Source organism: Paucibacter sp. B2R-40 (genome assembly GCF_025717555.1).
Classification (GTDB): domain Bacteria; phylum Pseudomonadota; class Gammaproteobacteria; order Burkholderiales; family Burkholderiaceae_C; genus Paucibacter_A.
Window position 1 is genome coordinate 1 of record NZ_JAJIRP010000001.1, and the last position, 229,153, is coordinate 229,153.

Annotated in this window: 192 protein-coding genes, 1 tRNA gene, 1 pseudogene and 2 riboswitches (1 of these 196 cut by a window edge); of the genes and pseudogenes, 94 read left to right on the forward strand and 100 right to left on the reverse strand. The window is 62.0% G+C overall.

From position 1 onward, the window contains the following. Positions 1–440 (reverse strand): hypothetical protein (locus tag LNV09_RS00005; RefSeq protein WP_263555018.1); only part of this gene is annotated, 440 nt, incomplete at its 3' end. Positions 441–541: 101 nt separating this feature from the next. Between LNV09_RS00005 and LNV09_RS00010 the strand changes: the two genes are divergently transcribed. Then, the gene (locus LNV09_RS00010; RefSeq protein WP_263555019.1) at positions 542–964 is read left to right on the forward strand and encodes a VOC family protein; all 423 of its coding nucleotides are present in this window, start codon (positions 542–544) and stop codon (positions 962–964) included. A gap of 1 nt (position 965) precedes the next feature. Further along, complete coding sequence (locus tag LNV09_RS00015) at positions 966–1,517, forward strand: GNAT family N-acetyltransferase (protein WP_263555020.1); 552 nt, start codon at positions 966–968, stop codon at positions 1,515–1,517. 105 nt (positions 1,518–1,622) lie between these two features. On the opposite strand, the gene LNV09_RS00020 is transcribed toward LNV09_RS00015, so the two are convergent. The 3 genes from LNV09_RS00020 to LNV09_RS00030 all read right to left on the reverse strand — a co-directional run bounded on the left by LNV09_RS00020 (position 1,623) and on the right by LNV09_RS00030 (position 4,605). Further along, the gene (locus tag LNV09_RS00020; protein WP_263555021.1) at positions 1,623–2,501 is read right to left on the reverse strand and encodes a DoxX family protein; all 879 of its coding nucleotides are present in this window, start codon (positions 2,499–2,501) and stop codon (positions 1,623–1,625) included. A 90-nt stretch (positions 2,502–2,591) separates the two neighbouring features. Next, positions 2,592–3,494, reverse strand: a complete 903-nt coding sequence (locus LNV09_RS00025; RefSeq protein ID WP_263555022.1) for a LysR family transcriptional regulator — start codon at positions 3,492–3,494, stop codon at positions 2,592–2,594. A gap of 277 nt (positions 3,495–3,771) precedes the next feature. Next, entirely contained in the window at positions 3,772–4,605 is an 834-nt protein-coding gene (locus LNV09_RS00030) for an SDR family oxidoreductase (protein WP_263555023.1), read from the reverse strand. Between the two features lie 108 nt (positions 4,606–4,713). Here LNV09_RS00030 and LNV09_RS00035 point away from each other — a divergent pair, with 108 nt between their 5' ends. From LNV09_RS00035 to malZ, 3 genes are all read left to right on the forward strand, one after another. Continuing rightward, on the forward strand, positions 4,714–5,655 hold the full coding sequence (locus tag LNV09_RS00035; protein WP_263555024.1) for an AraC family transcriptional regulator: 942 nt from the start codon (positions 4,714–4,716) through the stop codon (positions 5,653–5,655). 697 nt (positions 5,656–6,352) lie between these two features. Continuing rightward, positions 6,353–7,087 (forward strand): glycine zipper 2TM domain-containing protein, encoded by a 735-nt coding sequence (locus tag LNV09_RS00040; protein WP_263555025.1) that lies wholly within the window; start codon positions 6,353–6,355, stop codon positions 7,085–7,087. Positions 7,088–7,247: 160 nt separating this feature from the next. Next, complete coding sequence (gene malZ / locus LNV09_RS00045) at positions 7,248–9,047, forward strand: maltodextrin glucosidase (RefSeq protein ID WP_263555026.1); 1,800 nt, start codon at positions 7,248–7,250, stop codon at positions 9,045–9,047. Positions 9,048–9,094: 47 nt separating this feature from the next. Here the strand turns inward: malZ and LNV09_RS00050 are convergent, their stop codons facing one another. The 5 genes from LNV09_RS00050 to LNV09_RS00070 form a co-directional block, all read right to left on the reverse strand. Continuing rightward, positions 9,095–11,863, reverse strand: coding sequence for an alpha-1,6-glucosidase domain-containing protein (locus LNV09_RS00050; RefSeq protein ID WP_263555027.1), 2,769 nt, complete (start codon positions 11,861–11,863; stop codon positions 9,095–9,097). A 153-nt stretch (positions 11,864–12,016) separates the two neighbouring features. Continuing rightward, complete coding sequence (locus LNV09_RS00055) at positions 12,017–12,406, reverse strand: VOC family protein (protein ID WP_263555028.1); 390 nt, start codon at positions 12,404–12,406, stop codon at positions 12,017–12,019. Between the two features lie 61 nt (positions 12,407–12,467). Continuing rightward, entirely contained in the window at positions 12,468–14,174 is a 1,707-nt protein-coding gene (locus LNV09_RS00060) for an ABC transporter ATP-binding protein (RefSeq protein ID WP_263555029.1), read from the reverse strand. 2 nt (positions 14,175–14,176) lie between these two features. Then, positions 14,177–15,229, reverse strand: a complete 1,053-nt coding sequence (locus LNV09_RS00065) for an ABC transporter permease (RefSeq protein WP_263555030.1) — start codon at positions 15,227–15,229, stop codon at positions 14,177–14,179. A 43-nt stretch (positions 15,230–15,272) separates the two neighbouring features. Then, positions 15,273–16,211: an ABC transporter permease gene (locus LNV09_RS00070; protein WP_263555031.1), complete on the reverse strand. Its 939-nt coding sequence runs from the start codon at positions 16,209–16,211 to the stop codon at positions 15,273–15,275. Positions 16,212–16,517: 306 nt separating this feature from the next. Here LNV09_RS00070 and LNV09_RS00075 point away from each other — a divergent pair, with 306 nt between their 5' ends. From LNV09_RS00075 to LNV09_RS00110, 8 genes are all read left to right on the forward strand, one after another. Next, on the forward strand, positions 16,518–18,362 hold the full coding sequence (locus tag LNV09_RS00075; RefSeq protein WP_263555032.1) for an ABC transporter substrate-binding protein: 1,845 nt from the start codon (positions 16,518–16,520) through the stop codon (positions 18,360–18,362). 160 nt (positions 18,363–18,522) lie between these two features. Beyond that, positions 18,523–20,337 carry an ABC transporter substrate-binding protein gene (locus LNV09_RS00080; RefSeq protein ID WP_263555033.1) on the forward strand — a complete coding sequence of 605 codons (1,815 nt, stop codon included), beginning with the start codon at positions 18,523–18,525 and terminating at the stop codon, positions 20,335–20,337. 1 nt (position 20,338) lies between these two features. Next, on the forward strand, positions 20,339–22,186 hold the full coding sequence (locus LNV09_RS00085; protein WP_263555034.1) for an ABC transporter substrate-binding protein: 1,848 nt from the start codon (positions 20,339–20,341) through the stop codon (positions 22,184–22,186). After that, positions 22,183–24,030 (forward strand): ABC transporter substrate-binding protein, encoded by a 1,848-nt coding sequence (locus LNV09_RS00090; RefSeq protein WP_263555035.1) that lies wholly within the window; start codon positions 22,183–22,185, stop codon positions 24,028–24,030. Before LNV09_RS00085 ends, LNV09_RS00090 begins: the two co-directional genes overlap by 4 nt. Positions 24,031–24,062: 32 nt before the next feature. Next, positions 24,063–25,862, forward strand: a complete 1,800-nt coding sequence (locus LNV09_RS00095) for an ABC transporter substrate-binding protein (protein WP_263555036.1) — start codon at positions 24,063–24,065, stop codon at positions 25,860–25,862. After that, positions 25,859–27,685: an ABC transporter substrate-binding protein gene (locus tag LNV09_RS00100; protein ID WP_263555037.1), complete on the forward strand. Its 1,827-nt coding sequence runs from the start codon at positions 25,859–25,861 to the stop codon at positions 27,683–27,685. Before LNV09_RS00095 ends, LNV09_RS00100 begins: the two co-directional genes overlap by 4 nt. Beyond that, positions 27,682–29,499, forward strand: coding sequence for an ABC transporter substrate-binding protein (locus LNV09_RS00105; protein WP_263555038.1), 1,818 nt, complete (start codon positions 27,682–27,684; stop codon positions 29,497–29,499). The genes LNV09_RS00100 and LNV09_RS00105 overlap by 4 nt, the downstream gene beginning before the upstream one ends. 17 nt (positions 29,500–29,516) lie before the next feature. Further along, complete coding sequence (locus LNV09_RS00110; protein ID WP_263555039.1) at positions 29,517–30,053, forward strand: GNAT family N-acetyltransferase; 537 nt, start codon at positions 29,517–29,519, stop codon at positions 30,051–30,053. A gap of 3 nt (positions 30,054–30,056) precedes the next feature. Here the strand turns inward: LNV09_RS00110 and LNV09_RS00115 are convergent, their stop codons facing one another. Then, positions 30,057–30,611, reverse strand: coding sequence for a histidine phosphatase family protein (locus tag LNV09_RS00115; RefSeq protein WP_263555040.1), 555 nt, complete (start codon positions 30,609–30,611; stop codon positions 30,057–30,059). 89 nt (positions 30,612–30,700) lie between these two features. On the opposite strand from LNV09_RS00115, the gene LNV09_RS00120 reads away from it, so the two are divergent. Genes LNV09_RS00120 through LNV09_RS00130 form a run of 3 tightly spaced genes read left to right on the forward strand, consistent with a single transcriptional unit; the run spans position 30,701 to position 34,069 of the window. Next, on the forward strand, positions 30,701–32,284 hold the full coding sequence (locus LNV09_RS00120; protein WP_263555041.1) for a wax ester/triacylglycerol synthase family O-acyltransferase: 1,584 nt from the start codon (positions 30,701–30,703) through the stop codon (positions 32,282–32,284). Between the two features lie 41 nt (positions 32,285–32,325). Continuing rightward, positions 32,326–33,165: an esterase/lipase family protein gene (locus LNV09_RS00125; RefSeq protein WP_263555042.1), complete on the forward strand. Its 840-nt coding sequence runs from the start codon at positions 32,326–32,328 to the stop codon at positions 33,163–33,165. A 16-nt stretch (positions 33,166–33,181) separates the two neighbouring features. Further along, the gene (locus LNV09_RS00130; RefSeq protein ID WP_263555043.1) at positions 33,182–34,069 is read left to right on the forward strand and encodes an alpha/beta hydrolase; all 888 of its coding nucleotides are present in this window, start codon (positions 33,182–33,184) and stop codon (positions 34,067–34,069) included. Between the two features lie 21 nt (positions 34,070–34,090). Here LNV09_RS00130 and LNV09_RS00135 read toward each other — a convergent pair whose 3' ends face one another. The 3 genes from LNV09_RS00135 to LNV09_RS00145 form a co-directional block, all read right to left on the reverse strand. After that, positions 34,091–35,854, reverse strand: a complete 1,764-nt coding sequence (locus tag LNV09_RS00135; RefSeq protein ID WP_263555044.1) for a PglL family O-oligosaccharyltransferase — start codon at positions 35,852–35,854, stop codon at positions 34,091–34,093. Between the two features lie 107 nt (positions 35,855–35,961). After that, a complete protein-coding gene (locus tag LNV09_RS00140; RefSeq protein ID WP_318023265.1) occupies positions 35,962–36,375 on the reverse strand; it encodes a pilin in 414 nt (137 codons plus the stop codon). A 377-nt stretch (positions 36,376–36,752) separates the two neighbouring features. Next, a complete protein-coding gene (locus LNV09_RS00145; protein ID WP_263555045.1) occupies positions 36,753–37,541 on the reverse strand; it encodes an MBL fold metallo-hydrolase in 789 nt (262 codons plus the stop codon). 256 nt (positions 37,542–37,797) lie between these two features. Between LNV09_RS00145 and LNV09_RS00150 the strand changes: the two genes are divergently transcribed. The 3 genes from LNV09_RS00150 (at position 37,798) to LNV09_RS00160 (ending at position 43,795) form a co-directional block, all read left to right on the forward strand. Then, entirely contained in the window at positions 37,798–42,177 is a 4,380-nt protein-coding gene (locus tag LNV09_RS00150) for a DEAD/DEAH box helicase (protein ID WP_263555046.1), read from the forward strand. Positions 42,178–42,186: 9 nt separating this feature from the next. Further along, complete coding sequence (locus tag LNV09_RS00155) at positions 42,187–42,942, forward strand: hypothetical protein (RefSeq protein ID WP_263555047.1); 756 nt, start codon at positions 42,187–42,189, stop codon at positions 42,940–42,942. A gap of 52 nt (positions 42,943–42,994) precedes the next feature. Beyond that, positions 42,995–43,157: riboswitch (FMN riboswitch) on the forward strand. A 110-nt stretch (positions 43,158–43,267) separates the two neighbouring features. Further along, positions 43,268–43,795: a 6,7-dimethyl-8-ribityllumazine synthase gene (locus LNV09_RS00160; RefSeq protein ID WP_263555048.1), complete on the forward strand. Its 528-nt coding sequence runs from the start codon at positions 43,268–43,270 to the stop codon at positions 43,793–43,795. 7 nt (positions 43,796–43,802) lie between these two features. On the opposite strand, the gene LNV09_RS00165 is transcribed toward LNV09_RS00160, so the two are convergent. From LNV09_RS00165 to LNV09_RS00175, 3 genes are read right to left on the reverse strand one after another with little or no spacing between them, the layout of a single operon-like run. Beyond that, on the reverse strand, positions 43,803–44,738 hold the full coding sequence (locus LNV09_RS00165) for a pseudouridine synthase (protein ID WP_263555049.1): 936 nt from the start codon (positions 44,736–44,738) through the stop codon (positions 43,803–43,805). Then, a complete protein-coding gene (locus LNV09_RS00170; protein WP_263555050.1) occupies positions 44,735–45,661 on the reverse strand; it encodes a TIGR02285 family protein in 927 nt (308 codons plus the stop codon). Before LNV09_RS00170 ends, LNV09_RS00165 begins: the two co-directional genes overlap by 4 nt. After that, positions 45,661–46,962, reverse strand: a complete 1,302-nt coding sequence (locus tag LNV09_RS00175; RefSeq protein WP_263555051.1) for a UDP-N-acetylglucosamine 1-carboxyvinyltransferase — start codon at positions 46,960–46,962, stop codon at positions 45,661–45,663. The genes LNV09_RS00170 and LNV09_RS00175 overlap by 1 nt, the downstream gene beginning before the upstream one ends. Positions 46,963–47,124: 162 nt before the next feature. On the opposite strand from LNV09_RS00175, the gene LNV09_RS00180 reads away from it, so the two are divergent. After that, positions 47,125–48,216, forward strand: a complete 1,092-nt coding sequence (locus tag LNV09_RS00180; RefSeq protein ID WP_263555052.1) for an extracellular solute-binding protein — start codon at positions 47,125–47,127, stop codon at positions 48,214–48,216. A gap of 5 nt (positions 48,217–48,221) precedes the next feature. Here LNV09_RS00180 and LNV09_RS00185 read toward each other — a convergent pair whose 3' ends face one another. After that, entirely contained in the window at positions 48,222–49,289 is a 1,068-nt protein-coding gene (locus LNV09_RS00185; RefSeq protein WP_263555053.1) for a retropepsin-like aspartic protease, read from the reverse strand. A gap of 107 nt (positions 49,290–49,396) precedes the next feature. Between LNV09_RS00185 and modA the strand changes: the two genes are divergently transcribed. Genes modA through LNV09_RS00200 form a run of 3 tightly spaced genes read left to right on the forward strand, consistent with a single transcriptional unit; the run spans position 49,397 to position 52,058 of the window. After that, positions 49,397–50,179: a molybdate ABC transporter substrate-binding protein gene (gene modA / locus LNV09_RS00190; RefSeq protein ID WP_263555054.1), complete on the forward strand. Its 783-nt coding sequence runs from the start codon at positions 49,397–49,399 to the stop codon at positions 50,177–50,179. After that, complete coding sequence (gene modB, locus LNV09_RS00195) at positions 50,180–50,932, forward strand: molybdate ABC transporter permease subunit (RefSeq protein WP_263555055.1); 753 nt, start codon at positions 50,180–50,182, stop codon at positions 50,930–50,932. Positions 50,933–50,936: 4 nt separating this feature from the next. After that, the gene (locus LNV09_RS00200) at positions 50,937–52,058 is read left to right on the forward strand and encodes an ABC transporter ATP-binding protein (RefSeq protein WP_263555056.1); all 1,122 of its coding nucleotides are present in this window, start codon (positions 50,937–50,939) and stop codon (positions 52,056–52,058) included. Positions 52,059–52,149: 91 nt separating this feature from the next. Here LNV09_RS00200 and LNV09_RS00205 read toward each other — a convergent pair whose 3' ends face one another. The 3 genes from LNV09_RS00205 to LNV09_RS24780 all read right to left on the reverse strand — a co-directional run bounded on the left by LNV09_RS00205 (position 52,150) and on the right by LNV09_RS24780 (position 54,961). After that, positions 52,150–52,521 (reverse strand): bacteriocin, encoded by a 372-nt coding sequence (locus tag LNV09_RS00205; protein WP_263555057.1) that lies wholly within the window; start codon positions 52,519–52,521, stop codon positions 52,150–52,152. Positions 52,522–52,587: 66 nt separating this feature from the next. Continuing rightward, positions 52,588–53,031, reverse strand: a complete 444-nt coding sequence (locus LNV09_RS00210; protein ID WP_263555058.1) for an OsmC family peroxiredoxin — start codon at positions 53,029–53,031, stop codon at positions 52,588–52,590. Between the two features lie 223 nt (positions 53,032–53,254). Next, positions 53,255–54,961 carry a helix-turn-helix domain-containing protein gene (locus LNV09_RS24780; protein ID WP_263555059.1) on the reverse strand — a complete coding sequence of 569 codons (1,707 nt, stop codon included), beginning with the start codon at positions 54,959–54,961 and terminating at the stop codon, positions 53,255–53,257. Positions 54,962–55,295: 334 nt separating this feature from the next. Here LNV09_RS24780 and LNV09_RS00220 point away from each other — a divergent pair, with 334 nt between their 5' ends. Genes LNV09_RS00220 through LNV09_RS00230 form a run of 3 tightly spaced genes read left to right on the forward strand, consistent with a single transcriptional unit; the run spans position 55,296 to position 59,265 of the window. Then, positions 55,296–55,961, forward strand: a complete 666-nt coding sequence (locus tag LNV09_RS00220) for a hypothetical protein (protein WP_263555060.1) — start codon at positions 55,296–55,298, stop codon at positions 55,959–55,961. Then, positions 55,961–58,549: a hypothetical protein gene (locus LNV09_RS00225; RefSeq protein WP_263555061.1), complete on the forward strand. Its 2,589-nt coding sequence runs from the start codon at positions 55,961–55,963 to the stop codon at positions 58,547–58,549. Before LNV09_RS00220 ends, LNV09_RS00225 begins: the two co-directional genes overlap by 1 nt. Positions 58,550–58,590: 41 nt before the next feature. Continuing rightward, on the forward strand, positions 58,591–59,265 hold the full coding sequence (locus LNV09_RS00230) for a PEP-CTERM sorting domain-containing protein (protein WP_263555062.1): 675 nt from the start codon (positions 58,591–58,593) through the stop codon (positions 59,263–59,265). On the opposite strand, the gene LNV09_RS00235 is transcribed toward LNV09_RS00230, so the two are convergent. Continuing rightward, positions 59,266–61,389, reverse strand: coding sequence for a TonB-dependent receptor (locus tag LNV09_RS00235; RefSeq protein WP_263555063.1), 2,124 nt, complete (start codon positions 61,387–61,389; stop codon positions 59,266–59,268). Between the two features lie 212 nt (positions 61,390–61,601). Between LNV09_RS00235 and LNV09_RS00240 the strand changes: the two genes are divergently transcribed. From LNV09_RS00240 to LNV09_RS00255, 4 genes are all read left to right on the forward strand, one after another. Then, entirely contained in the window at positions 61,602–63,155 is a 1,554-nt protein-coding gene (locus tag LNV09_RS00240) for a DUF4331 domain-containing protein (protein ID WP_263555064.1), read from the forward strand. Between the two features lie 18 nt (positions 63,156–63,173). Then, a complete protein-coding gene (locus tag LNV09_RS00245) occupies positions 63,174–63,440 on the forward strand; it encodes a hypothetical protein (RefSeq protein ID WP_263555065.1) in 267 nt (88 codons plus the stop codon). A gap of 63 nt (positions 63,441–63,503) precedes the next feature. Beyond that, complete coding sequence (locus tag LNV09_RS00250; protein ID WP_263555066.1) at positions 63,504–64,688, forward strand: hypothetical protein; 1,185 nt, start codon at positions 63,504–63,506, stop codon at positions 64,686–64,688. Next, positions 64,685–65,827: a HupE/UreJ family protein gene (locus tag LNV09_RS00255; protein ID WP_263555067.1), complete on the forward strand. Its 1,143-nt coding sequence runs from the start codon at positions 64,685–64,687 to the stop codon at positions 65,825–65,827. Before LNV09_RS00250 ends, LNV09_RS00255 begins: the two co-directional genes overlap by 4 nt. On the opposite strand, the gene LNV09_RS00260 is transcribed toward LNV09_RS00255, so the two are convergent. Beyond that, positions 65,792–66,613 (reverse strand): S1/P1 nuclease, encoded by an 822-nt coding sequence (locus tag LNV09_RS00260; protein WP_263555068.1) that lies wholly within the window; start codon positions 66,611–66,613, stop codon positions 65,792–65,794. The genes LNV09_RS00255 and LNV09_RS00260 overlap by 36 nt on opposite strands. Before the next feature lie 171 nt (positions 66,614–66,784). Between LNV09_RS00260 and LNV09_RS00265 the strand changes: the two genes are divergently transcribed. From LNV09_RS00265 to LNV09_RS00290, 6 genes are all read left to right on the forward strand, one after another. Continuing rightward, positions 66,785–67,846 (forward strand): LacI family DNA-binding transcriptional regulator, encoded by a 1,062-nt coding sequence (locus LNV09_RS00265; protein WP_263555069.1) that lies wholly within the window; start codon positions 66,785–66,787, stop codon positions 67,844–67,846. Positions 67,847–68,016: 170 nt separating this feature from the next. Continuing rightward, on the forward strand, positions 68,017–69,327 hold the full coding sequence (locus LNV09_RS00270) for an extracellular solute-binding protein (protein WP_263555070.1): 1,311 nt from the start codon (positions 68,017–68,019) through the stop codon (positions 69,325–69,327). A 19-nt stretch (positions 69,328–69,346) separates the two neighbouring features. Continuing rightward, positions 69,347–70,276 (forward strand): carbohydrate ABC transporter permease, encoded by a 930-nt coding sequence (locus LNV09_RS00275; RefSeq protein WP_263555071.1) that lies wholly within the window; start codon positions 69,347–69,349, stop codon positions 70,274–70,276. Positions 70,277–70,290: 14 nt separating this feature from the next. After that, positions 70,291–71,124: a carbohydrate ABC transporter permease gene (locus tag LNV09_RS00280; protein WP_263532899.1), complete on the forward strand. Its 834-nt coding sequence runs from the start codon at positions 70,291–70,293 to the stop codon at positions 71,122–71,124. Between the two features lie 43 nt (positions 71,125–71,167). After that, a complete protein-coding gene (locus tag LNV09_RS00285) occupies positions 71,168–72,496 on the forward strand; it encodes a GH1 family beta-glucosidase (protein WP_263555072.1) in 1,329 nt (442 codons plus the stop codon). A 10-nt stretch (positions 72,497–72,506) separates the two neighbouring features. Beyond that, a complete protein-coding gene (locus tag LNV09_RS00290) occupies positions 72,507–73,568 on the forward strand; it encodes an ABC transporter ATP-binding protein (protein WP_263555073.1) in 1,062 nt (353 codons plus the stop codon). Positions 73,569–73,831: 263 nt separating this feature from the next. Here the strand turns inward: LNV09_RS00290 and LNV09_RS00295 are convergent, their stop codons facing one another. The 4 genes from LNV09_RS00295 to LNV09_RS00310 are packed head-to-tail and all read right to left on the reverse strand — an operon-like array spanning position 73,832 to position 79,171. After that, entirely contained in the window at positions 73,832–74,662 is an 831-nt protein-coding gene (locus LNV09_RS00295) for a polysaccharide deacetylase family protein (RefSeq protein ID WP_263555074.1), read from the reverse strand. Between the two features lie 33 nt (positions 74,663–74,695). Then, a complete protein-coding gene (locus LNV09_RS00300; RefSeq protein WP_263555075.1) occupies positions 74,696–76,849 on the reverse strand; it encodes a formylglycine-generating enzyme family protein in 2,154 nt (717 codons plus the stop codon). A gap of 46 nt (positions 76,850–76,895) precedes the next feature. Next, complete coding sequence (locus tag LNV09_RS00305; protein ID WP_263555076.1) at positions 76,896–77,795, reverse strand: glycoside hydrolase family 16 protein; 900 nt, start codon at positions 77,793–77,795, stop codon at positions 76,896–76,898. A gap of 23 nt (positions 77,796–77,818) precedes the next feature. Further along, positions 77,819–79,171, reverse strand: a complete 1,353-nt coding sequence (locus LNV09_RS00310) for an ABC transporter substrate-binding protein (RefSeq protein WP_263555077.1) — start codon at positions 79,169–79,171, stop codon at positions 77,819–77,821. A gap of 212 nt (positions 79,172–79,383) precedes the next feature. On the opposite strand from LNV09_RS00310, the gene LNV09_RS00315 reads away from it, so the two are divergent. Both LNV09_RS00315 and LNV09_RS00320 read left to right on the forward strand, forming a co-directional pair. Then, positions 79,384–80,055 (forward strand): response regulator, encoded by a 672-nt coding sequence (locus LNV09_RS00315; protein ID WP_263532891.1) that lies wholly within the window; start codon positions 79,384–79,386, stop codon positions 80,053–80,055. Positions 80,056–80,154: 99 nt separating this feature from the next. Further along, the gene (locus tag LNV09_RS00320; protein WP_263555078.1) at positions 80,155–81,675 is read left to right on the forward strand and encodes a sensor histidine kinase; all 1,521 of its coding nucleotides are present in this window, start codon (positions 80,155–80,157) and stop codon (positions 81,673–81,675) included. Here the strand turns inward: LNV09_RS00320 and rodA are convergent. The 5 genes from rodA to LNV09_RS00345 form a co-directional block, all read right to left on the reverse strand. Beyond that, the gene (gene rodA / locus LNV09_RS00325; RefSeq protein WP_263555079.1) at positions 81,666–82,820 is read right to left on the reverse strand and encodes a rod shape-determining protein RodA; all 1,155 of its coding nucleotides are present in this window, start codon (positions 82,818–82,820) and stop codon (positions 81,666–81,668) included. The genes LNV09_RS00320 and rodA overlap by 10 nt on opposite strands. Further along, entirely contained in the window at positions 82,817–84,973 is a 2,157-nt protein-coding gene (gene mrdA, locus LNV09_RS00330; protein WP_263555080.1) for a penicillin-binding protein 2, read from the reverse strand. Before mrdA ends, rodA begins: the two co-directional genes overlap by 4 nt. Positions 84,974–85,004: 31 nt before the next feature. After that, positions 85,005–85,526: a rod shape-determining protein MreD gene (gene mreD / locus LNV09_RS00335; RefSeq protein ID WP_263555081.1), complete on the reverse strand. Its 522-nt coding sequence runs from the start codon at positions 85,524–85,526 to the stop codon at positions 85,005–85,007. Next, the gene (mreC, locus tag LNV09_RS00340; protein ID WP_263555082.1) at positions 85,523–86,488 is read right to left on the reverse strand and encodes a rod shape-determining protein MreC; all 966 of its coding nucleotides are present in this window, start codon (positions 86,486–86,488) and stop codon (positions 85,523–85,525) included. Before mreC ends, mreD begins: the two co-directional genes overlap by 4 nt. 213 nt (positions 86,489–86,701) lie before the next feature. Then, a complete protein-coding gene (locus tag LNV09_RS00345) occupies positions 86,702–87,745 on the reverse strand; it encodes a rod shape-determining protein (protein ID WP_263555083.1) in 1,044 nt (347 codons plus the stop codon). A 323-nt stretch (positions 87,746–88,068) separates the two neighbouring features. Here LNV09_RS00345 and gatC point away from each other — a divergent pair, with 323 nt between their 5' ends. The 3 genes from gatC to gatB are packed head-to-tail and all read left to right on the forward strand — an operon-like array spanning position 88,069 to position 91,330. Beyond that, positions 88,069–88,368: an Asp-tRNA(Asn)/Glu-tRNA(Gln) amidotransferase subunit GatC gene (gene gatC, locus LNV09_RS00350; RefSeq protein WP_263555084.1), complete on the forward strand. Its 300-nt coding sequence runs from the start codon at positions 88,069–88,071 to the stop codon at positions 88,366–88,368. Next, positions 88,368–89,867, forward strand: a complete 1,500-nt coding sequence (gatA, locus tag LNV09_RS00355) for an Asp-tRNA(Asn)/Glu-tRNA(Gln) amidotransferase subunit GatA (protein ID WP_263555085.1) — start codon at positions 88,368–88,370, stop codon at positions 89,865–89,867. Before gatC ends, gatA begins: the two co-directional genes overlap by 1 nt. 2 nt (positions 89,868–89,869) lie before the next feature. Further along, positions 89,870–91,330: an Asp-tRNA(Asn)/Glu-tRNA(Gln) amidotransferase subunit GatB gene (gatB, locus tag LNV09_RS00360; protein WP_263555086.1), complete on the forward strand. Its 1,461-nt coding sequence runs from the start codon at positions 89,870–89,872 to the stop codon at positions 91,328–91,330. 1 nt (position 91,331) lies between these two features. Here the strand turns inward: gatB and LNV09_RS00365 are convergent, their stop codons facing one another. From LNV09_RS00365 to LNV09_RS00375, 3 genes are all read right to left on the reverse strand, one after another. Further along, positions 91,332–92,015 (reverse strand): hypothetical protein, encoded by a 684-nt coding sequence (locus tag LNV09_RS00365; RefSeq protein ID WP_263555087.1) that lies wholly within the window; start codon positions 92,013–92,015, stop codon positions 91,332–91,334. Further along, a complete protein-coding gene (pyrE, locus tag LNV09_RS00370; protein WP_263555088.1) occupies positions 92,015–92,692 on the reverse strand; it encodes an orotate phosphoribosyltransferase in 678 nt (225 codons plus the stop codon). Before pyrE ends, LNV09_RS00365 begins: the two co-directional genes overlap by 1 nt. 118 nt (positions 92,693–92,810) lie before the next feature. Beyond that, complete coding sequence (locus tag LNV09_RS00375; RefSeq protein ID WP_263555089.1) at positions 92,811–95,111, reverse strand: TonB-dependent receptor; 2,301 nt, start codon at positions 95,109–95,111, stop codon at positions 92,811–92,813. Between the two features lie 291 nt (positions 95,112–95,402). On the opposite strand from LNV09_RS00375, the gene LNV09_RS00380 reads away from it, so the two are divergent. The 3 genes from LNV09_RS00380 (at position 95,403) to katG (ending at position 98,970) form a co-directional block, all read left to right on the forward strand. Further along, complete coding sequence (locus LNV09_RS00380; protein WP_263555090.1) at positions 95,403–96,197, forward strand: exodeoxyribonuclease III; 795 nt, start codon at positions 95,403–95,405, stop codon at positions 96,195–96,197. Positions 96,198–96,356: 159 nt separating this feature from the next. Next, the gene (locus LNV09_RS00385; protein WP_263555091.1) at positions 96,357–96,641 is read left to right on the forward strand and encodes a transporter permease; all 285 of its coding nucleotides are present in this window, start codon (positions 96,357–96,359) and stop codon (positions 96,639–96,641) included. A 130-nt stretch (positions 96,642–96,771) separates the two neighbouring features. Further along, entirely contained in the window at positions 96,772–98,970 is a 2,199-nt protein-coding gene (gene katG / locus LNV09_RS00390; protein WP_263555092.1) for a catalase/peroxidase HPI, read from the forward strand. A gap of 1 nt (position 98,971) precedes the next feature. On the opposite strand, the gene LNV09_RS00395 is transcribed toward katG, so the two are convergent. The 5 genes from LNV09_RS00395 to LNV09_RS00415 form a co-directional block, all read right to left on the reverse strand. Further along, positions 98,972–100,063 carry a flavin monoamine oxidase family protein gene (locus LNV09_RS00395; RefSeq protein WP_263555093.1) on the reverse strand — a complete coding sequence of 364 codons (1,092 nt, stop codon included), beginning with the start codon at positions 100,061–100,063 and terminating at the stop codon, positions 98,972–98,974. Between the two features lie 98 nt (positions 100,064–100,161). Then, positions 100,162–100,746 (reverse strand): TetR/AcrR family transcriptional regulator, encoded by a 585-nt coding sequence (locus tag LNV09_RS00400; RefSeq protein WP_263555094.1) that lies wholly within the window; start codon positions 100,744–100,746, stop codon positions 100,162–100,164. Between the two features lie 55 nt (positions 100,747–100,801). Further along, positions 100,802–101,497, reverse strand: coding sequence for a cupin domain-containing protein (locus LNV09_RS00405; RefSeq protein ID WP_318023266.1), 696 nt, complete (start codon positions 101,495–101,497; stop codon positions 100,802–100,804). A 37-nt stretch (positions 101,498–101,534) separates the two neighbouring features. After that, entirely contained in the window at positions 101,535–102,314 is a 780-nt protein-coding gene (locus LNV09_RS00410) for an SDR family NAD(P)-dependent oxidoreductase (RefSeq protein ID WP_263555095.1), read from the reverse strand. Positions 102,315–102,555: 241 nt separating this feature from the next. Then, complete coding sequence (locus tag LNV09_RS00415; RefSeq protein WP_263555096.1) at positions 102,556–103,446, reverse strand: DMT family transporter; 891 nt, start codon at positions 103,444–103,446, stop codon at positions 102,556–102,558. 110 nt (positions 103,447–103,556) lie between these two features. Here LNV09_RS00415 and LNV09_RS00420 point away from each other — a divergent pair, with 110 nt between their 5' ends. Beyond that, the gene (locus LNV09_RS00420) at positions 103,557–104,915 is read left to right on the forward strand and encodes an aminotransferase-like domain-containing protein (RefSeq protein WP_263555097.1); all 1,359 of its coding nucleotides are present in this window, start codon (positions 103,557–103,559) and stop codon (positions 104,913–104,915) included. Between the two features lie 83 nt (positions 104,916–104,998). On the opposite strand, the gene LNV09_RS00425 is transcribed toward LNV09_RS00420, so the two are convergent. From LNV09_RS00425 to LNV09_RS00460, 8 genes are all read right to left on the reverse strand, one after another. Beyond that, positions 104,999–106,027 (reverse strand): HNH endonuclease signature motif containing protein, encoded by a 1,029-nt coding sequence (locus LNV09_RS00425; RefSeq protein WP_263555098.1) that lies wholly within the window; start codon positions 106,025–106,027, stop codon positions 104,999–105,001. Positions 106,028–106,125: 98 nt separating this feature from the next. Beyond that, positions 106,126–106,599 carry a hypothetical protein gene (locus LNV09_RS00430; protein ID WP_263555099.1) on the reverse strand — a complete coding sequence of 158 codons (474 nt, stop codon included), beginning with the start codon at positions 106,597–106,599 and terminating at the stop codon, positions 106,126–106,128. Positions 106,600–107,252: 653 nt separating this feature from the next. After that, a complete protein-coding gene (locus tag LNV09_RS00435; RefSeq protein ID WP_263555100.1) occupies positions 107,253–108,245 on the reverse strand; it encodes a site-specific integrase in 993 nt (330 codons plus the stop codon). Positions 108,246–108,249: 4 nt separating this feature from the next. Then, on the reverse strand, positions 108,250–108,489 hold the full coding sequence (locus LNV09_RS00440) for a DUF3631 domain-containing protein (protein WP_263555101.1): 240 nt from the start codon (positions 108,487–108,489) through the stop codon (positions 108,250–108,252). A gap of 239 nt (positions 108,490–108,728) precedes the next feature. Next, entirely contained in the window at positions 108,729–109,394 is a 666-nt protein-coding gene (locus tag LNV09_RS00445; protein ID WP_263555102.1) for a PEP-CTERM sorting domain-containing protein, read from the reverse strand. Between the two features lie 437 nt (positions 109,395–109,831). After that, positions 109,832–110,272, reverse strand: a complete 441-nt coding sequence (locus LNV09_RS00450; protein ID WP_263555103.1) for a hypothetical protein — start codon at positions 110,270–110,272, stop codon at positions 109,832–109,834. Between the two features lie 89 nt (positions 110,273–110,361). Further along, positions 110,362–110,508: a hypothetical protein gene (locus LNV09_RS00455; protein WP_263555104.1), complete on the reverse strand. Its 147-nt coding sequence runs from the start codon at positions 110,506–110,508 to the stop codon at positions 110,362–110,364. Positions 110,509–110,765: 257 nt separating this feature from the next. Beyond that, positions 110,766–111,476 (reverse strand): hypothetical protein, encoded by a 711-nt coding sequence (locus tag LNV09_RS00460; protein ID WP_263555105.1) that lies wholly within the window; start codon positions 111,474–111,476, stop codon positions 110,766–110,768. 771 nt (positions 111,477–112,247) lie between these two features. Between LNV09_RS00460 and LNV09_RS00465 the strand changes: the two genes are divergently transcribed. The 3 genes from LNV09_RS00465 (at position 112,248) to LNV09_RS00475 (ending at position 114,122) form a co-directional block, all read left to right on the forward strand. Next, positions 112,248–112,532 (forward strand): transcriptional regulator, encoded by a 285-nt coding sequence (locus LNV09_RS00465; protein WP_263555106.1) that lies wholly within the window; start codon positions 112,248–112,250, stop codon positions 112,530–112,532. Further along, complete coding sequence (locus LNV09_RS00470; RefSeq protein ID WP_263555107.1) at positions 112,516–113,745, forward strand: type II toxin-antitoxin system HipA family toxin; 1,230 nt, start codon at positions 112,516–112,518, stop codon at positions 113,743–113,745. Before LNV09_RS00465 ends, LNV09_RS00470 begins: the two co-directional genes overlap by 17 nt. Before the next feature lie 77 nt (positions 113,746–113,822). After that, positions 113,823–114,122 (forward strand): hypothetical protein, encoded by a 300-nt coding sequence (locus LNV09_RS00475; protein WP_263555108.1) that lies wholly within the window; start codon positions 113,823–113,825, stop codon positions 114,120–114,122. Positions 114,123–114,260: 138 nt separating this feature from the next. Here LNV09_RS00475 and LNV09_RS00480 read toward each other — a convergent pair whose 3' ends face one another. The 5 genes and pseudogenes from LNV09_RS00480 to LNV09_RS00500 form a co-directional block, all read right to left on the reverse strand. After that, positions 114,261–115,745 (reverse strand): tetratricopeptide repeat protein, encoded by a 1,485-nt coding sequence (locus LNV09_RS00480; protein WP_263555109.1) that lies wholly within the window; start codon positions 115,743–115,745, stop codon positions 114,261–114,263. Between the two features lie 79 nt (positions 115,746–115,824). Further along, on the reverse strand, positions 115,825–116,841 hold the full coding sequence (locus tag LNV09_RS00485; RefSeq protein WP_263555110.1) for a protein kinase domain-containing protein: 1,017 nt from the start codon (positions 116,839–116,841) through the stop codon (positions 115,825–115,827). 420 nt (positions 116,842–117,261) lie between these two features. Beyond that, positions 117,262–117,687, reverse strand: a complete 426-nt coding sequence (locus LNV09_RS00490) for a DUF3293 domain-containing protein (RefSeq protein ID WP_263555111.1) — start codon at positions 117,685–117,687, stop codon at positions 117,262–117,264. 39 nt (positions 117,688–117,726) lie between these two features. Then, positions 117,727–117,832, reverse strand: a riboswitch (SAM-I-IV-variant riboswitch). A 483-nt stretch (positions 117,833–118,315) separates the two neighbouring features. After that, a complete protein-coding gene (locus LNV09_RS00495; RefSeq protein ID WP_263555112.1) occupies positions 118,316–119,158 on the reverse strand; it encodes a hypothetical protein in 843 nt (280 codons plus the stop codon). Between the two features lie 141 nt (positions 119,159–119,299). Further along, positions 119,300–119,751, reverse strand: a pseudogene (locus tag LNV09_RS00500) (transposase); the annotation flags it as partial. A gap of 18 nt (positions 119,752–119,769) precedes the next feature. On the opposite strand from LNV09_RS00500, the gene LNV09_RS00505 reads away from it, so the two are divergent. Beyond that, complete coding sequence (locus LNV09_RS00505) at positions 119,770–121,257, forward strand: hypothetical protein (protein WP_263555113.1); 1,488 nt, start codon at positions 119,770–119,772, stop codon at positions 121,255–121,257. A 1,539-nt stretch (positions 121,258–122,796) separates the two neighbouring features. On the opposite strand, the gene LNV09_RS00510 is transcribed toward LNV09_RS00505, so the two are convergent. Next, entirely contained in the window at positions 122,797–123,174 is a 378-nt protein-coding gene (locus tag LNV09_RS00510) for a hypothetical protein (RefSeq protein ID WP_263555114.1), read from the reverse strand. A 521-nt stretch (positions 123,175–123,695) separates the two neighbouring features. On the opposite strand from LNV09_RS00510, the gene LNV09_RS00515 reads away from it, so the two are divergent. Beyond that, on the forward strand, positions 123,696–123,935 hold the full coding sequence (locus tag LNV09_RS00515) for a helix-turn-helix transcriptional regulator (RefSeq protein ID WP_263555115.1): 240 nt from the start codon (positions 123,696–123,698) through the stop codon (positions 123,933–123,935). Positions 123,936–124,817: 882 nt separating this feature from the next. After that, on the forward strand, positions 124,818–126,956 hold the full coding sequence (locus LNV09_RS00520) for a site-specific integrase (protein WP_263555116.1): 2,139 nt from the start codon (positions 124,818–124,820) through the stop codon (positions 126,954–126,956). Positions 126,957–127,066: 110 nt separating this feature from the next. Here LNV09_RS00520 and LNV09_RS00525 read toward each other — a convergent pair whose 3' ends face one another. From LNV09_RS00525 to rsmB, 11 genes are all read right to left on the reverse strand, one after another. Beyond that, on the reverse strand, positions 127,067–130,063 hold the full coding sequence (locus LNV09_RS00525; RefSeq protein ID WP_263555117.1) for a type I restriction endonuclease subunit R: 2,997 nt from the start codon (positions 130,061–130,063) through the stop codon (positions 127,067–127,069). Next, positions 130,050–131,378, reverse strand: a complete 1,329-nt coding sequence (locus LNV09_RS00530; protein WP_263555118.1) for a restriction endonuclease subunit S — start codon at positions 131,376–131,378, stop codon at positions 130,050–130,052. Before LNV09_RS00530 ends, LNV09_RS00525 begins: the two co-directional genes overlap by 14 nt. Further along, complete coding sequence (locus tag LNV09_RS00535) at positions 131,378–133,771, reverse strand: type I restriction-modification system subunit M (RefSeq protein WP_263555119.1); 2,394 nt, start codon at positions 133,769–133,771, stop codon at positions 131,378–131,380. Before LNV09_RS00535 ends, LNV09_RS00530 begins: the two co-directional genes overlap by 1 nt. 60 nt (positions 133,772–133,831) lie before the next feature. Further along, positions 133,832–135,577 carry an N-6 DNA methylase gene (locus LNV09_RS00540; RefSeq protein ID WP_263555120.1) on the reverse strand — a complete coding sequence of 582 codons (1,746 nt, stop codon included), beginning with the start codon at positions 135,575–135,577 and terminating at the stop codon, positions 133,832–133,834. 32 nt (positions 135,578–135,609) lie between these two features. Next, on the reverse strand, positions 135,610–135,873 hold the full coding sequence (locus tag LNV09_RS00545; RefSeq protein ID WP_263555121.1) for a DUF4258 domain-containing protein: 264 nt from the start codon (positions 135,871–135,873) through the stop codon (positions 135,610–135,612). A 451-nt stretch (positions 135,874–136,324) separates the two neighbouring features. Next, on the reverse strand, positions 136,325–137,707 hold the full coding sequence (locus tag LNV09_RS00550; protein ID WP_263555122.1) for a tyrosine-type recombinase/integrase: 1,383 nt from the start codon (positions 137,705–137,707) through the stop codon (positions 136,325–136,327). A gap of 471 nt (positions 137,708–138,178) precedes the next feature. After that, positions 138,179–138,254: transfer RNA gene (locus tag LNV09_RS00555), tRNA-Phe, on the reverse strand. 67 nt (positions 138,255–138,321) lie between these two features. Further along, a complete protein-coding gene (locus LNV09_RS00560) occupies positions 138,322–139,014 on the reverse strand; it encodes a response regulator (RefSeq protein ID WP_263555123.1) in 693 nt (230 codons plus the stop codon). Between the two features lie 11 nt (positions 139,015–139,025). Then, positions 139,026–141,317: a sensor histidine kinase gene (locus tag LNV09_RS00565; protein WP_263555124.1), complete on the reverse strand. Its 2,292-nt coding sequence runs from the start codon at positions 141,315–141,317 to the stop codon at positions 139,026–139,028. A 40-nt stretch (positions 141,318–141,357) separates the two neighbouring features. Continuing rightward, positions 141,358–142,014 (reverse strand): DUF4390 domain-containing protein, encoded by a 657-nt coding sequence (locus LNV09_RS00570; protein ID WP_263555125.1) that lies wholly within the window; start codon positions 142,012–142,014, stop codon positions 141,358–141,360. Positions 142,015–142,077: 63 nt separating this feature from the next. Beyond that, positions 142,078–143,397 carry a 16S rRNA (cytosine(967)-C(5))-methyltransferase RsmB gene (rsmB, locus tag LNV09_RS00575; RefSeq protein ID WP_263555769.1) on the reverse strand — a complete coding sequence of 440 codons (1,320 nt, stop codon included), beginning with the start codon at positions 143,395–143,397 and terminating at the stop codon, positions 142,078–142,080. A gap of 245 nt (positions 143,398–143,642) precedes the next feature. Between rsmB and folE the strand changes: the two genes are divergently transcribed. Then, positions 143,643–144,284: a GTP cyclohydrolase I gene (gene folE, locus LNV09_RS00580; RefSeq protein WP_263555770.1), complete on the forward strand. Its 642-nt coding sequence runs from the start codon at positions 143,643–143,645 to the stop codon at positions 144,282–144,284. A 40-nt stretch (positions 144,285–144,324) separates the two neighbouring features. Then, positions 144,325–144,747: a BLUF domain-containing protein gene (locus tag LNV09_RS00585; protein WP_263555126.1), complete on the forward strand. Its 423-nt coding sequence runs from the start codon at positions 144,325–144,327 to the stop codon at positions 144,745–144,747. 17 nt (positions 144,748–144,764) lie between these two features. Here LNV09_RS00585 and LNV09_RS00590 read toward each other — a convergent pair whose 3' ends face one another. From LNV09_RS00590 to queC, 3 genes are all read right to left on the reverse strand, one after another. Continuing rightward, a complete protein-coding gene (locus LNV09_RS00590) occupies positions 144,765–145,925 on the reverse strand; it encodes an ABC transporter substrate-binding protein (RefSeq protein WP_411969179.1) in 1,161 nt (386 codons plus the stop codon). Positions 145,926–145,993: 68 nt separating this feature from the next. Further along, positions 145,994–146,539, reverse strand: coding sequence for a LemA family protein (locus LNV09_RS00595; protein ID WP_263555127.1), 546 nt, complete (start codon positions 146,537–146,539; stop codon positions 145,994–145,996). Next, positions 146,536–147,261 (reverse strand): 7-cyano-7-deazaguanine synthase QueC, encoded by a 726-nt coding sequence (gene queC, locus LNV09_RS00600; protein WP_263555128.1) that lies wholly within the window; start codon positions 147,259–147,261, stop codon positions 146,536–146,538. Before queC ends, LNV09_RS00595 begins: the two co-directional genes overlap by 4 nt. Positions 147,262–147,403: 142 nt before the next feature. On the opposite strand from queC, the gene LNV09_RS00605 reads away from it, so the two are divergent. Next, positions 147,404–148,978, forward strand: a complete 1,575-nt coding sequence (locus tag LNV09_RS00605) for a DUF4139 domain-containing protein (RefSeq protein ID WP_263555129.1) — start codon at positions 147,404–147,406, stop codon at positions 148,976–148,978. A gap of 75 nt (positions 148,979–149,053) precedes the next feature. On the opposite strand, the gene LNV09_RS00610 is transcribed toward LNV09_RS00605, so the two are convergent. Then, positions 149,054–149,797 carry a hypothetical protein gene (locus LNV09_RS00610; RefSeq protein WP_263555130.1) on the reverse strand — a complete coding sequence of 248 codons (744 nt, stop codon included), beginning with the start codon at positions 149,795–149,797 and terminating at the stop codon, positions 149,054–149,056. 239 nt (positions 149,798–150,036) lie between these two features. On the opposite strand from LNV09_RS00610, the gene LNV09_RS00615 reads away from it, so the two are divergent. Together LNV09_RS00615 and LNV09_RS00620 are read left to right on the forward strand one after the other, a co-directional pair. Then, on the forward strand, positions 150,037–151,647 hold the full coding sequence (locus tag LNV09_RS00615) for a dipeptidase (RefSeq protein WP_263555131.1): 1,611 nt from the start codon (positions 150,037–150,039) through the stop codon (positions 151,645–151,647). A gap of 200 nt (positions 151,648–151,847) precedes the next feature. Further along, positions 151,848–152,165, forward strand: a complete 318-nt coding sequence (locus tag LNV09_RS00620) for a hypothetical protein (protein ID WP_263555132.1) — start codon at positions 151,848–151,850, stop codon at positions 152,163–152,165. Between the two features lie 31 nt (positions 152,166–152,196). Here LNV09_RS00620 and LNV09_RS00625 read toward each other — a convergent pair whose 3' ends face one another. Further along, positions 152,197–155,037, reverse strand: coding sequence for a serine/threonine-protein kinase (locus LNV09_RS00625; RefSeq protein ID WP_263555133.1), 2,841 nt, complete (start codon positions 155,035–155,037; stop codon positions 152,197–152,199). Continuing rightward, complete coding sequence (locus tag LNV09_RS00630) at positions 155,037–155,624, reverse strand: ECF-type sigma factor (RefSeq protein WP_263555134.1); 588 nt, start codon at positions 155,622–155,624, stop codon at positions 155,037–155,039. The genes LNV09_RS00625 and LNV09_RS00630 overlap by 1 nt, the downstream gene beginning before the upstream one ends. A 175-nt stretch (positions 155,625–155,799) precedes the next feature. Between LNV09_RS00630 and LNV09_RS00635 the strand changes: the two genes are divergently transcribed. Both LNV09_RS00635 and LNV09_RS00640 read left to right on the forward strand, forming a co-directional pair. After that, entirely contained in the window at positions 155,800–158,547 is a 2,748-nt protein-coding gene (locus LNV09_RS00635) for a PEP-CTERM sorting domain-containing protein (protein ID WP_263555135.1), read from the forward strand. Between the two features lie 86 nt (positions 158,548–158,633). Next, positions 158,634–160,448, forward strand: a complete 1,815-nt coding sequence (locus tag LNV09_RS00640) for an ATP-binding response regulator (RefSeq protein ID WP_263555136.1) — start codon at positions 158,634–158,636, stop codon at positions 160,446–160,448. Between the two features lie 55 nt (positions 160,449–160,503). Here the strand turns inward: LNV09_RS00640 and LNV09_RS00645 are convergent, their stop codons facing one another. Then, the gene (locus LNV09_RS00645; RefSeq protein ID WP_263555137.1) at positions 160,504–161,139 is read right to left on the reverse strand and encodes a response regulator transcription factor; all 636 of its coding nucleotides are present in this window, start codon (positions 161,137–161,139) and stop codon (positions 160,504–160,506) included. Positions 161,140–161,370: 231 nt separating this feature from the next. Here LNV09_RS00645 and LNV09_RS00650 point away from each other — a divergent pair, with 231 nt between their 5' ends. Together LNV09_RS00650 and LNV09_RS00655 are read left to right on the forward strand one after the other, a co-directional pair. Next, positions 161,371–162,663 (forward strand): hypothetical protein, encoded by a 1,293-nt coding sequence (locus LNV09_RS00650; RefSeq protein WP_263555138.1) that lies wholly within the window; start codon positions 161,371–161,373, stop codon positions 162,661–162,663. A 42-nt stretch (positions 162,664–162,705) separates the two neighbouring features. Beyond that, entirely contained in the window at positions 162,706–166,098 is a 3,393-nt protein-coding gene (locus LNV09_RS00655; protein ID WP_263555139.1) for a PEP-CTERM sorting domain-containing protein, read from the forward strand. On the opposite strand, the gene LNV09_RS00660 is transcribed toward LNV09_RS00655, so the two are convergent. Next, entirely contained in the window at positions 166,086–166,460 is a 375-nt protein-coding gene (locus tag LNV09_RS00660; RefSeq protein WP_263555140.1) for a DUF2845 domain-containing protein, read from the reverse strand. The genes LNV09_RS00655 and LNV09_RS00660 overlap by 13 nt on opposite strands. A 13-nt stretch (positions 166,461–166,473) precedes the next feature. Further along, a complete protein-coding gene (locus tag LNV09_RS00665) occupies positions 166,474–167,769 on the reverse strand; it encodes a glutamate-5-semialdehyde dehydrogenase (RefSeq protein ID WP_411969180.1) in 1,296 nt (431 codons plus the stop codon). Positions 167,770–167,937: 168 nt separating this feature from the next. Here LNV09_RS00665 and LNV09_RS00670 point away from each other — a divergent pair, with 168 nt between their 5' ends. Further along, entirely contained in the window at positions 167,938–168,888 is a 951-nt protein-coding gene (locus LNV09_RS00670) for a PEP-CTERM sorting domain-containing protein (RefSeq protein WP_263555141.1), read from the forward strand. A gap of 63 nt (positions 168,889–168,951) precedes the next feature. Here the strand turns inward: LNV09_RS00670 and LNV09_RS00675 are convergent, their stop codons facing one another. From LNV09_RS00675 to LNV09_RS00685, 3 genes are all read right to left on the reverse strand, one after another. Then, the gene (locus LNV09_RS00675; RefSeq protein WP_263555142.1) at positions 168,952–170,235 is read right to left on the reverse strand and encodes a glycerophosphodiester phosphodiesterase family protein; all 1,284 of its coding nucleotides are present in this window, start codon (positions 170,233–170,235) and stop codon (positions 168,952–168,954) included. Between the two features lie 139 nt (positions 170,236–170,374). Beyond that, the gene (locus LNV09_RS00680) at positions 170,375–170,998 is read right to left on the reverse strand and encodes a glutathione S-transferase (protein WP_263555143.1); all 624 of its coding nucleotides are present in this window, start codon (positions 170,996–170,998) and stop codon (positions 170,375–170,377) included. 105 nt (positions 170,999–171,103) lie between these two features. Next, entirely contained in the window at positions 171,104–171,640 is a 537-nt protein-coding gene (locus LNV09_RS00685) for a GrpB family protein (RefSeq protein ID WP_263555144.1), read from the reverse strand. Between the two features lie 75 nt (positions 171,641–171,715). Here LNV09_RS00685 and LNV09_RS00690 point away from each other — a divergent pair, with 75 nt between their 5' ends. The 3 genes from LNV09_RS00690 (at position 171,716) to LNV09_RS00700 (ending at position 174,820) form a co-directional block, all read left to right on the forward strand. Next, a complete protein-coding gene (locus LNV09_RS00690; RefSeq protein WP_263555145.1) occupies positions 171,716–173,494 on the forward strand; it encodes an ABC transporter ATP-binding protein in 1,779 nt (592 codons plus the stop codon). Continuing rightward, positions 173,494–174,465 (forward strand): CE1 family esterase, encoded by a 972-nt coding sequence (locus tag LNV09_RS00695; protein WP_263555146.1) that lies wholly within the window; start codon positions 173,494–173,496, stop codon positions 174,463–174,465. Before LNV09_RS00690 ends, LNV09_RS00695 begins: the two co-directional genes overlap by 1 nt. Before the next feature lie 124 nt (positions 174,466–174,589). Next, positions 174,590–174,820: a DUF1161 domain-containing protein gene (locus tag LNV09_RS00700; RefSeq protein WP_263555147.1), complete on the forward strand. Its 231-nt coding sequence runs from the start codon at positions 174,590–174,592 to the stop codon at positions 174,818–174,820. 31 nt (positions 174,821–174,851) lie between these two features. Here the strand turns inward: LNV09_RS00700 and LNV09_RS00705 are convergent, their stop codons facing one another. The 3 genes from LNV09_RS00705 to LNV09_RS00715 form a co-directional block, all read right to left on the reverse strand. After that, the gene (locus LNV09_RS00705; protein ID WP_263555148.1) at positions 174,852–175,838 is read right to left on the reverse strand and encodes a 2-dehydropantoate 2-reductase; all 987 of its coding nucleotides are present in this window, start codon (positions 175,836–175,838) and stop codon (positions 174,852–174,854) included. Positions 175,839–175,932: 94 nt separating this feature from the next. Further along, positions 175,933–176,547, reverse strand: a complete 615-nt coding sequence (locus LNV09_RS00710) for a DUF7010 family protein (RefSeq protein ID WP_263555149.1) — start codon at positions 176,545–176,547, stop codon at positions 175,933–175,935. Positions 176,548–176,678: 131 nt separating this feature from the next. Beyond that, complete coding sequence (locus LNV09_RS00715; RefSeq protein ID WP_263555150.1) at positions 176,679–178,304, reverse strand: BamA/TamA family outer membrane protein; 1,626 nt, start codon at positions 178,302–178,304, stop codon at positions 176,679–176,681. A gap of 193 nt (positions 178,305–178,497) precedes the next feature. Here LNV09_RS00715 and LNV09_RS00720 point away from each other — a divergent pair, with 193 nt between their 5' ends. The 4 genes from LNV09_RS00720 to LNV09_RS00735 are packed head-to-tail and all read left to right on the forward strand — an operon-like array spanning position 178,498 to position 181,913. Beyond that, a complete protein-coding gene (locus tag LNV09_RS00720) occupies positions 178,498–179,706 on the forward strand; it encodes a CaiB/BaiF CoA transferase family protein (protein ID WP_411969207.1) in 1,209 nt (402 codons plus the stop codon). Further along, on the forward strand, positions 179,703–180,773 hold the full coding sequence (locus LNV09_RS00725; protein ID WP_263555152.1) for a sensor histidine kinase: 1,071 nt from the start codon (positions 179,703–179,705) through the stop codon (positions 180,771–180,773). The genes LNV09_RS00720 and LNV09_RS00725 overlap by 4 nt, the downstream gene beginning before the upstream one ends. After that, positions 180,770–181,579, forward strand: coding sequence for a LytR/AlgR family response regulator transcription factor (locus tag LNV09_RS00730; RefSeq protein WP_263555153.1), 810 nt, complete (start codon positions 180,770–180,772; stop codon positions 181,577–181,579). The genes LNV09_RS00725 and LNV09_RS00730 overlap by 4 nt, the downstream gene beginning before the upstream one ends. Positions 181,580–181,631: 52 nt before the next feature. Continuing rightward, entirely contained in the window at positions 181,632–181,913 is a 282-nt protein-coding gene (locus LNV09_RS00735; protein ID WP_263532836.1) for an HU family DNA-binding protein, read from the forward strand. Between the two features lie 45 nt (positions 181,914–181,958). On the opposite strand, the gene LNV09_RS00740 is transcribed toward LNV09_RS00735, so the two are convergent. Continuing rightward, complete coding sequence (locus LNV09_RS00740) at positions 181,959–182,681, reverse strand: hypothetical protein (protein WP_263555154.1); 723 nt, start codon at positions 182,679–182,681, stop codon at positions 181,959–181,961. Positions 182,682–182,913: 232 nt separating this feature from the next. On the opposite strand from LNV09_RS00740, the gene LNV09_RS00745 reads away from it, so the two are divergent. Continuing rightward, positions 182,914–184,479, forward strand: a complete 1,566-nt coding sequence (locus tag LNV09_RS00745; RefSeq protein ID WP_263555155.1) for a methyl-accepting chemotaxis protein — start codon at positions 182,914–182,916, stop codon at positions 184,477–184,479. A gap of 55 nt (positions 184,480–184,534) precedes the next feature. Beyond that, on the forward strand, positions 184,535–185,434 hold the full coding sequence (locus tag LNV09_RS00750) for a DMT family transporter (protein WP_263555156.1): 900 nt from the start codon (positions 184,535–184,537) through the stop codon (positions 185,432–185,434). 77 nt (positions 185,435–185,511) lie between these two features. Here the strand turns inward: LNV09_RS00750 and LNV09_RS00755 are convergent, their stop codons facing one another. Both LNV09_RS00755 and LNV09_RS00760 read right to left on the reverse strand, forming a co-directional pair. Then, complete coding sequence (locus tag LNV09_RS00755; protein WP_263555157.1) at positions 185,512–186,015, reverse strand: FxDxF family PEP-CTERM protein; 504 nt, start codon at positions 186,013–186,015, stop codon at positions 185,512–185,514. A 395-nt stretch (positions 186,016–186,410) separates the two neighbouring features. Then, the gene (locus LNV09_RS00760) at positions 186,411–187,310 is read right to left on the reverse strand and encodes an MBL fold metallo-hydrolase (protein ID WP_263555158.1); all 900 of its coding nucleotides are present in this window, start codon (positions 187,308–187,310) and stop codon (positions 186,411–186,413) included. Positions 187,311–187,419: 109 nt separating this feature from the next. Here LNV09_RS00760 and LNV09_RS00765 point away from each other — a divergent pair, with 109 nt between their 5' ends. The 5 genes from LNV09_RS00765 (at position 187,420) to LNV09_RS00785 (ending at position 190,087) form a co-directional block, all read left to right on the forward strand. After that, entirely contained in the window at positions 187,420–187,764 is a 345-nt protein-coding gene (locus LNV09_RS00765; RefSeq protein WP_263555159.1) for an ArsR/SmtB family transcription factor, read from the forward strand. 29 nt (positions 187,765–187,793) lie between these two features. After that, positions 187,794–188,225 carry a YeeE/YedE family protein gene (locus LNV09_RS00770; protein ID WP_263555160.1) on the forward strand — a complete coding sequence of 144 codons (432 nt, stop codon included), beginning with the start codon at positions 187,794–187,796 and terminating at the stop codon, positions 188,223–188,225. 14 nt (positions 188,226–188,239) lie between these two features. Then, positions 188,240–188,704 carry a YeeE/YedE family protein gene (locus LNV09_RS00775; RefSeq protein WP_263555161.1) on the forward strand — a complete coding sequence of 155 codons (465 nt, stop codon included), beginning with the start codon at positions 188,240–188,242 and terminating at the stop codon, positions 188,702–188,704. A 19-nt stretch (positions 188,705–188,723) separates the two neighbouring features. Next, positions 188,724–189,065 carry a protein tyrosine phosphatase family protein gene (locus LNV09_RS00780; RefSeq protein ID WP_263555162.1) on the forward strand — a complete coding sequence of 114 codons (342 nt, stop codon included), beginning with the start codon at positions 188,724–188,726 and terminating at the stop codon, positions 189,063–189,065. 80 nt (positions 189,066–189,145) lie between these two features. Then, positions 189,146–190,087, forward strand: a complete 942-nt coding sequence (locus LNV09_RS00785) for a Gfo/Idh/MocA family protein (RefSeq protein ID WP_263555163.1) — start codon at positions 189,146–189,148, stop codon at positions 190,085–190,087. A gap of 21 nt (positions 190,088–190,108) precedes the next feature. On the opposite strand, the gene LNV09_RS00790 is transcribed toward LNV09_RS00785, so the two are convergent. Continuing rightward, positions 190,109–191,791 (reverse strand): DUF885 domain-containing protein, encoded by a 1,683-nt coding sequence (locus tag LNV09_RS00790; protein WP_318023268.1) that lies wholly within the window; start codon positions 191,789–191,791, stop codon positions 190,109–190,111. Positions 191,792–192,077: 286 nt separating this feature from the next. On the opposite strand from LNV09_RS00790, the gene LNV09_RS00795 reads away from it, so the two are divergent. Further along, positions 192,078–192,494 (forward strand): hypothetical protein, encoded by a 417-nt coding sequence (locus LNV09_RS00795; protein ID WP_263555165.1) that lies wholly within the window; start codon positions 192,078–192,080, stop codon positions 192,492–192,494. Between the two features lie 58 nt (positions 192,495–192,552). Here LNV09_RS00795 and LNV09_RS00800 read toward each other — a convergent pair whose 3' ends face one another. Genes LNV09_RS00800 through LNV09_RS00820 form a run of 5 tightly spaced genes read right to left on the reverse strand, consistent with a single transcriptional unit; the run spans position 192,553 to position 196,789 of the window. Beyond that, on the reverse strand, positions 192,553–193,236 hold the full coding sequence (locus LNV09_RS00800; RefSeq protein WP_263555166.1) for a phosphatase PAP2 family protein: 684 nt from the start codon (positions 193,234–193,236) through the stop codon (positions 192,553–192,555). Then, positions 193,236–194,999, reverse strand: coding sequence for a phosphoethanolamine transferase (locus LNV09_RS00805; RefSeq protein ID WP_263555167.1), 1,764 nt, complete (start codon positions 194,997–194,999; stop codon positions 193,236–193,238). The genes LNV09_RS00800 and LNV09_RS00805 overlap by 1 nt, the downstream gene beginning before the upstream one ends. Before the next feature lie 28 nt (positions 195,000–195,027). After that, positions 195,028–195,573, reverse strand: a complete 546-nt coding sequence (locus tag LNV09_RS00810; protein ID WP_263555168.1) for a cysteine hydrolase family protein — start codon at positions 195,571–195,573, stop codon at positions 195,028–195,030. Then, the gene (locus LNV09_RS00815) at positions 195,570–196,301 is read right to left on the reverse strand and encodes a metallophosphoesterase family protein (RefSeq protein WP_263555169.1); all 732 of its coding nucleotides are present in this window, start codon (positions 196,299–196,301) and stop codon (positions 195,570–195,572) included. The genes LNV09_RS00810 and LNV09_RS00815 overlap by 4 nt, the downstream gene beginning before the upstream one ends. 26 nt (positions 196,302–196,327) lie before the next feature. Continuing rightward, positions 196,328–196,789: an Lrp/AsnC family transcriptional regulator gene (locus LNV09_RS00820; RefSeq protein WP_263532817.1), complete on the reverse strand. Its 462-nt coding sequence runs from the start codon at positions 196,787–196,789 to the stop codon at positions 196,328–196,330. 139 nt (positions 196,790–196,928) lie between these two features. Between LNV09_RS00820 and LNV09_RS00825 the strand changes: the two genes are divergently transcribed. The 3 genes from LNV09_RS00825 to LNV09_RS00835 all read left to right on the forward strand — a co-directional run bounded on the left by LNV09_RS00825 (position 196,929) and on the right by LNV09_RS00835 (position 199,542). Next, positions 196,929–197,870, forward strand: a complete 942-nt coding sequence (locus tag LNV09_RS00825) for a DMT family transporter (protein ID WP_263555170.1) — start codon at positions 196,929–196,931, stop codon at positions 197,868–197,870. 50 nt (positions 197,871–197,920) lie between these two features. Beyond that, positions 197,921–198,637 (forward strand): phosphatase PAP2 family protein, encoded by a 717-nt coding sequence (locus tag LNV09_RS00830; RefSeq protein WP_263555171.1) that lies wholly within the window; start codon positions 197,921–197,923, stop codon positions 198,635–198,637. Positions 198,638–198,825: 188 nt separating this feature from the next. Beyond that, positions 198,826–199,542: a YidX family protein gene (locus tag LNV09_RS00835; RefSeq protein WP_263555172.1), complete on the forward strand. Its 717-nt coding sequence runs from the start codon at positions 198,826–198,828 to the stop codon at positions 199,540–199,542. Between the two features lie 421 nt (positions 199,543–199,963). Here the strand turns inward: LNV09_RS00835 and LNV09_RS00840 are convergent, their stop codons facing one another. Further along, positions 199,964–201,199, reverse strand: a complete 1,236-nt coding sequence (locus tag LNV09_RS00840) for an MFS transporter (protein WP_263555173.1) — start codon at positions 201,197–201,199, stop codon at positions 199,964–199,966. A 42-nt stretch (positions 201,200–201,241) separates the two neighbouring features. Here LNV09_RS00840 and LNV09_RS00845 point away from each other — a divergent pair, with 42 nt between their 5' ends. Continuing rightward, the gene (locus LNV09_RS00845) at positions 201,242–202,309 is read left to right on the forward strand and encodes a GlxA family transcriptional regulator (RefSeq protein WP_263555174.1); all 1,068 of its coding nucleotides are present in this window, start codon (positions 201,242–201,244) and stop codon (positions 202,307–202,309) included. 548 nt (positions 202,310–202,857) lie between these two features. After that, positions 202,858–203,730 carry a hypothetical protein gene (locus LNV09_RS00850; RefSeq protein ID WP_263555175.1) on the forward strand — a complete coding sequence of 291 codons (873 nt, stop codon included), beginning with the start codon at positions 202,858–202,860 and terminating at the stop codon, positions 203,728–203,730. A gap of 596 nt (positions 203,731–204,326) precedes the next feature. Here LNV09_RS00850 and LNV09_RS00855 read toward each other — a convergent pair. Then, on the reverse strand, positions 204,327–205,028 hold the full coding sequence (locus LNV09_RS00855) for an EF-hand domain-containing protein (RefSeq protein WP_263555176.1): 702 nt from the start codon (positions 205,026–205,028) through the stop codon (positions 204,327–204,329). 288 nt (positions 205,029–205,316) lie between these two features. On the opposite strand from LNV09_RS00855, the gene LNV09_RS00860 reads away from it, so the two are divergent. Genes LNV09_RS00860 through LNV09_RS00880 form a run of 5 tightly spaced genes read left to right on the forward strand, consistent with a single transcriptional unit; the run spans position 205,317 to position 211,541 of the window. Beyond that, positions 205,317–205,754, forward strand: coding sequence for a GFA family protein (locus LNV09_RS00860; protein WP_263555177.1), 438 nt, complete (start codon positions 205,317–205,319; stop codon positions 205,752–205,754). A gap of 7 nt (positions 205,755–205,761) precedes the next feature. Further along, entirely contained in the window at positions 205,762–206,466 is a 705-nt protein-coding gene (locus LNV09_RS00865; protein WP_263555178.1) for a class I SAM-dependent methyltransferase, read from the forward strand. Positions 206,467–206,514: 48 nt separating this feature from the next. Further along, positions 206,515–208,671 (forward strand): prolyl oligopeptidase family serine peptidase, encoded by a 2,157-nt coding sequence (locus LNV09_RS00870; RefSeq protein WP_263555179.1) that lies wholly within the window; start codon positions 206,515–206,517, stop codon positions 208,669–208,671. A gap of 30 nt (positions 208,672–208,701) precedes the next feature. Beyond that, positions 208,702–210,102: a M16 family metallopeptidase gene (locus LNV09_RS00875; RefSeq protein WP_263555180.1), complete on the forward strand. Its 1,401-nt coding sequence runs from the start codon at positions 208,702–208,704 to the stop codon at positions 210,100–210,102. Positions 210,103–210,122: 20 nt separating this feature from the next. Next, the gene (locus tag LNV09_RS00880; RefSeq protein WP_263555181.1) at positions 210,123–211,541 is read left to right on the forward strand and encodes a M16 family metallopeptidase; all 1,419 of its coding nucleotides are present in this window, start codon (positions 210,123–210,125) and stop codon (positions 211,539–211,541) included. Between the two features lie 64 nt (positions 211,542–211,605). On the opposite strand, the gene LNV09_RS00885 is transcribed toward LNV09_RS00880, so the two are convergent. Then, complete coding sequence (locus tag LNV09_RS00885; protein ID WP_263555182.1) at positions 211,606–212,541, reverse strand: DMT family transporter; 936 nt, start codon at positions 212,539–212,541, stop codon at positions 211,606–211,608. Positions 212,542–212,761: 220 nt separating this feature from the next. Here LNV09_RS00885 and LNV09_RS00890 point away from each other — a divergent pair, with 220 nt between their 5' ends. The 3 genes from LNV09_RS00890 (at position 212,762) to LNV09_RS00900 (ending at position 214,646) form a co-directional block, all read left to right on the forward strand. Beyond that, the gene (locus LNV09_RS00890) at positions 212,762–213,295 is read left to right on the forward strand and encodes a GNAT family N-acetyltransferase (protein WP_263555183.1); all 534 of its coding nucleotides are present in this window, start codon (positions 212,762–212,764) and stop codon (positions 213,293–213,295) included. Between the two features lie 16 nt (positions 213,296–213,311). Next, positions 213,312–214,112, forward strand: coding sequence for a helix-hairpin-helix domain-containing protein (locus LNV09_RS00895; RefSeq protein ID WP_263555184.1), 801 nt, complete (start codon positions 213,312–213,314; stop codon positions 214,110–214,112). 102 nt (positions 214,113–214,214) lie between these two features. After that, positions 214,215–214,646 (forward strand): hypothetical protein, encoded by a 432-nt coding sequence (locus tag LNV09_RS00900; RefSeq protein WP_263555185.1) that lies wholly within the window; start codon positions 214,215–214,217, stop codon positions 214,644–214,646. Here LNV09_RS00900 and LNV09_RS00905 read toward each other — a convergent pair. From LNV09_RS00905 to LNV09_RS00920, 4 genes are all read right to left on the reverse strand, one after another. Then, positions 214,643–215,395 carry a YoaK family protein gene (locus LNV09_RS00905; protein WP_263555186.1) on the reverse strand — a complete coding sequence of 251 codons (753 nt, stop codon included), beginning with the start codon at positions 215,393–215,395 and terminating at the stop codon, positions 214,643–214,645. The genes LNV09_RS00900 and LNV09_RS00905 overlap by 4 nt on opposite strands. Positions 215,396–215,449: 54 nt before the next feature. After that, entirely contained in the window at positions 215,450–216,145 is a 696-nt protein-coding gene (locus tag LNV09_RS00910; protein ID WP_263555187.1) for a cation efflux transmembrane domain-containing protein, read from the reverse strand. A gap of 76 nt (positions 216,146–216,221) precedes the next feature. Further along, positions 216,222–216,854: a hypothetical protein gene (locus LNV09_RS00915; RefSeq protein ID WP_263555188.1), complete on the reverse strand. Its 633-nt coding sequence runs from the start codon at positions 216,852–216,854 to the stop codon at positions 216,222–216,224. A gap of 33 nt (positions 216,855–216,887) precedes the next feature. Further along, positions 216,888–217,373, reverse strand: a complete 486-nt coding sequence (locus LNV09_RS00920; RefSeq protein ID WP_263555189.1) for a MerR family transcriptional regulator — start codon at positions 217,371–217,373, stop codon at positions 216,888–216,890. A gap of 191 nt (positions 217,374–217,564) precedes the next feature. On the opposite strand from LNV09_RS00920, the gene LNV09_RS00925 reads away from it, so the two are divergent. The 3 genes from LNV09_RS00925 (at position 217,565) to mnmE (ending at position 221,495) form a co-directional block, all read left to right on the forward strand. Beyond that, a complete protein-coding gene (locus tag LNV09_RS00925; RefSeq protein WP_263555190.1) occupies positions 217,565–219,073 on the forward strand; it encodes a peptide MFS transporter in 1,509 nt (502 codons plus the stop codon). Between the two features lie 132 nt (positions 219,074–219,205). Next, the gene (locus LNV09_RS00930; protein WP_263555191.1) at positions 219,206–219,844 is read left to right on the forward strand and encodes a Crp/Fnr family transcriptional regulator; all 639 of its coding nucleotides are present in this window, start codon (positions 219,206–219,208) and stop codon (positions 219,842–219,844) included. Positions 219,845–220,118: 274 nt separating this feature from the next. Next, positions 220,119–221,495: a tRNA uridine-5-carboxymethylaminomethyl(34) synthesis GTPase MnmE gene (gene mnmE / locus LNV09_RS00935; RefSeq protein WP_263555773.1), complete on the forward strand. Its 1,377-nt coding sequence runs from the start codon at positions 220,119–220,121 to the stop codon at positions 221,493–221,495. Between the two features lie 35 nt (positions 221,496–221,530). Here mnmE and LNV09_RS00940 read toward each other — a convergent pair whose 3' ends face one another. The 4 genes from LNV09_RS00940 to LNV09_RS00955 all read right to left on the reverse strand — a co-directional run bounded on the left by LNV09_RS00940 (position 221,531) and on the right by LNV09_RS00955 (position 225,232). Beyond that, positions 221,531–221,764, reverse strand: a complete 234-nt coding sequence (locus tag LNV09_RS00940; protein ID WP_263555192.1) for a DUF2805 domain-containing protein — start codon at positions 221,762–221,764, stop codon at positions 221,531–221,533. Positions 221,765–221,797: 33 nt separating this feature from the next. Continuing rightward, complete coding sequence (locus tag LNV09_RS00945; protein ID WP_263555193.1) at positions 221,798–222,349, reverse strand: adenine phosphoribosyltransferase; 552 nt, start codon at positions 222,347–222,349, stop codon at positions 221,798–221,800. A 53-nt stretch (positions 222,350–222,402) separates the two neighbouring features. Then, positions 222,403–223,863 carry a sensor domain-containing diguanylate cyclase gene (locus LNV09_RS00950; RefSeq protein ID WP_263555194.1) on the reverse strand — a complete coding sequence of 487 codons (1,461 nt, stop codon included), beginning with the start codon at positions 223,861–223,863 and terminating at the stop codon, positions 222,403–222,405. A gap of 109 nt (positions 223,864–223,972) precedes the next feature. Then, entirely contained in the window at positions 223,973–225,232 is a 1,260-nt protein-coding gene (locus LNV09_RS00955) for an acyl-CoA dehydrogenase family protein (RefSeq protein ID WP_263555195.1), read from the reverse strand. 183 nt (positions 225,233–225,415) lie between these two features. Here LNV09_RS00955 and gshA point away from each other — a divergent pair, with 183 nt between their 5' ends. Further along, positions 225,416–226,993: a glutamate--cysteine ligase gene (gene gshA, locus LNV09_RS00960; protein ID WP_263555196.1), complete on the forward strand. Its 1,578-nt coding sequence runs from the start codon at positions 225,416–225,418 to the stop codon at positions 226,991–226,993. A 21-nt stretch (positions 226,994–227,014) separates the two neighbouring features. Here the strand turns inward: gshA and LNV09_RS00965 are convergent, their stop codons facing one another. Beyond that, a complete protein-coding gene (locus LNV09_RS00965) occupies positions 227,015–227,695 on the reverse strand; it encodes a DUF3313 family protein (RefSeq protein WP_263555197.1) in 681 nt (226 codons plus the stop codon). A 285-nt stretch (positions 227,696–227,980) separates the two neighbouring features. Between LNV09_RS00965 and LNV09_RS00970 the strand changes: the two genes are divergently transcribed. Continuing rightward, a protein-coding gene (locus tag LNV09_RS00970) for a M48 family metallopeptidase (RefSeq protein WP_263555198.1) crosses the window boundary here: on the forward strand, positions 227,981–229,153 show its 5' portion. It continues 141 nt past the right edge of the window; 1,173 of the gene's 1,314 nt are visible here — the first part of the coding sequence; it begins with the start codon at positions 227,981–227,983; its stop codon lies beyond the right edge, outside the window.

Below are 229,153 nucleotides of genomic sequence, written 5' to 3' on the forward strand. Positions count from 1 at the left end.
CAGTGGTTAGTGTGTTGCACCGACCAGTTGAATCCGCCGTACTGACCCGCCCATCGAGACGCATGCAGGATGTTCGCCGCTGCTGCGGCATTCAGCGACCGAGATCGCACTTGTGAGGGTACTTTTGCCAGGTGGAAAAAAGTTCTTGACTTAAAGTTAACTTGAACTTTCATCATGGCCGCATGTCGAAGCAAAACTTCATACCCATGCGAGAACCACCTAGATCCCATGCGCATCAATATCACGCGTCCAAAGGACTGATCGACGCCTTCCAGGCCTTGCCCCTTGGATACCCTGCGCACCAACAAGTGCAACTTGTTCATGGCATGGTTTGGCATGCGCTGCGTCGGCTCGGTGCCAAACCAAAAGACATGCAATGGCTTGACGACCACAAAGGCAACCAGTTCCGGGGCGTTGGGCTCCACGTACGTGCCCAACATCAAGCTGTTGAAGTCTGGCGTGACGCCGCCAAGTCCTCACGAAGAAGTGGGCTGCTCTCCAACGGTGAATCGGGCGGTTTCATGAGAAGGAGTTGGCGAGTATGTTGACGTCTTTCAGCGTTCAAAGAATTGATCATCTTGTTTTGCGGGTCAGTGACCTGACCCGGTCCATCTCGTTCTATGAGACGGTGTTGGGCTGTGCCATAGTCAAGCGTCGCGATGACCTTGGGTTGGTGCATCTGAGGGTCGGTACATCGATGATCGATCTGGTAAGCATCGACGGTGTACTTGGGCGCCGAGGAGGGGTCGGAGCAGGTTCGGAAGGCCGCAATCTAGACCATCTATGCCTCAGAGTTGAACCTTTTCTGGAACTTCCCTTGCTTGCTCATCTTGCTGTTTATGGGATCAAGCCACTTGGCCCAGCAGAAGAAAACTTTGGTGCCGAAGGTGATGGGCTTTCACTCTATATCCATGACCCCGACGGCAATCTAGTCGAACTCAAAGGGCCTCCAACCACGAATTGACATGTTGCATATTCCGACTTTGCGCACTGAGCGCCTGTCCCTTGTCCCGCTAGACCACCGCTGCGAACCTGCCTACCAAGCCTTCTATACGGATGCCAAGGCCTCGGCCAACTACGGTGGACCCTTGAGTGCCGGAGCTGCCTGGGCACGCTTGGCCGCAGATCTAGGGACTTGGTACTTGCAAGGATTTGGTGTTTGGGCCGTTCGGCAGAAGGTTGACCAACAAATCGTTGGGGTTTGTGGCTTCTGGCAGGGCAAAGGATGGCCACGTGAATTGACCTGGTGGCTGCTCCCGCAAGCGCGCGGTCAAGGGCTTGCGAAGGAAGCCTCGCTTGCAGTGATATCGCACGCCTACGAGGTGCTCGGCTGGCCGGTTGTTGAAACGTATATGAATGATTCCAACGCGAGCGCCCGCGCCTTGGTGCTGAGCCTTGATGGTGAATTCCAGGAGCGGCGGAGTTTCCCTGACGGACTGGAGCGCGATATTTTCCGCTTGCCGAATCCAGATCGAGTGTGTCGTGAGCGCCGTGCTGGACTGTCAAATCAACTGTGAACTCTATCGAGTTCAGCCTCGCGCTCCCAGCCAGTGCCTATCATTCGGACTCGCAGTGGCGGCTTCGGCAGAGGTGCCCGTGGCAGTCACTGGGCAATCCCCATTTCAAGTCCCAGAAACCTCTTTGGCGATTGTTGGCATTGATGACCGGTGACGCAGTTTTGTGAGCTTAGGCCAGGCGAACGGCGCGGCGCGGTTATCCCATGACGTTGCCACTAGGCAGGTAATGAGCAGCAAGCTGTATTCCCAACCCCAACCCTCCGGGGCCCATTTCAGTTCGCCAGGGGAGACGATAAAGAAGCCCGATGGCCAATGAAACCAGACTATGCCCACGGAATAGAAGCAAATCAGCACCAGACTGATTGGAAAGACCATCAGGCGCAGTGCAATCAAGACCGTACCAATGGTTTCAAACAAGTTCACACCAATGATAATTTGCAGCCCGAACGGAAAGCCCTTTTCGGTCATGATGCCACCCAGCACGTTACTGTGCCCGGTCAATAGACGATGGGCGCCGTGTATGAAGATGCATATGCAAAGTATGAGGCGCATTGCATCCATACCCAAGCGCGCGTACTTGGCTGGGAGGCGGCCAGCGAGCCCTTCGCACACAACTGCAAATAGAGCCCCGCAGAGCATCAAGCTCAGTTCCCAGCCGTTGTCGCTCGGGCCAATGACCCAGAAACCAATGTACCGATGAAAAAGCAGAATGCTGGCCAGGTACAAGCCGATGAACAGCGACCCAATCGGCACCACGAACAGGCGCGACGCCAGCAACAGCGAACCGACCACTTCGAATGAACTGATCAATTGCGCCAGCAAGGAACCCATCGGGAATCCCAGCGTACTCAAGTACTGGCCCAGTACAGGACTAGCGCTCCAGAGGCGCTCAAAGCCATGGGTGAAAATCATGGCGCAAAGGACCAAGCGCAGCAGGTCAGTGCCGGCACTTTTGGGTGAATAGAATTGTTTGTCGATCTGCATGGGGTGCTCCTTCAGTGCCGGCACTTTAGGGGAGTCAAGGCATGAAATCAACGCATGGTTCCGCATGGTGATCATGCGAATATGGAATGCCTAATCGCGTCGAAACTGGGTCACACCATGGATAGACCGGAATAGCACTGAGTGCACCAAATTCCGAAACCATTGGTGGGCCGGGTCATGCTGGCTGCGCGCATGCCACAACAACCAGTAGCGATAGATGTGCGCGTCGATGGGCAGCGCTTTCCAAACAATCGGTGCCTGGCGCGCAAAGACTACTGCCACATGTTCGGGTATGGTGAGCAGTAGGTCATTGGTTGCCAGCAGGCGTAGTGCCGTGCTGTAAAACGGCACGCTCAAGCGTACCTGCCGCGCCAAACCGGCCTGAGCCAGGTGATGGTCGATAAAACTGATCTTGTCACCCCCACCGCCAATGTCGAGGTGGTCGGCTGCGGCATAGGCATGCAGCGACAGTGCTTGGTCTGCCAGTGGATGGCCGGCACGCATGGCGCACACGGGGCGGTCCTCGCCCAAGGCGCGCCCGTGCAGGTTCTCCGGCAACGCGTCTGCGATGGTGGGGACGAGATCGACGCCTTCGTCGGCCAGCAGCCGGTAGTGGCCCGACTCCCACATATGAAACATCACCCGCACGCCAGGCGCCTGCCGACTGAGCAGGGCCATCACGTCGGGCAGCATATTGTCGGCAATGTAGTCGGAGCCGGAAATGGCGAACCGCCGTGTGCACTCGGCCGGGTCAAAGAGTGGCCCTTCCATCAAGGCCGCCATGTCGACCAGCATTGCCTTGAGTGGTGCGCGCAACGACACGGCGCGTTCCGTCAGAATATAGCGCTGGCCTTCACGAATGAGCAGCGGGTCGCGCAATTGATCCCGCAACTGCACCAATTGCCGACTCACAGCAGACTGGGTCATGCCTAGCAAGCGTCCCGCTGCCGTGACGTTACGTGTTTCCAGCAGCACGTCGAGCGTACGCAGCAAGTTCAGATTGAAGGACTGAAGCGAAATAGATTCTCTCTACGCAGTACAGGCCACTGGAGGTTAGCATTTTTGCCAACAAATACCTAGCTCAGAACCGCTGGTTGTGAGGCCGACCGGGAGAGATCCACTTTCGAAGCGAAAGTGGCTGCTTCGGGCACTCAGTTGCCAGGCAGTCAGTGCTCTCGAAATGTCCCGGCCTGCGCACGGCCGAGACCACGAACAAGCCCTGCATAGCTGACGTTCGGTTCGCAGACCGTTTTAGCCAACAGCGACTTGATCAAGCCCAAGCAGTTTTGTAGTCCCGCGCGTACTGCGCCACGCTTCGGGGCGCGTGGCCGGTGATGGTGTGCACCGCGTCAGTCGTGCGCTCGGAGTATCCGGCTTTGAAGTAACCCAGGATGACGAGCATGAAGTCGGCGTAGTCGGCTGGCAAGCCGGCTCCCAGCAGGCCTTCGCGCATGGCCTCGGGCGATATGTCGGTGTAGCCGATGCGCTTGCCGCTGGCCTGGGTCAGCAGGGCGGCCACTTGGTGGTGGTCCAGGGCCTCGGGGCCGGTGAGGTCGAAATCCTGCCCGTTGAAGCGGTCGCTGACCAGTAGCTCCGCGGCCACGGCGGCGATGTCGCGAGCATCGATGAAACTGCCCTTGGCCTCGCCAGTGGGCAGCAGGATCTGGCCCTGGTTCAGGATGCCGTGCAGCCAAAAAGTGTTGAAGTTCTGCATGAACCAGTTCGGGCGGATGACGTTGAAGGCCAAGCCCGAGGCTTCGAGGTGGCGCTCGGCCAAACGCAGGGGCGCGGCCTCGTCGGCGTTGGCGCCCATGGCGCTCATCAGCACCACCTTTTGCACGCCCTCGGCACGGGCGGCGTCCACCAGCGGGTTCAGCAGCAAGTCTTGGCGGGTGTGGCCAGGGGGCGCCAGGAAGAAGGCTTGGTCAACGCCGGCGAAGGCAGCGTCGCGACCCTCGCCGGTGAGCAGGTTCAGGTGGACTTGATCGGGCGCGGTGGGTGTGCGACTGGTGGCTTTGCGCACGGTGTGGCCGGCTTGGGTGAGCAGGCTGGACAGTTCGGAGCCGACGGTGCCGCTGGCGCCAATGACGAGGATGGTGGACATGAGAGAACTCCAGAAAACGTTGCGATGGCGCTATTGTTCTGCACTTGAAATGTACTTGAAATGGCTTTTAGTCCACAATTCATGTCTTGCAGTTCTTCTTTTCGAATCATGAATACAAGCTCGTTGGACCTTTTGAGTGACTTGCTACAGCAAGCTGGCATGCGCCGCCGTTTGCTGGGCCAGCGCGCCGTGCCCCTTGGCATGGCCTTGCGCTTCCCTTGCGAGAAGAGCATTGGGCTGCACGTGGTGACGCATGGGCTGGTGCACGTGAACGCACCCGGCTTGTCATCGCCCTTGGCCTTGCGGGCGGGCGACATTGCTGTGATGGCGCGGGGCTGCGAGCACTTTTTGAGCGTGGCCCCGGCCCTGGATGGACTGCGGGTCGAAACCATCGGAGCGCCCTCTGACGAAGTTCCCGAGGTCGGTGCTGCGGTGGTTATCGGCGGCGCCTACCAGCTATGGAACCAACCATTGCACCCCTTCTTTCGGGAGATGCCGGCTTGGTTTGTGGTGCGGGCCGACGAGGTGCCCAAGCTTGGGCCCTTAGCGCTGACGGTGGGCCTGCTGATTGACGAACTGCGCCAGCACAGCATGGGCACCGAGACGGTGCTGAACGGCCTTCTGGATGTTGTGTTCACCTACCTGCTGCGCGAAATGCTGGCCCGCCACGCTGATGCTTCGGCCGGCTGGGCTCATGCGGTGCGCGACCCCCAAGTGCACCGTGCTCTGGTGCTGATGCAAGGCGACACTGCGCGCGCATGGACGCTAGAAGCCTTGGCGGCGGAGGCTGGGCTGTCGCGCACCGGCCTAGCCGAGCGCTTCCGCGAAGCCATGGGAGAAACGCCCTTGGCCCATTTGCGCACGCTGCGCTTGCAGGCAGCCATGCGCTTGCTCGGGCAAACCGAGCAGACCTTGGAACAAGTGGCCCAGGCGGTGGGCTACCAAGACGCCTTCAGCTTCTCGAAGGCTTTCAAGCGCGAAGTGGGACTGTCGCCGCGCGAATTCCGGCGACGCGATGAAGCCGACCGGGCGCTAGCTTATCGGTTCTAGGCGGCGCTGCCTTCAGTTGGGGGGCGGCACCCTTGAGGCTGGCGGCATTGACCATCGCGACGCTTCTCAAACCACTGGTCGCTGTAGTTTTATCTACCGTCCAGCTAGGCCAGCACTTGAGCGTATTCCAGTGGTTCGGTGGCCAGCGGCTCTTGCTCAGCATCTGGGTACTACGTAGACGGGCCGCACCATAGACGCCATCACATCAGCCACGATATCCAAAATCACCAAAACGGTCGGCGATTCGAACGTCAGCTATGCGGCGTTAGTTCGAGCTGCAGGCTTAGCGCAGGTCCGGGCATTTCGAGGGCACTGACCGCGCGGCCACTCAGTGCCCGTTGCCGCCGCCTGTCTGCAGGGCTGAGTGAATAAAAATATGCTCTTTGCCCGGCTGCGCGAGAACCTCAACCATCGTATCTATCCCTTCTATCCCCTCCATCCAGGCTCAAATTGCTCGTTTCCTGGAGCCAATTTTTAGCCAGGATGGCGGGGGTGAAAGGGATGAACGCAAGAACGGGCGAGTGGACCAGGCCTTGCGCAATCCCTGCCCAGAGCCAATATCGAGAGGCAATTTCGGGCACAAGCTCGCCTTTCAAGTTGGCCGAGGTACCGCGCCGAGCACAGATGCCGGCCAGTCACACACCGTCACAGTCTGCACACGCAAGCGCCATAGACTTGTCCGCTGAGGCTTTTGACAATGCTGTTCATCGAAACAACAGCTTTGATCGAGACCTTCACCATGCACGCATTGGCCAACACTCCCAGCCCTTTTCAGCACAAGTTCAATTGCCGCTTGGGCAGGCGGCTCAAGCGCGACCAAGCGCCGCAGGTCGCGCCCCAAGGCACCGCCAGCCGCAGCCCAAATCAGGACCTGACCGCAGTCGCCCTGGTGCTGGTACTGGGCACCGTTTTGTTGTCCGCTTTGCCCGCGGAAGTGCGCGCGCAGACCCAGCCGCAGGCCAGCGAACGCAGCACCCTGGTGCGTGTGATCTCGTCCACGCCCAATCTGGAACGCATCACCGAAACCCGCCAGCAATGCGGCTACGAGACCCAGCAAGTACCGAGCCCGGCAGTAAGCCAGCAGGCCGGCCTGGGCGGCACTGGCGGAGCGCTGCTCGGCGCTTTGGCCGGAGGCTTGCTGGCGGCCCAAGTGGGCAAGGGCAATGGCAAGCACGCGGCGATTGCCGCCGGCAGCGCCACCGGCGCCTTGGTCGGCAAGAGCTTGGCCGAACAGTCAAGCCCAGCGCCAAGCTACGCAACCTACAGCCAGCAGCAAGTGCAGGTCTGCCGGCCGGTCAGCGTGCAGCGCGAGCAAGTGCGCGACTACACCGTGCGCTACGAACACCAAGGCCAGGAGTACCAGGTCCAGCTGCCACAGCAGCCCGGCCAGTGGTTGAGGTTGAACATCAGCCACAGCGTGCAAGCGGTGTGAGTCGCCATTGACCCAGGGCCAGGCTATTGACGATCTCGCTGGCAGTGGCTGTGGTGGGCTTGCGACTGCTGCGCCCTCAATCCACCCCGGGGGATGACGCCCAGCCCTTGCACCGGTCAACACAATAGGGCTCATCTGAACAGCGGTTTGCCTACAAACTATGCTTCTCTTGCACCCCCCCATCAGCCCTTGGGTCCAGCGCGGCCCCGACGGTTGCCGCATCAGCCTGCTGAGCGAACGCGTGGATCTGGACACCGTCTTCCTGCGCAGCACACCCGATAACGAAGAATATCTGCTGACCATGCACTATGCGGGGCGGCATGCCGAGCTGCACCGCTGGGAAGCATTTCTGCCTTGGGATGGCGGCAATGCCTTGACGCTCTATGCCTTCAAGGTGCTGGCCGACGGCACGCAGTATTGGCTAGCAGCCGACGGCGCGCACGAACACTTGCCACCCGAGGACAGGCACTTTCGGCTGCATCCCACGCAGATGCCGCCAAGCTGGGTGCGCGAGCAGGTTTTCTATCAGATCTTCCCCGACCGCTTCCACCGGGGCCTGCCGCCGGTCGATCGCCAGGGCCAGGTCTTGCCCGGCCAAGACGGCCGCCTCGTGCAGCAGCCGCAATGGAGCGAGCCGGTTGACCATGACAACGCGGCGAACAGCTTTTACGGCGGCGATCTGCCCGGCATCACCGCCAAGCTTGATTATCTGCAGGGGGAATTGGGCATCACGGCGCTGTACCTGAACCCGATCTTTGCCTCCGGCAGCAATCACAAGTACGACACCGATGACTACGAGCAGGTGGACCAGCATTTCGGCGGCAACGCAGCGCTGGAAGACCTGAGCGGCGCGGTCCACAGCCGAGGCATGCGCCTGGTGCTGGACGGCGTGATCAACCACACCGGCGTCAACCACGCCTGGTTCAAACAAGCACAGGCTTCGCCAGACTCGCCCTACCGCAGCTTCTATCTTTTCAACCAAGACGGTCATCACTTTGGCTGGAAGGGCTATACCTCGCTGCCGGTGCTGGACTTTTCCTCACCCGCCTTGCGCGAACAGATCTACGCCGGCCCCGATGCGGTGCTGCGCCGCTGGCTCAAAGCGCCCTACAACATCGACGGCTGGCGGCTCGACGTGATCCATATGCTGGGCGAAGGCTCGGGTGCGCGCAATAACGCCCATCATCTGCGCGAAATCCGCAGCGCCATCAAGCAAGAGATGCCCGAAGCCTATGTGATGGGCGAGCATTTCTCCGAGGCGACACGCTGGCTGCAGGGCGACCAGGAAGACGGCGCGATGAACTATTACGGTTTCGCCAACCCGGTGCGGGCCTGGTTGGCCGGGCAGGACGTGGCCTATCAAGCGATCAAGCTGAGCAGCGCAGCCTTTGATGCCTGGATGCGCCGCGCCCAGGCCTGCATTCCCTTTGATAACCAATTAGCCCAGCTGAATCTGCTGGACAGCCACGACACCACCCGCTTCTTCACCCTGCTGGGCGAAGACAGCGCCCGCATGAAGCTGGCGGCAACGCTGCTGTTCACCCGACCCGGTGCGCCGTGCATCTACTACGGCGACGAAATCGGCCTGGCCGGCGGCCCGGACCCGGATTGCCGCCGCCCCTTCATCTGGGAGCGCGAACGCTGGAATTTGCCGCTATTCGAGCATTACCAAGCCCTGGCCAAGCTGCGCCAGCAACGTGGCGAATGGCGCCATGGCGCGGTGCAAACGCTGGGCTTTGGCGCCGATTGGATCGTCTACGCCCGCTACACCGACTGGGAGGCCAGCATCATCGCAGTCAACCGCGGCGCGTATCCGACCTTGGTGAAGCTGCCGGTGTGGCAGTTGCCGGTACCGGTCGAGACCTGGCAGTCGCATGGGGGCCAGAGCTTTAGCCTGAGCGAGGGCCAAATGGCGATCGAGTTGCCTCCGGTGGGCAGCGTGCTGCTGCTGAGCTGCTAAAGAGCGAGCATCAATGGCTGCCCAGGTGCAGCCCAAGCCACGCTTCATTACTGCCGCACAAACACCACCGCGCTGCGCCCAGGCAGCGTGAAGCGGCCGGTGCCGGCATCAAAGCGCGCCTCGGCCGCAATCCGCCGGTCGGCCGCTGCGGCGTCCAGGTGCACCGGGTGCAAGGCAAACTGTTTGGCCACTTCAGAGGGCAAGTCGATGTGCTGTGCGGACGGATCCACATTGATGAAGTAGAGCACTTGCTCAAACCCCGCGCCCGGCCAGCCGCGCCCATCCAGGCTCGCCGCGACCACGCGCGGGTTTTGGCTCGGGCCGGTGTTCAGGAACTTCAGGCGCTGCTGGATCGCCTCGGCCGTGGGCAAGCGGAACAGGCTGGAGCTGGCGCGGATCTTGAGCAGATCACGAAAGGCGTCGCGCGTCCAGGCAATGTCCGCCGGGCTGGGCTTGATGCTTGCATCCGCCAACAGCGGCGCCAGCAAGGGGTATTGCTCGCCGTTATCAAGCTTGGGCGGCAGGCCGGCCCCGAAGCCATTGTCACGGTAGCTCCAGTCCAGGCGATTGAACCAGTCACCCGAGTCATAACTGTTTTTGTCCAGTGACTTGGAGCGCAAGATATCAACACCGGCATGGAAGTAGGCCACGCCCTGGCTGAAGGCGGTCAGCGCCAGCCCCAAAACCTGCACCCTGGCACGCTCAGCCGACGAAGTCTCGCGCGGCAGCTTGAGCACATTGATGTCGAACAGGGTTTGGTTGTCGTGGTTGTCGACGTAATTGACCACTTCGCCGGGCTGGGCGACATAGCCGGCCGGCTGATCGCCGTAGGCAATGTCGGCCAGCTTGTCCTTTTTGCCCTGCCAGGTCAGCAACTCATAGTCACGCAAGGAGCCGGCCAGGCCGACACGAATCAAGTCGGCCGCCTGCATAAGATCGGCCGGTGGGCGCTGTGGGGCTGAAGCATTGGGCGCATAGACGAGGCCGTTGAGCCAACCCTGGTTCTGCAGTACCGCCTGCCCGCTGTCTCCAGCGCTGCCGCCGCGCGCGGCGTCGCGCCCACGGTCACTGAAGGTGGCAATGCCCGAGCCGTTCAAAGACAGCTGCGAGGCCTGCACAAAGCGGGCGCCATGGGCCACTTCGCCGAAGTTCCAGCCCTCGCCTATCAGTTGCACAGGCCGCCCGGCCGCCTGGTTAACCCGCTCCTGCAAGGCCTCCATCACCGCGCGCGGCTGATGCGCCATCAAGTCGAAACGGAAGGAATCTATTTTGTATTCACGCGCCCACAGCGCCACCGAGTCGATCATCAACTTGGCCATCATCCGGTGCTCTGTGGCGGTGTTGTCGCAGCAGGTTGAACGCTCCACCTCGCCAAGCGCATTCAGGCGCTGGTAATAGCCGGGCACGATGCGGTCCAGCACCGATTTTTCATGCTGGCCGGCGGCGGCCGTGTGGTTGTAGACCACATCCATGCCGACGCGCAGGTCGGCTTTGTGCAGCGCCTGCACCATCTCCCGGAACTCGATGATGCGGCGCTCGGCCTTAGCCGCATCGCTCGAATAGCTGCCCTCGGGCGCGCTGTAGTGAAAGGGGTCATAGCCCCAGTTGAAACAATCCTCGGCCGCGACGGCCATCACGGCCGCCTGCTGAAGCGGGCTATCGAGCGCCGCCTGCGGGATCTTGGGCTTCAAGCAGCCGGCTTCCGGGATGGAGGCAATGTCGAACACCGGCAGCAAATGCACATCGGTCAAGCCAGCTTTCGCCAGCGCCTGCAGATGGCGCATGCCGGCCGAGCTGCTTTGGGTGAAGGCGCTGTACTTGCCGCGCTTGGCCGCCGGCACGGTGGCGTCCGAGATCGAGAAGTCACGCACATGCAACTCGTAGATGACCATATCGGTCGCGGTCTTGACGCGCGATGGGCGCGCGACGCGCGGTACGGCATCCCAACCCGGTGGCTTGAGCGCGGCGCGCTGCAAGTCGGCCACATAGCTGCGCTTGGAGTCGGTCGTCAGGCTGAGCGAATAGGGGTCGGTGACGCGGTTGCGCACCACGCCCAGGCCGGGCACAAATACATCGACCAGAAAGTTATAGTACTGCCCGCTCAAATCGCCTGTTAGCTTGGTCTGCCACACACCGGTTTGCGCGTCCCATTTCAGCGCGTCCAAGGCGAGGGCCTTGCTGCTGCCACTGGGGTAGCGGCATAGCGAGACTTTTTGCGCGGTCGGCGCCCAGAGCGTGAAGCTGGTTTGTCGGGCCACGCTCACACCCAAGGTTTCGACCCGCTCGGCGGCCGCATACAAGTCATCCAAGGCGCCGGGCGCCTGCAAACGCGTATGCGCTTGCACCAGACCGGCTTCGTCTTCCAGCACCAGCCAGACTTGCGCCCGGTGCAGTTGCGGCAGCCGAGGCAGATCGGCCTCAGCCACCTGCCAGCGCGGACCGGGGGCAATGAATTTGAAGCGCTGGGCCAGGTCGGCAGGCAGTTCTGCGCGACTGGGTTCAAGCAGCAACGAGGCATCCGCGCCGCCCAGCGCTTGATTTGGGCCAATCTGCAAGGCGGCCTGCGCCGAGTAATAGAGCTTGACGCGAGCGCCGACGGCCATTTTTTCTGCTGCGCCCGGCCATTGAATCAGGCCTCGGTTCAACCAATAGGCCCGCGCGGCCAGCGGTGCAGCGTCGCGTTGTGGGTGCAAAAGATGGGCAAAGCCGGGCTCGTCGCAAGCCTCCAAGGCCTTTGCCGGCAATGGGGCCAAGCCAAATACCAGGCTCAAGCCACACCAAGCCAAGCGATTCGTCACCATTTTTTGAATGCTCATTTTCTGCCCGTCGTACGAGGTGGCCGGAATGGCTCACAGAAAATGGTAACAAAACTACATCAAAATATTCACAGGAAATCTAATTTATTGCTTAACGACATCGAATAAGTAGCTTGACTACATGATTTCAGCAAAAAATGAACCTGACCCCATTTAGAGAACCGGCGGCTCCCAGAGCTCGACGCGGTTGCCTTCGGGATCCATCACCCAGCCGAATTTACCGAACTCGGAAGACTCGGTCTTGGGGTCTACAGCACAGCCTTCGGCGCGCAGCTGCGGCAACAAGGCGTCCAAATCGGCGACGCGGTAATTGACCATGAAGCCGGCCTGGCTGGGCGCGAAGTAGTCGGGCTCAGCCGCGGCGTCAAACACGCTCCAGACCGTCGAGCCATTCGGCTCGGGGCGCTCGGGCGTCTGCCATTGGAAGCTAGTACCACCCCAGGCCTGCACGTCGATACCGAGATGATCGCGGTACCAAGCGCGCAGGGCGACCGGATCACGCGCTTTGATGAAGATTCCACCGATTCCCGTGACTCGTTTCATCGCATGCTCCGAACCTTAGCAAAAGACCAGCCGCCTATCAAAGCGCCCGCAAACGGCCGGATCAGGCCGCTGCCACCGCCGCTGCATGCAGATGCGCCGCGCCTTGATACCCTCTTGGCACCGCGCCCAACAACTTGCGCGTGTATTCCTGCTGAGGATGGGCCAGCAGCGCCTGCGTCTCGCTTTGCTCGACCACATCGCCGTTCTGCATCACCAGCACTTCATCAGAGATGAACTTCACCACCGCCAGGTCGTGGCTGATGAAGACATAGCTGAGGCCGAATTCGTCCTGTAGATCCTTCAGCAGATTCAGCACCTGGGCCTGCACCGACACATCCAGCGCCGACACCGCTTCGTCCAGCACCAGCACCTCGGGGTTCAGCGTCAGGCAGCGTGCAATCGCGATACGCTGCCGCTGACCGCCGGAGAACTCGTGCGGGTACTTGTTCAGCACCGTGTCGTCCAGGCCGACCTTCTTCAGCAGGGCGCTGGCACGCGCCAAGCGCTCGTCATGGTCCTTGCCGATCTTGTGAATCTCCATCGGCTCGACCAGGGTCTGGCCAATCGTGAAGCGCGGGTTCAGCGAGGCATAGGGGTTCTGGAACACCACCTGGATGCGGCGGCGCATCTTTTGCCAGTCGACGCCGTTCATCTTCAACAGGTCTTTGCCCTCGAACAGGACCTCGCCGCCGGTCGGCTCATGCAGGCGCAAGAGCGTCAGGCCCATGGTCGTCTTGCCTGAACCGGACTCGCCCACCACACCCAAGGTGTAGCCCTTGCGCAGCTTGAAGTTGACCTCCTTGACGGCCTTGAACTCCTTCTTGCTGAACAGCCCGCTCTTGAAGAAGAAGCTCTTCTTCAGGCCGCGCGCTTCCAGAATCACCGGTGCGTTCGGGTCCTTGGCCTTGCCCAGGCCGGCGTTGACCGTCAGGCCGGCAATATGGTCGTCGATCACCATCAGGCGCGCCGGGTTCTCGGTCAGCGAGGGGCGGCAGGCCAGCAGTGCCTTGGTATAGCTGTCTTGCGGGTTGCTGAAGATCTCGGCCACCGGGGCCTTCTCGCGGATCTGGCCATGGCGCATCACCACCACCTGGTCGGAGATCTCGCCCACCACGCCCAGATCATGCGAGATGAACAGAAGAGCCATCTTGTGCGTCTCTTTGAGCTTGGCCATCAGCTCCATCACCTGGCGCTGAATCGTCACGTCCAGCGCCGTGGTCGGCTCGTCGGCGATCAGCAGCTTCGGGCTGCAGGCCAGCGCCACCGCAATCATCACGCGCTGCTGCTGGCCGCCCGACATCTCATGCGGATAGTTGCCCAGGCGGCGCTTGGGCTCGGGGATGCCGACCTCGTTGAGCAGCTCTTCGGCCCGCACCAGCGCTTGGCGTTTGCTCATGCCCATATGCTTGATCAGCGGCTCCATGATCTGCGCGGCCACGGTGAACACCGGGTTCAGCGAGGTCATCGGGTCCTGGAACACGCAGGCAATGTCGCGGCCACGGATGGCCTGCAACTCGCGCAGCGTGCACTGGCGCAAGTCCTGACCCTGGAACAGGATCTTGCCTTCGCGCTCGGCGTTGTCCGGCAGCAGGTTGAGGATGGACATGGCCGTCACCGACTTGCCCGAGCCCGACTCGCCCACCAGCGCGACGGTCGAGTTCTCGGGGATGTCAAAGCTGATGCCCTTGACGGCCTGGGTGCGTTGCATTTCGCCGTTGACACGGCCCATGCGGAAAGAGACTTTTAAGTCTTGAATGGAGAGCAACATGCTTATTCCAGGCCTCTGAGTTTCGGGTCCAGCGCATCGCGCAAGGCATCGGTGAACAGCGCAAACGCGGTCACGAAGATGGCCATCAAGCCGGTCACGGCCGCCAACTGCCACCAGTAGCCGAGGATCAGCTCGCTCTGCGACTCGCTCAGCATCGTGCCCCAGGAGACCTGGTCCACGCCGACGCCCAGGCCCAGATAGGACAGGATCACTTCGCTCTTGATGAAGCCCACCACATGCAGGGACAGCTGCACCAGCGCCACATGCGAGACGTTAGGCAAGATGTGTTTGAACATGCGCGAGTAACGCGAAGCGCCGATCGCTTCAGCGGCGCGCACATATTCGCGCACCGAATGCTTCATGAACTCGGCGCGGATCAAGCGGTAAATACCGGGCCAGCCGGCCAGACCCAGAATCATCACCACCGACATCACGCCGCGCCCGAAGATCACCGCAAACGCGAAGATCAGCAAGATGCTCGGGATGGCGGTGAAGACGTTGTAGAGCCACTCCAGGAAGTCGCCCACGCGGCCGCCAAAGAAGCCCGACAGCGCACCCAGCACGACGCCAATGATGGTGGCCACCACGGCCGCCAACACGCCGACCAGAATCGACACCTCGGCACCCTTGATCGCCTTGGACATCACATCGCGGCCCAGCCGGTCGCCGCCCATCGGCAGCGTCTCGGCCTTGACCGTCACCTCGGTCTTGTAGGCCTTGGCGCGCTCTTCCCATTCCTTGTACTTCGGAGCGAGCGGATCGATATCGCTGAGGTCCACATTCGGGCCCTTGGGCGTTTGAATAGCGCTGGTCGCCTCGGCCGGGGCCGGGCCCATAAAGGTCGGCGGCGCATTCGGCACGCCGACTTCTTTTTGCCAGTTCTTGGCGATCAGCCCGGTGCTGGAGGCCACCACCATCAAGAGGAAGAAGCCGACGATGACCATGGACACCATGCCCACCTTGTCGGTGCGCAGCCGGCGCCAGGAAGCCGCCCAGACGCCTTCTGATTTGCCGGCCTTGGCCGGCGTTGCAGGAGTAGACAAGACCGCGCTCATTTCGCATCTCCGAAGCGGAATGCAACTGAAAAATTCTGGAGTTTCATTTCAGCACCACCCGCGGATCGACCAGTTTGTACAAGAGGTCGGTAATCAAATTCACCACCATGGTCAGGAAGGCGATGTAGATCGCAAAGGCCTGAATGACCGGGTAGTCACTGCGGTTCACCGCCAACAAGATCTCGCGGCCCAGGCCTGGGATGGAGAAGAAAACTTCCAACAAGAAACTGCCGACAAACACGCCCGGCAAAGCCACCGAGATATTCGTCATGATCGGGATCATCGCGTTGCGCAAGACATGCTTGAGCAGGATGGTCGATTCGGTCATGCCCTTGGCGCGCGCGGTGCGCACATAGTCATGGCCAATCTCATCGAGGAAGAAGGTGCGATACAAGCGCGTGTAAGGCGCTATCGCCACCGCCACGGCCACCATCACCGGCAGCGGGGCGTAGGTGGTCAGATTGGTCCAGACGCTGTCGGTCCAGCCCTGCACCGGGAACCAGCCGAGGCGAAAAGCGAACACATATTGGCCGACGATCACATAAACCAGCAGCGAGATCGACACCGCCACCGTGCTCAGAATCATCACTGTGCGGTCGGTCAGGCTGCCGCGCACCGAAGCCACGGCCAGCGCAAACGGGATCGCCAACACGATCTCGAAAAACAGAATCGGCAGCATCACGGTCAGCGTGGCCGGCAGGCGGCTGCTGAAGAGGCTGGCGACCGACTCATTGGTGGCCCAGCTCTTGCCCCAGTCAAAGGTCACGATCTGCTTGATGAAGATCCACAGCTGCTCCAGCACCGGCTTGTTCAGGCCCAGCTGCTCGCGGATTGCGTCGATCTGTTCGGCACTGGCGTTCAGGCCGCCGAGGATCTCGGCGGGATCACCGCCGAAGAACTTGAAAAGAAAAAACACCAGCAGCACGACACCGAGCAAGGTCGGGATCATTTGCCACAAGCGTCTGAATAGGTAGGCCAGCATCGCTGTTGGTTCTCCAAGAAATAAGACGTCGCAGATTCGACAAAATGCTCCCCCGCAGGCTGATGGCCCCAGGGTTTGCGAAAAGAAAAACTGGCGCGAGTCTAGTCGACTTGGACGTGGCCGCTTACCGGGTTTTGCCCTCGCTCACCCTCAAGTTGCGGGGTCAGTTCGAGTAAATCTGAGGCAAGTTTCGAGAATTCAGGGGGGTTCAACCCCAACTTGCCCCAGGCGATGCCGTTTGCGCATAAGCGCAGACCGGTGCCAGGCACTAGACTGCGCGGCTCCCCAAGTCAGTGACGACAAGAAATGATGCGATCCACCCTGATGCGAGCCGCCGGCCTGGCCGCGCTGCTGGCTCTGAACTGCCTGCCCTCGCTGGCCCAAGAGGCGCCACCAGCCAAGGATGCCCAGCAGCCGCAGCCGAAAGTTCTTCGCTATGCCTTGCGCGCCGCCGAGACCGGATTCGACCCGGCGCAAATTTCCGACAGTTACTCGAAAGCAGTCGCGGCCGGCATTTTTGATGCGCCGCTGGAGTTCGAGTACCACGCCCGCCCGGCCAAGCTACGACCCAGCACCCTGGTCGCCATGCCCGAGGTCTCGGCCGACTTCAAGACCATGACCTTCGAGTTGAAGCCCGGCATCTTCTTCAACGACGACCCGGCCTTCGGCGGCAAAAAGCGCGAGCTGATCGCCGCCGATTACGTCTATTCGATCAAGCGGCACTACGACCCACAGTGGAAGAGCTCCAATCTCTATCTGCTCGAGAACGTCAAGATTTTGGGCCTGTCGGAGTTGCGCAAGGAACTGATGGCAGCCAAGAAGCCGTTTGACTACGACCGCCCGGTCGAAGGCCTCAAAGTGCTCGACCGTTACCGCTTCCAGGTCAAGCTGGGCATCGGCGACCCCCGCTTCATCTACCAGTTTGCCGATGCCGGCTTCCTCGGGGCCGTGGCGCGTGAGGTGGTCGAGATGTACGGCAGCAAGATCATGGAGCACCCGGTGGGCACCAATGCCTGGCGCCTGGGTGAATGGCGGCGCAGCTCGCAAATCGTGCTGGAAAAAAACCCCAATTACCGCGAAGTGCTTTACGCCGAGAGCGCGCCCACCGACAACCCGGCCCTGGCCGCCCAAGTCGCCAAGTTGCAAGGCCGGCGCCTGCCCATGGTGGACCGGGTCGTGATCGCCATCATCGAGGAGCCGCAGCCGCGCTGGCTGTCCTTCCTGAATGGCGAGAAGGACGTGATCGAGGAAGTGCCGGCCGACTTCGCCACCATCGCCATGCCCAACAACAAGCTGGCACCCAATCTGGCCAAGCGCGGCATACAGATGACGCGCTACCCGCGCGCCGATGTGGCCTTCACCTATTTCAATATGGAAGACCCGGTCATCGGCGGCTACACGCCAGAGAAAATCGCGCTGCGCCGCGCGATCTCGCTGGGCTCGGACGTCGACAAGCAGATCCGACTGGCGCGCCGCGGCCAGGCCCTGCCATCGCAGGGCCCCATCTCGCCGGGCACTTTCGGCTTCGACGCCAATTTCAAGTCTGAGATGGGCGAATACAACCTGGCCAAAGCCAAGGCCCTGCTGGACCTGTACGGCTATGTCGACAAAGACGGCGACGGCTGGCGCGATCAACCGGACGGTTCGGCCCTGAAGCTGGAATACGCGACCCAGCCCGACAGCACCAACCGCCAGCTCAATGAGCAATGGCAGCAGACCATGAATGGGCTGAAGATCCGCATCAAGTTCAAAACCGCCAAATGGCCGGAGAACCTCAAGTCGGCCAATGCCGGCAAGCTGCAGATGTGGGGCGTGTCCTGGGTTGCCACCGCGCCCGATGGCGACACCTTTTTGGCGCTCGGCGACGGCGGCGCCAAGGGCAAGGCAAACAAGGCTCGCTTCGATCTGCCCGCCTTCAACGCGCTCTATCAAAAGCAAAAAGCGCTACCCGATGGCCCCGAGCGAGAAGCCGTGATGGCCGAGGCCGCCAAGCTGATGGTGGCCTATATGCCCTACAAGATGGAGGTGCACCGCGTCTTCACCGACATGGCCCATCCCTGGGTGCTCGGCTACAACCGCAATGTTTTTGTGCGTGACTTCTGGAAATACCTGGACATTGACACCGAGGCCTTGAAGCGCGGCGGCTCATGACTTGGGGTTCTACTGCATGGCGGGCAAGCTCGTCAGGCCGTAGACTGCAGGCCTGAGCCGGCTGACCGACAAGAGGACGCTGACGGTTCTTTGGCAACCATTGCGCGCCGGGCCCACAAGGTCGCCGGCGCGTTTGTTTGATAAAGCAAGGAGTTTCATCGTGGCGCGACCCTGGGCGGCAATCCTGCTGTGCGTGGCATTTCCCTGGCTGGCGGCCAGCCACGCGCTGGCCGAGCCTGAGTCCGAGCCCAAGGCGCAGCCCAAAGTGCTTCGCTATGCCTTCCGCATCGCCGAAACCGGCTTCGACCCCGCGCAAATCTCCGACCTTTATTCGCGCATCATTGCCGGCGGCATTTTTGATGCGCCCTTGCAGTTCGAATACCTGGCCCGCCCGGTGCGCCTGCAAGCGGCCACGGCCGAAGCGCTGCCCGAAATCTCGGCCGACTTCAAAACGCTGACATTCCGCATCAAGCCCGGCATTTACTTCAATGACGACCCGGCTTTCGAGGGTAAAAAGCGCGAGCTGACGGCGGGCGACTACGTCTATTCGCTCAAGCGCCATTTCGACCCGCGCTGGAAAAGCCCCAATCTCTATCTGTTCGAAATTGCACGCATCCCCGGCTTGAACGAGTTACGCCGCGAGGCCCTCCAGCACAAGACGCCATTCGATTACAAGCGCCCCGTTGCCGGCTTGACGCTGATCGACCGCTACACCTTCCAGGTCCACACCGAGGCCGGCGACCCGCGCTTCGTCAACCATTTTGCCGACCCTTCCACCATGGGCGCGGTCGCGCATGAGGTGGTGGAGCGCTATAGCGACAAGATCATGGACCACCCGGTCGGCACCGGCGCCTGGGCGCTGAGCGAGTGGCGGCGCAGCTCCCGCATGGTGCTGGAGAAGAACCCCAATTACCGCGATGTGCGCTATGACGAACAGCCGCCCACCGACAACGCGCGACTGCTGGCGCAAGCCGCGCAGCTGAAGGGCCGCAAGCTGCCGATGATTGACCGGGTCGAAATCGCCATCATCGAAGAGAACCAGCCGCGCTGGCTGTCCTTTTTACAGCGCGAGTCCGATATGGTCGAGGAAGTGCCGGCGGAGTACGCGCCCATCGCCTTTCCCAACAACAAATTGGCGCCCAATCTGGCCAAGATGGGTCTGCAAATGGTGCGTTATGCGCGCGCCGATGTGGCGATTTCCTACTTCAATATGGAAGACCCGACGGTCGGCGGCAACACGCCGGCCAAGATTGCGCTGCGTCGCGCAATTGCACTGGCCATCGACGTTGACAAGGAAATTCGCCTGCCCAGGCGCGGCCAGGCGATTGCCGCGCAAGGGCCGATCAGCCCGGGCGTGTTCGGCTTCGACCCCTCCCTCAAGACCAGCATGAGCGAGCATGACATCGCCCGCGCCAAGGCCCTGCTCGATCTGTACGGTTATGTCGATGCCGACGGTGACGGCTGGCGCGATCAACCCGACGGCAGCCCTTTGACGATCGAATACGCGACCGAGCAAGACGGCGAGAAGCGCGGCTTGGCCGAGCTGTGGCAAAAAGCCATGGATGCGATCAATGTGCGCATCAAGTTTCGCCACGCCAAATGGCCGGAAAACCTGAAGGCCGCCACCGCCGGCAAGCTGATGATGTGGGGCGTAGGCTGGAGCGCCGCCTCGCCCGACGGCGACACTTTTTTGGCGCTGGGCTATGGACCCAACAAGGGCCAGGCCAACAAGGCCCGCTTCGATTTGCCGGCCTTCAACGCCTTGTACGAAGAGCAAAAGAAACTGCCCAACGGCCCCGAGCGCTTGAGGCTGATGACCGAAGCGCAAAAGCTGATGGTCGCCTATATGCCCATCAAGCTGCATGTGCACCGCGTCTATACCGACATCTTGCAGCCCTGGGTGATCGGCTATGACCGCAACGCCTTTGTGCGCGATTTCTGGAAATACATTGACATCGACAAGAGCGTGCCCTGAGATGAACTGCCCCACCACCCTGTTCAAGCGCAGCTTGATGCGCTGCGCCCTGGCGCTGCTTGGCTTGGCCCCGCTGCAAGCTGGCGCCGCGCCGCAGCCGCCGGCGGTGCAGGCCGCGCCATCCAATCAGTCCGCGCATGTCTTGCGTTATGCCTTTCCGATCGCCGAGACCGGCTTTGACCCCGCACAAATTGCCGACGAATACTCCAGCATCATCGCGTCCAATATCTTCGAGGCGCCGCTGACCTACGACTATCTGGCGCGCCCAATCCAGCTCAAAGGGCTGACCGCCGAAGGGCCGCTGGAGGCTAACGCCGACTTCACCGTGTTCACGCTGAAAATCAAGCCCGGCATCTACTTTGCTGACGACCCGGCCTTCAAGGGCAAGCCCCGCGAGTTGACGGCGGCTGATTACGTCTACGCCATCAAGCGCAACTTTGATCCACGCTGGAAGAGCCCCAACTTTGCCGCCCTGCAGGGCGAGAAGATGCTGGGCCTGGACCAGCTGCGCGAAGCCGCCACCAAGGGCGGCAAGCCTTTTGACTACGACCGCCCGGTGGAGGGCTTGCAAGCACTCGATCGCTACACGCTGCGCATCAAGCTGGAACAGCCCAATCCACGCTTTGCCCACAATCTGGCCCACCTCTCGGCGGCAGCCGTGGCGCGCGAGGTGGTCGAGCTTTACGGCGACCAGATCATGGCCCATCCGGTCGGCACCGGCCCCTTCAAACTGAGCGACTGGCGCCGTAGCTCGCGCATGGTGCTGGCCAAGAACCCGCAGTTCCGGGAGAGCTATTACGACGAGCACCCCAACGCCGACGACGCCGCCGGCCAAGCCATCGCCCAACAAATGAAGGGCCGCCGCCTGCCGCTGCTGGACCGGGTCGAGGTGTCCATCGTCAGCGAGTCGCAGCCGCTGTGGCTGGCCTTTCTGGGCGATGAGTTCGATCTGATCGCCGTGCCCTACGCCTATGTGGGCCTGGCGGCGCCGGGCGGCAAGCTTGCCCCCCATCTGGCCAAGCGCGGCATGAATCTGCACAAAATGCCCTTGTCCGACCTGGTCTTCACCTACTTCAATATGGCCGACGCTATGGTGGGGGGCTACACGCCAGAGCGCGTGGCGCTGCGCCGCGCCATTGCCCTGGCCTATGACAACGAGGAGGAGATCCGCCAGCTGCGCAAGCGCCTGGCCGTCCCCGCGCAAGGCATTGTGGTGCCCAATACCTTCGGCTACCAGGCCGACTTCAAGACCGAGATGAGCGAGCACAGTCCGGCCAAGGCGCGCGCCTTGCTGGATTTGTACGGCTATGTCGACAAGGACGGCGACGGCTGGCGCGACCAACCCGATGGCAAACCGCTGGTGCTTGAGTTCCATACCCAGCCCGACCATGACTCCCGTCAATACAACGAGTTATGGAAAAAGCATATGGATGCGATCGGCGTGCGCATCGAGTTCAAGGCCGCCAACTGGCCGGAGCAATTGAAGATGGCGCGCGCCGGCAAGCTGATGATGTGGATGTTGAGCCAGACGGCGACCAAGCCGGACGCCCAGGATCTGCTGGCCATGGGCTATGGGCCGTCGATCGGCGAAGACAATCTGGTGCGCTTCGAGTTACCTGAGTACGACCGCTTGTTCGAGCAAATCAAGGCCTTACCCGATGGCCCCGAGCGGCAGGCTTTGATCCAGCGGGCGCTGCGTCTGCTGACCGTCTATATGCCGATGAAGGCCCATGTCCACCGCATCAGCCTGCGCCTGACCCAGCCTTGGGTACAGGGCTATCAACCCCATCCTTTCCTGCTCGGCTTCTGGCGTTTTGTCGACAGCACACCGCCGGCCAAACAACCATGAACAAACTTCAACTATTGCGGCGCCGAGGGCTCACGGCGCTGATTTCGCTGCTCGGCCTGAGCGCAGGCCTGTGCTTCGCCAACCCGGCCCAACCTAGCGCAAGCACAAGCGACAGCGGGCCCAAAGTGCTGCGCTATGCCTTCCGGGTGTCCGAGACCGGCTTTGACCCTGCCAAGGTCACCGACATCTATTCGCGCATCGTCACCTCGCATATCTTCGAAGGCCTCTACACCTATGACCATCTGGCCCGGCCAGCCAAGCTCAAGCCCTTGACGGCGGCCGCCTTGCCCGAGGTCAGCGCCGACTTCAAGACCTGGACGATTCGCATCCAGCCCGGCATCTACTTTGCGGACGACCCGGCCTTCAAGGGTAAAAAGCGCGAGCTGACCGCCGCCGACTATGTCTATTCCTTCAAGCGTTTTGCCGACCCTTTTACCAACAGCCCGACCTGGGACGGCCTGGAAGAGAACCATCTCTTGGGCTTGAACGAATACCGCGCACAAGTACAAAAGAGCAAGCAGCCCTTTGATTACGACAAACCTATCGAAGGCTTGCGCGCGCTTGATCGCTACACCCTTCAAATCAAGCTGGGCAAATCCCGGCCGCGCTTTGACCAGAACTTGGCCGACGGGAGCCTGCTTGGCGCGGTGGCGCGCGAGGTGATCGAAGCCTACCCGGAGCACAGCAGCGAGCATCCGGTCGGCACCGGACCCTTCCAGCTGGCCTCTTGGCGGCGCAGCTCGCAGATCAATCTGGACAAAAATCCCGGCTACCGGGAGCGCTACTACGATGCCGAACCGAACGCCGACGACGCCGAGGGTCAGGCTTTGCTAGCGCGCTTCAAGGGCCGACGCATCCCGATGATCGACCGGGTGGAGGTCGCCATCATTGAAGAAAATCAGCCGCGCTGGCTGTCCTTTTTAGACGGACAGTTCGATCTGCTGGACCGCACGCCCGAGGACTTCATCAACCAAGCGATGCCGGGTGGCAATTTGGCGCCGAATCTGGTCAAGAAAGGCATACAGAGTTTTCGCGTCGTGACGCCGGACGTGTTGTTCACCGTTTTCAATCTGGAAGACCCGGTCGTCGGCGGCTATAGCCCAGAGCGCGTGGCGCTGCGCCGGGCCATCTCGCTGGGCACCGACTCAGAGCGCGAAATTCGCATCGTGCGGCGCGGCCAAGCGATCAGCGCGCAGTCCATCATGCTGCCGCACACGACAGGGTATGACGCCAGCTTCAAGAGCGAGAGCGGCGAGTACGACCCGGCCAAGGCCAAGGCCTTGCTGGACCTGTATGGCTTTATTGACCGCGACGGCGACGGCTTTCGCGAGCAGCCCGACGGCAGCCCGCTGGTGCTGGAAAGCCTGACCACGCCCGAGCAGTTCCAGCGCCAGATTGACCAGATCTGGCAAAAATCACAGGCCGCCATCGGCATCAAGGTGCAGTTCAAGACCGCCAAATGGCCGGAGAACCTCAAGGCCATGCGCGCCGGCAAGTTCCAGATCTGGTCGCTGGCCAGTTCGGCCGCCGCGCCGGACGGGCAAGATGCGCTGGGCTTTTTCTTCAGCGAGCGCATTGGCGGGCAAAATTACGCGCGCATCAATTTGAAGTCGCTCGATGAGCTGTACAACCAAACCAACGCCTTGCCCGACGGGCCCGAACGACTGGCCCTGTTCACCGAGTTGAAGCGCCTGGGCGCAGCTTATGCGCCCTACCGCCCACGCGGCCACCGCATCATCACCGACCTGGCGCACGCGCAGCTGCTCGGTTATCGGCGGCCACAGTTTTGGTTGAATTTTTGGGAATATGTGGACGTCGATGAGCGTCTGCGCCGGGTCAAATAACGAGCAAGCACGTGAATTTAAGAACTTTTTTGTTGAGCGCAACATTTGCATCACTGGCTGCGATCTTGATACCGGCGCGGGCCGAGACCGATGTAACGCCACCGCCCGCCAAGGTTTTGCGTTATGCCTTCCAGATTGCCGAGACCAGCTTTGATCCCTCTCAGCTCAGCGATATTTATTCGCGCATCGTCACCGCCGGCATATTTGAAGCGCTCTATCGCTACGACCATCTGGCACGGCCGGTGCAAATCAAGCCTTTGGTGGCAGCTGCCATGCCGGAGATGTCGGAAGACTTCCGCAGCTTCACCATCAAGATCCAGCCCGGCATCTACTTCGCCGCCGACGCCGCCTTCAAGGGTAAAAAGCGCGAGCTGACCGCGCAGGACTTTGTCTACAGCTTCAAACGTTTTGCGGACCCGGCCTTGAAGAGCCCGGGCTGGAGTTCGCTGGAAGAGGCCGATCTGGTCGGGATGGCGGCCCTGCGCAAACAGGCCCTCGACGGTAAGAAGTCCTTCGATTACGACAAGGACATCGAAGGCCTGCGGGCACTGGATCGCTACACCCTCCAATTCAAAACGGTCAAACCACGCCCTCGCTTGATCGAGACCATCCTGACAGGCAGCGACCTTTATGGCGCGCTGGCCCGCGAGGTGGTCGAGCACTACGGCGACAAGATCGGCGAGCACCCGGTCGGCACCGGGCCGTTCAAACTGGGCGAATGGCGGCGCAGCTCACGCATCGTGCTGGAGAGAAACCCCGACTACCGCGAGCGCTTCTACGACGCCGAGGCCGCGCCGGGCGATGCCGAAGGCTTGGCGATGCAAGAGCAATTCAAGGGCCGGCGCATTCCGATGCTGGACCGGGTAGAGATCGCCATCATCGAAGAGGTGCAGCCGCGCTGGCTGTCCTTCTTGAATGGCGAACAAGACTTTCTGGAACGCGTGCCGGCCGAGTTCATCAGCCAAGCCATGCCCAAGGGCAAGGTCGCGCCGAATTTGGCCAAGAAGGGCGTGCAGGGCTTTCGCATTGTGGGGCCAGATGTGGGCCTGACGACCTTCAATATGGATGACCCGATCGTGGGCGGCATGGCGCCGGAAAAGATTGCGCTACGCCGCGCCATCAGCTTGGCGATTGATGTGCCGCGCGAGATCAATCTGGTGCGGCGCGGCCAGGCGGTGCAAGCACAGTCGCCGATGGTGCCGCACACGACCGGCTACTCCGTCGACTACAAATCCGAAACCGGCGACTATGACCCGGCCCGGGCCAAGGCCTTGCTCGATCTGTACGGCTATGTGGACGCCGACGGCGATGGCTGGCGGGACTTGCCCGATGGCAAACCGTTGCTGCTGATTCGCAACACCCAGCCCGACAATGCCTCACGCCAGCTCGACGAGCTGTGGCAGAAGAACCTCAGCGCCATCGGCATCAAAACCCAGTTCAAGACGGCCAAATGGCCCGAGAACCTCAAAAGCGCGCGCGGTGGAAAATTCATGATTTGGGGCGTGGCGTCCTCCGCCTCCCAGCCCGATGGGCAGAGCGCTTTGCAGCGCCTGTATGGGCCGGCCTCGGGCGGGCAGAACTTGGCGCGCTTCAAGCTGGCCGAGTTCGACAAGCTCTACGATCAAATGGCCGCCATGCCCGACGGCCCCGAGCGCGAGGCGCTGCTGTTGCAGGCCAAGCGCATGGCCACCGCCTATATGCCCTACAAGCAACACACCCACCGCATCTTGACCGATATGGCGCAAGCCTCGGTGCAGGGCTACCGCAGGCCCTTGTTCTGGCAGGACTGGTGGCAGTATGTGGACATTGACGAAAGTAGAAAGCCGAAGTGAAGATTGAACGAAGTTTGATGCGCGCTGCGCTACTTGTATTGCTGAGCCTGCAGGCAGCGCTGGCCCCGGCTGCCGAAACCCTGGCAGCAAGCCCAGCGCCCAAGGTCCTGAAATACGCCTTCTTGATCGCCGAGACCGGCTTCGACCCGGCGCAGACCAGCGACACCTATTCGCAGACCGTCACCTCGCATATCTTCGAGGCACTCTATGCCTATGACTATCTGGCCGACCCGGCCAAGGTGCGGCCGCTGACGGCGGCCGCGATGCCGGAGGTCTCGCCCGACTTCAAGACCTGGACGGTCAGCATCAAGCCGGGCATCTTCTTCACGGATGACCCCGCCTTCAAAGGCAAGCCACGCGAGCTGGTGGCGGCCGACTATGTCTACACCTTCAAGCGCTTTGCCGACCCGGCGACCAAGAGTCCGACCTGGAACGCCATCGAAGAGATGGGGTTTGTGGGCTTGAAGGAGCTGCGCGAACAAGCGCTCAAGTCGAAAAAACCGTTTGATTACGAATACGAGATCGAGGGGCTGCGCGCGCTCGACCGCTACACGATTCAGTTCAAACTCAAGCATGGCCGGCCGCGCTTCGCCTACGGCCTGGCGCAAAGTGCGCGCTCCGGCGCGGTGGCACGCGAAGTGGTCGAAGCCTATGGCTCAGACATCAGCGCACACCCGGTCGGCACCGGCCCTTTTGTACTGAAGGATTGGCGACGCAGCTCGCGCATCGTGCTGGAAAAGAACCCCGCTTACCGGGAGCGTTATTACGAGGCCGAGCCGGCCGCAGACGATGCCGAGGGTCAGGCCTTGCTGGCGCGCTTCAAGGGCCGGCGTATCCCGATGATTGACCGGGTCGAGATCGCCATCATCGAGGAGTCGCAGCCGCGCTGGCTGAGCTTTGTCGGCGGCGAGCATGACTTTCTTGACCGCGTGCCGCCCGACTTCGTCAATATCGCTCTGCCCAAGGGCAAGGTCGCTCCCAATCTGGCCAAGCAGGGAATCCAGCTGTTCCGGGTGATGGGCGCCGAGAGCGCTTTTACCTTCTTCAATATGGAAGACAAGACGCTCGGCGGCTACAGCGCCGACAAGGTCGCGCTGCGCCGCGCGATCTCGCTGGCCATCGACATCAAGCGCGAAATAAATGGCGTGCGGCGCGGCCAGGCGGTGCCGGCGCAGTCGATGATAGTGCCGCATACCTCGGGCTTCGATACAAGCTTCAAGAGCACGAACAGCGACTTCGATGTGCCGCGCGCGCTGGCCTTGCTCGATCTGTATGGCTATGTCGACAAAGACGGCGACGGCTGGCGTGATATGCCGGACGGCTCGCCCTTGGTGATCGAGGTGGCGACCCAGCCGGACGCGCTGTCCCGTCAATATGACGAGTTATGGAAGCGCAACTTCAACAATGTGCAGATACGCAGCAACTTCTTCCATGGCAAATGGCCGGAGCAATTGAAGCAGGCGCGCGCCGGCAAGCTGATGCTGTGGACGCTGGCCGACACCGCCAACTCGCCCGACGGCATCGACCAGATGCTGCGCTTTTACAGCCCGGCGATTGGCGCACGCAATTACGCCCGCTTCAGGTCGGCCGAGTTCGACGCAATCTACGACAAACTGCAAGTCTTGCCCGACGGACCCGAGCGCGAGGCGCTGTTCCTGCAGGCCAAGCGCATCCAGGCCGCAATCGTGCCGGAGAAGACCAATGTGCACCGCATCGTCAACGACATGGCCCAGCCTTGGTTGATCGGCTACCGGCGGCCGCTGTTTCGCTACGAGTTCTGGCATTTTGTCGACATTGACGAGAACCTGAGGAAGCCACGGTGAGAGCCGCTCGGCGTCGCAGTTTTCTGACCCAGAGCGCCGCGCTGGCGAGCACGTACTGGCTGCATTCACCAGTGGCTGCCGCAGACAGCGGCAAGAAGGAGAAGAAGAAAGTCCTGCGCACCGCCTTCAACTCGGCCGAGGTCGGGTTCGATTTGCCGCAGGTATCGGACCAGACTTCGGTCACGGTAGCCTCGCATATCTTTGAGCCCCCGCTGACCTATGACTATCTGGCCCGCCCGGCGGTCTTGAAGCCGCTGACGGCGGCCAGCCTGCCCGAGGTGTCGGACGACCACAAGCATTTCATCTTCACGATCCGGCCCGGCATCTTCTTCAGCGATGACCCCGCCTTCAAAGGCAAGCAGCGCGAGCTGGTGGCCGAGGACTATGTCTTCAGCATCAAACGCTTTTACGATCCGCGCATCAAGACCGAACATCTCTACCAGTTCGAAACGGCCAAGGTCCTGGGCCTGTCGGAGCTGCGCAATGAGGCACTGAAGAGCAAAAAGGCCTTCAACTACGACAAGCCGGTGGCGGGCTTGCGCGCGCTCGACCGCTATCGCTTCGAGGTCCGGCTGGGCGCGCCCGACCCCCGATTTGCGCATTTGTTTGCCAACAGCAGCTACACCTCGGCGGTCGCCCGCGAGGTGCTTGAGGCCTATGGCGACGAAATTGCGGCGCACCCGGTCGGCACCGGGCCGTTTCGGCTGAAGAGCTGGCGGCGCAGCTCGCTGATCGTGCTGGAGCGCAACCCGCACTTTCGCGAGCAGCTTTTTGAAAGCGTCGGCCCGCCGGCCGGGCATGCGCAGGCCGAAGACGTAGGACGTTACCTAGCTGGTAAGAAGCTGCCGCTGTTGGATGAGGTTCACATCAGCATCATCACCGAAAGCCAACCGCGCTGGCTGGCCTTTGCAGGTGGTGACCTTGATCTGGTGGAGATGCCCGTCACCGTAGCGCACTTGGCCGTGCCCAAGGGTCAACTGGCGCCAAATCTGAAGAAACTGGGCGTGCAGGCCTTCGAGTCGCATGGCGCCGACATTTCCTTCAGCTACTTCAATCTGGAGGATCCTCAGATTGGCGGCTACACGCCCGAGCGCGTGGCGCTGCGCCGTGCCATCGTGCTGGCCTATGACAACGCCGAGGAAACTCGGCTGGTTTTGCACGGTCAGGCCTTGCCTGCCCAATCGATGCTGCCCTCACTGATCTATGGCCATCAGCCCGAGCTGCGCAGCGAAGCCGGCATCAGCGACCCGCTGCGTGCGCAGGCGCTGCTGGACCTGTATGGCTATGACAAACGCGACGCCGAAGGCTACCGTTTGCACCCCGACGGCAGCCCCCTGACCTTGCGCCGCGCCGGCCGGGAGGGCGCGGCCGATCGGGCTTCGCATGAGCTCTGGAAGAAGCGCATGGACGCGGTTGGCTTGCGCATGCAATTCGAGACCGCCACCTTCGGCGAGCTGATCAAAAAGTCCTTGGCCGGTCAGCTGATGATCTGGGGCTATGTGTGGGACCTGAGTGCGCCGGATGGCGACTTTTTGCTCGGGATGGGCTATGGGCCGAATGCCGGCCAGTCCAACGATGCGCGCTTTCAGTTGTCCGCCTACGATCGCCTGTACGAGCGCCAGCGCCTGTTGCCCGATGGGCCTGAGCGGCTCGCTGTAATGCACCAGGCCACGCGGCTGATGCTGGCCTATCTGCCTTATCACCCGCACAACTATCCCATCCGCGTCGATATGTGCAGCGCCCAGGTGCGCGGCTATCTGCGGCATCCGTTCACGCGGGATCGTTGGCGTTTCGTCGATATTATCGAGACATAACTTTTAAAGCATACGTCATGAATGTCGCCACCAAGCCCCGCCGAATCAGCCTGCGCCCTGTCACCGAGGCCGATCTTCCGCTGCTGTGCCAGCGCGCTGCGGCCATGGAGCTGCGCGGCGAATTCGAGTCAAGCCGTATGGGCAGTCCTCGGTCAATTCAGAAACGTTTTGCCGAGGACGGCTATTCCAGCGATGACTCAGAAAAACTGCTGGTTTGCGCCGAAGGCGGTGAGGTGATCGGGGACGTGTCGCATTTCGTCGCGCATCGCTACGCCACGGCGCGTGAGCTGGGTTGGGCCATTCACGACCCCGCGCTGCGCGGTCAGGGCTACGGCAGCGCAGCCGCCAAGGCGCTGGTCGACTATCTGTTTGATAACTTCGCCATCAACCGGCTATGTTGCGGGCTCGTGCCTGGCAATCTGGCGTCGCGCCGGGTCGCCGAGAAAGCGGGCCTGCGTTTCGAGGGCTGCCTGCGAGGCGTGGTCTTTGTACGCGGCGAATATCTGGACAGCGAAGTGTTCGGCTTGGTGCGGGCGGACTGGCAGCGCGACTAATCGCTATTGGCAGGGCGCTGCGGCCCCGGCGGGAGCTTCATCTGGCAGGCCATACCGCAGGCGCAACAAGTGTGGCGCCAGCTCGGCCTGCGGCGTCAGCACCCACAAATGGCTGAAGCTGCTTTCGCAAAAGTCCGGCAGGCGCGGCGCACCCAAGGCGGCGGCAATCGCCGGCACGGTATTGCTGTGGCCCACCACCAAGACCACGCCCCGCTGCGAGCGTATGGCCGCAGCCACCGCCGCGACATGGCTGGCCGTATCGCCGCCGCGCGCAGCGATCACTTGCGGCGAGAGCTTGAGCTGCTGGGCCAGAGCGGCGGCAGTTTCGGCGCTGCGCCTGAACTCAGTGGTGATGATGGCCGTCACCCCGGCATCGCGCAGCGCCTCGACCAAGGCTTGCGCGCGCAACTGGCCGGCGGCAGTGAGGGCCGGGTCGCCGGGCGGCTCTGCAGCTCGCTCGGCATGGCGGATCAGCAGCACTTGGGTGGGCTGGCCCCAAGCCGGTGGGGCCAGCAGAGCCAACAGGCAAAGGACGGTCAGCAGGGTATATCTCAACATCATCGAGGCGCTCCAGAGCTAGCACGCGAGTATGCTTTCAATCCTGCGGCCTGAAGCTCGCCCCCTGTCTGCCTGCAAGGACAAAACCGATGAAACAACTCGCCGGCCTCGACGCCGCCTTCTTGCATCTGGAAACCGCCGAAATGCCCATGCATGTCGGCGCATTGCATGTGCTGGAGCTACCGTCTGATTACGACGGCGACTACCTGCTCGACCTGCGCGCACACATGGCCAGCCGTTTGCCGCTGGCGCCGGTCTTGCGCCGGCGCTTGGAAAGCATGCCGCTGAATCTGGCCAACCCGACTTGGGTGGACTGCGAGCCGGATCTGGAAGCCCACATCGTCGGCTACGAGATGCCGCCCGGCAGCGGCCTGGCCGCACTGGAGAGCCAAGTCGGTCTGCTGCATCCGCAGCTGCTGGACCGTCGCCTGCCGCTGTGGAAGTTCCATGTCTTCCTCGGCCTTGAGCGCGGACCGGAAGGGCAGCAGCAAGTGGGCCTGTACTCGCAGCTGCATCACGCAGCGGTGGATGGGCAAGCGGCGGTCGCGCTGGCTGCGGTGATTCTGGATCTGAGTGCGCACCCGCAGGACCGTAAGCTGCCCGCAGCGCGCACGCGGCGGGTACAACTCGGCGCGGCCGGTATGTTGCGCGGGGCGATTGCCCATCAGTGGCAACAGACCGTCAAGTTGGCCAAGGCCTTGCCGGGTGCGGCCGGCACGCTCAGCCTGATGGCGGCGCGCACGGCGCTCGATGCGGCCGGCAGCAGCTTGTACAACTGGCTCAGCACCGAGCCCGACAAGGCGGCTGGCGAGCGGGTCAGCAATCTGGGCCTGGCACCGCGCACGCGCCTGAACACCAGCTTGTCGACCGAGCGCAGCTTTTCCACCGTCAGCCTGCCGCTGGTGGCGCTGACCCGAACGCGCCGTCTGCACGGTGCCAGCCTCAATGACGCGGTGCTGTTCATCTGTGGCGGCGCCTTGCGGCGGCTGTTTGCCAAGCAGGGGCCGCTGCCGCGCAAGTCCTTGGTGGCGGCGGTGCCGGTGTCGATGCGGGCCGGCGGTGACGTGACCGCCAATACACAGGCAACCATGAGCCTGGTCAGCCTGGGCACCCATCTGGCCGACCCGGCCAAGCGCCTCGCCCATGTGCTGGCCGCCTCGGCCGCGATGAAGAGCGAGCTGGATCAGGTCAAGGACTTGATGCCCAGCGACTACCCCTCGCTGGGCGTGCCCTGGTTGATGCAGGCCGGCGCGCTGCTCTATGGGCGCTTGCGAGCCGCCGACAAGCTGCCGGTGCTGGCCAATCTGGTGATCTCCAATGTGCCCGGGCCGACCGTGCCGCTCTACCTGGCCGGCGCGCGCATGTTGACCAACTACCCGACTTCCATTGTCGTGCACGGCATGGCGCTGAACATCACCGTGCAGAGCTATGACGCCAGCCTGGACTTCGGCCTGATGGCCTGCGGCCAGGCGCTGCCCGAGACCGCCGCACTGGCCGCCTATATCGAGACCGCTTTCATGGAGTTTTTAGCGCTGCCGGCGGCGGAAGAGCTGGCAGAGAAAGCCACCAAGCGCATTGCCAGGCCAAAGGGCGCAACAAAAACTTCGGCAAAGTCGGCAGCGACATCGACGGTAAAGACTGCCGCTCGCAAGCGCACCGCGGCCAAGCGTTAATATTGCCCAGCGCCATCTTTTTTGCTGTCCACAGCGTTCGCATGCGATCTACTTCCCGCCCCGCGTCTAAAACAAAAGCTGCGCTGCAGCCGGCCGTCAATGCCGAGGCGCCCACGTTCACGCCGCCGGATTTCCCGGCGCCGAATGCCTTTTTGATGATGTTGGAAGGCCGCGCCCCTTGGGAATATGCGGCGCTGCTGGCGGCCACGCCCTGGCTGCGCAAGCTGCCGCGCGGCGACGGCCACCCGGTCATCGTCTTCCCCGGCCTGGGCGCCAATGACGCGACAACGCAGCCGCTGCGGCGCTTTCTCGACGGCCTGGGCTACGAGACCCATCCCTGGCACCAGGGTTTCAACTTCGGCCCGCGCCAAGGCGTGCTGGAGCAATGCAGCGCCGATGTGAAGGCCTTGTTCAAACGCCATGCGCGGCCGGTCAGCCTGGTGGGCTGGAGCCTAGGCGGCATCTATGCCCGCGAGCTGGCCAAGGAGTTGCCCGATCACACGCGCTGCGTCGTCACGCTGGGCACGCCCTTCGCCGGCCACCCCAGAGCCACCAATGCCTGGCGCTTTTTCGAGCTGATGAATGGCCGCCATGTCGGCGACCCTGCCATGCTTGAGCAAATCCGCAAGACACCGCCGGTGCCGACCACCTCGATCTACTCGCGCACCGACGGCATCGTCTCCTGGCGCTGCAGCGTCATCGAGCCCGACCCTTCGATTGGTCATAGCGAGAACATCGAGGTGCACGCCAGCCATCTGGGTTTGGGGCTGAACCCGCTGGCGCTTTTTGCGCTGGCCGACCGGCTGGCGCAGGATCCGCAGGATTGGGCGGCATTTGACCCACAGGGCGCCAAGCGCTGGTTCTTCCGCACGCCGTTTTAATTAGGCCCGCGTTCCAATGCAAATTTCCGCCCATGGCCTGAGTCTTGAAATTGACGACCAGGGGCCAACCAAGGCTCCGCCCTTGCTGATGATCATGGGTCTGGGCATGCAGTTGATTGCCTGGCCTGAGGGGCTGGTGCAGGCTTTGCTGGCGGCGGGATTCAGGGTCATACGCTTTGACAACCGCGACGCGGGTCTGAGTCAACACCTCGATCACCTGGGCGTGCCCAATATCGCCATCGCCTCGGTACAGCATCTTTTGCATCTGCCGGTACGCAGCCCTTATACCTTGGCCGATATGGCGCGCGATGCGCTGGGCGTGTTGGACGCCTTGGGCTTGCAAAGCGCCCATGTTTGCGGCGCGTCTATGGGCGGCATGATTGCCCAGCAGCTGGCGCTGCTGGCGCCCGAGCGTGTCCAGAGCCTGACTTTGATCATGACGAATAGCGGCAGCCGCATGCTGCCCGGCCCGTCCATGCGGGTGCGCAGCGCCTTGCTCAGCCGGCCCAGCGACCCGCATGACTTCGCAGCCTTGGCCGAGCGCACGTACAAGCTTTTTCGCCTGATCGGTAGCCCTGCCTACCCGGCACCCGAAGCCGAGTTGCGCCAGCGCATCATGGCCTCGCTGCGCCGCAGCAATCGACCTCAAGGCGTGCTGCGCCAGCTCGCGGCCATTGCCGCTGACACCCACCGGGCCGGCCAACTCGGCCGCATCAAGGTGCCGACCTTGATTCAACATGGCGACAAAGATCCCCTGATCCCGGTCGCCGCCGCGCATGATCTGGCGCGCCGAATAAGCGGCGCGCAGCTGGACGTCATTCCTGGCATGGGGCATGACTTGCCGGAGCAGTTATGGCCGCGGTTTGTTGGCGGCATTCAGCGCGTGGCGGGAAGGGCCGGCTGAGCCATAAAGCCCCCTCAGTGATTACTTGTGTGATTCGTTCGCCGGCCAACGCAGCGTGCGGAAATCCCTGTAACTGAGCTCATCCACAGCAGGTCCACATTGAAAAGCCTGCGCAGCGCTCAACTCGTCCTTGCAAGGCGCCAATAGTTTCTTGGCTTGCTCATCATTGAACTCCGCCAATCTCGCCGCTAAATATCTGGCCCGCTTGTCATCGCCTATCTCGTGCAATGATTTAATCCAAGCCACCAATAAGCGCGTGTCAATGACGCCGTGGGACGCATATTCTGCGGCGAGTTCAGCGTCCTTGCCCGTGCGCAGTCGCCTGGCTCCGCCATAGTTTGCCCAGTTAGAAAAAAATACCGAGCTATTGCCAATCGCCAAACGTTCTTGCAACGGTGCTGCCTCGCCATGCGCGGGCGGTTGAAAGACCTGGACAACCTTGGAAAAATCATAGGCAATAAAGACTCCGCCGAAAATCATCAACAGCCCAACAATCCCTTGACCCAGCGCGTTTACCCCTGGCTTGCGCACAATAGCGGCTGCCGGTGCCAGACAAAATCCCAGCATGAATACCGTTGGAAAGAGGAAGAATGCATACCAAAGCGGATACTCAAGCAAACTCGGCACTATCATCAAGGCCGCCATCAAAAAAGCGTACCTCTTGTATGTCAGGCAGCCTCTTCGCGGAATATTTGAATCCGCCTTTGATAAACGAAATGCGCGCACAAAGGCCCAAGAAATCAGGCCCGTTAACATGATCGCGACAGGGATTCCGAGTTCCACCGACCATTGCAAAATGATATTGTGCAAATTGTCAAAATGGTGTTTTGTGCGTACGGCAGTGGGCGTCAACGTCCAAACGAAATTGAACTCTCCCCAGCCCACGCCCCAGTACATATGCTCGCGCATCAGCTGCCATGCATCTCGAAGCAGTACCATGCGCGGCGGCGAACTGGCGCCATCAGCCAGCCGCGTCTGGGCGCCAAGGTCGATGCCTTTTTGACCCGCCAAGGCTAGAGCCAACAACCAGGCTGCGGCGAAAAGCAGCGGCGTCAGGCGCAGCATATTGCGGCCCTTGCGCCCGGTGCCGGGGTCGAAAAAGGCCCAGGCAGTCAACAGTATGAGCCCCAATAGGCCGGTCCGCGACGCGCTCAACACCAATGCAAATGACAGGGTAAAGAGCATCGGCACCGCCCAACGGCGGCGCAGGACTTCGGCTTCCACCGTGGCCGCAATCGCCGCCATAGACCACAGCAGCAAATAGGCCAGGTGGTTCGGTTGCCGGGTATTTCCGGTCGCTCGCCCTCGCAGGTGTGATTCGACCATCAAGGTGCCGTCGGTCAACTCCGACGCATAGACCTGCAGAATACCGACCACCGCATTGAACATACCGGCCAGAATCAGGCTGCGGCAAATGACGTTGAACAGGGATGCTGCTTGCGGGCTTGCACCACCTGCTGCCCCCAAATACAAAACGCACAAGGCGCCCGCAATGAAACCTAGCGTCGCGTAGGTATAGTCAAGCGGTATTTTTAATATCGCCGCAGACACCAGAACGGCAAAGCCAAATACTGCAAAAAATATCAATAATGGCTTCAGATTGCGCGCCATGGCGCCCAGCGTGCAGCTGGGCAGTAGCAACACCGCGAGGCCCCAGGCTATCCAGGATAAAGATTGGCCACAGGCGGTTGGCGAAGGAAATATGCCGAAGACGCAGATGAACGGCAATGCGAGCGCCAGCGTCAGTATATTTCCACGCCATTTTCCGATAGCTTGGTGAATCATCGTGAAGACCTACAATCTTGTGTCGCCGCTTGCCAAGCCGAAGGCTATTGTTTCAGCAATTAAAAAGGGCGCCAAGGCGCCCTTTTCATTACTTATTGCGAACTCAATTATTGCTTGCAATACTTTGCGCCTAAGCAGGTACCCGATTGAACCCACTTCATCACACCGTTATCAACAGTCGGGGTCAAAACGCTGGTGTAGCTGCCGGTGTTGGCATCGCCGGTGATGGTGATCACACCGTCAACAACGCCAATCGAAGTAATATTGAGCGGCATCGTAGCTGGAGCCGAAGGCACATCGTTAGTACCGATATCGCAAGCGGTAATGGCGTTGCCATTGTTCAGACATTCAGCCACACCCAGCTTATAGCCTTCGCTGATGGAGAGCGCTGAAGCGAATTTGGCCTTCTTTGTATAGTCAGAATATGCCGGCAAAGCCACGGCAGCCAAAATACCAATAATCGCCACGACGATCATCAGTTCGATCAGGGTGAAACCTTGTTGGACGCGCTTCATGTTCATGATGAGACTCCTGGAGAGGGGGTGTTAAAGAGGGGTAGAGGCACCCCCCTGAATGCAGGGGTCGTGCCAGGTATTTTTACCCGACTTTGTGTGCGCTTTCTCACACTTGAATCGTCGCGCCAGTCAGGGACTGACAAAAAGTGTCACTTGCATGAGCGCAATTCGGTTTGCAGCTTGGAGATGTGACCATTTTTGTCAGATCAGGGGTTCAGCGCCTTGCATGTGCCGCGATCCAGTTCACCCCGTTTCCACAGCAATTTGGCTCGCGCGGTGCTTGCAGCATTCCGGGATCCAAAAAGAAAGAGCACCCTGAGGGTGCTCATTGCTCGCGGACCGGCCCTTGCCGCCCACACTGCGATCTCTCGCTTGTGGCGGCGTCAGAAAACCATTTCATCTCCTGCCTTCAGCGCGCTGATGCGGTGCGGCGTGGCCAGCGCCGCAACGGCGCCCATCACCGCTTCGCCTTCACCCGGCTTGATATGCGTGACGTGGACCTCGACGCTGCCGCCCAACTGCGCCAACTCCAAACTCAGCGCCGACGGGCAGAGGTGGCGGCTGACATGAGCAAGGCGCTGTTCGTCATCCCCAAAAGCGGTCTCTATCACCAGATGGGCCAGCGGCATGTCGGCGAGGCGTTGCCAAAGCAAAGGGTTGGGGCCGGTGTCGCCGGTGAAAACCCAATTGCCCTGAGCGCCGCTGACCGCAAAGCCAACCGCCGGCACCGTGTGCGCGGCGGTGATGACCTCAATCTCGCGTGTTTGTTCATCAAGCCCTCGCAGCACCAGGCGCTGGCCGAGCTCAAAGGGGTGTAGGCTCAACACCGGATGCTCGGCGCTGGGCAGGCGGGTGAAGTCAGGCCAGATGACACCGTTGAAAACATGCCGGCGCAAGGCATCCAGCGTCTCGGGCAAGGCATGGATCTGGATCGGTGGCCGCCCGGCGGCCTCACGAATGCGCAGCACCGCATCGGCCATCAACGGAATCGCCAACACATGGTCCAAATGCGAGTGGCTGACCAGGATATGGTCAATTCGCGCCATCGCCTCTAGCGGCAAATCACCGACCCCGGTGCCGGCGTCGATCAAGATGCAGTCATCCAGCAAAAAGGCGGTGGTCTTGTAGCCGGACGCAATGGCACCGGAGCAGCCAAGGACGCGTATTTTCATGAGGTGGATCGAAAATTAATTTTTGCGCCGCTGCAGGTGAAGAACATTGCCAGAGAAAGGCGCGGCGCCTGACTGCAATGTACGGTGCCCAGCGGCTAAAGCAAGTGAGCATTACCGGCTTTGTGTGAGCATTTGATGCTAAGTCGGGATCAATGGCTGACCGCGTGACTTGCATCACATTGCAGAGCCGCTGCCGGCCGCAGGGCGCGCAGGCTGCACTTGTAGGCATACTCCGCGCTTCAACCCGCACTGCCCCATGGCCAAAAAAACTCCTCCTCTCGACCTCGACTCGCAACTCGCCAGTCTCGCAGCGCTCAGCAAGCTGAGCGCGCTTGGTGGTCTGTCGTCTCAGAACAAGGACGAGTTGCTGGCCAAAGCGCGCCAAGTCAAGGCCGACATGATGAGCAGCAAGCCCGCCCCAAACGGCGGCGCCAAGACGGCGGCGCCTCCGCCCTTGCATGCCGACGATGAGCAGCAGGTGTTTGACGCGCTGCTGCTCAGCGGCGGCACACGCGGTGCGCAGGGTGTGCAGCAATGGCTGCAGGCCAGCGGCGCCGTCGACCGGGCGCGCGGCCTGCCGTTTGAACTGAGCCAAACGACGCAGTGTCTGCAGTCCCTGCTGCGCCGTGGTTTGGTCGAGCAACTGCCGGGCCATGGCTTTGTGCTGGATCCGCGTGAACACAGCGACCGCCTGCAGATCCTGCTGCTGCGCGAAGAATCACCGCAATTGCCGAGCTATTGGCGCCGACTGGCCTGGGTCTTGGGCGGCGGCTATGGTGATGTGCGACGCGAAATCGGCTGGATCAGCTTTCGCTCGCGCGCCGAGATGCTGGCGATGTTGCGCCTGTATATCTTTTCCGGCGTCAGCCGGGCCGACTTTGAGAAAAGCCTCAAGGGCCCGCTGATGGAGTTGCATGGCGACCCCATGCTCTTGCTGGACGCGCTGACCCAGCCCTGGATGCCACTGATGCTGGACCGCATGGCGGCCGACCTGCGCGCCGGCTTGCTGGGCCAGGCGATGAGCTTGCTGGCCACGACCGACCCGCGCGCCCAGCTGATGTCACGTTGGCTGGAAGGCCGCTTCAAGGCCGAGCCGCTGTCGGTGGCGCCGGGCTTGCGCGCGCAACTGGCCGAGGCACGCGTGCAGGCGCTTGATTTCGCGGGCATGCGCGATTTGCTGCAAGGCTTGAGTGGCCCCAGCATGGCGATGTTTGATGGCGCCGAGCTGGCCGCGCGCGGTGAGTGGGCGCCGGCGGTTATAGCCTTTGAAGCGGCCATCAAAGATATTCGCAAGGCCACCGGCGCGCGCCGCGACGCGCTGGACCCCGACATGGCGCGCATCTATGTGATGTGCCTGCTGGCGCAGGATGATCCCAAAGCCTGGACCGCTGCGCGCAAATTCTGCATCGGCGAATCGGGCTCACGCAGCCCCTCGGCCTATGAAGGCTGGGGCCGCTGGGCCCATGTGATCGGCACCCGTCTGGGCGAAGACAGCCTGGACGAGAACTGCCTCGCCTATTTGCCGGCGCTGGAATCGCGCGAGCACAGTCTGGGGCCTGCGGCCGAGCGCGTGCTGCTGGCGGCCTGGGCCGGCAAGCCGGCGCCGGGCTGGGAAGCCCCAGCCTTGCAGGCACTGCTGCAGCGCCTGCAGAGCAACGGCCAGCTCTGGCTGGCCAGCTGGCTGGCGGCCGCCGCCGAGCGCTTGGAGATGGGGCCAATAGCGCTTAATTTGCAGGGTCAAAAAGCGCCGGCGAGCTTTTTGACTGCGCCGCGTGAGGCCTGGCGCGACGCGCTCGCCGCCATCACCTCGCTGGGTGACGAGAAGGCCATCACCAAGCCGGCCGGCAGCACGACCGAGCTGGCCTGGCAGCTCACGCTGGATGCGCAGGGCCGGGTACAGGATGTGGAGCCGCTGGAGCGCAGCGTGAGCGCTCGCGGAGTTGCCAAGCTCAAGCCCATCACCTTGACCAAGCTGAAGAAGAGCGGCGCTGCAGACGCGCGCGACAACGCGGTGCTGCGCCATATCGAACGCAGCCCGTATGGCGGTATCAACAGCTTTCAGATCGATGGCCCGCAGGCGGCGGTGGCGCTGATTGGCCACCCGGCGCTGATGTTTGCCGACGCGCCTGGCCAATGGGTCGAACTGGTCGAGGCGCAGCCCGAGCTGGAGGTGCTCAAGCGCCCGCGCAAGGACGCGTCGGGCCAAGACACCGGCGAAGAGCAGTTCGAGTTCCGCATTCACCCGGCGCTGGTCGGCGTCGAGCCGCCGCGCTTGTTCGGTTATTTCGGCAGCAACCATGAAGCTGAAAGTGCCCGGCGCGACTCGCTGCGCATTTTGCGCGACGGCCCGCAGCGCGCGCGGCTGATCCGCATCAGCAACGCGCAGCGGCGCGTCGCCGAGCTGGTGGCGCAGGGCTGGGCAGTGCCGATCAGCGCAACGGCCGAGTTAGGCGCGGCGCTGCAAGTGCTGAGCGGCCTGTTCCAGCTGCACAGCGATGCCGAGGCCGGCCAGATGGTGGCCGGCGACAGCCGCTTGCACGCGCGCCTGTTCCCGCTCGGCGACGGCCTGCAGCTGCAATTGGTGGCGCAACCCTTCGGCGGCTTCGGGCCCGCCGTCACGCCGGGCCAGGGGCGCGCGCGCCTGATGTGCATGCATGAGGGCGTCAGCCTGGCCACCGAGCGCGATCTGGCCGCCGAGCATGCGGCGCGCCTGACGGTGCTCGACGCCCTGCCTTTTCTCGACCCCGAACTGGGGCCGGAGTCACCCTGGATGCTGGCCGATGCGGAAGAAGCGCTGCGCGCGGTCGAGGTCTTGCCCGGCCTGCCCGGCATTGCCGCACTCGATTGGCCCAAGGGCAAACCGCTGCGCGTGACGCCGGTGGCCAGCCAGAGCCTGACGGTGCAGGTCAGCAGCGGGCGCGACTGGCTGGGGTTGAACGGCGAAGCACAGCTGGATGAAGGCCGCGTGATCGGCTTGCAGGAGCTGCTGACGTTGGCACGCGCCTCGCGCAGCCGTTTTGTGCGCCTGGGCGAGGGCGAGTATCTGGCGCTGAGCGAACAGCTGCGCCAACAGCTGCGCGACCTCGATGCGCTCGGCCAGCTCAAGAAAGACCAGCTGCAGCTGCCCCATGCGGTGGCCAGCTGGCTGGACGAGACCTTGGTCGATATGGAGGTGGACGGCGACAAGTCTTGGCATGTGCGCATGGACGCGCTGGCCGGCGCGGCGGCCTTGCAGCCCGCATTACCGCCGGGCCTGCGAGCCGAGTTGCGCAGCTATCAGATGGAGGGTTTCGCCTGGATGACGCGGCTGGCGCGAGCCGGCCTGGGCGCTTGCCTGGCCGACGATATGGGCCTGGGCAAGACGGTGCAGACCTTGGCCCTGTTGATAGACCGCGCCGAGCTGGGTCCGGCCCTGGTGCTGGCACCGACCTCGGTCTGCGGCAACTGGCTGGAAGAAGCTGCCACTTTCGCGCCCGGCCTGGGCGCCACGGTCTACGGCGAGGATGCTGACCGTGCCGGCCTGATCGCGGCGGCCGGCCCCGGCGACGTACTGGTAGTCAGTTATGCCCTGGCACAGATCGATGGCGATTTGTTCGCCAACAAGCAATGGGCCACGCTGGTGATGGACGAGGCGCAGGCGCTCAAGAACGCCGCCACCAAGCGCGCCAAATCGGTGGCCGAGTTCAAGGCCGATTTCCGCCTGGCGCTGTCGGGCACGCCGGTCGAGAACCGGCTGGCCGATCTGTGGTCCATCATGAATCTGATCAACCCGGGCCTGCTGGGCAGCGCGGCGCAGTTCAGCGAGCGCTTCGCCACGCCGATCGAGAAGCACCAGGACGCGCCAGCCCGCCAGCGCCTGCGCCGCCTGGTCTCGCCGTTTTTGCTGCGCCGGACCAAAACGCAGGTCTTGCAAGACCTGCCGGCCCGCACCGAGATCGTTCATCTGGTGCAGCCCAGCAGCGAAGAGAAGAGCTTTCTGGAAGCGTTGCGCCGCTCGGCGCAAGACGCGGTGGCCAGCGCCGCCAAGAATGGTCAAGCCGCGCCTATGCAGGTGCTGGCCGAGCTGATGCGGTTGCGCCGCGCCGCTTGTGATCCGCGTCTGGTGGCGCCGGAGCTGGGGCTGGTGGGTTCGAAGTTAGGCGAGTTCGAGCGCATCGTGCGCGAGTTGGTCGATGGTTCGCACAAGGCCTTGGTGTTCAGCCAGTTCACCGACTTCTTGAAGATCCTGGCCGAGCGGCTCGACAGCATGGGGGTCAAGTACCAATACCTGGACGGCAGCACGCCGGCAGCCGAGCGCACGAAGCGCGTGGCGGCCTTTCAGCGCGGCGAGGGCGAGGTCTTTTTGATCAGCCTGAAGGCCGGCGGCTTTGGCCTCAACCTGACCATGGCCGACTATGTCTTGATCGTCGACCCCTGGTGGAACCCGGCCGCCGAAGACCAGGCCACAGGAAGAGCCCACCGCATGGGCCAAAAGCGCCCGGTGACGGTCTACCGGTTGGTGACGGCCGGCTCGGTCGAGGAGCGCATCATCGACCTGCACCGCGACAAACGCGGCTTGGCCGATGGCATTCTGGAGGGGCAGGAAGAAGCCACGGTGCTGGACGCGCAGGCGCTTGCCGCGCTGTTGCGGGGCTAAGATCTGGCCATGACTCCCCAGACTTTAGGCACCAAGCGCAAATGCGGTCTGGCGCTAGCTTGCCTTGGTCTGCTGCCGGCGCTCGCCATCGCCGACCCTGGCTACTACGTCGTCACGCCCTACAGCCAGCCCGGCCAGCTGAGCCTCGACGCACGCTATTGGACGGTCAAGCCCCCCGACGAGGAGGCAGTGCTGTGGCCCGAGATCGGGCTGCGCTACGGGCTCAACAGCCGCTGGACCAGCGAGCTATTGCTCAGCTATATCGGCACCTCGGGTGGCGACAAGAAACTCAGCTCGACCAATTGGCAGAACAGCTTTTTGCTGACCCAGGGCCAGCAGGCTTTTGACCTGGCCCTGCATGCGCAGCTGATTCGCAACCACAACCCGGGGGGCAAAAACAGCACGGCATTGGAATTTGGGCCGACCTTGCAGACCGAGTGGGGGCTGACGCAGCTGAACTTCAATGTCTTCCTCGATCATGATTGGGGCAAATCCAAAGGCACGCAAATGAAGTACCAATGGCAGGCCCTGCGGCGCTTGCAAGCCGGTCTTCGGCTTGGGGTGCAGGGCTTCGGGGAGTTGGGCAACTGGGCCGATTGGACGGCGGCGGATCGCCAGTCCCACCGTGCCGGGCCGACCCTGCGCTGGGCGCTGCCGCTGGGCAACGCGGATCAAGGTTTGGAGCTGCAAATGGCCTATCTTTGGGGCAAGGTCTATGGCAGCCAGGCCGAGATGTTCAGCGCTCAGCTGCTTTACAAGTTCTGAGGCAAGGGCTGAACCATCTTCTAGAATCGCCGGGCCTCGTCGCAAGATGAGGCAGCGTTCTCAGGGCGGGGTGTAATTCCCCACCGGCGGTATGTGGGCTTAGGTCCATGAGCCCGCGAGCGCCCGCAACGAGGTGTCAATACTTCTGCGCGGGGTCAGCAGATCTGGTGCGATGCCAGAGCCGACGGTCACAGTCCGGATGAAAGAGATCGCGATGATCACAGCGACCGCGCGCCGGCTTTCTAAAGGAAGAAGGCGCGCAGCCGCTGCGTTCGCCTTCGCGCGCTTGCCCTGATTTATGTGTCAACACCTTCAGAGGTCCACCATGAATCAGCGATTCAATAGCAATATCAGCAATCCCGGCGGCCATCTGGGCCGTTTTGCGGCCCATGCGCCGTCCACCCGCATCGCCATCATTTCGGCGGGCTGGCATGCCGACATCGTCGGCCAGTCCCGCGAGGCCTGTCTGGCCGAGTTGCAGGCCCATGGCCTGCCGCCCGACCGGATCGATTGCTTCGAGGTGCCCGGCGCCTTCGAAATCCCACTGCATGCGCAGACGCTGGCCGCCAGCGGACGCTTCGATGCGATCCTGGCTTGCGGCCTGGTTGTCGACGGCGGCATCTACCGTCATGACTTTGTCGCCACGGCGGTCATTGACGGCCTGATGCGTGTGCAGCTGGACAGCGGCGTGCCGGTGTTCTCGGCCGTGCTGACGCCCCACCACTTTCATGAGCATGATGAGCACAGGCGTTACTTCAGCGAGCATTTCGTCAAGAAAGGCCGAGAGCTGGCGCAGGCCTGCATGCAAACCTTGGGCGCCCGATTGGCGCTGAAGGACTTGCTGGCCGCCTGAGCGCCAACTACACCCCGGCGGTCAGCCGCAGCTTGCTCTCGAAATGGCGCGGCTGCCCGCTCAGCGGGTCCATGAAGCGCAGCTCTTTGGCCAGCAACTGCAAGGGTCGGCTGAAGTCGGCGGCGGCCTCATCTTTGGCGTAGGGCAAGAGCTCGGGGTAGATGCTGTCGCCCACAATCGGCAGGCCCAGTGCGTTCATGTGCACGCGCAGCTGATGGCGCTGGCCGGTGCTGGGGTGCAGGGCATAACGCGCCAAATTGGCGTTGCCGCTCAAGCGCTCCAGCAACTCGACTCTTGTCTCGGCATTGACCTCACCGGCCACCTCGATCGACTGCATAAAGGCCGCCGCGCTCTCCTGCATGCGGCTGCGGCGAGTCAGGGGCAGCTGCAATTCAGGGCGAAATGGAGCGATTGCCTGGTAGACCTTGGTGACCAGCCGGTCACGAAACAGGTTCTGATACGCGCCGCGGTCCTGCGGCTGCACGGTGAACATCACCAGACCGGCAGTCTCGCGGTCGATGCGATGGGCCGGGCTCAGATGCTGCAGGCCGGTGCGCTGCTTGAGCCGGGTCAGCAAGGTCTCGCGCACATAGCGCCCTCCCGGCGTCACCGGCAGGAAATGCGGCTTGTCGGCCACCAAGAGCCTGTCGTCTTGAAAAACAATCCGCTCGGTGAAGGGGATAGCGCTTTCAGCGGCCAGCTCGCGGTAGTAAAAAATCCGCCCGCCGCCTTGAAAGCGGGCCTCAGGCAGCAAGACCTGCCCTTGCTCGCCGAAGACGCTGGCGTTTTGCATCCGCGCCAGCCAAACCTGCCGCGTCACCGCCGGCATGCGCTGGTCCAAAAAGTCCAGCATCAGGCCCCAAGGTCCGGTTTGCGGCAGAGCCACGGCGCTGGCGCCGACGCCGTCGCGCAGCGGCAACTCGGGGCTGCGCGCACGGGTCATTCGATCTGCGCGCCGCCCTTGGCGCGCTCGTCCATATAGCGCTTCAGGCGCAAGCGCTCCAGCGCGTCCATATGCTCGCCGCGCCAGACACGAATCCAGTCGTCGCGGCGTGGATCTTGCGCGAGTTTTCGCACGGCGAGGTCTATCGCCTCGATCATCTTGCGGCCCTGCGGGTTGCGGCTGCAGGCAAAGGTGGCCGCTGCGGCGCTGCGGCTCTCGGCCACCGGCAATTTGACGAGTTCAGGCCCTGCGCTGCTGCTGCGCAGATATTCATCGACGGTGGCCGGGTATTCCAAGGTGTAGTCCATGCGGCCGGCCCGCAGCATTGCCAGCAAATGCATGCTGCGGCCGGCCACCACGGTTTTCGGCGCGAACTCACCGCGCTCCTTCAGCAAGGGATCGATCTTGACGCCAAAGGAGCGGTCCCGAGGCAGCAGGCCGATCAAGTCACTGTGCTGCAAGACCTCGGCCAAGGCCGGCACCGGGCCGAAGGGCTCGAACTTGGGCAAATCTTCGCGCCGCACAATCAGGTGGACTTGGCGCGTCAACAGCGGTGGATGCACCTGGGTGAAGTAGAGCCAGTCCAGGCGCTCCGGCGTCACCACATGCAAGGGCGAACACAGCGCTTGGCCTTGCCGAACCATCGCCTCGAAGCGCGGAAAGCCGGCGTCAAGAAACTCATGCCGGTATTGCGGCATCTGCTTGATCAGCAGGCGCAAGAAGCCATCGATCTCGCCGTTGGCCAGGTCCTCGGGCTGCCGCGGCGCTTTGCCGCCGGGGTAGCTGAAATAGGGCGGCACATCGCGCACCAACCAGGTCAAGACCTCGGGCACAGGCTGAGCGCGTGCAGTAACAGCTGGCAGAGCACCCGCAAAAGCCAGGGCCAGCGAGGCCGCTGCTCGCCACCACGAAGCCAATTTCATCAGTCGCCTTCAACCCACTCGATACGAGCACCCAGCGTGCAGATGTTTTCGACAAAGCGCGGATGCGCGCGCCGGATCGGCGTCGCGTTGCGGATCACCGAGCGGCCGGGAATGCTGGCCGCCACCATCAGCAGCGCGATCGCCACGCGGATGATGTAAGGGCTCTCGACCTCGGCCGCGTGCAGCGGCTTGCCACCGAAGGTGACCATGCGGTGCGGGTCGGACAGGAAGGCATGGCCGCCGAACTTGCTCAGCTCCGAGGTCCAGCCCATCGCGCCGTCATAGATCTTGTTCCAGAACATCACACTGCCTTCGGCGCGCACGCCCAGTGCGACAAAAATCGGCAGCAGGTCGACCGGCAAATACGGCCAGGGCGCCGCCTCGACCTTTTGCAAGATGTTGCGGGTGAAGGGCTCCTTGACCTTGAGCGGGCCATGCGTGACCGAGCGTGACCAGCCGTTCTCATGCACGATCTCGACGCCAAACTTGGCAAAGGTTCGGTCGATCAGCGGGAACTGCTCGGGCACGGAGTTACGCACTTCCACCTGGCCGCCGGTGATGGCGCCCAGCGCCAAAAAGGTAACGATCTCGTGGAAGTCTTCGGCAAAGGTGAATTCGCCGCCACCCAGGCGCTCAACGCCGTGAATCGTCAGCTTGGAAGTGCCCTGACCTTCAATCTTGGCTCCGAGCATCTGCAAAAAGGCGCAGAACTCCTGCACATGCGGCTCCGAAGCCGCATTCATCAGCGTCGAGCGGCCGTTCGCCAGCGCCGCGCAGAGCACAAAGTTCTCGGTCGTGGTGACCGAGGCGTAATCGGTCCAGTGGTCATTCGCCTGCAGTTGGCCGGCGACATGCAGCACCAGGCCGTCGCTGTGCCGCTCGACCGCCGCGCCGAAACGCTGGAACACCTCCACATGCGGGTCGATTTCGCGCACGCCCAGCGTGCAGCCGGTCACATCGTCCTCGATGCGGGCGGCGCCGAAACGCGCCATCAGCCCCGGCACCAGCATGATGCTGGAGCGCATTTCCTCGGGCAGCCTGTCCTTGGCGGCGTCGAAGTGGGTGTTGCGGTGGTGTACATCCAGCACACCGGTCGCGTAATCGATTTCGACCGAGCTGCCCAGGCTGCGGAAGACCTCAAGGATCTTCTTCACGTCGGTGATCTCGGTGACGCCACGCAGGCGCACCGGCTCGGCCGTCAGCAAGGTGGCGCACAAAATCGGCAAGACCGCGTTCTTATTGGCAGAGGGGATGATGCGGCCCGCCAAAGGCGTACCACCGTGAATAATCAGATTCGACATGGGCTGGAGCGCAAAGAGACAGGAACGCGCGGTCGGAAGGGACAAGACAGCGATTATCGACGCTGGCGCGGACGAAGCGCTGCGCTAGGGGAAATGCGCTGCATCAGACCGGTTTGAACTGCTACGCTGCAGGTTTCATCGCCGCACCAAGCTCCGCTGACCATGATTGCGCTTCGCTGCCTGCTGATCTCCGTGGCTTTGGCCTGCTGCCAAGCCGTCGGCGCTGCAGAAGCCATCCCGGCCCCAAGCGAGCCTCAGGATCTATCGGGCTTGGCCGCAGCGGCCAGCAAAGAAGGCCGTTTGCGCAGCGCCGGCATGCCGGACACCTGGGCCAATTGGCGCAGCACTTGGGCCGACCTGAAGCGCCTCTACGGCATCAAACATGAGGACGAGAACATGAACAGCGCCGTCATCATCAGCCGGATGGCGGCCGAAGGCGCGCAGGCCAGCCCGGACATCGGCGATGTGGGCTTCGAATATGGGGCGATCGCCCGCGGGCGCGGCATCAGCCGGCCGCACAAGCCGGCGCAGTGGGCTCAAATTCCCGCCTGGGCCAAAGACCAAGACGGCTATTGGGCGCTGGCCTATACCGGCACCATCGCCTTCCTGGTCAACACAAGACGCACCGGCGGGCGCATCCCGCACAGCTGGCAAGAGCTGTTCGAGGGCCGCTACAGCGTCGGCATCGGCGAGGTCGGCTCTTCGGCTCAGTCCAGCGCCAGCGTGTTGGCGGCGGCGATCGCGCTGGGCGGCGACGAAAGCAATCTGCAGCCGGCCCTGCAACAGTTTGCCAAGCTGGCTCAACAAGGCCGCTTGGTGCTCAGGAATCCCGGCCCCGCCCGCCCTGAGCAGGCCGGAGTTGATGTGTTTCTGATGTGGGATTTTCTGGCCCTGTCCCAGCGCGACAAGCTGCCCAAACCCTCAGATTACGCGGTGCTGATCCCTGCCGACGGCTCGGTCACCAGCGGCTACACCACCGTGCTCAATCGGCATGCACCCCACCCCCATGCGGCCGAATTGGCGCGTGAGTACATCTTCAGCGACGCCGGTCAACTCAATCTGGCCCAGGGCTTCGCCAGACCGATCCGCATCGAGCATCTGCAATTGCCCGATTCCTTGCGGCAGCGTCTGCTCGACAGCGCCCAGTACAAAAACGCCCGCGTGATCAAGCCCTTTGTCTGGGCCTGGGAGGTCAAGAAGCTGCCCGCGCTATGGCAACGCGAGGTGCTGGCGCGGTCAACTGCTGCGCCTTGAGCCGGCTACTCGGCACTTGGGTTCTTGCTCGCCTTGGCAAAGAGATGGCCGCCCAGGTAGCTGAAGTAGAGCCTGTTTTGACTGTTGGCGAAGAGCAGGCGATGCGCCTTCAGAAAGTCGGTCCCCAAAATGACTTTCGGGCCTTTGCTGATGAATTCGGCCGTCGCCATCGTGTTGTTGTCGATTTGATGGTTCTGGTTCAAGTCGGCAACCCAGATCTTTGGCCGCTGAACCGTTTCTCCCCCGATGGAAAAACTGTCAAAACTGCCCAGTCTGGCCGTGACCGCCCGCGCGCCGATACCGGCAAGAGAAATCTGCTCGCTGCCGGCAAGGCTTTCTGCGCTCACGCCCACGGCCTTGGCGGCTGCGCCGTCGACGATGGTGATCGAAGCCCCGGTATCCAGCAAAGCCAGTAATGTTTTGCCGTTCAGGCTGACCGTCACCATCGGCCGCGCATCGTTGGGATTGCCGGACTCCAGGGGCACAAAATCGGCCTCCTTGTCCCAATAGGCGAGAAAGGCATCGGCGCAGTCGACCGGGTGAAAGAAGCGCAAGCTACTCTCGGCCAACACAAGCTCGAGATCCCGCTGAAATAAGAAGTCAGCGCCTATTATTCCGCCGTAATTCTCGATCGAACCGGCATGATCAAGCACCGCCATGCGCATCTGTTTGCCGCGTATCGAACCAATCGCGAATTCATCCACCAGCGCGGTGTAGAACTGGGCCACACCGCCCACGCCGGCGCCTGCGGCAGATGAGTGACGCATTGGCAAGCCGATTCGCTCGGCAAAGGAAGTTGCGATACTGGTTTTGAAGCCCCCTGTGTCAACCAGAAACTTGGCTGCCTTGCCGTTCACGCTGGCTTCAACATAAGGGCCACCCGGCAGTGATTGCAGCGGCAGCTGACTCAATTTGACATAGCTACAGCGCTTAGGCGCAGTTTCGGCGCAAAGTGCCGCGCTCAAAAGCATGGCCGTCAATCCAACAACCAAACGCCGCCAAGCGCGGACGGCACCGATCGGCCTGGGCCGGCAAGGGATGCTGGAATTTGCTGCGTGTAAATATGTCGTCATGCTGGCAGGAATTGGAGTCGATCAAAGGCGCGACGAAGTCTAGCCGAGCGAGCACGGCGCCGGCATTGGCTTACCATTTCCCCCAAATGCGACAAGGACGCCGAGATATGAAGAAGAAATGGTGGGTCAGCGGCTTGCTTTGGCTTGCAACGGCGGTCGGCGCCCAAGAACCGCCCAATATCGCCGCCGCCTCCGACCTCAAGTTCGCGCTCGACGAGGCGGCCGAGGCCTTCAAGCTGCAGAGCGGCCAAAGCCTGCGCCTGAGCTACGGCTCATCGGGCAATTTCTACACTCAGATCGTGCAAGGCGCGCCGTTTCAGCTGTTCTTGTCGGCCGACGAAGACCTTGTGTTCAAACTGGCCGAGCAAGGTCTCAGCCCCGACCGGGGGCAACTCTACGGCACCGGCCGGCTGGTCTTGTTTGTGCCGACCGGATCGCCGCTGAAGCCGGATGCCAGCTTGAATGACCTGCGTTCGGCGCTGAGCGACGGCCGGTTGCGCAAATTCGCCATCGCCAACCCTGAACATGCGCCCTATGGTCGGGCCGCCAAGCAGGCGCTGCAAAGCGTTGGCTTGTGGCCCGCCATGGCGCCCAAACTGGTGCTGGGTGAGAACGTCTCGCAAGCGGCGCAGTTCGCCGTGTCGGGTTCGACCGAGGGCGGCATCTTTGCCTACTCGCTGGCCTTGTCGCCCAACTTCGCCCGCGCCGGCAGCTATGTGCTGCTGCCCGCGGCCCTGCATCAGCCGCTGCGCCAGCGCATGGTGCTGACGCAGCGGGCCGGGCCGGTGGCCCGCGAGTTCTATGGCTTTTTGCAGACGCCGCCAGCGCGGGCAATTCTGCAGCGCCACGGCTTCGAGCTGCCACCACTGCCGACGGCCCAGGAGCGCTGAGTGGATTGGACCGCATTGCGCTTGTCGGCCTTGCTGGCGCTGGCCACGGCGCTGATTCTTTTGCCACTGGGCGTCTTCGCGGGCCGCTGGTTGGCGCGCAGCCAGCATCCGCTGAGGGCGCTGGCGGAAGCTGCTTTGGCGCTGCCGCTGGTCCTGCCGCCGACGGTGCTGGGCTTTTATTTGCTGATCTGGCTGGGCGGCGGCTCGGCGCTGGGCGCTTGGTACCAGGGCCTGAGCGGGCGCACGCTGGCCTTTTCCTTTGAGGGTCTGCTGCTGGCCAGCCTGCTGTTCAACATCCCGTTCGCGGTGATGCCGATGCAGCGCGCTTTCGAAGCGATCCCGGCCGAGCTGTTCGATGCCGCCCGCACTTGCGGGCTCTCAAATTGGCGCACCCTGACGCTGATCGAGCTGCCGCTGGCCTGGCGCGGCATCTTGAGTGGCCTGATCATGACGGCAGCGCACACGCTGGGCGAGTTTGGCGTGGTGCTGATGGTGGGCGGCAATATTGCCGGCCAGACGCGCACGATCTCGATCGCCATCTATGACCGCGTGCAGGCCTTTGATATGCAGGCGGCGGGCGCGATGTCGGCGACGCTGCTGGCGGTGTCGCTGTTGACGCTGTTGGCCAGCGGCTGGCTGAGTCGGCAGCGTATGAGCGCCCCCAAGGCCGCTGCCTGGCAGCGTCCGCCCCCCCAAGGGGGAGCAAAGAAACTCGGGGCGGCGCGTCGATTTTTTAGCCGCCGGAAGGGCTGAAGCGATGCTGCAAGCGAGTCTGCATCAAGCCGGGGCGATCCCGCTGGATCTCAATTTGCACTGCGCGAATGGCGAGTTACTTGCGCTGGTCGGGCCCTCGGGCAGCGGCAAGACCAGTGTGCTGCGTGCGCTGGCCGGCCTCCTGCCCGTCAACAGCGGGCGCATCAGCCTGGGCGAGCAACTATGGTTCGACAGCGAGCGCGGCATTGATGTACCGGCCGAGCGGCGCGGCGTGGGCATGGTGTTTCAACATTACGCCTTGTTCCCGCATCTGAGCGCGCTGGACAATGTCAGCCTGGCCATCCCTGGCGGCAGCGGCGCTGGCGCCAGGAAGGAGCGACGCGAGCATGCGCTGCAACTGCTCGCCGATATGCAGCTCGACGGCCTGGCCGAGCGCCGGCCCGAGCAACTGTCCGGTGGCCAGCGCCAGCGCGTGGCCTTGGCGCGAGCACTGGCCCGCAAGCCCCAGTTGCTGCTGCTGGACGAGGCATTTTCCGCCGTCGATCAGCCCACCCGTTACGCCTTGTGGGAGGAGCTGGTCAAGCTGCGTGAGCGGCTGACCCTGCCCATCATCATGGTCACACATGATTTGCGCGAAGCCCGCCTCTTGGCCGACCGCCTGTGCATCCTGGAGGCCGGCACCGCTTTGCAGGACGGCCCGCCCGAGCAAGTGCTGGCTCGGCCGCGCAATGCTCGCGTGGCGGCACTCGTGGGCTTGCGCGACATTCACAGCGGCCTGTTTCGCAAACAAAGTAGCGGCGGAGCAGTTTTGAAATGGGGGGAAGGCAAGAGCGACGGCGAAGGGGTGCCGCAGCTGCAAATCATCGACAAGGGCCGCATCGAAGACGGCACGCCGGTGCGTTGGGTCATCAGCGGGGAGTTCATCCAATGTCACACGGCGGCTCCGGCCACCCCGGTCGTCAATCTGGTCGCGGCCGAGCTGATCGAGTTGCGCAGCCTGGGCGAAACCTCGACGCTGAAGCTGGCCGTGCAGGGCTCGGCCAAGGCTCATGTGCACCTCGACATCGGCACGCGCCAACTCAGGCAGTCGGGCTGGCGGGTGGGTCAGGTCTTGCTGCTGGAGCTGGACCCGGCCGGTATTCATGTGATGCCGGTGCGGAGCTGAGGCACGGGAGCAGGGTCGAGTTCATGGAACAGCGCGCCCAGGCCTAAGAACTTCGTCGTCCGCCCCCCGAGGGGCTCAGCCAGGCCAGCATTCAGCCTGGCGCCGCCTTGTTGGCGGCGGCGACCTTGGCGACGGGGTCGGCATGCTCGACTGCCGTACTCCCGGCGGCGGCGCCACCCAACGCGCCAGCCACCAGGCCCAGCGTTGCGCCGACCACCACGCCGACCGGCCCGGCCACGGTGACGCCAACAGCGGCCCCGGTGGCGGCACCGGCAATCGCGGCACCGCCTACCCAGGCCGAGTTGGCCTCTCGTTCAGCATCCTCGCCCTTCAGCGGCAGTTGGGCCGACAGACTGGTGTCTTGCGACGGGATGCCCTCGCCCGGACGGGCTTGAGCGATCAGGTCTTCATCGACGGCGGCTGGCGCTGCCGGGCTCGAGTGCGGATTTTCGGACGGGTTCATGAGTTTTCCTTGCTTGGTGAAGATGGCTTGTTCAGAGGAGCGGAATACGCCAGGGCTGTCGAAGGTCTATGACGCGGCTTCGAGAGTCGCCTGCAAGCTGATCTCGGGCACGCTGCCCAAGGCCTTGGACAGCGGGCAGTCACGCTTGGCGGCGGCCGCAATTTCCTGGAACCGGGCCTCATCCAGGCCGGGCACGGCGGCCTTCAAGGTCAAGGCGATGCGGTCGATCACGAAGCCTTCGCCCTGGGCCGACAAGCGCACATGCGCCCGGGTGTCGACCGTGGCGGTGGCAAAACCGGCCTTCTCGCAGGCGAAGGAAAACGCCATCGTGAAGCAAGCGGCATGCGCCGCCCCCAGCAACTCCTCGGGGTTGCTGCCGCGTCTATCGTCGCCGAAGCGGCTGGCGAAGCCGTAGGGGAAGTCCTGCAGGGCGCCGGACTCGGTGCTGACCTGGCCCAAGCCTGCGTTGCCGGCGCCGGTCCAAAGAACGCTGGCGGATTTTTCGCTCATGAGGGTGTCTCCTTGATGGGTCGGCCAAGCCGATGTGCTTGAGCCTAGATCCGCTTCAAGGAGTTGGGCGAGGGACAGGGTGCCGCTTGCGCGTAGGACAAAGGCGCTGCGCGTGCTGCTGCGCGGCGCAGCTTCGGCAGGGCGGCGCCCTTTGCTGGGCCCGGCAGGCGCAGCAGGAGGGCTGCGCGGCCTGGATGGCTTTGGCCGGCGGCTGGTGCCAGGCCTAGGTCCGCCCCAGCATGCCCAGGGTCCGCGCCCTGGTCACCGCATGCTTGCGCGAGGCCGCCTCAAGCTTGGTGTAGAGCGCCTTCAAATGCCATTTGACGGTCTCGCTGCTGACCAATAAGGCGTTGGCGATTTCTTTGTTGGAATAGTTGCGAGCCAGCAGGGCCAAGATCTCGCGCTCCTTCGGGGTCAGCAGCTTCTCGGAGGCCACCGGCGTCACGGGGTCTTGCAACTCCGCCTCCTCGCCGTCATCGCCCTCCAGGTCTTGCTGCAAACGCAGGCGCAAGACGGCCAGCGGGTGGGCCAGGGTCAGCGTGGCTTCGCGAGCCTTGGCGGCCAAGGCCTTGCGGGCGTAGTCGTAGGCGCGCGCAATATTGCCCGCCGCTTCCCAGTCATCGGCCAAGGCGATGTACAGCACGGCCGGCGCTTGCCAGCTGTCTATCATGGCGCCACTCTGCAGCGTTGCCTCGGCATAGTGAATGGCCGCATTGGGGGCGCTCATGCCGGGCGGCGGCAGCATTTTGGGGTAGCGCCGGTGCACCTCGGCCAAGGCATCGTTGACGGCCACCCGGATTGCGGGCAGACATAGTTTTTCGATCAAAGCCTCGGATTCGGCCAGCGCGGCCAAAGCCGCATCGGGCTGCCCGGCGGCCGACAGAATACGCGCCTGAAAGATCAAGTTCAGAGCGATGCTGCCGCCGGCTCCCCCGCGCCTATAGATGCTCATCGCCTCGGCAATGGGGCCCACCGCCTCGGCTGCCTGGCCCGCAGCCAATAGCGTCTGCGCCAACTCGCCGCTGGCATTGGCCGCGTTGTGGCCAGCCGGCGCCGCGCCCAGCGCCAGCTGGGCCTCCATCAGCACCGCTCGACTCTCGCCCAACTGGCCCAGTTCGCGCAGCAAACGCCCCACCCCGGTTTTGCTGGCACCGACCAGAATCGGCCAGGCGCATCGATTCGCCAGCATCAGCGCGTTGGAAAACCGGCTCGAGGCCTCATCAAAGTCGCCCAGACCCTGCACGGTCGAGGCCGAGTTGATGGTGCAAATGATGGTCAGGCGCAACTGCCCGCTGGCGCGCGCCAAGTCGCTGGCTTGCAAGAACAGTTCGGCCGCCTCGGCCGGCACGCGCCGACTCTGCGCCAGGGCCTGTGCGGCCGTCCACCAGGCCAGCGCCGCCGTATCGGCCGGCCGATCTAGCGCCAAAGAACTGCTCGCTTGGGTGAATGCAAGCTCGTAGCCCTGCCAAGCTTTGGCGATGGCCTGGCGCTGGGCATCACCGCTCTGGGAGAAAAGCGCAATGCTGGCTTGCAGCGCATGCTGCTCGCGTTGATGTTGCACCTGCACCTTGGCCAGCAAGGCCTCGGCCAATTGAGCGTCGCCCAGCGCCGCATAGTCAAGGCCGCCCTGAGCCCGGGTGCCGCCAGCGAGCAGGCTTTTGGCACGCGACAAATGAGCTTCGGCCGCGTCGAGCCGACAAAACAGCGTGGCGACTTCACAAGCGGTCAGGGCGGCACGGGCCTGCAAATCGAGCGCCATGGGTGGGGCCAAACCATCGGCTTCGGCCAATAGCACCAGCGCTCGAGCACTGTCGCGCTGGCGCAAATGCCAGGCGAGTTCGACCAGGCGCGCGCCGCGCTCTTGCGCCGACGCCTGTTGCAGGCCGTCCTCAAGCGGCTGCAGTTGCGCGTCATCTAGATAGAACCTCATGACAGCAGTGTAAAAGCAGGCCGAGCCGTCGGCGCCGGCCCGCCTCGGGAGCTCGGCCTAATCTTGGCCTCACGCTGGCTTAACTTGCCCCTAATCACCCACCTCTATGGTGCCAGGCAGGTCAGCCGTCAGCCTCCGGTCAGCCCCTTATCAGCCCCCTCATCAGCCCCTAAAGCGCCACGGGTTTACCCATTCAAGGTATTCCCGCGCCACCCTTCGCGGGGGGGAGGCGTTGGGGCTGTTCATCGCTACGCTGGCAATCATCAGAACTTTCTGAATCGCTGGGCCCTCCCTATGCCAGCCCATCACCCCGACTTTCAAGGAGTCAGATTCGATGCAACTCAATTCCATTTCGCCCGTCAGTGGCCGCCGGCTGACAGCTGCTTTGCGGCCCCGGCACAGTTTGTTGGCCGCGCTGCTGGCCTGCGCACCCGCTGTGCATGCGACTCAGCTGCCGCCGCAAAACCTCAGCCAGATGATTGACAAGGCCGAGCTGATCGTCAGCGGCGAAGTGACCTCGGTCAAGGACGGCATCCAGGACGGCGTGCCCTACACCGAAGTCACGCTCAAGGTCGCCGGCAGCGTCAAAAGGGACCTCGCCCCCAAGAGCAGCTACACCTTTCGCCAATTCGGCCTGCTGAAGGCCCGCAAGATGGCCGACGGCCGCTACCTGCTGCCGGCCAAGATCGAGGGCATGCCGACCTGGGCGGTGGGCGAACGCGTGATGACTTTCATGAACAAACCCGCCTCGGTGACGGGCTTGAGCACTCCCGTCGGCCTGGCCCAGGGCAAGTTCAGCATCAACGGCAACAAGGCCAGCAATAGCTTCAACAACTCCGGCCTGTTCGACGGCGTGCAGGTGATCACCCGCGGCCTGCTGCGTGCGCCCGAGACCGCCATGTTGAGCAAGCCTTCGGGCGCTGTCGACATCAATGTGCTGCAAGGGCTGGTCAGCCGTGCGGTGAAGAACAACTGGATTGCCACCGGAGCAATGCGCTGATGAATACGAACTTCAAACTCACCACCCTCGGCGCCTGCCTCGCCTTGGCCGCTGCCAGCGCCAACGCCGCCGGCCCGCTCTACCTGAACAACAACCCGGCCAATCTGCAGCCGCTGCGCTGGGACACGTCCCAAGGCGCGATCAAGGTCTATACCGACATCGGCGCCTTCAGCCGCAAGAACGACGACAGCATTTTTCTGAGCGAAGCGCAGGCCAACAACATCACCGCCTTTGCGCTGAAGCAATGGAGTTCGGTCGCCACCTCGACCTGGCGTGCAGAGACCGACCCGGCCAAGTTCACGCCGTTCAGTGCCGTGCCCAGCATCGGCGTTGACGTGAAGGACGGCGCCACCGCCAACTTGGTCTATGGCAAGTACAACGAAGGTGGCTTCTATGTGATCTATGACGTGGACGGCAAGGTGCTGGAAGAGTACTTCGGCGTGCCCAAGGATCAGGTCTTGGGCATTGCGATGCCCGAGATCGCCGAAGACCGTGACGGCGACGGCTTCCCCGAGACCATCGTCAAGGCCACCGCCGTGATGAACGGCTATATGGTCAGCCATGAAACGCCACCACCCGGCCAGCGCAGCCAGCCGCCGGCCGACGTCAACGGCACGCGTTATGCCGGCATCTTCACGCATGAATTCGGCCACGCGATCAATCTGTCGCATTCGCAGACCAATGGCCAGCTCGCCTATCTGAGCCAGACCGGCTATAGCCGCGACCTCTACCCCGGCGTGGCCGGCTGCGTGGCACCGGTGCACCATTGGCTGTATGGCCCCAACACCAGCCATATCGACCCGAAGAACATCGAGACCATGTTCCCCTTCATCGACCCGACCAATGTGGCCAAAGGCCGCTCGGCCGGCTACGAGATGAGCACGGTGGACCGCCCGGATGACATTGCCGGCATCTCCAACCTCTACCCGAGCGCCGACTATCTGGCCAAGACCGGCTCGATCTCCGGCACGCTGACGCTCAAAGACGGCCATACCGGCTTCAGTGGCGTCAACATCATCGCGCGCAATGTCAAAGACCCGCTCGGTGATGCGGTCTCGGTGATGACGGGCGACCAGACCCAAGGCCTGCTCGGGCCCGATGGGCGCTTTCGCATCAACAACCTGAAAGCGGGCGAAAGCTATCTGCTCTACACCGAGGAAATCACCCGCGGCGGCTACCCGACACAGCCAGCCATGCTGATCTCGCAGGCCGAGTATTGGAACCAAGCCGAGTCGAATGACCCGATCAACGACGCTCCTTGCCTGGCCAACGCGATCAAGGTCGAGGCCGGCGTCAGCAAGACTGCCGACTTCATCTTCAACGGCCACACCGATGGCGTGCAGTACAGCTTCCTGACCTCGGGCTATATCTCCAGCCTGTCGGCCGACGGCCAGCGCGGCGGCGGACAAGTGGGCGGCTACCTGCCCTTCTTCTGGGATGCCAAAACCGGCCTGAGCTTGCTGCCGCAAGAGCTGAACCTGAATTCATCGGGCAATAGCGCCATCACGCATGACGGCAGCCAGATGATGGTGGAGGCTAACTTCGACGGGCAATGGCAAGCAGACCCCTGGGGCGGCGAGCCCTATCTGATCAAGCAGATGGCACTCTACAACCTGAACACGCAGGCATTGACCCCGCTGGGCGCCTTGAGCGACAGCTGCGGCGTCGGCGGCCAGGGCGGTTACGCCAGCAGTTACGGCTGGGGCCTGAACAGCGACGGCAGCGCGGCCGTGGCAGGCAGCACCAAGACCTTGCCGGACGGCAGCTGCGACCAATTCGACTGGGACAGCAATACGGGTCTGGATGTCCACCCCTATTTGTGGACGGCCGACAAGGGTGGCCGCGCACTCAGTCTGCGCGGGATCAATGCGCCATTTTTACCCTGGCTACGGGCCTCGGCGGTGGCCGGCAATGGTGCGGTGGTGGTCGGGCAGGGCAATTACACCAATGCCTTCGCCTGGGTCAATGAAGGCGATCCGATTGACCTGACTGCCTTGACGGGCGCCACAGCGGCCGAAGTCATCAATGCCGACGGCAGCCGCGTGCCGCTCGCTACCGACCGCGGCGTGCTGCTATGGAATGCGCTGCTAGGGACCGGCCCCGAGGCCTTCCGCAACATCAGCGGCCCCAAGTACTGCACCGACTTTCCTTTTAGCAGCTGGGACGGCATCGATCACTGCAAGGTCGAGGGTGCGGCCTGGGTGGAAGCCAACTTTGGCTTGCCGGGGCACAACCTCAACGGCATCAGCGACGATGGCCGGGTGCTGATCTCGCGGGTCGGCAGCTTCTTCACCAGCTTCGCCGGCTTTATGTGGGTTGAGGATGCGGGCTGGATCGGCTTGAACGAGTTCTTCCGCAAGCAAGGCGTGGTCGAGGCGGAGAAATACGGCATGGACAACCCCGGCGCCATCAGCAGCCAAGGCAACACCCTGGTCGGCGGACTGACCGGCGTCGGCGCCACCTGGTATGTGGACCTGAAGCAGGCCTTTGTCTGCGCCGGCGGCGTGACGACGGCGACCGCCTTCCCTGTCGAGTTTGCGGCCAAGGTCAAGGCCGGCGCCTCGATGGGTCGCTGCGAAATCAAATGAGCAGTGCTACGAACTCAAGCTTCATCTTCAAGGACATGACAATGCGCAGCAATAACTACTTCACGCTACGGGCACTGGCCGTCGCGGCCATCCTCGCGGGCAGCGGCCAGGCCAAGGCCGATCTGACCTTCTTCAACAACCAAGCGGCCTATATGGCCGCCATCAGCGCGCCCGGGGTCGACAACTTTGAAGACTTGCCCTGGGCGGTAATCGGCCAATCCGTCAATCGGCAGGCCGGCGAGCATTACTACTCTGCATGGGCGGTTGAAGAGTCGGGCAACTACACCGATCTCTACACCTCCGGCAGCAGCGCTGATCAATGGTTGTCGACCGACCGGGCGGCCGACTATCTGACCTTCGGCTACTTCTCAGAGAAGGTCAACGGTGCCGGTGGCTTCTTCTTCGGCAGCGATGAGATGGGCAACTTCAAGGCCGGCCAAACCATTCGCATCAACGCGATTGATGCCGACGGCGTCGAGCAAATCAAGATTGTGGAGAACGCCACGCCGGGCAGCTTCTATGGCTTTGTGTCGAGCAGCCATCTGGAGTATTTTCAGGTCAGCGCCGTGCAGCCTAACGGCGATTACACCTGGGTGGCAGGCAACGACCTGGCCCTGGGCACCATCGCCGCCGCCGTGCCCGAGCCGGCCAGCTACGCGCTGCTGCTGGCGGGGCTGGGCCTGCTGGGCGCGGTCGCCCAGCGCAAGCGCGCCTGATCAGAAGCCCATCGTCAAACCCAGCCGCAGGCTGCGCGGCTCGACCGGGTGAAAGTGGATGTCGGGCACCCCAGCAGCCGGCTCGCCTTTCAGGCGCGAGGCGTAGTAGTAATCGATATCGCTGGCCTTGCTGGCGAATAGATTAAAGACGTCCAAGTTCAAGCTGGTGTTGGCGTTGATGCGGTAGCCGATGCGCATCTGCGCCAAGGTGGTGGCCTTGGAGCGCTGGCTGTTGTCTTCGGTCAGCGCACGCGGGCCGAAGTAGCGCAGCTGGAATTGGCCCGACCAGGGGCCCAGGTTGCTCAGCGTGGCACCGGCCGAGAGCACGCGGTTGATGGCGCCGGGCACATGGTCACCGGCAGGATCGAACTCGGTGTAACGCGCCCGGGACAGGGCCACATCGGCGTCCAGCAGCAGCCACGAGGCCGCCTGGTAGTGATTGTTCCATTCGATGCCGCTGCGCCGGCTGGCGCGGCTGGCCTCGGTCTCGCCGGCGTCGCCAACAAATACCAGCTCCGACGCCAAGCTCAGCTGCCACAGCGCCAGCGAGCTTTGCAGGCCCGGAATGATTTCGCTGCGCAGGCCCAGCTCGCTGCCCTTGGCCCTGACCAGCGGCTGTACCGCGTCGACCGGCAAATTCTCCTTGGCGGAGACACGGGCGGTCGCGCCGCGTGCGTCATTGCTATGAAAACCCTGGCCGTAGTTGACGAAGGCCTCGGTCTTTTGCCAGGGTCCGAAGATCAGCGACAGCTTGGGGCTGCTCAGATGAGCTCGATCACTGCCGCTATTCGCGGCAATCGAGCTGCTGACATTGAGCGCCAACTGATCAAAGCGCAAGCCGGCGACGCTGCGCAGCCAAGGCAGCCATTGGGTCGAGTTCTCGGCCAACAGGCCGACCGAGGTCTGGCGCACCTGGCTTTGCTGGATCGTGCCGACGCGTTCGCGCGCCACCGACTCATACAGACCGACCGGGTTAAGGCGGTCGTGGCGGACCTGCAGGCCCACGGTGTTGCTGGTCTCCAGCCCTCCGACTTTCAAGTCCCAGCTGCGGCTGCCGGCCAGGCCGTAGACCTGGCGCCGCTCGGCCTGCTCGAATTGATCGCCATGTTTGAGGCCGGGGTCCAAGTCGACCGGGTGCTCAAGAAAATAGGTGAAGTTGGAAAACAAATCCAGCCGGGACTTGATCGCATAGGCATTGAACTTGAAGCCGCCGTCTTCGCCCTTGCGTTCGGTGGCGAAGGACAGGCTCTGGCGCGCAGTATGCCCGCCGTCGCTGGGGTCAACTGCGCCGAAGCGCCCGACCAAGCCGGCCTGTACCGCACGCAGCGGGATCTGGTCGGTGGAGTTCCAGTCCGCCTCATAGGCCATAGCGGTGATGCTGCTGCGCTGTTCGGCCGGGCCAAAGCTGTAGCGCAGCACGCCGTTCTTGCGGCGCAGGTTTTCCGGATTCTCCCAGGGGCCATTGTTGTGCGAGGCCTCCAGCGCAAACAGCAGATCGCCGCCACTCAGTTCGACCGAGTTAGCCAGCAAGGCGCGCCGGTAGCCGTTCTGACCCAGCGTCAACTCGGCCAGGCCGGCGTCCATCCGCTCGGCCAACTCGAAGCGGGCCGCACCTGCCGAGGAAAAGTCGCCCACGTCGGCAAAGTAGGGACCCTTCTTGTAACTGATGCGATTGACGACCTCCGGGATCAACCAGTTCAGATCGCTATAGCCATGGCCATGGGCATGGGTCGGCATATTGACCGGCATGCCGTCGACGAAGGTGGCGAAGTCGGTGCCGTGGTCAAGGTTGAAACCCCGCAGGAAATACTGGTTAGCTTTGCCGCCGCCGCTGTGCTGGGTCACGATCACGCCGGGCACAAATTCCAGCAGTTCGGCCGGCCTTAAGGTTGGGCGGCTCGCGATCAAGCGGGCGCTGACCGCGCCTTGGGAAGCTGCGTCCGAGCTGCCGACGCCATTGAGATAGTTGCCTATCACCAGCACCGGCGCCAGGGTCTGGGTTTCTTTGTTGGCTTCTATATTGGCATCACTGCCGGCATCGCCCCCTGCTGCCGCTTGCTGGCAAGCAAGCGCCAGCACGGTCAGCTGTAGAGATAAAAGAGCGATCTTCGGTCGGGATTTCATGGCGGAATTCTTGAATTGAGAGAAATGGCTTTACTGATGTGTCCGCCTTGATACGTGGCGATCCGGTCCGCGGATGCACGCAGCCGCGGATGCTAAGCAATATTTATTACAAGTCTTTTGCATCCAGGTCGGAGGCGCTGCCGTATTCAAGGCCACGACGACACAAATCCCTGTGCCGCCCCATCCCGACATTGCCCCAAAGGAGTCTTCACATGTTGCATTCAGCATCGCCCATCAAAGCCAACACCCTGGCCCTCGCAGTCTCATTGGCGCTGGCCAGCTTGACCGCCGCGCCCGCCTTCGCGTCCAGCCACCGCGAAGCACCTTTCATCACCACCGTGCCCAAGGTCGACGGCTCCGACTTCTATATGTTCCGCAGCTACGAGGCCGATCGCAGCGACTATGTGACGCTGCTGGCCAATTACCTGCCGCTGCAAGACGGCTACGGCGGCCCGAACTACTTCGCCCTCGACCAGAACGCGCTGTATGAAATCCATATCGACAACAACGGCGACGCCAAAGAAGACCTGACGTTTCAATTCCGCTTCAAGAACACGCTGTCGAACAGCGGCGCCGGCCAGGCCCTCAACGTCGGCGGCAAGATGATGAACATCCCGCTGGTGCAGTTCGGCGGCGTCAGCAACGTCAAGGACGGCAATCTGCAATTGGCCGAAACCTATAGCGTCAGCGTGGTGCGCGGCGACCGCCGCAGCGGCACAGCGCAGGCGGTCACCAACGCAAGCGGCGGCAGCGCCACTTTTGACAAGCCGGTTGACAATATCGGCAAGAAAACGATCGCCGACTATGCGGCCTACGCGGCCAAGCACATCTACACGGTCAATATTCCCGGCTGCAATATGCCGGCCAAGCTCTTCGTCGGTCAGCGCAAGGACGCGTTTGCGGTCAATCTGGGCACCATCTTTGACTTGGTCAACGCACCGGTTGGCGTCATCACCGACCCCAGCCTGATCGGCGCAGCACCCAACACCATCGACGACAAAAACGTCACCACCCTGGGCCTGGAAGTACACAAGAGCTGCCTGACCAATGGCGACGACGTGATCGGCGGCTGGACCACCGCCAGCATGCGCCAAGCCCGTTTGCTCAACGGCAAACCCGGTTCGGGCCATCAGGCCAGCGAAAAGGCCGGCGGCGCCTGGGTGCAAGTCTCGCGTCTGGGCATGCCCTTGGTCAATGAGGTCGTCATCGGCCTGAAGGACAAGGACAAGTTCAACGCGTCCAAGCCGAGCGGCGACGCTCAGTTTGCAGATTATGTGACCAACCCGACCCTGCCGGCTTTGCTGGAAATCGCACTGACCCTGCCCAACACGGCACCGACCAACTTCCCGCGCACCGATCTGGTCACGACCTTCCTGACCGGCATCAAGGGCGTCAACCAGCCCAAGAATGTGGTCGGCTCCGAGATGCTGCGCCTCAACACCGCCATCCCGCCGGTCGCGTTTGCGCAGCAAAACCGTCTCGGCATCGTCGGCAACATCCTCGCCGGTGGCAATGACAACGCCGGCTACCCGAACGGCCGTCGCCCCAAGGACGATGTGGTCGACATCTCGCTGGTGGCCGTGATGGGCGGCCTGTGCATGGCCAATGGCGATACCGACAAGCTCGGCTTCGGCGCCGCCTGCAAGCCTTCCGCTGTGCCGCTGGGCGCCACGTCCTTCAAGCTGCATGACGCCGTCGATCAGGCTGCAGTGCCCTTGCTGAGCGGCTTCCCCTACCTCAACACGCCAGTTCCAGGCACCAAGTAAACAGCGAGGCCAGACATCATGAACAAGCAACTCTTGCTGTGCAGCGTACTGCTGGCTGTCCTGGGCCTGACGGCCTGCGGCAGCGATGGCGGCGACGAAGCCCCGCCGCCGGTGATTCAGCCGCCGGTCGAAGTGACGGAAGTCCCAAGCTCGGCCGGGGCCTCGGCCGACGCCTATCGCAGCTACGCCGCCGGCCTGACAGCGACCGAAACCGCCGAGCCCCTGGGCTTGGACAAGGTCGCCGAGGCGCCAGTCTCAGACACCACCGAGCCGGCTGACATCTAAGCCAAGCACCAGCCGGGGCCGCCTTTGTGCATCAGCGCATCGGTGGCCCATCAAGGACATCCCGTGAAATCTGCTTTTATGGCCGGCCTGTTGGCGGCGCTGCTGGTGCAATCCGCCGGCGCTGCGCCCTACACCCCGACCGATGATCAAACCATCGTGCAAGCGCTGCCGAATCGGCTCGATGCCACGGCCCGCGCCCAGCGCAAGGCATTGGCCAGCCGCCCGCAGCAGCTGAGCTTGGCGCTGGCCACCGCGCAAGCGGCCATTGGTCGCGCCCGCAGCCACGGCGACCCACGCGAGCTGGGTTTGGCCGAAGCCGCGCTGGCCCCTTGGTGGGGGCTGGAGCAAGCGCCGCCGCAAGTGCGTTTGCTGCGCGCCAGCGTGCGGCAAAGCCAGCATGATTTCGCCACTTCTTTGCAAGACCTCGACAGATTGGTCGCCCAGCCCAGCCGCCTGCCGCTGCAAGTGCAGGCGCAAGCCGGCTTGATCCGCGCCTCGGTCTTGCAAGTGACCGGCCAGTTGGCCTTGGCGCGGCAGGCTTGCGAGAGCTTGACCGACGCCCGCTTCGCCAGCCTCGGGCCTGCCTTGGCGCTGCCGGCGCGGGCCTGCCTGGCCGAGCTGCGCAGTCTGTCGGGTGAGCCCAGAGAAGCGGCAGCCGAGCTGGCCGCCCTGGCCAAGCAGTCGCCAGATGATGCCTGGTTGTCCTTGCTCAGGGCCGAATTGGCTCAGCGCATGGGAGACAGCGTCGGCGCCGGCTCACGCTACCGCGAAGCCCTGGCGGCCAGTTCAGGCGGTGACATCTATACCCGTGGCGCTTATGCCGACTACCTGCTCGAGCAAGGCCGCCCGGCCGACGCGCTGCGCTTGGTCGAGGGCGACGACGCCGAATCCGACGCGCTGCTCTTGCGCCGCGCGATTGCCCTGAAGCAGCTGGACAGTCCTTTGCTGAAGCCGGTCGCCGCCGCTTTGACGGCCCGCTTCGAAGCCGCCCGCCTGCGCGGCGAAAACTACCATGCACGCGAACAGGCGCGGCTGGCCCTCGACGTGCTGGGGCAAACCCAGCCGGCCTTGCAGCTTGCGTTGAGCAACTGGGCACAGCAGAAAGAACCCGCCGACGCCTTGCTGCTGCAGCGCGCAGCGCTGGCCGCCGCTCAGCCGGGTGCGGTCGAGCCCGAAATCAAACGCCTCGTCCAAGCGGGCTGGGTCGATGTGCGCCTGACCCACGCCACTCGGAGTGCCAAGCCATGATGCGTTTCATCTCCCTGGCCTTTGCCATTTCATTGGCCTTGACCCTGGCCGGCCCGGCGCAGGCCCATAAATCAAGTGACGCCTACTTAACGCTCTATGTAGACGGCAACACGATCACGCAGCGCCTGGACATCGCCTTGCAGGACCTGGACCGCGACCTCGACCTTGATGCCAACGACGACAAGCAGCTGAGCTGGGGCGAACTGCGCACGCGCTGGCCGGAGCTGGAGCGGCTGGTCGCCGATAGCGTCAAACTCAGCGCCGATGGTCAGGTTTGCACCGTGATGGGCAAACTGCCAGCTCAGCTCGACCATCACAGCGACGGCGCCTACGCGGTCTTGCAGCAGACGCTGCAATGCGCGGCACCGGTGCAAAGCTTGGCGCTGGACTATCGGCTGTTCGCCGGCAGTGACGCCAAGCATCGCGGCATTGCCCGCGTCTTGTCGGCCTCGGATGAACAAAGTGCGGTGCTGGTGCCTGCCGTTGGCCCCAAGAATTTTCAGCTCAACACCAGCCTGCAAGAAAAGCTGCGCAGCCTGGGCGGCTTCATCGTCGAAGGCATGCACCATATCTCCGTCGGGCTGGATCACATCTTGTTCCTCGTCAGCCTGCTGATGGTGGCCGTGTGGCGCCGCGAAGGTACTGGCTGGGTTGCCCGCTCAAGCTCGAGGTCCGCCTGGCGCGAAGCCTTCAAGCTGGTCACCGCCTTTACCTTGGCGCATTCCTTGACGCTGGGCTTGGCTGCGGCGGGGGTGTTGGCGCCACCCTCGCGCTGGGTCGAATCGCTGATTGCGGCCAGCGTGCTGGTCGCCGCCATCGACAATATGCGTCCCTTTGTGCGCGGCCCGCGCTGGCTGATGGTGGCCCTGTTCGGTCTGGTGCATGGCTTTGGCTTCGCCGGACCGTTGCAAGCCCTGGGCCTGCAGCGTGGCAATCTGGCGCTGCCGCTGCTGGGTTTCAATCTGGGCGTCGAATTCGCGCAAATGCTGCTGGTCGCACTGATCTTGCCGCTGGCCATCGCGTTGCGCGACAAGCCGCTCTATGGCCGGCTGTTGGTACGCCCGGGCTCGGCCCTGATAGGCGGCTTGGCCTTGCTGTGGCTGCTAGAGCGCAGCCTGGACTTCAGTCTTTTTGCCTAGGCTCTCGTTCAAGACCTCGGCCAAGCGCTGGGCCGCAGCGCTCAGCTGCGCGAGCAACTGATCATCATGTGCATCGGCATAGGCTTGATCGACCTTGTGCCCATCGGGGTAAAAGCCCGGCGCGCTGGCGATGCGGCAGGACTCGCTGGCCCATTGCGCGGCGCCGCTTGCTGAACTGGGCGTGGCGACTGGCAAGCCGGCGCTGATCTGCGCCTGCAGCGCGGCCGCAGCGCCAGGGTGATTCAGGATCAGGCCCGAGTCCCACAAGGCGTGCAGATTGGAGCCCCGGCCAAAGCCTTGCAGCTGATAGCTATTGCCACCACGGTCATCGCCAAAGCCGGCATGCAGCGGTTGATGCACATCGGCCACCAGATGGACAACGTATTTCAGCGCTTTCAGTCTGGCCTCATCGTCGGCCGCGGAACGCAGCAGATTTGTCTGGCGTTGAATGGCGGCCACCACACAGGCGCCAGCTTCGCAGTCGCGTTGCGGCTCATAGTGGCAATCGGCATCGCGTGGGAAATTGACGTAATGCCAGGGCCCGGTCTGCGGCGAGCGGTGCTCGTCCGCCCAGGTCGACACCGAGGCCAGCGTGCTGCCCGGCTCAAGCGCCAGCAGCCGCACCACTTCGGCGCGTGCGTGGGAATTCAGATTCTGCTCGGCGACGCTGGCGATCAGGCGGTGGCCGTCGGCGCCCCAGGCTTGGACCGGATTTGTTTGGGTGAGCAGGGCGGGGAGAACAATCAGGGCAGCGAGTTGCGTGCGCAGGCGGGGCAAACTGGGCAAGGGAGGCGCTTAGAAAAAATACGGTCGAAATATTGCCCGGCAGGACAGGGGTCGCCATTCTGCCAAAGTCCACGCCGCGCCCAAATTGCGTCCAAACAGCAAAGGCCTGCCTTTGCCCGGCCATGCACTGGCTAAACCCTTAAACTGCGGGGCCACCACCGACCGCAGGCCATGAAGAGTAGCGAGAAGAAAACCAGCAAGACCACGCGCAGCGCAGCGGTCGCCCATGACCCCAAGGTCACGCTGGGCATGGTGGCTGCCGCCTGCGGCGTTTCACCCAGCACGGTATCGCGGATTCTGAACGGCACGGCCGTGGTCAGCGCCGAGAAGCGGGCCGCAGTGGACCAAGCTATTGCCGAGCTGGGCTTTGTGCCCAACCCGATGGCGCGCGGCCTGGCCGGCGGTCGCACGCTGAGTGTGGGCGTTATCACCCAAGCGATCGATAGCCCGTTCTACGGCATCGCGCTGCGCGGCATCGAAGAAGAGCTGAACAAGATTGGCTACAGCCCGCTGTTTGTCAGCGGCCATTGGAATGCCAAGGAAGAGGCGCGCTGCATCGAGGTGCTGCGCTCACGCCGTGTCGACGGCATCATCATCCTGACCGGCCGGCTCAGCGATGAGTCGCTGAAGACCCTGGCCAAGGCCTTGCCGGTGGTCGTCACCGGCCGCAGCCTGGTCGCGCCCGGCTTGTTCTCGCTGGACTTCAATAACTTCGAGGGCGCACGGCTCGCGACAGCGCATCTGCTGCAACTGGGCCATCGCGAGATTGCCTTCATCGCCGGCCCGGCTAACCACCCCGATGCCTTGGAACGCCTGCGTGGCTACCGCACCGCGCTGGACGAGGCCGGCATCGCCTTCCAGCCCGGCCTGGTGCTGCCGGGTATGTATAGCGAAGAAAGCGGTCTGCAAGCGGTTGAGCAATTGATTGCCGGCCGCCATCCCTTCTCGGCCATCTTTGCCGCCAATGATCAAATGGCCTTTGGCGCAGCCTTGGCCCTGCATCGCCATGGAATGCATGTGCCGGACCAGATTTCTCTGGTCGGCTTTGATGATGTGGCCGGCGCCGCCCACTCGGTGCCGCCGCTGAGCACCATCCATCACCCGGCTTATGAACTCGGCAGTTTGGCGGCCAAGGCGCTGCTTCAGCTCTTGGCGGGTGAGGCCCCGCAGGCCAGCCTGCCGGAGCCTCGCTTGACGGTACGCGGCTCTACCCGAGCCTTGCTCAGACCCTGAACCGCGGACCGCCCTCACACACCCCGCTGATCGGCCCCCGCATTTACCCTTTGTTGACAGGCAAAGCGGGCGGCACTACATTATGAAAGCGCTTTCATAAAGCGTTCAAGACCCCAAATAACAGACCGAATCGCCCATGATGGCCGATTCAAGGTGGAGACAAGCAGGCCATGAATACGAACGAGCGTGCCGGTTGGCGCGCCTGGCTAGATGACAAGCTTTTGCAGTCAAAGTTGACAGCGTTGTCAATGCTGCTGGGCTTGCTCGGCCTCACGCTGCCGCTTAGCGCTGCGGCACAGCAAGTGCTGGTGGTGGCCGCCTATCCGGCCGTAGACGAAATCGTCAGAGCGGCGCTGCCGGCCTGGCAAAGCCTGCATCCCAATGTCGAGGTCAAGGTGGTCAGCCGCCAGTTTGCCGACCACCACACCGCCATGACCACTGCTTTGTCGACGGCGGTCTATTTGCCCGATGTGATGGCGCTAGAGGTCGGCTATCTGGGGCGCTTTTCGCCCGGTTACGGCCTGGAGGATTTGACGCGCCCGCCCTACGACATCGCCAGGTTCAAGCCCCGCTTCGTGCCCTATGCCTACCAGCAGGCGAGCAACCGGCGCGGCGAGGTGGTGGCGGTGCCGACCGATATCGGCCCTGGCACCTTGCTCTACCGCAAAGATGTGCTGGCCAAGGCCGGCGTCAGCGAGGCTGAGCTCACGCAAAGCTGGGACAGCTATGTCGCCGCCGGCATCAAGATCAAGGCCAGCAGCGGCGGCTTCCTCTTGGCCCATGCCCGCGATATCAAGAACATCCTGATCCGCACCGGCATACAGCCCGGCGAAGGGCTCTACTTTGACAATCAGTCGCGTGTGTTGGTCGCATCACCGCGTTTTGTGCGGGCTTTCGAGTTGGCCCGCGAAGTGCGCCAGCACAAGCTGGACGCAAGAGTATTGGCTTGGTCGGCCGACTGGACCGAGGGCTTCAAGCGCGGCAGCATTGCCACCCAATTGACCGGCGCCTGGCTGGCCGGCCACTTGAATACATGGTTGGCCCCCAACACCGCCGGCCTGTGGCGTGCCGCGCAACTGCCCGAGGGCGCATTTGCGGCCTACGGCGGCACTTTCTTTGCATTGCCGCGCAAGGCCGACCCGGCCAACAAGGCCTTGGCTTGGGACCTGATTCAGTTCCTGACCCTGAACCGGGAGATACAGCTGCGCGCCTTCAAAGCGCAAGACGCCTTCCCGGCCTTGCTGGAAGCGCATGACGACCCCTTCTTCGAGCAGCCGATTGCTTTCCTGGGCGGTCAGACCGCGCGGATAGGCTGGCGCGACGCTGCTCGCCGTATCAAAGCGGTGGATGTGCACAAGCAAGACGCTTTTGCCGAGGAGGTCATAGACACCGAACTCGACAAGGTGCTGGAGCGCGGCAAAGACATCCGCACCGCGCTGGCCGATGCCGAACGCCTGCTGAAGCAGCGCGCTACACGTTGAAAGCGCTAGGAACATAACGATGAAGCTACCTGCCTTCCTGCGCCTGCCGCCACGCTGGGCGCCCTATGTGTTCTTGGCACCTTTCGTGCTGCTGTTCCTGATCTTCGGCATGTTCCCGCTGAGCTTCTCGCTCTATCTGGCGTTTCAGACCTGGGAGCCGACCAGCGGCCTGACGGCGATGAGCTTCGTCGGCCTCGACAACTTCGCCTTCGCGCTGCAAGACGAATGGTTCTGGAAGTCGCTGAAGAACACCACCTGGCTGGCCTTGGCATCGGGCGTGCCCCAGCATCTGGTGGCGATCCCGCTGGCCTGCTTCATCCATGCCTCGTTCAAGCGCCTTCGCAACGGCGTGGTCGGCGCCTACTTCATGCCTTACATCACCTCGACGGTGGCGATCGCGATTCTGTTCAGCTCGCTGTTCTCGACCGACTACGGCCTGATCAATGGCGTGATCGCGGCCTTGCGCGAGCTGCCCGGCATCGGCTGGCTAATGCCGGCTGCGGCCATCGACTGGCTCAACAACCCGGATGCGCTCAAACCCGCGATTGCGATGATCGTGTTCTGGCGCTATGTCGGCTTCAATGTGGTGCTCTATCTGGCCGCGCTGCAGACCATCCCCGCCGACATCATGGAGGCCGCACGCATGGACGGTGCTGGCCGGCTGCAGCAGTTCTGGCACATCACCCTGCCCAGCCTGAAGCCGATGATCTTCTTCGGCGTCACGCTGAGCGTGATCGGCGGCCTGCAGCTGTTCGAGGAGCCCTTCATCCTCACCAATGGCCGTGGCGGCACCGATCAGGCCGGCATGACGACGGCCATCTACCTCTACCGCATGGCTTTTGACTTCAATGATTTTGGTGCCGCCAGCGCGATGTCCTGGTTGCTCTTTCTGCTGGTGGGCCTGCTGACCTGGCTGACCAACCGCGCGTTTCGCCAGCGCGGCGCTTGAAGAAGGCCTTTGATATGCAGACAAGCTCCAAGCACCAACTCGCACCCTGGGCCGCCTACGGTCTGGTCGGCCTCGGCATGCTCATCATGCTGGCGCCGTTCTATTTCATGTTCGTGTTCGCCACCCATTCGCGCGGCGAGATCTTCAGCATGCCGCCGCCAATGTTCTTCGGCGATGACTTTCTCAACAACCTGGCCATCCTGACCAAGCGCATCCCGTTCTGGCGCAATCTGGGCTGGAGCATCTATGTCGGCCTGGCCTCAACGTTGCTGACCCTGCTGTTCTGCGCCATGGGCGGCTATGCCTTCGCGATGTTCGAATTTCGCTACAAGAAGGCGCTGTTCGGCCTGGTGATGGGCACGATGCTGCTGCCGACCTTTATGAACATGATCCCGACCTTCATGATCATGGACATGCTGGGCTGGATCGATCAGCCGCGCGCGCTCTACATCCCCGGCGCGGCCAGCGCCTTCGGCATCTTCCTGATGCGGCAGTTCGCCTTGACCTCGATCCCGCGCGATCTGGTCGAAGCGGCGCGCATGGACGGCTGCGGCGAGTTCGGCATCTTCTTTCGCATCGTCCTGCCGCTGCTCAAGCCAGCACTCGGCACGCTGGGCCTGATCACCTTCATCGCCTCCTGGAATAACTTCATCGGCCCACTGATCGTGATGCGCTCGCCGGATATGTACACGCTGCCGCTGGCGCTGCGCAGCCTGCAAAGCCCGGTCGACACCGAATGGGGTGCGCTGATGACCGGCTCGGCCATCGCCACGCTGCCGCTGATCGTTCTGTTCGTCATGTCTTCCAGGCAGCTGATTTCCGGCCTGACCGTCGGCGCCGTCAAGTAGCCATACGCGCTTGAAACCCTCTTTTCTCCTGCCTCCTCTGCCCATGAGCAACAAGAACTCGTCTGTCTTCCCGCCCGACTTTGTCTGGGGCGTGGCCACCAGCGCTTTCCAGATCGAAGGCGCAAGCGCCGCCGACGGCAAAGGCCTATCAATCTGGGACAGCTTTTGTGCAAAACCCGGCGCGATCGCCGATGCCAGCAACGGCGACATCGCCTGCCAGCATTACCAACGCTGGGCCGAAGATCTGGACATGATTGCCGCCTTGGGCGTCAATGCCTACCGCTTCTCGGTCTCCTGGCCGCGCGTGCAGCCCGCCGGCAGCGGCGCCTGGAACGACAAAGGTCTGGACTTCTACGAGCGCATCGTCGACGGCCTGCTGGCGCGCGGCCTGCAGCCTCATCTGACGCTCAATCACTGGGACTTGCCGGATGCGCTGCAAGCCACCGGCGGCTGGGCGAACCGCGACACCACGCAGCGCTTTGTCGACTACGCGCTCGGCATCAACGCCCGCCTGGGCGACCGCCTGGCGTCGATCGCCACGCATAACGAGCCTTGGGTGGTCGCAACGCTGGGCCATGAAGCCGGTATCTTCGCCCCCGGCATCAAGAGCCGCAAGACCGCCGCGCAGGTCTCGCACCACCTGCTGCTCAGTCACGGCCTGGCGCTGCGGGCGCTGCGCGAGCAAGGCGTTAGCGCCAAGCTGGGCATCGTCTTGAATCTGGCGCCCATGCACCCGGCTACCGACACGGCCGCCGACCGCGCGCAAGCCAGCTTGGAAGACGGCCGCCTGCTGCGCTGGTATCTGGACCCACTTTTCAAGGGCGCTTATCCGAGCGATGTGTTGGCCGACCTGGGCGACGATGCACCCAAGATCGAAGCCGGCGACATGCAGTTGATTGCCGCACCGATGGACTTCCTTGGCGTCAACTATTACTCGCACTCGGTCGTCAGCGCCGACAAGAGTTACAAGGCCGGCAGCACCGGTTTACCTGTCACCGACATGGGCTGGGAGGTCTACCCCGAGGGGCTGACCGAGCTGCTCCTGCGCCTCAAGCGCGACTACCCAGTGCCGCCGCTGTTCGTGACCGAAAACGGCGGCGCCTTCAAGGACCAAATGGTCAACGGTCAAGTGCATGACCAGGATCGCCTCGACTATTTGGCGCGTCACATCGAAGCGGTGGCGGAGGCGATGCGCCAGGGTGTCGATATGGGCGGCTATATGGTCTGGAGCCTGATGGACAACTTCGAATGGGCCTCGGGCTACGAGAAGCGCTTCGGCATCGTCCATGTCGACTACCAAACCCAGCAGCGCACACTCAAAGACAGCGCGCTCTGGTACCGCGACTTCTTGCAAGCGAAAAAACAGTTCTGAGGACGAGAAAATGGGACAGGTTTCACTGCGCGGCATCCGCAAAAGCTACGACAAGATCGAAATCATCAAAGGCATCGATCTGGAGGTGCGCGACGGCGAGTTCATGGTCTTTGTCGGGCCGTCGGGCTGCGGCAAGTCGACCACCTTGCGCATGATTGCCGGGCTGGAAGAGATCAGCGCCGGCGAGCTGCAGATCGCCGGCGTGCGCGCCAATGAGGTGCGCCCGGCCGACCGTGGTGCCGCCATGGTGTTTCAGAGTTATGCGCTGTACCCGCATATGACGGTGGCCGAGAATATGGGCTTCGCGCTGAAGATGGCGGGCGAGTCCAAGGCCCAGCGCGCGGCCCAAGTGGCACGCACCGCCGAGGTCTTGCGTATCACCGATCTGCTCGGCCGCTACCCCAAGGAGCTGTCCGGCGGCCAGCGCCAGCGGGTCGCGATCGGGCGCGCGATCGTGCGCAAGCCCAAGGTCTTTTTGTTCGATGAGCCCTTGTCCAATCTGGACGCGGCGCTGCGCGTCAATATGCGTATCGAACTGTCCCGGCTGCACAAGGAACTCGGCACGACGATGATTTACGTCACCCATGATCAGGTCGAGGCAATGACCATGGGTGACCGCATCGCGGTCTTCAACCAGGGGCGCATCGAGCAGCTCGGCGCGCCGCTGGAGCTTTACGAGCGCCCGGCGAATGAGTTCGTCGCCGCCTTTATCGGCGCGCCACGGATCAATTTCATTGACCAGCCGATGGCAAGGGCGGCCAGCACGGCGCACCAAGGCCTATGGGCAAGATTGCTGGCAAACAGCAATGACCTGGCTGCCAAACGCGTGGGCATGCGGGCAGAGCATGTACGCCTGGTCGCCGCCGAGCAAGGCATCCCGGCCCAGGTCGAGTTGGCCGAACATCTGGGCGACAGCTCGATTCTGTATCTGCGCATCGAGGGCCTGCCGGATCTGCTCAGCGCCAAGGTCGGCGCGGGCCACAGCGGCATTCAGGCTGGCCAACGGGTTGGTCTGGATGTGGACGCAGCGGCGGCGCTGCGCTTTGGCGCGGATGCTTGTTTGTTGGGTTGACCGGGCACAGCACGGCAAAGAGCAGCTCTGATCATCGACTCATTTTCGCCAACACCGAAGCGCATTCATCCCCTCCATCCTGGCTCACTATTCTTGCTCGCAGGAGTCATCTGAAAGTGGATGCCAACTGGATTTTGGCCAGGATGGAGGGGATGAAGGGGTCAAAGAACGAGTGGCCGATCCAGGGCCGTCTTTTCAACTTTGAGGCCTGCTGTTCAGAACTGTCATGCGCGCTGAGCATTGCTGGGCCAGCAGCAGACCGTTCACTTTGAAGTTGAAGCTGCCCTCAAGCCCTTCACATACTTCATGATGTTCAAGAACGTATCGGTCCAATACAGCTCCCGGTGTGCGGCCAAGTAACTGAGCAGTTCGGCATGCGCCTGCATCGACACGCTGAGGTGGTCGCCGCCGATGCCGTGAAAAGTGAAGTTGATCATCGTTCCTGCCTCGGCCGCCTGTTCGACCAAGGCGATCAGCTGCGCACCGCTGGCATCCACGGGCACGAAGACCTCGACCGCATAGGGGTCGAGCTTGGCCATATCGGGCACGAGGCCACCCACCTTGGCCTTGATCGCGACAAAGTCGCCCTTGATCAAATCCAGGTAGTTCTGCCCACCGGCCAAGAGATCGGTGCAGGGCGCGGTGAAGCTGCGCTGGGTTTGGCCGTCAATTGCCCGCAGCAAGGTGTTGCCGACGCGAATTTGCGCCGCGATCTGGCTGGCGCTGATCTTGTCCAGATCGTTGTCGGCACTGACCCAAGCGCGGTCGGGGCCGGCGCGCGAGCATTGGTGAAACAGCGTGTGATTGCCGAGTTCATGGCCGGCGGCCGCCGCAGCGCGCCACTCGTTCATGCGGCGGCTGACGACGTCGCTGCTCAGCGTCAAGTAAAAGCTGCCGCGCAGGCCGGCCCGATTCAAGGCCGGAATGGCGTTATCGAGCTGGCTGTTCAGCGCGTCGTCATAGGCCAGGCTGACCGCTGCGCGCTCGCCCTTGGGCCATTGAAAGGGCTGGCCTTCCGCACCACGGGCAGAGGCCGTTAGATTCAGCAAAGCGGTGGCCAGGAACAAGGCCTGGGCGGTCTTCATCTTCCACATCGAACAGTTCCAGCCTTTCAAAAAATAACGGCTTCAACCCCCATCCATCACACAGCGAAAACCGATGGTGCCGGCCCGGTCTTTGGACGGCGCCATCAGCAGGTATTTGCCATGTTCGTTCAGCTTCAAGGCCGACGGGAAGTACCAGTGCGAGCCTTGGGGCCGATAGTAGCTGCCGCCGCGCAGCACGGCTGCGCGGGTGTGCTCGTCGGCGAATTCATCGGTCCATTGCCAGACCAAGCCCACCAGGTCCTCGACCCCAAACGGGCCGGCGCCCAAGGGGTGCGTGCCGACCGGGGCGGGCGGCGGCATGTCCCGCTCGGTGGCGGGCGTGGGTGCAGCGGCGGCCAGCCATTGATTGCCCCAGGGGTAGAGGCGCCCGTCGCTGCCTTGCGCCGCGTATTGCCACTCCCACTCATGCGGCAGACGCTTGCCGGCCCATTGGCAATAGGCGCGCGCGTCTTCGATCGACACCCAGGTGACGGGGCGCTGGGCATCGCCCGGCTTTGGACTGGGCCCGCCCCATGCTTTCAGGAAGTTATGTGCATCGGCGGGCTGGTAGCCGGCGGCGTCGATGAAGGCCTTGAACTGGGTGTTGGTGACCGGGTGGCGATCGATGAAGAAGCGCTTGATCGCCATGCGGTGCAGATGGGCGCGCCGGGGCAAAGCCTCCCAGGGGTATTGCACATCCATGCCGGGGCGGTTCTCGCCTTCGATCTCGACACCGGTGACGCGAAAGTCAAACTCGCCGGCGGGGATCATCACCATGCCGCTAGGTGCCTGGCTGGCAGGCCTTGTAGCGGCAATTGGCAGCATCGCCTGCGGCAGCGGCTTCCATTCGGCGGAGTAGGCGCTCAAGGGCTGGCTGGCCCGAGCCTGCTGCGCTGTTAAGAATGCCGCAAGATCGGCCGGCAATGCGCCGCCGTCCAGACCGAGCACCGCACCGTAACCGAGCGGCTCCATCGCTAAGCTCAACACAGCCTCGGAACCGCTGACCTTGGCCGCTAGCTCCACACCGCGCCACAGATCGAAATAGCGCCGTCCCGGCTGATGGGCCAGCTTGATGATGGCCTCATCGAGCGCAAAGGCATTGCGGTTGACCAGTGTCCACAGCGTGCGGCCTTGTCCTGCAATGCTGCCTGAGAAGCTGCTCGCGTAGACGCCGTAATGCTGCGTCGGCAGATGCGGCACCCAATCCGGGCTGTTCAGCAGCTCGGGCACGGCGCGGTAGATGTTCGCGATGCGGCGCAGTGCCTCGGCATCGCGCGGCGTGAATTGGTTCCACCAACCCCAGATGTTCTCCCAGCTCTGGATGCCAGCGCCGTTGAACAAGGCCGCTTGCATGATGTTGTGGCGGTCGGTGGCCCAGCGGTCGCTGACATGGATCAGATGGCGCGGCTCCAACCATTTCCATTTGCTGACCATAGGCACAAACGGCGTCTCCCAATAACCCCAGCTCTGCTGATTGAAGGCCAGCATCGCCTCGTCCTTGAAGGACAGCTCGGGCTGCAGCAGCAAAGCCCGGCCACTCGCGTCGGCCGCCTTGCGGTAGGCCAGCGGCAGGCCGTCCATGGTGTCGCCATTGATGCCGTCGGCGCCGATCTCGGCCAGCAGCGCGGCGATGGCTTCGGGCATGGGCCGACCCTCGTCGCGCGAGCCGTTGTCCCAGGGCAGGACGGGAAGCAACACGCGTACACCTCGGCTTTGAAAATCCTTGACCAGCTGACGCAGCGCCGGCAGACCGCCGGGCAGGTCGCGCAACATATCCCATTGGTTGCGGTCGTCGATGCCGATATTCGGATAGACCGGCCACAGCAACACGCTGTCGATGCCGCCATAGCGCTGATTCAGGTCGGCGAGGTAGCGCTCGGGTGTGTAGCGCCGCGCTTGTGGGTCGTAGAGATAGCGGTCCTCCATCATCGCTTGCGGCTGCACGAAATTGCGCTGCGTCCAGAGCAGCTCGGGGCGGCGGTATTGCGCATCCTCGTAGCCGATCGCCTTGAGCTGCTGCTGCCGCCAGACGCGCATCGCCTGCAGCCAGGGCTCAAACTCACCGGCACTGTCACGCTGCCAGTTGTTCATGCGCGCCTGCCAGTCGGGCTCGCCGCGGTCTTCTTGCGCCGGGCCGGCGATCTGGCTGCCGCGTGGCTTGATCTCGACCGGCGCTGCTTGGGCGTGCAGGTTCATGGTTAGCAGTCCGCTCAGGAGCAAGAAGCCCGCTACGATGCGTCGCTTACTGGGCTTGCTGATAGACGCGCACATGCTCGACTTCCATGCGTATGGGCAATGCGGCGTCATCGACAGCACCGCCGAGATCGCCGCCGATGGCAATATTCAGAATCAAGAACTGCGGCGCGTCGAAAGGCCAGGCAGCCTTGCCGGTCTTGGCGTTGGGGTAGACGGCATGGGGCTTGCCGTCGATGCCAAAGCGCACGCCCTCCGCCGTCCAATGCATCTGGTAGTTATGGAAGGCGCTGCAGGCGCCAGCGACCTGGGTCTCGCCGCCCTTGCCATGGGCGCCGCTGCCGGCCGTGGTGTGGACGGTGCTGAAGACCTTGGTGGGCTCGTTGCCGATCTGCTCCATGATGTCCAGCTCGCCGCCGGCTGGCCATTCGCCCTGGCTGGCCAACATCCAGATCGCCGGCCAACTGCCCTTGCCGCAAGGCAGCTTGGCGCGGATCTCGAAGAAGCCGTAGGTCCACTCGGCTTTGCCGGCGGTGATCAGGCGGGCCGAGCTGTAGCGTTGGCCGCCCCAGTCGGCTTGCTTGTCCATGGCCTCCAAGCGCGCGGTGATGATGAGCTTGCCGTCTTGCACGGCCGAGTTCTCCGCCCGCGCATGGCTGTAGTACTGCAGCTCCTTGTTGTGCCAGCCCTGCTTGTTCATGCCGGTGTCATAGGCCCATTTGGCCGGGTCCGGCAGGCCGGCTCGGTCGAATTCATCGGACCAGACCAACTTGTAGCTGGCCGGGACGCTGAGCGTTTGCATTTGCGTTTGCGCTGGTGGTGCCGGTGTCTGAGCAGGCGCGGGCGCCACATCAGCCCCGCCCGAACCGCAGGCGGCCAGGGCCAGGCCGGCGATCAAGGGTGTCCAGCAGCGGCGTTGGGCAATGAATTGGGTGAAGGGAGTCGGCATGGTGAGCTGAGTTGAGTTGGAGTTCATCGGTGGGCGCGCCGCTCAAGCAGGGCGTGGGCGTCGGCGAGCGCGCTGCGAATCGACTTGCCACGGTTCAAGACATTGTCGAGTTCGGTGCCAATCACTTCATCGGCAAAAGGGTCTTGCTTGTGCACCGGCGCGGCGCTGATGCGTCGCGCCGCCCGCCGCCACAACTGCCTTGCGGGCTGGCCGCCCAGAAATGCCACCGGCGCGTCAAAAAACGGGTCTTCATGCGTGGCCAGCAGGGCCGGGAAGGCATCATGCGTTTTGAAGGCGGTCAACTGGCGCTCGCGGTCCAGCGTCATCAGCTGGATGAACTGCCAGGCCAGCAGCTTGCGGGCCGGTTCGGCCTTGCGCGGCATCGCATAAAAGGCGCCGCCATAGCCCGCGTTGGCGCCCTCGGGCAGCTCGGACGCACGCCACAAGCCTGCTGTTTGCGGCGCGATCCAGTTGCTCAGCTGGCCGACCAACCAGGCACCCGACAGCTCGGTGGCCAGCGTGCCGCGTTTGAAGCCCTCGGCCCATTCATTCGACCAGGCGGTGACGCGCGCATCCAGCCCCTGCCTGCGGACCTGGAGCGCCACTTCAAAAGCGCGCACAAATCGCGCCGAGGTGACCAGCACGCGGGAGTCTTGGTCGAAATAGAGGCCCTCGCCGGGCTGAATGCCGGTGCGGATCAAGATGTCTTTGATTTCCTGCACATGGGCGATTAAATAGGCGCCGGTCAGCTTTTTGATGCGGGCGCCGGCGGCGACATAGCCGTCCCAGGAACGCGTTAGCTCAGCGGCGTCGACGCCGGCGCGAGCCAGAATGTCTTGGCGATAGAGCAGGGTGCCGGGGCCGATATCGGTCGGCACCGCGACGACGGCGCCGTTGCGGGCCAGCGCTTGATCAAAGGCATAAGGCACCAACAGCTGGCGATAGCGGCCCAAGTCATAGGGCGCTTGTGCCAGGTTCTCCAGCCCGCCGCCCTGAGCAAAGCGGCCGAGCTTGCTGGACTCCAGCGCCAGCACGTCGGGCAGCAGCACGGCGGTAGACAGCGCCGTGATCATGGCGGTGTGGTGGTCAGCGTATTGGCGCGTGACGACCTTGATGTGCACCTGCGGGTGCAGGCGCTGCCAGGCAGGAATGGCCGCACGGGCGATTTCGTCGACGAGTGGGAAGGCAGCGACCGTCAGCGTGATGCTTGCGCCGGCCCCCGCCTCCGCAGTCGCACTCGCACTCGCACTCGCAGTCGCAGTCGCACCTGCCCGGTCGGCAGCACCCAAAGCCAGCAAGGCTCCGGCCGCGCCACCTGCGAGCAGCGCACGACGCGTCGGCCCCGGCGGTTGCAGCGAGGCGGTTCTTGCTGGCATCAGATTTGTCTCCGTCTATCTTTTTTGAAAGCGCTTTCATAATATATGCCAAGCGCTGCGTTCTGGCATTTCTGGCTAACCCTAAGCCGGCCTGAGCAAGTCTGCATGTGCCGAGGCGGGCGGGCCGACCTGCGCGGCATGATCTCCATTTCGCCCCGGAAGCTGCGGCCTCCTAGAATGCGCTCACCAAAGATCAAGAACGGAGACACCCGATGCGCATCCTGATTGCGGAAGATGATCAAGTGCTGGCCGATGCGCTGCTGCGTTCGCTGCGCGCCTCCGGCTATGCGGTCGATCAAGTCAGCAATGGCAGCGAGGCCGACGCCGCCCTGGCCTCGCATGAGTTCGATCTGGTGATTCTCGATCTGGGTCTGCCCAAGCTGCATGGCCTGGAGGTCTTGCGCAAGCTGCGTGCGCGCGGCTCCTCGATGCCGGTGTTGATTTTAACGGCGGCCGACAGCGTCGAGCAGCGCGTCAAAGGCCTGGACTTTGGGGCCGACGACTTCATGGCCAAGCCCTTCTCGCTGCAGGAGCTCGAAGCACGTGTGCGGGCCTTGACCCGGCGCGGCCTTGGCACGGCGTCCAGCGTCATCAAGCATGGCCCCTTGAGCTTTGATGCAACCGGGCGGGTGGCCTATATCAATGACCAGATGATCGAGCTGTCGGCGCGCGAGCTGAGCCTGCTAGAAGTGCTGCTGCAGCGCGCCGGCCGGCTGGTCAGCAAGGACCAGTTGGTGGAACGCCTGTGTGAATGGGGTGAAGAAGTCAGCAATAACGCCATCGAAGTCTATATCCACCGCCTGCGCAAGAAGATCGAGCAGGGGCCGATCCGCATCGCCACCGTGCGCGGCCTTGGCTATTGCCTAGAGAAAATCGCCCCCTGATGACATGGGGCACCCCGATGGCCGCTTACAGCCATCGACCCTCCGAGAGGGTCGGGCCTTGCTTGGGGCGGCCCGGCGCTGTGATCCGGACAAGGCCGAATGAGCGCTGATCCGGCAGAAAAGGGTCAGCGCTCGCTGTTTGGCGAGATCCTCGACTGGATGCTGGCGCCGCTGCTGCTGATCTGGCCGATCAGCGTGGCGCTGACCTGGCTGGTCGCGCAAGGCATCGCCAGCAAGCCCTATGACCGCGAGCTCGGCGAGATGGCGCGCACGCTGGGCCTGCAAGTTGCCGCCGCCGAGCCCAATCTGCGCGGCGGGCGCTCCAAGTACGCGCTGGCGCCCGAAGCGGCGGCGCTCCTGCGCGCCGATGAAACCGACACCGTGTTCTACCAGGTGCTGGGCCTGAGCGGTGAGCTGCTGAACGGCGACGCGTCTCTGCCGGTGCCGCCCGAGGAAGATCAGATCGTGCCCTGGGAGCTGCATTTTCGCGACGACGAGATCGGCAATGAGCGGGTTCGCGTCGCCTACATCTGGGTCGCGCCAGAAGGCACGGCCGGCTCAAGCAAGACCATGTTGGTGCAGGTGGCCGAGACATTAGGAAAACGCTCGCGCCTGACCAACGAAATCATCAAGGGCGTGATCCTGCCGCAGTTTGTGATCCTGCCACTGGCGGTCTTGCTGGTCTGGCTGGCGCTGGCGCGCGGCATTGCGCCGCTGAATGAATTGCAGCGCCGCATTCGCTCACGCGACAGCTCCGACCTGAGTCCGATCGACGAGCTGCGCATCCCCGATGAAGTGGCACCACTGGTGCGCGCGATCAATGATTTGCTGGCGCGGCTGGATCAATCCATCAGCAGCCAAAAGCATTTTCTGGCCGACGCCGCCCACCAACTGAAAACGCCGCTCGCCGGCCTGCGCGCGCAAGCCGAGTTCGCTCAAGCGCAGATTGACGAAGGGCATAGCGAGCCGGCCGAGCTGAAGCGCTCACTGCAGCAAATCTCGCTGAGCAGCCAGCGCGCCGCGCATATGGTCAACCAGTTGCTGGCGATGGCGCGGGCCGAGGACAAAGAACATGCGGCGAGGCGCAGCGAGGTCAATCTGGCCGAGCTGGCGATCGAGACGGTGCGCGACTTTGTGCCGCGCGCGCTCGATAAACGCATTGACCTGGGCTATGAAGGCCCGGCCGAGGAGCAAAGCGGGCTGCGCGTATTGGGGCATCCGCTGTTGATTCGCGAGCTGATCCGCAACCTGGTCGACAACGCGCTGCTCTACACGCCGACCGCCGGCACCGTCACCGTGCGCGTGGTCGAAGACCCGTTCGGCCAGGTCAGCGTCTTGCAGGTGGAAGACACCGGGCCGGGCATTCCCGAGTCGGAACGCGACAAGGTCTTTCAGCCTTTTTACCGAGCGCTGGGAACCAATGTCGACGGCTCGGGGCTGGGGCTGGCGATCGTGCGCGAGATCGCCGGGCAACATGATGCGGAAGTCAGCCTCGATGACACACGCCAGCGCCGGCCGGGGCAAAACGATGCCATGGGCCAAGGCCCGGGCGCACGCTTCACGGTGCGCTTCGCTGCGCACCCAGCCGGACCAGCCAGGGCGCCGCAGGCTCAGGACTGATTGAAACGCCGGCTCTTGGCGATCGCCATCAACAGCCCCAGACTGATGCCCAGCATGACCATCGCCGTGCCGCCATAACTGATGAAAGGCAGGGGCACGCCGACCACCGGCAAGATGCCGCTGACCATGCCCATATTGACGAACACATAGGTAAAGAAGCTCATCGTCACGGCGCCCCCCATCAGGCGCGAGAACATCGTCGGCGCACTCGACGCGATCATCAGGCCGCGCAGAATCAAGCCCGAAAACCCGACCAACAGCGCCATCGCGCCGACCAGCCCGAACTCTTCACCAAAAGCGGCAAAGATGAAATCGGTGGTGCGCTCGGGGATGAACTCCAGGTGGGTTTGCGTGCCCTGCATAAAACCCTTGCCGGTGATGCCGCCGGAGCCAATCGCGATGCCGCCCTGGATGATGTGAAAGCCCTTGCCCAAAGGGTCCTTGGTCGGGTCCAGCAGCGTGCAGACGCGGTTCTTTTGATACTCGCGCAGCACTGGCCAGGTCACGTCGGGCTGGCAAATCGCCTCTTCGCTCATGATGAGCGCCGTGACCGCCGCCGCACCCAGCACAAAGGCCGGCAAGATCAAACGCCAGGACAGGCCGGCAAAAAAGATCACGTAGAGGCCCGCTGCCGCGATCAAGATGGCGGTGCCCAGGTCGGGCTGCTTGGCCACCAGACCCACCGGCAGCAGCAGCAACACAAAGGCGGCGATGAAGTCGGGCAGGCGCAAAGCGCCCTCGCGTTTTTGGAACCACCAGGCCAGCATCAAGGGCGTGGCGATCTTCAGCAATTCAGACGGCTGAATCACGACGCCAATATTGAGCCAGCGCGTGGCCCCCTTCTTGGTGATGCCGAACAGCGCCGTGGCCAGCAAGAGCGCCAAGCCGACCGTGTAAAGCGGGATCGCCAGCGCCATCACGCGCTGCGGCGGGATCTGCGCGACCAGAAAGATCACCGCGATCGACAACAGCATATTGCGGCCATGGTCGACGAAGCGGGTGCCATGATCAAAGCCGGCCGAATACATCGACACCATGCCTATGCCCATCAGCCAGGCGATGGCCAGCAAGAGCGGGATGTCAAAGCCGGCGAACATCGGCTTGAGGTGCTGCCAAAGACTGGGCTTTTTGAACACATCGGTCATCGCGAAGCTCCGGATGCTGGGGCCAAGGCGCTGGCAGGCGGCGCACTGGCCGGTCGAACTGCGGGTTTGCTCACTGTGGAAGCTGCCGGCGCGGCCCGAGCCGCAGCGGCAGCCGAACTTGCCACAGTAGGAGCAGGAGCGGAAGCAGAGGCAGGAGCAGAAGCAGAAGGCGCAGCCGAGGCCGCCGCTGCCGCCGCATCGGCGGCGCTGCCCGGCAAAGGCATATCGGCCGCGACCCGCGGCTTGCCGACCGGCGCGGTGGTCTTGCCTTGCTGAGTCAGCACGATGTCTTCCTCGCTCGGGTATTGGCCCATCAACACATAGTCGAACAGGCGCCGGGCAATCGGCGCGGCCGAGGTCGAACCGAAGCCGGCGTTCTCGACGATCACCGCCAACGCAATCGTCGGTGCTTCGATCGGCGCGAAGGCGACATAGAGCGAATGGTCGCGCTTGCGCTCATCGGCCTTGATGTCCTTGTACTTCTCCCCAGCTCGCAGTCCCACCGCCTGCGCCGTGCCGGTCTTGCCGCCGCTCTTGTAGCCGGCACCGGCAAACACCGCGCGCGAGGTGCCTTCTACCGTCACACCATGCATGGCGTTAAGAATCACGTCGACCTGCTCGGGCTTGAGCGGCAGCGGCGGCAGCGCGTCGCTGGCCACGCGGCGCTGCTCATGCTTGACGACGTCCTGGATTTCGCGCACCAAGCGCGGCTTGTAGCGCAAACCGGCCGAGGACAGGGTCGAGGTGGCCGTCGCCAATTGCAGCATGGTGAAGTTGTTGTATCCCTGACCGATCCCCAAAGAAATAGTTTCACCGGCATACCATTTTTGCTGCTCGGGCTTCTTGAAGCGCTTGCGCTTCCAGGCGGTGGACGGCAGGTCGCCGGTCAGCTCGCCGATCAGATCGATCTCGGTCTTGCGCCCGAAGCCGAAGGGCTCCAGCTGATCATGGATCAGATCGACCCCCATCTCATTGGCCAGGCTGTAGAAGTAGACATTGCTGGAACTGACGATGGCCAAGCGCATGTCTTTAGGGCCGGGCCGGTCGACCTCGGGGCTGCCGAAGGTGCGCCCGCCGAAGCTGTACGTTAGGTTATCCTGGATGACCAGGCTGGGCGAGCGCTTGCCCGAGTTCAGGGCCGCCATCGCCATAAAGGGCTTGAAGGTCGAGCCCGGCGGGTAGGTGCCGCGCATCGCCCGGTTCAACATCGGCTTGTCGATGTTCTCGTTCAGCTCGCGCCAGTTGTCGGCGTCGATACCGTCGACAAACAAGTTGGGGTCAAAGGTCGGCTTGGACACAAAGGCCAGCACCTCGCCATTGCGCGGGTCAATCGCGACCAGCGCCCCACGGCGATCTTTGTAAAGCTCCTCCACCAAGGCCTGCAGGCGGATGTCGATCGACAGCACCAGCGTGTTGCCCGGCGTCGGCGGCTTGTGGGCGAGCCGGCGCACGGCGCGCCCGCCGGCGCTGGTTTCCAGCTGCTCGAAGCCGGTGATGCCGTGCAGCTCGCGCTCATACGCCTGCTCCAGGCCCAGCTTGCCGATGTATTCGGTGCCACGGTAATTGGCGAAGTCTTCTTCCTCCCACTCGTCCATGGCCTTCTTCTCGGCCTGGTTGATGCGGCCGATATAGCCGATCAAATGCGCGCCGACCTCGCCCAGCGGGTAGCTGCGGAACAGCCTCGCCTTGATCTCGACGCCGGGAAAGCGGAAGCGCTGCGCGGTGAATTTGGCCACCTCGGTGTCGGTCAGCTTGGTGCGAATCGGCAGCGACTCGAAATTCTTGCTCTCGCTCATCAGGCGTTTGAGGCGTTTGCGGTCGCGCGGCTGGATCTCTATCACCTGCGCCAAGGCATCGATGGTGGCCTCCAGGTCGTCCACCTTGGAGGGCGTAATTTCCAGCGTATAGGCCGAGTAGTTGCTCGCCAACACCACGCCATTGCGGTCCTTGATCAGGCCTCGGTTGGGCACGATGGGCACGATGGTGGTGCGGTTGGACTCGGCGCGGCCGAGCAGATTGTCGTGTTGCGTGACCTGCAAAAACACCAAGCGTGCGGTCAACAGCCCAAAGCACAAAAGCACGAACAAGCCGGCCGCGACCAAGCGCAGCCTAAAGCCGCCCAGCTCTTGCTGGATGTTTTTCATCACCGTCATGTCGGACGCCAGTAGCCGCTCACAGGGCCACTCACAAAGGCCGATTGGCGTCGCGATCCGGCGCTCGCCGTTGCGGCGCCAGCAGCAACACGGTGGCCAGCGGCCATAGCGCCGCCTCGAACAAGGGCGCCAAGGCCAGTGGCCAACCCGGCCACATGCCGCCCACCGCCATGCGCACCAGCAGCGATACCGCATGGGCCGCCGCGAACAAGGGCAAGACATGGAAGGCCTGCGTCACCAGGCCAAAGCCCGGCAAGCGCCTGTGCAGGCTGACCGCACCGAAGCTCAGCAAGCTATAGCTGAGCGCATGCTGACCGAGCAAAGCGCCATGGTGAACATCGACCAGCAAACCAAAAGCAAAGGCCCAGCTGACGCCGATGCGGCGCGGCTGGTGCACGCCCCAAAACACCAACACCACGGCCAACAGGTCCGGCATCGCCGGCGAGCGGCCGATCGGCACCATATCGACCATCAGCGCCAGAATCAAACTCAGGCCGATGAAGAGCGGATTGGCCGGCATCAAGAGCTGGCCGGAGCCACGCGGCATGATCATTTCTGCCCTCCTTTTGCCGCCACAGCTGCGGCCTTGCGGGCAGTCTTGCCGGCCGCTGCCGACGCGGCTTCAGCCGCCGCAGCCGCCGCAGCTTCGGCCTGCGCCGCCTCATGCTGGGCCAGCGGCTGCAAGACCAGCACATGGCGGGCGCTGTCGGCTTGCGCGATCGGCAGCAAACCAACGCTGGCGAAACTGGTATCCCCGCGCCGCTCGACCAGGCTCACCCGCGCCACCGGCAGGCCAGGCGGATAAACCCCGTCGAGACCCGACGTTACCAAGATGTCGCCCTCCTTGACATCCGCATTGGCGGCCAGAAAGCGCAACTCCATACCGCTGCCGTCGCTGCGCCCGAAGGCTGCGTTACGTTGCTGGGTACGCGAGTTCAATACTGGAATGGCCGCGTCTTTGTCATTCAGCAAAGTCACTTCGGCGCTGAGGCCGTAAACCCTGGTGACCTGACCGAGCACGCCCTTGTCATTGATGACGGGTGAGCCCGGCTGCACGCCGTGACGGCTGCCTCGGTCAATGACCACGCGGCGCGAGTAGGGATCGGTCGCCTCATACAGCACCTCCGCCGACACCGAGCTGACCTGGACGGCGGGACGCAACTCCAGCAGGGCGCGCAGGCGCTGATTCTCGGACTGCAGCTGCTCGGCGCGGCTCAGCCGTTCGGCCTGTTGCACCAGTTGGCGGCGCGCCAGGTTCTCGGCCTCGCGTGCGCTCTCGGTGCCGCGCAGATAGTCTTGCAGGTTTTCCCAAGCGTCCACCGGCGCCAGCAACAGGGTCTGCAAAGGATGCAAGGCCAGTGCCAAGCTCGCCCGCGCCGGCGCCGCCAACTTGAAACGCGCATCGGCCACCATCAAAAACAGCGCCAGCGCCGCGCACAGCAACAGCTTCGTCAGCGCCGAAGCGCCTTGACGAAAGAACGGTGGGGTGTCGCGATCAAAAGGGCCGAGGGACATGGCTCAAAAGATGAATCTAACGGGCCGTAGCGAACGGAGGTGGCTAGGCTGAGGCCGGACAGAAACAGTCCTGAGGACTGTTTGTGCCTGCCGAGGGCCAAGGTCTCTGACCTTGGCGGCCGGAGCACAGCAACCGGAACGTACTTTGGGTACGTGAGGATTGCGAGCACCGCCCAACGACGCCTAGTGCCCGCGCAGTAGGCCTCATCCTATTTACTCGTAGGTGAAGATGGAACCCAGGCGCTCCATGCGCTCCAAGGCCATGCCGCAACCGCGCACCACGCAGGTCAGCGGATCTTCGGCCACCAGCACCGGCAGACCGGTTTCCTCGGCCAGCAGGCGGTCCAGATCGCGCAGCAGCGCGCCGCCGCCGGTCAGCATCATGCCGCGCTCGGCAATATCGGCGCCCAGCTCAGGCGGGGTTTGCTCCAAGGCATTCTTGACCGCAGAGACGATCTGATTCAGCGGGTCGGTCAGCGCCTCCAGGATCTCGTTGGACGAGATCGTGAAGCTGCGCGGCACGCCTTCGGCCAGATTGCGGCCCTTGACTTCGATTTCCTTGACCTCGGAGCCGGGGAAGGCGCTGCCGATGGTCTTTTTGATCATTTCGGCGGTGGGCTCGCCGATCAACATGCCGTAGTTGCGACGGATGTAGTTGATGATGGCCTCGTCGAACTTGTCGCCGCCGACCCTCACGCTGCCCTTGTAGACCATGCCGCCGAGCGAAATCACGCCGACTTCGGTGGTGCCGCCGCCGATGTCGACCACCATCGAGCCCGAGGCCTCGCTGACCGGCAGGCCGGCACCAATTGCGGCCGCCATCGGCTCTTCGATCAAAAACACCTGCGAAGCGCCGGCGCCGAGCGCCGATTCGCGGATCGCACGGCGCTCCACCTGGGTCGAGCCGCAGGGCACGCAAATGATGATGCGCGGGCTGGGGCGCAGCATCTTCGAGTCGTGCACCATCTTGATGAACTGCTTGAGCATCTGCTCGGTGACGGTGAAGTCGGCAATCACGCCGTCCTTCATCGGGCGGATCGCCTCGATATTGCCGGGCACCTTGCCCAGCATGGCCTTGGCTTCGCGGCCGACGGCCTGGATGGTTTTCTTGCCGTTGGGGCCGCCTTCGTGGCGGATCGAGACGACCGAGGGCTCATCCAGCACGATGCCTTTGCCGCGGACGTAAATCAGCGTGTTGGCGGTGCCCAAGTCGATGGCGAGGTCGGTGGAGAAGTAGCGGCGCAGAGAGGCGAACATGGTATTTTTTAAGGCGCTGGGCTTGGCATCTGAGCCCTTGGGCTGGAGATCGCCGGCACATCACGCTTGAAGCGTTGATCGGGGCTGTTGGTGGTGAGCCAGTGCGGGATAGGGGTGGTGAAACAGGAATACTTGGCTTCGCCATATGCAGCGAGGCTGCCTGAGCCTGCACAGCACTCAAAAGTACCGCTTAGCTTACGCAGCCCCGTTGCAATGGAGATAAGCATAGATAATAACTGATCGCCCTCTATTTCTTCATAGCGCGGGCCCTTTGTTCTTCAACTTGGGGCTTTGTTTTTTGTCACTTTCCTCCTTGGTTTGCCATGGCCCTGACCCCACAAGACGTAAGCCGCATTGCCAATTTGGCCCGACTGGAACTGCAAGAGGCCGAGAGCGCCGCCCTGCTGGGCCAGCTCAATGGCTTCTTTTCCATCGTCGAGCAGATGAGCGCGGTGGACACCAGCGGCGTCGAGCCGCTCTACACGCCGCTGTCTGCGGTGCAAGAGGTGAGCCTGCGCCTGCGCGAAGACTTGGTCACGGAGACCAATCAACGTGAACTGAACCAACGCAGCGCGCCCGCGGTCGAGGACGGCCTGTTTCTGGTGCCCAAGGTGATCGAATAATGACGACGACAAATAAAGCATTGCATGATTTGGGTGTGGCCGACTTGAGCCGCGCCTTGGCCGCCAAACAAGTCTCCAGCCAGGAACTGACCCAGCATTTGCTGGCTCGTATCAAGCAATATGAGGGCTTGGGCTGCTTTTTGCACACCGACGCCGAGGCCTCACTGGCCGCCGCGATGGCCGCTGACGCACGCCGCGCGGCCGGCGACGGCGCTGCCCTGCTCGGCATTCCATTGGCGCACAAGGACATCTTCGTCACCAAGGACATGCCGACCACGGCCGGCTCAAAGATCCTTAAGTCTTACCGCAGCCCGTTCGACGCGACCGTGATCAAGCGATTGTTTGCGGCCGGCACCATCTCGTTGGGCAAGCTCAACTGCGACGAGTTCGCGATGGGCTCGGCGAATGAGAACTCGGCTTTTGGCCCCGTGGCCAACCCTTGGGATCATGGCCGCGTACCGGGCGGCTCCTCCGGCGGCTCAGCCGCAGCCGTTGCGGCCCGCCTGCTGCCCGCCAGCACCGGCACCGACACCGGCGGCTCCATCCGCCAGCCGGCCAGTTTCACCGGCATCAGCGGTATCAAGCCGACCTATGGCGTGTGCAGCCGCTACGGCATGATCGCTTTTGCCTCCAGCCTCGACCAAGCCGGCCCGATGGCCCGCTCGGCCGAAGACTGCGCCTTGCTGCTGTCGGCGATGAGCGGCTTCGATGAGCGCGACGCCACCAGCGTGCAGCGGCCACCGCAAGACTTCCACGCACAGATGCTGCAAGTCCGGCCCGGCGCCACGGCGGCCCAGCCCTTGAAAGGCCTGCGCATCGGCCTGCCGCTCGAGTTCTTCCCGGCCGCTCTGGCGGCGGACGTCAACGGTGCCGTGCGCGCCGGTCTGGCGGAGCTGGAAAAGCTCGGCGCCACCCTGGTTGACGTCAGCCTGCCGCGCACCGAGTTGGCGATTCCGGTCTACTACATCATCGCGCCGGCCGAAGCCAGCTCGAACCTGAGCCGCTTTGACGGCGTCAAGTTCGGCCACCGCGCGGCCCAGTACGACGATCTGCTGGACATGTACAAAAAGACCCGTGCCGAAGGTTTCGGCGCCGAAGTCAAACGCCGCATCATGATCGGCAGCTACGTCTTGTCGCACGGTTATTACGACGCCTACTATCTGCAGGCGCAAAAGCTGCGCCGCATGATTGCCGACGACTTCCAGCGCTGCTTCACGCAATGCGATCTGATCGCCGGCCCGGTCGCGCCGACCGTCGCCTGGAAGCATGGCGAAGGCGCCGATGACCCGGTCAAGGCCTACCTGGCCGACATCTTCACCCTGCCCGGCTCCTTGGCCGGCCTGCCGGGCATGAGCGTGCCGGTCGGCGTCGGTGAGGGCGGCATGCCTGTGGGCTTGCAGTTACTCGGCAACTATTTCCAGGAGGGTCAGCTCTTGCATGCGGCCCATGCCTTGCAACAAGCGACCGATTGGCACCTGGCTGCCCCGGCGGGAATCTGAATATGAGCAGCAGTAGCAACAGCAAACTTATTCGCGGCTATGAAGTGGTGATCGGCCTGGAAAACCATGTCCAGCTGTCGACCCAGTCGAAAATTTTCAGCGGCTCCTCGACCGCGTTTGGCGCCGCACCGAACACGCAGGCCTCGCCGGTCGATCTGGCGCTGCCGGGCACGCTGCCGGTCTTGAACCGTGGCGCGGTCGAGCGGGCGATCCGCTTCGGCCTGGCCGTCGGCGCCAAGGTCGCGCCGCTGTCGATCTTTGCACGCAAGAACTATTTCTACCCCGATCTGCCCAAGGGTTATCAGATCAGCCAGTACGAGATCCCGGTCGTGCAGGGCGGGAAGCTGGAGTTCTTTGTCGGTGACGTCAAGCACGTGGTCAACCTGACCCGTGCTCACCTCGAAGAAGACGCCGGCAAGAGCCTGCATGAGGACTATCACGGCCTGACCGGGATCGATTTGAACCGCGCCGGCACGCCGCTGCTGGAGATCGTCTCCGAGCCCGAAATGCGCAGCGGGGCCGAGGCCTGCGAGTACGCCAAGACCCTGCATGCGCTGGTGATGTGGTTGGGTATGTGCGACGGCAATATGCAAGAAGGCTCGTTCCGCAGCGACGTCAATGTGTCGGTGCGCCGCCCTGGTGAGCCTTACGGTACCCGTCGCGAAATCAAAAACCTGAACAGCTTCCGCTACATGTTGCAAGCGGTCGAATACGAGGTGAATTGGCAGATCGACGAGTTGGAAGACGGCCGCGCGATCCAGCAGGCGACGATTCTGTTCAACCCCGACACGGGCGAAACGCGGGCTATGCGCAGCAAGGAAGATGCGGCCGATTACCGCTATTTCCCCGACCCGGATCTGCCGCCGCTCATGATCGCTAACGAGTGGATCGAGCGGGTACGCAGCGAGATGCCTGAGCTGCCCGAGCCGATGGCCAAGCGCTTCCAGAACGAGTTCGGTCTGCCTGCCTACGACGCGGCGATGATGACGCAGAGCAAGGACTTTGGCGCCTTCTTCGAGACAGCGGCGAAGGCCTGCGGTCAGCCGAAACTGGTCGCCAACTGGCTGATGGGCGAGTTCGCGCGCCGACTCAATAACGAAGACCGGCCGCTGTCCAGCAGCCCGGTTGATGCGGCGACGCTGGCCGCGCTGATCTCGCGCATCAGCGACGGCACGATCTCGAACAATGGCGCACGTCAGCTGTTCGAGGCCTTGTGGACCGGGCCTGAGCAGAGTGTCGACACGCTGATCGAGTCCATGGGCTTGAAGCAGATGAGCGATAACACCGAATTGGAGCGCATCCTGGACGAAGTCCTGGCCGCCAATCCGAAGTCGGTCGAGGAGTTCCGCGCCGGCAAGGAAAAGGCCTTCAATGCGCTCGTCGGTCAGGCGATGAAGGCCACCAAGGGCAAGGCGAATCCGACGGCGGTCAATGAGCTCTTGAAGAAGAAGCTCGAGAGCTGAATCAGCGGGGCGCGGACGCTGCAGCATCCGCCGCGCCCTTACCCAGACTGCCCGGCGCAGCACCGGCCCAAAGCCGCTTCAAGAGCAGCAGTTCTTGGTCAAAGCGGCTGCCGATACGCACCAGCTCGGCTTTCTGGTTTTCGATCAACTGCTTTTGCGCGTCGACAGCCGCGTCGTTCGCGTCCATCTGCCGCTTGAGTTTGGCCGGCAAAGGCTTGCCCTTGTAAAACTCGGCCTCGTCCAACAAAGGCTTGCGCTCAAGGGCCAGATCCTTGATACGGTGCTCCGAGATCAGCCGCGCCTTGTTGGCATCGTCGAGCGAACTCGCGCGGGCACGCTGATGCGCGGCTTCATCCGGGTAGCGCATCATCAGGTTGCGATCGCGCCGCACTGCATCCAGCTGCGCCACGCGTTCGGCGGCCAACTTGCGTTCACGCGCCTCATGCGCAGCGCGCTGCTCGGGGGACATCGCCGCAGGCAGTACCGAGCGCAACGAACCATCGGCATTCAACACCCGTTGCTCCACCGCATTGCAATCGCTGATGGGCCGGTCCGAAGTCAGGCGTCGCCCATCGACCGTGGTGCAGGTGTAGATGGCCGCCTTTGGGGCCGGCACGGCCTGTGCCCAGGACAAAGCAGGCGCTAGGGCCGCGACCAGGGCGACCATGACGGTGAGTTTGCCCATCAGACCCCGTAACGATCCCGGTAAGCCTGCACCGCACCCGCATGCGCGGTGGCGCGCTCGTCGCTGGTGGTCTTCAAGAATTCCAACAGATCATGCAGGCCGGCGATAGCGATCACCGGCAAATGCAGTTGCTCGGTCACATATTGCACCGCCGACTTGGGGCTGTCGACACCGTTCTCGACCGCCTTTTCCTGCCGGTCGAGCGCGATCGTGACGCCGCAAGGCGTGGCGCCGGCAGCAGTGATCATCGCGATCGATTCGCGCACCGAGGTGCCGGCGGAGATCACGTCGTCAATGATCAAGACCCGGCCATGCACCGGCGCGCCGACCAGGGTGCCGCCTTCGCCATGATCCTTGGCTTCCTTGCGGTTGTAGGCGAATGGCTTGTTGTGGCCCAAGCGCGCCAGTTCGATGGACAGCGCCGCCGCCAGCGTGATGCCTTTGTACGCCGGGCCGAAGATCATGTCGAATTGCAAACCCGAGGCGATCAGGCGCTGCGCATAAAACTGCGCCAGGCGGCCCAGCTTGGCGCCATCGTCAAACAGGCCAGCGTTGAAGAAATAGGGGCTCAAGCGCCCCGCCTTGGTCTTGAATTCGCCGAAGCGAAGCACACCGGCTTCAACCGCGAACGCGACGAATTCCTGGGCAAGTGGAGCGGGCGTATTGACAGTGGGCATGGGCTTGTATGGCAGGTTCTTTCGCAACATTGTAGGGGCCAAAAAAAGCCCGATCCTGGCTGACGGATCGGGCTTGTGGTGCGCGGCCAGATGCAGCGCTCAGGGGCCTAAAGGCCGCTCAGAAGCTGGCCTTGAACTGCAGCCCGTAGCTGCGTGGCTCGTTGATAATGCCGGTCAGGTTGTTGAAGTCGATGGCGGCAACGACTTGCTGCTCGTTGGTCATATTGCGCACATAGGCCGAGACTTCGTACTTGGAGTTGTTCCAGCCATAGCCGACGCGCAAGCCGCCTTCCAGCGAAGACTTGGCACGGTACTCGGTCGCCTTGTACAGGAACATGTTGTACTCGTCCTTGTAGGCCCAGTCGGTCAAGACATAGACGTCGCCACCCGCCAGCTCGGTGCTGTAGCGCAGCGTCCAGTTGGCAATCCACTTCGGCGCACGCGGCAGCGGGTTGCCGCCGATCAGTACCGTGCCGGCCACGGGACCGGCCTTGTTCAGCACATTACAGCCTGTATTAGGTTCCAAACCTTGGAAGTTCGCGTTGCCGCAAGGCGCCACGAAGAGTGCATCATCCTTGATCTTGGTATCGGTGTAGCTCAGGCCCAGCGTGGTGCGCCAGTCACGCGCCAAAATCGCCTGTGCATCAAGCTCGAAACCTTGGCCGGTCGCCTTATTGGCATTGACCAAGCGGTTCTGGTTGACGCTGCCGCTGCCGGCGGTCAGCTGCAGGTCATCGACCTTGTAGCTGAACACGGTGCCGCTGATGCGGGCCGTCTTGTCAAGCAGATCGGTCTTGAAGCCGGCCTCAAAGGACAAGGCTTTTTCGGAGTTGGCGACCGAGATCGAGTCACCAAACAAAACCCGGCCCTGGATACTCGGCGCGCGGTAGCCGGTGGCCACACGGGTGAACAGCGAGGTGTCCTTGTTCAGCGTGTAGTTGGCGCTCAGGTCCCAGCTCCAGTTGGTCGAGCGCGGGTTGGCCGTGAACGGGCCGGCATTCTTGCCACCAAACGGCGTTTGCGTGCGGGCGGCGTCAAAGTCTTTCTTGTCGTCGGTGTAACGAAGGCCGCCGCGAATCTTCAGGTCGCTGGTGACGGCGTAGTTAAGGCTACCGAAGGCGGCCCAAGAGGTCGCATCTTGGTGTTGATAGGCATAGCCATTTTGCGGGTCGCCGGCCGAGAAGGAGTCGAAGTTGAAGCTGTCAACAGTCATCTTCTCTTTGAAGAAATACAGCCCGCCGATCCATTGCAGCGCGTCGGCGGTGTTGGACTGCAGGCGGAACTCCTGGGTGGTCTGCTTCAGCTGGGGCAAGCCGTCGGCAGTCTGCGCGTCGAAGGGGATCACCGAAGGCTGGCCGGGGAAGCGCGGGCCATCAGGGATGCCGCCAAAGCGGCTGCCGAAACCACCGTCCACATCGCCACGGCTGTAAAACTTGGCAGTATCGTAGGCGGTGATTGAGTGCAGCGTCATGCCGTTCAACTCCCAGCGCAGACGGGCACTGACGCCGCTGGACCTGAGGGTTTGCTCGTTATAGCCGTCGGTCGGGTAATTCGAGGCATCAAATCCGTCGACGATGTCATTGGTGCCGCGCTTGATGATGTTGGCGCGGAATGTCGTGGCGCTGCCTTCGTAGTCGCGGCCGCGCACATTGAACAGCGCATAAAAGCCGCCATTCTTGTAAGCGGCCTGAACGCGAGCGGCCTTGTCGGAGTAGCCCTCCAGGTCCGAGGTCGCACCGGGCAAGGGGTTGTGCACGCGGTCGCTGGCGCGCTGGAACAGCACGGCGGCCCGCACGGCCCAATCTTCACCCAGAGGTGCATTGACCGCACCTTCGAGATTGAAGGCGTTGTTATTGCCAAAGCCGGTATTGACATAGCCCTCAAAACGCTTGCTCGGCTTGACCGAGTCAAACTTCATCACACCGGCCGGCGAGTTGCGGCCGAACAGCGTGCCTTGCGGGCCGCGCAGCACTTCAACCTGTTCCACGTCAAAGACCGGGAAGCCCTTCAACATCGGGCTTTCCTGCACCACTTCGTCGTAGACCAGGCCAACCGGCTGCGAAGCGTTCAAGTCGAAGTCGGTATTGCCCAGGCCGCGAATATAGAAACGCGGGAAGGTGCGGCCGAAATCCGATTCGATGTTCAGGCTCGGCACGCGGCCCGAGAGTGCGCGAATGTCTTGGCCGCTGGCGTTGTAGGCGTCGAGTTCTTCGCCCTTGATGGCCGAGATTGACATCGGCACATCGCGGATGTTCTCGGCCCGGCGGCTGCCGGTCACGATCACGGTGTTCAGCGTCGTGGTGTCCTTCTTGGCTTCGGCCACAGGGGCTTCAGCGCTCTGCGCCATTGCGCCATGCATGGGGAAGGCCGCCGCGAGGGCGAGGGCGATCAAATTGGGTTTGATGTGGAGGGTTTTCATAGGTGTCCTGCGGGTGAGTTGATTCAAAGGGCGAGCTTTTCGGGCCTCTGCGGCCAAAACATGAGCGGACGCTCCAACAAAGATCCGAGCTGCGTTCGCTGTATTACTTGTTCAGGCAACTGTCTTCGGCAAACGTTTGCTCCTTGAGCATCCGTGAATCTAGCAAGTCATTCCGATGAAAGTCACCTCGAAAGGGTTTGCCCTAGGGTTTTGTGGCCAAAACACAGCAGACCAATCTAGACCAGTCGCCTGCGATACTGCCCCAACCTCCACCCAAACGCTTTTTTCACCATGCGCTTCATCACAGCCAATTTGAACGGTATCCGTTCCGCAGCGAACAAGGGCTTCTTCGACTGGTTGCCCGATCAGAAGGCCGACGCGCTGGGCGTGCAAGAGGTCAAGGCGCAGGACGAGCATGTGGCCGGCAGTTTTTGCAGCTCGGGCGACTTGAAAGGCCACTTTCATTACGCGCAGAAGAAGGGCTATTCCGGCGTGGGCCTCTACACCCGCGAATTGCCCAGCGAGGTCATCACCGGCATCGGCGTTGAGGAATTCGACTTCGAAGGTCGCTACATCGAGAAGCGCTTCGACAAGCCCGGCCGCAAGCTCAGCCTGATCAGCTGCTACTTCCCCAGCGGCAGCAGCGGCCCCGAACGCCAGGAAGCCAAGTACCGGTTCTTGGCCGCGATGGCGCCGCACTTGCAGGCCTTGAGGGCCGAGCGCGAGTTCATCCTGGTAGCCGATGTCAACATCGCACACCGAGAAGCCGACCTGAAGAACTGGCGGAGCAACCAGAAGAACAGCGGCTTTCTGCCCGAGGAACGCGCCTGGATGACCCGTCTCACCGACCCGTCCGACGGCGGCCTGGTCGACGTCTACCGCACGCTGCAACCCGACACCACCGACGCTTGCTACACCTGGTGGAGCAACCGCGGCCAAGCCTATGCCAACAATGTCGGTTGGCGGCTGGATTACCACCTGGCCACCCCCGGCCTGGCCGCCTTGGCTAAGCGCGAGGCAATCTACAAGGCGCGGAAGTTCAGCGACCATGCGCCGCTGACGATTGACTACGATTTCAAGCTCTGAGTTTCAAGCGCTGAGTCCCGCCTGCTCATGGCCTGCGGCAACACCCTCGTCGAGACGCTGAAGATGGCCGCCAGCAGATGCTGAGCATGAGCCTAGATTCAGCGCTCGACTGGGCCATCGTCACCGTCTTCGCCACCGTCTATCTGGGCATGTTGCTGGGTGGCCGCGCGCGGCGTGCATCTGAGCGAGCCGGGCGTGTTGCTGGTGGCCGGCGTGGCGCTCTCGAATCTGGTCTCGAATGTGCCGGCGGTGATGTTGCTGCTGCCGGATTTGGACCGTGGCCTTGATGCCGGCAAACTGCTGCTGGTTGGTTCAATGCCCAATCTGATCGTCGCCGACCTGGCCCGCCAGGGCGGGCTGGTGATCAGCGCCCGCCAACACCTGCACATCGGCCTGCCGGTGATGACCGGGACTCTGCTGTTGCTGTGGATCTGGCTGAGCTGAGCCGAACTGCGCTGCACTCTAGCCCGGCACGGCCGGCTATGACTGCGATTGGCAAAAGTGATCATCTGCGGGCTGCCTAAACTCTAAACTGCACAGGCACTTTCATCACCAATATCCCCAGGAGCCAGCCATGTCAGCAGAACCCAAATGCCCTTTCGCCGGCCACGCCCGCAGCAACACCACAGCAGCAGCCCCCTCCAACGCCGATTGGTGGCCCAATCAACTCAAGCTGAGCATCTTGCATCAGCATTCCGCCTTGTCCGACCCGATGGGCGCCGACTTCGACTACGCCGCTGAATTCAAACGTTTGGATCTCGACGCCGTCGTCAAAGACTTGCACGCGCTGATGACCGATTCGCAGGACTGGTGGCCGGCCGACTGGGGCCATTACGGCGGCCTGATGGTGCGCATGGCTTGGCATGCGGCGGGCACCTACCGCGTCACCGACGGCCGCGGCGGCGCGGGCACCGGCAACCAGCGTTTTGCGCCGCTGAACAGCTGGCCCGACAACGGCAATCTGGACAAGGCCCGCCGCCTGCTCTGGCCGATCAAACAAAAGTACGGCCGCCAACTTTCCTGGGCCGACCTGATCGTCCTGGCCGGCAATATCGCGCTGGAATCCATGGGCTTCAAGACCTTCGGTTTTGCCGGCGGGCGGCCCGACATCTGGGCGCCCGAGGAAGATGTCTATTGGGGCTCCGAAAGCACCTGGCTGGGTGACAAACGCTACAGCGGCGACCGTGAGTTGGAGAATCCGCTGGCGGCCGTACAGATGGGACTGATCTATGTAAACCCGGAAGGCCCTAACGGCAATCCTGATCCGATTGCCTCCGGCCGCGATGTGCGCGAGACCTTCGCCCGCATGGCCATGGACGACGAAGAAACCGTCGCCTTGGTGGCCGGCGGCCACACCTTCGGCAAGGCCCACGGCGCGGGCGACCCGGCGCTGGTTGGCCCTGAGCCCGAAGCCGCGCCACTTGAAGCGCAAGGCCTGGGCTGGATCAACGCCCTGGGTTCGGGCAAGGGCGTGCACACCACCACCAGCGGCATCGAGGGCGCCTGGAAGCCCAATCCGACGACCTGGGACAACGGCTATTTCGACATGCTGTTCGGCTATGAGTGGGCGCTAACGAAAAGCCCGGCCGGTGCCCATCAATGGGTCGCCCAGAACGTCAAGCCCGAGCACATGATTCCTGACGCGCATGACCCGGCCAGGAAGCACCCGCCGATGATGACGACGGCCGACCTGTCGCTGCGCATGGATCCGGCCTACGAGAAAATTTCGCGGCGCTTCCACCAAGATCCGGCAGCCTTTGCGGACGCGTTTTCGCGCGCCTGGTTCAAGCTGACGCACCGCGATATGGGGCCACGCGCACGCTATCTCGGTGCCCTCGTGCCACAAGAGGTATTGATCTGGCAAGACCCGATCCCGGCTGTCGACCACGCGTTGATTGACGCGCAAGACATCGCCGGTCTGAAGCTGAAGCTGCTTGGCAGCGGCTTGAGCATTGGCCAGCTGGTCAACACGGCTTGGGCCTCGGCCTCCACCTTCCGTGGCAGCGACAAACGCGGCGGCGCCAATGGTGCGCGCATACGCCTGGCACCGCAAAAGGATTGGGCCGTCAATCAACCGGCCGAGTTGGCTGCGGTGCTGAGCAAGCTGGAAGCGATTCAGGCCGAGTTCAATGCGTCTCACGGGCCCCAAGGCAAGAAGATCTCCCTTGCCGATCTGATCGTGCTGGGCGGCAATGCGGCTATTGAAGTGGCGGCCAAGCAGGCCGGCCAAGACGTGAGCCTGCCCTTCACGCCCGGCCGAATGGACGCCACCCAAGACGAGACCGATGTGGCCTCATTCGCTTATCTGGAGCCTGCGGCCGATGGCTTTCGCAACTACGCTCGCCCCGGTCTGGCCGGCGTGAGCGCCGAACTGCTGCTGGACAAGGCGCAGCTGCTGACGCTGACCGCGCCCGAGCTGACGGTGCTGATCGGCGGCCTGCGCGTGTTGAATGCAAACGTGGCTCAGACCCAGCACGGCGTCTTCACCGCGCGGCCCGAAACCCTGAGCAACGACTTCTTTGTCAACTTGCTCGATATGCGCACGCAATGGCAGCAGTCCAGCAGCGCCGAAGGCGTGTTGGAAGGGCGAGATCGCAGCACGAACGAGTTGAAATGGACCGCCACCGTGGTCGATCTGGTGTTCGGTTCCAACTCGCAGCTGCGCGCGCTGGCCGAGGTCTACGGCTGCAGTGACTCGGGCCCGAAATTCGTGCAGGACTTCGTCGCGGCCTGGAGCAAGGTGATGAATCTGGACCGTTTCGATCTGGCTTGATTCAGGACCCGCGGAGCAGGTCAGCGGCCACCTGCTCCGCCGCTTCCAGCGCGCCTTCCAAGAACCCGCCCGACTGCGGCGCGAACTCGGTACCGGCCAGCCAGAGGCGCCCGCGCCATTCGGCCGGCACATTCGGCGAGTCGTAAACCGGATGTTGGCCGAGCGGCCTGTGGTCCAGCGCATCAGCCGTGAACGGCTCTTGCGCCCAGTCCTGCACGGCCGACCACAAGGGCTTTTCGGCCTGCGGGCCGAACAGACGGGCGAGTTGGGCCAGGGCTTGCAGGCGCAGGTCTGCCTCGCCGATGCCTTGCCGGTAGGACGGCGGCACACCCAGAAAGCCGAATAGCGCGGCAAGCTGGCCAGCACTGTCAGAGGCGTCATGGATCTCCACCATAGGCCCGCGATGGCTGCCGGCCGCGCCCGAAAGACCAGCTGCGCGCCAGAAGGCCTGTTCATAGACCGCGACAAACTTGGCCTGGCCGGCCATCCAGGTCGGCGTACGGCGCCAGCCCTGCGCTGTGGTCAGCGGCCAAGCGGGCTCGGCCGACAGCTCGGCCAGCAGACGCGGCGGCAAGCTGCTGATGACGCGCGCGGCGCGCTGCACCCAGCGGCGCTCGCCTTGCATCAGATGCAGATCGACGCCGCCTTCGGGCCGCAGCCGCAAGGCCTCGACCTGCGTCCCCGGCAGCCATTGCACCCGCGTCAACAGGCCTTGAATGCCGTCCACCAGTGCAGCCATGCCGCCGGCAATGCGCATCGAGCGCGGCTGCTGCTCCCAGCTGTGGCCCAGGCGCCGCACGGCCCCGTCCGGCCCTTCGAGCAGGCTGGCACCTTCTGTGTGCTGCGGGTAACTTGTTAGCCCCAAGCGCTGCACCCAGGCACTCATCAGCGGGTTGATCTCGGGCCAGTACCAGGACGGGCCCAGGTCCAGCCGGTGTTCGGCGCCGTCAGACGTCGGCACACTGAGCACTCGCCCGCCCGCGCGCTGGCGCGCCTCGACCAGCATCACCGCCTGCCCCGCTTCTTGCAGTCGCCACGCAGCGTGCAGACCGCTCAGGCCGGCGCCGATGACGGCGGTCAGTTGCTCGTCCATTGCTTTTCCCTTTGCCTTTGCCTCTACTTGCACCAGCGCCAGCGCCGCGCATCAGACCAACTACTAGGTCAGGCTTTCCATCAAAAAAGAGGCGAGGCTCAGGTCGCCAACGTCGCCAGCAACATGTCCATCAACTGCCTTGGACCCCGGCCCGACTGCAGGCCGCGCCCGACCAGCATCGCGCCCTCAAGCGTGGCCAAGATGGTCTCGGCCCAATCCGGCGCAGAAACACCCGGCTTGAAACTGCCCGCCTCTTGCCCCTGCGCGAACACGCTCGCCAGCCAGGCGACATTGATCTCAAAAAACCGCCGCACCTCGGCATTGATCTCGGCCGGCAAGGAATCGGACTCGGCACCCAACATGCCGCACACGCACAGGCGGCGGTTTTCGGCATAGGTGGTCTCGAACAACTGGGCATAGGCACGCAGGCGCTCCGGTGCCCTCGCCTGCGTGCCTTCGATATGCAGCAAAGCCTGGCGAAAGCGATGGGTGTAACGCTGCGCCACCACCACGCCCAACTCGATCTTGGTCGGGAAATGGTGATGAATGCTGGGCTTGCGAATGCCGACCATTTGGGCCACGTCTTCATAGGAGAAGCCGTTGTAGCCGACGCGCTGTATCAGCGCCTCGCCGGCATCCACAATGCGCTCGGCCGAGGCTGTCAGTTCGGAGAAATGTTTCATGGGATCTGGCGTCCTTGACCAAGCAATAGGTAGCCCAATTCTAAGGAACTGAGCGTCAAGGCCTAGCGCCCGAAGTCGGTGGCAGATGACCGGTCTTGAGCCAGAAGCTGCAGCCCTGCGCACTGGCTAAGGGCTGGCGTTGATCGCCATCGGGCAGGCGCAACCAGCTGCCGGGCCCGTGGCGATGCGACTCATCCTGGAGCTCTCCGCTGATGACAAAGATCTCTTCGCCGCCCCGGCGCCCTTGATGGCCGTGGCGAGGGGAGCTGGCCCCTGGCGCCCACTTCACCAGACTGGTCTGCTCTGAACCGAAGCCACCAAGCCGAATGAGTTCGATGCCGGCCGCTGGGCCCGGCGACCAGGCCGCGCTGCGGGTATCGATCACCCGGCGTTGCTGGTCCTCGGCCTGCAACTGCCTGAGCTTGACGAAGATGATGCAGCCGCTGTCGGTAAAGGGCGCATGAGACGAGCCCCAAGGGTTGCGCACATAGCTGCCTGCCGGGTAGCGGCCATATTCATCTGCGAACTCACCCTCCAGGACGAAGAACTCCTCGCCCATATCGTGTGTATGCCGATCAAACTTGGAGCCCGGCGCATAGCGCACGATGGAGGTCGCAATGGCCACCTCGTCGCCATCGCGGTGCAGCAGTTTGCGCATCACCCCGGCTGCCGGCGAGGGCAGCCAAGGCAGCGTTTGCGTGTCGATCACGACGGCTTGTGTCAGGTCGCTGTGCAGTTTCAGATGATTCATGCGGCCAGTATCCTTCTAAGCCAGTGCCAGGGCAGTTTCAGGCCACATTGCGCCCGGCCATCACGCCGCCGTCCACATCCCAGACCGCCCCGGTCACCCAGCCGGCCTTGTCTGACAGCAAAAAGCCGACCGCCTCAGCCACATCGCGCGGCGTACCGACGCGGCCGATCGGATGGAAGCTGTTGAAGCCCTGCAGCGCCGCATGCACCTCGGCCTTGGGAATGAAGCCCTCATAGATTGGCGTCTGCACCACCGCCGGCGACACCGCGTTGACACGGATGCCATGCGGGGCCAGCTCCATCGCCAAATGCTGGGTCAGCGAATGCAGGCCGGCCTTGGCCATCGAATAGGCGCTCGACGGCGTGGCCTGGATCGCCTGCTTGCCCCACATCGAACCGATATTGACGATGGCGCCCTTGCGGCCGGACGCCACCATGTTCTGCACGACTTTTTGCGTCAGAAAGAAGAAGGCGCGGTTCAGGTTCATGTACTGGTCGTAGTCGGCGTGGCTATGTTCCAGGAAGGGCTTGGGGAAGAACACGCCGGCGGCATTGACGAGCAGATCGATGTCCGGGTGCTCGGTACCGAGTGTTTGAAGCAGGCGATCCACACCCGCGTCGGTGCTCAGGTCGGCGTTCAGCGTCGTCACTTCGCCCAGCTCGGCAAGGGTACGGCGCGCTGCTTCGAGCTTCTCCGCCCGGTGGCCAAGCAGGACTACCCGGCCGCCCTGTTCCAGCACCAGTCGCGCGGTTTCCAGGCCGATGCCGCTGCTGCCGCCGACGACCAAGAGTTTTCTTCCAGTAAATGTTGCAGGCATGATTTTCTCCAAATTATTTACCTACTACTTGGTAGGAATTTGCTTCAAAAAAACAGCAAGCAAAACCTTTGAAAATTGCTCGCTGGCTATTTGTCCTTAGCTTGATGGCACTCGCTTTGCTGGCAGCTGCCAAAATACAACCCAACCAATAGGTCATTATTTTATGGAAAATTTCGCAGCGCGCAAGCCCTGACGACAAAAATCCAGGCGCGCGCAGGCAAACCCGGCCCAGCTCACTGCCCTAGCGGCCAAACTTTCTCGAACCGGCCACGCAAAGAATCACCGCCACCGTGACGCCCAGCATCAGCGGGCTGACCTGCTCACGCAGCAGCGTGGCTGCCAGCGCCAGCCCAAAGAAGGGTTGCAACAGCTGCAACTGGCCGACGGCGGCAATGCCGCCTTGCGCCAGGCCGCGATACCAGAACACAAAGCCGATCAGCATGCTGAAGACCGAGACGTAGGCCAGGCTCAACCAGGCGGGGGTGGTGATGCCGGTGAAATCGGGCGGTGCTTTGAACCAGCTCAACAGCGCCATCAGCGGCAGCGCCAGCACCAGGGCCCAAGAAATCACCTGCCAGCCACCCAGTGTGCGGGACAACTTCGCGCCTTCTGCGTAGCCTAGTCCGCAGACAAGTATGGCCAGCAACATCAACAGGTCTCCCGCCGGAGACGCCGTCAGCCCTTGCGACAGCGCGAAGCCCACCACCAGCAAGCTGCCCAAGACCGAGAAAACCCAGAAAGCCGGGCGCGGACGCTCACCCCCGCGCCACACCCCAAAGCTGGCGGTAGCGAGCGGCAACAGGCCCAGGAAGACGATCGAATGCGCGGAAGTCACATATTGCAGCGCCAAGGCCGTCAGCAGCGGAAAGCCCAGCACAACGCCGGCCGCCACGATGGCCAAAGGCAGCAGCTGATGCCTGGCCGGTCGCTTCTCCTTGAAGAGCAGCAGCAGGCACAGCGCCAACAAGCCGGCGATGCTGGCTCGGGCTGCCGTCAGGAAGAAGGGCGAAAACTCCCGCACCGCCAGCCGGGTCGCCGGCAAGGAGGCGCTGAAGATCAGCACGCCGATAAAGCCGTTGAGCCAGCCGCTGCTGATGGATGTTTTTGCTGTGGGGGTTTGCGGCAGCGTCAATTGACTTCTCCATTCAGTGCCAGCGCTCGGGTCTGCCCGCGCGCTTGTATGTCGCCAGTCTAGGCATCACAATCAGGACAATCAAATAATTGTCATAGATACATTGCCCTATGGTGCAAGCCCGCTACAAGCAGGTGGTCGATCGCTTCGCCGCCGATATTCGCGCCGGCCGCATGCCGCCCGGCACGCGTTTACCCACGCATCGGCGGCTCGCCGCCAGCGAAGGGCTGGCCCTGATGACCGCAAGCCGCGTGTATGCGGAGTTAGGGGCAATGGGCCTGGTCAGCGGGGAAACCGGCCGCGGCACTTTTGTGCGCGAAACCGCGCTGCCGCGCGGCCATGGTCTGATCGATCCACAGGCCTATCAGCACGCGGCGGCCACCGACATGGTGGACTTGAGCTTCAACTACCCGTCGCTACCCGGTCAGGCCGAATTGCTACGTGCCTCCTTGCGCGAGATCGCCTCGGGCGGGGATCTTGAAGCCTTGTTGCGCTACCAGCCGCACGGCGGGCGCCCGCATGAGCGCGCAGAGGTGGCGCGGCATCTTGCCGCCAGCGGCCTGTGCGTGGAGGGCGAACAAGTGCTGCTGGTCGATGGGGCGCAGCATGGCTTGGCGATCACCGTGATGGCCTTGCTGCAAGCCGGCGATGTGGTCGCCGTTGATGCCTTGAGTTATCCCGGCTTCAAGCTGCTGGCCGACGCTCATCGCCTGGAGCTGGTGGCGCTGCCGGCGGCGGGTCAAGGTCCGGATCCGGATGCGCTGGACGCGCTGTGCAAGCGCCGCAAGGTCAAGGCGATCTACACCATGCCGACGCTGCACAACCCCTTGGGCTGGGTGATGAGCAGCAGCCGCCGGCAGGACTTGGTGGTGGTGGCGCGCCGGCACGGCCTGCTCATCATCGAAGATGCAGCCTATGCCTTCTTGATCGAAGACGCACCCGCGCCGTTGGCGGCTTTAGCACCGGAAATAACGGTCTACGTGTCCGGCTTCTCCAAGAGCGTGGCCACTGGGCTGCGGGTCGGGTATGTTGTCGCACCGCCCGCGTCCGTGGCCAAGCTCGAACGCGCGATCCGGGCCACGACCTGGAACACACCGGGCCTGATGACCGCCATCGCCTGCGGCTGGCTGGCCGACGGCACGGTCGCTCGTCTGGAGGCCGCCAAGCGCCAGGATGCGCGCGCGCGCCAGCAGCTCGCCGCCCGGCTCTTGGGCAAGCTCAAGCGCGTCTGCCACCCCGCCTCCTACTTCCTGTGGCTGCCGCTGGGGGAAGAGGTGCGTGCCGAGCAAGTGGCGATGGCCTTGCTGCGCGAAGGCATCTCGGTCTCCACCGCCGAGCCTTATGCCACCTCGGCGCAGGTCCCTCATGCGATCCGCTTGGCCTTGGGCTCGGTGGAGCTGCCCAGGCTGCGCAGCGCGTTGGCCAGGGTGGCTGAGGTGATTGGGGAGATTGATCCGTATGGGGCGTAGGGGAATAGCGGCGCGAATCCAGATCGGCGCGCGTATTTTCGAGCGGAATGTGACTGCTCCGCTCATGCTGATCAGTCAGTCGCCTAGCTCTTCACTGATTGATTGCAGTACGGGTGCGTGAGTTGAATATTGCGAATCGAACCCGTACCGCCTTCGCGCGCCCGAACTATGTGGTCATAAGAGATGGACTTTTCTGGATCCAAGTAGCCGCTGCAAATAGGGCACTTCATCGCGCCGAGGAGTGCGGTTTGAATGAATGCAGCGCTTTTGACGTCCTGAGAAAAGCTCAGCTGTGCTGTGTCGCTTGTGCCGGTCAAGATCTTTCCCTCAAGACCCGCAAACTGCACCAATTCTATTTCTCCTACTGCCTGAGCCGCTCCCAATGCTTCGATGAGTTTGCCAAGCATCATCATGTATCGAGCCACCCGGCCTGCACTTGAGGTTCGCTGAAGAATGGTGGCGACTACATCTTTGTGGTCAATCAAAACGCGCTCTAAATCGGCGCGAACCGAAGTGAAACGATTGAAGAAATTCTTGTCGTTGTTGGCGAGCTTCTGTCCGACAAGCGCCACCGTGCCCATGAATAGCGCGCTGGAATGCCGACCTGTTGGTCCATAGAAATACACAGCAGGGTGCAGCCCAAGGCTGCCGCCATCATTGCCGGTGATCCGACCGATTAAGTCCAAAGCTTTAGCAAGCGTCTTAAGCGTCAGTTGCCCATCCGGGTCGTCGGGCAAGCTCTCCACCCTTCTGGGCTCTCCTAGCTGATCACGGACGGCAATCAGCATAAGGTCAATAAGCGTCTCTAGCGCAGTGCGGATTCCCTTCGGCCCACCCAGGGGCAGATCAAGCGTCTTAATTGGACGCTGAATCTCAGGATCAAACAGCGATGAATGAAGGCTTTTGGCCCGGGACTCAATTTGCTGAACGACTTCGGGGCTGAACCGCGACCAGTACCGATGCCCTCGTCCAGAACGGATGATTGCTCGAGACGCAATGGACGAGGGTTTGGCTCTGTTCTTAAGCAAAAGCTCTTCAATCTCATCTAAGGGGGTCCCCTTAGTATTGATCTTGAAAAAGGAACTTTCAGCTTTGTCCGCATCGCCTTTCACCCATTGGATGGGTATGTGAATGTTTGAAATCTTGTGCTGCCCAACGTTTGAGCTAACCGGACCGTTGCAGCATGCCGCAATGGGGCCGGTTGAGTAGGTTAGGCCCCAATGTGCAGAGAAGTTGGTAAATTCTCGCGCGTCCCAAGCAACAAAACCTTCAGTGCGATTCTTACTGCTCGCTTCGCTTCCTCTTCTAATTCCGGCTGTTGATAACTCATTGCCGTCGGATCTGCTGGTGAATGCTGCGAAGGGTGCACGATGTACTTCCTTCTATTTGTCAACCAAATCCAGTCATCTCTAAGTTCAAATTTCTCTAGAAACTTCGCTTCTCGCTTTTCATCCTGGCCATTGACGTAAACTTCGACCGCCGCACAGGCGAAAACAATGGTTGCGTACCACGCCCCGGCGCAAAATACTGTCTCCAGTTCCAGTTCTAGTACGCGAGAATGATTCGTCGATACTCCAGTTCCTTCGCCAAGAGCTTCGCCCATTGCCCACGAGAAATAGTCGGTGCGAGAGCTCCAGAGTTCCCGACTCGGATAGGGGTCTTTGAGAATTTTTGATACTGTCATGATCTTTGACTTTGGGAGCTACTTGGATTTCTGGAGACAGCAGTGCCGCTGAACTTGGCGCGCAGTCACCTTTACTTATCTGGATAGAATTGGCTAGGAGCCGCGCGCATTTTGGCAGTATGTGGTATGTGCCGTTTGTAACATACAATATCAAATAACGAGCGAAAACCTCATCCAGATTCTGAACTGCTTTATTGCCGGATTGCTCAGGAACAAACCATGGCGGTACAGCCTTGGGCATTGGAGTCGCATACGAGTGATCAGTCTATCGGCCCAATGGGGGGGGCGGGCGAAATGCGCCGAAGCTGGCAGGTGCTCCGCGAATTCGGCGAATCAGTAAAAGAGCTCTATTGATTCGATGCGCTTCGATTGAAGGGACTCGGGGACAGATAGCCGACGCTGGGCAATCACTGCTTACTGGTGAGGAGCAGCGTTTAAGAAGCTAGAGTGGACGACTGCAACGGGCACACGGCCTCACCAAGGTCCACGCCGCAAAGTAGCTGAGGTTGGCAGAGTGGCAGCACACGTTGTCGGCCAACAAGAAAACAAAGGCAAAAGCTGCTTTCATGCCGGCCGATCTCGACGCGTGGCGCGGACAACGACGTAATCCAAGCAGGCTGTCACCCTGCTCGGAAAACCGCCGTATTTCGTCGTTATGCCGTCTGCCGCTGGGTCGGTCGAACGATAACCGATGCAGCGTTTGCCGCCTCCTGAAGCACCTTGGAGGACAAGTGTGCATAACGCATGGTCACCTTCGGGTCGGAGTGACCGAGGATCTGCTGAACCTCGTACAAACTGCGGCCAGCTGTCACCAGCAAGGACGCGTACGAATGTCTCAAGTCATGCAGTCGCACGCTCGGCACTTTGGCTTCTTTCCGCAGCCGGTACCAAGCTCTAGTGATGGTCGTGTACGGCTCATCTTTGCCGCCCTTTTGCTTGGCCGGCGATGGGAACAAATACGCCGACTTGCCCTTGGTGTCCAGTTGCTCCAACACCCATAGCGCCGAATCGTTCAACGGAATGGACCGAGGCTTCTTGGATTTCGACGAGATGGCATCGACTTTCCAAGTACCGCCATCAATATTGATGTTTTTCCAGGTGGCGGTCAGGGCTTCATTTAGGCGGGCGCCCGTGCTGAGAAGGAACATCACGATGCAACACACCATGCGATTGTCATCGTGGCGCAGCACATCAACCAATCGGTCCAACTGGTCTTGGTCCAGATAGTTTTCGACCTGGTTGTCGACCATGTATAGCTCGATGCCCCTAAGCGGATTCTTTTCGAGCAGTTCCCATTGAGCGGCCAAATTCAGCACCCTGCGCATAAGCTTGACGTGATGGTCGGCCGAGGCCGGCGACAAGCCCTCTTTCAGCAGGCCATTCTGAAAAGCTTGAACGTCACGGCGGTTGATGGCCGACAACGTCAGATCGCCGAACTTCGGTTTGATGCGGATGCGATACAGCTGGTCATCGCGCTTAACTGACCTTTTGTGGACGGTCGCGTGCGGAAAGTAGAGGTCAGTCATGAACTTGTCCAGCGTCATCTCCTCCGCTGCGGCCACCACGACCGCCTCCACGACCTTGGGTGCAAGCATGTGCTCGGCCTTGAGTTGCTTCGCTTGCTTCTTTGCTTGGCTCAGGCTCAAGTCTTTAATCGTGCCCAGATTCTTGTAGATATTGGTGTGCCACTTTAATGTCCGACGCATGGTCCAAAGCAAAGCGCGCCAACTGCGAGGCCAGTCGATTGAAGTCAGATGTGTCAGCGTGGCGGAAACGCTTCACTTTTTCATGGGTCATTTTGCGCCGCATGCCAAAGACGATGCCTCTGCTCATCGTCGAATCAGGCAAGTGCTTTTCAAGTGCAATATGAGACTCGTCTTTCCGGAACAAAGTTGAACCGCCTCGTTGGCATAGGAATCCTTTCGGTTTGGTTGGAAGGCAAAAAAAAAAGGGCACCCGAGGTCGAAACCTTGGGCGCCCTACAGGGATATTGATTTGGAAGGATCAGTTCAGCACTTGTGCCGCGTACATTCGCCAAGAGTCGGCAATGCCACACGGCGTGGTCAGTTGATGCCCTTTACAACATCGATATTCAGAAGTCGACTTTTACAGAGAACTGCGTGTGTCAGTCAAACTGTCAGAGAGGCAGATTTACGTCGCCTGATCGCAAAGCCTAAAAGTCCTAGGCCACCGAACATGAGTGCCAAGGACGAAGGCTCAGGAATCGGGGCCGCGTGAACCAATAAGCTACCAAAAGCCATGTTCCTTTCGGATACCGACATCAACTCTGGAGAATTGCTAGCTGCATCAAGTCCAAATGAGTCAAGAAACCAGCCGCCAGGTGCTAGGCCAACGTTTGAATAGAAAACTCCGTACATACCCCTGCAACTTTGCGTCAAGTCCGTAGAGCATTCATCCTCTTTTCCATAGAAAAAACTGTGCAATTCATTGTGGCCGGCAAACAAGTTTCCGCTGCCAAGATTCTGAAAAAACCAATCTGCACCGTCGCCATTTAATGTAGAACCCCCTTGAACACCGCCCCAAAGTGATTGAAGCAGCCGACCGGTTTCGTCTCGACTGGCATAACGCCATCCGTTTGCGAATAAACCACTTTGGCCGGCCTCAATTTCGGACCGAGAGTACCCTCGGGTCATGTCCAAGGACATCCACTCCAGACCTTGAAGGTCAACCAATTTCCCCATCGACGTGTAGCTATCCCCAGAAATCACGCCAGCGTTAGAAACAGTCGAAGCCAATGAAATAGCCAAAACCGCCGCAAAACCTTTTATATTCATAAATAGTCCCTTGAAGTAGTAATTAATATTCGCAACGGCCGTCATCACTCAACGAGCCCTTGGGTGTCAAGATAGTAGACACAAACGTCGCACACACGGTGAGTTAGTTTTCTTCGCCCCCCTCAATGCAAGGGTGGGTTTATATGTAGAAACATGCGATCGCATAAGCTGGCGCTCGTCTGCGTCCTTGGTCGCTCTTGACAATCTTGGTGAACTTGGAATTCATTGGCCTCCCTGCGGATTTGGTGTTGGACAACTTGGTGGGTTTTGGTTGAATATTTCCTCCTTTCGGAGAGTCGAAGAACGGCAATGGCGGGAGCCAAGCCGGACGAAGAGATAGGAAATGGAAGGGGTAGGCTCACTGCCACACGAAGGTGGCCGACAAGACGGACGGAAAAATATGCAGGTCAAGCCACGCGTTCGATATGCGGATGGCTTTAGAACAATGCGCGGAACAGGCCGCCAAATAGCGCGCCAATGACGGAGAAGGTGAATAGAAGAATCAAAATTGCAGGGATTGATGCCAATGCCCACTTGATCATGAAAAAAACCATAGACCAAAATGGAATACTCGCGTCAACGATAGAAACCATTTGCACTTGGAGCGTGCCCTTGGCGTTCGACTTATTTTTCTCGCGAGCTAATTCCGCTCGGTTCTCCGCCGATTCACTATTTATTGACTTGTCGGGCGGTATTCCTTCCTTCGAATAGCCGCAACTCCAACATGCATCAAATTCGTCTTCGATAGATTTAGAGCAGTGCTTACATTTCCACATTAATTCGTCCTTATTGATGAGAATATTTGGTGTCACTGCCACACGAAGGTGCCGGTCTTGGCTTCGGTTGTGTGAAGGAGCGAGAGAAGTGGAGCGGCCCATGCGGCGGCTCTGCTTGAATTGGTTTTCATGACTTTGATTCCCATAGAGACAGAGGCGGCGAATGCGGTGCGCCGGCCCTCCGTCGGTGATTACGGATAGGTGCGCGTCTTGGCGGGGGCTTGGGTGGGGCTGGCCTTGATAGCGGCCACGACGGCCAAACCAACAAGCAAGCCCAGCACAAGAGCGGTGTTGCCCTTGCCCGCAAATCCAGTCAGCATCGAAACAGGTGCTTGCATGGTGCTCACTCCTGTTCGGTGGTTGCTGCGGAGGGCGAGGCCGAGACATGGGCAAGCCCTTTGGCCTGTACCCATTGGGCGAGGTGGTCGCCTACGGTTTGGGCTTCGTCGCGGGTCGCCGCAATGATGTTGCGACCTTGCAGGCAACGGAAGCGAAGATGGTTTGCCGGCCGAACAAGCCGCAACCTTCATCCAAAACGTTCAAGACTATGCCCTGGCCGACAGTCCGAACGAGCCAGGTGCAGCCGAGCGGCGTTTTACCGCCGTGTACATCGACCCGGCCAAAGGTAACCGAGGACAACGACCCCTGTATAGCTGTTTAGTTCGTCGGGTTGCGTGAATCGCCACCTGTGGGCCAGTTCTGCGAGCTGATCAACATCAATCGAATCGAGTAAGTCAGGTGCCCCCGACATGTTCTTCGTCAGAAGTGGCACCCATCTCTCTTGAATTTGACTCAACGCAGCATCAAGCCCTATTGACGTCAATGGAGCTTTGACTCCCGCATTGACTAACACAGGCTGGATTGCGGCGTAAGCTTTGTCCCAAGCGGCTTTCCTCTCATCCAAGAGTGCATCTTGGTCAACAAGGGAGGGAGACAGGGCCTTCGCAAACTTGAGTACCTCAACGGTTGCAGATTCGAAATGGTTAGCTTCGAGTTGAACCAGAACTTCACTTGGAAATAGTTGGGCGTTGGCTTTAAGAAACGCCAGCAACTCATCAACGTAGTTGCCTACATGGGGAAGCCTCCGCCCCCTGATGGACTTCCGGAACTGTTTGATCGCAAGCTCCCAAGGAACCAAATCGATCGAAGCGCCTCCAAATATCGCGACTGCAACGCCGCCCCCATCACAAAGCTCGAAAATTTTGTTCGCTGTCTTTGCGTATCGCGCTCGCTTATCGGAGTCACCATTAGAGGTTGTCACTGCGCTATCAGCGGCAACTACAACGCCACGCTTGTTGAAGATCAAGACTTCACTAGTCACAGCCAAACCTCCAGTGCCCTTGCACCAACAATTTTGTAGATCCGCGCGCTGATTGTAGAAAAGCCCCGGTCAGTTTCCTGCTCGGGGCTCTCGCCTAAGTGCTTGTCAGCCTTAGTAAATTCTGGTGGCCTGGGGCGGAATCGAACCACCGACACGCGGATTTTCAAACAAAGTTCGCGAATCGACTGAACAGCTCCACACACAAAACCTATTATGAATCAATAGCTTACAAACTGTCAATGCGCAGTCAAACGCAGTTAAACGCATCAAAACGCAGCCCACCGCAGAGGTGACTGACAGGAATCGTGACAGGAATTCACCTCGTCCCTCTGCCAGTGGCTCAGTCCGGCCGCACCAAGGGCACCACGTCCGACTAGGTCACGCAAAGCCTTCAGCTTTGGCCGATGAATGTTTCCACAGTTCGCTGATCGGCCTCTGGTCCTCATCGGCCCACTTCGTAGTCAATTGTAGAAGACTGTAGAGCGACGTAAGTGCTTACTAATATCATCTGAATTGACCTCGAAACCCTGATGGTGGCGAGCTGCACGCAGCTAAAGTTGGACGCTCTATATGCCCCAAGGAAGCATTGCGGCCGCAGGCGACACCGCCTTGAGGCTCTGCAATAGTGATTCCAAGCCACGAAAGCGTTCTCATGGCCTTCGATCTTGGCCGTAGCCCGCTGTGGCCATGCACTTTGAGACAAAGTCACGTCTTCTATACAAGACAATATTGCGAATTCACATTAATATGTCTTGTATGAAAGACATTATTCGCCTGCCTAGTGACTTGGGCCGAGCCGTCATGCAGGAGCGCAAGGCCAGCAAGATGAAGGCAACTGACATCGCACTGCGTGCCGGCCGAGCGCGTGACGTGCTCTATCGCTTGGAGCAGGGCGAGGATGTCACCGTCAGTTCGCTGATGGCCATCCTAGGTGCCATGGGTCTGACCATCCGGATTGAGCGTGCGGGCATGCCGTCCTTGGAGGACGTCCAACGACGCTTTGGTTCAGCCGACGAGGACGACGATGCAGCCGCTTCCTGAAAAAATTAAGCAGCTGGAGGTCGAGATCGGCGGCGCCTTACGCGGCCAGCTGCTCAAACACTCGGTCTACGAGTTTCGCTACACAGACAGCGTTATGGTCGATCAGCCTGCCGTTGGACTGTTGATGCCTCCCAGCACGCCTACCTACCGCGATGGTGACCTGTTTGCGGTCATGGATCAGCATCTGCCCGAGGGGGATCTGTTCATGCGCCTGCGCGCCCTGTTTCCCAAGCAGCCGCTGACGCCGATGCACCTGCTAGCACTGGTGGGTTCCAACGGTATTGGCCGACTTGGCTACCAGTTGCCCGATAGGCCGGCAGCGGCACGGGGAACAGTGATGGACCGCAAGGCCTTGCTGGGAACGACGTACACGCCTGAGGTGTTTGATGAACTCGTGCGAGCCTACCTCAGCACGGGTGCTGGCATTGCCGGCATGCAACCCAAGATCATGGTGCCGGATCGGCCGACGATCCCGATCCCCACGCTCATCGTCAAGACGGCTTCAGATGCCTACCCTGGATTGGCGGCTAACGAATTCATGTGCCTCACCGCCGCCTCGAAGGCCGGCATCCTGACGCCAGGGTTCGATCTGTCGCATGACGGGCAGATGCTGGTGCTGGATCGGTTCGACATCGAGCCCGATGGCACCCGCCTGGGCTTTGAGGATGTAGCGGCCTTGATGGGCCTGCGCGTGCGCGATGTTCTGTCTGATCGAAAGTACCGCGGCAGCTACGAGACGGTCGCGGAACTGCTGCAATACCTGCAATTGCCCAGCGAGAACCTTCGTCGCTTCTTCGGGCAGGTCGCCTTCACGGTGATGGTGCGCAACGGCGATGGCCACCTGAAGAACTTCGGCTTGCTTTACCGCGCACCAGGGGATGCATGGCTGGCACCCATGTTCGACGTGGTCACCACCTCGATCTATCGCTATCAGCAATATGTGGGCGGACCAGATCTGGAGGACCGCACGTTAGCCCTGAAGCTCTTTGCGGGACGAGGGCAAACCAAAGCTTATCCGACAACGCAGGAGTTGCTGAGGTTCGGCCGTGAAATCTGCGGCATCAACCGGCCTGCACAAGTGCTTCAACAAATTGCGGACGCAATGGTGCAAACGCTGCGAGAAGCCGAGGCGGACGAGCGCATACCGAACGCCTTGGTGGCCGAGATGCGAGTGGTTTGGGAGGACGGCATGATGCATGACCGCAAGGTCTAAGTTGGGTACCGCAAAGTATGGCCACTTACGCTAAGCTGGGTACCTGAATGTGCTGAACACCCCAACAAGGTATCCATATGACTGCATTCAACGATCAACATGTTGACACCGACCGGAACCCTGCCGAGGGCAACCAGCTGTCGAGCGAGTCGGAGAAATGCCCCGTTGAGTTGCCGTTCCTTGATAGGCTGTTGGCAATGTCGCGGTTAGTTTCTGCGTTTCACTTCGGCCGTGCAGCCAACGCTGTGCCGATGGTTTCCGCGGAAGCTAACTTCGCTCGCTTGACTGACTCGTCAATGGATACGCTGTCGGCACAGCTTGAACAGGACGTTCCTTTGCGAACTGACTTCGGTCCAATTTGGGGTCGGCGAGAGTAAATCCCTCAAAAGCCGCAAGCACCTCCGCCGGCAGTGGGGGCGTCGAAGTCATGAGGTACCGTAAGCTCACCTGCCAGTAGACAGTCGATATCTGGAATCTGCGGCGGTGGTTAACCTGGGCAAGAACTGCTTGGGAGACTACGGGTCTAACATCAACAACGTATTGGTGATCGCATCCCAACGCCAGGCACGCTTTGCAACTCGCGCGGACGCGGTTGTTTGGAGCTCTTTGCGCTTTTTGGCGTCGACCAGACCTTGAACCACATAGATAGCGCCGACACTGGGCAACCGGGAAACTATCTCAGCCGACTCGTGGACAATGGTATTGGCCTGAGGGTCCCCAACATTAGTAGCAATTCGCGCGAAGAACGCGCGCGCGAGTCCCTCTGAATAAGGCTCGCCCCGCATCCGTGCAGACTTAATCGCACGCTGATAGAGCTGCCTTCCCAGCTCAAAATCGCCAGACGCATAGGCCAACGCACCACCGTTGGCTAGATAGTGCGTCGCATGCATCTTCAAATCAGGATGCCTACCCAAGCGAAGGAAGTCCTCCATGGCGTCATCCAAGTCGCCGGCCTGGATCTGCGCGAATAGCAAATTTAGTGCCGGGCCGATGTCATCACCGTCAAGGTCATGTGCGGCTTTCGCGGCCACCAATGATTCGGCATATCGGCCCTTGAGGCATAGCAAATAGCACTGGGCGTCCATAGGGCGCGAGGCGAACGGTTCGTCCTTTGCCCAAAGCACAGCATGATCGATAGCAGAGTCGATTTCTTGACGACGATAAGCGTTATGCGAATTCGCCTCATATGACATAGGCGTTTGCAAAGCCTGGTGGTCGACTACCAACTTAAGCCGTGCCGCAGCCCATTCGGCTTGAGCCAGGCTGTTGTCATTCGGGTGGCTCAATGCATGCTTGAAGAGGGTTTTGGCCTTCTTGTCCGATCCTGAGAGGAGTTCAACTGTGCCAACTGCACTCGCGAGTTCGGTCACTTCGGCGCCGACATGCTTGGCCTCACTCAATCGCTTAATTGCCGGCTTGGCAAGATTCGAGGTTTTGCCAAGCACGGTGGCAACCGCGATCTCCGAAGCCTGCACCCAGGGATCCGAACCGACCAGCGGTGATCGGCGCAGCAGGTCGTGGGCGATTTCGTGCTCCCCGACGTGCAGGTAGTATCGAGCTGCCGCGCGAAGCACAAACCTGGAGCTCGGCGCCAGAGCAACTGCCGCCCGAACGTACCGGAGTGCCGCCTTATCCTGACGCATAGCTGCAAGTTCACGGGCCGTATCCATCAGCAAGACTGGATTGCGATAGTCGATGGCTAACAGCTTGCGCGCATGCTTCACAAAGTCTTTGGATACCGACTCGACCCTGTCAGATGAGCCTCCCTGCAGCACCTGTTGGGCCGAGCGGACAAGCTGCGTAGAGCCGATTTGAGCCCTACTAGCCAGGATCACTTCTGCGGCCTGCCTAGCGGCGATTTCATTGCCTGCAGCCGACGCCAAGAACATCAACTCGGCGGCCACAGGGACCGAACGGACAAGTTCGAGCTCGCGGAGCTTATGCGAGACCTCCAACTCGTCCTTCTTCTTGGAGCCTTCAGACTGCCTGGTCGGGAGCAACGTGGATTTGGCTTCGGCCGAGGTTGCTGTGACCCATGACGGCCGCCACCGCGGCACGACTCGACGTGGCCTCTGGTCATCAAGCATGTTGTAGAACTGGCCTGATGCCAGCCTTCTTGCGCAGGATATCGAACTTGGCTACATATCGCTCCAGCCAGAGCGGACCGGCCGATGATTTGTCAGTGCCCGCGCGGCCACGAACGGTTGGATCTGGATGGCAAAGGTCTAGCACAATGTCGATCAACTCGGCCCGGAACCGCTCAGGAAAATCGTTCGATAGCTCTGCCAAAGCATCAACCATTGCGGCCTTTATGTGGTCGATCACCTGTTCATAAGAGTCGCCCCAGACATTTGGTTTGTGAGCATCCGCAAGTTTGCCGATCACGAAGTCAGGGAAGCAGATGTTGGTAAAGTTAAAAACTACGAGACACCCTAGGTGGAATACATCGACACTTAGCCTACGTTCTAGCCAATCAGGGCGTAAATAGCCATACCGCTGTTCAAAAGGGGCGTAGTTAAGTGCTCCCGCAATTGCTTCTCCATCGTGTGGCGCGACCTTGCCCCGCAGCGAAGACCGACCGAGGTCGCCGAGCTTAAGGCGGTCGTCGAATCGAAGTACGTTGGAAGGCTTCAAGTCCTGGTGTGCAATCTTCTCTTTATGCAGTTGCAGGAGCGCCAAGGTAGTCTGGTGCAGGATCTGAAACCGCCACTGATCGGTAACGTTCTTGCTGACGTCGACGCTATCGCGAATGTCTCCATCTGCTAGCTCGAAAATCAGAAAGGGAACATTCCTTAGCAATGGCGCCGCATTCGGATCACGCTCGACGTTATCGGACTCAAATACTTGCGCGATGCGGACGAGACGCTTGTCGCGGCAGAGCTTTGCAAGCTCGGCCTCGTAGTTGAATGCGCCAAGCAGCCAACCGATCTGCGAGATATCGAACTTCAGAATGTCAAGCGCCTTCAGAAACGCCTTGCGTCCGTCTTTCTCGACGTAATAACAGTCGCTAAAGTAACCGCCAGTGTGATCAGCTGCAAAGCTGACTTGGTCGCCGATCAACCACCCTGCTGGCGTGGTCTTGCCCTTTAAGTCCATCTTCGTTTTCTCCCTGGGAGTCGTTGACTAACAGTAAGCGTCTATCTCCCATCGCACGGCAGTGACTGGGAAACCAAGTTTGGCGGGCGGCAAATAAGCCTTGTTGAACGAAGCCGCAAACACCCGCGTGAAAAGCCAGGAGTTCTGACAACGGGACTGGTTCAAACTTGCAAAAACATGACGCTGATTATGTACGGCATCCGTGCCATTGTTTGAGGACATGCCCGTATAGCGTCTTTTGGCGCTCGACACGCGCCGATACTGTCCTGCTGCTCAGGACGGCGCTATTGCCGCTTACCCGCTCGCCCTTAGTAGGGCACTGTCCGACGAAGCCTGCTGGTGCTCACGTAGTGAATTCCAACAGATAAAAGTGCGTTGTCGAACAGCCCTCAGGTGAATCAATTCAAGCGGCCGCCAGTTTCAGCGCAGCAAGATCAACTGCGGCATCGCGTCAGCGCCGCTCCAGATGATGGCGTTCTGCGCCCACCTTGTGCCCAGGGACTTGGCCGCCTCCAAGGTCACGCCGAAGATCAGAAAGCTTGCCTCGCCGGACCACTCATCTGACGGAGGTTCACCGACACCCTCAATGCTGACGAGGCTGCGCTTGCGAAGCTCTGCGGATAGCTCGGAATTGCGTTGATTGTTAACGCCAATCTCTTGGCCTAGGCCGAGCGGATTCCATGCGGTGATGTAGGCGCTGCAATTCACGCCGTGACGCCTGTGTGCGGCGGCCAGAGCCGGACTGGCCTCATCCACCTTTAACGTGAACGGTTCGTTGCCATGCACCTTGTATTCGGTTTTCCGGTAGGCCTGCACTAGGCCGCTGTCAATTACTGATTCGAGCAAAACAAAGCCCTCCGAGAAAGAAATTTAAGAGGGCCGACGCAGCTCCCGTATCTTTGCCCCCAATGAGGCCACATCCGCTTGCGCGATCCACCTTGCCCGGGAGGGCAGGTTGGCGTGGGCGTCGGCCCATCTCCAGATGCGGGTTGGACTGTATCCGAGCTTTCTGAATGAATTGGGCTGCAGATTTTTAGGGGGTGGGTCGCTTCTCCTGGAGCGGACAGCTTTGCCCTGTGCAGCCTTTCCAAGTCATTCAGCCCAATCAGCCGGCACCGCTAGTTGCGGTGTTTGAGGAGTCAAAACACGATGGATGCAGCCTACAGGCGAGTCAAGTGAGATCCGAAACTTGAGCTGCAGCCGGCGAATCGTGTCTTGACTCACAAAAGTGCCGAGGTAGTGACTTGCGCCGAAACGTCCCCATTCCTTCGGTGACCGTACCTGTTTCTGCGCTAAATGCGCGTTCAATGGCCAAAAGCCAACACAGGTGCCGAACACGTTCGTCAAAACACGATTGATGCAACGTACAGGCGAGTCAGGTGAGATCCGGCACATGAGCTGCAGCCGGCGAATCGTGTCTTGACTCCGAAACGTGGCGCCATTCTGATGAGTCAAAACACGAATTCCGCCGGGTTCAGGCGAGGTAGTGACTTGCGCCGAAACGTCCCCATTCCTTCGGTGACCGTACCTGTTTCTGCGCTAAATGCGCGTTCAATGGCCAAGAGCCAACAAAGGTGCCGAACACGTGCGTCAAAACACGATTGATGCAACGTACGGGCGAGTCAGGTGAGATCCGGCACATGAGCTGCAGCCGGCGAATCGTGTCTTGACTCACAAAAGTGCCGAGGTAGTGACTTGCGCCGAAACGTCCCCATTCCTTCGGTGACCGTACCTGTTTCTGCGCTAGATACGCGTTCAATGGCCAAGAGCCAACAAAGGTGCCGAACACGTGCGTCAAAACACGATTGATGCAACGTACGGGCGAGTCAGGTGAGATCCGGCACATGAGCTGCAGCCGGCGAATCGTGTCTTGACTCACAAAAGTGCCGAGGTAGTGACTTGCGCCGAAACGTCCCCATTCCTTCGGTGACCGTACCTGTTTCTGCGCTAAATGCGCGTTCAATGGCCAAGAGCCAACAAAGGTGCCGAACACGTGCGTCAAAACACGATTGATGCAACGTACGGGCGAGTCAGGTGAGATCCGGCACATGAACTGCTGCCGGCGAATCGTGTCTTGACTCCGAAACGTGGCGCCATTCTGAGTCAGAACACGAATGCCGTCGGGTTCAGGCGAGGTAATGACTTGCGCCGAAACGCCCCCATTCCTTCGGTGACCGTACCAACATGGTTCAGTGCTCAAGAAGGGCAGTCGGAACGACTGCAATGCGGCAGAATTTTTTGACCATGGATGGCAGACCGAGTATTCAAACGGCCACGGCACGTTCATGCCCATTGCGGCCGGCTGCAAGGTGCCCATAGCAGTCGTGCAGCCTGATTTTCTTGTGCCCTTTGCGTTGTCGGCAAGCAGTACTTAGCCAGCGTCCACTTTCAGGGCGGCGATACGCATTCAATAAAAACGCATCGAATCGATAGGGCACACAGGCGCGCCTGAGCACGGTCTGAGCGGCAGCGCGATGCCGAACTCGCTGAGCAAGCCACGAATCCGGTTGAGCGAGGCTGTGCGTTGATCGACGAAGCCTTGCCTAGCGCAGTGCACCTTTAGCTGCGATTGCTTCAAAGCGTATGTGCGGGAGTTAGATGGCTTTGGATCGCGTCCGCTTCGGCTGCGCTGTTCTTGCCGCGCTTGCCCGCCGTGCGCTAGCTAGTGCGGATGAACTTCGGCGCAGTCAGCCACACGGTGTGACCCACGGCCTGGCACTGCCGTGCTCAGTGGTGGGCAACGGAGCAGGCGTCCAGGCTGATCCTGCAAGGAGGCGTCATGGCGATCAACTGTTGCAGGTTGTCGCGCTTTACGGCCGGCCAAACCAACTCAGCCTTGCCTGCCTCATTCACCCCATGTAGTGCAAACGCGCCCTTGTCGAGATCAATGCCGACGGTCAGAATCGTCATGGAATTCCCCCTCCTAATATGTTGATGAGATACCGGAAATCTCATTGCGGCATCCAAGCGCCGGGCTTTCGCAATGCTGACAGCTTGGTACGGGGACGTGCCTTTCATGCGTTGGGCATTGCAGACCAAGTCAAGCGTGGCGTTAAAGTTGTTCCTACTCTCAAACCAAGCCCCGCTCGGTTCGATTTGCCAATAACCAGTAAATCGTTTACTTTACATCGCGTGATTTTGCAGCCGAGCCATGTCGCTGAACCACAAATTCCACAACCAACATCAAAACCCATGAAAATGAAATCATTCTTCATGTTTCTAATTGCGCTCGGCATTGGTGGGTCTGGCTATTGCGCTCGCGAAGGACAGCTACTCATAAATCGCGCAATGCAAGTGGAACCCAATACGCAATTACGAATTCCGGAAGAAATTGAGTCGGCACTCCAGATCGCCATTCTCTTTGGCCATGTAGAAGCGATTAATTTATTTCCATTCGGCAAAGGTCAATCCAGTTATATACGGCAGTTGAAAATCAAAAGAGTAACAATTAATTTGCGCCAAGAAAGTCCTGACGGAGCGATATCCCCGAATATAAATAAGAGTTTTGCTATTGATTTTTTTGAAAGTGGCTTGGTGCGCGCTGTTTCGCACTTTCAAAATAACAATAAAGTGCAAATCACCGAATACGAATACATTAGCGAAAGACCGAAGTCCATCAAAACCACCGTATTCTCCAGTACTTGGGGGGTAAGTGGAATATCTGCTGAAGTCGCAATTGAGAATAACATAAATAGCACGATAACCAGATTTTCGCCAGCCGGAAATACGGTGCATTCTCTGAGTTCTTTTGACAAGAGATGGCGTGCGATCAACATTTCACCAGGTTTTGCATTTATGGGAGAGCATAGATTTGCGTACTCGCCAGAAGGTGAGCTACAGAAGATCACCGAGATCGGAAGACTTGCCAGCTCGGATGGTCCTATAACTACAGCCACGCTTGCTATAAGTTACGATGGGATATTTCCAAAGTCCTCATCCAGAGAAAGCATTAGCGGCGACAATCCCTGGTACTACAAATACAACCCTGCTCCTTTTACATTCCAAAGCACCGAAGGCAGGTTATCTCAGGTGCGACAAATGAAGAATTTCGAAACAGGACAAGTTTATCAAAATCGGGAAATAAGCTACAGTTGGAGTGACAACAGAATCGACTCCTTGGAAACGGTAATCGACTCAAGCCGCGAGTCCTGGGTTGTCAATTTTAATGACGATTTCGATGTGAGCGCGATACGAAGCAAAGCAAGAGGCTTCTCAATAACGGAATCAAAAGGGCGAATCACCGAATTATTCTTTGGAGACCTATATCGAAATTATAAATCGGATTGGGGTCCGGTTGGGGTTATTATATTCAAATATAATACGAAAGACGATATTCCGTACAGATTAAGCATTACTGAATCAACCGGCAAATACTCTGCAACGATTGACGCGCAGCAGACAGTTTATTTTGATTAAAAGTGCATCTAAAGTTGGATGGGCAATTAAATAGTAGGTGATAACAACGCCTCGAAAATTTCTCCTTTGGAAAAATTGCGTGTCTTCAGGCCGTGACAACGCGGCGACTAACCCGTCAAGTGGGTCTCCCTCAACTGGCCGCGCTACGCTGTTTGTATATTTTCAGCTCTGCGCGGCCAGCTGACTGCGCCCCTTGGCTTCAACGTTGAATGACGGGAATCAGGTCGGCCAACGGGCGCAGGCAATGACAGCTTTGGGATGATCAATTGCGAAATGACTGTCGCACGCGAATGTCCATGATGGGCACCTTGCAGTCGGACGCCAATGACCGGATCGTGGCCAAAGCCTAACTTCCGGATCGACAGCTCATGACGGCAGTGCAGCGTTTAACTGCGGTGTTTGAGGAGTCAAAACACGATTGATGCAAGCAGCAGACGAGTCAAGAGCGCGATACAACATGAGATACGACTGCCGATTCGTGTCATGACTCACAAAAGTGCCGAACACCTGCGTCAAAACACGAATGCTGCAGGCTTCAGGCGAGGTAATGACTTGAACCGATGCGCACATACTTGGCCTTCCAAGTGCCCCATGCCTGAATGGCAGTGTCGTACGCTTTAGTTTCTACAATCGACTACAAACGCCGACAAAAGGCTAAAGAGCTCGCTGTCGATTGAGCATGCGCAAATGCAAAGACGCCGGCTTTTGAAGCTAGGAGGATGACTTTCAACTGTTGAAAGTTTGACGCTCCATGGCGGATCTGGTTGTTTCGGGAGGGTTTCAACCGTTGAAAGTGCTTTGCGTGACTAAGCCTAATGGTGCTGGCGGAGTCGGTTTCAACCGTTGAAACCTCGCCAACTGCGCAAGACCCGGACGCTCCGGTATGGGGTTTCAACCGTTGAAAGTTCCTTGTGAGACGAAGGCTGACGGTCCAGCCAGAGTCGGTTTCAACCGTTGAAACCTCGCCAACTGCGCAAGACCCGGACGCTCCGGCATGGGGTTTCAACCGTTGAAAGTGCCTTGTGAGACGAAAGCTGACGGTGCAGCCCGAGTCGGTTTCAACCGTTGAAACCTCGACCACTGCGCAAGACCTGGACGCTCCGGTGTGGGGGGTTCAACCGTTGAAAGTGCCTTGTGTGACGAAGGCTGACGGTGCAGCCCGAGTCGGTTTCAACCGTTGAAACCTCGCCAACTGCGCAAGACCCGGACGCTCCGGTATGGGGTTTCAACCGTTGAAAGTGCCTTGTGAGACGAAGGTTGCTGGTCAAGCCCGAGTCGGTTTCAACCGTTGAAACTTCGGCAGCTGCGCAAGACCCGGACGCTCCGGTATGGGGTTTCAACCGTTGAAAGTTCCTTGTGAGACGAAGGCTGACGGTCCAGCCAGAGTCGGTTTCAACCGTTGAAACCTCGCCAACTGCGCAAGACCCGGACGCTCCGGTATGGGGTTTCAACCGTTGAAAGTGCTTTGTGAGACGAAGGCTGACGGTCCAGCCAGAGTCGGTTTCAACCGTTGAAAGTGCTTTGATTGACGAAGTCTCTTCAATCGCTATCAAGCGGCCTCCGTTCTTGTACGGGCAAATCCTCGCTTAAGCGATTGAATAGCTTCGACATGATCCAGTTTAGTTCCGCGGCAGTTACATCCCAGGATTTCTCAATGACGGCGTTCTTTACCTTCGGTAGAAGGGCATCGATCAGCAATTCAGGACTTTCACTCAGCTTCCGCTTGCAGTAGACAAAGAGTTGATCAACTAGATCCCGGCAATTGTCGAATCTTTCGGCAATTTCTTCTTCTGTTCTCCCTGAAACATATTTTCCATCTATCAGTCGAACCAGAATTTTGGGCTGGACGCCGCTAACGGATCCAACAGGTGGCTCTCTTGGAAAATCGTCGGGGATTGCGATGGATTTGGGTTGCATGGCTTCGATTCGTCAAGGTTGCTTTGATGCAGAGTTCTCTTCTATCTTGCAGTAGTGGAATTTCTTCCAATTTCTAAGGGCGAGATAAAACTAAAAAATATCCGCTGATTTCTGATGATTTGTTTGCTCACGCAGACATGGTTGCACAAAAGTTTGCACCTGTCATCAGTTATGTGCGGGAATTTTATCAGTCAGGCGAATTGACTTTGGCGGCTGCCTTGACGTGTTTTTCTGTATTGGCTTCGCGCATGCCGAAATACTTTTAAACGACTATTCTTACAGTGGCTGTTAGTGCCTTTCGGACAGGGGAGAGTGCGAAAACGAATTTGCAATCTGGGTGCTGTAAGCTTCCCATGAAAATCAAGGCATTACAGCATTGCCAGTAAACGACTTTATTTCAGGCTGACACGTACATTAATTCACGATGGGTAGACACATTCGAAGCCAACGCCGAAATGGCGCATAAAAAGCGGATTGGCTGGATCTAGACGAACCTCCCCAACTTGAAAGAGGTTCTACGTATGAATGACTACACACCTAACGACCACACCTGCCCGGCCGAAGCCTATTTAAACAAGGAAGCGACTTGTGAGCGGCTGAACGTCTCCGCCCGCTGTCTGGAAAGCATGATCGCCAAGAAGCGGTTTCCGCCAGGAGTCAGACTAGGGAAAGAAAAATTCTGGTCACACGCCGCCATTAATGAGTTCCTGGTCAGGGAGTTCAACCGCCAAGCAGCGTTCTGGCGCAGCCGCCCAACCTGACCAAAGTTGATCTCACTCTATCCAGGGGCACATTGCAAACGGAACGGCCGAGCTGTACACCTGAGATGCTATTGAGAGGTATTGGTAAAGAAATTCAAAAACTTGATTGAATGCTCCAGGTACGGCTGCGCGAACCACCGTTGCTCCTCCGAAGGTGCCAGCGGTTTCGGATAAATTTTGTTTCGTAAACCAGCGTAGCCCGTAAGCGCTGGATGAGATCCGCCTCGATATGAAACGCATGAGACCGAGTAAGCGCCGGTCGAGGCGACGTGCGCACCATGACGCTCCTGTATTCGTAAGCGATGGGTGCGCGAAGCCAGTCATACATTCGGATGCAGAGGCTCCGTGTCGCCCCAATGTACAAGGACCCATTCGCGCCTAGCAATACATATACGCCGCCATTTTCATCGACGGACAAATGTTTTTTAAGTTGAACGCTTCGTCACGCCTTAGCGTTAGTGCCCAGGCCTCCGCTCCAGCAAACTTAAAGAAATCATGGTTTCCAACTCCCGCTAATTTGCAAGTTCGTGAGTCGTTCTTGCCATCGCAGCAGGAATTTTCAAAGTTATCTATCAACTCATCCTTTTAGTTGTTAGTTCAAAGAAGAGTGGTTAATTGAAAGTTGTACTCACATCCAATTCGAAGAGAGTTCGTGAGAAGCGCTATCAACCCAATTGAACGCGAATAAAGGAATTCGTGCAAAAGGAACACAGCATTAAGGAGACTCCTAAAACCGCCTACGGCACACAAATTCCTACGCCAAGCAAATTCTTGTAGCTATACGAAGTGGCGCTTCAACTCATGGCAAGCAAAAGCGGACCAAGTCTGCATGCTTCTGAATAACGGCAATTGTTTCGAATTTCATCAACCAAGTACGGATGAATGAAATTCCGAAATTCCGACTTCTCCCTGGGAGTGCCAGTGACCTGCCGTTATCTCATTGATAACGCAGCCGTTAATTCAACCGTGCACTACCAGAACATGCTCAACATCACCGAAAGACTTGAACCCGAAGCAATATCAGCTTCCGAAAAACGCCAGAACGCGCTGATTTCAATGACGTATCGACAGCTCCATGAGCTCGGTCGCCAGCACCTCGAAGCCGCCGGACTCGGTGGTCAGCAGGTAAAAAACATGGGGTCCGCGCTCAATGTTTGGATTGAAATCCACGGGTACACCATCGAGCGGCAAATCGGCGAGGAGTTTTTTGAAGGGTTCGACGCGGCATTCATGCGCTACTGTGACGTCCTAACCGAAGGGCGCGCCCTGCGTACTCAAAAGGATCGCCAGGAACAAATGTTGCGCTGGCACCGCCTATTCCAAACGATCAAGGCACACGACACGCTGCCGGACTCGTTTGCCGAAGCACTGTCCGAGCGAATTAAATTTATGTCGCTGACTCTGACCGAAGTTGCGCGAAAGGCTGGGCTTCCGCTGCACCATGTTCGAGATTGGGCGAAGGGCGTTTGCCAGCCTAGTCCGGGCGCCATCAAGTACGTTCCAAAACTGGAGGCGCTACTAGGACTACAAGATGGAACTCTTATGTCCCGTTTGCCCCTCGCTCGCCGCAGCCGGTACCAGCGCGGGAAAGCAAAGGAGCCCCGCGAAACGAGCTACACAAAAATCCGGCGCCAACAAATCAAATCGCTTGGCGCGTACGCCGCACCTTTCGACGGCCTGCTGCTTGGGCAGTGGAAAGACCTGCTGGCCTTCAAATCGGATCCCTTGCGCGACCATGCGCGGGCTCGCAACACCTGGCGCCTGAAGTCGATAGACGATGTGGCGCTCCGGGTGCAGCCCTGGATGATCCATGCAGGTCGGATATGTGCAACAGCCGGCGTGCATTGGGCCTTCATCTCCAGCTATTTGGGTTGGCTCTCACTGCCCAGGCCGCAAGGCGCAGGCCGAATCGAGCCTAGCGGGCACAGCCTCGCGTGGCTTGCCAACGCAGAACTCGTTATTGCATATTCGAAGTGGGCCATGGCCAGGTCGAACGACAAATACCATAACGGCATAAACGCGTTCCTTCAAATCGCTGAGAGCCACCTTCGTCCGATGACAGGTTTCGTGTGGCTGCGGCATGATCTCGCAAACACACTGCCGGACCTAAACACTTCCCACAGAGGATCAGGTAGCCAGGACGCTAACGCCGCAGAAAGCTGGCAAAGCCGCTGCGAGTCGGCGAGGAAACAGATCCGATTGTTCCGAGAACGTGCCGCAGACACCTTGCAAATTCGCCCGTCCAGGAATCCCACCGAACGACCAGCCGTTGTGCTGAATGACATCTTCCCGTTAAAGCGCTTGGTGGAGTTCACTCAAGCGCTAGAACGATCAGCACCGCCTCCTGCACACCACAGAGACTACATAGCTTGGCTACGCGATGTAGTGATGTGCAAGATGCTGCAAGCAAATCCATTGCGGGCATCTCAATACGCGAGCATGACTTGGCGAGAAGACGGCTCAGGCCATTTGGTGAGGCTAGGGAACGGTCAATACCAGCTGAGATTCGATCCATCGGATTTCAAGAACGAAAAAGGGGCAGCCAGATCCCCCTATGTCGCCACTGTCGATCATTCAGTGGCACCTTGGATTGACCGCTATCTTGCTGAGGCCCGCCCTTTCATGTCAAACGCCGGCAAAACTGATCGGTTCCTGCTGCCGGCAGTTTATGGGCCGCGCAAAGAACCGAAGCACCTGACCGATGCGGGGCTAAAGCAGAACGCAGGGTGGACCTCTGAAGGGTTGAGCAAACGCCTTACGACTTTGACGGCAATCTACATTCCAGACTGCCCAGGCTTCGGCCCGCACAGTTACCGACACATCATCGCCACCGATCATCTGCGGCGGCACCCTGGCGACTACTTAACAGTGGCAACCTTGCTTCACGACGAACTCGCGACAGTGTTGAAAGCCTACGGACATCTGAAGGTTGATGACGGACTAAGACATCTATCGTGCGGCATCCAGGAAGCCACGCTGGCGCTAGACGCTGAAAAGCGCGGCCCACCGTTCAGGCACTAATTCAAGAATGCTCCTTTGCGCCTCTTCAAATCAACCCTTATGACACCGGGCGACCAAGGTTCGCCCGGCCCAGCCGAAAGAAGGCTGAAGGAAACGCAGAGCGCTCCATGTCAGGATGACGCACCGTATTGTTGAGGAGGGTTCCTTGCTGGAACCATAGGATGGTACGTCGTGTCGAAGACCATATCGGTCATCCAGCGCTTGAAGCTTGGGTTGTCGCTGAACTGCTTGAACAGTTCCGTATGGTCAGAGATCAGCTCCAGCACCACACGATTCAACGCCTTGTCGTGTTCCAGCTTGGCATTCTGCTTGTCGGAATTGGCTTGGGCGTTCTGGTAAGCCTTGTCCTGTGCCACGCGAGCCGGAATCTCCACGGTGATGACCTTGCGAATCTTGTCGCCGTCCTTCCACTCGATGTTGCCGAACATGTCGTTGAAGGCCTTGATGATGTTGGACAACTTGTCGACTTCGGTCGGGCCGCCACCGCCGCCACCGCCGGGCGGGGGAGGTTCGACAAAGGCGTCGGTATCGTCCATCGACATCTTCAGTGACGCCTGCGCCTCTACCCGATAGCTGTCCATGTCGATGGCTTCCAGCACTCCTTTGGAGAGGTCTTCCTCCTTCGGAGCCGGTAGCTTCGGAATCAGGAAGTTCAGGAAGATCGACAGCTTTTCCCAGGCCGGATGGCCGTAGCTCAGGATCGCAGCGAGAAAGCCGTAGCTGCGCACGAAAGCCTTGGCCTTGCCCTTGAACTCGACTTGGCCGTCTTCGTCCAGGTTGTCGATGTATTCGGCCACACAGGTATCGAGAATGGGGTCGAGCTTGTCGCGGTCAGCGCCGGTGACATAGAGCGCAACCAAATCTTCAACCTGCTGCCAGCTGTATACCTGCTTGGCATCGAGGTCGTTCTTCAAGTCGTGCAGCTTGTTGGGGTCGGTTTCGCCGACCTGCACCGTCGCGCGGTAATAGTCCTGAAATGCGGCCTTCACGGCCTCTGCGTTATCGGCAAAGTCGAGGACAAAGGTGTCCCGCTTCTGTGGATGCGCGCGGTTCAGCCGAGACAGCGTTTGCACCGCCATCACCCCCGCCAGAGTCTTATCCACATACATCGTGTGCAGCAACGGCTCGTCGAAGCCAGTGACGAACTTGTTGGCGACGATCAAGAAGCGATAGGGGTCTTGCTTGAGCTTGGACGGGATGTCCTTGCTCGGGAAATCGTTGAGATCCGCTTCGGTCTTTCTTGCCCCGCCAATCTCAAAGTCGCCCGAGTACGCCACGATGGCCTTGAAAGGGCTCTTGATCGAAGCGAGGTAATCCGACACCTCGCGGTAGTAGTCAATGGCCCGTGCGATGCCGCTGCAGACGATCATTGCCCGAGCCTTGCCGCCGATCTTCTGCTTGCCCGCCACCTGCGCCACGAAGTGATCGACCATGATCTCGGCCTTCCTGCGGATAGCTTTGTCGTGGGATTCGACGTAGTGGCGAATCTTCTTCAGCGCCTTCACCTTGTCGAAGTCTGGATCGTCCTCGACTGTTTTGGCGACGTGATAGAAGCTGTCCACCGACGTGTAGTTCTCAATCACGTCGAGGATGAAGCCCTCCTGAATCGCTTGCTTGGTGGTGTAGGTCAGCTCCTCCGGTGATCGGAAGCTTGCCTCGCCACCCTCCATGTAACGCTCGCCGAACAACTCCAGAGTCCGGTTCTTGGGTGTGGCCGTGAACGCGAAGTAGCTGGCGTTCGAAAGCATCTTGCGAGACTCGATCAGCTTGTTGACGGTGTCTTCGACCGATTCATCGTCATCCTCATCATCTCCAGCCGCGCCCGACAGTGCCATATGCATCTTGGCAGTTGTCTTACCGCCCTGGCTGGAATGCGCCTCGTCGATCAGCAGCGCGAACTTCTTGCCGCTAAGGTCGCCCAGCTCATCGAGGATGAACGGGAATTTTTGCACCGTCGTCACGATGATCTTCTTGCCTTTGCGCAGGAAGGTGCGCAGCTCGGCGGCATCCTCGGAATGGCCGAAGATCGATGCGACGTGGTCGTAGCTCTTGATGGTGCGGGCGATCTGAGTATCCAGCGCGCGTCGGTCGGTGATGACGATCACCGAGTCGAACTGGGCCAACATCGCATCGGCGGCGGTCTTGAGTTCCACCAACTGGTGTGCCAGCCATGCGATGGTGTTGCTCTTGCCGCTGCCCGCCGAATGCTGGATGAGATAGCGCTTGCCAACCCCATCCTCGCGGGAGCGGCGCAGCAAGGCACGGACGGTACGCAGTTGGTGGAACCGTGGGAACACCTGCTTGCGCCGCTTCTTGCCCTTTTCGTCTTCCTCTTCCACCACCTGCGTAAAGTTCTCGATGATGTTGGCCAGCGAGTCCTTAACCAGCACCTGCTTCCACAGATAGTCGGTTTTCAAGCCGTTCGGGTTGGGCGGATTGCCCGCACCGCTGTTCCAGCCCTGGTTGAATGGCAGGAACCACGAGGTCTTGCCGGTTAAATGCGGGCAGAACCGCACTTCGGCATCGTCCACCGCCATGTGCGCCACGCAGCGCCCCAATTGGAACAGCAGCTCGGCCGGATTGCGATCAGTCTGGTACTGAGTGATGGCGTCGGCGACGGTCTGCTTGGTCAGCGAGTTTTTCAACTCGAAAGTCATGACCGGCAGGCCATTGATGAAGATGGCCACGTCCAGGGAACGTTGAGCCTCATCATTGCTGTAGCGCAACTGGCGGGTAACGCTGAAGATGTTCTTGCCGAAATTTTCGGCAGCACTGGCGTTGCCCGGGGTCGGTAGCAGCTTGTACAGATCAACGTGAACCGGGCCGTGGCCCACGCCCTTGCGCAGCACATCCACTACGCCCCGCTTGGCGATCTCGCCCTGGATGCGGTGCAAGAACTGGGTGCGCTTGATGCCCTCGTTTGCCAGCTCAAGTGTTTCGACCGCCCTGGGCTGGGTGGCCTGCAGAAACGACAGCAACTGCAGCACGTCCACCGCCACGTCGCGGTTGTAGTCGCAGGGGTTGCCCTGCACGTAGCCGCCGCAAATGCAGAGGTCGCGCACGATCAAGGCCTCCAGGCCTTTTTCGCTGGTATCAGTCGTCGCCATTGTCTTCCTCCCCGTCGGTATCCAATTCTTCGTCGCCGCCGAGCACTGCCAAGTCTTCGTCGGCCACCACGTCATCAGGGCCCGGCACCCAGCCACGTACGTCCACTTGGCCAGTGACGACATCGGCAATCTGCCGGTCGCGGTACTCGCGGATCAATTCAATTTCGCGCAGTGCTTGTCCAATTGCTGCATCTGGCTCAACACTTAAAGCCCGAATTGCTTCGGCAATGTGCTTTTGTTCACTTAACGGAGGAAGTGCGCAGGGCTGCGATCTAACAATTGTCGAGTTAATCAACGGCTGAGCAGTCCTGATCGCAAAACGATTAAGGTCAATCACGCGTAGTAAGTGTTCAAAGAATTCAAGGTCAATTTCACGGAGCGGGATGACGCGCAAGGCATGTTCTGAAGCCCAAAATTTCCCGTCGACTCGATGCACACAACCGCACTTGGCACCGACTCGTCCTAACAAGAGCATTGGCCCATTGGAGTTAGCACCTTTTGTGAAGCCACGCGGACCATTGCCACCGTAGATTGGATATCCGCTCTCGGTCTCCTTGGATGCATCGATCATGTCTCCGCTTTTGACTCGCAAAACTCGCCGGAGCGTCAAAACCTCCCAGTTGACGGGAACATCCCCAAGAATCTCGTAACCACTAGGCTTGACCGCAGTGCCACTGGCGAGTCCACGGGTAACTAATCGATGTATCTGAACTTGCTTCTGCTCCGCAAGCAGCCTAATTAGTTCGCGCTTCGCCTTTATCAACTGGGCGATGTGAGCATCCTGCGCCCGAAGGTAGGCGACGATCTGGTCTTGCTCTGCGCGGGGGGGCATGAAGGACGGCATTTGCTTGAACTCGTCCCAATAGAGCCGGTTACGGTCTGCCACGATGCCGCGAGAAAATTTGTTTACCTCGCGCTTGTAGGCATCGGTACGGAACAGATAGCTGTAGAAAGCACTGTTGGCTTCCGGGAATGGCTGGACGACGACGTAGGCCGGGCTCACCAAACCATCGACCGGAGCGGGGCCAAGCGCGCCTTGCCACATCCGCATCATGTTGTAGGCGATATCGTCTTTGGCTGCGCGCTTGTATTTCTCCTTTTGGCTCATCACCTGCTTGCGTTTGAGATTCACCATGTCGCGCACACGCACACCTGTGCGCAACGACACTTCCAGAATCGGAAGGTCAGGGAAACCCGTCTGCACCCGGTGTGCGAACAGACGCCCATTTCGCAGCACCTGCCAGTCCTCGGGCAGATTTGGTGCCCACGGCAGGCCAGACTCTCGATAGATCGGGTAAGTGATCGCGGTGCCCATCACGCCGCCCCCACGATCTTGCCCAATAGGCCTTCGGTCTGCTCTTCCAGCTTGAGGATGTCAGCGCGAATCTGATCCAGCGTCCGCAGCGGGGTCGGTTTGTAGAAATAGCGCGCGAACGATATCTCGTAGCCGATCTTGGTCGCGTCCATCGCGATCCATGCATCCGGCGCGTGAGGCAGCACCTCGCGTACGAAGAAGGCTTCGATGCCCCCGGGCTCCTTAAGCGGCACTTGCTCGGTATCGCGCAGGTCGGTATCGGCCTCGTACTCGACCATGAAGCGATCCTTGCCCATGGTTTCCAGGTAGGCGCCGTCGTAGCCAGGTTCGAAATGCTCACCTGCCTTGAGCTTGCTGCGTTTGGCAATGACCGGCGGGGCCGACTCATCGCGCCAACTCACCGCCTTGTAGATGGCCTTCTTCTCGGGCGCACCCAGCTTCTTGCTGTGCGTCTTCATCGTGGCATCAAAGCGCGTGCGGAAATCGTTGTGGTCGTCGAACACGGCATCGCCAAGTTCCTGCTGCGCCAGCTTGGCCAGTTCCACCAGGGTCTTGTCGCGCAGCCACGTCGTGGGGTCGAGCAACTTCCTGCGTCGCTTCTCTGGCACGGCCTTCTTGGTGGTCTTGGCGTCTTCGTCATCCGACTCGTCGTCGGTATCCTCGTCGCCGTCATCACCCTTGAGCCACGATTCGATTTCTTGCTTTAGCTTGGCGAATTCCGTGTACAGCTTGTCGCCGTACTTGGAGTAGATCTCGCTACGCAGTACCTCGTCGCCCGAGGCAAAGCGCAGGCCTTCGATTGAGCTGCGTTTGAGCTGGCTCTTGAGGCGAAGCGGTCGTTCGACCGTGATCTTCCAATAACCAAAGTCGGCGTTGTCGAACCACTTGCATTCGGGCACTGCCTGTACAGCGTCCCCATCTACGGGCGGCTGGTCAAGGTAATACCTCAGGATGCGTGCAATGTCCGCGTCCGCCAACTCGCAGTTCTTCTTGCCGAGGTTGCGCCGCATCGGCAGGAACCACTGCGAGGCGTCGATTAACTGCACCTTGCCGCGCCGGAGCGCGGCCTTCTTGTTGGCCAGCACCCAGATGTAGGTGGCGATACCGGTGTTGTAAAAGATGTTGAGCGGCAGGGCGATGATTGCTTCGAGCCAGTCGTTTTCTAGCACCCATCGGCGAATGTTGCTCTCGCCCTGGCCAGCATCGCCCGTGAACAGCGCGGAGCCGTTGTGCACCAGCGCGATGCGACTGCCCAGCGCCGTGTTGTGCTTCATCTTTTGCAGCTTGTTCACCAGGAACATCAGCTGCCCGTCGCTGGAACGGGTTAGCAGCTTGAACTCGGCATCGCCGCCGTGATTGACGATGAAGCGCGGGTCGCTGAACTCCTTCTTGCCGCCCATCCGGTCGAGATCTGTCTTCCAACTCTTGCCGTAAGGGGGGTTGGAAATCATGAAATCGAATTCGCGTGACCGGAACTGATCAGCAGACAGCGTGGACTTATCCGCGCCGCCGACGATGTTCTCGGCCTCCTCGCCTTCGCCCTTGAGCAACAAGTCGGCTTTGCAGATGGCGTAGGTTTCAGGATTGATCTCCTGACCAAACAGGTGAATCGAGACTTCCTTGTCGTGGTTCGCTGCCAGTTCGTGCAGCGCCTCTTCGGCCACGGTCAGCATGCCGCCCGTACCGCAACTGCCGTCGTAGAGTGAGTACGTGCTGGATTCGATTTGTCCGGCCACCGGCAGGAACAATAGCTTGGCCATCAACTTGACGACGTCGCGCGGCGTGAAGTGTTCGCCAGCCTCTTCGTTGTTCTCTTCATTGAAGCGGCGGATCAACTCCTCAAACACCGTGCCCATACCGTGGTTGTCCAGCGCGGGCAGCTTGACCCGGCCGTCCGCATCCTTGACCGGCAAGGGCGAAATATTCACTTCAGGGTTAAGGAAGTCCTCAATGAGATAGCCCAGGACGTGCGCATCGATCAGCGTTTGGATTTGATCGCGGAACTTGAACTTGGTCAGGATCTCCTGAACGTTTGGCGAAAAACCATCGAGGTAGTCAATGAAGTCGTCGCGCAGACGCTGGCCAGCACTGCTGGCCTTGAGCTTTTCGAGCGTGAATTCCGAGGTGTTGTAGAAGGCCTCCTTCGCAGCCATACGCAGCGCGCCGTCCTGCTCTGCCACCTTGTGCGTGTCAAGGAACTTCTTGCGCTCCAGCACAACCTGCTTGGTCGACTCCAGCACGGCATCAAGCCTTCGCAACACCGTGAAAGGAAGGATCACATCACGGTACTTGCCGCGCACGTACACGTCGCGCAGGCGGTCGTCAGCGATGTTCCAGATGAAGTCTGCAACCCACTTCAGGTTGCTTTGGTCTTGTTGTTTGACGGGTTTCATTGATCCTGCCCTTGAGTAGCTGTTGTTGTTTCAGGCTCTGTGCGGCCCGATGCGGTTAATTTAGTTCAGTCGCCAGAGAGTGTTGCTCGCACGGGCTTGCTGCTCGCGCAAAGCATCGATTTGTTCTTGAAGTCGTGCTTCTTCTTCAAGGGCGTGAATGGCCCCAGCCTGCTCCTCCTGCGTCGGCACGAGGACCTTCAAGCGTTTCAGCTCTTTGAGTTGGATCAGCGGCAGACTGGCGCCCGAAACGATGGAACGAAGCAATGCTTGCCCAAAGGATGACCGAAGTTGCATAAAGAGCGCGCGACGGTCGATGGGCGAGTTTTCGAAGACCCGGAGAACGATGGCGGACTGGCCTGCCACTATGGAATCTCCAGGTGACAGCGATCCAGGTGCAATTCCGACCTTGCCTGTGCTGCCCTTCGTCATGAGAACAATGTCGTGCGGCCTCAAAAAATTCTGATCGAGGTTAGCCTTGGTCGTGTCTATGTAGACCTCCTTGCTCGGGTGCTTCAGGTAGCCGAACTCGGGGAGGTCTGCCGATACCACTTCCACGGCATGTGTGATGTCGAGCCAATCCTCTGCAGCCTCCATGAGCTTGTCCTTGTCCGAAGTCAGAGGAACAGGACGAATGAATGCCGCAATGTCGTCCAATGAAACAGTTAGCCCCCTCGAAAGCATGCGTTGCATGAGCTGGGTCTCTTGCGGGACAACGTAGCGACTAACCTGCAGTTGCGCATCATTGGCGAGGATGTCGGGCACGCCAACATCGGTGGCCTCTTCATGCTCAGCTTGGCCAAGAGCGACTCGAACAAGCTCCTCGACGTTGCACATTTGGTTTCGGGTACGGCCGACGGCGACCTTGAAGTGCGGGCTGTCGGCGTTAACAAAGCGCACCGTATTCGCCTCACGATTTCGCTCAATGATCAAGATCGCAAAGCTAATTCCCGTGCGGTCAAGCAATCCCGATGGCATCGCGATGACGGCCTTCAACCAGCCGCGTAGCAGCAATTCCTTGCGGAGGTTGTACTCAGCGCCGCTGCTGAACAGCACGTTGGTTTGAACCGCAACCACGATCCGCCCTTGCGTACTCCCCAGCAGTTGCCGAATTCCCAGCACGGCAGCCGAGTTGGTTCGCTCCTTCATCAGCTCAGAGCTGACGATGTAATCGAGCTGCTTTGGATCGATGCGCATGCCCATTGGGAGAAAGCTCACTGCACCACCAAAGCTAACCTCGGATCTAACTGGTCCCCGTGGACCAGTAATGGGGTTGTTGCGAACCACTTGAATCATGTGTCGGTACGCAAGAGCCATCAGCGAAGGCCCCGTCGATTCCGGGTTCTCTATCAACACACGATGCCCCTGCTCGGCAAGATACGCTGCGAGCTGGCCCGTTTGATCCCACGGTGCATAAAGTCGTTGCCCCTCGACTGGTTCGAGCAGCTCTGCCAGGACTCGCACCACACCCGATTGCAGTGCGAGCGGGACGCCCAAGACTTCAGGAAGCTCGTAGAAAGCTGGCAACGGCACCAGCGTTTCTTGGACAGCCAGTTCCTTGGCAGCATCGACCGCCATCGCCAGGAACATTGCGTTCTCTTTGGCGAGCCAGCGAAACTCATCCAGCAAGCCGTCGTCAGTCACCACGAAGTCATTGAGCTGCTCAACAAGTCGCATGGGCAATTGATTTCCCAGCTCCAAGCTCACCTGCCCGCGACGGACCCATATCAAGATCAGTAAGGTCAACATGGCGATGCGTTCTTCGGTCTGCGGCAACAAACGAAGTGCGTCGCGGATGCGATTCAGCATGGGGTAGTGCATATGGATATCTCCAGCAGCCTTCATTGCCAATTGTTCTGGCTATTGCGGTTGTAGGTCGTGATGAGGGATTCGCCTTCCGAGACCACGGCAATTCCACCCTTGTCCAGGATCTTGGTGAGCACCCGACGTTCAGCATCGAGCTCCCGCAAGCGCTTCAAAGCTTCCTTGCGGTCGATGACGTGCTTATCCCCTTCGATGCGTCCCTGTTCCAGGGCCAGATCAACCATGGCTTTCGAGATGCCCCGCTGGGCCATGCGTTGCTTGATGTGGTGTGTAGCGTTCATTGCGACCTCCGATAGCTCCGCACTGTACCGGCCATTCGCAACTTCTGCAATAAGTAGTAAATACTTTTTTTAGTTATACATAAAATTCTCAAGCCGAGACAACTCCTAAAAGTCGGCTTGCCCTTCATGACACCCGTCGGGCAAGACCGTACAAGGCCAGTTGGAGCAAGGAGTACGGACACCCCCTTGGGAGACCATTGGGCCTGCAAACGGCGCCATGCGGTGCAAGTTCTACATCACAAGCCGATCCAGCAGACCCGCTTAAAGGAGCCTTGGGTTGGGTGATAGGCGCCAAACTCGCGCCGTCGCCATGCGTTTCTCGGCAACATGGGCAAGCCCTTGCGCCCACCCCAAGTCACTGAGTCCCGTCACATCAAGGGCACCACCGTCGCACCGCAGTGCGACGGTGGTGCCGCTACGGTGCGACAGCCCAGCGTGATTGCGGGCGCGCTTAAGGCCGGGGCTCCCCCATGGGAATAACATTTGAACGACGCCGATTAAACGACACGTGCACGACATTGCTGGCAACTGCCTCGATGGGTGCGTCGGTGTTCATCACCACTGACTCGGCGGGCGCGGCACTGGCGGCCTTCGGCGCAGGTTGAGGATCAGGCTCGCGATGCATAACGGCGACCACATCGTCTGCAGACACGTTGACGTAACGATCCAGTTGGGACAACTGCTTGTGGCCCGTCAGTTGCTTGACGAGAAACACATTGCCCGTTTTGAGCGCCAGCCGGGTCGCGGCGGTGTGCCGCAGATCGTGCAGGTGCAAGTCCTTGATTTCTGCCCGCGCGCAAGCCCGATTCCACACCGCCTTAAGTGACTCGTAGCTCAGACGCAGAATCAGCGTATCCGGCTGATGCGGGCCGACGCCATGCAACTCCTCCAACAGCTTGATTGCACGCGGAGACAGCGGCACTTCCCGAGAGCCGGTTTTGGAATCCCGCAGGCTTAGCACCCGGCGATTCCAGTCCATGCCGCCCCAAGTCGCGTGCTCGATGGGCTCACCGCAGCGCATCGCAGTCTCGATAAGCAGATGAACCATGAGCACAGCGGTGCGGTTGTAACTCCGATCCAGGGCGGGCAGCAACCGAGCCTCCTCTTCCTCGGAAAGCACACGGCTGCGCTGGTTATCTACGACGGGCATCTTCAGTTTGATCGCCGGGTTCCTCGCCGGTTCTACCCAGTTCCATGTGTCGCGAAAATAGTTGAAGACGACACGAATCACCGCCTGCTCCTGCTGCAACGTCCCCTTACCTGCACGCTCTGATCGCATCGCATCGATGAGTTTTTGAACATCATCCTTGGTCACCTCGAAGACCCGAAGATTGGCCAATCGCGCACGCAGACGATCACTGCCCGCCGTCTTGGTGGCGATCCGCGCCCGGGTCGACTTCAACGAGTTCACGATCCGCGAGCCTGCCTGTTGTTCTTCAATCGTCTGGAGACGAACGACCCAGTGCTGGCGCGGGCCATCATCCTTGACTTGCCCTGCCACCGAAACGACCGGATCGGGCTCATTCATGGGTTCAATGACGAGCTGAGGCAGATTCGCCGCGCGAAGATAGCGGTTGAAGCGACGGACTTCCTGGGGAGCCCCCTTGTTGAAAATGAGACGCTCCAGAGCGTAATCGGACATGCCCTGAGCAAGGAGCGTCACCCTTGGGCCCAGCCCGACCGGCCCCCCCTGCTTGCTCATCGCGGCGATGTAGTCATTTGCTGCTCTACTGGCGACGGTGTAAGTCGCGAATCCGGACAGCAACTGGTCGACTCCGTCCTTGCGAACACGGACAGACCAGACGTTCTTACCTGATTTGTACGGCTTGCTCATACACAGCCTCCCGCCCGCATTGCGCGGGCCGCAAAGGCCACTGGAACAGTTGCATGTGCCTGTAAAGAAACGAGCCTCTCTAGAGCGGCAGGGGTGGGGTGGCACCGTGGTGCCGAAGGTTTTTGATAGTCAATCACGCGAACTCCTAGGTTGTTGGAGATGCGTGTAGAGAACTTGCACGGCAGGTTTATACCGGCGAGCACTCCTCCCGAGACCATCAAACTGGTGCACCCTTCAACTCCACGACGACAGACGTCGCGAGCCCGGGTGCCAGCAATCGCGATGCACTCGCGGCGGCGTTCGCCAGCGCTGTCAAGCGCAGTTAAACGCAGCCAGAGCACCCTCTTGCGCAGCCATTAGTCAATGTCACTGACAGGAATCGTGACAGGAATTGGCTTTGCAAAAGCAAAAAGGCGGCCTGTTGAGGGCCGCCTTTTTGGCTAAGTTCTTGATTCACAAGGACTTTTATTCTGGTGGCCTGGGGCGGAATCGAACCACCGACACGCGGATTTTCAATCCGCTGCTCTACCGACTGAGCTACCAGGCCTTATTCTTTTCATCACTTCTTCGTAGCAGCTAGCTGCTTCAAATCAGCGAAGACCGCGACTATAGCATCAAATTCCGCCGCCACGCTTATTTCGACTCAGATCGACACCCAATTGCTTGAGTTTTCGATACAGATGGGTGCGCTCTAAGCCGGTCTTTTCAGCCACGCGGGTCATAGAGCCGTTCTCTTTCGAGAGGTGGAATTCGAAATAGCTCTTCTCGAAGGCATCCCTGGCCTCACGCAAAGGGCGATCAAGCTCGAAGCTTTGCTCAGAAGCCAGGCCCATCGTCGGCTGCGCCATTTGCGGCATCAGACCCAGACTGGGCGCCGGGTACTGGGCCGGCATTTCGCTGCGCATATAGGTTGACACACCGACCGGCGGCGCCGGCCGAGGCGCCACTTTGACCAATGACTGCTCAACCGCACGCAGCAACTTCTGCAAGGTGATGGGCTTTTCAAGAAAGGCAATCGCGCCGAACTTGGTCGCCTCTACCGCTGTATCGATCGTGCCGTGGCCGCTCATCATGATGACAGGCATGGTCAGCAGCCCCGCACCGCCCCATTCCTTCAACAAGGTGATGCCGTCTACATCGGGCATCCAGATGTCGAGCAACACCAAGTCGGGCCGCATGCGCTCACGCACCGCTCGAGCCTGCGCGGCGTTCTCTGCCATTTCAATGGTGTGGCCCTCATCGCTGAGGATTTCTGACAACAGGGCACGAATGCCCAATTCGTCGTCAACTACAAGAATTGTTGCCATGGAGTCCTAGTTCACGCCGGCTTGTCCGCAGGGCCAGCATCGACCGCTGCAGTTGAAAACTTTGAAAATGATAACGAAACTTGCGCACCCACGATCGGCTGGACCTCATCCCCGCCCGCATGAAGATTACTCAGGCGAATGCGCGCGCCATGTTCATCGGCGATTTTCTTGACCACCGCCAGACCCAAGCCCGTGCCTTTGGTCTTGGTGGTGACGTAAGGCTCGAAAGCCCTCTTGAGCACTTTCTCGGCGAATCCAGGCCCATTGTCGGTGATGTTTAGGCGCAACACACGCGCTTCGCCACTTTCTGTGAAAACTTGCGTGGTGCGTACCAGCACATGACCGTCTGGCCGCTCTTGCACCGCGTCCAATGCGTTTTGCACCAGGTTGTGAATAACCTGACGCAATTGCGTCGCGTCGCCCTTCATGGCGCAGGCGTCCGGGGCCAATTCGGCGTGCAATCGGCCGCTCTCCTGGGCCTCGGCATACAGGGTCAGCACCTCGCTGACCAAGGCATTCAGATCCAAGACCTTGAGCTGCGCCGAGGGCAGGCGGGCGTAGTCGCGAAACTCGTTGACCAACTGCTTCATCGACTGCACTTGATTGACGATGGTGGCCACCGACCTGACCAGCATTGCCTGGTCGGAGCCCTCAAGCTTGGCCTCCAGTTTGTGTTGCAGCCGCTCGGCCGAAAGCTGGATCGGGGTGAGCGGATTCTTGATTTCATGGGCCAGGCGCCTGGCCACTTCGCTCCAGGCGGCGGAGCGCTGCGCGGACACCACCTCGGTGATGTCATCGAACACCATCAGGCGCGCATCTTGCGGCAGCTTGGCTCCGCGCACCAGCAGCGTTAGCACGTCCTGCCCGCCTTCGAGTTGCAGCTCAAAAGCATCCTGCCAATGTTCGGTCCCCAAACCGGGCGATGGGTCCCCATCGCTTGAGCGCAGCGGCCGGTCTTGCTCAAAGCGCTGCATGATCTCGGCGGCAAAAGGCTGCAACTGCGGCAACTCGTCGAGCTTGCGGCCGCGCAGGTCTTCATGGGGCAGACGCAAGATGCGCACCGCGCCTGGGTTGACGGTCTCAATCCGCGCCTGCGCATCAAAGACGATCACGCCGGCGGTCAGATTGTCCAGAATGGTCTGCAGATGAGTGCGCGCACTTTCCAGCTCGGCCACGCTGCGGCCCACCATGGCGCGGGCGTCGGAGAGCTGCGCGGTCATGTCGGCGAACGAGCGCGTGAGGCCGCCCAGCTCATCGCGCGAGGCCAGCATGGGTTTGCGACTCAAGTCGCCTTGCGCCACCTGCCGCACGCCGTCAGCCAGCAGCAGCAGCGGCCGCGCTAACTGATTGCCCAAGGTGACCGCCAGCAGCAGCGCCGCGAACACGGCCAAAATCAACACCAGGGTCAAGGTGCCGATATACATGCGCCGCAAACCGTCGCGCTCCAGCGCGCGCTGTTGGTACTCGCCGCTGGCCGCCTGCACCGCCAAGGCATTGGCGACCACCGAGGCGGGCACGCGCTGCACGACCATCAAAAAGCGCTCACCGGAGCTGCTGCTGCTGAGCCGGTAGTCGGCGTTGGGCAGCAGCGCAAGCGCACGAATGCGCGCCTGGCCTTGCAAGGCCAGCGCCTCGTCTTCCAAACCTTCCAGTTGGCTCGCCACCTTGGCCACGCGGGCCAGACGCAGCATGGCTTCCGAGGGCCGCTCGGCCGTCAGCGAGCTGGTGTCGCCGCCTGACGACATCAAGATCTGCCCATGGCCATTGACCAGATCGACGCTGCGCGCGCCAAGCTGTTCACGCAAGCGCTCCAGCGCCAAAGGCTGCGGCATGCCACCGGTTTCCGACAGGCGCACGGCAGCATTCAAGGTCTTGACCGACAGATCGCTGACCAGCCCATCCAGCGTCGCGCGACCCAGATTCAGCCCCGCCTCCAGCGCGCCGGCCAGGCGCACATCAAACCAGCTCTCGATGCTGCGATTGACGAACTGGTAAGACACGCCATAAATCATCACGCCGGGCACCACGCCCACCAAGGCGAAGATGCCGGCCAGCTTGAGCAGCAGGCGGCTGCCGAATTTGCCGGCGCGCACGCGCAGCACCAAGCGCACTGCGGCGACGCCGATCACCAAAACCAGCAAGCTGGCGACGGCCGCATTGAGCCAGAACAGCCAGACGTAATGACGCTCGAAAAAGCCGCGCTGTGAGCTGACCCCGATCGACAGCAAGAAGGCCAAGACCCCGCACACACCGGTCACGATCACCGTCGAGATGACCCAGCCCAAACGTGCTCGTCTGCTCAAGACGCGACCTCGGTGGCTTGCCGGCCCCTGATCGGCACCGTCATGGCGCCGCGATGCTGCTGCTGAAGTCGGCGGCCAAATTCAGCGTGCGCTCGATATTCAAACCCCAACCCTGGGGCGAGCCCAATCCGATCTGCATCGGCTTGGGCAATTGGCTGGTGTCCAGCCGGTAGCTGAACTCCAAATAGAAGCGACCGCCATCTTCCAAATCGCGGTTTTCGGCGATGCGCCAGCCCGCAGCCCCACGCAAGGACGCCAGCGCCTCGGGCAAACTGGCGTAGCTTTGATTGAGCCCGCCGGTGCTGACTTTGAATTGCCGCGTCAAAGGCTGCCATGCCAAGCGCCAGGTCCGGCTGGCGCGTGCGATGCGAGCATCGCGCCAGTACCAGCGGTTGCGCCAGACATCGGCCTCGGCCACAAAATAGATCGGTACGCCCTTCATCAGTGCATCCTCGGCCGCGCGGGTCAGCTCGAAGCGGGTGCTGAAGCTCAGCTCCAGGCCCTCTTCGGTGCGCTGGGTGCTGAGTTGAGCGAGTTCAACCCCTTCGGCCTGCGCAGCTTCGGGCCCAAAGCCCAAGCCCAGCAGCAGCAGCGCAGTCGCCAGCAAACACCAGATGCGACGCAGCAGCGGGCTGGCTGCCCGGCTGGCGTGCTTCGAAAAGGCTGGTGTTGCGGCTGTGACGGCGGGCGAAGTCAAGGTCGGGGCGTATCTTTGCTGTGCCGCGCGCCAAGCCTGAGCCGAGTGCGCTGCGTCATGTGTTCAGAGCTTCTTGATCAGCAGCGCGTAATAGAAACCATCCCAAACCGATGGCAGACCACCCGCTGCCTCGCCATTGTGAGTGAGCGGGAGCAGATGCCCGCTCATGCCGGCCACATCGATGTGTTTTGCATCACTTTGGCGTTGCAAAAATGCATCGACTTGGTGCTCGCCCTCGGCTTTGAAGATCGAGCAGGTGGCGTACACCAATCGCCCACCGGGCTTTAACGTAGGCCACAAGGCGTCCAGCAACTCGGCTTGAATGGCGGCCAGGTTGTCGATATCGCTGGGCCGGCGCAGCCAGCGCACGTCAGGGTGACGGCGCACGATGCCGGAGGCGCTGCAAGGCGCGTCCAGCAAAATTGCATCGAACGGCCGCCCATCCCACCAAGCGGCCTCGCCGAGGGTTTGGCGGGCGTCGGCGGCCAGCGTCCGCGCCTTGACCTGCAAGCGCTGCAGATTGCCTTGCACGCGGGTCAAACGGGCTGCGTCGCTGTCCAAGGCGAGCAAATCCAGGTCGGCAAGCTCCAGCAAATGGGCGGTTTTGCCGCCCGGCGCCGAGCAGGCATCCAACACACGCGCGCCTGCCGCCAGCGCGGGCAGGGCAGCGAGCGCGCCCACCGTCAAGGGGGCGGCCAGTTGCGCCGCAGCGTCTTGCACCGACACATCACCGTCCGCAAAACCCGGCAAGGCAGTCACCGGCAGCGCCCGCTCCAACAGCAAGGCCTGCGGGGCCAGCGGCCCGACCGGCGTCGCCTTGATGCCGGCAGCGACCAAGCGAGCCAGATAGCTTTCGGTGCTGCCGCGCCGCGCATTGACGCGCAGCGTCATCGGCGGATGCTGGTTATTGGCGTGCAAAATCGCGTGCCAATGTTCCGGCCAGTCGGCGCGCACGCGGTCAATCCACCATTGCGGATGGTTGTAGGCGGCCGGCTCCGAGGCCTTGACAGCCAGCACGAGGGCGTCGCGCTCGCGCAAAAAGCGCCGCAACACCGCATTGACGAAGCCGGCGCTGGCCGGCGCGCGCTTGCGGGCCGCGCTGACCACCTGGTCGACCACGGTGTGATCGGTGTAGAGCGGCGCCACGCCAGGCGCGCCTGGCCACAGCAGCGCCAAGGCGCTGACCAGCAAGGCGTCGACCTTGGGCGGCGGCGCCTTGGGCGCCAGCAGCGCGCGCGCTGCTTCGGCACTGCCGAGCAAACGCAGCACATAAAAACTCAGCGCCTGGGTGGCCGGGCGCAACTCGGCCGGGCAGCGCGCCAGGACTTCGGTCAGCGAGCGGCCGGTACGCACCGCCTGCACGGCGTCAGCCACCTGCAGCATCAGGCGCTGCAGGGGCGGGGAGAGTTGCGGGGAAAGTTGCGGTTTGGGTTTTTCAGTCACGCGGTCAGTGTAGGTCAGCGCCGCGAGCGGCCGCAGGCAAGACCTGACACTGCGCGGGCTTTATATTGCGGCCACAATCGATGCCTTCAGCCTTAGCGAGAAGCTTTATGAGCGGCGATTCATCCACAAAAATAAGCCTAGATGCCCAGCAACTGGCGGCCCTGCCCGCGTCCGAGCGGGTGCGCATGCGTTTGGTCAGCGCCGGCTGCCGCCACCATGCGAATGACAATATCGCGGACTACATCGAAGCCGGTGAGTTGGAGCAACTGCAGGCCGAGGTGCAGGCGCAAATGCAGGGCGTGTTGCGCGCGCTGGTGATCGACACCGACAGCGACCACAACACCCAAGACACGGCGAAAAGAGTCGCCAAGATGTTCATGCAGGAGATCTTCAAGGGTCGCTATCAGCCCATGCCGGCGGTGACCGAGTTCCCGAATGTGACGCGGCTCAATGAGCTGATGATCGTCGGCCCGATCACCGTGCGCAGCGCCTGCTCGCACCATCTGTGCCCCATCATGGGCAAGGTCTGGATCGGCCTGCTGCCTAACGAGCATTCCAATCTGATCGGGCTGTCCAAGTACGCGCGGATTTGCGACTGGATCATGAGCCGCCCGCAGATTCAGGAAGAAGCCGTCACCATGCTGGCCAACGAATTGCAGGAACGCGTGCAGCCCGACGGACTTGCCATCGTGATGGAAGCCGACCATTTCTGCATGCATTGGCGCGGCGTCAAGGACAACGAGTCCAAGATGACCAATAGCGTGATGCGCGGCGCCTTCATGAAGGATGCCAATCTGCGCCGCGAGTTCCTGTCGCTGATTCGTTAGAAATCTACTCGACCACCGCTCGGCCCATCAAGGAAACCCCATGCTTGTTCACCTTTTGTACGCCAGCCGCGCCGCCCATGCGATGAGCAGCCCCGACCTCGCCGCCATCCTCAAGCAGTCGCGTGAGCACAATGCCGGCGAGGGCATCACCGGCCTGCTCTGCCATAGCGACGGCGTCTTTATGCAGTTGCTCGAAGGCGGCCGCGACGCCGTCAACGCCCGCTACCAGCGCATCGCCAGTGATCCGCGCCACAAAGATGTGATCCTGCTCAGCTACACCGAAATCGCCGAGCGCGAATTCGCCGGCTGGACCATGGGCCAGGTCAATCTGCACCGCCTCAACCCAGGTCTGGTGCTGAAGTACAGCGCCACCAGCCTGCTCGACCCCTACAGCATGAGCGGGCGCGCGATGTTGTCGCTGTTCCGCGAGCTGGTGAGCTCCGGCGCGATCGAGTGTTCTTGATTCGAACCCGCTATGCCCTAGCGCCTGACGCGGCCGTCGCCGGTCAGCATTGACAGCTCGACAAAGCTCGACGCGACGCGACGCCCCGGGCCGAAATTGACCGTGAAGCCGCCGGCGTTGTAGTTACTCAGGCTCTCCAGCCCGGCGATCAGACCTTCACGCGTCAAGCTCTTGGCGCGGCGCAGGCCTTCGGTGAAGACCTTGGCGGCCAAAAATCCCTCCATGCCGGTGTAATTCGGGCGCAGCTCGCCGCCTGCTTTCTGCACCGCGGCCTGGTAGTCGGCCACCACGCCATGGCCAATCCCGAAGGGATACGGCATCACTTGGCTCACCACCACTCCCAGCGCCTCCTTGCCGAGCTCATCCGACAGCGCCTGGGTGCCCACAAATGAGACGTTATAGAACACACCGCCATAGCCGGCCTTGCGCGCTTCGCGGATAAAGGCCGCGCAGCTTTTGTAGGCGCTGACCATCACGATGGCCTCAGGGCGGCCCGGCACCAGCTCGCTCACCGCGCGTGCCACGTCGACCGTATTGCGCTCGACCGTGGCAGTGGCAACGGTGGCCAGCGACTGGCTGTTCAGGGCGCGGTTGACACCGGCCAAGCCGGCCTTGCCATAGGCGTCGTTCTGATAAAAGACCGAGATCTTCTTCAGGCCCAGGTTGGTCATTTGATTGACGATCAGCGCGGTCTCGTCGTAATAGGAGGCGCGCAAATGAAAAACCCAGCGGCTCATCGGCGCGCGCAACGCCTCGGCGCCGGTGAAGGGCCCAAACAGCGGCATGTGATGCTGGTTGATCAGCGGCAACGCCGCCAAAGTGGTGGGCGTGCCGACATAGCCGAACAGCGCCAGCACATCGTCTTCAATGAATTTGGCGGTATTGGCCTCGCAGCGCTGCGGCTCATAGCCATCATCCAGCGTCTGCAGATCGATCAAGCTGCCGGCTACACCGCCGGCCTCGTTGACAGCGTCGAAATACAGCTTGGCACCGGCCCGCATCTGCAGGCCCAGCTGGGCCGCAGGGCCGGTCAAGGGGGCGGACTGACCCAGCACAATCCGCTTGCGCCCGCCGGCCTGTGCTTGCACCCCAGCAGGCAAAGATAGCGCGGCCATGGCGCTCAACACATGTCGACGAAGCAAGATCGAACTCCTCAATATCTGGCGAGGGTCAAGCATCGCCGCCAACGGCGAGCCCCTGCATTGTCCACTCGCCAAGAACGTGAATTGTTCTCACTCCAAGCAGATCAAAGCGAGCGCGCTTCGCGGAAGCCATACATGCTGGCCAAGACACGCGTCGGGAACTGCGTGATCGCCTCATTGAACTGACCGACCGCCTGGTTGAAAAGCTGACGAGCAAACGAGCGCTGACGTTCCACCATTTTCAGCTCATCGACCAAAGCATACAGATCGGCCTGCTCACGCAGCTCCGCATGATGCTCCAGCATCGACATCAGCCGGGTCAAAGCAGCGGCGTGCACAGCGCTCGCCACCCCCAGCATGCCAACGGGCTCGGCCAAATAAGGTCGCGGCCTTGCGGCCTGCGCCGCTGCGCTCACTTCGGCCTGCGCCAGCTCCAAAGCTTCAAAAGTTGCACGCTCATTGCTGAGCAAAGGCTGCAACAGGATCAGCAGCTTGCTGCACAGCTGCGCACGCGTCGTCAGATGCTCGTCAAGCTGCACAAACGCGGCGGCGATGGCATTGCGCAAACGCATCAAGCGGTTGTAGGCGCCAATGCCCCAGAACAGCAGCAGCGCCGCCACCGTCCACAACGCCCAATTCAAGTTGCTCATGCCGCTGACTCACTGAACTCCTGAAAGCCCCGCGCGCGCAACTCACAGGCCGGGCAGCTGCCGCAGCCATAGCCCCAGCTGTGGCGCTGCGTGCGCTCACCCAGGTAGCAGGTATGGGTGTGTTCGACGATCAGCTCATTCAAGGCCGCACCGCCCAGGCTTTCGCTCAGTGCCCAGGTTTGCGCCTTGGTGATGAACATCAGCGGCGTCTCGACCGTCATCGGTGAGTCCAGCCCCAAACTCAGCGCCACCTGCAAGGCCTTGAGCGTGTTGTCGCGGCAATCGGGGTAGCCCGAGAAATCGGTCTCGCACATGCCACCCACCAGCACCGAGGCGCCGCGCCGGTAGGCCAGCGTGGCCGCAAAAGTCAGAAACAGCAAATTGCGGCCAGGCACAAAGGTATTGGGCAGGCCATTCGCCTGCATTTCGATGGCGCGATGCTCGGTCAGCGCGGTGCTGGATATTTGGCCAAGCAAAGCGAGGTCCAGCAAATGATCTTCGCCCAGCTTGGCACCCCAGGCGGGGAAGCGAGCCATCAACTCGGCGCGTACGGTCTGCCGGCAGTCCAGCTCGACACGATGGCGCTGGCCGTAGTCGAAGCCTATGGTTTCAACCTCGGCATAACGGGCCAAGGCCCAGGCGAGGCAGGCGGTCGAGTCTTGGCCGCCGGAAAACAGCACCAGGGCTTTGCGGGCGGAGTTGGCTTGTGGATATTCACTCATGCCGCCAGTGTGCCAGGGTCGGCGCTCGATATTGCACCCCACGGCCTGCGGCCTGCCCCGCCGAGCGGGGGCGAGCTTGCTCGGGGCGGCCCAGCGCGGCGCTCATGCTATGTTCTCGACTCGCGATTCTTGGAGCCCGCGCATGACACCACGCTTGGTCTTTTTTCCCCTGCTGTTCGCCTTGCCTGGCCTCGCCCTGGCCCAAAGCAGCAAAATCAGCCAGGTGCTGGTCTACCCGGGCGGCGCCACGGTGGAGCGCGTGGCCAAGGTCGCGGCTGGCACGCAAACGCTCAAGCTCAGCTGCTTGACGAGCCGTTTCGACCTCGACTCGCTGCAATTGCAAGGCGAGGCCGGCACGCAGATCGGCGAGGTCAGTGTGCAGACCGTGGCACGCGAGCGCGCGCCCGAATGCGCGGCCAGCCCGCTCGACGCCAGCATCCGCGAGCTGGAAGACAAGCAAGCCGGCCTGAAGGCCGAGATCGATGCGCAAGAGCTGGTGCTGGGCTTTCTGAAGAATGTCGGCGCCAACCCCAGCGCTGGCAATCCAGCCGCCATTGCCGACACCGCCGAATCCTTGCGCCGCAGCGGCTTGGAGGCGATGCAGCGCCAGCAGCAGCTCTCGCGCAAAAAGCAGTTGATCGAGCAAGACCTGAGCCCGCTGCTGGCCGAGCGTGAGCGCCTGGTCAAGGCCAACCCGCAGGTGCGCACATTGCAGATTCGCCTGGCCACGCGCCAAGCCGGCGAATTGCGGCTGAGCTACCGCCTATCCCAAGCCGGCTGGACACCGGTCTACCGCGCCCATTTGGACACTGCCAAAGCTCAGCTGCGCCTGGAGCGCCAAGCGCAGGTGGCGCAAAACAGCGGCGAGGATTGGAGCGGCGTGACGCTGCGCTTGTCAACCGTGCAGCCGCGCCAAAACACCGGCATCACGCCGCCACGGCCTTGGACGCTGGACCTGCTGCCGCCGCTCCAGGTTCTACAAGAAATGCAATATGCACGTGCAGCGCCCGCCGCCGCGCCACCTCCCCCTTTCATCCCGCCCCCTGAATTCAATGTCGCCGCCCCTGAGGCGCGCTTTGATGTCAGCGTCTTTCAAGGCGAGTTCGCCGCTGAGTTCCTGGTGCCGGGCCTGGTCAATGTGGCCAGCGACGGCCAACGCGTCGGCTACTCGCTGGGCAGCGAGCTGCTGGATGCACGCGTGTTGCGCCGGGTGCAGCCGCAGCAAGAGGCACAAGCCTTTTTGATGGCCGAGCTGGCCCGACCGGCCGGCTCCTGGCCGAGCGGCGCGCTGCAACTATTCCGTGATGGCGACTTCGTCGGCAACAGCCAGTTGAATCTGGGCAACGACGAGCGGCTGGACTTGTTCTTCGGTCGCGACGAAATGCTGCGTGTCACCGTCGAGCCCGAGCAGCGCAGCGGTGCCAACGCCGGTTTCATCGGCTCGCGTGCCGAGCAGAAAATCGGCCGCGCCTTTGTGCTGGAGAACCTGCACAAAAAGCCGGTGCTGCTGCAGGTGCTGGAGGCCGCGCCGGTGGCGCGGCATGAAGACATCCGTGTGCAGACCGTCTTCAATCCCACGCCCACTCAAGAGCCCTGGAAGAAGCAGCCCGGCGTGGTGGCCTGGGAGTTGCCGCTGGAGGCCGGCAAGTCAATGCGCATCACGGCCGACTATCTGATCACCTACCCCAAGGATGCACGAATAAGCGGGCTGCGTTAATGCCAGCTGCTCGTTCAGCGCAATGAAGAAACAGCCCCCAGGCCTCATGGCGGGGGTGGCTGCTTCAGCCCAAACTTAAGGTGTCTTCAGCTCGAAAGTAGCGTCTTCGAGCTTTTCGCTGAAGCTCACATAGCTGCCCAGGCTGCTGTCGGCGTTCAACTGCAGGCATTGGCTGCCGGTGCGAGTGAAGCCGGTGGCCACCACTTTGGCGCTGCGCTCCAAGCAAAGCAGCACCCGCGCGCCATCTTGCTTGACCACCCAGGTGTCTACGAAATTGGCCTCAGCGCCACTACCGGCCTGGCAGCTGATGTACTCAATCCCGCTGCCGCCGGAGCCTGTGTCGCCAACCTTGGCTGTCCTGGAATAGCTCCCCTTGGTCACCGAAGCTTCGCAGCTGTCGTCCGCCAAAGACGCCTGGCCCTCGGCTTGAGCCGTGGCTGGGTCAAAGAAAGATTCGTAAACAGCGCTTTTCGATGTACCCAGAAAATTCAGCGTCATGCTCTGGCTCATATGACTGAATTGCTTGCCCAACACCGGATGGGTGCCTACGCCCGTCATCGGAGTGGTCGTCAGCACCATCGTCACCGCCGTGCCGGCGGCCGGTAAGCCCGCGCCGGTCACTATGCCGCTGAGGTTCCAGGTATTGGCCTTGGTGTAGTACTGCGTCATGGCCGCTTGCAAATCGTAGGTGGTCGGCTTGACCGGTTCGGGCACCGGGTCGCTCCCGCCACCACCACCGCAGGCTTGCAAGGCCAGAACTAGGGTCGTCAAGGAGGCCGCAGCCGCAAGGCGTGCGGTCGATTTCAGTTGCGTGTACATGGGTTTCCCTCGGAACGTGAATGAATAGCCTATCGAAAGACTGTTTGAACAGCGCCTCTTGCTGGGCGTTTTGGCCCGAGCGGGTGTTTGAAAGCCGACCCGTTGGCCCAACCGGACTTTGAATCCGGCGCGACTCTAAGAGGGTCATCCCGGCTTGGGCTATCCTCCCTTGGGGGGGCGGCCGGCCATGTTCTGTCGCCAAGCATGAGCTGCCAGACTCTGCGGTGCGGCGGCCGCCCATGCAGCAGACTCACCAGCAGAACAAGGACTCTCAGATGTGCACCGTGATTGCCATTGGGCCGCGCGCCAGTGTTGACGGCTCGACCCTGCTCAGCCATTCCGACAGCGGCCAAGACTCGCGGGTGCGCAAGATCCCCGCGCAGGATCACACGCCCGGTGCGATGGCGCCGGTGCACTGGGGCCTGCAAAACATCGTCAAACCCGAGCTCGACCATTTCGGCGAGGTGATCGGCGAGATCGCCCAAGTGCCGCACACCTTCGCCTACTTCCACTCGGCCTATTCGCATCTCAACGAGCACCAGCTCGCGATCGCCGAAAGCACCACCTCGCAGCGCCCCGAGCTGAAATGCGCACGCGGCGAAGGCGAGCAGATCATGACCGTCGAGCAGGCGATGGTGTTTGCGCTGCAGCGCTGCCGGCACGCTCGCGAGGCGGTCTTGCTCGTAGGCGAGCTGATGGAGCGGCATGGTTTTCTGAGCAGTTGCGGCGATGGCAGCGAGCTGCTGTGCATCGCTGACCCTGACGAGGTCTGGGTGGTCGAGATCGTCGGCGTCGGCCCGGGCTGGCGCGCGAACAGCGGCGCACCCGGCGCGATCTGGGCGGCCCGCCGCATGGAGGACGACCATGCGCTGATCGTCGCCAACTGGAGCATTCTGCGCGAGCTGGATCTGGGCGACAGCGAGCGCTATTTGGCCTGCGCGCATGTGCAGAGTTATGCCATCGAGCGCGGCTGGTTCCGGCCCGAAGCCGGCCGACCCTTTGATTGGCAGCAGGCCTATATCCCGCTGCCGCATGAATGGGCGACATCCAGGCTATGGCTGTTCTACGCCGATGTCGCGCCGAAGCTGCGGCCCTGGCCGGTGCGCCGGCTGGAGGGTGACCGCTACGCGACGCTCGATGCCTACCATCAGATCGTGGAGCCGCTGGACATCTATCCCTTCTCGGTCGCGCCCGAGCGCAAGCTGGGCCTGGGCGATGTGATGGCTTTTCATCGCTCGACCTTTGAAGGCACGATCTACGACATCACCGAGCAGCCGCAATGGCAAGTCGCCGATGCGAGTGGGCATGTGGCCAAAAGCTCGCTGGCCACGCCCTTCCCTAACCCCGATCTGCGCCGGCTCCTGCGCCTGACGCATCGCCGCCCGGTGGCCCGGCATTTCGGCCACCTCAGCGTGATCTGCCAGCTGCGCCGCGGCCTGCCCGCCGACATCGCCGCTGTCTACTGGCTGGCGCTCGACAACCCGCATGTCAGCAGCTGGATCCCCATGCATGTGGGCATAGACGCGCTGCATCCCTGCTTCAGCGAGTACGACCCTGAGCAGTTCAGCGCAACATCGGCGCGCTGGTGCATAGATTTTGTCGACAACCTGATGCAGCTGGCCTACCAAAAAGCGCTGCCGTTTCTGCTGGCGCGGCGCGCCCAATTCGAAGCCGAGCTGATGGCGGGCTGGCAGGCGCTGGACTTGCGTTTGCAGCATGAGCCCAGTGAAGCAGAGCGGCGCGCCTCGGCGACCGCCTTCGCCCAGGTCAGCATGGCCAGCGTGCCGGTTTTCTATACCGCGCTGCGCGACTTGTTGATCACGCAGCTGACGCACAAGCGCCAAGGCTGAGGGCAGCCAAAGAAAGCGTGATGACGATCACGCTTGCCCCTGATTTGCTTGGCTTCCCCCCCGGATTTGCGGGATCACGCCAAGCCTGCTTCAAACCTATATTTCAAGTGCCGTCTCATCTCGGTGCTTGGGTGGATAGATCGGTTCGATTCCAGATTCCGCTTTGGCACCGCGCTCACCGAAGCCTTTGGAGCCCCGCCATGAACCGCTTGATCTACGCACCGATGGTCACCCCTGCAGATGGCAGTCAGCAAGCGCAAAAGCGAGCGCAAAAGGAAGTGGCCTGCGCTTGGCAGCCGCTCAAACTTGAGCCCGCTTTGCAAACCGCCTGCTCGGGCGATTGCGATCAGGGTCGGCGCTGCAATTGCGCGCTGAGTTCGAGCAGCTATTGCAGCGGCGCAAGAGCTGGCGACCTGGCATCTCGGCACGAACAGCAGGGCGCCACAAGGCCGCTGCAAATGTTGCAACTCCTTTGCGGCATCGTTGTTCTGTGCTCGCTCGCTTGGTTCATGTCTTGAGCTGGCCCAGCGCCGAGCCAGCCTCTATCACTTAGAAAATACCGCCCAGCCCCGCCGGCAGCTGGCTTGAGGCTCGCCCATAGGCTTGCTCGACAGCGAGCCTGGCCTTGCTAGCGTCAGTGCCCTGCTGCAGGGCTTGCAAATAATGCAGCACCGCATCGAGCGGGTGCTTGCTGGGCATTTGCGGCGGACGGGCGGCGGCGGCCTGCGCCAACGCGGCGGCAGCAGCAGGGTCACGCATCAGCACCAAAGTCGTGGCGAGGTCGAGTCGGGCCTGCCAGAGCGCGGGCACGGCCTTGTCCGGGCTCGTATCCAGCAGCGCCACCCGCTGCGCGAGCAACTTGGCGCTGCCTTGCCAGTCACCGCGCGCACGCAGCAACTCACCCTCGGCTTGCGCAACCCGGCTGTTCATCCAGACATCCTCGGCCAGATTCAGCTGGGCATCACCACGCAGGCGCTTTATCGCGGCGGCAGCCAAATCCAGTTCGTCCAGCAGCAGCCCGGTGCGCGCCAAGGCCAACCAGGCTTCGGCACGCCGCAAGGCGCCGAGCTGCCGGCCATCGGCATCCACCGCAGCCAGCAAGGTTTGGGCCTCATCGGTCAACGCGGCGGCAGGCGCAGCATGGGCCAAGGCGCGGGCCAGCAGCAGCGCGGCACGCGAGGCCGCCAGCGCCTGCTTGGGCGTGCCGCTATTGCCGGCCAGAAAAGCCTCGCGATTCGCCAGCGAGCGTGCGAACTCGGCCCGATCGGCGTGGTAGCGGGCCATCTCAGGGTACAAAAAGGCCCGCGTTGCGCTGCCGACACCATGCAGATGGTCCATCTCGGCCGCCAAGCCCAGATAGTCAGGCTCGATCTGCGCATACTCGCCGAGGCGAATCCGCATGGCCCACATATTGCGGCGCATCGCCAGCGCATGGCGCAAATTGTCGGTCGAAACGCTGGCAATCCCGGCGTCGGCCTTGTGCAGCTCGGCCAGCGCGTCGCTGAATCGACCCTGACCCGCATAGAGGTTTGAGACGATATTGTGATGAAAAGCGCGCTCGAAACTGCCCGGTGGATAGAGGCGGTCGGTCAGCTCGCCGAGCTCTTGCAGCGTCTGCGTGGCGCCCTGCAGCCGGCCGATCTTCATTTGGGCATTGGCCAGCACCGCCAGCAATTCGCGCATATTCTCCGAGTACGGCCCGTACCGGCGCGCTATGCGCGGTCGCAGCGGCTCCAATTGCGCGATCACGTCGTCCCAGGGCCCCGACGGGGTGTAGATCTGCGCCAGCTTGAGCCGCGCGGCGATAGTGCGCTCGTCGTCCTCACCATAGGCCTTGGCCGTCAGCGCGATCCACTGCTCGGCCAGGGGGCCGGCCAGGTCATAGCGGCTCAAGCCCTCGTAGGTCTTGGTCAACACCTTCAGCAGACGCGCCTTGGTTGCGGGTTCGTCCTTGAACTTGTCGTCCAGCTCCTTGCGACTCTTCTCCAGCAGCTGCAAGACATTGGGCGACTCGCCGCCATGCTGATCGGGGCTGGCGCTGCCGAGCAGATCGGTGAGGTAAGTCGTCACTTGGTCGGATTCGCGCGCCGCGCTTTCAGCGCGCTGCCATTGCGTCAGGCTCACGCCCAAGCCGGCCAACACCGCCAGCACCAGCGTGGCACCCAAGCTCGCCGGCAGCGCATTGCGGCGCAGCCACAAACTGCTGCGGTGCCGCCAGTCGTCGCGCCGAGCGGCTACCGGCCGATGCGCCATCCACAGGCGCAGATCGTCAACAAAAGCGCCCACACCGTCGTAGCGCTCGGCCGGATCTTTGCGCAAAGCCTTGGCGACGATGGCCTCCAGGTCGCCGCGCACGCGGGCAAAGTCTGCCGGTCTGGCGGCCTGCACATCAGCCTGCTCATTCGCCAGCCCACCGGCCGGCAATTGACTCAGCCGCGGTGCATCCTCGTGCAGCAATGCATGCTCTGCCGCGGCGCGCGTCTTGCCGCCGGCCACAAATGGCAACCGCCCGCTCAGCAGCTCAAACAACAACACCCCAAGCGTGAACACATCGGCCGCCACGCCAATCGGCTCACCACTGAGCTGCTCGGGCGCCGCATAGCCCAGCGTCAAGCCGCGCCCTGCGAGACGGGTGAGCTGGCCCGGCGCCTCGTCGTCCAGCAGACCCGCGATGCCAAAGTCCAGCACCTTGGGGTTGCCCTCAAAACTGACCATCACGTTCGACGGCTTTAGGTCGCGGTGCACGACCAATTGCGCATGCGCATGAGCGACCGCTTGTGCGACGCGTATCAGCAGCGCCACCCGCTCGGCCACCGTTGGGCAAGCGGCGCGCGCATGCTCGGTCAGCGTGCGGCCGCTGACATATTCAAGCACCAGAAACGGCAGCCCGGCTTCCACGCCCGCGTCCAAGAGCTTGGCGATGCCGGGGTGGCTGAGCCGCGCCAGCACCGCCCGCTCGCGCGCAAAGCGTTCGGACAAGGAGGCTTGCTGCAGGTCGCCGCGCAGCAGCTTGACCACCACCTCTTGCTCGTAGAGCCCGTCGGCACGCCGCGCCAGCCAGACCTGGCCCATGCCGCCTTCGCCGATTTTTCTCAGCAAGGCCCAGGCGCCCATGCGCCGGCCGGCTAAGTCTTGGGCGGCACCGACCGGCGCCGATTCCTCATGCTGCAGCGCTCGCTGCAAAAGCGCGTCGAACGCGCCGGTCGTTTCTTGTGGTTGAGCGGCCAACATCCGCGCCAGCTGCTCGGCCAGCGGCGCATCGATGGCGCCTGAATCGGTCAAGGCGGCCAGCCATGGCGCTCGCGCCTCGCCGGGCAGCTCCAACGCTTCATCGAGCAGCGCGGAGAGCCGCTGCCAACGCGGGCGATCCAGCGTCGGCTCGTCATTCATCAGTAAACGGTCGCCGCGCTATCGCCCAGCAATTCGGTCAACAAGGCTCTGGCCTTGATCAGGTCGCGCTCCACGGTACGCCGAGCCACCCCGCGCAGCTGCGCCACCTCGGCCATCGGTGTGCCGGCAAAACCGATCATCTCCAGCAACTGATACAAACCCGGGTCGAGCTGCTGCATCTGCAGCAAAGCCCGGTCGATTGCGATCAGCTCGACGCTTGAGCTGATCGGCGCCACCACCTCGGCCGCCGCCGACAGCGTGAGCAGGACGCCCACATCGCCGCCGCGCTTGTCGGCCCCAGCGGCGCGAATATGGTCGACGACGACCGAGCGCAGCACCCGGCCCACATAGGCAAAGAACTGGCCGCGCGAATGGCCTTGCAGGCCTTCGCTGTCGGCCATGCGCAGAAAACTCTCATGCACCAGCGCGGTGGTGTTGAGGCCCACCACGCCGCTGGCCTGCGCCAGTCTGGCCCGGGCGGCCCGCTTGATCTCGGGGTAAAGCCGCTCGAACAGCGCATTGACGGCACCACTTTCGCCTTGCGATGCACTGGCCAAGAGTTCGGTGACGGAAGGTGGGTTAGTCATACGCGGGCGATTATGCGGGGGAAGCGTGACACCCCTGGTTCAGGGGGGTGGGCCGAAAACAAGGCATCCGGGCTGTCGCAACGGGCGCTGGACTGCGTCTTAGCCAGGAGGGCAAGCAAAAAGTGCGGGCCCCTGTCGGCACAGCCGCCCCCAAGACCCAACAGGACTCGCCACCATGAACCGCTCCGCCTCCGCATACTTCCGTCGCCTGCCGCTGCATGTGGCCATTGGCCTGGCCCTGGCGACCTGCGCCATCGGCTCGGCCCAGGCCACCACCCGCACCTTCACCGGCGCCAGCGGCGGCATGTGGAGTTCCACCAGCTCATGGGCGGGCGGCCTTGGGCCGGTCAATGGCGACGATGCCGCAGTCGGCAGCTCGGGCGCAAGCAGCAGGACGGCGAGCTTTGCCTCGGTGATGACGGGTGCTGGCCTGAATTTGCTGAATCTGGACTACGGTTCCACCCTCAACCAGAGCCTCACCGGCAGCGCGATGATCGCCGTGACCGAGAGCATCGGCAGCACCCAGGCGCAGATCTCCACCTACAACCAGTCCGGTGGGTCGAACACGACCGGCCGGCTTTTTGTCGGGGGCTACCTGGGCACGGGCTCGGGTGTTTACAACCTGAGTAGCGGCGCGCTCAACGTCGGCACCGCCGCCGTGGCCGGTGATGTGGACATCGGTTGGCAGACAGGCAGCACCGGGGCCTTCAACCAAACCGGCGGCGCGACGACGGTGCTGGGCCAATTCCGCGCAGGCTACAACGATCCCAGTACCAGCGGCACGGTGACGCTCAAGGGCGGCAGCTTCAGCGTCCGTGATCAGGTGACGATAGGCGTGTTCGGCACCGGCAGCTTCACCCAGAGCGGCGGTAGCGCAACAATGGGCGGGCTGGTGCTGGGCTATCAGAACGACAGCCGGGGCAAGGGCAGCTACATCCTCAATAGCAACGACGGCGCGGCCAGCCTCAACAGCGGCGGCTATGTCGATATCGGCGTTGGCGGCGGCAGCAGCAGCTTTACCCAATCGGGCAACACCACCCACCAGGTGGCGGGCCGGCTACGGGTAGGCAAGGCGGGCAGCTATACGCTGGACGGCGGGACCTTGAGCGCCGGCAAGCTCATCATCGAAACCGGCGGCGTCATCACCCAGACCGGCGGCACGCTGAATCTGGTCAATAGCGCCGATTCCAGCAAGGCCGGCAGTTTTGTCTGGACCGGTGGCCTATTGCACTTCAGCGGCGACGCCAGCTTTGCCGACGCCAGCCTGCTTGCCCGCAACACTACCCTGACCAGCGCCATGAGCCTGCGCGTCGATGGCATGCTGACGCAGAGTGACAGCAGCACCCTGAACCTGGCCGGCGGTCAGCTGCAGGTCGGCAACGCCAATCTCTCGGGCCAGGTCACGGTGGGCCAGGGCAGCACGCTCAGCACCACCACGCGCCTGAGCAATTTCGGCAGCCTGCAGCTGGCCGGCGGCAGCTTGAGCGGCACCGGCATCCTGTTCAACGTCACCGAGCTGAACGGTCATGGCCGCATCGACGGCACGGGCGGCTTCATCAACACCGGCCTGCTGACGCAGAGCGGCGGTGATATGGTCCTCAGCAACACCGGCGACAACGAAAACCGCGGCAGCTGGAACCTGCTGGTCGGGCGGCAACTTGAAATCAGCGGGACCGGCCTGGAAAACAGCGGCCAACTCAATCTGAACGGAGGCTTCGTCATCGGCAGCGGCATGCTGGCCAACGCCACCCAGGGCACGATCAGCGGCAGCGGCCGCATTGCCTCGGGCTTCTACAACGCGGGCAGCCTGGTGGTGGACAAGGGCCAGACGCTGATCGACAACAGCTTTACCAACCGGGGTCAGATCTTGCTGGGTAGCAATAGCGCCAGCCTGGCCGGCGGCCAGATCGGCAACCACGGCCTGATCCAGGGCCTGGGCCGCATCAACAGCGACATCTCCAATATCGACCCCATCGGCGTGATCGAAGCGCAGGGCGGCACCTTGACCTTGGTCGGCCGCATCGTCAGCCCGAACGGCGGCATTCTGGCTGTCGGCAGCGGTGCGAAACTGCTGATCAGCCAGGGCCTGTTCAGCAATGCCGGCCAGATCCAGTTGGCCGGCGGCACGCTGGACAACAATGGCCGGGGGATGGTCAACGAAGCCGGCGCCAGTATCAACGGCTTCGGCACGCTGCGCGCAGGCACGCTGACCAACAAGGGTCAGATTTTTCTGAGCGGCGGCACCTCGGCGCTGCGTGCCGACATCGTCGCCGGCGCGGGCAGCCAGATCATTCTCTCGGGCCTCAGCAACACGACTTTTTACGGCAAGCTGGAGATCCAGAAGGACGCCGAGTTGCGCGTCACCGAAGGATCGGTCGCGACCTTCGCGGCCGAGGTCAAGCAGCGCAACGGGGCCGACGTCAACGGCGACGGCAAGATGTTCTTCGAGGGCGGCTTGAGCATCGGCAACTCGCCCGGCTATGGCTATATCCAAGGCTCGGTCACCTTCGCCAGCAGCAACACCTACACGGCCGAAATTGGCGGCATCAACGCTTGCAGCGAGCTGAGTTGCGCTGCCGGCTCGCCGCTGCTGGACAGCAGTTTTGACAAGCTGGTCGTCGGTGGGAATTTGAAGTTAGGCGGCAAACTGGTCTTGAGCTCATGGAACGGCTTTGTGGCGCAGGCCGGCCAGAGCTTTGATCTGCTGGACTGGGGCACAACAGGCGGCAGCTTCAAGAGCATTGACGCCAGCGGCCTCACGCTGGCAGCGGGCACCCAGCTGGACTACAGCCAGCTCTACAGCAGCGGCACGATCTCGGTCACTTCGGTGCCCGAACCCGGCAGCTGGGCTTTGATGCTGGCGGGCTTGCTCGGGGTCGGCGCTGTTGCAAGAAGGCGCCACGCGGCGCCGACAGCAGTCTGAGCAGGGGCTAGCGGGGCGGGCTGCCGCGCTTTGCGCTTGCATTGCGGGTGAATTGCGGCGCTGCATGCACAATCTTCGCCAAGCCCATGCCTTCCAACACCGCCATGCCAATCGATGCTGAGACGCGCCTGCAAGCGCTGGTCCGAATGGACGTGGCGCAGCGCCTGCGCAGCAATGATCTGAGCCTGACCGTGGGCAATTTCGTGCTGGCGCTGCTGGTTGCGGCCAGCCTGCACAAGGCAGCGCCGCCGGCTTGGACGGCCTGCTGGCTGGGCTTGCAGCTCGTCAACCTGGCCTGTCATTTGTGGCTGGGTCTGCGCTGGTTACGCAGCCCGCTGACGACCGCCAATGCGCCGATCTGGCTGCGCCGGGTGACGCGCACCTCAGCGCTCAACGGCGTGCTGTGGTTGCTGGCCGTGCAGATCTTCTGGCCCGGCGGCAGCGATGCTCAGCGCTTGTTGTTATTGGCCTGGATGATAGGCATCAGCGCCACCGCGCTGCATTCTCTGCATGCCTATTTGCCGGCCTATGTCGCCATCGTGGGCCCGGCCTTGCTGGGCTTGGTGCTGGCGGTACTGCTGCATGGCGCGATTGACGGCTGGGCCATCCTGGCCGTGCTGCTGCTCGGCTCAACAATGAGCTTTCACTTTGCGGCTTCCCTGCAGCGCTTGCTATGGGACTCGCTGCGCCAAGCCCATCAGCTCGCGCACTTGAGCGAGAGCTTGAAGCTGGAGAAGGACTTGGCCGTCAAGCTCAGCCAGTCGCGCAGCCGCTTTCTGGCCGCCGCCAGCCATGATCTGCGCCAGCCCGTGCATGCACTGTCGCTGTTTGTCGGCGCGCTCAAGCAAAACCCCAGCCCGGCGCAGTCAGCGCAGATATTGCAGCATGTTAGCAGCGCCGTCGACGCCATGGGGGCGATGTTCAATGCTTTGCTGGACATCTCCAAGCTGGACGCCGAGCAGCTGCAGCCGCAATGGCAGACGGTGGATCTGCGCGCGCTGCTGAGCCGCATGGCGGCCGACCACAGCCTGCAAGCGCAGGCCAAGGGACTGCGCTTTGTTTGCGATCTTCCGCCAGAGCCGGGCGCGCTGATGGTGCTCAGCGACCCGGCTTTGCTGGAGCGGGTGCTGCGCAATCTGCTCTCCAATGCGCTGCGTTACACCACGCAGGGCGGTGTGCTGCTGCGGGCCCGTCGGCGCCAGGCCCGCATCGAGCTGCTGGTGGCCGACAGCGGCGTGGGCATTGCCAGGGCGCGCTGCGCCGAGGTTTTTGATGAGTTCGTGCAACTGCACAGCTCGGGCCAGGGCCTCGGCCTGGGTCTGGCGATTGTTCAGCGCCTGTCTGGCCTGCTGCGCCTGGAGCTGCGGCTGCGCTCGCGGCCGGGACGGGGCAGCTTGTTCACGCTCACGCTGGAGCCGCATGACGAGGGGCCAACTGCAGTACCTGGCCCGCTCGCGCAGCCCCAGCTAAGCGGGGAGATGGTCATCGTGCTGGATGAAAGTGCCGAGATACGGCTGGCCATGAGCACCCTGCTGTCGGCTTGGGGCTTGGGCGTCGTCAGCGCCGCCAGCGTGGCCGAGCTGATGCCGCAGCTGATGAACGTTAGCGCGGCGCCGCGCCTGCTGCTGTGCGACTACCATTTGAGGGAAGGTGAAACCGGCAGCGGCGCGATTGCCCGGTTGCGTGAGCTGTTCAACAGTGACATCCCGGCCCTGCTGCTCAGCGGCGACACCGGCCCCGCGCGCGGGCGCGAAGCGCTGGATCAGGGCCTGACCCTGCTGCACAAGCCGGTCTCGCAAGCGCAGCTGCGCACGGCGGTCAGCGAAGCCTTGCGACCCAGCCATGCGATTGAGGCTCCAGGCATTGGCTTCCATCCCGTCGATCCCCTTCATCCTGGCTGACTAAATTTATTGGCTGGGATGGAGGGGATGGAGGGGATGGACAGGATGAAAACAATCAATACGACATCGTCTGACTGACCAGGCCGGCCGCGCGGGCCGCCTCGACGGCCTGCAGGCGGTGCACCACGCCCAAGGCTTTGAAGATGGCCGAGACATGGCCCTTGACGGTCTTCTCCTCCATGCCCAGCTCGCGCGCAATCTCCTTGTTGGATTTGCTATTGCACAGCTCTTGCAGCACCTCGCGCTGGCGCGGCGTCAGGCTGCTCAAGTTTGACTCGGCCGGGCCGGCCTCGGGCGCCATCGCCATCAGTGGCGGCACATAGATTTCACCGCCGAGCACCAGCGTTAGCGCCGCCAGCAGCGTGGCCGGACTGGCGGACTTGGGGCAATAACCCCGAGCACCGGCCTTGAGCACGCGGCGCACATCGGCAGGGTCTTCCGACGATGACAGCACCAGGCTGGGCAGCAGCGGGTAGTGGCGCTTGAGCTGCTCCAGCAAAGCCATGCCGGCCATGCCGGCCATGCGCAGATCCATCAGCACCGCGTCCACATCGGGGTGCTGGGCCAGGCAGTCCATGGCGGCGATGCCGTCACTGGCCTCGAGGATCAGTTCGGGCGCTCCTAGGCTTTGCAGCGCGGCGACGACACCGGCGCGCACCAGGGGGTGGTCATCGACTAACAACAGTTTCATGCAGCGCACTCTAGCAGCCGGCGCAGGGGCTGGGTAGGTCCCGAGACCAGGTCTTGGGTCCAAGGTCCGATTGTGCGTAGCCGCCGGCGTTCAGACACTGGGTCACCTTATGCAGCGAGCTCACCCATCAGCCCCAAGGCACCAGGCACTCCCTGGCGCAAAGGCGCACCCGAGTCAAGATTGGGTTCTGGATAGCACCGCTCAAGTAAGGCATTAACTCAGGGTGAAATCATGAATGAACAACTTCTCTCCGCGTTGCGCCGCTTTGGCGCCTCAGCCTGCCTCGCCATGGCAGCCTTGGCCGGCATGGCAAGCGAGGCACAGGCCTTGACTTGCCCCGCCGCCAAGGTCGAGCAAGCCGGGCTTTGCTACGACCCGCCGCGCGCCGGCTATAGCTGTACCGGCGCGGCTTGCATGGAAAACTGCCGCAGCGGCTATGAGCAAAGCCTGCCGGGCTTTTGCCACTTCAAGGGCTCGACCACCTATACCGTGCCGCCCTACCTCACGCGCAAGAGCAATCACCCGCATAAATGCGGCTTGCTCTTCTATGAAAACTGCCGCGCCGACTACCGCATGGACGCCTGCGGCATCTGCAGCTACAAGGGCGCTTGGGACACCACCCGCCACACCTATTTCCGCGAGCCCGGCATCAGCCCGGACTTCACGCAAGCCTTCCACCAGATTGCATCGGTGTCGCAGGCCACTTATGGCAGCTCGCTGGGGGCCATGAAACAGGGCTACGAAGCCGCCGTGGCCGAGGTCAACAAAGGCCTCGATGCGGTCACGCTGACGCTGTTCAAAGCGGCCGCCAAACGGGTCAATGACTCGCCCACCGGGGCGAAGATCAGGCAATCGGCCAAGGCCTTCGCGGCGCTTGACGCCGACACCGTGAACGCCATGCGGCGCATCCTGGTGTTGGCGGCCAGCAAGGCAAATCTGAGCGCGGACGAGCAGCAGGATATTGCCAACACCATGGTCGACGTCGGCCGCAAGACGGGCTTGTACAAGGGCGCGCCCGCTGCGGCTTCGCAAGTCGCCGAGCTGAGCCGAGGTGAAGCGCAAGTGCAAGTGCCAACGTCAGGTGGCACGGGCGGTGACAACGGCTCCTACGGCATCTATGCCGGCGCGGCCGGCGCCTATTACGCCGGCGCCCACGCCAACTTCGGCATCGTCGTCAACGCCGACAAGGACAGCGACGGCAAGCTGCAGATCATGATCATCACCACCATCGGCGGCAGCGTCGGCGCGGCCATACACGCCGAGGGCATGGTGGGCTTGACCGAGTCTCCACGCGGCGTGGACAAGACCCCCGGCCCGCAGATCGGCCTGTCCTCCGGCGTTGAGACGCCAGATGCCGGTATCGAAGGCGCTTTTGATTGGAGTCTCTACAAGGGCATGCGCGGTGCACAGAACGCCGTTCCGAGCACCAGCATCGCCATCACCTTGGGGGACGGCATTGACATCCTGTCCCTCACGGCGGGCAACACCACCCAGTTGGCGAAATTCGCGGTTCCGGTGAACTGAAGCGCGCGCCCTTTTCTGTCTCCCCAACTTACAGGATTCCTCATGAAAAACCACTTCGCCTTCAATATCCGCAACACCCTCAGCGGTGCCACCCCTCTCAAGCGCCGTGGCGCCCGCACACCCCGGCGCTTGCCGCTCAGCATCGCGCTGGCGGCGGCGCTGAGCATCCTGTACCTGGCGCCGGCCGAGGCGACGACCTATACCTGGACCGGTCAGGTCGACGCGAAATTTGGCAACGGGCAGAATTGGAGCGTTCCTTGCATCGGCGCCAACGGCCAGCCCACCACATGTTTTCTTATTGGGGAAAACGGAGGCCCCTGGAACGGTAGCTTCCCCGCAGGGTCAGAGCTGTATTTCAATAACAACAGCAACTCCTCGATCACCGGTTTGCCCAGCGGCAATCTGCTCGAACTGAGTTTCACCTTTGGCAGCAATGCGGGCGCGTTCACCTTCAATCCGGGCAGCTTCGCCGCCCTCGCCTTGAAGGGCAATATCAAAAACAACAGCAGCAAGCTGCAGACCTTCAAATTCCGCTTCGACCCCAGGTCGGACCAGACCTGGGACGGCGGTGCCGGCGGATTGAAACTCTGGAATTTCGGTGACCTGAACAATTCGCTGACGATCAAGAACAAGGTTGATTTGCTCAACCTCGGCAATGTGAGCACCAAGGTCGGCACAACCGGCACCGGCATTCTGAACATCGGCGCCAGCAGCAGCTTGGCCGCCCCGGAGCTGATCATCGGCGAGCAATACAGCGGCGACGGCACGGTGAATCTGAGCGCCTCCGACGCCCAGCTCAACTTGCTCGGCAGTCTGTACGTGGGCCGCGGCGGCACCGGCACCTTGAACATCAGCTCGGGTCAGGTCAGCGCCTATCAAGCCTTTTTCGGCTTCGATTTCGGCAGCCAGGGCACGGTCTTGATCGACGGCGCGAATTCCAAACTGTCGATCAACACCGGCCTGGACGTAGGCCGCAACAGCACCGGCACCCTGACGGTGCAAAACGGCGGCACGCTGAGCAGCGGCAATAGCTTCATCGGCAAATCCTTGGGTGGCGACGGCCGGGTGACGCTCTCAGGCGCCGACTCGTCATGGGTCAGCACAGGCAACCTGGGCATCGGCGATGCCGGCGTGGGTAGCCTGCGGGTCGAGGCCGGCGCCAAGCTCAGCAATGTCAGCGCCACTTTGGGCAATCAAGCGGGCAGCGCCGGCACCGCCATGGTCACCGGTGCGAACTCAAGCTGGCTGCTCAGCGGCGATCTGCAAATTGGCAATCTGGGTGAGGGCTCGCTCTTCATCGAACAAGGCGGCCTGGTCAAAAATCAGAACAGCTTTGTGGGAGTGATCGGCGACCCCGGCACCTCCAAGCTGGTGGTGAAGGGCGCAAACTCTCGCCTGCAAATCAGCGGCAATCTGACCATCCAGAGCGGCCGCCTGGACATCACCGACGGCGGCCAGGTGACGGCCAATCAAGCCCATTTTGGCGAATACGGCGGCGCCGCTTCTGCCCTGGTGAACCTGAGTGGCGCGGGCTCGATGCTGTCCACCAGCAGCCAACTGGCGATCGGCGGCGATACCGGCGTGGCGACCCTGAACCTCGGCGCAGGCGCAAGCATTCATAGCGACGGCGAGTTGTTCATCAGCAAGGGCGGCGTGCTGAACCTGAACGGCGGCACGCTCAAGCTAGGCTGGTCGACCAATGCCGGCCAGGTCAACTGGAATACCGGCACCGTGCATTTTCTCGGCGCGATCACCAGCGGCGATGGCATCCTGGGCCACAGCGTGGGCCTGGGCCAGGACATGAATGTGGTGGTCGATGGCGTTTTGACGATTGCGTCCGGCGACGACCTGAGCCTGAACGGCGGCATGGTCCAAGCGGGGGGCTTGCGCGTCGAAGGCGAACTGGCGGTGGGCAGCTTCAGCCAGCTCAGCGCGGGCAATGGCGGCATCAACAACCTCGGTGCGGTACAGTTGGTCGGCGGCAAAATCAGCAGCGCCGGGACCTTTGTGAATGCCAATTATTTGGCCGGTTATGGCGTGATTGCGGGCGCCGCTGGCTTCAGCAATACCGGCCTGCTGCAGCAATCAGGCGGCAGCTTTGAGCTGGCAAGCTTGGGCGCCAACAGCAACACCGGCAACTGGGAAATGCTCGATGCCCGCGGCCTGATTTTGAGCGGCGCCAGCCTGCTCAATGCCGGCAATATGACGTTGAATGGCGGCACCATTTCCGGCAGCGCCAAGCTCGTTAACGGCGCGGAAGGCACGCTGAGCGGGCGCGGTGTGATCACGGCTGCATTCCAAAATGATGGTCGCGTGGTGGTCGAAGGCGGCAATCTGCGCGTCTCCCAATATTTCTCTAACAACGGCCAAATCATCCTCAACGGCGCGGCCACTTCGCTCAGCGGCGCCGGGCTGCTGAACCTTGGCGCGCTGCAGGGCCAGGGCCAGGTCAACGCCCCGATCGACAACTACGGCAGCATTCGCGCCCAGGGCGCCGGTGCAACGCTGAGTCTGGCCAAGGTCAACAATACTCGGTCCGGCGCGCGGGTCGGCATCTTGGCCGCCGATGCCGGCGCCACCCTGCTGCTGAAGAACGGCATGGCGTCAAATTTCGCCGCTATCCAACTCGCCGGCGGCACGCTAGACACCAACGGCCACGACATGGTCAACGAGGCCGGCGCCACCCTCAACGGCTACGGCACGCTACGAGCGGGCACCGTGAGCAACAAGGGCGAGATCTTCCTGAGCGGCGGCACCTCGGCCTTGCGCGCCGACATCGTCGCCGGCGCAGGCAGTCAGATCATTCTCTCGGGCCTCAGCAACACGACCTTTTACGGCAAGCTGGAGATCCAGAAGGACGCCGAGTTGCGCGTCACCGAAGGATCGGTCGCGACCTTCGCGGCCGAGGTCAAGCAGCGCAACGGGGCCGACGTCAACGGCGACGGCAAGATGTTCTTCGAGGGCGGCTTGAGCATCGGCAACTCGCCCGGCTATGGCTATATCCAGGGCTCGGTCACCTTCGCCAGCAGCAATACCTACACGGCCGAAATCGGCGGCATCAATGCTTGCAGCGAGCTGAGTTGCGCTGCCGGCTCGCCGCTGCTGGACAGCAGTTTTGACAAGCTGGTCGTCGGAGGGAATTTGAAGCTAGGCGGCAAGCTGGTCTTGAGCTCCTGGAACGGCTTTGTGGCGCAAGCCGGCCAGAGTTTTGATCTGCTGGACTGGGGCACGACGGGCGGCACATTCAAGAGCATTGACGCCACGGGCTTGACGCTGGCCGGCGGCACGCAGCTGGACTTCAGCCAACTCTACACAAACGGCACCATCACAGTCACCGCCGTGCCCGAACCCGGCAGCTGGGCTTTGATGCTGGCGGGCCTGGGCGCGGTAGCGGGCATTGCACGGCGCCGTCGCTCAGCAGTTCAACTGCCGTAACCGAGATCCTGGACGGTCTTCAAACGGCCGTCCTCGAAGATCAGCAATTGCATGAACTGCTGGGGTCCGAAGTTGTAGACCCATTCTTCGATGCTGACCTGGATCTCGCGCTCGACCTCTACCGAGTTGCTGACCGCTCCCGCCTGCCGGGTCGTCGCCTGCTGATATTCGCGCACCCGGATGATGCGCCGCTCCAGGCGCGCATCCTGCGTGCTGGGCGGGCCGCATTTCTTCAGCACCTCGGCCTTGTGCAGGCCGGCGTCGATGACGTAAGAGTTGCAGCGAAAGGCCCAGGCCGAAGGCGCATGCGCGAGCAGGCTCAACGCCAAACTGGCCGCAAGCAGGACGGGTTTGATCTTCATCGATTCAATACCCTCAAGCCCGCACCTCGCCCTGCCCCAGCACCACCCATTTCAGCGAGGTCAAACCCTCCAAGCCGACGGGGCCACGCGCATGCAGCTTGTCGGTCGAGATGCCAATCTCGGCGCCGAGGCCGTACTCGAAGCCATCGGCAAAGCGGGTGCTGGTGTTGACCATCACGCTGGCCGAATCGACCTCGCGCAGGAAGCGCATGGCGTTGGCGTGGTTGGTCGTCAGGATCGCATCGGTGTGGTGCGAGCCATAGCGATTGATATGCGCGATCGCCTCGTTCAGGCTGTCGACCACCTTGATGCTGATGATGGGCGCCAGATACTCCTCGGACCAATCAGCCTCGGTCGCCGCGGACACCTTGGCGCCGGGCAGGGGACCGAGCAGGGCCAAGGTGCGCGCACAGCCGCGCAGCTCCACGCCCTTTTCCGCCAAGACGGCGCCGATATGCGGCAGAAAGTCCGGCGCGCTTTCGGCGTGTACCAGCAGTGACTCGGTCGCATTGCAGGGGCTGTATTTTTGCGTCTTGGCGTTGATCACGACGGTCAGCGCCAGGCCGAAGTCGACCTCCGCATCGACGTAAGTGTGGCAATTGCCATCCAGATGCTTGATCACCGGCACCTTGGCCTCGGCGCTGATGCGCTCGATCAGGCTTTTGCCGCCGCGCGGGATGATCACATCGACATGTTGAGGAGCCGTGATCAAGAGGCCTACGGCCGCGCGATCGGTGGTGTTGATCAGCTGCACGCCGGTGGGCGGCAGGCCGGCCTCCTTCAAGGCTGCGGACACCAACTCGGCCAAGGCGAGATTCGAGTGCAGCGCCTCCGAGCCGCCGCGCAAGATACAGGCATTACCGCTCTTGATGGCGAGCGAGGCGGCCTCAATGGTGACGTTGGGCCGGCTCTCGTAAATCATGCCGAACACACCCAGAGGCACGCGCATCTGGCCGACGCTGATGCCGCTGGGGCGGCGCTTCAGGCCGCTGATCTCGCCGACCGGGTCGGGCATTGCGGCGATCTGCTCGCAGCCCTCGGCGACGGTGGCGATTGCCGCCGGCGTGAGTTTCAGCCGGTCCAGCAGCGGGCCTTTGAGGCCGGCTGCTTTTGCGGCGGCCAGATCCTTGGCATTGGCAGCCTTCAGCGCCGGACCGGCTGCGCGCAAGCGGCGCGCCAGCGACAGCAGCGCCTGGTTCTTGGCGGCCGTCGGTGCGGCGGCCATCAAGGCAGCCGCGCTGCGGGCGGCACTGCCGACCTCGTCCATATAGAGGGTCAGGTCATTCAGAGCGGGGCTAGGTGAGTTCATGCTGGCATTTTCACCGATGACGCAGCGAGGGCCTGCCTGCGGCGGGTCAAGGGTAAAGCCGGGTAAATTGAAACAGCAAGTTAGGCCATAGTGGCAGGGGGCGCGTGAGCAGCCTGTCTTTCACTGCGGCCATGCAGGTCGCACCGTCACAACGCAGGGGGGAGAAACATGAACTTGTCAGCAATCATGACGCGCGCAGCGCTCGGCACCTGTGCCGGACTGGCGCTGTGGATGCCACTGAGCGCGAATGCCACCACGAGCTATGGGGCTCCAGTGGCGTTTGAAAGGCCCGGATTCACGAACATCAGGCTTTGGGATATCAGCGACAGTGGCGTCATCGTTGGTGCGTCTGATGGTGTGGGCTTCACCTATAGCGCCGGCACCTTCACCAGCTTTAGTTACCCGGACGCAACAACCGAAACAAGCTTGACGGGTGTCGCCAACAACGGCACTTTGGTGGGTACCTACAGCTCCGGTGACGTGACTGTAGATTTCCATGGATTCATCTACTCGGGGGGCAGTTACAAGGCTTTTGATATAGCTGGTGCGGTCAGTACGAGCATTCGCCATATCTCGTCCGACGCTCGCTATCTCACCGGCTACACCACAGATGCCACAGGTGCTGGCTCCGCCTTTGCCTTTGACCTCAGCAGCAACACGTACACGAATTTGGGCGTGGCAGGCGATGGTCTTTCGATCGCCCAGGGCGCCAATACACTGGGCCAAGTCACCGGCAGCTTCAGCCGCAGCGGCGGCATTCGAGGCTCCTTTATCGTCGACCTGAACACCATGGTGCGCACCGAATACCTGGAAGCTGCAGGCATGACCGGCCCGCGCTTTCGTGACATCAACGATGCCGGCGTCGTCACAGGCTTTTCGACATCCGGAGCTGGTTTTGTCGGCAAACCCGGCGACTGGACGGTGTTTTCGGCCCCCGTCGATAGCTCGACTTACGGCTACGGCCTCAACAACAGCGGCATCCTGGTTGGCTACACCGCGGACAATGTAACGGGTGCCCAAACGGGTTGGGTCGCCGCACCGATCCCCGAGCCAGGCACCTGGGCTCTAATGGCCTTGGGCCTGGCAAGCCTTGCCTTGCGGAAACGTAGCCAAGGCTAAAGTTCAGTTTGGGGCAACACTCAGGTCTTGAGAGAGTCATCAAGACCTAAGCATATTCTGGCCTCAGCTTGCGCGCTTTTGCCGCCTTGCCAAGCTCAACACCCCAACCAAGCCGCCCAACATCAAAGCGTAGGTCTGCGGCTCCGGCACCGCCGACAGCGCGGCCACGGCGGCAACGCCCAGGTCCGGCTGGTCAGTGAAGAGCCCGTCCATGCCCAGATCGACAAAAGCCTTGATCTGGCCGGTCAGATCGCCGTAGGCGGCCGGGTCGGCGCTGCTGTCGAACTCATTGGGCAAGAAGACGTTTTCGGCGCGGAAGGTCCAGCCATGCACGGCCAGACCGCGCTGGTGCGCGTTGGCGATCAGCTGAGTCGGGGCTCCGAGCTTGCCGCCGACCAGCGAAATCATCAGATTGGTGTTGGAGCCGACGCCGTCGGCATAGGTCTTGATGCTGTCCAGGCCGGCCGCTGAAGCCAACTCAGCATAGCTGCGACCATCATCGAAAGGATTGCCGCTGCCATTGAGCAACTGAATGATCTTGATGTCGGTCTTGCCGTTGATGTATTCGAGGTTGTGCACCTCGAAGGACTGGATGAACACCGGCGCGTTGTGGTCATTGCCATAGTTGGCGTGCAGCGTGGCGATCAGCTTGTCCTCCATGCGCTGCAGGCCGTTGGCATCGGTGAAATTCTTGAAATAGCTCGGGTGCTTGGTCTCGGGGTAGATGCCGATGACGCGGCCGGTTTCCAGCGTCTTGGCCTTGGCCAGATTGATCACCTCTTGCAGCGTCGGGATCACGAACTGGTTGTTATAGGCGTTATTGCCCAAGCGCAGATCACGCAGGCGCTCCTGGGCGCGGATGTCGTTGCGGATCTCGGCGGCAGTGAAATCTTCGGCGAACCAGCCGGCCGTCTTCACGCCGTCAACGGTTTTGACGGTCAGGCGATCCGCATATTTGGCCGGTTGCCAGACATTGGTGCTGCTATCGGTGCGGTTCAGCACCGGCGCGCCGCCCACCATCTTGATGCTGCCGTCGGAATTCAGATCGACGCGGGCCAAGAGCGGCTCATGGCGGGCGATCAACTCGCCGTCCTTGGTCATCACCAGATCGGGCTCGATGTAATTGGCGCCTTGGGCAATGGCCAAGGCATAGCCTTCCAGCGTGTGCTCGGGTCGGTAGCCGGACGCACCGCGATGGCCGATGACGATGGGTGCATCGCCGCTGAGGGTATTCCAAACCTTGGCCGGCATCGCACTGACAAAGTCGGGCGATGCGGCTTGAGTGCAAAGAGGGGCGGCGGCAGCGGCAAGTGCGCACAGCGCGGCGGAGATGGCGTGCAATTTCATGGCGTGTCCTGTGAGTAAAGGAGGCTGAGCGACCAGCATCGCCCACCCACATGACAGCTGAATTAAGCGCAACAAAGTCCGTTCGGATGGCCCTGACGCGAGCACCGCGCCAGGGCTCGCCTACCCGCCTGCCTGCGTTCTACTTGACGCCGAACTTGGCATAGTATTGAACAATCGCCGGGGTCTGAGCAATCCGCTGCATATGAGCGTTAAGCGCGGGTGCAACTTGTTCGACCAGATCGCGCGGCACATGGTCGAGGCGGCCGGAGTTCAGGCCACGCACATCGATAAACACTTTCAGGTCGGCCACCGTCAAACGATTGTCGGCAAAGTACTCGCCGCCATGCGCTTGCAGCTGCTTTTGCAACCAGCGCAAATAGACCGGCATCGAGCCATTCACCAAAGCGAGGCGGGCTTGTTTTTGCTCTTCGCCCGACATACGAAAGCTCGGGCCCAGCTTGACCGAGGCCTCTTCGACCACGCTCATCACCTCATCGCACAGCAGCGCCTGAAACGGATCGTTCGGGTACAGATTGGCCAACTTGCCGACATAGCGGTTGATGGAATTGCACTGCGTGACCTGCACGCCGTCCACCTGCAGCACCGGCACCTGACCCAGCGGCGTGGTCTTGCGCAGTTCTTCGAACTCGGGGAAGCCGAACCTGTGGTCCTCGAAGGCGATGCCGCCGATATGCAGGGCCAGCCGCGCGGGCTCGGCCCGGCCGCCGTGGAAGTCGAAATAGGTCAGTTTGAGTTGGCTCATGATGCGGTCCTGAGTTGGGGGGGTAGGTGTGATGGGAGAGCGGAGCTTGTTGGCGCCTCATTTGACATGATGCAGCCTTGTGGTGGCAAGGCCCAGCCATTCGGCTCAGGCGTCGCCCACAAGCGCAGCGACAAACGCCGCTTTCGCGTCGGTGTAGCGCTCCCGGTCGGCGGCATGCTCAAGCGCCAATGCTTGCTTGAGCGCCGCGTAGCGTTCGGCGAGATCCGGGTCGGCGCGCAAAACGTCCCGAAAGAGCAGGCGCCGTCGCCATTCGGCGCTGCCCATCACCACCATATGCAAATGATGCGTTCGGCGGCCTTCGGCGTGCCGCATGAACCAGCGCCTATCGATCAGCGTTTGATTGAACTCGGCCGAGCTTGAGTAGCCCGCGCTGGTGACGGGTTCGATCAAGGCGTCGGCCACCGCCATGGAGGCCACCCCGACCAAGATGTCGATGATGGGCTTGGCCGCCAAACCGGGCACGGCGGTGCTGCCGAAATGCTGTACGTCCAGGAGCAAGCCTGAAAAGCGCTGCAGCAGCCGCTCGCGCTCCTGCTCGAACAGGGCGGGCCAGGCGATGTCGTAGGCGCTCAAACTCACGGGCTCGTGAATGGCCAGTTGCAGCGATTCATCTTCTGTCACGGCAATTTCCTATTATTCCAAGGCGCCCGATTAGAGCCCAAGGCCGCCCGTCTGGCTGCGGTACGCTTCAGCCCCATGACATCACATCCTTTGAAAAAACTGCTGGCCTATGCCCAGGGCCACCGGCGCGACATCCGCCTCGCCACGCTGTACTCCATCCTCAACAAGTTCTTCGACATCCTGCCCGAGGTGCTGATTGGCGCGGCGGTGGACGTCGTGGTGCGCGGCGATCAAAGTTTTCTGGCCAAGAATTTACTCGTCAATTTCGGCATCACCGACACCTGGCAGCAGCTGCTGTTCCTGGGCGGCTTGAACATCGCGGTGTGGATTGGTGAGTCGGGCTTCGAGTATTTGCTGGAGCTGAAATGGCGCGGCCTGGCGCAGAACATCCAGCATGAGTTGCGCCTGGACACCTATAGCCATGTGCAAAGGCTCGAGCTGAGTTACTTCGAAAATCAGCGCACCGGGGCGCTGATGTCGGTCTTGAACGACGACATCAATCAGCTGGAGCGCTTTTTGAACGGCGGAGCCAATCAGATCATCCAGGTGGTTTGCTCCTCCATCATGGTCAGCGCGGTGTTTTTTGCGCTGCAGCCGGGCCTGGCGGTGGTGGCGCTGCTGCCGGTGCCACTGATTTTGTTCGGGACCTTCTGGTTCCAGAAGCGCTTGGCGCCGCGCTATGCGGTGGTGCGCGAGGCGGCCGGCGACGTGTCGGCGCGCTTGAATAACAACCTGCTCGGCCTGGCCACCATCAAGGCCTTCGCGACCGAGACGCTGGAAGCAGCCCACATCGGCCAGGCCAGCGATGCCTACCGCGTCGCCAATGCCAGCGCGATCCGCCTCAGCTCGGCCATCACGCCGGTCATACGCATGGGCATTCTGGCCGGCTTCACCGCCACCTTGCTCTATGGCGGTTGGTTGACGATTCATGGCGACTTGGCGGTCGGCGCCTATTCGGTGCTGGTCTTCCTGACCCAGCGCCTGCTGTGGCCGATGACGCGGCTGGCCGAGGTGGCCGATATGTACCAGCGCTCGATGGCGTCCACGCAGCGAGCGCTGGGCCTGCTGGCCACGCCGATCAAAATAGCCTATGAGGGCGAACATTTCCCGGTGGCACAAGCCCGTGGCGCGCTGAGCTTCGAGGGCGTCGGTTTTGCCTATGCCGAGCAGGCGACGTTGCAAGACCTGAACCTCAACATCCCGGCCGGCCAGACGGTTGCTTTTGTCGGCAGCACCGGTTCGGGCAAGTCCACCTTGGTCAAGCTGCTCTTGCGTTTTTACGAGCCGCAGCAGGGCCGCATCTTGTTTGACGGCCGGCCGATCGGTGAGCTGAACCTGCAGGATCTGCGGCGCGCGATTGGCTATGTGGCGCAGGACAGCTTCTTGACCGACGGCACGATCGCCGAGAACATCGCTTACGGCATGGCCGAGGCGAGCGAGGCACAGATTCATGAGGCGGCGCGGCTGTCAGAGAGTCTGGAATTCATTGAGCGCCTGCCCTTGGGCTTTGCCACCCGCATCGGCGAGCGGGGGCAAAAGCTCAGCGGCGGCCAGCGTCAACGGCTAGCTCTTGCGCGCGCGATATTGAAGAACCCGCCGCTGTTGATCCTGGACGAAGCGACCAGCGCGGTCGACAACGAAACCGAGGCGGCCATTCAGCGCTCGCTCAATGTCGTCAGCCAGGGCCGCACGACGCTGGTGATCGCGCACCGCTTGTCCACGGTCCGCCAAGCCCACTGCATCCACTTGCTGGAACGCGGCCGCATCGTCGAGAGCGGCACGCATGACGAGTTAGTTGCGCAGGCTGGGGCGTATGCGGCGTTGTGGCGGCTACAGACCGGCGAGCTGAGCTGATGGCCTGGCCGCTGTCCTTCGTACGCCATTTCTTGCTTGGCAGCAGCGTCGTCAAAGGCCCGCTGGCGGCCATCAGCGAACATCAGCTGCAACGCCCCGAAGGCCCACGCAAGTTCCTGCTGGCTCAGCCCAGTCAACAGTCGAATGCAGCGCGGCCCTTGGTGATTCTCTTGCACGGCTTTGGCGCCTCGGCAGCGCAGATGCTGGGCCAAGGCTTCCCGCCCTCGCCGCTGGCTCATTGGCTGGAGATTGCCGGGCGTGAGCATTGGCTATTGGCGGCGCCCGACGGCATAGGCCACAGTTGGAACGACGCATTCGCCGATGCGCGCGTCAATGCCAAGAGCGACGATTGCGGCTTTATCAGCGCCTTGATCGATGAACTGGTCGCAAAACAAGGCGTAGACCCGGCGCGGGTTTATGTGATGGGCGTTTCCAAGGGCGGCATGATGGCGTTTCGCCTGGCGGCGGAGCTGGCGCCCAAGCTGGCGGCGTTCTCGGCCGTGCTGGCCTCGATGCCGCTGAACAGCCAATGCGCGCCACCGCAGACGCCGATCTCGGCCTTGTTGATCGCCAGCAGCACCGATCCGCTGGTGCGTTATGGCGGTGGTAGTTTTCTGAAGAACCGGCGTCAGGCTGGCGCCATGCTGGGCGTCGAAGCCTCGGCCTTGATATGGCGACAGCTTGCCGGCCTGACCAATGAAGCCGAACCACAGCAACTGCCCCATCGCGATACCAAGGACAGAACCCGCACCACGCGCTGGCTATGGGGCGACATGCCGCAACGAGTGCAAGTGAGTCTGATACGTATTGACGGTGGCGGGCATGCCGAACCCAGCCCGACGCGGCGCTATCCGCGCTGGATCAATTGGCTGACCGGCGCGCAAAGCGCCGATTTCGAGACCGCCGAACTCGCTTGGGAGTTCTTCAAGGACAAGCGCGCCGGACTTTGTGTAGCCCAGCCGGCGGACTGAACCCAGGGCATACCCTTGCGGGGCTTCCGGGTGCCGGGAACATCATGTCCAATACACAGGGAGACGGGTGAGCTCACCCGCCAGCAACTGGCTGAGTTTCGACCACCTTTTTTTGGAGAGACGCATGAACAAACGATACGCCTTCCTGGCTCTTACCCTGGTGTTCGGCCTTGGTGCTGCGCAAGCAGCCAAGCCCTGTGAAGAACTCAAGTCCGAGATTGCCGCAAAGCTCGACGAAAAGGGCGTGCAGGGCTACACGCTTGAGATCGTTGCCACTGACAAGGTCGGTGCTGAAGCCAAGGTCGTAGGCAGCTGCGATGGCGGGAGCAACAAGATCACCTACGCTAGGAAGTAGCAGTCGGGGCAGGCCAAGATCCGCAAAGCCCTCAAACCAGCCCCCGCGTCTGCGCCATCAGCCTCGTCAGCCCCAACATCGCGTCGGTATAGGGCGTCGCCAGCCCAATCTGCTGGCCGATCTCGCGCACCGAGGCGACCAAGGCGTTCAGCTCAAGCGGCCGGCTGGCTTCGACGTCTTGCAGCATCGAGGTCTTGAAGGCGCCGAGCTTGCGCGTGACGGCATGGCGCTCTTGCGGGGTCTGATCCACCGCACAGCCAATCGCCGCACCGATGGCACTGGCCTCCAGCATCACGGCGGTGACGAAGCCGCGCACCAAGTCATCGTCGAGGATTCGGTCACAGGTGGCACCCGTCAGCGCCGAGATCGGGTTCATGGTCATATTGCCCCAGAGCTTGTACCAAATGTCTTTTTGGATGCGCTCTGAGACCGTCGCATTGAAGCCGGCTCGGCCCAGCAGCGCGACCAGTTCGGTGATATGAGCCGGCCGCCCGCCGGCCGGGTCGCCCAGGATCAGGCCCATGCCCATCACATGCTTGACCAGACCGGGCTCAGGGCTAGAGCAGCTCGCATGCACGACGCTGCCGATCACGCGTTCTGCGGGAATGGCCGCCGCGATAGCGCCCTCCGGATCAACCGACTGCAGTTGCAGCCCCAGACAAGGGCCTTGCAAGCCATTGAAAAACCACCAAGGCACGCCGTTCATCGCCACCAGCACGCGGGTCTGCGGGCCCAGCAGCGCCTTGACGTTAGGCGCCACGGCAGCCAGCGCCGGGCCTTTGACGGCAACAACGATCAAGTCGGGCTGAGCCAGGTCCTGCGGCTTGTCACTGGCCAGGATGGGCACGCTGATGCGCTCACCGGCGACGGTGTCCATGCGCAAACCATGCTGACGCAGCGCCGCCAGGGTGGCGCCACGCGCCAGCGCGCTGAGCTGAACTTCGGCCCCCAGTTGTTGGCCGACATGGGCGGCGAACCAGCCCCCGATGGCGCCTGCGCCGACGATGCAAATTTTCATGACCGTTACTGCCTATACGTGGAGGATGCGTGGAAGGAATGATCAAGCAGTCTCGCACGAAGTTTGCGCAGGAAATATGCGCTCCGCTCGAAGGCTAGGCAATGATCGGTGACGCCGAGCGCGCGCTGGGCATGCCGCCATGGTTCTGCCTCCAGCGCCGCTCCAGCACCACGATGGAGACGATGTAGACGCCTACGATGATGGCCGGGATCACGACAAAACGCTGCTCGGGGAACACGTACCAGGCCACCACGATGAACAAAGTGCGGGCGATGGCGTGGAAGGCGCCGATCCAATGCTGTATCACCCAACCGAAGGGCAGCCACATCAAGCCGGCCAGGATGCCTATGCTCAGCGGCACCGAGCGATGGTCTTGCGCGGCCCAAGGCAGTGCGATGGCAAACACCAGCAAGCTCATCAGGACGGTGGAGATGAAGAGCTTGTCAAACTCGCTCTTGGGCTTGTTCTTGGCCAGCAGGTTTTCGCCGGTGAAGCGCGACAGCAAGACGCCCAGGTAGAAGATGGAGCCCGCGCCGAAGTAGAGCGTCATCACCGCCTGATACGGTGTGCCCAGCCAGCCGACGAGGCCGATCAGGCTCCATGCCAGCGTGCCCGCCAAAGGCATGGCGAGGAAGCGGCGGCTTGCGTACTCTTGACGCTGCTGTTCGAGTGTGAGCGGGGAACTTGAAACGACTTGGGGCTGGCTCATGTTGATGCTCCGTTGTTGAAGGGTCAATGGAGCGCATCTTGGTACGCCTGCGCCGACCCAAGCGAGGCGTTGCGATGATTAAACAGCAGCGCCGACGAGTCGCCGGGTGGGCGCGTGAACTGTGGGCGAGATCAGAAGCTGGCCTTGGTCTTGACCAGGAACTGGACCTTCTTGATGTCGGCGGTGGCATTGAGCGGAAAGGCCAAATCCACATGCAGCACATTGCTGAAGGCCGCCCGCGCGCTGACGATGCGCGCGCCGAAGCCGACATCACTGAGCCAGCCCGCGTTGACGGTATTGGCGAAATTTGGCTCAGCGCCCCAGGCACGCCCGGCGTCGAAAAACGCCGCGCCGCCGATCCGAAATAGCCGCCAGATATAGAGGTCGGTGTAGAAGCGTTCCTCGACGGTGAAGAGCGCGCTGCGGCTGCCGCTCTGGTAGCGCAGCGGATAGCCGCGCAGGCCGTTGTCGCCACCCAGCAGCAAAGCGTCAACCGGCTCGGGATTCGTCTGCACCGCGCCTGACGCCGCCGCATAAAACAACCAGCGCGGCGACTGCGGCAAGTAGTACTGCGCTTGCCCGCTGAGCTGTTGGCGCCGAATCTTGCCGTCAGCATATTGGCCTGAAAGCGCGCCCGAGGCGATCAGCGTCTGCTTGGGTGCGGGCTCGAAGCCGCGACTCAGTGTGGCCGAATAGAGCCAGGCGGCGTGGCTGGACCCCAGGCCGGTGGCGGCGTAGCCGAGCTGCACGCTGGAGGCCAGGCCCAAGGCGAAGAACTCCGGGCGGCCGATCAGATTGCGATTGAGCTCACGGTCGAAGCGGTCCTCGATCAAGGTGTATCTGAGGAAGGGCGAGACCAGCTTTTCATTGCTGGGCATGGGCGTCGGTGCGACCAAGCCGGCCTCCCTTGCATAAGCATCATCACGGTAGTTGATGCCAAGCGAGTAACGCTGTACCCAACCGCTCTCCAAGCCCCGAGACCAACCCGCAAAGACCTCGGCCTGATCTTGCTTGTGGCGATACTGGCTGGCGATTTCGCCGGCGTTGTAGAACGCGTCAATGCGGTCATCCTTGACCGCCCACACGCCCCCCGCCCAACGCGAGTCCAAGGCATAGAAGGGCTGGACGATAGAGGCCGCCTGGCGCCGGCCGTCACTGTTGGAGGCCAGGCTGAGCGAGACGGCGGTCCAGCTGCCGAAGGTGCGGTCGCTGGAGAATTGCAATTCATTGCTGCTGCGGTCCACATTGCGGGAATGCCCGAATGACAGCGCGGTGCCGGTGCCGAGCAGGTTGTACTCTTTGAGCTGAATGCCGGCGGAGTTGGCGCCGCCCGAGCGGCCAACGCTGATACCGGGGTCGAGCGACCAGGTGTCGCGCGTCAGCACCTCGATGTCGACCACGCCGTCGTGAACGGCCGCCGGGCGCATTTGTACATCGTAGAGATAGCGTTTGCTGCGCAGGAGCCGCTCGGTTTCTTCGATCAAGCGCAGCGACACCGGCTCGCCGGTTTTGAACAGCAGCGCGCGCCGAATCACCTCGGGCCGGGTCTGTATATGCAGCGCATTGGCCCAGCGGAACAGCAGTTTGTCTTCATCCGGGTCCTGGGTGTCGAAAATGTCTTCGGCCAGCACGCGGATCTCGCCGATGGTGGCGCCGGCAGCTTCCAACTCGGCAAAGCCGGGCAGCGGCACAGGCGCGGTAGGCACAGGCGCGGTATTTTGCGCACTCGCCAAGCCGTTCAGACTGGCAAGCAGCATCAAGCAGCCGCATTGAAGCAACAGCCTGCAAAGTGAGCCGGCAGTTCGGCGATAGAGGGCCACTCGCAGAAGCATGATGATTTTTCCCCCTCGGCCTTGGGCGGCTTGTGCTTGATGCTAAGCCCTTTCCAGCGCCGAGCACTTGATAGGAGGCAAATGCGAGAGCTACGGGATACTTCAGGCCATGAACGAGATGCCAGCTCCAACCCGGCCTCAAGGCCAAACCTTGCCCCTCGCCGGCATGCGCGTGATCGAGTTCACCCATATGGTGATGGGCCCGACTTGCGGCATGGTGCTGGCCGACCTGGGCGCCGAGGTGATCAAGATCGAGCCGCTGGAGGGCGACAGCACACGTCGCCTGCTCGGCGCAGGGGCCGGCTTTTACCCGCTCTTCAACCGCAACAAGCTCAGCCTCAGCCTCGACGTCAAAGACCCGCGCGGGCTGGAGATCGTCTTGAGGCTGGTGGCCAGCGCCGATGTCTTCAGCGAAAACTTCAAGAGCGGCGCGATGGACCGGCTGGGACTGAGCTATGAGGCCTTGAGCCGGCTCAACGAGAGGCTGATCTATGTTTCGCACAAGGGCTTTCTGCCCGGCCCCTACGAGCACCGCACCGCTTTGGACGAGGTGGTGCAGATGATGGGCGGCCTGGCCTATATGACCGGCCGGCCGGGCGACCCGCTGCGCGCCGGCAGCAGCGTCAACGACATCATGGGCGGTATGTTCGGCGCCATCGGCGTGCTGGCGGCGCTGCAACAACGCCACAGCACGGGGCGCGGCCAGCAGGTGCAGGCCAGCCTGTTCGAAAACAATATCTTTCTGGTCGCGCAGCACATGATGCAGTTCGCCGTCACCGGCAAACCGGCGGCGCCCATGCCCGAGCGCATCTCGCCCTGGGGGATTTACGACGTGTTTGCGGTGGCCGGCGGCGAGCAGATTTTTCTGGCCGTGGTCAGCGACACCCAATGGGCGATCTTCTGCCAGGCCTTCGGCCTGAGCGATCTGCAGGCCGATCCGCGCCTGGCCAACAACAATCTGCGCGTGCAGGCGCGCGAATGGATGCTGCCCGAGCTGCGCCGGCGCTTGCAGGACCGCCACGCGGCCGAGATTGCCGCTGTGTTCGAGGCCGCCGGCCTGCCTTTCGCGCCCATCACCAAACCCGAGCAGCTGATGAATGATCCGCATCTGCTGGCGACCGGCGGCCTGGCACCGATGACGCTGCCGGATGGGCGTGAAACCCGCGTGCCGCTGCTACCGCTGAGTTTGGACGGTGAGCGCCTGGGTCTGCGCCTGAGCCCGCCCAGGCTTGGCGAGCATAACCATCAATTGCTGCGGCAGCTGGGTTACGACGAAGACGCTATCGCCGCGCTGCTGGCAGACGGCGTGGTGGGAGTGCCCGCATGACGCGGGCGGACCCAGGTCGCGGTGCCAACTGGCTCTATGCGGCCTGCGTCTTGGCCGTGGGTCTGCTGCTCAGCCTGGCCGAGTTGCAACATTATTTGGAGCGCGGCGGACAACACCCCTGGGAGCCGTTTTTGTGGGAACTCAGCTCGGTCTTGATGACGGGCTTGCTGGGGCCCTTGATCTACCGTTGGCATGTGCTGGGCCTGGCCCGGTCGGGCTGGTTGCGCTTGGTTGCCCATCAACTGCTCGGTGCGGCCGCTTACATGCTGGCCCATGTGGGCGGCATGTTCGGCCTGCGCTTCGCCACCTATGCGCTGGCCGGCTTGACCTACGAGCCCGGCAGCGCTGCAGGGATTCTGGCCTACGAGGCGGGCAAGGACCTGGTCAGCTATGCCTTCATCATCGCCATCTGCCATGGCCTTCATGTGCGGGTGGCGATGCGGCGGCGTGAGCAAGAGCTGCTGCAGCTGCGCACCGATTTGGCCGAGGCGCGGCTGACCCGTTTGACCGAGCAGATTCAGCCGCACTTTTTGTTCAACACCTTGAACCTGATTTCATCGGTGATGTATGAGGACGTCGCGCGGGCCGACCGCATCTTGTGCGACCTGGCGGCGCTCTTGCGCCAGGCCTTGACGGCGCAGGAGACGCCTCGCCACACGCTGGCGCAAGAGTTGAGCCTGGTGGAACCCTATCTGAACATCATGCAAGCGCGCTTTGGCGAGCGGCTGAGCGTGCAGATCGAGGCCGGCGAGGACGCACGCCGCTGCCTGCTGCCGGCGCTGCTCTTGATCGCGCCGGTCGAGAACGCAATCACCCACGATGTCGCGCAGAGCAGCGGGCCGGTGCGGGTCAGCGTCAGCGCCGAAGTGCAGGCGGGCGTCTTGCTTCTAACCGTAAAAAACAGCGGCATTGCGGCGCAACGCGATCACCGCGAGGGCGCGGTCGGCATGGCCAACACGCGGGCGCGCTTGCTGAGCCTGTATGGCGAGCGAGCGCAGGTGGCGCTAACAGCCGAGGCCGGCGGCGGCAGTTGTTTGAGCCTGCGTTTGCCGGCCGAATTGTCATGAAAATTCTGATCGTCGATGATGAACCGCCAGCGCGCGCAAAGCTGCGGCGGCTGCTGACGGCCATGCCCGATATCGAAGTGGTCGGCGAAGCCGGCGATGCAGACGAGGCCTTGGCTTTGCTGCCAAACCTGCAGGTCGATGCCGCCTTGCTGGACATTCAAATGCCCGGCATCAGCGGCCTGGAACTGGCGCTGGCGCTACCGTCGCAGCTGCTGTGCGTGTTCTGCACCGCCTTTGATCAATACGCGGTCAGGGCCTTCGAGCTGAACGCGGTGGACTATCTGCTCAAGCCCTTCAGCGCCGAGCGCTTGGCCGAGACGGTGCAGCGCTTGCGCCTGCGCATGGCCCAAACAAGGGCTGGAGCCAAGCCGCGCTTGGCCCTGCTCAGCGCCCTGCAAGATATGCAACCGGTGGCAGGTCATTGGTTGGTGGCGGCGCGTGCCGCTACAGGCCCAGGTCTGATCAAGCTCGCGCTGGCCGAGGTCGAGTGGGTGGCCGCCGCCGACAACTACATCGAGCTGCACACCGCCAGCGCCAGCCATCTGGACCGCCACACCTTGGCCGATTTTCTGGCGCATCCGCTCACGCAGGGTCAATTCTTGCGCGTGCATCGTTCGCATGCGGTCAACCCGCAGCATATCCAGGCACTGGCTACGCTGCCTCGCGGCGAGGCCGAGCTGACGCTCAGTTCAGGGGCAAAGTTGCGCGTGTCGCGCGGCTTTAGAACGGCGCTTGACCGCGATCCTCCCGAACGCCAAATCCCGCCCGCGCCAGCAAATTTTTCGGACCAAGGGCCGAAAGCCTGATAATCGCGGCCCCGTCACCGGGATTTTCTTATTTGCACCCACTGGATATCTGATGAACAAAAGCGAACTGATCGAAAGCATTGCCACCAAGACTGGCGCCACCCGTGCTGCCGCAACGGCCAGTTTGGACGCTGCGCTGAGCGCTATCACCGAAGCGCTGGCCGCTGGTGACTCGGTTGCCATCCTCGGCTTCGGCAATTTCAAGGTCAGCGAGCGCGCTGCCCGCACCGGCAAGAACCCCGCCACCGGCGAGGCGCTGGAAATCGCCGCCGCGACCGTTGCCAAGTTCACACCCGGCAAAGCCCTCAAGGACGCCGTGAACGCCAAGAAGTAAACCGCAACAGCTGCGGTCAATGGGCGCCGTCCGCGTGACGAGCGCCTATTTTTTTGCCTGCAGCAAGGCCTTCGCCGCTTCGATGCGCAGCGCCAGGGCGACCGATTCATCATTCATGACCTTGAGCAAAAAGCGCTCGGGGCCAAGGCCCGGCTCTTTGTGTCCTGTACTGGCGGTGCTGGCTGCACTGCCTGCGCTGGCCACGGCAGCCGCCGGGCCGGGCGCGGCACCGAGCCGCGCCATTGCGGCGCTGAAATCTGCGCGCTGGATGCTGTCCAAACGGCTCAGCAGGTCCGCTTGTCCCTCCCGGCTGGGCGCGATGTCCAGCCAAGGCTCGGCGGAGAACACGGGTGCAAGGTCGGGAGCCACGAAGGCCGACCAATGGTCTTGTTGTTCATCGATCTGCCGTGGCGGCAAGGCCGCACTGTCGGGCGTCGAGATCACGACGCGGGCCTTGTCCACATCGTCCAGGTAGCGCAGCCGCAAGGCTTCGGCAAAAGCCAGTGCCTGCCGGTGCGGCTGTGGCTCGGCAAACGAAAAACAAAGCAAATAGCCCTCTACGCCCGAGACGGCAATCGCCGGCGCCGGCAAGGCCAGATCGGCCTGTGCGCCGCGCCAAACGCGTGCCATCAGCGTCCAGTCGGCCGGCCCAGCCAAGGCCAGCACGACGATGCGCACCTGATCGGAGACCGTCTCCAGGTCTTGCTCCAGGGGCGAGGCCGTCTGCGGGTCGTAGAGTCGTTGCAGCTCGGTTTGGAGTCGGGTCATGGGAGCTAGAAAAAGTCGGGCGCTTCGAAATGCGGACTCTACTCGACGCTGGCCACTTCGCTTACGGCCCGGCCAAGGTCACGGTCCGAAAAGCGCCACAAACCAGGCTCTTCTTGGTTTCGGCTCTGGCCCTGCCAGCCCCATACTTGAAGCCTTCGACGCTCACGCAAGCCTGCGTGCCGCGCCTGCATGGTCGTGTTGTGCTTGCGCCTCTCATCCCAAGGAAATTCCGATGTTCAAACAGCTCGCCGTGAAGGCCCAACTGACTTTGGGGTTTGGCTTGGTCGTCGGGCTGTTCGTTGTGGCGCTGCTGGGCGCCGGGCTGATGGTGTCGACGCTATCCGATGGCATCCACACTATCAGCGAGAAGTCGCTGCCGCGCGCCTTGATGGTGGACGAGATGAATCTCGCCCGCTCGGATGTGCAGCAGTTCTTGACCGATGTGGCCGCCACCCATGACGAGGCCGGCTACAAGGATGCGGACAACTCGGCGCAGCTGTTTCGCAAGAACGTGGCCGAGTTTCGCCGCCAGTTCCTCGCCGAGAAAGATACCGCCAAGCTGCAGGAGTTGGAGACCTTGAGCGCCAGTTTCGAGACCTTTGCCAGCGGCGGCAAGCTGATGGCGCAGGCCTATCTGAGCCAAGGCATGGAGGCCGGCAATCTATTGATGAAGGGCTCGCCCGACAAACCCGGCTTCGACAAGCTCAGCGAGGCACTGGGTGAGCGGCTGGAGAAGTTTCGCGCTGCCGAGGTCGAAGCGGCCCGGGCCAGTGCCAACCAGGCCGACCAACTCAGCCAAAGGATTCGCATGTTGCTGCTGGTCGGTGGTCTGGTGGCCGCAGTCGCGGCGATCGTCATCAGCTCGCTGATCGTGCGCTTGCTGCTGCGCCAACTGGGCGGTGAGCCACGCATCGCGGTGCGCTTAGCGCAAAGCGTGGGTGCGGGCGATTTGCGCAGCGAGATCGTGCTTGAGGCCGGCGACAACAGCAGCCTGTTGGCGCAACTCAAGACCATGCAAGTTGGCCTGGTCGCTGTCGTTGCAACGGTTCGCCGGGAGTCGGCCGGCGTGGCCGACGCCAGCGTCGAGATTTCCGACGGCAATAACGAGATGTCTGACCGCACGGTCAGCCACGCCAATGCCTTGGAAGAAGCGGCCGCTTCGATGGATCAGCTGAACGTCACCGTCAAACAAAATGTCGACGGTGCCCGCGAGGCACAAGCGCTGGCGTCCTCCGCCAGCAAGGTGGCCGAGCGCGGCGGCGAGTTGGTGTCGCAGTTTGTCGGCACCATGCAGGGCATCAACGAAGCCTCGCGCAAGATCGGCGACATCATCGGCGTGATCGACAGCATCGCCTTTCAGACCAATATTCTGGCGCTGAATGCCGCCGTAGAAGCGGCCCGGGCCGGTGAGCAGGGGCGCGGTTTTGCGGTGGTGGCCAGCGAGGTGCGCTCCTTGGCCGGCCGCTCGGCCGAGGCCGCGCGGGAGATCAAATCACTGATCAACACCAGCGTCGAGCGGGTCGAGCAGGGCTCGTCCCTGGTGGATCAAGCCGCTGCCACGATGAGCGAGGTGGTGCACAGCATCCAGGCGGTGTCCAGCATCATGACCAATATCAACAGCGCCAGCGCCGAGCAAAGCGGCAGCGTGGCGCAAATGACCGCCGCTATCCACCATATGGAGAACGTGACGCAGCAAAATGTCGCCATGGTCGAGGAGATGGCGGCTTCGGCCACCACCTTGAGAGCCAAGGCGCAAGAACTGTTTCAAACCGTGCAGGGCTTCAAGCTGGCCGAGTAGGCGCTTTTCACGCACTGGCCTTGGCCCATGGCGGTCTCGGGCCATACTGCAGGCCATGCATTCGACCCACTCGCCGCAGCCTGCGCATCCCCAACTCCAACAACTCTACCCGCTGCTCTTTGTCGGGCTCTGGAGCACCGGCTTTATCGGCGCCAAATTTGGCCTGCCAGATGCCGAGCCGCTGAGCTTTTTAAGTCTGCGCTATGCCATCGTGCTGGGCTTGATGGGAGCTGTGGCCTGGCTCAGCAAAGCGCCTTGGCCGAGTCGCAGGAAGGACTATCTGCATATTGGCGTCTCCGGCCTGCTGGTCCACGGTCTGTACCTGGGAGGCGTGTTCATTGCGATTGGCCATGGCCTGCCAGCCGGCATCACCGCGCTGGTGGTGGGCTTGCAGCCGCTGTTGACGGCGCTCGGTGCCGGTGCCTTCCTGGGTGAGCGGGTCCGGCCGCGCCAGTGGCTGGGCTTGGCTTTTGGTTTTACCGGCGTCGGCCTGGTGGTGGCCCACAAACTCGCGGCCAACGCCGGCGGGACCTTGCTGCTGGCGCAATTGGCACCTGCGCTGCTGGCCTTGTTGGGCATCACCGCCGGCACGCTCTATCAAAAGCGCTTTTGCCCGGCCTTCGACTTGCGCAGTGGTTCGGTAATTCAGTTTCTGCCCTGTCTGGCGCTGACCCTGCTCGCCGCGAGCCTGAGCGAAACCATGCAGGTGCGCTGGACGATGCAGTTCGCTTTTGCACTCGGCTGGCTGGTCTTGGTCTTGTCGCTGGGTGCGGTGAGCTTGCTGAATCTATTGATACGGCGTGGCAGCGCGGTCAATGTGGCCAGCTTGTTCTACCTGGTGCCGCCCACCACGGCGCTGTTCGCCTGGGCGATATTCGGTGAAACACTGACCGCTCTGGCGCTGCTGGGCATGGGTTTGGCCATGTTTGGGGTCTGGTTGGCACGGCGCCCATGAAAAAAGCGACGCTGAGGCGTCGCTTTCTTTGATCTCAAAACCCGCGGGCCGATGTGGCCTGCGCTGTTCGAGCTGGCTTAAACCGCTGAGCGGCGACGGGCCACGAAGCCAACGGCACACAAACCAGCCAAGAGCAGCGCGTAGGTTGTGGGCTCAGGAACGGCAGTGACATCGGCCGCGAAAACATAGTTTGTGTTGTTGCGGTTGGCCACGCCAGTCACGGTCAGGCTGTAGTTGCCGGCGCCCAAGTTGGAGCCAAACGACAACACTTGTGAGGTGCTGTTGCTGAAAAGTTCCAGCGCTGTGGGGGCGCCGATTGAGCCGCCGGAGATAGTTGCGGCGAAGGAGGTGATGGCACCGACAGAGGTCGAGAAGGTGCGGCTCAACAGCGTGGACACATCGTTCTCACCAGTCAGGCTGAATTTCCAAGTGTCGTCGATGCTGGCATTTTTGCTGAATGTGCTGGACACAAACAAGGCGCCGTCTGCTGTGATGTCACCCAGTTCGTAGACATTGCCTGCGGCAGCGAAACCGGCGGAAGTGGCCAAGACGGCAGCGAGAGCGATTGATTTGATTTTCATGGGGTCCCTATTTAGGTGGGTCAGAAGCTTTGTCAGTCCCACCGAAAGTCCTCCCGATGGCCTGAGCGCCAGTCTAGAGAATTCAACTGGCTTCAAAAACCCCGCGTTCCGAGGGGCAGCAAGCCTGCTTCGTGAACTTCATCACGAAAATGGTGGGCACTTGCGTGGCTGGCCGCGCTCTCTTCCGTCAACAACAGCGCGATCAACAACAAGATGGTCCATACCGGCCCGCCAGGTGACCAGGCCACTCCCTCGAAACAGGGCGCCACCCACATCTGGCTGCGCAGGCCCAGGCGGCAGCAGGCTGGCGGGGTGCCAGAAACATATAGGCCTGTGCACCAGCAGCAGCGCCAAGGTGATGACGACATGCAGAAGGGGCATCACGGGGCCTGCGTTCAAAGCAAGTTCAGCGGCAGGCGCAGATAGGCCACACCGTTGGCATCCGGCGGCGGCAGGGCACCGGCGCGGATATTCACCTGCACAGAAGGTAAGATCAGATTTGGCATGGCCAAACCGGCATCGCGCTGGCGGCGCATGGCCACAAAGTCCTGCTCACTGACGCCGTCGCGGAGATGGATATTGCCGGCGCGTTGCTCGGCCACTGTCGTCTCCCAAGCGGCTGTGCGGCCCTCGGGTGGGTAGTCGTGGCACATATAGAGGCGTGTATTCGCGGGCAAAGTCAGCAGTGAGCGCACGCTCTTGTATAGCGCCTGGGCATTGCCACCGGGGAAGTCGCAACGAGCGCTGCCAACATCGGGCATGAACAAGGTGTCGCCGACGAACACGGCCGCCGGCTCGCCGGCCCCGTCGACCTGGTACGCCATGCAAGCCGGCGTATGGCCGGGCACCGCCAGCGCGCTGGCTCGCAAGTCGCCGATCGCGAATTGCTCACCGGGCTGGAACAAGTGGTCGAACTGGCTGCCATCGGGATGAAACTCGGGCTCCAGATTGAAAATGCCCTTGAACACCTGTTGCACATCGGTGATGGCGGCGCCGATGGCGATCTTGCCGCCCAGCTTTTTACGCAAATAATGCGCCGCTGAAAGGTGGTCGGCATGGGCATGGGTCTCCAGAATCCATTGCACGCTCAAGCGCTGCGCTTGGACAAAAGCGATCAGCTCATCCGCAGACTTTGTGCTGGTGCGGCCGGCCTTGGGGTCAAAGTCCAGCACCGAATCGATGATGGCGCAGTGGCCACCACCATGGTCATAGACCACATAGCTGATGGTCCAAGTCGCGGGATCAAAGAAGGCTTTGACTTGGCGCGAGGCACATGAGGCGGGCGTGTTCAACATAGCGAGTTCCTTGGTAGCCACAGTGGCTTTGCTTGATCAAATAATAGTTTATTGACAAATATATTGTCAATAAATAAAATGTCAATATCGAAAGTGAAGGAATGCCACGATGTTGCTTGACCCCACCCCCTCTGACGGCGCCACTGCGGCCACGCCGCTTGATCTGGACATGCTGCGCATTTCGGCCGATGCCGCTTGCCGGCTGATGAAGGTGATGTCCAACCCGGACCGGCTGTTGCTGCTGTGCCAGCTCAGCCAGGGCGAAAAGCGCGTCGGCGAGTTGGAAGAATTGGTCGGTATTGCGCAGCCGACCTTGTCACAGCAGCTCGGCGTGCTACGCGAAGAAGGCTTGGTCAGCACCAGGCGCGAAGGTAAGAACATTTATTACTGCATAGACAGTCCGCAAGCCACGGCCGTGATGGGCGTTTTGTACGCGCTGTATTGCGGCAAGTGAACGCAACCTCATCAGGAGATAGAAACACCATGCAGATCGACTGGACGCACTTCACGCCCTGGGCCTCGCTGGCCGGCGGCATCTTGCTGGGCCTGGCTGCCAGCGCCTTTATTTTGCTCAATGGCCGCATCCTGGGCATCAGCGGCATCGTCGGCGGCCTGCTGCGCCCGCGCAGCGGTGACTCTGCTTGGCGCATCGCCTTTGTGCTGGGCATGCTGGCTGCGCCTGCGCTGTACTACTGGGCGGCCGGCCCGGTCTTGGCCACGGTCGACGCGGGCTGGGCCACCGTGATAGCCGCCGGCTTGCTGGTAGGCGTTGGCACCCGCTATGGCTCGGGTTGCACCAGCGGCCACGGTGTGTGCGGCTTGTCGCGGCTGTCGCCGCGCTCGCTGATGGCGACCTTGGCCTTTATGGGCGCGGGCTTCGCCATGGTCTTTGTCGTTCGCCATTTATTGGCCTGAATCCGGAGCACAGCATGAGCAAAATCAGCCATTCAGCCTCACACCACCATCGCCTGTCCGAGTTCGGCGTCGGCCTGCTGTTCGGACTGGGCCTGATCCTGGCGGGCATGACCGATCCCAGCAAGGTGCTGGGCTTTCTGGACTTGGCCGGCCTGTGGGACCCCTCGCTTGCCTTTGTGATGGGCGGCGCCATCTTGGTCAGCTTGGGCGCATTTGCGCTGGCCAAGCAGCGCAGCCAAAGCTTGCTGGGCGGCGCGATGCACCTGCCCACCCGCCGCGATATCGATCGCCGCCTCATCACCGGCAGCTTGCTGTTCGGCGCCGGCTGGGGTTTGGCGGGGTTTTGCCCTGGGCCGGCCATCGTGTCGCTGGCCACGGGCAACCCGAAGGCGGTCGTCTTCGTTTTAGCTATGCTGGCGGGCATGGCGATCTTCGAAATTGCTGAAAATCGCGTCGGCAAAGCAGTTGCCAAAATTTAACCAAAAGTCAGCCCCAACTATGAGCATCCCTGTCCGTTCCGTCACGCCTGAGTTCTATGTGGCGGCCCAGCTGGCCCCTACCGATATGGCCGCCGCTGCCGCGATGGGCTTCAAGACCGTCATCAACAACCGCCCCGATCTGGAAGGCGGCGCCGATCAGCCCGCCAGCGCCAGCATGCAAGCCGCCGCCGAGGCGGCCGGTCTAAGCTATGTCTACCTGCCGGTGGTAAGCGGCGCCATCACCGCCGAGCAAGCAGCCAGCATGAAACAAACATTGGACGCTGCAACACCCCCAGTGCTGGCCTTTTGCCGTTCCGGTGCCCGCTCGACGCAATTGTTCATGCTGGCGCAGCAAGCCTGATCTAAGAAATTGGGGTCAGGTTCATTTGTTTCGCCCATGGCGAAAAATGAACCTGACCCCATTTAAATGATGGAGCGCCAATGATGCGAATTGCCGTGATCGGCCTGGGCGATATTGCCCAAAAAGCCTACCTGCCGCTGCTCAGCCGGCGCAGCGATATCGAGCTGGTCTTGTGCTCGCGTAACGCCGCAACGCTGCAGGCTCTGGGCCGGCAATACCGGATCGAGAACCTGGCCTGCAGCATCGAGGATTTGGCCCGCTTTGCGCCCAAGGCCGCCTTTGTGCACACCGCCACCGCCGCCCATGTCGAGGTGACGAGTGCGCTGTTGGAGATGGGCGTCGATGTCTATCTCGACAAACCGATCGCCTATGAGCTGACCGCCGCCGAGCGCCTGGTGGCCTTGGCGCGCGCGCGCGGACGGCTGTTGATGCTGGGCTTCAACCGGCGCTGCGCGCCGCTCTACCAAACCTTGGCCGAGCAGCCCGATCCGCATCTGGTGCTGCTGCAAAAACACCGCGTCGGCCAGCCGGCCGGTGTGCGCGAGTTCATCTTTGATGACTTCATTCATGTCGTTGACACGTTGAGGTGGCTGGCGCCGTCCGAGCCCACGACGCTGGCTGTCGCTGCGCGCGTTGAGACGGGTAAAAGGGCGGGTTTGCTGGCGCATGTCAGCGTGCAATTCAAAGCCGGCAGCTTCACCGGCCTGGGCCTGATGAACCGCGACAGTGGTGCCAACGAAGAATGCCTGGAACTGATGTGCGAAGGCAGCAAATGGCGGGTCGAAAACCTGAATCAAGCCAGCGAGCACATCCTTGGCCGCGAGCAGCGGCATGGCTTTGACGACTGGACGCCGGTGCTCAAACGCCGAGGCTTCGAGGCCATCATCGAACAATTTCTGGCGGCCGTGCGGGCGCCCGAAGTGGAGCACCGCTGGGCCGAAGATGCGCTGCAGACACATAGGCTGTGCGAGCAGATTGTGCTGGCGATCGAACAACAAGGGCAGACCGGCGCGCCGGCTTGATTCGGCGCACGCGCTGCGTGTTCATTGCACCAAGCTTGGTGCCTGGTTTGGCCCGGCGGTTTGCGCGACGCCCTCCACCATCTCGGCCAACAGCGCCAGCGGCAGCGGGCCATGCTTGAGCACCTTGTCGTGGAAAACGCGGATATCAAATGCAGCACCTTCGCGCACCCGCGCCGCTTCGCGCAACTGGCGCAGCATCACCGCACCCTGCTTGTAGGTGATCGCCTGCGCCGGCCAATTGCGCACCCGTGCGATCTCGCGCTGGGCCAAATGCGGCAACATCGGCAGCTTGCTGCGCCAATAGTCCTGCGCTTCTTGCTCGGTCCAATCAAGCGCGTTGATGCCGACATCCAGCACCACGCGGATCGAGCGTACCAAGTCCCATTCCACCGCGCCCAGGGCATCCGAGTCCTGTTGAAACAAGCCCAGCTCGCTGCCGAACTCCTCGACGTAAGCGCCCCAGCCTTCGGCAAATGCCGAATAGAAACCGTGCGGCAGACCAACCGGGCAGCCGCGCTGCTCCAGCGCATAGCGGCTTTGGTAGTGATGGCCGGGCGTGCTCTCATGCAGCAGCAACCAGTCGATATTGCGCCGCCCATAGCTAGCCTGCGCTTGGTTGAAATAGAAGGTGCTTTCGGCGGGCTCGTAGTAGCCATCAACCGGCAAGGCGCTGCCCAAATCGGAGCGCCGGATCAGCGGCGGTGCGATTGCGGTCGGCAGGAAAAGCTTGTGCAGATTCCGGTAGACCCGCGCCTGGCGCACTTCGTAATCTACTTGTGGCGTTTGCCCATCCGGGTAGCTGAAATTGGGGCCAGCCAGATAGACGGCAAAGGCCTGGTCACGGCCGGCGTAGCCCATGCGTGCTTGCAAATCACGGTAGCGCGTCAAGGCGCGGTCCAACTCGCTCTGGCCCAGCGCCATCAAAGCCTCGGGTGTGCTGTCCATGGTCAGCCAGGCCAGGCGCAGATAGGCGTACCAGTCTTTGCCCAAGCTGGTCTTGGCCAGCCCCTGATCGGACAAGACCGCTTGCGGCCCCAGCGCCAAGAAGGCCTTGAGCAGCCTAAGCTTTTGCTGGTTCAGCGCCAACTCAAAGGCGATCTGACGCAGTTGCAGGGCTTGGCAGGTGCTGCTGGCCTGCCCGTCCAAGGCCTTCAACTGTTGACCAAGCTGATCGAGGCGGCGCTGCTGCAGGGCCACATCGGTGTGCTGCACGATGTGCTGGATATTCTTGCGATAAGACAAGTCCATCTCGCCGCCCAAACCCAACTCGGCATAGGCAGCGCTGAAGTCAGCAATGAATTGCTCCACGGGCTGGGCCAGCGACTGGGCAGCTGCGGCATGGGCCGAAGGTGATGCTTGTGCCGCCAGCGATGCGGCCAATGCAAACGCAGCAAGCGCAGTAGACGCTGCAAAAAAGGTGGGGCGAAATTTCATTTTCAGGCGCCGTATCAAGTAAGTGCTCAGCAGCGCCGCATCATGCCGAACTGGCGCAAACAAGCGCAAGTCCCATTGGGCACCCCGCAAAAAATCGAGCGCGGACTTTGCCTGCGCCACCAATGCGCTTGGCAACGGCGATCTTGCTATTGCCCCTGTTGCCATGCCCTTGCGCCCAAGCCCGTCTCTGAGACTGGCCGCTATATGTCCGACGACACCTTTGAAATCAGGCCAGCCAGCATTCACTGACGCGCCTCGCGTCACGCTCATTGGCAAAAATCCGTCAGCGCAGAAATTGAGTTAGCGCCTCTATACAAGGCGCATCCGTGGCGAGCATGGCAAAAAAGAAACAAACGGCCGCAGCTTCAAGGCCTTCGTTGACCTAGTCGAAAAAAAACAGCATGAAAACCCTTAATATGTCTCAGGTTTTGCGAGGCTTGACTGTGCAATCGTCTACCGCGCTTGCTCGCTGTGCTAACAGATTGCGCAATTGACCTAGGTCTGCCTGTGAGTTTCTTGCTCAGTGCTTTTTTCTTATTTTTTTGAAAGTATCACCATGAAGAATTCCATCGCCGCTGTTGCCGTCCTCTTCTCCTTGTTGGGCGGCGCTGCTCAAGCCCAAATTAACGCCTCTGCGGCCATGCCGGCACCGGCCGCCAAGACGGCCGCCGCGGCCAGCACCGACCCGATCGTGGTGATGCGCGCCGAGCAGCGTGCTGCCCGCACCGAGTTCAACAACACCGTGCGCCCAATCCGCGCCGAGCGCGCAGCCACCATCAAGGCCGCTCAAGACAAGGCCGGCGCTGAAGCCAAGGCCGCCGGCAAGGATCCGTTGGTGGCCCGCCGTAACGCCCGCGCCGAAGCCACGGCCGCGACCAAGGCCGACTTCGACGCCAAGATGAAGGCCGCCAGCGAAACACGCAGCGCCGCCATGGCCGCAGCTGCCGCCAAGCGCGCTGCCGCTGCCAAGTAATCACTCGGCTGTCGCAGATAAGAAAGGGGCCAGTCGGCCCCTTTTTTTGTTGCTCGGATCAGGTGGCCGTTTTGCGGCCTCGCTTACGGGCGTAAAGATCGGCCAGCACGCACAGCGTCCAGCAGATGAAACCCGTCCACAAAGTGTGACTGAGGTAATGCGCGCCGCGCGCCATCTGGGCCAAGCCAAAAGCCGCGCCGAAAGCCAACACCAGGCCAAGCAGCACCCGCGCCAGCGCCGGCCGATAGGGCCGCCACAAAAAGTACAGGCCAAAGAAGCCGAACGCGGCGATCGCGTGGCCAGACGGGAAGCAATGCCCCGGCCCACCGTCATACACGCCCAGCAGCCAATGCGGCACATAGTGGGCAACACCGCCAAACTCGCTCAGCTCCCAGGGGCAGCTGGTCAGGTTGACACGCTTGAGTGCGGGCACCAAGACGATATTCGCCACCGCCACGCCCAGCCAAAACAGGCGCTCCCGCTTGCTTGGCGTCATTGGTTTTGGCTTGACCCACAGCGCGTCGCTCAGCTGCCAAATCAATACCGCCCAGCCCAGCGCCCGTCCGCCCTCATGCGCCAGCGAGCTGGTCAGCCAGGCTTCGCGCCATGGAAAGCCTTCGGCCGTGCCGAACTGGCGTACCAGCGGCAAATCCAGGCCGCTGAACTCCCATAGCGTCAGCAAGAACAGGCAGATCAGGGTGATGGCAAGGTCGCGGCGCCAGACCGGGTTCGCGGCCGCCATCACTTGAGCACCGCCTCGTTGCCGGGCACGCGGCATTGCCCGGCCAAGTCCAAGCTCGGCTCCAGCAAGGTGCTGCGCACATCCAGCAGCCCCATCAGCGTGTGGAACAGATGGTCATGGCTGACCGGCGTCGCAGGGGTTTGTGCGGCTCGGCCGCGCAGGCAGTCCCAGTCCAGGCCCGTCGAATTGGCAAAGCCGCTGCTGGCCCACATCAGCATGGGCACGCGGGTCTGCACATCGGGCGCAATCGCATAAGGGATGCCATGCAGGAACAGGCCGTTCTCGCCCAACGATTCGCCATGGTCAGACACATAGAGCAGCACCGTATCGACCTCGGCCGCGCGGCTCTTGAGCTTGGCGATCAGGCTGGCCAACACATGGTCGGTGTAGAGCAGGGCGTTGTCATAAGCATTGGCGATTTCTTCCTTGCTGCACAGACGCAAATCGTCCTTCTCGCAGGCCGGCACAAATCGCTTGAAGGCGGGCGGGTAGCGGCGGAAGTAAGAGGGCCCATGGTTGCCCAATTGATGCATCAGCCAGAACTGCGGCGCCGCACCCGGCTTGAAGCCCGCGACCACCTCGCTGAGCCGGCCGTCAAGATCGGCAATCAAGCCCTCATCCAGACAGCGCTCGCCCTCGCACAGACCAGGCGCATTGACTTTGCTCACCGCGTCATTGGGCAGGCCGTCGCACACGCCTTTGCAACCCGATTGGTTGTCGCGCCACTGCACGCCGACTCCGGCGCGGGCAACGATGTGCAGCAGCGAGTCGGTACCGCGTATGCGGGCCTCGTCATAGTCGCGCCGCCCAATGGCCGAGAACATGCAGGGCAGCGAGGTCTCGGTATTGGTGCCGCAGGCCTGCACATCGCGGAAGCTGATCAGGCTTGAGCCCGGCTGCGCGGCAATCTCCGCCAGTTGTGGCGTCGTCTGGCGGGTATAGCCGTTCAAGCCCCAGTTGGCGGCGCGGGCGGTTTCGCCGATCACCATCACGACGACCTTGGGCTTGGTGCGGCCCGCCCAGCTTGGGCCGGCTGCGGCGTCCAGGCCCACCGCTTGACGGGGCTTGGCGGCGCCGCGTGCTTCAGAGGCCAGCGTGCTGCCGAGCGACCAGACATAGTTGGACGGCGTGATCAGGTAGCGGATCTCTTTGTGATTACGCATCAGCGAGGAGAAAGGCTGGAACACCGCCATCACGCTCGCCACCATGGCCAGCACCGCCACCACGATCAAGCCCAGCCGCACCAGCACCGCGCGCCGCCAAGGCCGGTTGACAATGCGCACCCGCCACAGCAGCAGCAGCGGCAGGCCGGCGTAGATCAACACATGCAGCAGCAACGCGGCCGAAATCAGCTCGCTGGCCTCGGCGGGGTCGGTGCGCAAAGTATTGCGCACCATCGTCGGGTCGAGATAGACGCCGAAGGCCTGCATGAACCAGCTGGCGAAGGCGGTCGTGATGATCAAGACCACCAGCAGCGGCTTGAGCGTCCAGCGGTTGGCCACCAGCGCCAGCAAGAACAGGTGCAAGGCCAAGACCAGCACCACCATGGCGGCGGCAAAGCCCCAGGCGCTCGGGTCGTCAAAGCTGCGCCCCTTCAAGGCGGCGCTGAAGAAGAAGCGGTTGGCCGTCAGCGCCCATAAAAGGCTGACGGCAAGCAGCACCTGCTCCACGGTGGCGGGGATGGTCAGGCGGCTGGCGCTGCCTTGGGCGGCCCCGGCCTGCTGGGCCAATGACGTCGATGGCGTAGATTTAAATAAGCTCATGCCCGGATTGGACACCATGCGCCGAGATTCAGCCCGGCAGCAGCTCCTCTGCGCTACACACCTGCGCATATTCACCGTGCAAATTGGCCAGCGCCACGCGCTGCAAGTCCTCGGCGCTACGCGGGCGGCCGTCGAGGTCGGGGCGGTCGTAGCAATAGCAGGCATCGGCGACGACCCGGCAGTCAAAGCCCAGGCAGCCTGCCGTGCGCACGCTGGCCTCGACCGACATAGTCGTGCTGACGCCGCAAAACACCAGGTTGCGGATGCCGCGCTGATGCAGCCAGTGTTCCAGGCCGCTGTGCACAAAGGCGTCCGTGACATGCTTGTCCACCACATGCTCATGCGGCAGCGGCGCCAGCCGGTCTTGGAACTCGGCACCGGGCTGGCCGGGCCAGAAAGGCGAACCCACCGAGCGCGACAGATGGCGCACATGCACGACCGGCCGACCGGCACTGCGCCAAGCGCGCAGCAACGCGGCGATGCGGTCTTCAGCCTGCGGGTTGTTGCGTGGGCCGGCGGCTGACATGCCTTTTTGCATGTCGATGATGATCAGCGCGTGGTTTTGAAGATTCATACCGGGACTTGTAGGTAACCGCTGCTGAGCGCTTGCACCCATTCGGGGCGTTGACGGAGTCGGGCCAGCTCGGCCATCTGCGCGTGCGGGTAGGGGACGCTGAGCAGCGCGGCGCTCCAGCCCTCTTTGCGCCGCTCAACAATGGCGTAACGGGCGTCGGGCGAGCCCGATTCCACCACATGGGGGTAGGGAACGTCGTCCTGGTAAGCCGGCTGGCCGACGCTGCCCGGGTTGACGATCAGTCCGCCAGCCGCCGTTCTCACGCTGCGCGCCACATGGCTGTGGCCGCACAGCAGCAGCTCGCTCTGATGCCCCTTCAAACGCTCTTCCACCTCGGCAGCCGTGGCTGCGCGCTCGGCACTTTGCAGCAGCACCTCGACATCGCTGTCCGGCGTGCCATGGCAGAGCCAGACCTGCTCATTGAAAGCCTGGCTGTGCTTGAGCCCGGCCACCCAGGCTAGCTCGGCCGGCCCCAATTGCTCGCGAGCATAACGGTCAGAAGCCCCGGCATTGGGGCTCAGGTTGAGCAGCTGCCGCTCATGGTTGCCGGCCAACTGCGGCCAGTCTTGTGCCATCAGGTATTGGGCGGTCTCAAGCGGCAGCAAGGGCCCGGACAGGCTGTCGCCCAAGTTGACGACGGCATCGACACCACGGCGCTTGAGGTCGGCAACTACCGCCTCAAGCGCGGCCAGATTGCCGTGGATATCGGAGAGTACGGCTATTCGCATGGCGGTATTGTTGGGCTAATCATCACTTACTTGAGTGCCTTCAGCGGCAGCGGCGCGCCACTCTTGACGCAGCGGATCGCAAAATTGCTGGTGATGTCTTGCACCATGGGCAGCGCCTGCAGGCGGCGCACGATGTGCTCGTAACTGCTCAGCTCGCTGACCACCACTTCGAGCAGATAGTCATGCGCGCCGCTGACCACATGGCAGGCCACCACCTCGGCCATCGCCTCCATCGCCGCTTCAAACTGCTGCACCGCATCCTCGCGGTGATGCATCAGCCGCACATTGACGAACACCGTGGTCGCCAGCTGCACCGCTTTGCGGTCCAGCACCGCCCGGTAGCCGGCAATGAAGCCGGCATCTTCCAGGCGCTTGAGCCGCCGCGCGCAAGGGCTTTGCGACAGCGCCACCCGCTCGGCCAGCTCGGCGATCGAGAGCCGACCGTCGCGCTGCAGCAGTTCCAGCAATTGGATGTCTATTTTGTCCATGGCTTGAAATCGTCAATTTCTCGCATTTTATTGGATGAATCCACCCTTGAAGTCGCAATTCAATCGCCATTTGAGTCAATATCACCCGGGGTCAAGCCGGAAAATTCAGCCTTTCCAGCAGTAGATTCAGGCCCGCAGCATGCCCAGCCCAGCAGTACCCATCATTTCCGCCAGCCAGCACGCCCTCACCCATCGCCCGCTGGCCGCCAAGCCCGGCCTTGACCTGCTGGGCTGGGCCGCGCTGGCCTTGACGCTGTGCATCTGGGCGGCCTTCTTCATCTCGCTGCGCGCCGGTGCGCGCGCAAATCTGCCGCCCGCCGAGCTGGCGCTGCTGCGCTTCGGCCCGGCCGGGCTCTTGTTCATGCCATTGCTGTGGCGGCGGCGCGCGCGCTTTGCCCAGGTGCCGCTCAAGCTGTGGCTGATGATCGTCATCGGCGCCGGCCTGCCCTATTTTCTGATCGCCGGCTGGGGCATGCTCCACGCGCCGGTGGCCGATGGCGCGACGCTGATTCCCGGCACCTTGCCGCTGTTCACCGCCCTGTTGGCCGCCGCCCTGCACGGCCGTGCCGCCTTGGCGCGCTGGCCGGCGCTGCTGTGCATCGCCGCCGGCGTCGCCACCATGCTGGCCTTGAAGGCCGGGCATGCGGGCTTGGCCGAGGGTTACGCGATGTTTTTGCTCGGCAGCTTGATGTGGTCGGCCTACACGCTGGCGCTGCGCCAGGCCAAGCTGGCGCCTATTGAAGCGGCGGCGCTGATCTCCAGCGTTTCGCTATTGCTGCTGCTGCCTTTGCTGGCTTGGCAAGCAGCCCAAGGGGGCTTGAGCCTGCCGGCGCTGCCGCGCGAGCAGCTGTGGCTACAGCTGCTGATTCAGAGCGTCGGCGTTGGCCTGATCTCGACGCTGAGCTATAGCTTTGCCGTTGCCCGCCTGGGCGCGCAGCGCAGCGCGATGGCGGGCGCCTTGACGCCGGTGTTGGCGACCCTGTTGGCGCTGCCGCTGTTTGGCGAGCGGCCGGATCTGGCCACCGTCATCGGCATGCTCCTGATCGCGGCGGGCGTGTTGTGGGGCCAGCGCAAGGCCTGAGGCACATGACACCGGTCGCCCAGCGTTTGCCTGTGGCGGAAAATGCCAGCATGCAAAAGCAAACTGAAATGCCGGCCGATCGTGATCATGATGCGGCGGACACAAAACCCTCGCCGAGTCGCTACGCCACAGTTCTCAAGACCCTGTTGCCCGGCTTTATTGCGGCCATGCTGGCTTGGGGCTTTATCGAGATCAGTGGCGCCATGGTTGACGGCGGCACGCGCGGCGTCGACACCGCCTTGCTGCTCTGGGCTCAGCAGGCGCGCAGCGCTCAGCCCTGGATGATCTCGGTGTTGCGTGATTTGAGCGGCATTGGCAGCACCATTTTCCTGACCCTGTTGACGGTCGCGGCGGTCGGCTATCTCTTGTTGGTGCGCCGGGTAGTAACGGCCTACCTGCTCGCCAGCTCGGTGATCAGCGGCACGCTGGCGGTGTTCTCACTGAAGGCTGCGTTCGGGCGGGTTCGCCCTGCCTCCGAGTTCGCGGTGATGATAGAGCCGGGCCTGAGTTTCCCCAGCGGCCATGCGAGCTTATCGGCCTTGGTATTTCTGAGCCTGGGCGCGCTGCTCGCCAGCACACGCAGCAAACCGGCTGAGCGGATCTACATCCTCTGTCTGGCCGGCTTGATGACCTTGCTGGTCGGTTTGAGCCGGGTCGCTCTGGGCGTGCACTGGGGCTCGGACGTGTTGGGCGGCTGGGCTTTTGGCAGCGCCTGGGCGCTGATCTACCTCCTGCTGGCGCGACGCTTGGCGCGAACTGCCAAGTAGCAAGCCATCGGGGCGCATTGGCCCCAGAAACGCGCCGCTGGCAGGACGCTTGCGTCCTAAGCCTGACCTTCGTTACTCCGCAGGTCGACGGCTGATTCAGCTCGGTACTGTCCATTTGGATAGGCGACAAGGCCCCCACCGCTGTATAGAGTCGCGGGCTCCACCTGACCTTGAGCGGAGTCCCCTTGATGAATCCAGATCGCCGAAGCCTGCTGGCTTGGAGCCTTGCACCCTTGGCCGCCAGTTTGGGGGCCTGCGCCGACAGTTCCAGCGGCTCCAGCCAGCCCCGCGGCCTCAACAGCAGCAGGAAGCATCTCTACACCGAACAAGTGGCCAATCTGCTGATTTCGCAGGACAAGACTCATCTCGTCGTGCTGGGTGAGCGCTACCACTATGTGTTCGAGGCGCCGAATGATTTGGTTCGGCTCAATGAATTCCCGCTGAAGCCGCGTATCACGGCCAAAATTACGCATTTTTATGTTGCGCCGGACGATGCCACCCAGGGCAACTACAGCCTGCAACTCCCGGCAGATTTGAGCGCTGCCGAAGCGCAGGTGGCGCAAGACTTTGGTTTCTCGTCGCAGAGCGACGGCAGTTGGGCGCTCGACAACCAGCTCAAAGGCAAGCGCTATGTGGTGGGCAACACCTTCCGCGCCGCGCGCAGCCAAACCAAGTTGAACCATGCCTATACCGTGACGGTGGAAGCCGAAGAGAGCCTCGGCCAGCAAGCGGTGGACGGCATGGTCACACCGGTCACGATTGCCTCGGAAGGTGTCTTTCTGATCTATTTCGTTGCGCTCGCGCCCATCCTGATCCCGCTGATATTTTTGACCAAAGAGAAGCGCCCCGCTGCGCTCTTGCCAGCGCCAAGCTCGGAGCAAGCCGCCTCTGCTGCACGCCCGTAGACGCCAGCCGCTTGGCGGCCCCGAGCAAGACGGAGGGGCGGGCACAACGACGCAGGCGGATCCATCGGTCGAATTTCAGCTCAGGGCTTAGAGCCAGCTGTTGCCCCTCTTTGTCTATCTGCTGCGCCAATGCTGCAGCAGCTAGGCGCAAGCGCCCGCCACCACTACCCAAAAGGCCGAGCCTATGCCCAGCAGGCTGACGCTGGACAGCGTGACCCAAAATCAATATGGCGACATCAGGGTGGCACTCATCATGCAGCGCGCCGCCACGCGAGTCTGATTTTGCAAACAAATGGCGCTGACCCAGATAATCATCCGCCAGCATGGCCATCGCAGCTGAGTATGAGCGGGCGGGCGCCCGCGCTCCAGCGCTAACTTCATCTTTGAACGGTTCGCGATCAAAGAGCAATGCACCCAAGTTTCAGGCTTTGGCGACTTGCTGGACAGCAGTCTGATTGACCAGGCGGCGCTGCGCCGCTGCCCAAGACAAGGTGGCCGCTGCCGCCAAGCATTGCAGCGGCAGCACGCCCCATTGGACGGCGGGCCAACCCCAGCCGTTGAAGACCACACCTGCCAGCAAGGAGCCGCCGGCCGCCACAGCCGCCGTGATGAACTCATTGGCTGCTTGCACGCGGGCGCGGTCGGCCGGGATGTCATCGGCGAAGCTCTGGGTCAACAAGGTGCTGCCGCCGACGAACATGAAGTTCCAGGCCAAGCCATTGAGCATCAGCGCCAGGCCAAAGTGGAGCGGCGTTACTCCAGCCAGCGCGACCGCGCTGCCTAGGCCGAAAAGGGCGGCGCCAAGGCCAAGGATCGGCGTCACACCAAAGCGCGCTATCAAACGGCCGCTGAAAAAACCCGGCACATACATGGCCAGCAAATGCCACTGAATCACCGAGGCCGCGACGGTGACCGGCAGGCCGCAGCCGACCACCGCCAGCGGGCTGGACGTCATCACGAACATCATCATGCCGGCGGCCAAGGCGCTGTTTGCCGCGGCCACCAGGAAGGCCGGGCGGCGCAAGAGGCGACTCAGCGGCGTTGACGAAGCAGCGCCGCTCGCCCTCACCGCGGCGGTAGCTTCACCCAGGCCAGCCAGGCGGCTCAGCACCAGCGATCCCAACAAGGCCAGGCCCAGCAAGACCAGGTAAGAGCCGGCAAAACTATGGCGCGGCACCGCCTCGCGCGCCCAGGCAGCCAGCGTCGGGCCGACCAGCGCGGCCAGCACGCCGCCGCTGATCACCCAGGCTATCGCGCGCGCCTTGTACTCGGGCGGTGCCGCCTCATTGGCGGCAAAGCGGTAGTACTGGGCGCTGGCGGCGAACAGGCCCAAGGCGAGATTGGCGAGGCAAAAGAGCAAGAAGTCGTTGCGCACAATCGCCCAGGCTGCCAGGGCACCGCCGAGCGCGCCGCTCATGCTGCCCAACATGAAGACGAGGCGGCGGCCCCAGCGCAGCATCAGCATGGAGACCGGAATCGTGCTCAAGGCCGTGGCCACGGTGACCAGCGCATAGGGCAGGGTGGCCAGCGCGCGGCTCGGCGCCAGCATCGCGCCGACCAGGCCGGTGAGCGTCAGGCCGATCGCCGAGGCGCAGACGAACAGCGCCTGGCTGAGCACCAGCAGGCGGACGGTGTGGAGGGGGCTTTGATGATTCATATTGCATAGCTTATGCTTGAGCATCATGTCCGTATCGACACAATGACCGCAAAAACTGCCACCCCTGCCAATTCTGCCAAACCACTTGCGCCGGCCGAGGCGCGCCGCACCATCGTGATCGTCGCCTATGAAGGCTGTCAGTCGCTTGATGTCACCGGCCCCTGGGAGGTGTTCAGCAAGGCCAATGGCTTTTGCAAAGCCATTGGCCGGGTGCTGCCGTATCGATTGTTGCTGGCCTCGCCCAAGGGCGGGCCGGTGACCAGCAACTCGGGTCTGCAGCTGGGGCCGACGACGGCGCTGTCCGCCTTGCGCGGCGAGATCGACACGGTCCTGGTGGTTGGTGGCAATGATGCGGTGCTGGAGCAGCCGGGTTCGGTGCCGCACTTAATTCCATGGCTGCAGCGCCGCGCGCCCCAGGTGCGCCGCATGGGCAGCGTTTGCACCGGCGCTTTCGCGCTTGCAGCGGCAGGACTGTTCGATGGCCGGCGTGTCACCACGCATTGGCAATACTGCGGGCGCTTGGCCGCCATGTTTCCAGCGGTCTTGCTGGAGCCGGATGCGATCTTTGTCGCCGACCCGCCGCTCTACAGCTCGGCCGGCATCACCGCCGCGATTGATTTGTCGCTGGCCCTGGTGGAGGCCGATCTGGGACAGGCGCTAGCGCTACAGGTGGCGCGCGATCTGGTGCTGTACTTGCGCCGGCCCGGCGGGCAATCGCAATACTCGGCGGGGCTGCAGGCGCAGACACAGGCGAGCAGCAAGTCGGGCAAGGTGGGACAACGCTTGGGAGGGCTATTGAGCTGGATGGCTGAGCATCCGGCGGAGGGCCTCAGCATTGCTGCGCTGGCACTTCGGGTGCATATGAGCGAGCGCCATTTCGCGCGACTGTTTTTGAGCGAGACCGGGCAGACGCCGGCGCGCTTTGTCGAAGCGCTACGGCTAGACCGTGCAAAGTCGCATCTGGAACAGACGAGTTGGCCTTTGGCGCGGGTGGCGCAGCGGGCCGGCTTTGGCTCGGTGGACAGCTTGCAGCGGAGTTTGAAGCGGCATAACGGGATTACGCCGGAGGAGTATCGGGGGAGGTTTTCGGGGGTGGGGGGTGGGGGCTAGATCGCGGGTGTGCGCTTGGGCGTTGACTGTCAGGGGCTGACGCTTAGGCTGATCGGCTTCTCTTAAATTGCTTTACCCGCACGATGCCGGGTATTCGCCCCGGCGGGCGACCTACTTCTCTTGTCTCGCCAAGAGAAGTAGGCCAGAGAAGGCGACCCTGCCGCATGGCCCTGCGGGTCCGCTCAGATGCTCAAATTTGCCGGGCCGCGCCCAACTCACTGCGCTACGCTCCGCTCAGACAGGGGGCGCGAAGTTAGATCTTGAAGTCGCTTCGCGACGCCCACCAAATTCTGCGCTCCTCGCCCATGCAGAAGGGGGACTCCGAAGACCTCGGCTCGCTGCGCATCGCCTCGAATGGTGCTGGGCTGCGCGCATGCACCTCTCTCGTCAAAGCCTTGAGCGTGTGTCTATCCGCTTAGAATGAATGTAAGCACTATGGCCGAGGCCGCCTTTTTCCTGCTGACAGAATAAGCGTCTGAAGGCCGGTGGGCTTTTAGATTTGGGGCCTGACCCCGAATTCTCTTTTTTGTGTCGATTCAACTTCCAAAATGCTCGGCAATCCCACCCTAATCAAGCTGTCCGAAATGGTCTGCGGCAACTCGCCGTTCGACTACTTCCCGTATCGAAGCTCAAGCTATCTCACTAGCTTCTTCATCGATCTGGACCTTGACTACGTGCACGACGGCTCGACCCGCGGTGCTTGGGTAACGTCGGTACTCAAGGAGCTGAATGCCAAGCAGCCAGTAGCGACAGGCATGCCTTCGCGAGAGATGATCGCCGTCATAGAACGGCTTCTTCACCCAGATCATTTCCTCTTTGATCCGAAATTTGATCGCCCAAAAGCTATGGAAGCTGTAAAGGCTTGTTTAAAGTCTTCAGGCCTTAGCCTAGCTGAATTGCCGAATGGCCTTGTTAAGGTATGCGCGCTCAATGGCGAGTTCATCTCGACAGCGTACGAAACACCACCTACCGAACGGGTTCTGACTTTCAAGCCAGAGATATTCAAAGTTCCAGAGAAGCCTCAGAACCCGAAGCTCGTCTCGGTCATGATGCCATTCAGCCCTGCGTTTAAAGGCACATACGAATCCATAAAGCGAGTCACCGACTACATGTCTCTGGAGTGCCTACGTGCCGATGACATTTGGGACAACTCCACTTTCATGCAAGACATCTTCAATCTGATTTTTTGCGCCAAGGTTGTGGTGGTGGACTTCACAGGCAGAAATCCAAACGTCATGTATGAAACGGGCATCGCCCATACACTTGGAAAAACTGTGATTCCCATCACCCAATCCATAGGTGATATCCCTTCTGATTTGGGGCATCACCGAGCGCTCAAGTACCTTCCGAACGAGCAAGGCTACCGCGATCTCTCAAATGATCTTTACAAGCGACTAAAAGTCGTTATGAGTGTCGCGTAATACGTACCGGCAGGGGATTGAACAAAGGCCGGGGTCACACCAAGGTCGGGGTCTCAAATCTAGAGTCCTGTCCAGCCCTTCGACGCTACTTTTCACTCAAGGCTAACGGCAACTCGGGGTCAGCCGAGGGTCAGGTCTCAAACTTAACAGCAAGACCTGACCCTAAACGTATAGGCTTGTCCGATGTGCGTCGTGCAACGCGCACCCATCAAGGCGACGCGCAGCGAGCCGTGTTCTCTGGAGTGCCCCTTCTGCATGGGCGAGGAGCGGAGAATTTGCCGGGCGTCGCGCAGCGACTTTAAGAACTGACTTCGCGCCCCTTGTCTGAACGCAGCGTAGCGCAGTGAGTTGGGCGCGGCCCGGCAAATTTGAGCATCCGAGCGGACCCGAAGGGCCATGCGGCAGGGTCGCCTTCTCTTGCCCACTTCTCTTGGCGAGACAAGAGAAGTGGGTCGGCCGCCGGGACGAACTCCCGGCATCGTGCGGCAACACCAAATCAACCGAAGCGGATCGGCAATAGGCGCTTGACTCCCGTCGATGCCAATGCCATGGCCAGGACCTCGATGCGCACGCTCGGCTATCCCTAGCCCTTTCCTTCACTCGATGCTCGCCACTTCTTGATACCGCTGCAGCGCCAGATCGCTCGCCGCCCGAACAGCCGACGCGGCCGTTGCGGTCTTCACATTTTGCGTAGCCTCAGCAGCAGCTTGCTTCGGATGCTGAACCGCATAGGCCTGCCGCTCGGGCTCGGTGACCTTGCCGTCGCGGTTGGCATCTTCTTTTTCGTAGTTGGTCGATGCACTGCTCGAGCTGCCGGCCGCGCTCGCACCGCCGGCCTTTGCTCCCCCACCGCCAGCGCCACCGGCCGCGCCTGGCGGCGGCCCAGCAGGGCGGCCAGCACCCTTGCTGCGGCCTGCAGCAGCGCCGACGCCTTTGTCGCCGTCGCCGTCGCCGTCTGCATCAGCACCAGCACGCCGACCGCCAGCCGGCCCTTGCGCCAGCGCTTGCTTGAACTCGGCCTGACTCAGTTGGCCATTGCCGTCCGCATCGGCCTTGCCGAGCTCCTGCTCGATGTCTTGCTTGAGCTTTGAAGCAGCAGAAGAGTCGGCAGCGTCAGCCTTGCGCGCACCTTCGGGCGAGATCTTCACCAAGTAGGCGGCCGCGTCAGACGCTGTCACGGAGCCCTTGCCTTCGCTGTCAATTTGTTTGAACACGTCCTCGGCCTTGGGAGGAAGGCGCGGCGGCGCTGCAGCGCGGGCATTGGCGGAAACGGCAATCGAGCTAATGCTTGCATTCATGACGGTGGTCCTTTGCTATCGAACATCAAAGAGCTGGTGGCCTGTCTGTCGACTCTTTCATGTTGAATCGAATCGAAACCACCTTCTGAACTAGTTTTCGACCTGACACCGCTTGAACTTGTCCATCTTTACCTTGCACAACAAAAAGCCCCGAGGAAACCCGCGATTGGCACTGTTTTGGGGCAATTGGCGCCCCGTGTCTTTCGTCATATCGGTTCTTGCTTGCCAGAATGCGGCAGCCCGAGCACAGCGCGCTTTTCAGCCATAGCCACACACCACCTCGCCCACATGACCGCCACCGAAACCTCAGACTTGCTCGCAAGCTGCTATTGCGGCGCCGTCGGTCTGCATTGCGAGGCAAATCCAAAAAGCGTCATCCACTGCCATTGCCAGCAATGCCGGCGGCTCAGTGGCGCTGCGTTCACGACTTGGTTAAGCCTACCGCGCGAGGCAACAGTTGTATCGGGCAGAACGAATCTGCAGCAATTCGCACCCAGCGAAAACGGCTTGCGGCACTTCTGCATGCGCTGCGGCACCCATGTCTTCACAGAGGACCGACGGTTCCCCGACATCTTGGGCGTGCCGGCCGGGATTCTCAGCAGCGCACTGACAGCCCAGCCAAGCAGCCACTACTTCGTCAGCAACAAAGCCACTTGGCACGCTTGTCATGACGACTTGCCAAAATTTGGCGGCCTGTCCGGCTTTGAACGCATCGATCTTGCCTAGGCCCAAGATGACAAGCCTCGACTTCAACCCCACCAATCCACGCCGCTCCGACCGGCAGGGCGACTGGTGGGATGGCTTCTATGCGGACAGGTCAAAAGCGGTGCCGTTTTTCGGCCCGGCGCCGGATGAATGCCTGGTCGAATGGGTCAGCCAAGAAGGGGCACATATCAAGCGCGGGGCGGCCTTGGATCTGGGTTGCGGGAATGGCAGAAACGCGATCTTTCTGGCCCGCGCTGGATTCGCGGTCGAAGGGGTCGACTACTCGCAAGAGGCCCTCAAATGGGCGGCGCAGCGGGCGGCCGAGGCCGGCGTGGCCGTGAGCCTGCACCACAGCTCGGTCTTTGACTTGAGCATCCCAGCCGCGAGCTACGAGTTGGTTTACGACTCCGGCTGCTTTCATCATCTGGCGCCGCATCAGCGCGAACTTTATGTCCAGTTGGTCTGGGCGGCCCTGAAGCCGGGCGGCTGCTTTGGCCTGGTGTGCTTTAGGCCCGAAGGCGGCAGCGGCCTGAGCGACGAGCAGGTGCTCGAGAGCAAGACGCTGGGCGGCGGGTTGGGCTATAGCGAGGCTGCTTTGCGGGCGATTTGGGGCCCATCCTTCAGAATCCGCAGCTTGCGCCAAATGCGGTCGCAAGCCTGCGACAGCGGCTTGTTTGGCCAATCCTTTCTGTGGGTCATGCTGGCGCAAAAGCCGATCAGCGCCACGGCTTAGACAATCAAAAAGACAGATAGACAGTTAGAACTACCCACGAGGACGACGATGACGATGAAAAAGAACGCAATGGCCCACAAGGCCTTGACCCTGGCCGTTTTGACATTTTTGGCGCTGAACCAGGCCCGCGCACAAAGCGCCCCGACTTATCCAGTCACCGCCAAAGTCGAGCAAACCGATTCCTATCACGGCACCTCGGTGGCCGACCCCTACCGCTGGCTGGAAGACGACAACAGCGAGCAAACCAAGGCCTGGGTCAAGTCGCAAAACCTGGTCACCGACGCCTATCTGGCCGCGATGCCGCAGCGCCTGCCGGTGCGCAAGCTCTATACCGATCTCTACAACTTTGAAAAATTCGGCATCCCCTTCAAGGAAGGCGGCCGCTATTTCTGGACCCGCAACAACGGCCTGCAACAGCAGGCGGTGCTCTACACCGCCAAGTCGCCGAGCGACAAGCCTGAAATTGCACTCGACCCGAATACGCTGAGCAAGGACGGCACCGCCGCTTTGGGTGGTTATGCCGCCTCGCGCGACGGCAAGTTGTTGGCCTACGGCGTGGCCGCTGCCGGCTCCGACTGGCAGACCTGGAAGGTGCGCGACCTGACGACCGGCCGCGATCTGGCCGACAAGCTGGACTGGGTGAAGTTCTCGGGTGCTGCCTGGACGCCCGACGGCAAGGGCTTTTTCTACTCCCGCTACGAAGAGCCGGCCGAAGGCGCGTCACTGACCGGCGCCAACTATTTCCAGAAGCTGTTCTATCACCGCCTCGGCACGCCCCAGTCCGAAGATCAGCTGGTCGCCAGCAACCCCAGCGAGAAGGAATGGGGCTTCGGCGCCGAGGTCTCGGACGACGGCAAGGCCGTCTTCATCACGGTCTGGAAGGGCGGCGAGAAGAATGGCCTGATGCTGCTGCCCTTGAGCAAGGGCGAGTTTGTCGGCGGTGAGCCCAAGCCGATCAGCCTGGCCTTTGACGCCCAATATGTGCCGGTGGCCTTGAACGGCAACACCTTGATCGTCAAGACCGACAAGGACGCACCGCGCGGCCGCTTGGTCGCCATCGACTTGAATGCCTCGCGCAAGCAACCTTGGAAGACGCTGGTGGCCGAGAGCGAAGATGCGATGACGGGGGCATCGGCCGTCGGCGGGCGCCTGCTCTTGAGCTATCTGCGTGACGCGTCCACGGTGGTGCGCATCCATGACATGCAGGGCCGAGCCAAAGGCGAAGTCAAGCTGCCCGGCGTCGGCACCGCCAGCGGCTTTGCCGGACGCACCTCCGACAAGGAAACCTTCTTCAGCTACACCAGCCTGACAACGCCGACCGAGACCTATCGCTTCGACGTAGCCGCCAACAAGGCCACGCTGTTCAAGCGCCCGCAGACCGCCTTTGACGCCGAGCAGTTCGAGACCCAGCGCGCCTTTGTCACCAGCAAGGACGGCAGCAAGGTACCCATCTTCATTGCCCACAAAAAGGGCTTGGTGCTGGACGGCAACAACCCGACCCTGCTCTATGGCTACGGCGGCTTCAATGTCCCGATGACGCCGAGTTACGGCATCACGGCCGCCACTTGGATGAAGATGGGCGGCGTCTATGTGCTGGCCGCCATCCGCGGCGGCGGCGAGTACGGCTCGGCCTGGCATGAGGCCGGTACCAAACTGAAGAAGCAAAACGTGTTCGACGACTTCATCGCCGCCGGCGAATGGCTTGTCGCCAACAAGTACACCAACCCCAGCAAACTGGCCATCAACGGCGGCTCCAACGGCGGCTTGCTGGTCGGCGCGGTGGTCAATCAGCGGCCTGATCTGTTCGGCGCAGCGGTGCCACAGGTCGGCGTGATGGACATGTTGCGCTACCAGAAGTTCACCATCGGCTGGGCCTGGGAGCCGGACTATGGCTCCAGCGACAAGGCGGATGAGTTCAAGGCGCTGCTGGCCTACTCGCCGCTGCACACGGTCAAGGCGGGGGCCAAGTACCCGGCGATTCTGGTCACCACCGGCGACCATGACGACCGCGTCGTGCCGGCGCACAGCTTCAAGTACACGGCGGCGCTGCAGGCAGCGGACACCGGTGCTGCGCCAAAGCTGATCCGCATCGAGACGCAGGCCGGCCACGGCGCCGGCAAACCGACCTCCAAGATCATCGAGGAGCGCGCGGATATGCTGTCTTTCATCGCCAACACCTTCAAAATGCCCGTCACGCAACCTTGATTGCCAAGGCCAACCCTGAGAGAAAAGCCCATGTATAAAAAGCATTCATTCAGCCTCCTGTTCGCCGGCCTGGCGCTGTCGTTCTCGGCGCTGGCTGCCCAAACGAATGACAGCTGGCAGGTGCCGGTCCACAGCAAGCAGCTGCCTAACGGCCTGACCGTGCTGGTCTCGCCCGACCACAGCTCGCCGACGGTCGGCGTCAGTGTGGTCTACAAGGTCGGCATGCGCCTCGAACCCAAAGACCGCACCGGCTTCGCCCATCTGTTCGAGCACCTGATGTTCCAGGGCACGCCGACCGCGCCCAAGGGCGTGTTCGACAAGGTCATCACCGGCGGCGGCGGCAATAACAATGGCTCGACCCGCGCCGACTTCACCAACTACATCGAGACCGCGCCGGCCTCGGCGCTGGAGTCCATCCTATGGCTCGAGGCCGACCGCATGAAGACGCTGGACTTCAACGCCGCGACGCTGAAGAACCAGCAAGATGTGGTGAAGGAAGAGATCCGGGTCAATGTGCAGAACCAGCCCTATGGCGGCTTTATGTGGATCGACATCGGCGGCCTGGCCTTCGAGAAATGGGAAAACAATCACGACGGCTACGGCAGCTTCAAGGACCTGGAAAACGCCAGCCTGGATGATGTGCGCGCCTTCCACCGCGACTATTACGGCCCGAACAACGCGGTGCTGGCGATCTCGGGCGACATCACGCCGGCCAAGGGTTTTGCGCTGGCCCAGCAGTATTTCGGCGCGATTCCGAAACGCGCGACCCCGGCACCAAGCGACTTCCGCGAAGGCCTGAACACCGCCGAGAAGCGACTGCAGCAAAGCGACAAGCTGGCGCAGGTGCCGGCGATTGCAGCGGCCTGGAAGATGCCCGCGCGCGGCAGCAAGGATCAGCCGGCTTTTGCCGTGCTGGGCGAGTTGCTGGCCGGCGGCGACGCCTCGCGCTTCTACCAGGGCCTGATCAAGGGCCGCGAGTTGGCCCTCAATGTCGACTCGCTCTACGGCCTGACCAGCGTGTGGGAATACGACGGCCCGACCATCTTCACCGTGTTTGCGCTCTACAAGCCGACCACCAACGCCGACGCCGTGCTGGCGGCGATGGACGAAGAAATCGCCAAGGTTGTCAAAGACGGTGTTGACGACGCGACGCTGAAACGCATCAAGACCCGCTTGCTGGCCGACTGGTACAACGGCCTGGAGAGCTTTTTGAGCCGCGCCGACACTTTGGCCAAGCTGCAAACGCTGTGGGGCGACGCCAATGTCGTCAACCAGATTCCGGGCTGGATCGAGGCCGTCACTTCGGCCGATGTGCAGCGCGTGGCCAAGACTTATCTGACCGTCGCCAACCGCTCGGTGATTGACCGCAAGCCGGTGGCGATGTTGACGCCACCTGCCGAGGCAGCTTCAGCAGCCACTGCCAAGCCTTGAACAAGAGGGAAACAAGCATCATGAAAAACCATTTTCTTTTGAACAAGATCGTGTTGGCTGCCATGCTGGCCACGCCTGTGATCGCCATCGCTGCCGAGGCCGTCAAGATGCCGGCCGAGCTGCCCAAGTACGGCCAGGACAAAGCGATCCAGGTGCCGCAGATCAGCAAGAAGACGCTGGCCAATGGGCTCGAAGTCTGGGTCTTGCCGCGCCAGGGTCTGCCGCGCGTTGACTATGTGCTGGCCCTGCGCGGCGCCGGCTTCGGCGCCGATGCGGCCGCCACGCCCGGCCAGGCCAAGCTGCTGGCAGGCTTGCTTAACGAAGGCACGGCCCAGCGCGATTCACGCGCGATCGCCGAGGTCGCCCAAGGCATGGGCGGCGGTGTGGCGGCCGCGCCTGCTAACGACGGGCTAACGCTGACCGCCTACGCGCTCACCTCACACGCCGAAGGCATGATGAAGCTGCTGGCCGAAGTAGCGCGCAGCCCGTCCTTCCCCGAGGGCGAGGTGGCGCTGGCCAAGGCCAACGCGCTGCAAGCGCTCAAGGTCGCCAGCGCGCAGCCGGGCTTTCGGGCCAGCAAGGCCATGAACCAGGCGATCTATGGCGATCACCCCTATGGCCGCAGCCAGGAGACGGCCGAGTCGATCGAGGCCACGACAGCCGAAGTCTTGCGCGCCGAACACGGCAAACGCTTCCGCCCGGACCGCGCGCTGCTGGTCATCACCGGCCGCATCGAGGCGGCCGAGGCGATGAAGCTGGCGCAGGCCGCTTTTGGTGACTGGAAGGCGCAAGGCCCGGCACCGGCCGAGATTGCCGCCGCCCCCTTGAGCGCCAAGCCGCAGCACATCTTGTTGGAGCGACCCGAGAGCGTGCAATCGACCGTGCGCCTGGGCCGCCCCGGCGCGCCCGCCAGCGGCGCCGACCAGGTGCCGCTGCGTCTGACCAGCACCATTCTGGGCAGTGGTTTTTCCAGCCGCATCAACCAGAATCTGCGCGAAGAAAAGGGCTACACCTATGGCGCCAACGCCGGGGCGCGTTCTTACCGCGTCGGTGGCGCCATCTCGGGCGGCGCCGATGTGCGCAATGAAGTGACCGGCGCCTCGCTGCAGGAGTTCGTCAATGAGTACCGGCGCATTGGTACCGAGCTGGTGCCAGCGGCCGAGCTGGAGATGAGCAAGCGCTATGTGGCCGGCAGCTATCTGCTGACGACCCAGCTGCAAGGCGCGGTGGCGCAGACCTTGGCCAACAACTGGCTGATCGGCTTGCCGGCCGAATACCTTGGGCAATATGTGCCGCTGATCCAGAAAGTTACGGCCGAGCAGGTGCGCGCAATCGGCAAGACTTATTTCTCACCCGAGACGCAGTCGCTGGTGGTGGTGGGCGACAAGGCGGTGGCCGAGCAGCTGAAGGCGTTTGGGGAGTTCAAGAGCAGCAAGTGAAACTTGCGTCGAGTCAAACGCGCTGACTCGACCTTGCCGGTCCGGCACTGTGCATGGGCCTTCCTCAAGCGCTGGGCGGCGTCACCGCAGCACGCCTGCCCAGCCCCCAAATGCTCAGCAAGAGCAAGGCCCCACCGAACCATTGCCAAGCGCCCAGCTGCTCACCGAGCAAGAGCGCGGCCAGCAGCACGGCGGTCAGCGGCTCGATCAAGGTGGCGACGGTCAAGGCTGTAGCGCTCAGCCTTGCCGCACCCCAACTGAAGGCCAACAAGGCCAGTGCGGCGGTCACCACGCCGAGGTAGAGGAACCAGGCCTGCGGCGGCACGCCGGTCGGCCAGTGCAGCGGCCGATACAGCGTCGACAGGCCCATCACCAGGGCGGCCACCAGCGTCAGACAGGTGGCCGCCTGGCCGGCGCCGAGCTCGGCGGACAGCCGCCCGCTGATCAGCGTGAAACCGGCATAAAGCAAGGCCGAGGCGACAGCAAAGCCAATGCCGATGACGAGATCGCGCTGATCCCCGCCCGCCGGCCCGCTGTCATGTCTGGCGACGATCAAGACAGTACCGATCAGCGCCGCCGACAGCACCAGCACCAGCGGCGCATCCAAGCGCTCCTGGCCCCGCACAAGCGCGACGATGGTGACCAGCACCGGCGGCAGGCACAGCGCGATCAAGGTCGGAATTGAAGCCCCGATGCGCTCTATGCCGAGAAACCAGCACAAGACATAGCCGGCCATCGCGGTCCCGGCGACCAGCACGGTAGGCAATAGCGGCCGCAGCTTGGCACCGTCGATGCGGCGGCCGAAGACCGCCAGCAGCACGGCTGCGCCGACCACAAAACGCCAGAACGAGATGTTCTCCGGCCTGAAACCGTATTTGGCGATCAAGACATTGACGACCAAGGCGCCGGTGCCCCAAAGGAAGCCTGCCGAGCAGGCGGCCGCGAGTGCCAGGCCGGCCTGCGAGGGCGTGTTGATCGTTGGGCTGGATGAGTTGAGCATGGGCTTGTTGTCGGCGGAAGTAGCGCTTCGATTGTCAGGCACGCAAGCCATTTGCCCGTTTGGGGGCAGCCCTGTCTGCATACAATCAACCTGGTTGAGCTAACGATGAGAGTCACCTGATGGCCTGCTTACCTTTGGGTGTGACGACGTTCGGTGCCGCCTACTTTGCCATGCTGCCAATTTGCTTTCGGCTGGCCACCGCTGCGACTTGCGACGCGGTATGAGAACCCTCCGCACTACTCTGTGCACGCTGGAGCCCCAAGTCGCGGCGCATGCGATGGAGATGTTCAGCGTCCTCAGCGACGCCGCCATCTACGAGTTCGAGAATGCCCCGCCACCGTCCGCGCAATGGCTTGCCGAGCGCTATGCCAGGCTTGAGCGGCGCGCTTCAGAGGACGGACAGCAAGCTTGGCTGAATTGGGTGCTGCGCCTGCCTAAGGGTGAACTTGCCGGCTACGTCCAGGCGACGGTGCTGCCCTCTGACAATGCCTTGATCGCTTATGAACTCAACAGCCGCTTTTGGCGCCAAGGCATAGGTCGCTGTGCGGTCACCGCCGTCATGGATGAATTGGCGCTGAATTACCGGGTCAGTCTGTTTGCGGCGGTTTTGAAAAGCGCAAACTGTCGATCACGGGCGCTGCTGATCAGCCTCGGGTTTGAGCCGGCGAGTCCTGAGCAGGTGATTGAATTTGAGGCCGAGCCCGACGAGTTGGTCATGGTCAATAGCCGCAAAAATCAGCGAAGCCCTGAATGAATAGGAGCAGGCCAGCATGAATCCAAGCAAGGTTGAAAGAAGCCGCGTGTTTCGCCTGACCGATCTGCCCAATATCGGCAAGGCCGGCGCGGCGGATTTGGAATTGCTCGGCGTGCAAGCCCCTGAACAGTTGATCGGCAAATGCCCGTTTGAAATGTATGAGGCGCTTTGCACGGTGACCGGTGTGCGGCACGACCCTTGCGTGATCGATGTGTTCATGTCCGTCACGCGCTTCATGGCCGGCGATGCGGCACGGCCCTGGTGGGACTACACGCAGGTACGCAAGCAAAGACTTCAGGCGCAGGGCCATGAGGTTGAAGGCATGGGCATGAGTACGGACAAGGGCACTGATACCGAAGCACAAATTGCTGATTTTCTGGCCTTGTATACGCCCGCCATCGAAGCGCAAGCCAAGGACGCACGCGGCCGTTTACGAGCCTTTTTTGAGCACGGCTATGAGTTGGTGTTCAACAACTACAACGCGCTGGTATTCGGCATCAGCGCCACCGAAAGCGCCTCCGCTGCCTTCATCTCAATCGCCGTCTATCCAAAATGGCTCACGCTATTTTTCTTGAATGGCGCGAGCCTGACTGATCCAGATGCTTTGCTCGAAGGGCAAGGCAAGCAAATCCGCAGCGTGCGCCTCGCGAGTCCAGCGCAAATCAATGAGCCCGCCATCGAAGCGCTGATTGCACAGGCCACACTCGCCTACCAGACCCAGCTAGCGAGCGCGCCGCCGCTGACGACCATCATCAAGACCATGCTGGCTCAGCACAAACCGCGACGGCCAAGCGAGGCAAAAAAGTCGCTCGGTTAAATAGTTATGTCAGGGCCACGCGCCATGAATTTCGATCCGATTCTCGATCTGAGTCGTGAGCGGCGCCCGCCAAGCCGGCACTAGAAGCAGGGGAGCATTGACATGATGTTTGCCATCAAGGCCGAACTGCAGGACCCCAGCGCCCCGCTGTTCGTATTCACGCAGCAAAAAACCATGTACGGCGGCAAGCGCATCGCCAAGGGCGACCGCATCTTTGTCTTCGCGAGCAAAAACAAGGGCGAGATGGAGGCCGAAAGCGGTGTAGGTCTGGTCGCACACGGTGTCGTCAGCATGGCCGTCGCTTCGCCAAGGCTTGCCAATGTCGCCCGCCAAACGCCGCGCGTCAGCATCAATGTCCAGCCCAGCGCTTGGGCACAGCGGCACTTGGGGCGCAGCGATTTAAGGCCCTTCAGCAACTGGCATGATGGCCGGCCCGAGACCGAGCTGAACTTCAAGTTCTATCGCCAGGCGACCGACAAGATTGTTGGCATCTCGGACCCTACCGGCGCTTGGCTGCTGGAGTTTTTTGACTAAACCTTGAGGCGCAGCCGCCAATCCAGCAACAGCGCGGGCGCCGCAATCACGATCAGCAGCAGCGCTAGCGGAATCGTGGCCGAGAAGCCAAAGTGCTTGAAGGCCAAGGCGCCGGCCAGCCCGCCGATGAAAAACAAGCCGAGTATCACGACGTGGATCATCAGCTTGTCGCGGTTGGCGCGGACCGTGTGGATCAGATTGCCCTGCTGAGCGCGGTTCCAATAGATCAAGCGCCCCAGTTCCAGCCCCAGATCGGTGATCACGCCGGTCATATGGGTGGTGCGAATTTCGGTATTAGAGATTTTCGTCACGGTCGCGTTTTGCAAGCCCATGATGAAGCACAGCAAAAGCACGGCGGTAGGAATCAGCAAATGCTCCAGCGAGCGCAGATTGGCGCCCACCAAACCAAACAAGAGCAGCAAACCGGCTTCCAGCAACAGCGCCAGCGCATATTTGCTCTGCATCTGCCGGCGATGCGCCCAGTTGATCAAAATGGCCGTGCAAGCCGCCCCGGCGATAAAGGACAACAAGGCCGCAAAGCCGGCCAAGGCAAGGGCAAAGCCGCCGGTGGCCAGGTCATCGGCGATGGAGGACACGATGCCGGTCATGTGCGAGGTGTAGCGATGCACCGCCAAGAAGCCGCCCGCATTGATCGCCCCGGCCACGAAGGCCAGCATGCCACCGAGCTGACGGTTAGCCAACAGGGTTCGATCTTGCCCGGTCAAGCGCTGCAAAAATTGGATGGCCATGGGCCAACATCATGCCACTCGCTCAAGCGCGGACTTGTCTACTTGCTCAAGCACTCAGTGGCCGTGGCCTTCATGGCCATGTTGATGCTGTTGCGGGTGCTGATGTGGGGGCTGACGGTGCCCAGGCGCAGACTGCCGCAACTCGCGCAGCGCCAAACCCAGCACCTGCCAGCCGCCGCGCAGGGCCAGCGTCGCCATGATGGACGCCACCAGCAAATCGGGCCAGGCGCTGCCGGTGCCAAACACGCCTAGAGCGGCGGCCATCACGGCGAGGTTGCCGATTGCGTCATTGCGGGTACACAGCCAGACGCTGCGCATATTCGAGTCACCATCGCGAAAGGCATAGAGCAGCCAGGCCACCCCCAGATTGGCCGCCAGCGCCAGCAGGCCGACCATCCCCATGGTGGGGGCGTCAGGCGTTAGGCCATGGCTGAGGTTCCAGACCGCTTTGGCCAGCACGAAGCCGCCAAAAGCCATCATGCTGACAGCTTTCAAGATTGCGGCACGCGCCCGCCAAGCCAGCGCAGCCGACAGCACCGCCAAAGTGACACCATAGTTCAGCGCATCAGCGCCGAAGTCGACCGCGTCGGCAATCAGCGCCAACGAGCCGCTCGTCCCTCCTGCCGCCAATTCAACAAAAAACATCGCCGCATTGACGGCCAAGGCGATCCACAGCACGCGGCGGTAGCGCGGCAAATTGGTGATGGTGGACGCGGCCGGCGCGTCGTGATTGCAGCAATGAGCGGACATGGCGGAAGCTTTCCAAGAGTCAATGACGGCATTGGAAAGCCTGGAGTTACACCAGAGTCAAGCGCGCCCCCGTCGATCAGCGCCCGGAGGCAGGCATCGCCGGCCTGGGCGATGGGTTCAGCAGCCGTTGGTCCTGGCGGCGTTGCGCCTCGCGCTGCGCCCGCTCTTGTTCACGCACACTGCTGATGCGATCGCCTTCGCTGGGGTCAGCGGCGCTGTGCATGTCTTCGGCGCGCCGGCGCGCATCTTGTGCGCCACTCAGGTTGCTTTGCGCGGCCTGGGCTTGGCGGCTGATCTCCCAGTCGGCGGCGATGTAGCGGCCCTGGCCTTTGCGGCATTGGCGCGCGCGGCGCACCTCGTCTTGCATGAAAGCCTTGGCCTCTGGGCTCAGGCTGATCGAACCTGCGCGGGTTTCCATCGCACTGATTTCAAGTTCGCCGGGGCAGACATTGGCGGGCGGGCGGGCATCCGCGAGCGCGGCGGCCGTCGCGCCACTGGCGGCTGGCGCCGCTGGCCGCTTGACGGCGGCATCCACCACATTGCCCTGCAAGCTGCGCGCCGGCAGAGCCTCGCCCGCGGCCTGGCAGGGGCGGTCCGAGTATTTGATCTGCTCGCCGACCTGGCATTTCCAGACCTCGCCGGCCATGGCATGGCTCGCGATCAGCGCCGCCGCCACGGCCGCCGTCAAGAACAGACAGGCTTTGAACATGGCTTGAACTCCTGAAACTCTTGTCAACTTTGGCTAACGCTTCAAAGAATGGCTTTGTTGACGCGCCGGACTTGCCGCCGCGCCTTCGCCATGGCAGGCGCAAGCCTCGCCATGCGCCGCAGCCACCAACTCCTCCAGAATGCCGCAACCCTGCCCGCCATGCAGTTCATGTTGGCCGTCGCAGCGGCTCTTGAGCGCCACCAACTGCTGCTCCAAGGCTCGCATGCTGGCCAGGCGAGCGCGCACCCGGCCGAGTTGCGCGTCAACCAAGGCATCAACCCCGCTGAGCAGCTTTGCGTCCCGGCTGTTCAGGCTGGCCAGCAACAAGCCGATGTCGGCCAGCGACATGTCCAGCGCCCGGCCATGGCGAATGAAAGCCAGCCGCTCCAGATGCGCTTGCGCGTAGTCACGGTAGCCGTTGTCGCTGCGCGCCGGGCCCGGCAGCAAGCCGCTTTTTTCGTAAAACCGGATGGTTTCAATGTCAACGCCGGTGGCACGGCTCAGGGCTCCGATTCGCATGATCAAGTGACCTCCAGCGCTGAGCATAGCTCAATCCATGAAGTAACTACAGGGAATTGCTCTGCTTTGCCTGCAAAGACTGGGGTTATGCCTGCCCAAGGAGCGGCCTCGCAGCGGTGACAATGCGCGCTCGCCGTGCGGCCATAAGCCGAGCGCTGAGCGACTAGCTTTCTTCTCTTTGGGTCAATCACATGACAGCCACAACCATTCCGAACTCGCCGGCTCAAACAGCCGATACGAGCCTCACCACCAGCACGCGCCAACCGGCCGGGCTCAAGGTCATCTTCTTCACCGAGATGTGGGAGCGCTTCAGCTACTACGGCATGCGCGCCTTGCTGGTGCTGTATCTCGTCAATGCGCTCGGTTACGACCGCCAGAATGCGCTCGCCCTGTATGGCCTGTACACCGGTCTGGTCTACCTGACGCCAATGATTGGCGGCGCCTTGGCGGACAAGTACCTGGGCAAACGCCGCGCGGCCGTGATCGGCGCTGCGGTGATGATGTTGGGTCACTTTGCGATGGCGTTTGAGCCGCTGCTGCATCTGGCGCTGGGCCTGTTGATCGTCGGCAACGGCTTTTTCAAGGCCAACACGACCTCGATGGTCGGTGATTTGTACAACGGCGAGAGCGACCCTCGCCGCGCCGGCGGTTATTCCATCTTCTACATGGGCATCAACCTGGGCGCTTTCCTGGCGCCGGTGGTGGCCGGCACCTTGGGTGAGAAGCTCGGCTGGCATTTCGGCTTCGGCGCCGCCGGCGTCGGCATGGCGCTGGGCTTGGTGCAACTGCTGTGGGGCCAACGCCTGCTCGGCCGCGCCGGCTTGATGCCGCATCAAGAAGCGATTGGTGCCCGCGATATCGGCCTGATCCTGAGCTGGACCGGTGCCAGTGTGGCGCTGGTTTACGGGGTTATCAATGCCTGGGCCTTTGTCGGGCCCTGGCATGCCGCCTTGGCCGCACCGGTGCGCGTGCTCTTGAATGTCGGCGTGATCGCCGCGATCTTGTGGGTCATCGCCCGCCCCAGCAAAGACGTCAAGTACGAACCGCTGACCCGCGCCGACTTGGGCCGTGTGCTGGGCATCATCATCGTGATGTTCTTCGTGATTGCCTTCTGGACCGGCTTTGAGCAGGCCGGCGGCACCATGACGCTGTTTGCCGACAAACAGACCGAGCGTGAAATGTTCGGCTTCACCGTGCCGGCCTCACTGTTCCAGTCGATCAACCCGCTGATCATTGTGTTGATGGCCCCGGTGTTTGCGCTGATCTGGACCCGCTTGGACCAAAGCCGCTTCGCCTTGCCAGACACCGCCAAGCAAGCCCTTGGCATGATCGTGCTGGGCTTGGGCTTCCTGGTGATGGCGCAGGCGCAAAACCTGGCCGACCTGAACGGCAAGGTCGGCGCCCAATGGCTGGCCATCGTCTATGTGATCCACACCATTGGCGAGCTGATGCTGTCACCGGTTGGGCTGGCGATGGTCTCGCGCATCGCGCCGGCCCGCCTGGCCGCGATGTTGATGGGCGTGTGGTTCCTGTCTTCGGCCGCGGCCAATTACCTGGCCGGCACCTTGGAGCACATGCTGGAAGGTTCGGGCCTGCCGCTGTATCCCTTCCTGGCCTCGATGGCGATTGGCGCCGGCATTGTGCTGCTGCTGATCACCCCGCTGCTGAGCCGCTTGATGGGGCTGCGCAAGAGCGCCTGAGTCGGATCGACATAGGCCTCAAATTAGGCCGCCACGCCAGGGTCAGCAGACCCGGCCTGGCGGCCTTTTTTTATGGTGAGCAGGGTCGCAAGTCGAGTTTTAACCCGCCAACTTGCGGCGACAATCCACGTTATGGAATCAACAGCCTCCGTCAGCGATTTGGACTTTTCAACCCTGCCGCAGAGCCTGCGGCTGCTGGCGGCTCGCGGCTTGGCCCGCAGCTATAGCCGCGGCACCGTGCTGATCGAAGAAGGCTCGCAGGGCGACTGCCTGTATCTGGTGCTGTCGGGCAGCCTGCGGGTCTATGGCTGCGATGTGCGCGGCCGGGAAGTAACCTATGGTATCTACGGTACCGGCGAGTACGTCGGTGAGATGAGTTTGGACGGTGGCCTGCGCTCTGCCAGCGTCATCACCGAGGAGGCCTCGCGCTGCGTGATGCTGACGCGCGCCAGCCTCTTGGCCCATATCGCCAATCATCCGGAGTTCGCGTTCGAGCTCTTGACCAAGGTCATTCGGCGCGCCCGCGCCGCCACGCTGTCCACCAAGCAACTGGCCCTGAATGATGTCTACGGGCGCCTGCGCGCCTTGTTGGAGAACTCCTCGGTCGCTGGCGACGAAATATTGCTAACGCATCAAGCGATGGCACATCGCCTGGGCTGCTCGCGCGAGATGGTCTCCAAGCTGGTCAAAGACCTGGAGCAAGGCGGCTATCTGACGCGCATCGCCAATGGCCGCTACCAGCGCCTGCGCGCGCTGCCGATCCGCTGGTGAGCATTGCATCGGAATAGGCGAGAAATAAATCACATCGCCGCAACAGTCCCCCCATCTGGGGGGCTATTGTTTTCCAGCGCAAAGGACTCAAATCAAGCCATGCGGGGCAGAGCTTCTCAACCGGTATTTTTGTCATCGGGATGCGAACTGGGCCAGTGGCCAAGACTCACGCGAGTGCTTGACCCAGCCTCCCCCGCGCCATTTTCTGTTGATCGCCACGCATCGGCTTATCGACGCCGATTCTGAGCAAAGCAGCATCGGCGAGAATCGCCGCATGCTGTCCCAACGCCAAGCCCCTATCGCCGCCATCGCCACCGCGCCGGGGCGCGGCGCCGTCGGTATCGTGCGTGTCTCCTCTGCGCAGGACCTGGCCCCGCTGATAAACGCCATCTGCGCGCGCAGCCTGCGGGCACGTGAAGCGAGCTATCTGCCTTTCCTCGACGGCCAAGGTCTTGCCATCGACCAAGGCCTGGCGCTCTTGTTCCCCGCACCTCACTCTTACACCGGCGAACATGTGCTGGAGTTGCAAGCGCATGGTGGGCCGGTGGTGCTGCAACTGCTGCTGGCGCGCTGCATCGAGGCCGGCCAGGCCTTGGGTATCCGGCTGGCCGAGCCGGGGGAGTTCACCCAGCGTGCCTTTCTGAACGGCAAGCTCGATCTGGCCCAAGCCGAGGCGGTCAGTGACCTGATCGACGCCAGCACGGAAGCGGCGGCGCGCAGCGCCGGCCGCGCCTTGGCCGGCGCGCTGTCCAAAGAAGTCGGTGAACTGCGCGACGCGCTGATCAAGCTGCGCATGCTGGTCGAGGCGACGCTGGACTTCCCCGAGGAAGAGATCGACTTTTTGCAACAAGCCGATGCGATGGGCCGTTTGGCCCGGCTGCAAGAGCGGCTGGCGGCCGTGCTTGACCGGACGCAACAGGGCGCACTGCTGCGCGAAGGCATCAAGGTCGTGCTGGCGGGCCAGCCCAATGTGGGCAAAAGCTCGCTCTTGAACGCGCTGGCCGGTGCCGAGCTGGCCATCGTCACGGCCGTGCCCGGCACGACGCGCGACAAGGTCAGCCAGACGATTCAGATCGAAGGCGTGCCGCTGCACATCAGCGACACCGCCGGCCTGCGTGACACCGACGACGAAGTCGAGCGCATTGGCGTGGCGCGCAGCTGGGAGGCCATCGAAGACGCCGATGTGCTGCTCTTTATGCATGACCTGACGCGGGTCGGCCAAGCAGCTTACGAGGCCGAAGACAAGCTGATCGCGGCCCGCTTGGCGAATGTGCCAGCCGAGCGCATCCTGCAGGTCTTCAACAAGACCGATGCGGCTCAAGTCGCCGGCTTGCCGGACGGCGCCCTGCTGCTATCGACCAAGTCCGGTGTCGGCCTGGCCGAGTTGCGTCAAAAGCTGCTGCAGCAAGTTGGCTGGCATGCCACGACCGAAGGCCTGTTCATTGCCCGCGAGCGCCATGTGCAAGCACTCAAGCGCACGCGCGAGCATTTGGACTTGGCACTCGGCGTTGCGCGGCAAGTACCACCGGCCTTGGACCTGCTCGCCGAAGAACTGCGCCTGTCGCACGACGCACTCGGCGAGATCACCGGCAACTTCTCCGCCGACGACTTGCTGGGCGAAATTTTCAGCAAGTTCTGTATAGGCAAATAACGATTAGGTGCTGGACCTGCGCAGCAGCTCCGACCTCAACGCCCGTGCGGAAAGGTCGACTTGACGGTCGGCTTCTTGACGCCCTTGCCCTGGGCGACCCAGAGTTTGTAGGCGGTCGAGGTCAGCTCGCGCTTCATCAATTGCAAGAGCTCGCCCTCGCTGATGGCATGCTCTTGCAGCACCTTGTTGTAAGGCGGCTTGTCCTCAAACGCGGTGGCAATCACGCGCTTGATTTGATCGGGGCTGAGACGGGGGATTGGTTTGGCCATAGCCGCTATTGTCGGTCAGTCGGCCAGCGCTCTTCAAGCACCGTCGAACTCAAGCAGCGTGAACAATGCCAGGCCTTCACCCTTCAGCTTGGCCGAGCCGCCCAGTTCGGGCAGGTCAACAATGGCGCCGCATTCGATCAGCTCGGCGCCCAAACGCTGCAGCAGGCGCGCGCCGGCCAGCATGGTGCCGCCGGTGGCGACCAGATCATCGATCAGCACGATGCGCTCGCCCGCCTTGACGGCATCGGCGTGGATCTCCACCGTGGCGCTGCCGTACTCCAGCTCATAACTCTCCGCCACCGTGGTGAAGGGCAGCTTGCCTTTCTTGCGGATCGGGATGAAACCGACGCCCAGCTCGTAGGCCAAGACCGAGCCAATGATGAAGCCGCGGGCATCCAGGCCGGCGATGGCGGTCGGCCGCTGCTCAAAATAGCGATGCACAAACTGGTCGATCAGGACCCGAAACACGCGCGGGTTCGACAGCAAGGGCGTAATGTCACGGAATTGGACGCCGGGCGCCGGCCAGTCGGGCACGGTGCGGATATGGCTGCGGATGTAGTCGGCGGGGCTGAGGATGTTGGACATGTGACGCGCTCTCCGTTCACTGCTGGAACGGCGATGGTAAGCCCAGCCTCTAATCAGGCCGCGTGCTCGCTACAAACCAAGCGCGCCCGTCCGCTTTGCTTGGCCGCATAGAGCGCCGCATCGGCGCGCTCGACCAAGCTCACTGCGGCGCATTGCGCGTCGCCAACACTGGCTACACAAGCCGCCACACCCAGACTCAGGCTGAGCCGGCGGCGCAGCGGCGAGGCCTCATGCTCAATCGCGGCCAGCCGGATGCTGTCCAGGCAACGCTGAGCCACCACCAGCGCGCCGGCCAGATCGCAATCGGCCAGCAGCAAGACAAATTCTTCGCCGCCATAACGGCAGACCGCCTCGCCACCGCGCCCGGCACAGGCGCGCAGCAACTCGGCCACGCGGATCAGGCAATCGTCGCCGGCGACATGGCCATAGCGGTCGTTATAGAGCTTGAAGTGGTCTATATCGACCATGATGCAGGCCAGCGAATGGCCATGGCGCGCGCTGCGCTGCCATTCCTGTTGCAAGAGCTGATCAAAATAGCGCCGATTGCCCACGCCGGTCAATCCATCGGTGACCGATTGCTTGGCCAAGCGCGCATTGGCTTCTTGCAGCGCCACCTCTTGGCGTTTGCGCTCACTCAGGTCGGTGATGATGCAAACAAAACGATGCGTGGTCGCGGTCTTGACCTCGGCCACGCTCAAGAGCAGGGTCAACTCTTGCCCATCGCGGTGTCTTGCGGTCAATTCCTGCGAGCCACCGACCAAGGACTCAAGACTCAGGCGCGCGCCCATCCAAATGCCGAACAGCAGATCGATGTGGCTGCCCTTCAATTCATTCGCCTCGAAGCCGAACAGCGCTTCCGCCGCCGGGTTCAAGGCCAGCACATGGCCCTCGGTGTCCAGCGTCAGCACGCCATTCGGTGTCGTCAGCACAAAGGCCTGCAGATGCGCCTTGCTGGCTGCCAGACGTTGCTGCTCATGGACCAGATCGCTGACGTCCAAGCGCACGCCGATAACACCGCCGGCGCGGGTATGCCGCTCATGCACGCGCACCCAGCGGTCTTCGTGCAGGTTTTGCAGCAAAGGCTCGGTCGGGTTGAGGCGAGCATTGGTGCGAGCGGCCAGGCGCTGCGCCAGCCATGCCTCTTCGCAGCCCTTGGCGGCGGGCACACCACCCAAGGCAATCGACCGGCGAACCAGATCTTCGAAACGGGCGCCGCGCTTGAATTCGGCCTCCATATGCGGGTAGATTTCGACCAAATGTCGGTTGAAGGCAACCAGGCGGTCGTTCTCGTCAAATATTTCAACACTGGCCGGCAGCGCTTCGATGGCCTCCTCCAAGGTGCGCTTCGCATTGGCGGTCTCAAGCCAGGCCCGGCGCAGCGCCACCCCGCCCAGGGCCAAGACCAGGCCGGCCAGAGCCAGGGCGACGGTCGCCAGAGCCGGTTCGGCGCCTGGCCCCAGCCACAGGCTCACACCCAACAAGGCCATGGCGACAGCGGCGGCCAAGCCTAGCAAGCAGCGAATGAAAAATGGCGTCGGTTGAGGCATAGCCCGACAGACTAAAGCAGCGCGGCCCCCTTGGCTAGCACCCCCGAAAGTGGGAAGTATTAACCCTTACGCGAGCTCAGCAACCTCGCGTGACCGGCATGCTGGTCGCGCCGGGCATCGACATATAGCGCGCCAATTCCAGCTTGGCGAGCGAATTACGGTGTACTTCATCGGGTCCGTCGGCCAGGCGCAGCGTGCGCTGGTGCGCCCACATCATCGCCAGCGGCGTGTCATCGCTGACGCCCATGCCGCCATAGACCTGAATCGCCCAGTCGATCACCTTCAAGGCCATATTCGGGGCGACGATCTTGATCATCGCGATCTCGGCGCGGGCGCCCTTGTTGCCGACCGTATCCATCATGTAAGCCGCCTTCAGCGTCAACAGCCGGGCCTGCTCGATGCTGCAGCGCGCCTCGGCGATGCGCTCCTGCGTGACCGTCTGCTGGGCAATGGTCTTGCCGAACGCAACCCGCGCAATGGCGCGCTCGCACATCAGTTGCAGCGCCCGCTCGGCCGCGCCTATGCTGCGCATGCAATGGTGGATGCGGCCCGGGCCCAGGCGCCCTTGCGCGATCTCGAAACCACGGCCTTCGCCCAGCAAGATATTGCTGGCCGGCACCCGCACATTCGTCAGCTGCACTTCCATATGACCATGCGGCGCGTCGTCATAGCCGAACACGCTCAGCGGCCGCAGCACGGTGACACCGGGCGTATTGGCCGGCACCAAGACCATCGCCTGCTGTTCGTGCCGCCCGGCTTCGGGGTTGGTCTTGCCCATCACGATATAGACCGCGCAGCGCGGATCACCGGCGCCGGACGACCACCATTTGGTGCCGTTGATCACATAGTCGTCCCCATCGCGCTCAATCCGGCACTGGATATTGGTCGCGTCGCTTGAGGCTACTTCCGGCTCGGTCATCAAGAAAGCCGAGCGCATCTCGCCGCGCAGCAGCGGCTCCAGCCAAGTGCGCTTGTGCGCCTCGGTGCCATAGCGCTCGATGGTTTCCATATTGCCGGTGTCGGGGGCGGAGCAGTTGAACACCTCGGCCGCCCAAGACACCCGCCCCATGATTTCGCACAGCGGCGCATATTCAAGGTTGGACAAACCCTCGGGCGCCCGGCTCGATTTAGGCAAGAACAGATTCCACAGCCCGGCCGCACGCGCCAAGGGTTTGAGCTCCTCGATCAGCGTGGTCGGAATCCAGGCATTGCCGGCGCGCCGATTCGCCTCGACCTCGGCAAAGAAGCGGCGCTCATTCGGGTAGATATGCGCGTCGAAAAACGCCAGCAAGCGCGCTTGCAGCTCTTGCACCTTGGGGCTGTAGTCGAAATTCATGGTCTGCGCTTTCTGGGTTGACCGGGGTGGCGTCAGTGTGGCTCAGCTTTTGTCGCAGGCCTGTCGCCGAGGTGGCAGTGACTGGCACTAAGATCAGCCCCGCCCAAGACAGGTGTAGCCCCTGTCTGTTACCGTGCGCGGCTCAATAATGAAGAAGTTCTTGCTGAATTGGACGGAAAACGGATGAGCGAACATACACAAGGCGCGGGCAAACAAGCCCAGAAGAGCGCCATCGCTACGGCCGACTCGCTGATGGGCATTCGCCGCGGCATTGAAAAGGAAAGCCTGCGCGCCCGGCCCAATGGCCTGCTAGCCTTGACGCCGCACCCGGCCGCGCTTGGCGCGGCGCTGACTCATCCGCACATCACCACCGACTACAGCGAATCGCAGCTTGAATTGATCACCGGCGTACACGCTGACGTTGAGGCCTGCCTGGCCGAGCTGACCGAGGTGCACCAAGGTGTTTACAAGGTGATGCAGGAGCTGGGCTGTTGCGCACAGGCGCAAGAGGAGGAGCGGCTGTGGGTCGGCTCCATGCCTTGCGAGTTGCCGACCGACGAGACGATTCCGCTGGGCCGCTATGGCAAATCCAATGTCGGCCGCTCCAAAAGCATTTACCGCATGGGCCTGGGCCAGCGCTACGGCCGGCGTATGCAGACCATTTCGGGCATTCATTACAACTGGTCGATGCCCGGCGTCACGAGCGAGCAATACTTTGCGCTGATCCGCAACTTCCGCCGCCATTCTTTTTTGCTGCTGTATCTGTTCGGCGCCTCGCCGGCCCTGAGTTCCAGTTTTGTCGAGGGGCGCGAACACCGCCTGCAGCGTTTCGGCGAGCACAGTCTCTACTTGCCGTACGCGACCTCGCTGCGCATGGGCCGCCTGGGCTATCAGAGCGACGCGCAATCGGCGCTGGCGGTCAGCTACAACTGCCTCAGCAGTTATGCCGACTCACTGCAGGAAGCCTTGACCCGGCCCTACCCGCCCTATGCGGCGATCGGCGTGCGCAACCCGGGCGGCGACTACAACCAGCTCAGCACCAGCCTCTTGCAAATCGAGAACGAGTTCTACGGCACCATCCGCCCCAAGCGCGTGGTGCGCAGTGGTGAGCGCCCACTGCATGCCTTGCGCGAGCGCGGCGTCGAATATGTGGAAGTGCGCTGCATGGACCTCGACCCTTTTGTGCCGGTCGGCATCACCGCCCAGACCGCGCGTTTTCTGGACGTCTTTCTGCTGCATTGCCTGATGACCGACAGCCCGGCCGACTCGGCCGCCGAGATCGCCGCGCTGGGTGAGAACCAGCATCTGGTGGCCGAGCGTGGCCGCGAGCCCGGTTTGCAGCTGCTCGCGCCCGAAGCCGCCGGCGGCAAGCGCCTGATGAGCGATTGGGGCGCCGCGCTCTTGGATCAATGCGCGCCATTTGCCGCGCTGCTGGACCAGGCGCAAGGGGGTGCGGCCCACGCCGAGGCGCTGGCCGCTGCGAGGCAAACGCTGGCCGAGCCCGACAGCACGCCCTCGGCGCGGGTCTTGCGCACGATGGCGCGCGACTTCGACAACCGTTATGTCGACTTCATGCGCCAGCAGTCCGAGCAAACCCGCCAATTGCTGCTGGACCTGCCCTATAGCGAAGCCATGGCCACCAAGTTCGCGACGCAGGCGCGTGAGTCGGTGGCGGCGCAGCAGGCGATCGAGGTGGCCGACAAATTGCCCTTCGACGCCTATCTGCAGCAGTACATGGCACCCGAACAGATTCGGGTGTAGGGCAGCGACAGCGAAGCTGATTTACTTCGCCTCGACCCTGGCGTTCACCTCGTCCATACCTCGGCGCAGCGCCGTCGCCCAGATGGTGATCGCATGCTGCGCGTCGGCCAAATTGGTCTGGCGGTTGGTCCAGGTCATTTGCCCTGAGAAACGGCCGTTGCGACCATCAACAGCTCTTGCCAACACCTGACCGGTGACCGAGTCGCGTATTTCCAGCACCACCGTCATTTGACCGGAGTCGGTCGTGTAGACCCGCGAGCGGCCGACCGTGGTGTCACCGGGCGCGCTGATGAAGAGATTGACGATGGCCGGCGTCACACGCAAGGTTTCGGGGCCGGGCACATCTACCAGGGTATAGCCGCCACGCGCCAACTCGGCGCGGAAGGTTTCGTGAAACAGGCCGGCCAAACGCTCTTTGATCGCCGCGAGGTCGTCGGCATTAAGCCGGCCTGACAAGCTACGCCGGCCCTGGTTAGGATCGAAGTTAGGCGCGAAGCTGATCTGTACCGGATCCAACAGCACGCTGCGGAAGGCCACTAACTCGGCATCCGGGCGGACGAAAACAGCATCAATCCGGCTGTCGGGGCGGCGCACCAAGCCATCCCATTCTTGTTTGCCACTATTGCCGGTGCTGGCACAACCCGCCAGCAGGGCAACGCAGACGGCGGACAACAAAGCGATCAAAGGGCGTTTGCGGTTCATAAGAATTCCTCGTTGAAGTGATGGCTGGCGAAGCGGCCAAAGTCTAACGCACAGGGCCGAAATTTGCCCAAGATTCATGCCGCTGGCAAGAACCCTAATGCCCAAGCCACCTGCATCCCGATGCGCCTGACGAAAACCCTCTTTCGGCTGCGCCCGCCCTCGCCTAATATCTGCCACCAACTGCTGGCATCTCGAGCGGCCGCAACTGCACTTGCACCGGCACCCGGACAAAGGCCCGCAGTTCCCCACAACCCCAGAGAAATTTCACCCGGCTTCATCACGGCAATGAACAGCACTATCTTTCGCGCGTTTTTATTGTTCGCCCTTTGGGCGGGCAGCGGGCTCATTCAGGCGGCGCCAGCAGAGGCAGCAGGCGCCGCAAAATTCCAAATCACGCAGGTCGAGCCCGGCTGGCAGAGCAGCCTGCCACGCAATGCCCAAGCCGCCACGCAAGCCTATCTGGACCGTCTGCCGGCCGCGGTCGTGGCGCGATCGAATGCCTATTTCGAGGGCGGCTATTGGCTGCAGCTGTGGAATTTCTTGCTCGGCTTGGCTGTCGCCGGCCTGATGCTGCGCGGGCGGGCCTCGGCGCGCGTGCGCGACTGGGCCAAGCGCGTGGGCCGCAAAGCCTTTGCGCGCGACGCCATTTACGGCGCCGTCTATATGCTGGCCGTCTGGACCTTGACCTTGCCCTTGACGATTTACCAAGGCTTTGTACGCGAGCACGCCTACGGCATGGCGACGCAGACCTTCGGCCCCTGGTTCGGCGAGCAGTTGATCGGCTTGGGCGTCAGCATGCTGATCGGCGGCTTGATGGTCGCGACGCTGTATGTGGTGATACGCCGGGCCGGCGAGCGCTGGTGGCTCTGGGGCACGCTCACCTCGACCGGTCTGCTGGCCGTCATGCTGCTGCTCGGGCCCATCCTGATCGAGCCGCTGTTCAATACCTACAAGCCGGTCGAAGACGGGCCCATCAGAACGGCCGTGCTGACCATGGCCCATGCCAACGGTGTGCCGGCAAACAATATTTATGAATTCGATGCCTCGCGCCAGACCACCCGCGTCAGCGCCAATGTAGCCGGCCTGTTCGGCAGCGCAGCGGTGCGCCTGAATGACAATCTGCTGCGGCGCAGCGGCGAGGCCGAGGTCCGCGCAGTGATGGGCCATGAGTTGGGGCATTACGTGCTCAACCATGTGCTCAAGTCCTTGGCCGAGATGACGCTGCTCTTGCTCGCCGGCTTCTTGTTCACCCAATGGGCGATCAACAAGCTACTGGCGCGCCACGGCAGTCACTGGGGCCTGGGCGGGGTCAGCGATGTGGCCAGCCTGCCGCTGCTGGTGGCCCTGCTGTCGGTGTTCATGTTTGTCGGCACGCCGCTCATCAACAGCCTGGTGCGCAGCCAGGAGATGGAAGCCGACTATTTTGGCCTCAACCTGGCGCGCGAACCGCACGGCATG

Excerpts from the sequence above, each read along its gene's own strand:
- LNV09_RS00010 (WP_263555019.1), top strand. The coding sequence starts at position 542 with ATGTTGACGTCTTTCAGCGTTCAAAGAATTGATCATCTTGTTTTGCGG.
- LNV09_RS00015 (WP_263555020.1), top strand. The coding sequence starts at position 966 with ATGTTGCATATTCCGACTTTGCGCACTGAGCGCCTGTCCCTTGTCCCG.
- LNV09_RS00020 (WP_263555021.1), bottom strand. The coding sequence starts at position 2,501 with ATGCAGATCGACAAACAATTCTATTCACCCAAAAGTGCCGGCACTGAC.
- LNV09_RS00030 (WP_263555023.1), bottom strand. The coding sequence starts at position 4,605 with ATGTCCACCATCCTCGTCATTGGCGCCAGCGGCACCGTCGGCTCCGAA.
- LNV09_RS00035 (WP_263555024.1), top strand. The coding sequence starts at position 4,714 with ATGAATACAAGCTCGTTGGACCTTTTGAGTGACTTGCTACAGCAAGCT.
- LNV09_RS00040 (WP_263555025.1), top strand. The coding sequence starts at position 6,353 with ATGCTGTTCATCGAAACAACAGCTTTGATCGAGACCTTCACCATGCAC.
- malZ (WP_263555026.1), top strand. The coding sequence starts at position 7,248 with ATGCTTCTCTTGCACCCCCCCATCAGCCCTTGGGTCCAGCGCGGCCCC.
- LNV09_RS00050 (WP_263555027.1), bottom strand. The coding sequence starts at position 11,863 with ATGAGCATTCAAAAAATGGTGACGAATCGCTTGGCTTGGTGTGGCTTG.
- LNV09_RS00055 (WP_263555028.1), bottom strand. The coding sequence starts at position 12,406 with ATGAAACGAGTCACGGGAATCGGTGGAATCTTCATCAAAGCGCGTGAT.
- LNV09_RS00060 (WP_263555029.1), bottom strand. The coding sequence starts at position 14,174 with ATGTTGCTCTCCATTCAAGACTTAAAAGTCTCTTTCCGCATGGGCCGT.
- LNV09_RS00065 (WP_263555030.1), bottom strand. The coding sequence starts at position 15,229 with ATGAGCGCGGTCTTGTCTACTCCTGCAACGCCGGCCAAGGCCGGCAAA.
- LNV09_RS00070 (WP_263555031.1), bottom strand. The coding sequence starts at position 16,211 with ATGCTGGCCTACCTATTCAGACGCTTGTGGCAAATGATCCCGACCTTG.
- LNV09_RS00075 (WP_263555032.1), top strand. The coding sequence starts at position 16,518 with ATGATGCGATCCACCCTGATGCGAGCCGCCGGCCTGGCCGCGCTGCTG.
- LNV09_RS00085 (WP_263555034.1), top strand. The coding sequence starts at position 20,339 with ATGAACTGCCCCACCACCCTGTTCAAGCGCAGCTTGATGCGCTGCGCC.
- LNV09_RS00090 (WP_263555035.1), top strand. The coding sequence starts at position 22,183 with ATGAACAAACTTCAACTATTGCGGCGCCGAGGGCTCACGGCGCTGATT.
- LNV09_RS00110 (WP_263555039.1), top strand. The coding sequence starts at position 29,517 with ATGAATGTCGCCACCAAGCCCCGCCGAATCAGCCTGCGCCCTGTCACC.
- LNV09_RS00115 (WP_263555040.1), bottom strand. The coding sequence starts at position 30,611 with ATGTTGAGATATACCCTGCTGACCGTCCTTTGCCTGTTGGCTCTGCTG.
- LNV09_RS00120 (WP_263555041.1), top strand. The coding sequence starts at position 30,701 with ATGAAACAACTCGCCGGCCTCGACGCCGCCTTCTTGCATCTGGAAACC.
- LNV09_RS00125 (WP_263555042.1), top strand. The coding sequence starts at position 32,326 with ATGCGATCTACTTCCCGCCCCGCGTCTAAAACAAAAGCTGCGCTGCAG.
- LNV09_RS00130 (WP_263555043.1), top strand. The coding sequence starts at position 33,182 with ATGCAAATTTCCGCCCATGGCCTGAGTCTTGAAATTGACGACCAGGGG.
- LNV09_RS00135 (WP_263555044.1), bottom strand. The coding sequence starts at position 35,854 with ATGATTCACCAAGCTATCGGAAAATGGCGTGGAAATATACTGACGCTG.
- LNV09_RS00140 (WP_318023265.1), bottom strand. The coding sequence starts at position 36,375 with ATGAACATGAAGCGCGTCCAACAAGGTTTCACCCTGATCGAACTGATG.
- LNV09_RS00145 (WP_263555045.1), bottom strand. The coding sequence starts at position 37,541 with ATGAAAATACGCGTCCTTGGCTGCTCCGGTGCCATTGCGTCCGGCTAC.
- LNV09_RS00150 (WP_263555046.1), top strand. The coding sequence starts at position 37,798 with ATGGCCAAAAAAACTCCTCCTCTCGACCTCGACTCGCAACTCGCCAGT.
- LNV09_RS00155 (WP_263555047.1), top strand. The coding sequence starts at position 42,187 with ATGACTCCCCAGACTTTAGGCACCAAGCGCAAATGCGGTCTGGCGCTA.
- LNV09_RS00160 (WP_263555048.1), top strand. The coding sequence starts at position 43,268 with ATGAATCAGCGATTCAATAGCAATATCAGCAATCCCGGCGGCCATCTG.
- LNV09_RS00165 (WP_263555049.1), bottom strand. The coding sequence starts at position 44,738 with ATGACCCGTGCGCGCAGCCCCGAGTTGCCGCTGCGCGACGGCGTCGGC.
- LNV09_RS00170 (WP_263555050.1), bottom strand. The coding sequence starts at position 45,661 with ATGAAATTGGCTTCGTGGTGGCGAGCAGCGGCCTCGCTGGCCCTGGCT.
- LNV09_RS00175 (WP_263555051.1), bottom strand. The coding sequence starts at position 46,962 with ATGTCGAATCTGATTATTCACGGTGGTACGCCTTTGGCGGGCCGCATC.
- LNV09_RS00180 (WP_263555052.1), top strand. The coding sequence starts at position 47,125 with ATGATTGCGCTTCGCTGCCTGCTGATCTCCGTGGCTTTGGCCTGCTGC.
- LNV09_RS00185 (WP_263555053.1), bottom strand. The coding sequence starts at position 49,289 with ATGACGACATATTTACACGCAGCAAATTCCAGCATCCCTTGCCGGCCC.
- modA (WP_263555054.1), top strand. The coding sequence starts at position 49,397 with ATGAAGAAGAAATGGTGGGTCAGCGGCTTGCTTTGGCTTGCAACGGCG.
- LNV09_RS00200 (WP_263555056.1), top strand. The coding sequence starts at position 50,937 with ATGCTGCAAGCGAGTCTGCATCAAGCCGGGGCGATCCCGCTGGATCTC.
- LNV09_RS00205 (WP_263555057.1), bottom strand. The coding sequence starts at position 52,521 with ATGAACCCGTCCGAAAATCCGCACTCGAGCCCGGCAGCGCCAGCCGCC.
- LNV09_RS00210 (WP_263555058.1), bottom strand. The coding sequence starts at position 53,031 with ATGAGCGAAAAATCCGCCAGCGTTCTTTGGACCGGCGCCGGCAACGCA.
- LNV09_RS24780 (WP_263555059.1), bottom strand. The coding sequence starts at position 54,961 with ATGAGGTTCTATCTAGATGACGCGCAACTGCAGCCGCTTGAGGACGGC.
- LNV09_RS00220 (WP_263555060.1), top strand. The coding sequence starts at position 55,296 with ATGCAACTCAATTCCATTTCGCCCGTCAGTGGCCGCCGGCTGACAGCT.
- LNV09_RS00225 (WP_263555061.1), top strand. The coding sequence starts at position 55,961 with ATGAATACGAACTTCAAACTCACCACCCTCGGCGCCTGCCTCGCCTTG.
- LNV09_RS00230 (WP_263555062.1), top strand. The coding sequence starts at position 58,591 with ATGCGCAGCAATAACTACTTCACGCTACGGGCACTGGCCGTCGCGGCC.
- LNV09_RS00235 (WP_263555063.1), bottom strand. The coding sequence starts at position 61,389 with ATGAAATCCCGACCGAAGATCGCTCTTTTATCTCTACAGCTGACCGTG.
- LNV09_RS00240 (WP_263555064.1), top strand. The coding sequence starts at position 61,602 with ATGTTGCATTCAGCATCGCCCATCAAAGCCAACACCCTGGCCCTCGCA.
- LNV09_RS00245 (WP_263555065.1), top strand. The coding sequence starts at position 63,174 with ATGAACAAGCAACTCTTGCTGTGCAGCGTACTGCTGGCTGTCCTGGGC.
- LNV09_RS00255 (WP_263555067.1), top strand. The coding sequence starts at position 64,685 with ATGATGCGTTTCATCTCCCTGGCCTTTGCCATTTCATTGGCCTTGACC.
- LNV09_RS00265 (WP_263555069.1), top strand. The coding sequence starts at position 66,785 with ATGAAGAGTAGCGAGAAGAAAACCAGCAAGACCACGCGCAGCGCAGCG.
- LNV09_RS00270 (WP_263555070.1), top strand. The coding sequence starts at position 68,017 with ATGAATACGAACGAGCGTGCCGGTTGGCGCGCCTGGCTAGATGACAAG.
- LNV09_RS00275 (WP_263555071.1), top strand. The coding sequence starts at position 69,347 with ATGAAGCTACCTGCCTTCCTGCGCCTGCCGCCACGCTGGGCGCCCTAT.
- LNV09_RS00280 (WP_263532899.1), top strand. The coding sequence starts at position 70,291 with ATGCAGACAAGCTCCAAGCACCAACTCGCACCCTGGGCCGCCTACGGT.
- LNV09_RS00285 (WP_263555072.1), top strand. The coding sequence starts at position 71,168 with ATGAGCAACAAGAACTCGTCTGTCTTCCCGCCCGACTTTGTCTGGGGC.
- LNV09_RS00290 (WP_263555073.1), top strand. The coding sequence starts at position 72,507 with ATGGGACAGGTTTCACTGCGCGGCATCCGCAAAAGCTACGACAAGATC.
- LNV09_RS00295 (WP_263555074.1), bottom strand. The coding sequence starts at position 74,662 with ATGTGGAAGATGAAGACCGCCCAGGCCTTGTTCCTGGCCACCGCTTTG.
- LNV09_RS00300 (WP_263555075.1), bottom strand. The coding sequence starts at position 76,849 with ATGAACCTGCACGCCCAAGCAGCGCCGGTCGAGATCAAGCCACGCGGC.
- LNV09_RS00305 (WP_263555076.1), bottom strand. The coding sequence starts at position 77,795 with ATGCCGACTCCCTTCACCCAATTCATTGCCCAACGCCGCTGCTGGACA.
- LNV09_RS00310 (WP_263555077.1), bottom strand. The coding sequence starts at position 79,171 with ATGCCAGCAAGAACCGCCTCGCTGCAACCGCCGGGGCCGACGCGTCGT.
- LNV09_RS00315 (WP_263532891.1), top strand. The coding sequence starts at position 79,384 with ATGCGCATCCTGATTGCGGAAGATGATCAAGTGCTGGCCGATGCGCTG.
- LNV09_RS00320 (WP_263555078.1), top strand. The coding sequence starts at position 80,155 with ATGAGCGCTGATCCGGCAGAAAAGGGTCAGCGCTCGCTGTTTGGCGAG.
- rodA (WP_263555079.1), bottom strand. The coding sequence starts at position 82,820 with ATGACCGATGTGTTCAAAAAGCCCAGTCTTTGGCAGCACCTCAAGCCG.
- mrdA (WP_263555080.1), bottom strand. The coding sequence starts at position 84,973 with ATGACGGTGATGAAAAACATCCAGCAAGAGCTGGGCGGCTTTAGGCTG.
- mreD (WP_263555081.1), bottom strand. The coding sequence starts at position 85,526 with ATGATCATGCCGCGTGGCTCCGGCCAGCTCTTGATGCCGGCCAATCCG.
- mreC (WP_263555082.1), bottom strand. The coding sequence starts at position 86,488 with ATGTCCCTCGGCCCTTTTGATCGCGACACCCCACCGTTCTTTCGTCAA.
- LNV09_RS00345 (WP_263555083.1), bottom strand. The coding sequence starts at position 87,745 with ATGTTCGCCTCTCTGCGCCGCTACTTCTCCACCGACCTCGCCATCGAC.
- gatC (WP_263555084.1), top strand. The coding sequence starts at position 88,069 with ATGGCCCTGACCCCACAAGACGTAAGCCGCATTGCCAATTTGGCCCGA.
- gatA (WP_263555085.1), top strand. The coding sequence starts at position 88,368 with ATGACGACGACAAATAAAGCATTGCATGATTTGGGTGTGGCCGACTTG.
- gatB (WP_263555086.1), top strand. The coding sequence starts at position 89,870 with ATGAGCAGCAGTAGCAACAGCAAACTTATTCGCGGCTATGAAGTGGTG.
- LNV09_RS00365 (WP_263555087.1), bottom strand. The coding sequence starts at position 92,015 with ATGGGCAAACTCACCGTCATGGTCGCCCTGGTCGCGGCCCTAGCGCCT.
- pyrE (WP_263555088.1), bottom strand. The coding sequence starts at position 92,692 with ATGCCCACTGTCAATACGCCCGCTCCACTTGCCCAGGAATTCGTCGCG.
- LNV09_RS00375 (WP_263555089.1), bottom strand. The coding sequence starts at position 95,111 with ATGAAAACCCTCCACATCAAACCCAATTTGATCGCCCTCGCCCTCGCG.
- LNV09_RS00380 (WP_263555090.1), top strand. The coding sequence starts at position 95,403 with ATGCGCTTCATCACAGCCAATTTGAACGGTATCCGTTCCGCAGCGAAC.
- katG (WP_263555092.1), top strand. The coding sequence starts at position 96,772 with ATGTCAGCAGAACCCAAATGCCCTTTCGCCGGCCACGCCCGCAGCAAC.
- LNV09_RS00395 (WP_263555093.1), bottom strand. The coding sequence starts at position 100,063 with ATGGACGAGCAACTGACCGCCGTCATCGGCGCCGGCCTGAGCGGTCTG.
- LNV09_RS00400 (WP_263555094.1), bottom strand. The coding sequence starts at position 100,746 with ATGAAACATTTCTCCGAACTGACAGCCTCGGCCGAGCGCATTGTGGAT.
- LNV09_RS00405 (WP_318023266.1), bottom strand. The coding sequence starts at position 101,497 with ATGAATCATCTGAAACTGCACAGCGACCTGACACAAGCCGTCGTGATC.
- LNV09_RS00410 (WP_263555095.1), bottom strand. The coding sequence starts at position 102,314 with ATGCCTGCAACATTTACTGGAAGAAAACTCTTGGTCGTCGGCGGCAGC.
- LNV09_RS00420 (WP_263555097.1), top strand. The coding sequence starts at position 103,557 with ATGGTGCAAGCCCGCTACAAGCAGGTGGTCGATCGCTTCGCCGCCGAT.
- LNV09_RS00430 (WP_263555099.1), bottom strand. The coding sequence starts at position 106,599 with ATGACAGTATCAAAAATTCTCAAAGACCCCTATCCGAGTCGGGAACTC.
- LNV09_RS00445 (WP_263555102.1), bottom strand. The coding sequence starts at position 109,394 with ATGAATATAAAAGGTTTTGCGGCGGTTTTGGCTATTTCATTGGCTTCG.
- LNV09_RS00450 (WP_263555103.1), bottom strand. The coding sequence starts at position 110,272 with ATGGGCCGCTCCACTTCTCTCGCTCCTTCACACAACCGAAGCCAAGAC.
- LNV09_RS00455 (WP_263555104.1), bottom strand. The coding sequence starts at position 110,508 with ATGCAAGCACCTGTTTCGATGCTGACTGGATTTGCGGGCAAGGGCAAC.
- LNV09_RS00465 (WP_263555106.1), top strand. The coding sequence starts at position 112,248 with ATGAAAGACATTATTCGCCTGCCTAGTGACTTGGGCCGAGCCGTCATG.
- LNV09_RS00470 (WP_263555107.1), top strand. The coding sequence starts at position 112,516 with ATGCAGCCGCTTCCTGAAAAAATTAAGCAGCTGGAGGTCGAGATCGGC.
- LNV09_RS00475 (WP_263555108.1), top strand. The coding sequence starts at position 113,823 with ATGACTGCATTCAACGATCAACATGTTGACACCGACCGGAACCCTGCC.
- LNV09_RS00485 (WP_263555110.1), bottom strand. The coding sequence starts at position 116,841 with ATGGACTTAAAGGGCAAGACCACGCCAGCAGGGTGGTTGATCGGCGAC.
- LNV09_RS00495 (WP_263555112.1), bottom strand. The coding sequence starts at position 119,158 with ATGGGCACCTTGCAGCCGGCCGCAATGGGCATGAACGTGCCGTGGCCG.
- LNV09_RS00505 (WP_263555113.1), top strand. The coding sequence starts at position 119,770 with ATGTTGATGAGATACCGGAAATCTCATTGCGGCATCCAAGCGCCGGGC.
- LNV09_RS00510 (WP_263555114.1), bottom strand. The coding sequence starts at position 123,174 with ATGCAACCCAAATCCATCGCAATCCCCGACGATTTTCCAAGAGAGCCA.
- LNV09_RS00515 (WP_263555115.1), top strand. The coding sequence starts at position 123,696 with ATGAATGACTACACACCTAACGACCACACCTGCCCGGCCGAAGCCTAT.
- LNV09_RS00520 (WP_263555116.1), top strand. The coding sequence starts at position 124,818 with ATGAAATTCCGAAATTCCGACTTCTCCCTGGGAGTGCCAGTGACCTGC.
- LNV09_RS00525 (WP_263555117.1), bottom strand. The coding sequence starts at position 130,063 with ATGGCGACGACTGATACCAGCGAAAAAGGCCTGGAGGCCTTGATCGTG.
- LNV09_RS00530 (WP_263555118.1), bottom strand. The coding sequence starts at position 131,378 with ATGGGCACCGCGATCACTTACCCGATCTATCGAGAGTCTGGCCTGCCG.
- LNV09_RS00535 (WP_263555119.1), bottom strand. The coding sequence starts at position 133,771 with ATGAAACCCGTCAAACAACAAGACCAAAGCAACCTGAAGTGGGTTGCA.
- LNV09_RS00540 (WP_263555120.1), bottom strand. The coding sequence starts at position 135,577 with ATGCTGAATCGCATCCGCGACGCACTTCGTTTGTTGCCGCAGACCGAA.
- LNV09_RS00545 (WP_263555121.1), bottom strand. The coding sequence starts at position 135,873 with ATGAACGCTACACACCACATCAAGCAACGCATGGCCCAGCGGGGCATC.
- LNV09_RS00550 (WP_263555122.1), bottom strand. The coding sequence starts at position 137,707 with ATGAGCAAGCCGTACAAATCAGGTAAGAACGTCTGGTCTGTCCGTGTT.
- LNV09_RS00560 (WP_263555123.1), bottom strand. The coding sequence starts at position 139,014 with ATGGCAACAATTCTTGTAGTTGACGACGAATTGGGCATTCGTGCCCTG.
- rsmB (WP_263555769.1), bottom strand. The coding sequence starts at position 143,397 with ATGCTGCAGGTGGCTGACGCCGTGCAGGCGGTGCGTACCGGCCGCTCG.
- folE (WP_263555770.1), top strand. The coding sequence starts at position 143,643 with ATGCGTTTGGTCAGCGCCGGCTGCCGCCACCATGCGAATGACAATATC.
- LNV09_RS00585 (WP_263555126.1), top strand. The coding sequence starts at position 144,325 with ATGCTTGTTCACCTTTTGTACGCCAGCCGCGCCGCCCATGCGATGAGC.
- LNV09_RS00590 (WP_411969179.1), bottom strand. The coding sequence starts at position 145,925 with ATGCTTGACCCTCGCCAGATATTGAGGAGTTCGATCTTGCTTCGTCGA.
- LNV09_RS00595 (WP_263555127.1), bottom strand. The coding sequence starts at position 146,539 with ATGAGCAACTTGAATTGGGCGTTGTGGACGGTGGCGGCGCTGCTGCTG.
- queC (WP_263555128.1), bottom strand. The coding sequence starts at position 147,261 with ATGAGTGAATATCCACAAGCCAACTCCGCCCGCAAAGCCCTGGTGCTG.
- LNV09_RS00605 (WP_263555129.1), top strand. The coding sequence starts at position 147,404 with ATGACACCACGCTTGGTCTTTTTTCCCCTGCTGTTCGCCTTGCCTGGC.
- LNV09_RS00610 (WP_263555130.1), bottom strand. The coding sequence starts at position 149,797 with ATGTACACGCAACTGAAATCGACCGCACGCCTTGCGGCTGCGGCCTCC.
- LNV09_RS00615 (WP_263555131.1), top strand. The coding sequence starts at position 150,037 with ATGCAGCAGACTCACCAGCAGAACAAGGACTCTCAGATGTGCACCGTG.
- LNV09_RS00620 (WP_263555132.1), top strand. The coding sequence starts at position 151,848 with ATGAACCGCTTGATCTACGCACCGATGGTCACCCCTGCAGATGGCAGT.
- LNV09_RS00625 (WP_263555133.1), bottom strand. The coding sequence starts at position 155,037 with ATGAATGACGAGCCGACGCTGGATCGCCCGCGTTGGCAGCGGCTCTCC.
- LNV09_RS00630 (WP_263555134.1), bottom strand. The coding sequence starts at position 155,624 with ATGACTAACCCACCTTCCGTCACCGAACTCTTGGCCAGTGCATCGCAA.
- LNV09_RS00635 (WP_263555135.1), top strand. The coding sequence starts at position 155,800 with ATGAACCGCTCCGCCTCCGCATACTTCCGTCGCCTGCCGCTGCATGTG.
- LNV09_RS00640 (WP_263555136.1), top strand. The coding sequence starts at position 158,634 with ATGCCTTCCAACACCGCCATGCCAATCGATGCTGAGACGCGCCTGCAA.
- LNV09_RS00645 (WP_263555137.1), bottom strand. The coding sequence starts at position 161,139 with ATGAAACTGTTGTTAGTCGATGACCACCCCCTGGTGCGCGCCGGTGTC.
- LNV09_RS00650 (WP_263555138.1), top strand. The coding sequence starts at position 161,371 with ATGAATGAACAACTTCTCTCCGCGTTGCGCCGCTTTGGCGCCTCAGCC.
- LNV09_RS00655 (WP_263555139.1), top strand. The coding sequence starts at position 162,706 with ATGAAAAACCACTTCGCCTTCAATATCCGCAACACCCTCAGCGGTGCC.
- LNV09_RS00660 (WP_263555140.1), bottom strand. The coding sequence starts at position 166,460 with ATGAAGATCAAACCCGTCCTGCTTGCGGCCAGTTTGGCGTTGAGCCTG.
- LNV09_RS00665 (WP_411969180.1), bottom strand. The coding sequence starts at position 167,769 with ATGAACTCACCTAGCCCCGCTCTGAATGACCTGACCCTCTATATGGAC.
- LNV09_RS00670 (WP_263555141.1), top strand. The coding sequence starts at position 167,938 with ATGAACTTGTCAGCAATCATGACGCGCGCAGCGCTCGGCACCTGTGCC.
- LNV09_RS00675 (WP_263555142.1), bottom strand. The coding sequence starts at position 170,235 with ATGAAATTGCACGCCATCTCCGCCGCGCTGTGCGCACTTGCCGCTGCC.
- LNV09_RS00680 (WP_263555143.1), bottom strand. The coding sequence starts at position 170,998 with ATGAGCCAACTCAAACTGACCTATTTCGACTTCCACGGCGGCCGGGCC.
- LNV09_RS00690 (WP_263555145.1), top strand. The coding sequence starts at position 171,716 with ATGACATCACATCCTTTGAAAAAACTGCTGGCCTATGCCCAGGGCCAC.
- LNV09_RS00695 (WP_263555146.1), top strand. The coding sequence starts at position 173,494 with ATGGCCTGGCCGCTGTCCTTCGTACGCCATTTCTTGCTTGGCAGCAGC.
- LNV09_RS00700 (WP_263555147.1), top strand. The coding sequence starts at position 174,590 with ATGAACAAACGATACGCCTTCCTGGCTCTTACCCTGGTGTTCGGCCTT.
- LNV09_RS00705 (WP_263555148.1), bottom strand. The coding sequence starts at position 175,838 with ATGAAAATTTGCATCGTCGGCGCAGGCGCCATCGGGGGCTGGTTCGCC.
- LNV09_RS00710 (WP_263555149.1), bottom strand. The coding sequence starts at position 176,547 with ATGAGCCAGCCCCAAGTCGTTTCAAGTTCCCCGCTCACACTCGAACAG.
- LNV09_RS00715 (WP_263555150.1), bottom strand. The coding sequence starts at position 178,304 with ATGCTGCTTGCCAGTCTGAACGGCTTGGCGAGTGCGCAAAATACCGCG.
- LNV09_RS00720 (WP_411969207.1), top strand. The coding sequence starts at position 178,498 with ATGCCAGCTCCAACCCGGCCTCAAGGCCAAACCTTGCCCCTCGCCGGC.
- LNV09_RS00725 (WP_263555152.1), top strand. The coding sequence starts at position 179,703 with ATGACGCGGGCGGACCCAGGTCGCGGTGCCAACTGGCTCTATGCGGCC.
- LNV09_RS00730 (WP_263555153.1), top strand. The coding sequence starts at position 180,770 with ATGAAAATTCTGATCGTCGATGATGAACCGCCAGCGCGCGCAAAGCTG.
- LNV09_RS00735 (WP_263532836.1), top strand. The coding sequence starts at position 181,632 with ATGAACAAAAGCGAACTGATCGAAAGCATTGCCACCAAGACTGGCGCC.
- LNV09_RS00740 (WP_263555154.1), bottom strand. The coding sequence starts at position 182,681 with ATGACCCGACTCCAAACCGAGCTGCAACGACTCTACGACCCGCAGACG.
- LNV09_RS00745 (WP_263555155.1), top strand. The coding sequence starts at position 182,914 with ATGTTCAAACAGCTCGCCGTGAAGGCCCAACTGACTTTGGGGTTTGGC.
- LNV09_RS00750 (WP_263555156.1), top strand. The coding sequence starts at position 184,535 with ATGCATTCGACCCACTCGCCGCAGCCTGCGCATCCCCAACTCCAACAA.
- LNV09_RS00755 (WP_263555157.1), bottom strand. The coding sequence starts at position 186,015 with ATGAAAATCAAATCAATCGCTCTCGCTGCCGTCTTGGCCACTTCCGCC.
- LNV09_RS00760 (WP_263555158.1), bottom strand. The coding sequence starts at position 187,310 with ATGTTGAACACGCCCGCCTCATGTGCCTCGCGCCAAGTCAAAGCCTTC.
- LNV09_RS00765 (WP_263555159.1), top strand. The coding sequence starts at position 187,420 with ATGTTGCTTGACCCCACCCCCTCTGACGGCGCCACTGCGGCCACGCCG.
- LNV09_RS00770 (WP_263555160.1), top strand. The coding sequence starts at position 187,794 with ATGCAGATCGACTGGACGCACTTCACGCCCTGGGCCTCGCTGGCCGGC.
- LNV09_RS00775 (WP_263555161.1), top strand. The coding sequence starts at position 188,240 with ATGAGCAAAATCAGCCATTCAGCCTCACACCACCATCGCCTGTCCGAG.
- LNV09_RS00780 (WP_263555162.1), top strand. The coding sequence starts at position 188,724 with ATGAGCATCCCTGTCCGTTCCGTCACGCCTGAGTTCTATGTGGCGGCC.
- LNV09_RS00785 (WP_263555163.1), top strand. The coding sequence starts at position 189,146 with ATGATGCGAATTGCCGTGATCGGCCTGGGCGATATTGCCCAAAAAGCC.
- LNV09_RS00790 (WP_318023268.1), bottom strand. The coding sequence starts at position 191,791 with ATGAGCGTGACGCGAGGCGCGTCAGTGAATGCTGGCTGGCCTGATTTC.
- LNV09_RS00795 (WP_263555165.1), top strand. The coding sequence starts at position 192,078 with ATGAAGAATTCCATCGCCGCTGTTGCCGTCCTCTTCTCCTTGTTGGGC.
- LNV09_RS00800 (WP_263555166.1), bottom strand. The coding sequence starts at position 193,236 with ATGGCGGCCGCGAACCCGGTCTGGCGCCGCGACCTTGCCATCACCCTG.
- LNV09_RS00805 (WP_263555167.1), bottom strand. The coding sequence starts at position 194,999 with ATGAGCTTATTTAAATCTACGCCATCGACGTCATTGGCCCAGCAGGCC.
- LNV09_RS00810 (WP_263555168.1), bottom strand. The coding sequence starts at position 195,573 with ATGAATCTTCAAAACCACGCGCTGATCATCATCGACATGCAAAAAGGC.
- LNV09_RS00815 (WP_263555169.1), bottom strand. The coding sequence starts at position 196,301 with ATGCGAATAGCCGTACTCTCCGATATCCACGGCAATCTGGCCGCGCTT.
- LNV09_RS00820 (WP_263532817.1), bottom strand. The coding sequence starts at position 196,789 with ATGGACAAAATAGACATCCAATTGCTGGAACTGCTGCAGCGCGACGGT.
- LNV09_RS00825 (WP_263555170.1), top strand. The coding sequence starts at position 196,929 with ATGCCCAGCCCAGCAGTACCCATCATTTCCGCCAGCCAGCACGCCCTC.
- LNV09_RS00830 (WP_263555171.1), top strand. The coding sequence starts at position 197,921 with ATGCAAAAGCAAACTGAAATGCCGGCCGATCGTGATCATGATGCGGCG.
- LNV09_RS00835 (WP_263555172.1), top strand. The coding sequence starts at position 198,826 with ATGAATCCAGATCGCCGAAGCCTGCTGGCTTGGAGCCTTGCACCCTTG.
- LNV09_RS00840 (WP_263555173.1), bottom strand. The coding sequence starts at position 201,199 with ATGAATCATCAAAGCCCCCTCCACACCGTCCGCCTGCTGGTGCTCAGC.
- LNV09_RS00845 (WP_263555174.1), top strand. The coding sequence starts at position 201,242 with ATGACCGCAAAAACTGCCACCCCTGCCAATTCTGCCAAACCACTTGCG.
- LNV09_RS00850 (WP_263555175.1), top strand. The coding sequence starts at position 202,858 with ATGCTCGGCAATCCCACCCTAATCAAGCTGTCCGAAATGGTCTGCGGC.
- LNV09_RS00855 (WP_263555176.1), bottom strand. The coding sequence starts at position 205,028 with ATGAATGCAAGCATTAGCTCGATTGCCGTTTCCGCCAATGCCCGCGCT.
- LNV09_RS00860 (WP_263555177.1), top strand. The coding sequence starts at position 205,317 with ATGACCGCCACCGAAACCTCAGACTTGCTCGCAAGCTGCTATTGCGGC.
- LNV09_RS00865 (WP_263555178.1), top strand. The coding sequence starts at position 205,762 with ATGACAAGCCTCGACTTCAACCCCACCAATCCACGCCGCTCCGACCGG.
- LNV09_RS00870 (WP_263555179.1), top strand. The coding sequence starts at position 206,515 with ATGACGATGAAAAAGAACGCAATGGCCCACAAGGCCTTGACCCTGGCC.
- LNV09_RS00875 (WP_263555180.1), top strand. The coding sequence starts at position 208,702 with ATGTATAAAAAGCATTCATTCAGCCTCCTGTTCGCCGGCCTGGCGCTG.
- LNV09_RS00880 (WP_263555181.1), top strand. The coding sequence starts at position 210,123 with ATGAAAAACCATTTTCTTTTGAACAAGATCGTGTTGGCTGCCATGCTG.
- LNV09_RS00885 (WP_263555182.1), bottom strand. The coding sequence starts at position 212,541 with ATGCTCAACTCATCCAGCCCAACGATCAACACGCCCTCGCAGGCCGGC.
- LNV09_RS00890 (WP_263555183.1), top strand. The coding sequence starts at position 212,762 with ATGAGAACCCTCCGCACTACTCTGTGCACGCTGGAGCCCCAAGTCGCG.
- LNV09_RS00895 (WP_263555184.1), top strand. The coding sequence starts at position 213,312 with ATGAATCCAAGCAAGGTTGAAAGAAGCCGCGTGTTTCGCCTGACCGAT.
- LNV09_RS00900 (WP_263555185.1), top strand. The coding sequence starts at position 214,215 with ATGATGTTTGCCATCAAGGCCGAACTGCAGGACCCCAGCGCCCCGCTG.
- LNV09_RS00905 (WP_263555186.1), bottom strand. The coding sequence starts at position 215,395 with ATGGCCATCCAATTTTTGCAGCGCTTGACCGGGCAAGATCGAACCCTG.
- LNV09_RS00910 (WP_263555187.1), bottom strand. The coding sequence starts at position 216,145 with ATGTCCGCTCATTGCTGCAATCACGACGCGCCGGCCGCGTCCACCATC.
- LNV09_RS00915 (WP_263555188.1), bottom strand. The coding sequence starts at position 216,854 with ATGTTCAAAGCCTGTCTGTTCTTGACGGCGGCCGTGGCGGCGGCGCTG.
- LNV09_RS00920 (WP_263555189.1), bottom strand. The coding sequence starts at position 217,373 with ATGCGAATCGGAGCCCTGAGCCGTGCCACCGGCGTTGACATTGAAACC.
- LNV09_RS00925 (WP_263555190.1), top strand. The coding sequence starts at position 217,565 with ATGACAGCCACAACCATTCCGAACTCGCCGGCTCAAACAGCCGATACG.
- LNV09_RS00930 (WP_263555191.1), top strand. The coding sequence starts at position 219,206 with ATGGAATCAACAGCCTCCGTCAGCGATTTGGACTTTTCAACCCTGCCG.
- mnmE (WP_263555773.1), top strand. The coding sequence starts at position 220,119 with ATGCTGTCCCAACGCCAAGCCCCTATCGCCGCCATCGCCACCGCGCCG.
- LNV09_RS00940 (WP_263555192.1), bottom strand. The coding sequence starts at position 221,764 with ATGGCCAAACCAATCCCCCGTCTCAGCCCCGATCAAATCAAGCGCGTG.
- LNV09_RS00945 (WP_263555193.1), bottom strand. The coding sequence starts at position 222,349 with ATGTCCAACATCCTCAGCCCCGCCGACTACATCCGCAGCCATATCCGC.
- LNV09_RS00955 (WP_263555195.1), bottom strand. The coding sequence starts at position 225,232 with ATGAATTTCGACTACAGCCCCAAGGTGCAAGAGCTGCAAGCGCGCTTG.
- gshA (WP_263555196.1), top strand. The coding sequence starts at position 225,416 with ATGAGCGAACATACACAAGGCGCGGGCAAACAAGCCCAGAAGAGCGCC.
- LNV09_RS00965 (WP_263555197.1), bottom strand. The coding sequence starts at position 227,695 with ATGAACCGCAAACGCCCTTTGATCGCTTTGTTGTCCGCCGTCTGCGTT.